208 protein-coding genes, 3 pseudogenes and 1 riboswitch (1 of these 212 cut by a window edge) are annotated in these 224,788 nt (G+C 64.2%); of the genes and pseudogenes, 116 read left to right on the plus strand and 95 right to left on the minus strand.

All coding sequences use genetic code 11. The annotated features are described in order from the left end of the window. Nucleotides 1–103: 103 nt before the first annotated feature. From IVB41_RS27615 to IVB41_RS27635, 5 genes are all read right to left on the minus strand, one after another. Nucleotides 104–1,048 carry an NAD-dependent epimerase/dehydratase family protein gene (locus tag IVB41_RS27615; RefSeq protein WP_407062503.1) on the minus strand — a complete coding sequence of 315 codons (945 nt, stop codon included), beginning with the start codon at nucleotides 1,046–1,048 and terminating at the stop codon, nucleotides 104–106. Between the two features lie 569 nt (nucleotides 1,049–1,617). Continuing rightward, nucleotides 1,618–2,073 carry a hypothetical protein gene (locus IVB41_RS27620; RefSeq protein ID WP_247437179.1) on the minus strand — a complete coding sequence of 152 codons (456 nt, stop codon included), beginning with the start codon at nucleotides 2,071–2,073 and terminating at the stop codon, nucleotides 1,618–1,620. Beyond that, nucleotides 2,070–2,720, minus strand: coding sequence for a hypothetical protein (locus IVB41_RS27625; RefSeq protein ID WP_247437181.1), 651 nt, complete (start codon nucleotides 2,718–2,720; stop codon nucleotides 2,070–2,072). Before IVB41_RS27625 ends, IVB41_RS27620 begins: the two co-directional genes overlap by 4 nt. Beyond that, nucleotides 2,717–3,895 carry an ERF family protein gene (locus tag IVB41_RS27630; RefSeq protein WP_247437183.1) on the minus strand — a complete coding sequence of 393 codons (1,179 nt, stop codon included), beginning with the start codon at nucleotides 3,893–3,895 and terminating at the stop codon, nucleotides 2,717–2,719. The genes IVB41_RS27625 and IVB41_RS27630 overlap by 4 nt, the downstream gene beginning before the upstream one ends. After that, complete coding sequence (locus IVB41_RS27635; RefSeq protein ID WP_247437185.1) at nucleotides 3,879–4,739, minus strand: YqaJ viral recombinase family protein; 861 nt, start codon at nucleotides 4,737–4,739, stop codon at nucleotides 3,879–3,881. Before IVB41_RS27635 ends, IVB41_RS27630 begins: the two co-directional genes overlap by 17 nt. Before the next feature lie 393 nt (nucleotides 4,740–5,132). Between IVB41_RS27635 and IVB41_RS27640 the strand changes: the two genes are divergently transcribed. The 4 genes from IVB41_RS27640 to IVB41_RS27655 all read left to right on the plus strand — a co-directional run bounded on the left by IVB41_RS27640 (nucleotide 5,133) and on the right by IVB41_RS27655 (nucleotide 7,267). Continuing rightward, on the plus strand, nucleotides 5,133–5,681 hold the full coding sequence (locus IVB41_RS27640; protein WP_247438207.1) for an HAD-IIIA family hydrolase: 549 nt from the start codon (nucleotides 5,133–5,135) through the stop codon (nucleotides 5,679–5,681). A 541-nt stretch (nucleotides 5,682–6,222) separates the two neighbouring features. Further along, nucleotides 6,223–6,360 carry a hypothetical protein gene (locus IVB41_RS27645; RefSeq protein WP_187436379.1) on the plus strand — a complete coding sequence of 46 codons (138 nt, stop codon included), beginning with the start codon at nucleotides 6,223–6,225 and terminating at the stop codon, nucleotides 6,358–6,360. Between the two features lie 239 nt (nucleotides 6,361–6,599). Further along, nucleotides 6,600–6,935, plus strand: a complete 336-nt coding sequence (locus IVB41_RS27650; protein WP_247437187.1) for a hypothetical protein — start codon at nucleotides 6,600–6,602, stop codon at nucleotides 6,933–6,935. A gap of 80 nt (nucleotides 6,936–7,015) precedes the next feature. Then, a complete protein-coding gene (locus IVB41_RS27655) occupies nucleotides 7,016–7,267 on the plus strand; it encodes a hypothetical protein (protein WP_247437189.1) in 252 nt (83 codons plus the stop codon). 31 nt (nucleotides 7,268–7,298) lie between these two features. On the opposite strand, the pseudogene IVB41_RS35965 reads toward IVB41_RS27655, so the two are convergent. From IVB41_RS35965 to IVB41_RS27670, 4 genes and pseudogenes are all read right to left on the minus strand, one after another. Next, nucleotides 7,299–7,410, minus strand: a pseudogene (locus IVB41_RS35965) (IS630 family transposase); the annotation flags it as partial. 108 nt (nucleotides 7,411–7,518) lie between these two features. Then, entirely contained in the window at nucleotides 7,519–8,121 is a 603-nt protein-coding gene (locus IVB41_RS35835; protein WP_346770875.1) for a ParB/Srx family N-terminal domain-containing protein, read from the minus strand. Nucleotides 8,122–8,212: 91 nt separating this feature from the next. Then, the gene (locus IVB41_RS27665) at nucleotides 8,213–8,623 is read right to left on the minus strand and encodes a hypothetical protein (RefSeq protein ID WP_247437190.1); all 411 of its coding nucleotides are present in this window, start codon (nucleotides 8,621–8,623) and stop codon (nucleotides 8,213–8,215) included. A gap of 526 nt (nucleotides 8,624–9,149) precedes the next feature. Beyond that, complete coding sequence (locus IVB41_RS27670) at nucleotides 9,150–10,373, minus strand: phenylacetate--CoA ligase family protein (RefSeq protein WP_247437192.1); 1,224 nt, start codon at nucleotides 10,371–10,373, stop codon at nucleotides 9,150–9,152. A gap of 86 nt (nucleotides 10,374–10,459) precedes the next feature. Between IVB41_RS27670 and IVB41_RS27675 the strand changes: the two genes are divergently transcribed. Further along, nucleotides 10,460–11,614 carry an AGE family epimerase/isomerase gene (locus IVB41_RS27675; RefSeq protein WP_247437195.1) on the plus strand — a complete coding sequence of 385 codons (1,155 nt, stop codon included), beginning with the start codon at nucleotides 10,460–10,462 and terminating at the stop codon, nucleotides 11,612–11,614. Here IVB41_RS27675 and IVB41_RS27680 read toward each other — a convergent pair. The 6 genes from IVB41_RS27680 to IVB41_RS27705 form a co-directional block, all read right to left on the minus strand. Continuing rightward, on the minus strand, nucleotides 11,611–12,453 hold the full coding sequence (locus IVB41_RS27680) for an ABC transporter ATP-binding protein (RefSeq protein ID WP_027566795.1): 843 nt from the start codon (nucleotides 12,451–12,453) through the stop codon (nucleotides 11,611–11,613). The genes IVB41_RS27675 and IVB41_RS27680 overlap by 4 nt on opposite strands. 160 nt (nucleotides 12,454–12,613) lie before the next feature. Beyond that, the gene (locus tag IVB41_RS27685) at nucleotides 12,614–13,897 is read right to left on the minus strand and encodes an ABC transporter substrate-binding protein (RefSeq protein WP_247437197.1); all 1,284 of its coding nucleotides are present in this window, start codon (nucleotides 13,895–13,897) and stop codon (nucleotides 12,614–12,616) included. Between the two features lie 46 nt (nucleotides 13,898–13,943). Beyond that, complete coding sequence (locus tag IVB41_RS27690) at nucleotides 13,944–15,017, minus strand: branched-chain amino acid ABC transporter permease (protein WP_027519026.1); 1,074 nt, start codon at nucleotides 15,015–15,017, stop codon at nucleotides 13,944–13,946. A gap of 3 nt (nucleotides 15,018–15,020) precedes the next feature. After that, nucleotides 15,021–15,914, minus strand: a complete 894-nt coding sequence (locus IVB41_RS27695) for a branched-chain amino acid ABC transporter permease (RefSeq protein ID WP_027519025.1) — start codon at nucleotides 15,912–15,914, stop codon at nucleotides 15,021–15,023. A 220-nt stretch (nucleotides 15,915–16,134) separates the two neighbouring features. Next, a complete protein-coding gene (locus IVB41_RS27700) occupies nucleotides 16,135–18,066 on the minus strand; it encodes a long-chain fatty acid--CoA ligase (protein WP_247437199.1) in 1,932 nt (643 codons plus the stop codon). Beyond that, complete coding sequence (locus IVB41_RS27705; RefSeq protein ID WP_247437202.1) at nucleotides 18,063–18,884, minus strand: ABC transporter ATP-binding protein; 822 nt, start codon at nucleotides 18,882–18,884, stop codon at nucleotides 18,063–18,065. The genes IVB41_RS27700 and IVB41_RS27705 overlap by 4 nt, the downstream gene beginning before the upstream one ends. 333 nt (nucleotides 18,885–19,217) lie before the next feature. Here IVB41_RS27705 and IVB41_RS27710 point away from each other — a divergent pair, with 333 nt between their 5' ends. After that, nucleotides 19,218–19,892 carry a Crp/Fnr family transcriptional regulator gene (locus IVB41_RS27710; protein ID WP_106946375.1) on the plus strand — a complete coding sequence of 225 codons (675 nt, stop codon included), beginning with the start codon at nucleotides 19,218–19,220 and terminating at the stop codon, nucleotides 19,890–19,892. On the opposite strand, the gene IVB41_RS27715 is transcribed toward IVB41_RS27710, so the two are convergent. After that, on the minus strand, nucleotides 19,889–21,151 hold the full coding sequence (locus IVB41_RS27715) for an MFS transporter (RefSeq protein ID WP_247400503.1): 1,263 nt from the start codon (nucleotides 21,149–21,151) through the stop codon (nucleotides 19,889–19,891). The genes IVB41_RS27710 and IVB41_RS27715 overlap by 4 nt on opposite strands. 123 nt (nucleotides 21,152–21,274) lie before the next feature. Next, complete coding sequence (locus tag IVB41_RS27720) at nucleotides 21,275–22,117, minus strand: uroporphyrinogen-III synthase (protein WP_247290192.1); 843 nt, start codon at nucleotides 22,115–22,117, stop codon at nucleotides 21,275–21,277. A gap of 141 nt (nucleotides 22,118–22,258) precedes the next feature. Here IVB41_RS27720 and purU point away from each other — a divergent pair, with 141 nt between their 5' ends. Continuing rightward, nucleotides 22,259–23,122 (plus strand): formyltetrahydrofolate deformylase, encoded by an 864-nt coding sequence (purU, locus tag IVB41_RS27725; protein ID WP_247362688.1) that lies wholly within the window; start codon nucleotides 22,259–22,261, stop codon nucleotides 23,120–23,122. Between the two features lie 35 nt (nucleotides 23,123–23,157). Here the strand turns inward: purU and IVB41_RS27730 are convergent, their stop codons facing one another. Beyond that, nucleotides 23,158–23,442, minus strand: a complete 285-nt coding sequence (locus IVB41_RS27730; protein ID WP_247290188.1) for a hypothetical protein — start codon at nucleotides 23,440–23,442, stop codon at nucleotides 23,158–23,160. Between the two features lie 517 nt (nucleotides 23,443–23,959). On the opposite strand from IVB41_RS27730, the gene IVB41_RS27735 reads away from it, so the two are divergent. From IVB41_RS27735 to IVB41_RS27760, 6 genes are all read left to right on the plus strand, one after another. Beyond that, entirely contained in the window at nucleotides 23,960–25,150 is a 1,191-nt protein-coding gene (locus IVB41_RS27735; protein WP_027566804.1) for an ABC transporter substrate-binding protein, read from the plus strand. A gap of 165 nt (nucleotides 25,151–25,315) precedes the next feature. Further along, on the plus strand, nucleotides 25,316–26,185 hold the full coding sequence (locus IVB41_RS27740; protein ID WP_027566805.1) for a branched-chain amino acid ABC transporter permease: 870 nt from the start codon (nucleotides 25,316–25,318) through the stop codon (nucleotides 26,183–26,185). An 8-nt stretch (nucleotides 26,186–26,193) separates the two neighbouring features. Beyond that, nucleotides 26,194–27,222 carry a branched-chain amino acid ABC transporter permease gene (locus IVB41_RS27745; RefSeq protein ID WP_247437213.1) on the plus strand — a complete coding sequence of 343 codons (1,029 nt, stop codon included), beginning with the start codon at nucleotides 26,194–26,196 and terminating at the stop codon, nucleotides 27,220–27,222. Further along, the gene (locus IVB41_RS27750; RefSeq protein WP_007612502.1) at nucleotides 27,219–27,974 is read left to right on the plus strand and encodes an ABC transporter ATP-binding protein; all 756 of its coding nucleotides are present in this window, start codon (nucleotides 27,219–27,221) and stop codon (nucleotides 27,972–27,974) included. Before IVB41_RS27745 ends, IVB41_RS27750 begins: the two co-directional genes overlap by 4 nt. Next, entirely contained in the window at nucleotides 27,967–28,683 is a 717-nt protein-coding gene (locus IVB41_RS27755; RefSeq protein WP_247437216.1) for an ABC transporter ATP-binding protein, read from the plus strand. Before IVB41_RS27750 ends, IVB41_RS27755 begins: the two co-directional genes overlap by 8 nt. 19 nt (nucleotides 28,684–28,702) lie before the next feature. After that, complete coding sequence (locus IVB41_RS27760) at nucleotides 28,703–29,821, plus strand: cobalamin-independent methionine synthase II family protein (RefSeq protein WP_027566809.1); 1,119 nt, start codon at nucleotides 28,703–28,705, stop codon at nucleotides 29,819–29,821. Between the two features lie 141 nt (nucleotides 29,822–29,962). Here IVB41_RS27760 and IVB41_RS27765 read toward each other — a convergent pair whose 3' ends face one another. Continuing rightward, nucleotides 29,963–31,681 (minus strand): caspase family protein, encoded by a 1,719-nt coding sequence (locus tag IVB41_RS27765; protein ID WP_247437218.1) that lies wholly within the window; start codon nucleotides 31,679–31,681, stop codon nucleotides 29,963–29,965. A 173-nt stretch (nucleotides 31,682–31,854) separates the two neighbouring features. On the opposite strand from IVB41_RS27765, the gene IVB41_RS27770 reads away from it, so the two are divergent. The 5 genes from IVB41_RS27770 to IVB41_RS27790 all read left to right on the plus strand — a co-directional run bounded on the left by IVB41_RS27770 (nucleotide 31,855) and on the right by IVB41_RS27790 (nucleotide 39,399). Next, nucleotides 31,855–33,210: a hypothetical protein gene (locus tag IVB41_RS27770; RefSeq protein ID WP_027519010.1), complete on the plus strand. Its 1,356-nt coding sequence runs from the start codon at nucleotides 31,855–31,857 to the stop codon at nucleotides 33,208–33,210. Between the two features lie 61 nt (nucleotides 33,211–33,271). Further along, nucleotides 33,272–34,468: a methionine adenosyltransferase gene (gene metK, locus IVB41_RS27775; RefSeq protein ID WP_247290184.1), complete on the plus strand. Its 1,197-nt coding sequence runs from the start codon at nucleotides 33,272–33,274 to the stop codon at nucleotides 34,466–34,468. A gap of 118 nt (nucleotides 34,469–34,586) precedes the next feature. Further along, nucleotides 34,587–36,008, plus strand: a complete 1,422-nt coding sequence (gene ahcY, locus IVB41_RS27780; protein ID WP_007601979.1) for an adenosylhomocysteinase — start codon at nucleotides 34,587–34,589, stop codon at nucleotides 36,006–36,008. Between the two features lie 344 nt (nucleotides 36,009–36,352). Continuing rightward, nucleotides 36,353–37,747 carry a DUF6056 family protein gene (locus IVB41_RS27785; protein WP_247437221.1) on the plus strand — a complete coding sequence of 465 codons (1,395 nt, stop codon included), beginning with the start codon at nucleotides 36,353–36,355 and terminating at the stop codon, nucleotides 37,745–37,747. Nucleotides 37,748–37,932: 185 nt separating this feature from the next. Continuing rightward, on the plus strand, nucleotides 37,933–39,399 hold the full coding sequence (locus tag IVB41_RS27790; RefSeq protein ID WP_276576681.1) for an NAD(P)/FAD-dependent oxidoreductase: 1,467 nt from the start codon (nucleotides 37,933–37,935) through the stop codon (nucleotides 39,397–39,399). Nucleotides 39,400–39,418: 19 nt separating this feature from the next. On the opposite strand, the gene IVB41_RS27795 is transcribed toward IVB41_RS27790, so the two are convergent. Beyond that, a complete protein-coding gene (locus IVB41_RS27795) occupies nucleotides 39,419–40,654 on the minus strand; it encodes a YbfB/YjiJ family MFS transporter (protein WP_247437223.1) in 1,236 nt (411 codons plus the stop codon). Between the two features lie 31 nt (nucleotides 40,655–40,685). Beyond that, the gene (locus IVB41_RS27800) at nucleotides 40,686–41,396 is read right to left on the minus strand and encodes an SDR family NAD(P)-dependent oxidoreductase (protein WP_027566815.1); all 711 of its coding nucleotides are present in this window, start codon (nucleotides 41,394–41,396) and stop codon (nucleotides 40,686–40,688) included. Nucleotides 41,397–41,609: 213 nt separating this feature from the next. Between IVB41_RS27800 and IVB41_RS27805 the strand changes: the two genes are divergently transcribed. After that, nucleotides 41,610–42,533, plus strand: a complete 924-nt coding sequence (locus IVB41_RS27805) for a LysR family transcriptional regulator (protein WP_247437225.1) — start codon at nucleotides 41,610–41,612, stop codon at nucleotides 42,531–42,533. A gap of 146 nt (nucleotides 42,534–42,679) precedes the next feature. Then, nucleotides 42,680–42,835, plus strand: a complete 156-nt coding sequence (locus IVB41_RS27810) for a hypothetical protein (protein WP_007612486.1) — start codon at nucleotides 42,680–42,682, stop codon at nucleotides 42,833–42,835. A gap of 285 nt (nucleotides 42,836–43,120) precedes the next feature. On the opposite strand, the gene IVB41_RS27815 is transcribed toward IVB41_RS27810, so the two are convergent. After that, nucleotides 43,121–43,663, minus strand: coding sequence for a hypothetical protein (locus IVB41_RS27815; protein ID WP_247437228.1), 543 nt, complete (start codon nucleotides 43,661–43,663; stop codon nucleotides 43,121–43,123). Nucleotides 43,664–43,794: 131 nt separating this feature from the next. On the opposite strand from IVB41_RS27815, the gene IVB41_RS27820 reads away from it, so the two are divergent. Beyond that, the gene (locus IVB41_RS27820; RefSeq protein ID WP_247438212.1) at nucleotides 43,795–44,253 is read left to right on the plus strand and encodes a nuclear transport factor 2 family protein; all 459 of its coding nucleotides are present in this window, start codon (nucleotides 43,795–43,797) and stop codon (nucleotides 44,251–44,253) included. A 77-nt stretch (nucleotides 44,254–44,330) separates the two neighbouring features. On the opposite strand, the gene IVB41_RS27825 is transcribed toward IVB41_RS27820, so the two are convergent. The 3 genes from IVB41_RS27825 to galE form a co-directional block, all read right to left on the minus strand. Beyond that, nucleotides 44,331–45,032: a fumarylacetoacetate hydrolase family protein gene (locus IVB41_RS27825; protein WP_027566820.1), complete on the minus strand. Its 702-nt coding sequence runs from the start codon at nucleotides 45,030–45,032 to the stop codon at nucleotides 44,331–44,333. A 35-nt stretch (nucleotides 45,033–45,067) separates the two neighbouring features. Continuing rightward, nucleotides 45,068–46,870 (minus strand): ABC transporter ATP-binding protein, encoded by a 1,803-nt coding sequence (locus IVB41_RS27830; RefSeq protein WP_247437230.1) that lies wholly within the window; start codon nucleotides 46,868–46,870, stop codon nucleotides 45,068–45,070. A 118-nt stretch (nucleotides 46,871–46,988) separates the two neighbouring features. Next, nucleotides 46,989–48,002 carry a UDP-glucose 4-epimerase GalE gene (galE, locus tag IVB41_RS27835; RefSeq protein ID WP_247437232.1) on the minus strand — a complete coding sequence of 338 codons (1,014 nt, stop codon included), beginning with the start codon at nucleotides 48,000–48,002 and terminating at the stop codon, nucleotides 46,989–46,991. A 125-nt stretch (nucleotides 48,003–48,127) separates the two neighbouring features. On the opposite strand from galE, the gene IVB41_RS27840 reads away from it, so the two are divergent. Continuing rightward, nucleotides 48,128–49,165 carry a glycosyltransferase family 4 protein gene (locus tag IVB41_RS27840; RefSeq protein WP_247437242.1) on the plus strand — a complete coding sequence of 346 codons (1,038 nt, stop codon included), beginning with the start codon at nucleotides 48,128–48,130 and terminating at the stop codon, nucleotides 49,163–49,165. Between the two features lie 179 nt (nucleotides 49,166–49,344). Here IVB41_RS27840 and waaF read toward each other — a convergent pair whose 3' ends face one another. Beyond that, a complete protein-coding gene (gene waaF, locus IVB41_RS27845; protein ID WP_247437244.1) occupies nucleotides 49,345–50,415 on the minus strand; it encodes a lipopolysaccharide heptosyltransferase II in 1,071 nt (356 codons plus the stop codon). A gap of 160 nt (nucleotides 50,416–50,575) precedes the next feature. Here waaF and rfaD point away from each other — a divergent pair, with 160 nt between their 5' ends. The 6 genes from rfaD to IVB41_RS27875 all read left to right on the plus strand — a co-directional run bounded on the left by rfaD (nucleotide 50,576) and on the right by IVB41_RS27875 (nucleotide 58,537). After that, entirely contained in the window at nucleotides 50,576–51,556 is a 981-nt protein-coding gene (gene rfaD, locus IVB41_RS27850; RefSeq protein ID WP_247437246.1) for an ADP-glyceromanno-heptose 6-epimerase, read from the plus strand. A gap of 11 nt (nucleotides 51,557–51,567) precedes the next feature. After that, complete coding sequence (rfaE1, locus tag IVB41_RS27855) at nucleotides 51,568–53,052, plus strand: D-glycero-beta-D-manno-heptose-7-phosphate kinase (protein ID WP_247437249.1); 1,485 nt, start codon at nucleotides 51,568–51,570, stop codon at nucleotides 53,050–53,052. Beyond that, nucleotides 53,049–54,335, plus strand: a complete 1,287-nt coding sequence (locus tag IVB41_RS27860; RefSeq protein ID WP_247437251.1) for an O-antigen ligase family protein — start codon at nucleotides 53,049–53,051, stop codon at nucleotides 54,333–54,335. Before rfaE1 ends, IVB41_RS27860 begins: the two co-directional genes overlap by 4 nt. 121 nt (nucleotides 54,336–54,456) lie before the next feature. Beyond that, complete coding sequence (locus tag IVB41_RS27865) at nucleotides 54,457–56,370, plus strand: nucleoside-diphosphate sugar epimerase/dehydratase (RefSeq protein WP_247437254.1); 1,914 nt, start codon at nucleotides 54,457–54,459, stop codon at nucleotides 56,368–56,370. Nucleotides 56,371–56,372: 2 nt separating this feature from the next. Further along, nucleotides 56,373–57,593: a glycosyltransferase family 4 protein gene (locus tag IVB41_RS27870; protein WP_247437257.1), complete on the plus strand. Its 1,221-nt coding sequence runs from the start codon at nucleotides 56,373–56,375 to the stop codon at nucleotides 57,591–57,593. Continuing rightward, entirely contained in the window at nucleotides 57,590–58,537 is a 948-nt protein-coding gene (locus IVB41_RS27875) for an NAD-dependent epimerase/dehydratase family protein (protein ID WP_247437260.1), read from the plus strand. The genes IVB41_RS27870 and IVB41_RS27875 overlap by 4 nt, the downstream gene beginning before the upstream one ends. Here the strand turns inward: IVB41_RS27875 and IVB41_RS27880 are convergent. From IVB41_RS27880 to IVB41_RS27890, 3 genes are all read right to left on the minus strand, one after another. Next, nucleotides 58,525–59,544 (minus strand): glycosyltransferase family 4 protein, encoded by a 1,020-nt coding sequence (locus tag IVB41_RS27880; RefSeq protein WP_247362646.1) that lies wholly within the window; start codon nucleotides 59,542–59,544, stop codon nucleotides 58,525–58,527. The two genes, IVB41_RS27875 and IVB41_RS27880, sit on opposite strands and share 13 nt — an antisense overlap. Then, nucleotides 59,541–60,500: a lysylphosphatidylglycerol synthase transmembrane domain-containing protein gene (locus IVB41_RS27885; protein ID WP_027566831.1), complete on the minus strand. Its 960-nt coding sequence runs from the start codon at nucleotides 60,498–60,500 to the stop codon at nucleotides 59,541–59,543. Before IVB41_RS27885 ends, IVB41_RS27880 begins: the two co-directional genes overlap by 4 nt. 150 nt (nucleotides 60,501–60,650) lie before the next feature. Continuing rightward, a complete protein-coding gene (locus tag IVB41_RS27890; protein ID WP_247438257.1) occupies nucleotides 60,651–60,848 on the minus strand; it encodes a hypothetical protein in 198 nt (65 codons plus the stop codon). On the opposite strand from IVB41_RS27890, the pseudogene IVB41_RS27895 reads away from it, so the two are divergent. The 12 genes and pseudogenes from IVB41_RS27895 to IVB41_RS27950 all read left to right on the plus strand — a co-directional run. Then, nucleotides 60,756–61,033: pseudogene (locus IVB41_RS27895) on the plus strand (UDP-glucuronate 5-epimerase); the annotation flags it as partial. The gene IVB41_RS27890 and the pseudogene IVB41_RS27895 sit on opposite strands and share 93 nt — an antisense overlap. Before the next feature lie 7 nt (nucleotides 61,034–61,040). Beyond that, on the plus strand, nucleotides 61,041–62,453 hold the full coding sequence (locus IVB41_RS27900; protein WP_247437262.1) for a mannose-1-phosphate guanylyltransferase/mannose-6-phosphate isomerase: 1,413 nt from the start codon (nucleotides 61,041–61,043) through the stop codon (nucleotides 62,451–62,453). A gap of 184 nt (nucleotides 62,454–62,637) precedes the next feature. Continuing rightward, nucleotides 62,638–63,642: a Gfo/Idh/MocA family protein gene (locus IVB41_RS27905; protein WP_247437264.1), complete on the plus strand. Its 1,005-nt coding sequence runs from the start codon at nucleotides 62,638–62,640 to the stop codon at nucleotides 63,640–63,642. Between the two features lie 33 nt (nucleotides 63,643–63,675). Further along, complete coding sequence (locus IVB41_RS27910) at nucleotides 63,676–64,827, plus strand: DegT/DnrJ/EryC1/StrS aminotransferase family protein (protein ID WP_247437266.1); 1,152 nt, start codon at nucleotides 63,676–63,678, stop codon at nucleotides 64,825–64,827. 43 nt (nucleotides 64,828–64,870) lie between these two features. Beyond that, complete coding sequence (gene murJ, locus IVB41_RS27915; RefSeq protein WP_247437268.1) at nucleotides 64,871–66,397, plus strand: murein biosynthesis integral membrane protein MurJ; 1,527 nt, start codon at nucleotides 64,871–64,873, stop codon at nucleotides 66,395–66,397. A gap of 163 nt (nucleotides 66,398–66,560) precedes the next feature. Further along, entirely contained in the window at nucleotides 66,561–66,974 is a 414-nt protein-coding gene (locus tag IVB41_RS27920) for an SRPBCC family protein (protein WP_247437270.1), read from the plus strand. Nucleotides 66,975–67,064: 90 nt separating this feature from the next. Further along, nucleotides 67,065–67,535, plus strand: a complete 471-nt coding sequence (locus tag IVB41_RS27925; RefSeq protein WP_247438213.1) for a DUF1127 domain-containing protein — start codon at nucleotides 67,065–67,067, stop codon at nucleotides 67,533–67,535. A gap of 42 nt (nucleotides 67,536–67,577) precedes the next feature. Further along, on the plus strand, nucleotides 67,578–68,120 hold the full coding sequence (locus IVB41_RS27930) for a GNAT family N-acetyltransferase (protein WP_247437272.1): 543 nt from the start codon (nucleotides 67,578–67,580) through the stop codon (nucleotides 68,118–68,120). A gap of 36 nt (nucleotides 68,121–68,156) precedes the next feature. Next, nucleotides 68,157–68,501: a DUF6984 family protein gene (locus IVB41_RS27935; RefSeq protein ID WP_407062506.1), complete on the plus strand. Its 345-nt coding sequence runs from the start codon at nucleotides 68,157–68,159 to the stop codon at nucleotides 68,499–68,501. Nucleotides 68,502–68,720: 219 nt separating this feature from the next. Then, complete coding sequence (locus IVB41_RS27940) at nucleotides 68,721–71,030, plus strand: xanthine dehydrogenase family protein molybdopterin-binding subunit (protein WP_247437275.1); 2,310 nt, start codon at nucleotides 68,721–68,723, stop codon at nucleotides 71,028–71,030. Between the two features lie 105 nt (nucleotides 71,031–71,135). Further along, a complete protein-coding gene (locus IVB41_RS27945; protein WP_247437277.1) occupies nucleotides 71,136–71,582 on the plus strand; it encodes a cytochrome c in 447 nt (148 codons plus the stop codon). Nucleotides 71,583–71,929: 347 nt separating this feature from the next. Next, a complete protein-coding gene (locus tag IVB41_RS27950) occupies nucleotides 71,930–73,225 on the plus strand; it encodes a cystathionine gamma-synthase family protein (RefSeq protein ID WP_247287413.1) in 1,296 nt (431 codons plus the stop codon). 77 nt (nucleotides 73,226–73,302) lie between these two features. Here the strand turns inward: IVB41_RS27950 and IVB41_RS27955 are convergent, their stop codons facing one another. Next, the gene (locus IVB41_RS27955) at nucleotides 73,303–73,719 is read right to left on the minus strand and encodes a CHRD domain-containing protein (protein WP_027566840.1); all 417 of its coding nucleotides are present in this window, start codon (nucleotides 73,717–73,719) and stop codon (nucleotides 73,303–73,305) included. Between the two features lie 154 nt (nucleotides 73,720–73,873). On the opposite strand from IVB41_RS27955, the gene IVB41_RS27960 reads away from it, so the two are divergent. Beyond that, a complete protein-coding gene (locus tag IVB41_RS27960) occupies nucleotides 73,874–74,803 on the plus strand; it encodes a cytochrome c (protein WP_247437279.1) in 930 nt (309 codons plus the stop codon). A 24-nt stretch (nucleotides 74,804–74,827) separates the two neighbouring features. Here IVB41_RS27960 and IVB41_RS27965 read toward each other — a convergent pair whose 3' ends face one another. Further along, on the minus strand, nucleotides 74,828–75,073 hold the full coding sequence (locus IVB41_RS27965) for an Lrp/AsnC family transcriptional regulator (RefSeq protein ID WP_007602021.1): 246 nt from the start codon (nucleotides 75,071–75,073) through the stop codon (nucleotides 74,828–74,830). Between the two features lie 129 nt (nucleotides 75,074–75,202). Here IVB41_RS27965 and thiD point away from each other — a divergent pair, with 129 nt between their 5' ends. The 4 genes from thiD to IVB41_RS27985 all read left to right on the plus strand — a co-directional run bounded on the left by thiD (nucleotide 75,203) and on the right by IVB41_RS27985 (nucleotide 79,126). After that, complete coding sequence (gene thiD, locus IVB41_RS27970) at nucleotides 75,203–76,003, plus strand: bifunctional hydroxymethylpyrimidine kinase/phosphomethylpyrimidine kinase (RefSeq protein ID WP_027566842.1); 801 nt, start codon at nucleotides 75,203–75,205, stop codon at nucleotides 76,001–76,003. Nucleotides 76,004–76,209: 206 nt separating this feature from the next. Continuing rightward, the gene (locus IVB41_RS27975) at nucleotides 76,210–77,022 is read left to right on the plus strand and encodes a UDP-2,3-diacylglucosamine diphosphatase (RefSeq protein WP_007602023.1); all 813 of its coding nucleotides are present in this window, start codon (nucleotides 76,210–76,212) and stop codon (nucleotides 77,020–77,022) included. A 13-nt stretch (nucleotides 77,023–77,035) separates the two neighbouring features. Beyond that, nucleotides 77,036–78,079 carry a glycosyltransferase family 1 protein gene (locus tag IVB41_RS27980; RefSeq protein WP_247437282.1) on the plus strand — a complete coding sequence of 348 codons (1,044 nt, stop codon included), beginning with the start codon at nucleotides 77,036–77,038 and terminating at the stop codon, nucleotides 78,077–78,079. 63 nt (nucleotides 78,080–78,142) lie between these two features. Then, the gene (locus IVB41_RS27985) at nucleotides 78,143–79,126 is read left to right on the plus strand and encodes a threonine/serine dehydratase (protein WP_027566844.1); all 984 of its coding nucleotides are present in this window, start codon (nucleotides 78,143–78,145) and stop codon (nucleotides 79,124–79,126) included. A gap of 73 nt (nucleotides 79,127–79,199) precedes the next feature. Here the strand turns inward: IVB41_RS27985 and IVB41_RS27990 are convergent, their stop codons facing one another. Continuing rightward, entirely contained in the window at nucleotides 79,200–81,017 is a 1,818-nt protein-coding gene (locus IVB41_RS27990; protein ID WP_027566845.1) for a caspase family protein, read from the minus strand. Nucleotides 81,018–81,180: 163 nt separating this feature from the next. Here IVB41_RS27990 and IVB41_RS27995 point away from each other — a divergent pair, with 163 nt between their 5' ends. Next, nucleotides 81,181–81,624 (plus strand): RbsD/FucU family protein, encoded by a 444-nt coding sequence (locus IVB41_RS27995; protein ID WP_027566846.1) that lies wholly within the window; start codon nucleotides 81,181–81,183, stop codon nucleotides 81,622–81,624. A 30-nt stretch (nucleotides 81,625–81,654) separates the two neighbouring features. Here IVB41_RS27995 and IVB41_RS28000 read toward each other — a convergent pair whose 3' ends face one another. Next, on the minus strand, nucleotides 81,655–81,972 hold the full coding sequence (locus IVB41_RS28000) for an antibiotic biosynthesis monooxygenase (protein ID WP_027566847.1): 318 nt from the start codon (nucleotides 81,970–81,972) through the stop codon (nucleotides 81,655–81,657). Nucleotides 81,973–82,094: 122 nt separating this feature from the next. Here IVB41_RS28000 and IVB41_RS28005 point away from each other — a divergent pair, with 122 nt between their 5' ends. Beyond that, nucleotides 82,095–82,454, plus strand: a complete 360-nt coding sequence (locus IVB41_RS28005; protein ID WP_007612410.1) for a hypothetical protein — start codon at nucleotides 82,095–82,097, stop codon at nucleotides 82,452–82,454. A gap of 19 nt (nucleotides 82,455–82,473) precedes the next feature. On the opposite strand, the gene IVB41_RS28010 is transcribed toward IVB41_RS28005, so the two are convergent. Beyond that, nucleotides 82,474–82,767: a hypothetical protein gene (locus tag IVB41_RS28010; protein WP_197031122.1), complete on the minus strand. Its 294-nt coding sequence runs from the start codon at nucleotides 82,765–82,767 to the stop codon at nucleotides 82,474–82,476. Nucleotides 82,768–82,837: 70 nt separating this feature from the next. Further along, nucleotides 82,838–84,193: a hypothetical protein gene (locus tag IVB41_RS28015; RefSeq protein ID WP_247437284.1), complete on the minus strand. Its 1,356-nt coding sequence runs from the start codon at nucleotides 84,191–84,193 to the stop codon at nucleotides 82,838–82,840. A 75-nt stretch (nucleotides 84,194–84,268) separates the two neighbouring features. Between IVB41_RS28015 and IVB41_RS28020 the strand changes: the two genes are divergently transcribed. Then, nucleotides 84,269–85,465 carry a major facilitator superfamily domain-containing protein 6 gene (locus IVB41_RS28020; protein WP_247437287.1) on the plus strand — a complete coding sequence of 399 codons (1,197 nt, stop codon included), beginning with the start codon at nucleotides 84,269–84,271 and terminating at the stop codon, nucleotides 85,463–85,465. Here the strand turns inward: IVB41_RS28020 and dgcA are convergent. Then, on the minus strand, nucleotides 85,435–86,430 hold the full coding sequence (dgcA, locus tag IVB41_RS28025; protein ID WP_247437296.1) for an N-acetyl-D-Glu racemase DgcA: 996 nt from the start codon (nucleotides 86,428–86,430) through the stop codon (nucleotides 85,435–85,437). The genes IVB41_RS28020 and dgcA overlap by 31 nt on opposite strands. A 143-nt stretch (nucleotides 86,431–86,573) precedes the next feature. Here dgcA and IVB41_RS28030 point away from each other — a divergent pair, with 143 nt between their 5' ends. Genes IVB41_RS28030 through IVB41_RS28040 form a run of 3 tightly spaced genes read left to right on the plus strand, consistent with a single transcriptional unit; the run spans nucleotide 86,574 to nucleotide 89,375 of the window. Further along, nucleotides 86,574–87,707, plus strand: coding sequence for an ABC transporter permease (locus tag IVB41_RS28030; protein ID WP_247437298.1), 1,134 nt, complete (start codon nucleotides 86,574–86,576; stop codon nucleotides 87,705–87,707). A 2-nt stretch (nucleotides 87,708–87,709) separates the two neighbouring features. Beyond that, nucleotides 87,710–88,480: an ABC transporter ATP-binding protein gene (locus IVB41_RS28035; RefSeq protein WP_027518968.1), complete on the plus strand. Its 771-nt coding sequence runs from the start codon at nucleotides 87,710–87,712 to the stop codon at nucleotides 88,478–88,480. A gap of 16 nt (nucleotides 88,481–88,496) precedes the next feature. Then, nucleotides 88,497–89,375: an MlaD family protein gene (locus IVB41_RS28040; protein ID WP_247437309.1), complete on the plus strand. Its 879-nt coding sequence runs from the start codon at nucleotides 88,497–88,499 to the stop codon at nucleotides 89,373–89,375. A 198-nt stretch (nucleotides 89,376–89,573) separates the two neighbouring features. On the opposite strand, the gene IVB41_RS28045 is transcribed toward IVB41_RS28040, so the two are convergent. Further along, complete coding sequence (locus IVB41_RS28045) at nucleotides 89,574–95,216, minus strand: negative regulator of septation ring formation (protein WP_247437311.1); 5,643 nt, start codon at nucleotides 95,214–95,216, stop codon at nucleotides 89,574–89,576. Nucleotides 95,217–95,612: 396 nt separating this feature from the next. Between IVB41_RS28045 and IVB41_RS28050 the strand changes: the two genes are divergently transcribed. Further along, complete coding sequence (locus tag IVB41_RS28050) at nucleotides 95,613–95,987, plus strand: Hpt domain-containing protein (protein WP_027566855.1); 375 nt, start codon at nucleotides 95,613–95,615, stop codon at nucleotides 95,985–95,987. A 166-nt stretch (nucleotides 95,988–96,153) separates the two neighbouring features. Next, a complete protein-coding gene (locus IVB41_RS28055) occupies nucleotides 96,154–96,474 on the plus strand; it encodes a 2Fe-2S iron-sulfur cluster-binding protein (RefSeq protein ID WP_007602043.1) in 321 nt (106 codons plus the stop codon). A gap of 13 nt (nucleotides 96,475–96,487) precedes the next feature. Here the strand turns inward: IVB41_RS28055 and IVB41_RS28060 are convergent, their stop codons facing one another. Further along, on the minus strand, nucleotides 96,488–96,955 hold the full coding sequence (locus IVB41_RS28060; protein ID WP_247437313.1) for a thioesterase family protein: 468 nt from the start codon (nucleotides 96,953–96,955) through the stop codon (nucleotides 96,488–96,490). 182 nt (nucleotides 96,956–97,137) lie between these two features. On the opposite strand from IVB41_RS28060, the gene IVB41_RS28065 reads away from it, so the two are divergent. The 3 genes from IVB41_RS28065 to IVB41_RS28075 all read left to right on the plus strand — a co-directional run bounded on the left by IVB41_RS28065 (nucleotide 97,138) and on the right by IVB41_RS28075 (nucleotide 99,622). After that, nucleotides 97,138–98,166 carry an NAD(P)/FAD-dependent oxidoreductase gene (locus IVB41_RS28065; RefSeq protein ID WP_247437316.1) on the plus strand — a complete coding sequence of 343 codons (1,029 nt, stop codon included), beginning with the start codon at nucleotides 97,138–97,140 and terminating at the stop codon, nucleotides 98,164–98,166. A gap of 116 nt (nucleotides 98,167–98,282) precedes the next feature. Beyond that, the gene (locus tag IVB41_RS28070; protein WP_247287392.1) at nucleotides 98,283–98,885 is read left to right on the plus strand and encodes a DUF2147 domain-containing protein; all 603 of its coding nucleotides are present in this window, start codon (nucleotides 98,283–98,285) and stop codon (nucleotides 98,883–98,885) included. Between the two features lie 380 nt (nucleotides 98,886–99,265). Continuing rightward, complete coding sequence (locus IVB41_RS28075) at nucleotides 99,266–99,622, plus strand: hypothetical protein (RefSeq protein WP_027566858.1); 357 nt, start codon at nucleotides 99,266–99,268, stop codon at nucleotides 99,620–99,622. A 91-nt stretch (nucleotides 99,623–99,713) separates the two neighbouring features. On the opposite strand, the gene garD is transcribed toward IVB41_RS28075, so the two are convergent. The 10 genes from garD to IVB41_RS28125 form a co-directional block, all read right to left on the minus strand. Continuing rightward, nucleotides 99,714–101,255, minus strand: coding sequence for a galactarate dehydratase (gene garD / locus IVB41_RS28080; RefSeq protein ID WP_247437318.1), 1,542 nt, complete (start codon nucleotides 101,253–101,255; stop codon nucleotides 99,714–99,716). 124 nt (nucleotides 101,256–101,379) lie between these two features. Further along, nucleotides 101,380–102,828 carry an aldehyde dehydrogenase family protein gene (locus tag IVB41_RS28085; protein WP_247362620.1) on the minus strand — a complete coding sequence of 483 codons (1,449 nt, stop codon included), beginning with the start codon at nucleotides 102,826–102,828 and terminating at the stop codon, nucleotides 101,380–101,382. Between the two features lie 19 nt (nucleotides 102,829–102,847). Next, on the minus strand, nucleotides 102,848–104,191 hold the full coding sequence (gudD, locus tag IVB41_RS28090) for a glucarate dehydratase (protein ID WP_247362618.1): 1,344 nt from the start codon (nucleotides 104,189–104,191) through the stop codon (nucleotides 102,848–102,850). Between the two features lie 24 nt (nucleotides 104,192–104,215). Then, complete coding sequence (gene kdgD, locus IVB41_RS28095) at nucleotides 104,216–105,160, minus strand: 5-dehydro-4-deoxyglucarate dehydratase (protein WP_247362616.1); 945 nt, start codon at nucleotides 105,158–105,160, stop codon at nucleotides 104,216–104,218. A 124-nt stretch (nucleotides 105,161–105,284) separates the two neighbouring features. Beyond that, nucleotides 105,285–106,190 (minus strand): LysR substrate-binding domain-containing protein, encoded by a 906-nt coding sequence (locus IVB41_RS28100; protein ID WP_247362615.1) that lies wholly within the window; start codon nucleotides 106,188–106,190, stop codon nucleotides 105,285–105,287. 122 nt (nucleotides 106,191–106,312) lie between these two features. Next, entirely contained in the window at nucleotides 106,313–107,665 is a 1,353-nt protein-coding gene (locus IVB41_RS28105) for an MFS transporter (protein ID WP_247287384.1), read from the minus strand. A gap of 126 nt (nucleotides 107,666–107,791) precedes the next feature. Beyond that, on the minus strand, nucleotides 107,792–108,910 hold the full coding sequence (locus IVB41_RS28110) for a hypothetical protein (protein WP_247437320.1): 1,119 nt from the start codon (nucleotides 108,908–108,910) through the stop codon (nucleotides 107,792–107,794). Between the two features lie 8 nt (nucleotides 108,911–108,918). Further along, entirely contained in the window at nucleotides 108,919–110,889 is a 1,971-nt protein-coding gene (locus IVB41_RS28115) for a S8 family serine peptidase (RefSeq protein WP_247287380.1), read from the minus strand. 143 nt (nucleotides 110,890–111,032) lie between these two features. Then, nucleotides 111,033–112,985, minus strand: coding sequence for a hypothetical protein (locus IVB41_RS28120; RefSeq protein ID WP_247437322.1), 1,953 nt, complete (start codon nucleotides 112,983–112,985; stop codon nucleotides 111,033–111,035). Between the two features lie 154 nt (nucleotides 112,986–113,139). After that, the gene (locus IVB41_RS28125) at nucleotides 113,140–114,222 is read right to left on the minus strand and encodes a YbhN family protein (RefSeq protein ID WP_027566867.1); all 1,083 of its coding nucleotides are present in this window, start codon (nucleotides 114,220–114,222) and stop codon (nucleotides 113,140–113,142) included. A 426-nt stretch (nucleotides 114,223–114,648) separates the two neighbouring features. Here IVB41_RS28125 and IVB41_RS28130 point away from each other — a divergent pair, with 426 nt between their 5' ends. From IVB41_RS28130 to IVB41_RS28140, 3 genes are all read left to right on the plus strand, one after another. After that, on the plus strand, nucleotides 114,649–115,155 hold the full coding sequence (locus tag IVB41_RS28130; RefSeq protein ID WP_027566868.1) for a ferritin-like domain-containing protein: 507 nt from the start codon (nucleotides 114,649–114,651) through the stop codon (nucleotides 115,153–115,155). A gap of 159 nt (nucleotides 115,156–115,314) precedes the next feature. Continuing rightward, complete coding sequence (locus IVB41_RS28135; RefSeq protein ID WP_247437324.1) at nucleotides 115,315–116,718, plus strand: MFS transporter; 1,404 nt, start codon at nucleotides 115,315–115,317, stop codon at nucleotides 116,716–116,718. A 112-nt stretch (nucleotides 116,719–116,830) separates the two neighbouring features. After that, nucleotides 116,831–119,230 carry an EAL domain-containing protein gene (locus tag IVB41_RS28140; protein ID WP_027566870.1) on the plus strand — a complete coding sequence of 800 codons (2,400 nt, stop codon included), beginning with the start codon at nucleotides 116,831–116,833 and terminating at the stop codon, nucleotides 119,228–119,230. Between the two features lie 2 nt (nucleotides 119,231–119,232). Here IVB41_RS28140 and IVB41_RS28145 read toward each other — a convergent pair whose 3' ends face one another. Then, nucleotides 119,233–119,667, minus strand: a complete 435-nt coding sequence (locus IVB41_RS28145) for a hypothetical protein (protein ID WP_027566871.1) — start codon at nucleotides 119,665–119,667, stop codon at nucleotides 119,233–119,235. A gap of 79 nt (nucleotides 119,668–119,746) precedes the next feature. Between IVB41_RS28145 and IVB41_RS28150 the strand changes: the two genes are divergently transcribed. Both IVB41_RS28150 and IVB41_RS28155 read left to right on the plus strand, forming a co-directional pair. Then, nucleotides 119,747–120,334: a hypothetical protein gene (locus IVB41_RS28150; protein ID WP_247437326.1), complete on the plus strand. Its 588-nt coding sequence runs from the start codon at nucleotides 119,747–119,749 to the stop codon at nucleotides 120,332–120,334. Nucleotides 120,335–120,435: 101 nt separating this feature from the next. Then, nucleotides 120,436–121,014, plus strand: coding sequence for a YdcF family protein (locus IVB41_RS28155; RefSeq protein ID WP_247437328.1), 579 nt, complete (start codon nucleotides 120,436–120,438; stop codon nucleotides 121,012–121,014). A 79-nt stretch (nucleotides 121,015–121,093) separates the two neighbouring features. On the opposite strand, the gene IVB41_RS28160 is transcribed toward IVB41_RS28155, so the two are convergent. Further along, nucleotides 121,094–122,437, minus strand: a complete 1,344-nt coding sequence (locus IVB41_RS28160) for a PLP-dependent aminotransferase family protein (RefSeq protein ID WP_027566874.1) — start codon at nucleotides 122,435–122,437, stop codon at nucleotides 121,094–121,096. Nucleotides 122,438–122,620: 183 nt separating this feature from the next. On the opposite strand from IVB41_RS28160, the gene IVB41_RS28165 reads away from it, so the two are divergent. After that, nucleotides 122,621–122,857: a DUF1127 domain-containing protein gene (locus IVB41_RS28165; RefSeq protein WP_027566875.1), complete on the plus strand. Its 237-nt coding sequence runs from the start codon at nucleotides 122,621–122,623 to the stop codon at nucleotides 122,855–122,857. Between the two features lie 936 nt (nucleotides 122,858–123,793). On the opposite strand, the gene IVB41_RS28170 is transcribed toward IVB41_RS28165, so the two are convergent. Next, the gene (locus IVB41_RS28170) at nucleotides 123,794–124,219 is read right to left on the minus strand and encodes a universal stress protein (protein WP_007602088.1); all 426 of its coding nucleotides are present in this window, start codon (nucleotides 124,217–124,219) and stop codon (nucleotides 123,794–123,796) included. A gap of 70 nt (nucleotides 124,220–124,289) precedes the next feature. Beyond that, nucleotides 124,290–124,823, minus strand: coding sequence for a histidine phosphatase family protein (locus IVB41_RS28175; RefSeq protein WP_247437330.1), 534 nt, complete (start codon nucleotides 124,821–124,823; stop codon nucleotides 124,290–124,292). Nucleotides 124,824–124,915: 92 nt separating this feature from the next. Between IVB41_RS28175 and IVB41_RS28180 the strand changes: the two genes are divergently transcribed. The 9 genes from IVB41_RS28180 to IVB41_RS28220 all read left to right on the plus strand — a co-directional run bounded on the left by IVB41_RS28180 (nucleotide 124,916) and on the right by IVB41_RS28220 (nucleotide 138,998). Next, nucleotides 124,916–126,439 (plus strand): FAD-binding oxidoreductase, encoded by a 1,524-nt coding sequence (locus IVB41_RS28180; RefSeq protein ID WP_247437332.1) that lies wholly within the window; start codon nucleotides 124,916–124,918, stop codon nucleotides 126,437–126,439. A 56-nt stretch (nucleotides 126,440–126,495) separates the two neighbouring features. Then, complete coding sequence (msrB, locus tag IVB41_RS28185; RefSeq protein WP_027566878.1) at nucleotides 126,496–127,008, plus strand: peptide-methionine (R)-S-oxide reductase MsrB; 513 nt, start codon at nucleotides 126,496–126,498, stop codon at nucleotides 127,006–127,008. A 177-nt stretch (nucleotides 127,009–127,185) separates the two neighbouring features. Beyond that, nucleotides 127,186–129,438: a flagellar hook-basal body complex protein gene (locus tag IVB41_RS28190; RefSeq protein ID WP_027566879.1), complete on the plus strand. Its 2,253-nt coding sequence runs from the start codon at nucleotides 127,186–127,188 to the stop codon at nucleotides 129,436–129,438. A 35-nt stretch (nucleotides 129,439–129,473) separates the two neighbouring features. Next, nucleotides 129,474–131,357, plus strand: a complete 1,884-nt coding sequence (gene flgK, locus IVB41_RS28195) for a flagellar hook-associated protein FlgK (RefSeq protein WP_247437335.1) — start codon at nucleotides 129,474–129,476, stop codon at nucleotides 131,355–131,357. Nucleotides 131,358–131,378: 21 nt separating this feature from the next. Beyond that, nucleotides 131,379–133,757, plus strand: a complete 2,379-nt coding sequence (locus IVB41_RS28200; protein WP_247437337.1) for a flagellar hook associated protein — start codon at nucleotides 131,379–131,381, stop codon at nucleotides 133,755–133,757. A 71-nt stretch (nucleotides 133,758–133,828) separates the two neighbouring features. Beyond that, nucleotides 133,829–134,611, plus strand: coding sequence for a hypothetical protein (locus IVB41_RS28205; RefSeq protein ID WP_247437338.1), 783 nt, complete (start codon nucleotides 133,829–133,831; stop codon nucleotides 134,609–134,611). Then, entirely contained in the window at nucleotides 134,601–136,250 is a 1,650-nt protein-coding gene (locus IVB41_RS28210; RefSeq protein WP_247437341.1) for a hypothetical protein, read from the plus strand. Before IVB41_RS28205 ends, IVB41_RS28210 begins: the two co-directional genes overlap by 11 nt. A gap of 1 nt (nucleotide 136,251) precedes the next feature. Then, nucleotides 136,252–137,505, plus strand: a complete 1,254-nt coding sequence (locus IVB41_RS28215; protein WP_247437343.1) for a RimK family alpha-L-glutamate ligase — start codon at nucleotides 136,252–136,254, stop codon at nucleotides 137,503–137,505. Then, a complete protein-coding gene (locus IVB41_RS28220; protein ID WP_247437345.1) occupies nucleotides 137,502–138,998 on the plus strand; it encodes an aspartate aminotransferase family protein in 1,497 nt (498 codons plus the stop codon). Before IVB41_RS28215 ends, IVB41_RS28220 begins: the two co-directional genes overlap by 4 nt. A 121-nt stretch (nucleotides 138,999–139,119) precedes the next feature. On the opposite strand, the gene flbT is transcribed toward IVB41_RS28220, so the two are convergent. Continuing rightward, entirely contained in the window at nucleotides 139,120–139,560 is a 441-nt protein-coding gene (flbT, locus tag IVB41_RS28225) for a flagellar biosynthesis repressor FlbT (RefSeq protein ID WP_106946838.1), read from the minus strand. 319 nt (nucleotides 139,561–139,879) lie between these two features. Here flbT and IVB41_RS28230 point away from each other — a divergent pair, with 319 nt between their 5' ends. The 6 genes from IVB41_RS28230 to IVB41_RS28255 all read left to right on the plus strand — a co-directional run bounded on the left by IVB41_RS28230 (nucleotide 139,880) and on the right by IVB41_RS28255 (nucleotide 150,698). Continuing rightward, on the plus strand, nucleotides 139,880–142,159 hold the full coding sequence (locus tag IVB41_RS28230) for a DUF1522 domain-containing protein (protein ID WP_247437347.1): 2,280 nt from the start codon (nucleotides 139,880–139,882) through the stop codon (nucleotides 142,157–142,159). 358 nt (nucleotides 142,160–142,517) lie between these two features. Continuing rightward, entirely contained in the window at nucleotides 142,518–144,797 is a 2,280-nt protein-coding gene (locus tag IVB41_RS28235; RefSeq protein WP_247437349.1) for a DUF1522 domain-containing protein, read from the plus strand. A gap of 318 nt (nucleotides 144,798–145,115) precedes the next feature. Continuing rightward, complete coding sequence (locus tag IVB41_RS28240; protein WP_247287353.1) at nucleotides 145,116–147,395, plus strand: DUF1522 domain-containing protein; 2,280 nt, start codon at nucleotides 145,116–145,118, stop codon at nucleotides 147,393–147,395. A gap of 215 nt (nucleotides 147,396–147,610) precedes the next feature. Beyond that, a complete protein-coding gene (locus IVB41_RS28245; RefSeq protein WP_247437352.1) occupies nucleotides 147,611–149,899 on the plus strand; it encodes a DUF1522 domain-containing protein in 2,289 nt (762 codons plus the stop codon). A gap of 290 nt (nucleotides 149,900–150,189) precedes the next feature. Next, nucleotides 150,190–150,558, plus strand: a complete 369-nt coding sequence (flaF, locus tag IVB41_RS28250) for a flagellar biosynthesis regulator FlaF (RefSeq protein ID WP_007612319.1) — start codon at nucleotides 150,190–150,192, stop codon at nucleotides 150,556–150,558. After that, the gene (locus IVB41_RS28255) at nucleotides 150,555–150,698 is read left to right on the plus strand and encodes a hypothetical protein (protein WP_247437354.1); all 144 of its coding nucleotides are present in this window, start codon (nucleotides 150,555–150,557) and stop codon (nucleotides 150,696–150,698) included. The genes flaF and IVB41_RS28255 overlap by 4 nt, the downstream gene beginning before the upstream one ends. 3 nt (nucleotides 150,699–150,701) lie before the next feature. Here the strand turns inward: IVB41_RS28255 and IVB41_RS28260 are convergent, their stop codons facing one another. From IVB41_RS28260 to IVB41_RS28275, 4 genes are all read right to left on the minus strand, one after another. Further along, a complete protein-coding gene (locus tag IVB41_RS28260) occupies nucleotides 150,702–151,061 on the minus strand; it encodes a hypothetical protein (RefSeq protein WP_027567591.1) in 360 nt (119 codons plus the stop codon). Nucleotides 151,062–151,220: 159 nt separating this feature from the next. Next, a complete protein-coding gene (locus tag IVB41_RS28265; protein ID WP_027518929.1) occupies nucleotides 151,221–151,718 on the minus strand; it encodes a hypothetical protein in 498 nt (165 codons plus the stop codon). 11 nt (nucleotides 151,719–151,729) lie between these two features. Continuing rightward, the gene (gene flgJ / locus IVB41_RS28270) at nucleotides 151,730–152,095 is read right to left on the minus strand and encodes a flagellar assembly peptidoglycan hydrolase FlgJ (protein WP_027567592.1); all 366 of its coding nucleotides are present in this window, start codon (nucleotides 152,093–152,095) and stop codon (nucleotides 151,730–151,732) included. After that, complete coding sequence (locus tag IVB41_RS28275; RefSeq protein WP_007602120.1) at nucleotides 152,095–153,219, minus strand: flagellar basal body P-ring protein FlgI; 1,125 nt, start codon at nucleotides 153,217–153,219, stop codon at nucleotides 152,095–152,097. Before IVB41_RS28275 ends, flgJ begins: the two co-directional genes overlap by 1 nt. 270 nt (nucleotides 153,220–153,489) lie before the next feature. Between IVB41_RS28275 and IVB41_RS28280 the strand changes: the two genes are divergently transcribed. Then, on the plus strand, nucleotides 153,490–153,903 hold the full coding sequence (locus tag IVB41_RS28280; RefSeq protein WP_247287347.1) for a flagellar assembly protein FliX: 414 nt from the start codon (nucleotides 153,490–153,492) through the stop codon (nucleotides 153,901–153,903). Between the two features lie 4 nt (nucleotides 153,904–153,907). On the opposite strand, the gene IVB41_RS28285 is transcribed toward IVB41_RS28280, so the two are convergent. Further along, on the minus strand, nucleotides 153,908–154,279 hold the full coding sequence (locus tag IVB41_RS28285) for a helix-turn-helix domain-containing protein (RefSeq protein ID WP_247287345.1): 372 nt from the start codon (nucleotides 154,277–154,279) through the stop codon (nucleotides 153,908–153,910). Nucleotides 154,280–154,428: 149 nt separating this feature from the next. Between IVB41_RS28285 and IVB41_RS28290 the strand changes: the two genes are divergently transcribed. From IVB41_RS28290 to IVB41_RS28300, 3 genes are all read left to right on the plus strand, one after another. After that, complete coding sequence (locus IVB41_RS28290; RefSeq protein WP_247287343.1) at nucleotides 154,429–155,040, plus strand: NAD(P)-dependent oxidoreductase; 612 nt, start codon at nucleotides 154,429–154,431, stop codon at nucleotides 155,038–155,040. Between the two features lie 216 nt (nucleotides 155,041–155,256). Then, a complete protein-coding gene (gene dksA / locus IVB41_RS28295) occupies nucleotides 155,257–155,622 on the plus strand; it encodes an RNA polymerase-binding protein DksA (protein WP_008554760.1) in 366 nt (121 codons plus the stop codon). A 520-nt stretch (nucleotides 155,623–156,142) separates the two neighbouring features. Then, nucleotides 156,143–156,922 carry a 2-keto-4-pentenoate hydratase gene (locus tag IVB41_RS28300; RefSeq protein WP_247287342.1) on the plus strand — a complete coding sequence of 260 codons (780 nt, stop codon included), beginning with the start codon at nucleotides 156,143–156,145 and terminating at the stop codon, nucleotides 156,920–156,922. A gap of 255 nt (nucleotides 156,923–157,177) precedes the next feature. On the opposite strand, the gene flgH is transcribed toward IVB41_RS28300, so the two are convergent. From flgH to flgF, 4 genes are read right to left on the minus strand one after another with little or no spacing between them, the layout of a single operon-like run. Then, the gene (gene flgH, locus IVB41_RS28305; protein ID WP_247437356.1) at nucleotides 157,178–157,945 is read right to left on the minus strand and encodes a flagellar basal body L-ring protein FlgH; all 768 of its coding nucleotides are present in this window, start codon (nucleotides 157,943–157,945) and stop codon (nucleotides 157,178–157,180) included. Between the two features lie 3 nt (nucleotides 157,946–157,948). After that, the gene (gene flgA / locus IVB41_RS28310; RefSeq protein WP_247437367.1) at nucleotides 157,949–159,088 is read right to left on the minus strand and encodes a flagellar basal body P-ring formation chaperone FlgA; all 1,140 of its coding nucleotides are present in this window, start codon (nucleotides 159,086–159,088) and stop codon (nucleotides 157,949–157,951) included. A gap of 10 nt (nucleotides 159,089–159,098) precedes the next feature. Beyond that, a complete protein-coding gene (gene flgG, locus IVB41_RS28315; protein WP_007602131.1) occupies nucleotides 159,099–159,887 on the minus strand; it encodes a flagellar basal-body rod protein FlgG in 789 nt (262 codons plus the stop codon). Between the two features lie 16 nt (nucleotides 159,888–159,903). After that, on the minus strand, nucleotides 159,904–160,665 hold the full coding sequence (flgF, locus tag IVB41_RS28320) for a flagellar basal-body rod protein FlgF (RefSeq protein WP_247437369.1): 762 nt from the start codon (nucleotides 160,663–160,665) through the stop codon (nucleotides 159,904–159,906). 379 nt (nucleotides 160,666–161,044) lie between these two features. On the opposite strand from flgF, the gene fliL reads away from it, so the two are divergent. The 5 genes from fliL (at nucleotide 161,045) to IVB41_RS28345 (ending at nucleotide 167,851) form a co-directional block, all read left to right on the plus strand. Continuing rightward, nucleotides 161,045–161,545, plus strand: coding sequence for a flagellar basal body-associated protein FliL (gene fliL / locus IVB41_RS28325; RefSeq protein WP_247287339.1), 501 nt, complete (start codon nucleotides 161,045–161,047; stop codon nucleotides 161,543–161,545). A 19-nt stretch (nucleotides 161,546–161,564) separates the two neighbouring features. After that, nucleotides 161,565–162,767: a flagellar motor switch protein FliM gene (fliM, locus tag IVB41_RS28330; protein WP_027567600.1), complete on the plus strand. Its 1,203-nt coding sequence runs from the start codon at nucleotides 161,565–161,567 to the stop codon at nucleotides 162,765–162,767. Further along, nucleotides 162,764–163,210 (plus strand): DUF6468 domain-containing protein, encoded by a 447-nt coding sequence (locus IVB41_RS28335; RefSeq protein WP_027567601.1) that lies wholly within the window; start codon nucleotides 162,764–162,766, stop codon nucleotides 163,208–163,210. Before fliM ends, IVB41_RS28335 begins: the two co-directional genes overlap by 4 nt. Before the next feature lie 9 nt (nucleotides 163,211–163,219). Beyond that, nucleotides 163,220–163,978, plus strand: a complete 759-nt coding sequence (locus IVB41_RS28340; RefSeq protein ID WP_247437371.1) for a MotE family protein — start codon at nucleotides 163,220–163,222, stop codon at nucleotides 163,976–163,978. Between the two features lie 63 nt (nucleotides 163,979–164,041). Beyond that, nucleotides 164,042–167,851, plus strand: coding sequence for a tetratricopeptide repeat protein (locus tag IVB41_RS28345; RefSeq protein ID WP_247437373.1), 3,810 nt, complete (start codon nucleotides 164,042–164,044; stop codon nucleotides 167,849–167,851). A gap of 92 nt (nucleotides 167,852–167,943) precedes the next feature. Here the strand turns inward: IVB41_RS28345 and IVB41_RS28350 are convergent, their stop codons facing one another. The 3 genes from IVB41_RS28350 to IVB41_RS28360 form a co-directional block, all read right to left on the minus strand. Next, nucleotides 167,944–169,149 carry a multidrug effflux MFS transporter gene (locus IVB41_RS28350; protein WP_247362560.1) on the minus strand — a complete coding sequence of 402 codons (1,206 nt, stop codon included), beginning with the start codon at nucleotides 169,147–169,149 and terminating at the stop codon, nucleotides 167,944–167,946. Between the two features lie 194 nt (nucleotides 169,150–169,343). Then, nucleotides 169,344–170,105 carry a flagellar type III secretion system pore protein FliP gene (gene fliP, locus IVB41_RS28355; RefSeq protein WP_027567605.1) on the minus strand — a complete coding sequence of 254 codons (762 nt, stop codon included), beginning with the start codon at nucleotides 170,103–170,105 and terminating at the stop codon, nucleotides 169,344–169,346. Next, nucleotides 170,102–171,073 carry a flagellar biosynthetic protein FliO gene (locus IVB41_RS28360; protein WP_247437375.1) on the minus strand — a complete coding sequence of 324 codons (972 nt, stop codon included), beginning with the start codon at nucleotides 171,071–171,073 and terminating at the stop codon, nucleotides 170,102–170,104. Before IVB41_RS28360 ends, fliP begins: the two co-directional genes overlap by 4 nt. Before the next feature lie 350 nt (nucleotides 171,074–171,423). Here IVB41_RS28360 and flgB point away from each other — a divergent pair, with 350 nt between their 5' ends. The 10 genes from flgB to IVB41_RS28410 all read left to right on the plus strand — a co-directional run bounded on the left by flgB (nucleotide 171,424) and on the right by IVB41_RS28410 (nucleotide 180,459). Next, a complete protein-coding gene (gene flgB / locus IVB41_RS28365) occupies nucleotides 171,424–171,828 on the plus strand; it encodes a flagellar basal body rod protein FlgB (RefSeq protein ID WP_027518914.1) in 405 nt (134 codons plus the stop codon). Nucleotides 171,829–171,846: 18 nt separating this feature from the next. After that, nucleotides 171,847–172,272: a flagellar basal body rod protein FlgC gene (gene flgC, locus IVB41_RS28370; protein ID WP_027567607.1), complete on the plus strand. Its 426-nt coding sequence runs from the start codon at nucleotides 171,847–171,849 to the stop codon at nucleotides 172,270–172,272. 16 nt (nucleotides 172,273–172,288) lie between these two features. After that, a complete protein-coding gene (gene fliE / locus IVB41_RS28375) occupies nucleotides 172,289–172,597 on the plus strand; it encodes a flagellar hook-basal body complex protein FliE (RefSeq protein WP_007612285.1) in 309 nt (102 codons plus the stop codon). A gap of 173 nt (nucleotides 172,598–172,770) precedes the next feature. Continuing rightward, on the plus strand, nucleotides 172,771–173,034 hold the full coding sequence (fliQ, locus tag IVB41_RS28380; RefSeq protein WP_007612284.1) for a flagellar biosynthesis protein FliQ: 264 nt from the start codon (nucleotides 172,771–172,773) through the stop codon (nucleotides 173,032–173,034). Nucleotides 173,035–173,051: 17 nt separating this feature from the next. Beyond that, nucleotides 173,052–173,822, plus strand: a complete 771-nt coding sequence (gene fliR, locus IVB41_RS28385; RefSeq protein ID WP_007602155.1) for a flagellar biosynthetic protein FliR — start codon at nucleotides 173,052–173,054, stop codon at nucleotides 173,820–173,822. A gap of 11 nt (nucleotides 173,823–173,833) precedes the next feature. After that, nucleotides 173,834–174,913 (plus strand): flagellar biosynthesis protein FlhB, encoded by a 1,080-nt coding sequence (gene flhB / locus IVB41_RS28390; RefSeq protein WP_018456412.1) that lies wholly within the window; start codon nucleotides 173,834–173,836, stop codon nucleotides 174,911–174,913. Nucleotides 174,914–175,067: 154 nt separating this feature from the next. Next, on the plus strand, nucleotides 175,068–177,650 hold the full coding sequence (gene cckA, locus IVB41_RS28395; RefSeq protein WP_247287332.1) for a cell cycle histidine kinase CckA: 2,583 nt from the start codon (nucleotides 175,068–175,070) through the stop codon (nucleotides 177,648–177,650). Nucleotides 177,651–177,855: 205 nt separating this feature from the next. Continuing rightward, on the plus strand, nucleotides 177,856–178,848 hold the full coding sequence (locus tag IVB41_RS28400) for a Tim44 domain-containing protein (protein ID WP_247437377.1): 993 nt from the start codon (nucleotides 177,856–177,858) through the stop codon (nucleotides 178,846–178,848). 144 nt (nucleotides 178,849–178,992) lie between these two features. Then, a complete protein-coding gene (locus tag IVB41_RS28405; RefSeq protein WP_027567610.1) occupies nucleotides 178,993–179,673 on the plus strand; it encodes a lectin in 681 nt (226 codons plus the stop codon). Between the two features lie 78 nt (nucleotides 179,674–179,751). Then, complete coding sequence (locus tag IVB41_RS28410) at nucleotides 179,752–180,459, plus strand: glutathione S-transferase (protein WP_247437379.1); 708 nt, start codon at nucleotides 179,752–179,754, stop codon at nucleotides 180,457–180,459. 33 nt (nucleotides 180,460–180,492) lie between these two features. Here the strand turns inward: IVB41_RS28410 and IVB41_RS28415 are convergent. The 3 genes and pseudogenes from IVB41_RS28415 to IVB41_RS28425 all read right to left on the minus strand — a co-directional run bounded on the left by IVB41_RS28415 (nucleotide 180,493) and on the right by IVB41_RS28425 (nucleotide 182,180). Beyond that, nucleotides 180,493–181,165, minus strand: a pseudogene (locus IVB41_RS28415) (methyltransferase family protein). 116 nt (nucleotides 181,166–181,281) lie between these two features. Next, nucleotides 181,282–181,455: a hypothetical protein gene (locus IVB41_RS28420; protein ID WP_197031138.1), complete on the minus strand. Its 174-nt coding sequence runs from the start codon at nucleotides 181,453–181,455 to the stop codon at nucleotides 181,282–181,284. 251 nt (nucleotides 181,456–181,706) lie between these two features. Further along, nucleotides 181,707–182,180 (minus strand): hypothetical protein, encoded by a 474-nt coding sequence (locus IVB41_RS28425; protein WP_027567612.1) that lies wholly within the window; start codon nucleotides 182,178–182,180, stop codon nucleotides 181,707–181,709. 224 nt (nucleotides 182,181–182,404) lie between these two features. Here IVB41_RS28425 and IVB41_RS28430 point away from each other — a divergent pair, with 224 nt between their 5' ends. Continuing rightward, on the plus strand, nucleotides 182,405–184,060 hold the full coding sequence (locus IVB41_RS28430) for a fumarate hydratase (protein ID WP_247437381.1): 1,656 nt from the start codon (nucleotides 182,405–182,407) through the stop codon (nucleotides 184,058–184,060). A 155-nt stretch (nucleotides 184,061–184,215) separates the two neighbouring features. Here the strand turns inward: IVB41_RS28430 and IVB41_RS28435 are convergent, their stop codons facing one another. The 6 genes from IVB41_RS28435 to IVB41_RS28460 all read right to left on the minus strand — a co-directional run bounded on the left by IVB41_RS28435 (nucleotide 184,216) and on the right by IVB41_RS28460 (nucleotide 188,480). Then, the gene (locus IVB41_RS28435) at nucleotides 184,216–185,136 is read right to left on the minus strand and encodes an SH3 domain-containing protein (protein ID WP_247437384.1); all 921 of its coding nucleotides are present in this window, start codon (nucleotides 185,134–185,136) and stop codon (nucleotides 184,216–184,218) included. A 14-nt stretch (nucleotides 185,137–185,150) separates the two neighbouring features. Then, nucleotides 185,151–185,447, minus strand: a complete 297-nt coding sequence (locus IVB41_RS28440; RefSeq protein WP_247362543.1) for a hypothetical protein — start codon at nucleotides 185,445–185,447, stop codon at nucleotides 185,151–185,153. 104 nt (nucleotides 185,448–185,551) lie between these two features. Further along, entirely contained in the window at nucleotides 185,552–186,106 is a 555-nt protein-coding gene (locus IVB41_RS28445; protein ID WP_027567616.1) for an inner membrane-spanning protein YciB, read from the minus strand. 12 nt (nucleotides 186,107–186,118) lie between these two features. Continuing rightward, the gene (locus tag IVB41_RS28450) at nucleotides 186,119–186,694 is read right to left on the minus strand and encodes a hypothetical protein (RefSeq protein WP_247437386.1); all 576 of its coding nucleotides are present in this window, start codon (nucleotides 186,692–186,694) and stop codon (nucleotides 186,119–186,121) included. Nucleotides 186,695–186,771: 77 nt separating this feature from the next. Beyond that, nucleotides 186,772–187,041, minus strand: a complete 270-nt coding sequence (locus IVB41_RS28455) for a hypothetical protein (protein WP_247287456.1) — start codon at nucleotides 187,039–187,041, stop codon at nucleotides 186,772–186,774. A 41-nt stretch (nucleotides 187,042–187,082) separates the two neighbouring features. Beyond that, complete coding sequence (locus IVB41_RS28460) at nucleotides 187,083–188,480, minus strand: carotenoid oxygenase family protein (RefSeq protein ID WP_247437388.1); 1,398 nt, start codon at nucleotides 188,478–188,480, stop codon at nucleotides 187,083–187,085. A gap of 106 nt (nucleotides 188,481–188,586) precedes the next feature. Between IVB41_RS28460 and IVB41_RS28465 the strand changes: the two genes are divergently transcribed. Together IVB41_RS28465 and IVB41_RS28470 are read left to right on the plus strand one after the other, a co-directional pair. Continuing rightward, a complete protein-coding gene (locus tag IVB41_RS28465; protein WP_247438215.1) occupies nucleotides 188,587–189,312 on the plus strand; it encodes a TetR/AcrR family transcriptional regulator in 726 nt (241 codons plus the stop codon). Between the two features lie 49 nt (nucleotides 189,313–189,361). After that, nucleotides 189,362–190,009 carry a DUF6321 domain-containing protein gene (locus tag IVB41_RS28470; protein WP_247362534.1) on the plus strand — a complete coding sequence of 216 codons (648 nt, stop codon included), beginning with the start codon at nucleotides 189,362–189,364 and terminating at the stop codon, nucleotides 190,007–190,009. Here IVB41_RS28470 and IVB41_RS28475 read toward each other — a convergent pair. Next, complete coding sequence (locus tag IVB41_RS28475) at nucleotides 190,006–190,626, minus strand: hypothetical protein (RefSeq protein WP_247438217.1); 621 nt, start codon at nucleotides 190,624–190,626, stop codon at nucleotides 190,006–190,008. The genes IVB41_RS28470 and IVB41_RS28475 overlap by 4 nt on opposite strands. Nucleotides 190,627–190,791: 165 nt before the next feature. Between IVB41_RS28475 and IVB41_RS28480 the strand changes: the two genes are divergently transcribed. Beyond that, nucleotides 190,792–191,352 carry an SET domain-containing protein gene (locus tag IVB41_RS28480; RefSeq protein ID WP_027567622.1) on the plus strand — a complete coding sequence of 187 codons (561 nt, stop codon included), beginning with the start codon at nucleotides 190,792–190,794 and terminating at the stop codon, nucleotides 191,350–191,352. A 143-nt stretch (nucleotides 191,353–191,495) separates the two neighbouring features. On the opposite strand, the gene IVB41_RS28485 is transcribed toward IVB41_RS28480, so the two are convergent. Then, complete coding sequence (locus IVB41_RS28485) at nucleotides 191,496–191,894, minus strand: hypothetical protein (RefSeq protein WP_247437390.1); 399 nt, start codon at nucleotides 191,892–191,894, stop codon at nucleotides 191,496–191,498. Nucleotides 191,895–191,932: 38 nt separating this feature from the next. Next, a complete protein-coding gene (locus IVB41_RS28490; protein WP_026233166.1) occupies nucleotides 191,933–192,163 on the minus strand; it encodes a hypothetical protein in 231 nt (76 codons plus the stop codon). Nucleotides 192,164–192,264: 101 nt separating this feature from the next. On the opposite strand from IVB41_RS28490, the gene IVB41_RS28495 reads away from it, so the two are divergent. Beyond that, nucleotides 192,265–193,086 carry a helix-turn-helix domain-containing protein gene (locus IVB41_RS28495; RefSeq protein ID WP_027567624.1) on the plus strand — a complete coding sequence of 274 codons (822 nt, stop codon included), beginning with the start codon at nucleotides 192,265–192,267 and terminating at the stop codon, nucleotides 193,084–193,086. Between the two features lie 66 nt (nucleotides 193,087–193,152). After that, on the plus strand, nucleotides 193,153–193,818 hold the full coding sequence (locus IVB41_RS28500) for a DsbA family oxidoreductase (protein ID WP_219685022.1): 666 nt from the start codon (nucleotides 193,153–193,155) through the stop codon (nucleotides 193,816–193,818). Between the two features lie 8 nt (nucleotides 193,819–193,826). Here the strand turns inward: IVB41_RS28500 and IVB41_RS28505 are convergent, their stop codons facing one another. Then, nucleotides 193,827–194,990, minus strand: a complete 1,164-nt coding sequence (locus IVB41_RS28505) for a GNAT family N-acetyltransferase (protein WP_247437392.1) — start codon at nucleotides 194,988–194,990, stop codon at nucleotides 193,827–193,829. A 159-nt stretch (nucleotides 194,991–195,149) separates the two neighbouring features. On the opposite strand from IVB41_RS28505, the gene IVB41_RS28510 reads away from it, so the two are divergent. Both IVB41_RS28510 and IVB41_RS28515 read left to right on the plus strand, forming a co-directional pair. Next, entirely contained in the window at nucleotides 195,150–195,578 is a 429-nt protein-coding gene (locus IVB41_RS28510) for a YeeE/YedE family protein (protein WP_247438219.1), read from the plus strand. Between the two features lie 5 nt (nucleotides 195,579–195,583). Beyond that, complete coding sequence (locus IVB41_RS28515; protein WP_247362516.1) at nucleotides 195,584–196,051, plus strand: DUF6691 family protein; 468 nt, start codon at nucleotides 195,584–195,586, stop codon at nucleotides 196,049–196,051. Between the two features lie 57 nt (nucleotides 196,052–196,108). Here the strand turns inward: IVB41_RS28515 and IVB41_RS28520 are convergent, their stop codons facing one another. Further along, complete coding sequence (locus tag IVB41_RS28520) at nucleotides 196,109–196,438, minus strand: hypothetical protein (RefSeq protein ID WP_035961409.1); 330 nt, start codon at nucleotides 196,436–196,438, stop codon at nucleotides 196,109–196,111. A gap of 109 nt (nucleotides 196,439–196,547) precedes the next feature. Next, nucleotides 196,548–196,952, minus strand: a complete 405-nt coding sequence (locus tag IVB41_RS28525; RefSeq protein ID WP_247437393.1) for a hypothetical protein — start codon at nucleotides 196,950–196,952, stop codon at nucleotides 196,548–196,550. 182 nt (nucleotides 196,953–197,134) lie between these two features. Here IVB41_RS28525 and IVB41_RS28530 point away from each other — a divergent pair, with 182 nt between their 5' ends. Continuing rightward, nucleotides 197,135–197,368, plus strand: coding sequence for a hypothetical protein (locus IVB41_RS28530; RefSeq protein ID WP_247400416.1), 234 nt, complete (start codon nucleotides 197,135–197,137; stop codon nucleotides 197,366–197,368). 255 nt (nucleotides 197,369–197,623) lie between these two features. Here IVB41_RS28530 and IVB41_RS28535 read toward each other — a convergent pair whose 3' ends face one another. Then, entirely contained in the window at nucleotides 197,624–197,866 is a 243-nt protein-coding gene (locus IVB41_RS28535; RefSeq protein WP_247437395.1) for a PilZ domain-containing protein, read from the minus strand. Between the two features lie 180 nt (nucleotides 197,867–198,046). Here IVB41_RS28535 and IVB41_RS28540 point away from each other — a divergent pair, with 180 nt between their 5' ends. Next, nucleotides 198,047–198,340 carry an HdeA/HdeB family chaperone gene (locus IVB41_RS28540; protein WP_027567633.1) on the plus strand — a complete coding sequence of 98 codons (294 nt, stop codon included), beginning with the start codon at nucleotides 198,047–198,049 and terminating at the stop codon, nucleotides 198,338–198,340. A 105-nt stretch (nucleotides 198,341–198,445) separates the two neighbouring features. Here the strand turns inward: IVB41_RS28540 and IVB41_RS28545 are convergent, their stop codons facing one another. Beyond that, nucleotides 198,446–198,910 carry a PaaI family thioesterase gene (locus tag IVB41_RS28545; RefSeq protein WP_007612196.1) on the minus strand — a complete coding sequence of 155 codons (465 nt, stop codon included), beginning with the start codon at nucleotides 198,908–198,910 and terminating at the stop codon, nucleotides 198,446–198,448. Between the two features lie 360 nt (nucleotides 198,911–199,270). On the opposite strand from IVB41_RS28545, the gene IVB41_RS28550 reads away from it, so the two are divergent. Continuing rightward, a complete protein-coding gene (locus IVB41_RS28550) occupies nucleotides 199,271–199,582 on the plus strand; it encodes a hypothetical protein (RefSeq protein ID WP_027567635.1) in 312 nt (103 codons plus the stop codon). Nucleotides 199,583–199,686: 104 nt separating this feature from the next. Then, on the plus strand, nucleotides 199,687–199,941 hold the full coding sequence (locus IVB41_RS28555) for a hypothetical protein (protein ID WP_027567636.1): 255 nt from the start codon (nucleotides 199,687–199,689) through the stop codon (nucleotides 199,939–199,941). Nucleotides 199,942–199,950: 9 nt separating this feature from the next. Here IVB41_RS28555 and IVB41_RS28560 read toward each other — a convergent pair whose 3' ends face one another. After that, nucleotides 199,951–200,184, minus strand: a complete 234-nt coding sequence (locus IVB41_RS28560; RefSeq protein ID WP_027518878.1) for a DUF6894 family protein — start codon at nucleotides 200,182–200,184, stop codon at nucleotides 199,951–199,953. Between the two features lie 203 nt (nucleotides 200,185–200,387). Further along, on the minus strand, nucleotides 200,388–200,576 hold the full coding sequence (locus tag IVB41_RS28565; RefSeq protein WP_027567637.1) for a hypothetical protein: 189 nt from the start codon (nucleotides 200,574–200,576) through the stop codon (nucleotides 200,388–200,390). Between the two features lie 297 nt (nucleotides 200,577–200,873). Here IVB41_RS28565 and IVB41_RS28570 point away from each other — a divergent pair, with 297 nt between their 5' ends. Continuing rightward, nucleotides 200,874–201,155 carry a DUF2798 domain-containing protein gene (locus IVB41_RS28570; RefSeq protein WP_027567638.1) on the plus strand — a complete coding sequence of 94 codons (282 nt, stop codon included), beginning with the start codon at nucleotides 200,874–200,876 and terminating at the stop codon, nucleotides 201,153–201,155. Between the two features lie 697 nt (nucleotides 201,156–201,852). Here IVB41_RS28570 and IVB41_RS28575 read toward each other — a convergent pair. Then, nucleotides 201,853–202,020 carry a hypothetical protein gene (locus IVB41_RS28575; protein WP_247437398.1) on the minus strand — a complete coding sequence of 56 codons (168 nt, stop codon included), beginning with the start codon at nucleotides 202,018–202,020 and terminating at the stop codon, nucleotides 201,853–201,855. A gap of 252 nt (nucleotides 202,021–202,272) precedes the next feature. Between IVB41_RS28575 and recA the strand changes: the two genes are divergently transcribed. From recA to IVB41_RS28590, 3 genes are all read left to right on the plus strand, one after another. Continuing rightward, nucleotides 202,273–203,361, plus strand: a complete 1,089-nt coding sequence (gene recA, locus IVB41_RS28580) for a recombinase RecA (RefSeq protein WP_092028156.1) — start codon at nucleotides 202,273–202,275, stop codon at nucleotides 203,359–203,361. A gap of 359 nt (nucleotides 203,362–203,720) precedes the next feature. Further along, entirely contained in the window at nucleotides 203,721–204,437 is a 717-nt protein-coding gene (locus IVB41_RS28585; RefSeq protein ID WP_247437399.1) for a hypothetical protein, read from the plus strand. A 10-nt stretch (nucleotides 204,438–204,447) separates the two neighbouring features. Beyond that, the gene (locus IVB41_RS28590; RefSeq protein ID WP_247437401.1) at nucleotides 204,448–205,443 is read left to right on the plus strand and encodes a hypothetical protein; all 996 of its coding nucleotides are present in this window, start codon (nucleotides 204,448–204,450) and stop codon (nucleotides 205,441–205,443) included. A 175-nt stretch (nucleotides 205,444–205,618) separates the two neighbouring features. Here IVB41_RS28590 and gcvP read toward each other — a convergent pair whose 3' ends face one another. The 3 genes from gcvP to gcvT form a co-directional block, all read right to left on the minus strand. Next, entirely contained in the window at nucleotides 205,619–208,483 is a 2,865-nt protein-coding gene (gene gcvP / locus IVB41_RS28595) for an aminomethyl-transferring glycine dehydrogenase (protein ID WP_247438222.1), read from the minus strand. A gap of 180 nt (nucleotides 208,484–208,663) precedes the next feature. Further along, nucleotides 208,664–209,032 carry a glycine cleavage system protein GcvH gene (gene gcvH / locus IVB41_RS28600; protein ID WP_247437404.1) on the minus strand — a complete coding sequence of 123 codons (369 nt, stop codon included), beginning with the start codon at nucleotides 209,030–209,032 and terminating at the stop codon, nucleotides 208,664–208,666. 11 nt (nucleotides 209,033–209,043) lie between these two features. Next, complete coding sequence (gene gcvT / locus IVB41_RS28605) at nucleotides 209,044–210,192, minus strand: glycine cleavage system aminomethyltransferase GcvT (protein WP_247437407.1); 1,149 nt, start codon at nucleotides 210,190–210,192, stop codon at nucleotides 209,044–209,046. A 143-nt stretch (nucleotides 210,193–210,335) separates the two neighbouring features. After that, nucleotides 210,336–210,425: riboswitch (glycine riboswitch) on the minus strand. 222 nt (nucleotides 210,426–210,647) lie between these two features. On the opposite strand from gcvT, the gene alaS reads away from it, so the two are divergent. Together alaS and IVB41_RS28615 are read left to right on the plus strand one after the other, a co-directional pair. After that, complete coding sequence (gene alaS, locus IVB41_RS28610; RefSeq protein WP_247437409.1) at nucleotides 210,648–213,341, plus strand: alanine--tRNA ligase; 2,694 nt, start codon at nucleotides 210,648–210,650, stop codon at nucleotides 213,339–213,341. Nucleotides 213,342–213,345: 4 nt separating this feature from the next. After that, on the plus strand, nucleotides 213,346–214,563 hold the full coding sequence (locus tag IVB41_RS28615) for a cyclic nucleotide-gated ion channel (RefSeq protein WP_247437411.1): 1,218 nt from the start codon (nucleotides 213,346–213,348) through the stop codon (nucleotides 214,561–214,563). Nucleotides 214,564–214,567: 4 nt separating this feature from the next. On the opposite strand, the gene IVB41_RS28620 is transcribed toward IVB41_RS28615, so the two are convergent. Both IVB41_RS28620 and IVB41_RS28625 read right to left on the minus strand, forming a co-directional pair. Further along, nucleotides 214,568–215,062, minus strand: coding sequence for a DUF3455 domain-containing protein (locus IVB41_RS28620; RefSeq protein ID WP_027567646.1), 495 nt, complete (start codon nucleotides 215,060–215,062; stop codon nucleotides 214,568–214,570). Nucleotides 215,063–215,161: 99 nt separating this feature from the next. After that, nucleotides 215,162–216,376: an NADP-dependent isocitrate dehydrogenase gene (locus IVB41_RS28625; protein WP_027518867.1), complete on the minus strand. Its 1,215-nt coding sequence runs from the start codon at nucleotides 216,374–216,376 to the stop codon at nucleotides 215,162–215,164. A 369-nt stretch (nucleotides 216,377–216,745) separates the two neighbouring features. Between IVB41_RS28625 and IVB41_RS28630 the strand changes: the two genes are divergently transcribed. Next, nucleotides 216,746–217,945 (plus strand): TrmJ/YjtD family RNA methyltransferase, encoded by a 1,200-nt coding sequence (locus tag IVB41_RS28630; protein ID WP_247437412.1) that lies wholly within the window; start codon nucleotides 216,746–216,748, stop codon nucleotides 217,943–217,945. Nucleotides 217,946–218,006: 61 nt separating this feature from the next. Here the strand turns inward: IVB41_RS28630 and IVB41_RS28635 are convergent, their stop codons facing one another. The 5 genes from IVB41_RS28635 to mddA all read right to left on the minus strand — a co-directional run bounded on the left by IVB41_RS28635 (nucleotide 218,007) and on the right by mddA (nucleotide 223,096). After that, nucleotides 218,007–219,710: an amidohydrolase gene (locus IVB41_RS28635; RefSeq protein ID WP_247437414.1), complete on the minus strand. Its 1,704-nt coding sequence runs from the start codon at nucleotides 219,708–219,710 to the stop codon at nucleotides 218,007–218,009. A gap of 171 nt (nucleotides 219,711–219,881) precedes the next feature. Beyond that, nucleotides 219,882–220,631, minus strand: a complete 750-nt coding sequence (locus tag IVB41_RS28640; protein WP_247437416.1) for a PaaI family thioesterase — start codon at nucleotides 220,629–220,631, stop codon at nucleotides 219,882–219,884. 28 nt (nucleotides 220,632–220,659) lie between these two features. Then, nucleotides 220,660–221,637, minus strand: coding sequence for an NADPH:quinone oxidoreductase family protein (locus IVB41_RS28645; protein WP_247437417.1), 978 nt, complete (start codon nucleotides 221,635–221,637; stop codon nucleotides 220,660–220,662). Beyond that, nucleotides 221,634–222,284, minus strand: coding sequence for a helix-turn-helix transcriptional regulator (locus tag IVB41_RS28650; protein WP_247437419.1), 651 nt, complete (start codon nucleotides 222,282–222,284; stop codon nucleotides 221,634–221,636). The genes IVB41_RS28645 and IVB41_RS28650 overlap by 4 nt, the downstream gene beginning before the upstream one ends. Before the next feature lie 23 nt (nucleotides 222,285–222,307). Continuing rightward, the gene (mddA, locus tag IVB41_RS28655; protein ID WP_247437421.1) at nucleotides 222,308–223,096 is read right to left on the minus strand and encodes a methanethiol S-methyltransferase; all 789 of its coding nucleotides are present in this window, start codon (nucleotides 223,094–223,096) and stop codon (nucleotides 222,308–222,310) included. Between the two features lie 148 nt (nucleotides 223,097–223,244). Here mddA and IVB41_RS28660 point away from each other — a divergent pair, with 148 nt between their 5' ends. Next, on the plus strand, nucleotides 223,245–224,788 hold the 5' portion of the coding sequence (locus IVB41_RS28660; protein WP_247437423.1) for an alpha/beta fold hydrolase. It continues 16 nt past the right edge of the window; only the first 1,544 of its 1,560 coding nucleotides appear in the window; it begins with the start codon at nucleotides 223,245–223,247; its stop codon lies beyond the right edge, outside the window.

A 224,788-nucleotide genomic window follows, 5' to 3' on the forward strand; every position in this document is an offset into this window, starting at 1 on the left:
GCAACTATGCTCCTACAGCTAACTATGTTCATCATTCCTACGAGCGATTTGGGACACCTCAGATTGGGGTTGGCTGCCAAGCTGCGCAAGACCGTTCAGGCATCTATGTGCGCTCAGTCTGCAACAAGGCGAGCCGCAGACCCTCGTCGAGCGAAACTTGCGGTCGCCATCCCGTAGCAATAGCCTTGGAGGTGTCGAGCTGAAGCGAGCCGATCAGACTGTCTTGCATACCTTGCTGACCCGCCAGGCCGAGTAGATTCGTGAGAAGCTTCGGCGGTAGGCTCAGCAGTCGCGGTCTCTGGCCGGCCGCTACTGCGAGGCGCTTAATGAATTCAGGGGTCGAGACCTGCTCTTCATCGGCGACGAGAAAGAGTTCGAAGTTGCTTCCCGGATCCGTATGTGCAAGTCGGCGCAGAATGAAGGATGAGAGATTTTGCACTGCGAGGAAGGCGCGACGATTTCGGATCGCTGCAAAGGGCAATGGCAGGCCCAATCTAACGGCTCGCGTGAGCAGCGCAAAATTACCTTTAGCGCCCGCACCATAGACGAGCGGCGGCCTAATGACCGATATTTTCATCGTGCATTGGCGCGCCAGCATCCTTAGCCCAGCCTCCGCCGCTGCCTTGGACTTGCCGTAGAGCCCTTCTGGTGTGGGGAGATCATCCTCGCTAAAAGGGGCACGGCCATCACTGCTGCGGCCATTTACAAGAACTGTGCTGACGAAGATGAAGTGGTGCACTCCCGCCCTTGCAGCACACCGCGCCAGGTGCAACGTGCCAGCAGTGTTGACATCATGGTAAAGTTCGACCGCATGCTCCTCGTGCTTGTGATGCACTCGAGCGGCGAGATGCACAACGCAATCGATGCCTTCGAGCGGGGCGGACCAATCGGTGTTGGGCCCGATCGGTTCGATTACAAATTCCTTGTTTATGCCCTCAGGGTGGAGGACCGCCCGCCGGACCGACCATCCTTCGCGCTCCAATATGGGTGTAATATGACGCCCAACGAAACCGTTCGCGCCGGTCACGAGTACTCGATCGGGCATCATTCTTCCATCTTTGTGGACAAGCGCTTGACTGTTCTACAATCTGCCGATGTCGTGTGTGGCGTCCCCGCATTGAGAACCAGAATCTTCTCACAATCACAATAATTCGTGGTCATCCCTCATTCAACGGGCCGATCCGGCATTAGCTAAGGAGAGTGGACAATGTGCGCAGGGCAGAAAACCCATTCGTTGAAACGTGGCTAGCAAGCTGGTGGGGTGAATTTGGCGGTTGTCTGCTCGATCCCGATGGTGGCGATAGCCTGCTGGGTCACCGACTTACATACAAGGTCAGGGCGCTCGCAAGGGGACGGGGAGGGGCAGCGGATAGCAATTCTCCTCCCGCGGGAAGGGCGATCTGATGAGGACGGTCAGCGTCTTCTTCGGGTTCATCACTTCAGCTGGGCTCGTGCGAGAGCGGTTTCGATGGTCCGATGCTTACTGGACTGGTACATAGGAGCTCTTCGCCGGCTGAGCGTTGAGCTGCATCGCGCCCGAGATCGAAGGCTTGGCATTGATGCAGTGGCATCCGTCAGCAGCGGAGGCGTGCGTCGTCACAAAGCTCCGGGAGGGGCTTAGACTAAGATGAACCCATCCGGATGGTGATTAGGTGCGACGTCGCCAATGCGTGGATGGTGCACTTCGGAGGCCTGAGTTTCACCGTTGGAGTCGATGATGATTGTCGTCGATTGGGGCAATTCACGAAAGGACGACGATTGAGCGACAACTTCGGGGATGTTCAAAGGGGCAAACTCAAAGCGGTGCGAGAGGAGCGTATTGGTCGCGACCGCTCCCGCTTGAGGAGCCGAAGCGACATCGATGACACCGTCGGCATTCAAATCCTGGTGGAGCGTTGACTCTACCTGCTTGAGCGCGACGCTGTTGCCTGAGAGCACTCCTGTGTCGCTCTTGTAATTGCCGCTGCCATCGGTCGACCAAATGATGAAGTTCCGCCACTTCGCGTCTATCATGACGACGCTTCGCATATCGGCCACTCCTTCGGGCGCATGGTCGATGGTGTTCGCTTTCACGATCTCGGAGCCGCGCTGGGTTGCTTCTGCAGGAGCGGACTGTACCTCGTTCTTGATCGGACCCGGGGTTGAGGGCGGATGAAAGTAGCCGGGTCATGCATTCGGCCGCCGCTATTCAGTTCCTTGAGCAAGACCAGCCGTCTTAACTGTGCCGCGTTGATTAGCGTCTCGAATAGCGTGAAGATCTCGCGGGCCTGCACGTAAACTTCCACGCTAATGGTGTGCTGATCGAATCCGTATGTTGCGAGACGTGCTTCGATCTCGTCTGCCGCAATGCGATCGAGCCGCCACTCGAGCGCGTTCTGAACGATGTAGGGTTCGGCGTCATTTTTGACGTCGGACACGATACCGGGCACATCTATCCGACGAAGTGCCATCTCTATTGCTTTTTGTCGATATGATTCCAGCAGCTTATGCCGCAGAATTCGATAGCGCTGTATCTCCCAGGACAGCTCTGCAACATCAATGACAAGCAGCCACTCGATCGCCGATTGGGGGGCTATGTCGCGAAAGATGACGGCTTGGAGCGCGCGATACTGCTCGATGCTTTCGCCGGGCAGAAGTTGGGGAGCTGGACATAGGACTTGAAAATCGACCGGAATAGCGGATGTGGTTGCAGGCGTGGCGTTGCTGAAGGGGCCATTCATTGACGTGTGACCTCCGGCCCGGCCTGCGATAAAGCATCGAAAGTGGCCACGTTCGGATTAGCGTGGTCATGAACGGGGCTCGCTGCCCATAACTCGCTCGCGAGAGGCAACGGCGATATCTGCATATCCACCCACCATGCTTTTTCGTTGCCATGTCGATGGAGAGCCTGATGGTGAGAGCGGCATAATGGGACGGTGAATTCGTCACTGACTTTGCGCCCGAGTGTTCGCGGTTGGGCGAACTTGAGGTGATGCGCATCGGAAGGAGCCTGCTTGCAGACCAGGCAGGGCTGTGCCCGGATAAAAGCAAGGTGGGCCTTGCTCCGCTTGCGCGGGGGCTCTTTGGGGAAGGCGAGGCCGCTCCTTGGCTGATCCGCCGGCCCTTCCGAGCTTGAGCCGGGGATAGCGGGTTGGGAGAGGGAAAGTTCTTCCGCCGGTTCCTGTCCGGTGGTGCGCTCGGCCTCCGATGGTGGCAGATCAGCTTCCTCGAACCTCACCTGATAGGCCGCCTCAAGCGCCCGGGCGTCGGCCTCCAGGAGGGTGTTCTTCAGGGGAAGGCTGGCTTTGGCCCAAGCCAGGAGGTCGTCGCTGTTCCCCAAGGCTGCCGCCAGCTCGGCCAGCAGCCGCTCCCGTAGCTCCGCCGATTGCTGAGGCTTCAGGACAGCCGGCCGGTTCAAAACCGGTTTGGCAGGCTTTCCCTTTTGGCCGGGAACCGTTTGCGGCTCGGCTGCAGCGGGAGGTCCGGCGATTGCATCGGGAGCGTCGAGGTCGTCCTCACCGGCAATGCCAACCAGAGCAAATAGGGCGTAGCGACGGGCATAGGTCAATGAGGCACCCATCCGATGTGGCGCCTCGATTTCCTTTGCCGCGCAGACCGGCCAATCGGAGGAGATCCATTCGCCGGACGCATGGGCCAGCAGGGTCGTGAGACGCACTTGGCCGCTGCTGGAGTCGATCCTTGTGGTCTGGACGGTTGCGATCTCCTGCTTGCTGAGGGTCTTGCGGACAAGGTCCAGGCCGGAGGCCAAGGAGGCGTAGCGGAAGGTCCGGTCGTCCTCCCGCGGGAAGGGGGACCGGATCACCGCCGTCAGGATCTTTTCCGGGTTGGTTAGCTCGGCCTGCGCCCGGGCGAGGGCGCCCGCGATCGCCCCGATCCGCTCACTGGATTGATGCATCGGAGGCCTCCACAGCGAGAGCGTCGAAGCTGATGGCCCCGGACTTGGAGCGTTTGGCCTTGATCCCGTGCCCGCTTGCCTCCTTGGCATCCTCGGGCACGAGCTTCTTCAACTCAGCTTTAGAGAGCTCGTGCTCCCCGTGGGCGTCCTTGGTGCGGAGATAGGTTGCAGCGAACTCGCCCCAAGTATTGGACGAAGACATATCGACGACCTTAACGGCCTCCAGCCTTGGTCGCGGCGTTTCGATGTTGAAGAGCAGAGGCGTCTCGCCGCTCTGAACGCAGCGCCAAAATTTCTTCTCGGCGGTGAGGAGCAGATGCTGATAGAGCGGATCGGCGTGGATTTTGATCTCAACCCATTTGCCACCGCCGGTGATGATCGAGAGAACGGCGCTGCGGGACGCTGTGACCCACATGTTGTGCTGCAGCTGGGCCATATGTTTCTCGGCCGCGGCTTCCTCTGTAAAGGCCCAAGGCAGCATGAACTTGGCCTCAAACACCGCTCCGATCTGCTCGACCATGCCATCGAGTGTTGCCGCCATCCATTTGTGGATGGGATGGCGAACGCGCTTCTGGATGTCTGAGATGGTTTGCCCCGTTGAGCGCTGGTACCAGGCGCGATTGAGGACCTCTGTTATCGTGCCGAGCTGGACGATGAGATTATCCGAGAGATCTTCTGGTGCGACCTCTCCACGTTTCTCTTGCCAAAGGCGGATGAGCTTGTCCTGATCATCACCCATGATGACACGCGCATCCGAGCCGCCGATGAAGTGGCGACGGTCATTGTGGTTGAACCTGATGATATGATTGGGCGCATCGGCGCCGTTTGTTTGAACTGTTGTCACCGGTATCTCCTACGCAAAAACAAGCGGCTTCATTTGCCGCACTGCCTGAAGCCCCGCGTCCGCGAGGCGAGATACCGGCGCTAGGATCGCAGGTGGCGCCCGGTCGAATCAGTAACGCTCCAATCGCGAATGAAGGCCAGTCCTTTCTGCAGCAACAATCTTGCTCGTTTCAGCGACAGGAATCGCTCTTGTTCTCACGGGCTTAGGGCAGGGACGGGACGAGGCTGACCGGTATAAACCGACAAAACGAAGCCAATTCACGCATGAACCGCAAAGACCTGGATACAAAAGGCGCGCTCGCCGAGAACGATTGTCCGGTCGCATGACATGTTGAAATGAAGCCGTGATTGTCGGAAGATCGTGGGTATTGCCTCCAACTTGGGCCCCTGGGATTTGAAGCGTCCGGCAGTATTTTTCGATCGTGATGGCGTCCTCAATGAGGACGACGGCTACGCTTTCGATCCCGGCCAGATCCGGTGGGTGGAAGGAGCGCAAGAGGCCGTCAAAGCAGTCAATGACGCCGGGTATCTTGCGTTTGTCGTGACGAACCAATCAGGAATCGCGAGGGGGTTTTACGAGGAGCGGCATGTTCGCAATCTGCACGAATGGATGTCGCGTGAACTTGCTATGGTTGGTGCCCGTATCGATGCGTTCGAATTCTGCCCCCATCACCCCGATGGTCCGGTTGAGCGTTACCGTGTCCTCTGTAGCTGTCGTAAGCCGCAGCCGGGCATGATCAGAGCCCTCCTTGAGCGGTATTCGGTGGACATCGATGCTAGCTTCCTGGTCGGTGACAAGCAGAGCGATCTTGCTGCGGCACAAGCGGCCGGAATAGCCGCCTATCTGTTTGATGGATCAAACCTACATACGTTCATTGCGCCGTTGTTGCCGGATCCGTCGTATCCTCCGTCGCATCGCCGAGGCGCGGTAACCGAGGATTGAGGCCGTGGTCTTCGCGATAAAGCGGATCGCTCGATTGCGAGATAGTGAAATCAAGGAGGCAAGTTGGCGTCAAAGCGACAAATCGAAGCCAATCGCGCAAACGCAGCGAGGAGTACCGGGCCGCAAACAAGCGTCGGCAAAACAGCATCGAGCCGCAACGCCTATCGGCATGGCTTATCTCGTTGGGACGAACCCGCCGGTTCTGGTTTCGATGCAGTCTTTGCGGAAGGCTTCAAAGGTACGGACATGCATGTCGCAGTTCAAGATTTGGCTCAAGCTAGGAGCCGCCAGGATCGCCTGCGAGCTCTTAGGTTAATTCTGATGTTGGCGGTGATCGAGGGCGCGGAACCAAAGCAAATGAGATATTTGTCGAGCTTGGAACGGTATGAGAAGGCTGCTCTCTCGCGGCAACGGCGGGGGCTCAAACACTTCAAGCGGAATGCCGGATGAGAACCACGAGCTGAGTAGGAAACTGGCAGTGTAGGGTCTCAGGCCGGAGAGCGTCGCGCCGATTGGACGGGCTGCTAGTCTTCGAGGCTGCATGAACTACATTTTCCCACTGCTGGCTGTCGCGATCACCATCGGCCTGTTTGTGCTCTACGCGATGGTGCGGCAGAACTTGCGTCGATCCCGCCGCGCGGATGAGGTTCCTCACTGGCCGGATTCGAGCCTGAGATAGCGATCGGCCGTAGAAGCGTCCATTCCCATGCGCAGGCGCATCGAAAAACCGAAACGGAGCTTGCGCCGTCGGGCAAAGCAACAGATAGAGCCTCCTTGGAAGTAGCCGTTTTCGGTCGAGGACGAGATGAGACGAGCGCTTGCCATAGTGATGATGCTACTCTTATGAACAGCGTCCAAGCTGTCAAAGCGAGCTTTCGGATGTAGGTTAGTCGCCAGTAACTCTTTTCGAGCGAGCAAATGATGAAAAAAGGGCTGGCCGCCATCGCCATTCTGCTTCTGCCAATAACAAGCCTGAACGCGGGATCAACGATCGTAGGCGCTGGTTCGCAATCTTGTACCGCCTGGATGAGTAGGAAGAAGAATCCGGTTGTAAAGGCAGCCTTTGAATCCTGGGTCGTGGGCTTCGTCAGCGGGTTAAACGTGAGTGCTGAGAGGGACATTGTCGGCGGCGGCGATTTCTCCGCGATCGTTGCTTGGATGGACCGGCGCTGCAAATCTAATTCTTCAGATCAAATTGGAGTTGCAGCTCTGGACCTAGCGATGGAATTGGCTGGTAACGCGACGAAGCGCTGATCTGCTAGAAACGCCAGTCGACGATGAGGCCGCTAACGTCCTTAGCCCGGCGGAGCCCGCCGAGAATCACGGAGACAGGTGTGCGGATCAAGCTACCAGAGACAGACCTCAAGTCAGTGCAAAGCCTTGGTAGCATTGAGCTCAAAGACGAAGGCGGCGGACACGTCGGCCAATACTTCTTCGGAAAGGGTCACGGGCGCACCGTTTTCCTGTTTGGGAAGTACAAGGGCACGTTCAAGACCCACGCTGAGTGTCAAGCGTTCATCGATGGCGTGACCGCTGTGATCGATGACAACCGCAGCTCCCGCAGCAAGGAGGAGACTAAAGCGTGATGGCATTAGCTTCGATAGCTTGAGTTTTGAACTAGTTCGCGCATTCTTCGGGCTTGAGGGCGCTAAGGAGTTCCGATGGCGGCGCAGACCGCATCGACGGTTCGTGCGGCTGCGTTGCGGAGCAGGTGTTTGAGCTTGGCAAAAGACCTGTTCGTTCGGGGTTGGTGCTGGAAATTTAATTCTTTGGATCAATTGGGGTTGCAGCTCTGGATTTAGCGAAGGAGTTGGCCGGCAACGCGGCGAAGCGCTAATTAGGCTGTTCGGCTAGGCTTGCCCTCAACGATGCCGACGCCGTGTTCCTCCAGGAGCTTTTTCGTATCCCAAATCGGTTCGGGAACGACTATTGGCTTGCCTGCTATTGCGGGGTCATTCTGATCGATCAGCTCTCCGGTTCGCTCCAAAAGTCGCCAGATATTGTTCCGGGCGCTCTTGTCGCCTTGAAGAGCCGCATTGTAGTTTTTCAACAGGACAGCCACGGCTCGGGGGACCTTTTGCCGACGGCCATCTGTGGTAAGCATCACGGGCTCCATTGCGAGCCGCTTAAAGATGGCGATCACGCTTTCTGTCGCGTTTCTGCAAGAGGCGCGACGGGGCCGCTCGCAGCTCACTTTCGTATCCGTCTCGCTAAGATGCGAGAGACGGACGCAGGGCACCGTCCCGAGGTTGAGCATGCTTGCGGCTGCAAGTCGTCCGTGGCCCGCAATGACCTGACCTTCATCATCGATCAGAATTGGATTGGTGAAGCCGAACCGCTTGATGCTCTGTGCGATCTGCTTGATCTGCTTCGGCGAATGGGTGCGGGCATTGCCTGCATAGGGCCTCAACGCGTCAATTGACAGGTGCTCGATCTGCAAGGCTTTTCTCCTGATTGAGTTCTCTTAGGGCGAATTGCCCCGGAGAGGTTTTGCAGATCAGGGCTGGGAATTCGCTCACGGAAATTGGCGGTTACAGTGCACGATCGGAAGGCCGCGGAAACTGGCGCTCGATCTCCGCTTCGAAGTCCTCCGAATCCCTGCAGCGTTCTTCGGGGTGAAGGTGCCCGCCCTTCCAGAAGCTGTGGCTATTGCGGAGAGTCGTCCAATCTACATTTTTTAGGCGCTTGCGCGCCCAGAATGCCAACAGGCGGTAAGCGCGCTCGCTGATCGCGATACGCGCGACGGTGCGTTCCGGAGCGGTTTGATTAGCCTTGAGCCGCCTGCACAGCCACGGATAGATCCTGTCGATCTGCTTGAGCGTAAAGTCCTGCTGTGCCGGATGGTTGGGTGGGCGACCGCGACGCTTGTGGATGGGAGGGGCGTGGCGGACGTGCCATGGCGGATCGTCGTCAAGCCGCTGCTGATCAAACGGGACGCCCATGTTCGTTTCTCCTTCAGGTTCGCTGGTCCGGAGAAACGTTAGCCCAAGAGGGAGCAACAGCAGAGAGCGGCTCACCCCATTGGTAAACGCTCAAAATCCGATATTGCGGATTCGAGGGCTATGGGGTAGCGGGCGAGTCCAATTGGCGAATGTAGAGGCCTCCTATCGCGTTTTTGAAATTCATCACAAGGCGGTGACAAGATGCCGGTCTACGGCATGCCGAAGAAGTTCCCGACGCGAGCAAGCTTCGCTTCACTCCGTCCTGATGGTCTGGCGGGTCAGGAGATCAGATGGTTCTTCTCGTGCGCTTGCTGGGCCACTGATCGGCTTCCCTGCTACGGCTCGGCAAGTTCGCTGTTCTTTGCCAGGCAATTCCCTGATAGCGGTTGGGAATTCCCTGTTATTTTCCGCCCGCTGCTCGCCAGGGCCGCGTAAGTCTCGGATATTCCGGGAGTTTTGCGCAGATTTACACCTGAACGGGGCTCAGCGTTGTGAAATATTCGCTGTTACCAGAACGAGGTCAGCGTTACCGCTCGTCCGCGATCACCTTGCCGTCGTTCGGCAGCGCGCCGGGCCTCACCAATTCAACTTCGCCTCCGAGCTTCGTCACTGCGCGCAAGGTGCCTGCAATCTCCTCGCGCAACGCGTCGTTTGCGACCGCCGTCTCCGCTTTCAGCGTCATTGCATCGGCCTCGCCCTGGCGCGTGACGACGAGGCGTAATCTTCCGAGCGCGGGATGGCGGTTGCCGATCTCGGCGACCTGCTCGGGGCGGACGAACATGCCCTTGACCTTGGTGGTCTGGTCGGCGCGGCCCATCCAACCCTTGATGCGCATGTTGGTGCGCCCGCAGGGGCTGGTCCCCGGCAGTGCCGCGGTGAGGTCGCCGAGAGCGAGTCGGATCCAGGGATGGTGCGGGTCGAGCGAAGTCACGACGATCTCGCCGACGTCGCCGGACGCCACGGGATCGCCGGTGCCGGGCTTGACGATCTCCATGATCAGATCCTCGTTCACGACCATGCCGTCGCGCGCGCTCGTCTCGAAGGCGATGAGGCCGAGATCGGCGGTGCCGAAGGCCTGGTAGGCGTCGATGCCGCGCGCCTTGATCTCCGCCTGGAGCGAGGGCGGGAAGGCCGCGCCCGAGACCAGCGCGCTCTTGATCGAGGAGACGTCGCGTCCTGAGCTTGCGGCAGCATCGAGCAAGATCTTCAGGAAGTCCGGCGTGCCGCTGTAGCCGACGGGACGGTAAGCCTCGATCAGCTCGAATTGCTGCTCGGTATTCCCTGGACCGGCCGGGATCACGGCGCAACCGAGCGCGCGGGCCGACGCATCGAAGATGAAGCCGCCGGGAGTGAGATGATAGCTGAAGGTGTTGAGCACGATGTCATCGGGCCGGAACCCGGCCGCGAACAGCGCCCGTGCGCCGCGCCACGGATCGGCCTGCCGCCCCTCCGGCTCGAAAATCGGCCCGGGGGAGGTGAAGAGGCGGGCGAACGAGCCGGGCGCCGCCGCGACGAACCCTCCGAAGGGCCTGGAGGCCTTGTGCAGGGCCGGCAGTTCCGACTTGCGCAGCACTGGGAGGCCGGCCAGTGCCGCCCTGGAGGTCACGGTAGCCGGATCCAGGCCTTTCAGCCGATCAGCATAGGCGGGCGCGGTCATCGCAGAGCGCAGCACGCCGGGCAGGCGGGCGAACAGATCGGCCTCGCGCGCGGCTTGCTCGCGCGTCTCGAGGGCGTCGTAATGGGCGGTCATGGCTGATCTTTCCGTGTTGGCATCCGTTGCGTGCCGCCGCCGGCATGGGTATCAGACGGCCATGGACGAGGTTTGAAGAGGACGCGATGGCGGACGAGGGAATCAGTGCGGCGGACGAGGCGTCGGACGTCGTGCCGCGCCTGAAGCGCCGCATGATCGACGAGGCGCTGCCGTTGTGGTGGACGGTCGGCTGGGACCATGGCGCGGGTGGTTTCATCGATCGGCTGCATCGTGACGGCACGGCGGACAGCGCCGCGCCGCGCCGGGTGTTCGTGCAGGCCCGCCAGATCTGGTGCTACGCCAAGGCTGCGCAGATGGGCTGGTACCCTGAGGGGCGCGCCGTCGCACTGAAGGGCCTCGAGCATCTGCTCGCCAAGGCAAAGGCGCCCGACGGCCGGCCCGGCTACGTGCACCGGCTGACGCCGGAGGGCGCGGTGCTGGACGGCCGGCGCGACGCCTACGACCACGCCTTCATCCTGTTTGCGCTCGCGGCCGTCTATGCGCTCGACCAGGACGCACAAATTCGCACCGAGATCGACGCGCTGCTCGCCTTCCTCGACGGCCATCTGCGCTCGCCGCACGGCGGCGTCCACGAAGGCCTTCCGGTCTCGCTGCCGCGCCGGCAGAACCCGCACATGCATCTGTTCGAGGCGATGATCGCGTGCTTCGACGCGACCCACGATTTGTCGTTCCAGAACCGTGCCGGCGAGTTCTTCGCGCTGTTCCTCGCCAATCTCTACGACAAGCGGACGCGCGCGCTCGGCGAATATTTCGAAGAGGACTGGTCGAAGATCGCGCCGGTCAGCGTCGAGCCCGGCCACCAGGCGGAATGGGTCTGGTTGCTGAAGGGGTTCGAACGCATCACGGGCTGCCCGACCGGACAGCGGCGCGCCGAGCTGCTGGAAACCGCGCTGCGCTATCGCGACGAGGCCACCGGCTGCCTTATCGACGAGGGTGACGACGCCGGCAACATTCGCCGCACTACGCGCCGGCTGTGGCCACAGACCGAGATTGCGAAGGCGTGGATCGCGCAGGCCGAATCCGGCGAGGCGGGCGCGGCGGACGAGGCGCGCGTGGCGCTGGCGCGGCTCGAACGGCATTATCTCAGCCATCCCGTGCGGGGCGGCTGGTACGACCAGTTCGAGCGCGACGGCAAATCGCTGATCGACACCATTCCTGCGTCGTCGTTCTATCATGTTCTCTGCGCAGTCACGGAAGCGGAACAGGTATTGGAAGGTTAAAGCCAGCGCTTGCGCCGCTTGAAGCTTTTGAGGTTCTTGAAGCTCTTGCGCTGGTCGCCGGCGCCGCCGAGGTAGAATTCCTTGACGTCCTCGTTGTCGCGCAATTCGTCCGCGGTGCCGTCGAGCACGACCTTGCCCTGCTCCATGATGTAGCCGTGGCTTGCCACCGACAGCGCGGCGCGGGCGTTCTGCTCGACCAGGAGAATGGTGACGCCGAGGTCACGGTTGATCTTGTGGATGATCGAGAACACCTCTTTCACCAGCAGAGGCGACAGGCCCATCGAGGGTTCGTCCATCAGGATCATCTTCGGGCGCGCCATCAGTGCGCGGCCGATCGCGAGCATCTGCTGTTCGCCGCCGGAGAGATAACCGGCAAGCCCGGTGCGCTCTTTCAGACGCGGGAAATAGTTGAAGACCATATCGAGATCGGCGCCGACCTCGCGGTCCCTGCGGGTGAAGGCACCGAGCTTGAGGTTTTCCAGCGAGGTCATGTCGGCGACGATGCGCCGGCCCTCCATCACCTGGAAGATGCCGCGGCGGACGATCTTGTCGGGGTCGATGCCATTGATGCGCTCGCCTTCGAACAAGATTTCGCCACGCGTGACTTCGCCGTCCTCGGTTTTGAGCAGCCCAGAGATCGCCTTCAGCGTCGTCGACTTGCCAGCGCCGTTGGCGCCGAGCAGCGCCACGATCGCGCCCTTGGGCACGTCGAGGCTGAGACCGCGCAGCACCAGGATGACGTCGTCATAGACAACCTCGATGTTGCGCACGGCAAGGAGAGGCGGTGCGGGTACGATGCCGGGGGAGGGACGAGCTGCTGCTTCGTGAATTTCGGTCATGCCTCATACTCCGCTGTCGTCGCCCGGCTTGACCGGGCGACCCAGTATTCCAGCGACGCCTGAGACTCACGGAGAGGCCCCGGCGTACTGGATTCCCCGCTCGAGTGCGCGCTGCGCACAAGGCGGGGGATGACATTTGTGTGTGAGGTGAGCGCTAAGCTCACCAGCCCAGCAATTCCGGCTTGCGCGGGAGCTCGACGGTCTTGACCTTCTCGAGCTTGATCGCGCCCTTGGCCATGAGGTCGTTGAGGTCGCCGTCGGTCGCTCCCGCAATCTTGGTGCGGTAGAGGTCGACCTTCAGCGTGCCGCGGTGGTCCTTGTCGGTCCAGGTCGAGGGATTGCAGACGCCCTCCATCCCGGCCGGCACCCAGTCCTTCTTCTGGTAGAAGCCCTTGGCGACGTTCTCGCCGGTGGCGCCGCCGTTCCTGGCGGCCCAATCGATCGCCTCCTTCATGTAGAGCGCCGAGCACACCGCCGCGATGTAGTGCACGGGCCGATACACCTTGCCGGTCGGGTCGGACATCTTCGAGATCTCCATTACCGTTTTCATGCCGGGCGCATCGCCGCCCCAGCTGACCGCGGTGCGCAGCGGGAAGATCACGCCGTCGGCGGCATCGCCTGCGGTCTTGGCGGCGTTCTCGTCCATGCCCCAGACATTGCCCATGAACTGGATGTCGACGCCGGCGGTCTTGCAGGCCTTCATCACCGAGATGTTGGACGCGGCGGTGTTGCCGAGATAGGCGTAGTTGGCGCCTGAGGATTTCAGGCTCAGGCACTGCGCGCTGTAGTCACCCGGCGCGAGCGCGAACACCAGCGGCGGCAGCACCTCGAAGCCGAGCTCCTGCGCCATGGCTTCGCCGGCGGCCTTCGGTGCGTTCGGGTAGGGGTGGTTGGCGCCCATGTGGACGAATTTCGGCTTGCCGGACTTGCCCTTGGCCTTCCAGTCTTCGGCTGCCCACATCAGCATCGCGCGCAGCGAGTCCGAATAGCTCGGACCATAGAAGAAATTATAGGGCGCGGGCTTGGCCTTGCCGCTGACACCTTCGGGATCGGTGAGGGCAGCGGCGTAGGAGCCGGAGAGGTCGGGGATTTTATCCTGTGCGAGGAAGCCGGTCAGCGCCTCGGTGTCTGCCGTGCCCCAGCCCATGATCGCCGCGACCTTGGAGTCCGGCGCCGACCACTTCTTGTAGAGCGCGATCGCGCGCGGTACCTGGTAGCCATAGTCGTTGGTGTCGACGTTGAGCTGCTTGCCGCCGACGCCGCCGTTCTTGTTGACCCAGGCGAAGGTGTCGGCGACGGCTTGGCCGTAGGGCGTGCCGACGTCGGACGTGCCGCCGGAATAATCGGCGAGATGCCCGATCGCGATCTGCGCCTGCGCGCCTGACGAGAATGCGGCGATCGCCAGCGCAAGTGACGCGGTGCTCAAAAGGGATTTAGTTTTCATTGGTTGCCTCCTCCTGTTTATTTGTTGGTTTGCGAGTTGCCCGCGCTCAATGCGAGAACGGGTAGAGTTTCCAGTATGCCTTGATCTGCCGCCAGCGATGGGCGAGCCCATCCGGCTCGAACATCAGGAACGCGATGATGATCACCCCGATCGCGATCTCGCGCAGGAAGGTGATGTTGTTGTTGAGCGACAGCGCCTTGTCGATCGCGCCGCCCTTCAGCGCCACGCTGAGGAACTCCATCGTCTCGGGCAGCAGCACCACGAACGCGGTACCCATCAGCGTGCCCATGATCGAACCGGTGCCGCCGATGATGATCATGGCCAGGAACAGGATCGAGCGTTCGATGCCGAAGCCCTCTTGCGACACCACGAGCTGGTAGTGTGCGTAGAGCGCGCCGGCGATGCCGGCGAAGAAGGCGGCGAGCCCAAATGACAACGTGCGATACTTGGTGAGATTGATGCCCATGATCTCCGCGGAGAGATAATGGTCGCGAATCGCCACCAGCGCGCGGCCGTCGCGGGTGCGCATCAGATTGGTGACGAGGACGTAGCTTGCAACTACGTAGGCGAGTACGACGTAGAAATATTGCCTGTCGCCGCGCAGCGTGTAGCCGAAGATCGAAAACGGATTGGCGCTGGCCGGCACCGAGCCGCCGGTGAACCATTCGGCGCGGGAGAAGAAGTCGAGCAGGATGTATTGTGCTGCGAGCGTCGCGATCACGAGATAAAGCCCCTTCAGCCGCGCCGCCGGGATGCCGAAGATCAGCCCGACCAGCGCAGTGACGACGCCCGCGAGGGGGATCGCGAAGAACACCGGGATCGATGTGCTGTTGGAGATGTAGGCCGAGGTGAAGGCGCCGAGCAGGAAGAAAGCGGCATGGCCGATCGAAATCTGGCCGGTGAAGCCGACCAGGATGTTGAGGCCAAGCGCAGCGATCGAGAAGATGCCGATCTGGATCAGGATGCTGAGCCAATAGCCGCCAAGGAATTGCGGTACGAGACACAGCGCCAGCACGCCGGCGATCGCAAAATTGCGGCTGGTGGCGGTCGGGAAGATCGTGGTGTCGGCCGCGTAAGAGGTGCGGAAATCACCAGCAGGGATGAGGGCGGGGCCGGCCATAGATCAGATCCGTTCGATGTCGTGGGTGCCGAACAGGCCGTAGGGCTTGATCATCAGCACGATGATGAGGACGTAGAACGGCGCGATCTCGTAGAGATTGCCCCAGTGAAGGTATTCGCTGTCGACATATTGCGCGATGTTCTCGAGTAATCCGATGATGATGCCGCCGAGCACGGCACCGCCGACGGAATCGAGCCCGCCGAGGATCGCAGCCGGAAACACTTTGATCCCATAGGCGGCAAGGCCCGAGGATACGCCGTTCACGACGGCGACCACAACGCCTGCAACCGCCGACACCGTTGCGGAGATCGCCCAGGCCATCGCGAACACGCTTTTCACGGAAATGCCGAGCGATTGCGCGACCTGTTGGTTGAACGCAGTGGCGCGCATCGCAAGGCCGTACTTTGACGCGCGGAAGAACCAGGCCATGCCAATCATCATCGCGATCGAGACGACGAGGCTCATGACATAGACGGTCTGGATCTGGAGCCCGAGCAGGCTGACGGACTGGCTCTCGAACACGCGCGGGAACGGCTGCGGATTGACGCCGAACATCCATTTCAGCGTGGCCTGCAGCACGGTGGAGAGGCCGATCGTCACCATGATGACCGAGATGATGGGTTCGCCGATCATCGGTCGCAGGATCAGGACCTGCACCGCGATGCCGAACACGAACATGAACACCAGCGTCATCGGCATGCCGATCCAGAACGGCACCTGGTATTTCGCGAGCAAAGTCCAGCACACCCAGGCGCCGACAAGCAAGAGCTCGCCCTGTGCGAAATTGACGACCTGGCTAGCCTTGTAGATCAGCACAAACGACATCGCGACCACGCCATAGAGCGTGCCGACCACGAGGCCGTTGACCAGGAGCTGAATGAGGAAGGCGGTGTTCATGAAGTGGTGCTCGCTGACAAATCCGGCGCGCTCTTCCCCTCTCCCCTTGTGGGAGAGGGTGGCTTCGCGAAGCGAAGACGGGTGAGGGGTTGTCTCAGCAATGAACGCGCGGAGAGAGGACCCCTCACCGAAGTGAGGGTGGGGCGGGCTGCGGAGATGCCCTCTCCCACAAGGGGAGAGGGCGCAGCAATACGCATTGCACCTGTGATTGCCACGAAGTTCACTCCGCCGCCTCCGCCAAATGCCCCGGTCCGCCGAGATCCACCACTCGCAGCGTGGTCCGCACCCTTTGCGTGGTGCCGTCCTGGAAGCGGATCACGGTGTCCACGGGGATGTCGGCCTGGCCGCGGTAGATCGCGTCGATGATGCCTTCGTATTTTTCGTTGATGACGCTGCGCCGCACTTTCCGCGTGCGGGTGAGCTCGCCATCGTCGGCGTCGAGCTCCTTGTAGAGCAGCAGGAAGCGGGAGATGCGCTGTGCCGGTGGCAGAGTCGCGTTGACGGTCTCGACTTCCTTCTTGAGTAGCGCATAAACCTCGGGCCGCGAGGCCAGGTCGCTGTAGGTCGTAAACGAGAGCCGGTTCTTCTCCGCCCATTTCGAGATGATGGAGTAGCGGATGCAGATCATGGCGGCGAGCGCGTCGCGGCCTGCACCAAGCACCACGGCTTCCGCGATATAAGCCGAGAACTTCAACTTGTTCTCGATGAATTGCGGCGAGAAGTGCTCGCCGCGCGAGGTCTCGGCGAGATCCTTGATGCGATCGATCACCACGAGCTGGCGATTCGCGTTGAAATAGCCGGCGTCGCCGGACAGCATCCAGCCATCCCTGAGGTCAGCGACGCTCGCCTCCGGGTTCTTGTAGTAGCCGAGGAACATGTTGGGATGCCGCACCACGATTTCGCCGACGCCGTGAACGTCGGCATTGTCGATGCGGATTTCGACGCTGTCGGCCATCGGCACGCCGGTGGTGTCGGGATCGACCTTGCCCGCGGGATGCAGCGTGTAGGCCCCCAGCAGCTCGGTCTGGCCGTAGAGCGTGCGCAGCGGCACGCCCATGGCCCGGAAGAACTTGAAGGTCTCGGGCCCGAGTGCCGCGCCGCCGGTTGCGGCTGAACGCAGGCGGGTGAAGCCGAGGCGGTCGCGCAATGCACGGAACAGGATCGCGTCGGCAAAGCCGGAACGCTCGCCCCGTTCGAGCGCGGCAAGCCCGCTCTTCATGCCGATGTCGAACAGGCGTTGCTTGAACGGCGTTGCGTCCATCACCCTGGCGCGGACGTCGGCGGCGATTGATTCCCAAACGCGCGGTGCAAACAGGATGAACGTCGGTGCGATCTCACGCAGATCGTTCATCATGGTCTCGGGCTCTTCGACGAAGTTGATCTTCATCCGGCACAAGAGGCCTTTGCCGAGTACATAGACCTGCTCCATGATCCAGGGCAGCGGCAGCACCGACACGTATTCGTCGTCCGGCCCTTTCGGATCGAAAGCGAGATATGTCGCGCAGTGGCCGAGCACGCGGCCGGCCGCGAGCATCGCGAGCTTTGGATGCGAGGTGGTGCCTGATGTCGTGCAGAGGATCGCGACGTCCTCGCCCTTGGTCGCGTCCACCAGCCGGTCGTAAAGTTCCGGCTCGCGCGTAGCCCGCGCCCGGCCGAGTTCGGCAAACGTCTCCGCCGACATCAAGCGCGGATCGTCGTATTTCCGCATGCCGCGCGGATCGGAATAGATGATGTGCTTCAGCTTTGGGACGCGGTCGGCCAGCGTAAGCAGCTTGTCGACCTGCTCCTCGTCCTCGGCGAAAACGAGCTGCGCCTCGCCATAATTGAGGAGATAAGAGGCTTCTTCGTCGAGCACGTCACGATATAGCCCGAGGCTCAAGCCTCCGATCGCGTGGGTTGCTATTTCCGCCGCGACCCAGTCCGGCCGGTTGTCGCCGATGATGCCGACGACATCTTCGCGCCCAAGGCCCAGTTCGATCAGGCCGAGCGCGAAGTCGCGCACCCGCGTCTGGTAGGCGTTCCAGGTGAACGGGCGCCACAGCCCGAGATCCTTTTCGCGCAACGCGATCTCGTTGCCGTACTCCTTCGCATTGAGCCGGAGCATCTTCGGATAGGTGTCGGCCTGCGCGACGCGGCCTGCGTAATCCATCATGCCGCGCTCTCCTGCGCCGGCGGAGCATCGTCAGGGTCGACCAGCACCTCGTCTTCTTCGCCGAGATAGGCGCGCCTGACGTGGGGATCGGCGAGCACGGCGGCCGGATCGCCCTCGGCGATCTTGCGGCCGAAATCCAGCACCATGACGCGGTGGGAGATGTCCATTACCACGCCCATGTCGTGCTCGATCATCACCACGGTCATGCCGAACTCCTCGTTGAGATCGACGATGTAGCGGGCCATGTCCTCCTTCTCCTCGAAGTTCATGCCGGCCATCGGCTCGTCGAGGAGAATGAGGCGCGGCTCCAGTGCCATGGCGCGCGCGAGCTCCACGCGCTTGCGCAGACCATAGGAGAGGGTGCCGGCCGGCGCCTTTCGCACCGATTGGAGATCGAGGAAATCGATGATCTCCTCGACCTTGCGGCGGTGCTCGAGCTCTTCCTTGCGCGCGCTGGTGAGCCAGTACAGCGAGCCCGTGAGAAAATTGTTCTTCAGGAGGTGATGGCGGCCGACCATGATGTTGTCGAGCACGCTCATATGGTGGAACAGCGCCAGGTTCTGAAAGGTGCGGCCGATGCCGAGCGAAGCGCGCGCGTTGGGTGTCAGGCCGGTGATGTCGCGGCCCTGGTAGAACAGCTGGCCTTCGGTCGGCTTGTAGCGGCCGGAAATACAGTTCACGATCGAGGTCTTGCCGGCACCATTGGGGCCAATGATCGAGAACAGCTCGCCTTCCCTGATGGCGAAGCCGACATCGGTCAGCGCACGAACGCCGCCGAATCGCAAGGACACGCCGCGCACTTCAAGACTGGTAGCCACCAAACAGATCCCTCCCGGTGATGGCGCATTCAGTGGCGCTCTTCGTCCGTTCTGTTGGGCGATCCTAGTACGGCCGTGCCGGTGAGGCCATGCAGCAGATGGTCTCGACCGGAGCCGCGCCGCTCTCGTTCCCGTTTGGGATCAAAAGCCGCATCGCCCGAGGTGGTCCTCAATAGGGGAAAGCGCTATTTTGAAATGTCTCCCGCCTGACAATTCTGCGACAAAGTTTTTTGGGCGCTCGCAGCCTCCATCTTTCGTCTGATGGTAGCCGAGACGATCATGCTGCATTGCAGCAGAACAGGAGTGACGAACGGTGCGGCGGGCTTCGGGTTCATGATTTCAGAGGATCAATTGAAGCGCGTCGCTGCCTGGTCGCGCGAGCTCACGCAAGCGGAGATCGAGGTCGCTCGTGCCGGGATCACGGAGCGGTCCTACGGCACCGGCGAGACCGTCTTCATGCGCGGCGACACGTTCGACTATTGGGCCGGCATGGTCTTTGGGCTTGCCCGGATGGGCGGGGTCTCGCGCGACGGCAAGGAGACGAGTCTTGCCGGGCTGACGGCGGGGGCCTGGTTCGGCGAGGGCAGCGTGCTCAAGAACGAGCCGCGCCGCTATGACGTCGTCGCGCTGCGCAACAGCCGCGTCGCACTGATGGAACGCAGCGCCTTCATGTGGCTGTTCGAGAACAGCGTCGGCTTCAACCGCTTCCTGGTTCGGCAGCTCAACGAGCGGCTCGGCCAGTTCATCGGGATGCTCGAGGTCAACCGCACGCTGGATGCCACCGCGCGGCTTGCTCGCAGCATCGCCTCGCTGTTCAATCCGATCCTCTATCCGGAATCCACCGCGCATCTGGAGATCACCCAGGAGGAGATCGGCGCGCTTTCCGGCATGTCCCGCCAGAATGCCAACCGCGCGCTGAACCGGCTGGAGAAAGAGGGCTTGCTCCGGCTGGAGTATGGCGGCGTCACGATCCTCGATATCGAGCGGTTGCGCGGTTACGGGGACTAGCGCCCATTGGCCGGCGCGTGCACCGGCCAGAGGTCGGCGCGCCAGCGCACGGCGATCGCCATCATTGCGATGAACCCCGAGACGGCATAGAGCGACCCCGTCGCGGAATAGCCGATGATGTCGATCAGGCTGCCGGCCGCGAGGAGCCCAATCGGCAGGCCGTAGATCACCATCATGCGCACGCCCATGACGCGGCCGCGAAGATGTGCGCTGGCCGTCCGCATCAGGATCACGGCAGCTGATATCATCGACATGCTCTGGGCGATGCCGGCGAGCACGAGGCAGGCCATCGCCACCGGCATGGTCCTGATCTCGACGAACACCAGCAGCATGGCGTACCAGGCCAGCGTCGCGCCGATCAGGAGCCGGGCAATGCGCACTCCGCTGACAAGGCTGAGCGTGATGGAGCCGATCAGCGAGCCGACGGCGAAGCTCGCGGAGAGATAACCGAGGCCGGTCTGGTCGGTGTGAAAGATATCCCGCGCGATGTAGGGCAGCAACCCGCCGGTGAAAGGAAATGCGGTCAGGTTGGCCAGGAAGGCGACGCATAGCGCCGCGCGCATCCCCGCGCCATTCCAGGCGTAGACGATCCCTTCCTTCAGATCGCCCAGCAATCTCGAAACGGCGCGGCCGTCTGCCGGAAGATCAGTTGTGGCAATGGTCCGTTCCGGCCGGGTCAGGCAGAGCATGAGCAGCGCGGCCACGAAATAGAGGCAGACGATCACCACGTAAACGAGGCCAATACCGAGGACGGCAAATAGCCCCGCGCCTGTCAACGCGCCGGCGATGCGCGCGCTGTCCTGGGTCGTGCGCGCAACGCTGATGGCGCCCACCAATTGCTCGCTCGGCATGATCTCGGCAAGCAGCGCGCCGCGAACGCCGAGATCCGAGGGGCGAATCAGGCCCATGATTGCGACGATGATCATGACGCCTGGCGGGGTCAGATGACCGGTCAGTGCCAGAGTCATGATGGTCGACGCGAGCACCATATAGGCAAGACGCATCGCGACCAGGAGATCGCGATGACCCATGCGGTCACCGATCATGCCGAACACCGGCGCCACCAATGTCCCGACGAACTGGAGCGATGCGAGCACGGTGAGCAGCAGCACCGAGCCGGTCTCGACCATGATGTACCAGCCGAGCACCAGCGTCTCGATCTCGAATGCCCAGGAGGTGAGCAGGTCGGACGGCCACTGGAAACGATAATTGCGGATACGAAATGGCGCGAGCGCGGAGGGGCGTGCAGGTGTGCTCAAGGCGCGATGGCGCGTATCACGGCGATTCCCTTGCCTTGTTATTTCTTCTTCTGTGCGAGACCGTAGCGCCGGTGACGCTTGTGTCAATCGGGGGCAGCTGCAGGCCGCTCCCGCGCTCTGCTCCTAGCTCGCAGCGGTTCTCGATTTCCGCTCCAGGAGCGCAGTGGCCATCGCCGAGATCAGCGGTCGCATGAAGTAGGCTTCATCGGCAGGCGAGACGTCGGTCCGCAGGCCGTGCGCCGCGAGCTCGCCCGAGACAGCAGGTCCCACTGACGCGATCAGCGTCCGCTCCAGGCCTGCGCGCAGCTTCGCCTCGCTGCCATGTGCCTTCGCGGCCTCAATCAGGCGGCGCACCTGGCCAAGATTGGTCAGCGCGATCGAATCGATTCGCCCGGCGGCCATCTCGTCGATCGCGGTGACGATGTTGGCATCCGCCGCCTTGGAATCGTAAGCATAAGGCAGCACGGCATCGACCTCGGCACCTTGCGCGGCAAGCGCATCGGTCAGCGCATTGTGATCCTTGTCGGGATAGAGCTGAAGGCCGAGGCGGTGCCCCTTCAGATCGAGCTTGCCGAGCATCTCGATCACGCCCTCGGTGGTCGGCTTCTCTGTGGTCTGCTGCGCCTCGAGTCCGATTTCGCGCAGTGCCTTGCCGGGCTTGGGGCCGCGGGTGAACTTTCGTGATCTGGCAAGCGCCGCCACGAGAGCCTGGTCGAGCCCTCGCGCGATGGCGCGCTTCATGATCCGCCGCAGCCCTTCGCCGGTCATCAACACGAGGTCGTCGAAGGGCTTGTCGATGGCGCGGCGGATCCAGGCCTCGACCGGGGCGGGGTCTGGTGCATCCTGGATGGTGAACATCGGGCATTGCACGACCTCGGCGCCTTGCTCGGCCAGCAACTTCGAAAACTGCGCCTCCTCGCGCGTTTCCAGGATCAGGATTCGGGTGCCGTTCAAGCGGTCGGCCATGAGCCTACTCCGGTCAGTCAAAGCAATCGTACGTTCATCCTGACTCCACCGTCGGGATTGGCGCAAGGTGGGGTCGGTGATAGAGCAGGGCGCAAATCGCGGGGCGTTCCGCAGCCGCTGCCCAAACCTTCATCAAGGCCCATGCCCGATCATCAATATGTCCTGACCCTGTCCTGTCCGGATCGTCCCGGCATCGTCTCGGCGGTGTCGACCTTCCTGGCGAATTCCGGACAGAACATCCTCGACGCCCAACAGTTCGACGACACCGAGACCAATAAGTTCTTCATGCGGGTGGTGTTCACCGCCGCCGATCTCGCCGTGGAGCTGTCGGCGCTCCAGACCGGCTTTACCGCGATCGCCGAGCGTTTCGGCATGGAATGGCAGATGCGCGATCGGGCCGCGCATCGCAAGGTGATGCTGCTGGTGTCGAAGTCCGATCACTGCCTGGTCGACATCCTCTATCGCTGGCGCACCGGCGAGCTGCCGATGACTTTGGTCGCAATCGTCTCCAACCACCCGCGCGAGGTCTATGACGGGCTCGATTTCGGCGGGGTTCCGTTCCACTATCTGCCTGTTACGAAGGAGACCAAGCGCGAGCAGGAGGCGCAGATCCTCGATCTCGTCGCCAAGACCGGAACCGATCTCGTCGTGCTCGCCCGCTATATGCAGATATTGTCCGACGATCTCTCGGCTAATCTGTCGGGACGCTGCATCAACATCCACCACTCGTTCCTGCCGGGGTTCAAGGGCGCAAAACCCTATCACCAGGCCCATGAGCGTGGCGTCAAGCTGATCGGCGCCACCGCGCACTACGTCACGCGCGACCTCGACGAGGGCCCGATCATCGACCAGGACGTCGAGCGCATCAGCCATCGCGACACGCCTGAGGATCTCGTCCGCAAGGGCCGCGACATCGAGCGGCGCGTGCTGGCGCGCGCGATCCGCTACCATCTCAACGACCGCGTCATCCTCAACGGCCGCAAGACCGTGGTGTTCGTGGACTGAACTCACCTCTCACCGCAGGCGCGAGGGGGCACGACTTAACGTACCGCAGCGCCGGACGCTGAGCCCGTTGCGCCCTTTTGCGCCTGCTCCTCCTTTTCGCGATCCGCTGCCGGCATCAGCCGCTTGCGCTCGCGCTCCTTCATGAAGGCATCGTATTGCGGCGTGCCCGCCCGCGGCGGGGCGTCCGCCGGCAAGCCGCCGGCCCATTGCGGGACGTAGTCGCCCATGCCGGACGAGAGCTTTTCGTTGACGGTGCCGCAGCCGGACAGGCCCGCGGAGAGCGCGAGGAGGATCAGGAGGGAACGGGCGGATCTGGGCATTGTACGGAGGCGAGGTCAGCGTGTTGGACGCCAGGTCAGGCTGTCGTCGGGAGAGTAGCCTTCAACAGGTAAAATAGACTTATTCGAGGTAGGTAATTTGATACCGGAGGCTACCTACTCAGACCTTGCCGATGTTCAAATTCTGCAAACAAAAGACCAAATCCTCCATGCACCCGGCCGGCAGCGCTTCTAGACTGCGGCAACGTCTCGCGTCAAAGTGGTTTGGTCGGAGATGGGGCTTTTTCGTTGACAGGTCCATTTTGTTTGTACAATCGTACAAATGATGGCGACCACGATCACGATACCGGGTTACCCGGACGTGACCCGATATCGCTTCTGCCGTTGGCAATCGGAAGGCTCGGCTTGCGCCGAAAGGTCGCCAAACGTCCGATTGACAATAAGGGCGCGAAAGACGCCATGTGGCGCGACATCACGCGTGCGTGAGCTCGATTTAAGGCAAGGACCGGGCACTCGGTCCGGCGCACAAGAGATCAGGAATGAAGGGGAGGGACATCTGATGTTCGAACGCAAAAAACTGTCTCATAAGACTGCCTGGGCCGCAGCAGCGGCCGCCATCGTGGGCCTTACGGCCGTCCTTCCGGCCAAGGCCGAGGATAGCGTCAAGGTCGGTCTGATCCTGCCGATGACCGGCGGCCAGGCCTCGACCGGCAAGCAGATCGAGAACGCGATCAAGCTCTACATGCAGCAGAAGGGCGACACCGTCGCCGGCAAAAAAATCGAGATCATCCTCAAGGACGATGCTGCGATTCCCGACAAGACCAAGACCGCCGCGCAAGAGCTGATTGTCAACGACAAGGTCCATTTCATCGCCGGCTTCGGCGTCACGCCGGCCGCGCTCGCGGCGGCGCCGCTGGCCACGCAAGCCAAGATCCCGGAAGTCGTGATGGCCGCCGGCACCTCCATCATCACCGAGCGCTCGCCCTATATCGTGCGCACCAGCTTCACGCTGGCGCAGTCCTCCACCATCATCGCCGACTGGGCGGTGAAAAACGGCATCAAGAAGGTGGCGACCCTGACCTCGGACTACGCGCCGGGCAATGACGCGCTCAACTTCTTCAAGCAGAACTTCACCGCCGGTGGCGGCGAGGTGGTCGAAGAGGTGAAGACGCCGCTTGCCAATCCCGATTTCGCACCGTTCCTCCAGCGTATGAAGGATGCCAAGCCTGACGCGATCTTCGTGTTCGTGCCGGCCGGCCAGGGCGGCAACTTCATGAAGCAGTATGCCGAACGCGGACTCGACAAGGCGGGCATCAAGGTGATCGGACCGGGTGACGTGACGGACGACGACCTCCTCAACAACATGGGCGACGCCGTGCTGGGCACGGTCACTGCACACCTTTATTCCGCGGCGCATCCCTCGCAGATGAACAAGGATTTCGTCGCGGCCTACAAGAAGGCGTACGGAAACCGGCCGGGCTTCATGGCGGTGAGCGGCTATGACGGCATTCATCTGATCTACGAAGCACTGAAGAAGACCAATGGCGACACCGACGGCACCAAGCTGGTCGAAGCCATGAAGGGCCAGAAGTGGGAGAGCCCGCGCGGCCCGATCTCGATCGACCCCGAGACCCGCGACATCGTGCAGAACATCTACATCCGGAAGGTCGAGAAGGTCGACGGCGAGCTCTACAACGTCGAGTTCGCGACCTTCGAGGCCGTCAAGGATCTCGGCAAGACCAAGAAGTGACGCGCGAAAGCGCGTCATCCCCGAGCGCGCATTAGCGCGCATCGGGGATCTCGCCCGCCACTCTCGTCATGCCCGGGCTTGACCCGGGCATCCACGCGAGAGTCGAACCAGGAACGTGGATGGCCGGGACAAGCCCGGTCATGACGATAACGCCAAGCTGAGACGATGACCTCAATCCTCACCAACCTGTTCGATGGCGTTGCCTACGGCATGCTGCTGTTCGTGCTGGCTTGCGGGCTCGCGGTCACGCTCGGCTTGATGAACTTCGTCAACCTCGCCCATGGCGCCTTCGCCATGGCCGGCGGCTATGTCTGCATGGTGCTGGTCAACCGGATGGGCTGGCCATTCTTCGCTGCATTGCCGCTTGCCTTCGTCTCCTCTGCTGCGATCGGCATTGTGCTCGAGCGCACGCTGTACCGACACCTCTATGCGCGCAGCCATCTCGACCAGGTGCTGTTCACGATCGGCCTCACCTTCATGTCGGTCGCGGCCGTCGACTACATCCAGGGCTCGTCGCGGGTCTTCATCAATTTGCCGGCGGCGCTTCAGGGCCAGTTCGACGTGTTCGGCGTCGGCGTCGGCCGCTACCGGCTGATGATCATCGTGATCTGCGGGCTGCTCACCATTGCTCTCCAGATGGTGCTCGCGAAGACGCGGTTCGGCAGCCGTCTACGCGCCGCGGTCGATGATCCCCGCGCCGCGAGCGGCCTCGGCATCAACGTGCCGCAGGTGTTCGCCTTCACATTTGCTTTTGGTTGCGGCCTGGCTGGTCTCGGCGGCGCGCTGAGCGCCGAGATCCTCGGCCTCGACCCGTATTTTCCGCTGAAGTTCATGATCTACTTCCTGATTGTGGTCACCGTCGGCGGCTCGTCCTCGATCACCGGCCCGTTTCTGGCCTCGCTGCTGCTCGGCATCGGCGACGTCGCCGGCAAATATTACGTCCCGAAGATGGGACCTTTCGTGATCTACACCATGATGATCGTGATCCTGATCTGGCGCCCGAACGGCCTGTTCGGCCGCACGGCCGCGCGTTGAGTTCGCCGATGAGCGCCTCCTCCGACGTCGGCTATCACGCCCAGCGCCAGGCACGCTGGCATTATGGCGAGGCCGCTTTCTGGCTGATCGTGCTGGGCTGCGGCTTCGTATTTCCCACGCGTTATTTGATCATGACGGACATCCTGCGGCTCGCGCTGTTTGCGATGTCGCTCGATCTGATCCTCGGTTACGCCGGCATCGTCTCGCTCGGCCATGCAGCCTTCTTCGGCGCCGGTGCTTACGCGGCGGGGCTTCTCGCGCTGCATGGGATCATCAACGAGCCCGTGCTTGCGCTTGTCGTCGCAGGCCTTGTCGCGATGGTGCTCGGCTTCGCCACCAGCTTCCTGGTGATCCGAGGCGTCGACCTGACGCGGCTGATGGTGACACTCGGCATCGCGTTGCTGCTCGAGGCATTGGCCGAACGCTTCTCCAACATCACCGGCGGCACCGACGGCCTGCAGGGTATCGAGATGCAGCCGATCTTCGGTGAGATCCCGTTCGACATGTTCGGCAAGACCGGCTTCTTCTATTCGCTCGCCGTTCTGTTCCTGTTGTTCCTGTTCGCCCGCCGCGTCGTGCATTCGCGGTTCGGGCTGTCGTTGCGGGCGATCAAGAACAATCCGCTGCGCGCGGCCGCGATCGGCGTTCCCGTCAACCGCCGCCTGATTGCGATCTACACACTCGCGGCGTTCTATGCCGGCATCGCAGGCGCACTGTTCACCCAGACCACCGCGATCGCCTCGCTCGACGTGTTCGCCTTCGAGCGCTCGGCGGACCTGATGCTGGTGCTCGTGATCGGCGGCACCGGCTATCTCTATGGCGGCCTGATCGGCGCGGTGCTGTTCCGCATGCTACAGGAGTTGTTCTCCACCATCACTCCGCAATACTGGCAGTTCTGGATCGGGCTCGTGCTGGTCGTGATCGTCCTGGTCGGCCGGCAGCGCCTGCATCGCTGGATGCTGTATGTGCCCAATCTGGTCATCAAGCAGATAGCCGGGCGCAAGGCCGTCGTCGCCGTGCCGGAGAGCGACGCATGACCATCGCGCTCGAAACCCAGAATCTCGAAAAGCAGTTCGGTGGTCTGCGCGTCACTCGCGACTTGTCGCTAAAAATCGAACAAGGCGCTCGCCACGCGCTGATCGGCCCGAACGGCGCCGGCAAGACCACGGTCATCAACCAGCTCACCGGCGTGCTCAAGCCGAACTCGGGCCGCATCCTGCTCGAAGGCCAGGACATCACCGATCTGCCCGTGCACAAGCGCGTGTTGCGCGGCTTGTCGCGTACCTTCCAGATCAACCAGCTCTATCCCGACCTGACCCCGCTCGAGACCATCGGTCTCGCTGTCTCCGAGCGCCTCGGCCATGGCGGTGACTGGTGGCGGCGGATGGGTACGCGCAGCGACGTCAACGGCGAGATCGCCGACCTCCTGACACGCTTCCACCTGCTTGACGTCATGAACGAGCAGACCGTGACGCTGCCTTACGGCAAGCAGCGCCTGCTCGAGATCGCGGTCGCGATCGCCGCCAAGCCGCGCGTGCTGCTGCTGGATGAGCCCGCCGCCGGCGTGCCCGAGAGCGAGCGCCATGACATTCTCGCCGTCGTTGGCAGCCTGCCGCGCGACGTCACGGTGCTGCTGATCGAGCACGACATGGACCTCGTGTTCTCCTTCGCCGACCGCATCTCTGTCCTGGTCTCCGGTGCGCTGCTCACCGAAGGACCGCCCGAGCAGGTCGCGCGCGACCCGCAGGTCAAGGCGGTCTATCTCGGCGAGGAGGCGGTCAATGTCTGACCTGCTCGCGATCGACTCGCTTCGCGCCGGCTACGGCGAGGCCGTGGTGCTGCCGAACATGTCCCTGCGTCTCTCCGAAGGCCAGGTGCTGGCACTGTTGGGGCGCAACGGCACCGGCAAGACCACGCTGATCAATTCGATCGTCGGCGTCACCCGTCGCTTCTCCGGCACTGTCCGGCTGGCCGGTAGCGACGTCACGACTTTGCGGCCGGACCAGCGGGCGCGCGCCGGGATCGGCTGGGTGCCGCAGGAGCGCAACATCTTCCGCTCGCTCACGGTGGAGGAGAACATGTCCGCAGTGGCCCAGCCCGGCCCCTGGACCGTCGAGAGGGTCTACGAGATGTTCCCGCGGCTGAAGGAGCGGCGGAGCAATTTTGGCAACCAGCTCTCCGGCGGCGAGCAGCAGATGCTGGCGATCGGTCGCGCGCTGACCCTCAATCCGAAAGTGCTTCTCCTGGACGAGCCGACCGAGGGCCTTGCCCCCATCATCGTCGAGGAGCTTTTGAAGGCGATCGGGACCATCACGCGGGCGGGCGGCATCTGCTCGATCATCGTCGAGCAGAATGCCCAAAAGATTCTGGGGCTGGCCGACCGTGTTGTGATATTGGAGCGCGGAACGATCGTCCACGACGCCCCGAGCGCCGCGCTGAAGGCCGACCCGTCGGTCCTCGAGCGCCACCTCGGCGTCGCAGGGGCGGCGGCCCACTAAAAATAACTGGGAGTAAGAAATGCAGCGAACCAAAGCCCCCTTCCGCGCCGACGAGGTCGGCAGCCTCCTGCGCCCCGCGAAGATCAAGGAAGCCCGCGCCAGGCTGGAGAAGGGCGAGATCTCGGCCGACGATCTGCGCAAGATCGAGGACATGGAGATCGAGAAGGTCGTGCATAAGCAGGCCTCGCTCGGCCTGAAGCTCGCAACCGACGGCGAATTCCGCCGCTCCTGGTGGCATTTCGACTTCCTGGCCAAGCTCACCGGCTGCGAAATGTTCCACCCCGACACCGGCATCCAGTTCGCGGGCGTCGAGACGCGGCATGACGCGGTGCGGGTGATCGGCAAGCTCGATTTCCCCGATGACCATCCGATGCTGGATCACTTCCGCTTCCTGAAGAAGGTCGCCGACCAGGCCCACGTCACCGCGAAGATGACGATCCCGTCGCCGGCGGTGCTGCACTTTCGTGGCGGCCGCAAGGCGATCTCCAAGGACGTGTATCCCGATCTCGACGCCTTCTACGAAGACCTCGGCAAGACCTACCGCAAGGCCGTGAAGGCGTTCTATGACGCCGGCTGCCGCTATCTCCAGTTCGACGACACCGTGTGGGCCTATCTCTGCTCGCCGGACGAATTGCAGAAGGCGCGCGAGCGGGGCGACAATCCCGAGGGTCTCCAGCAGATCTATGCGCGCGTCATCAACTACGCGCTGGCGGAGAAGCCCGCCGACATGGTGGTGACGACGCATGTCTGCCGCGGCAATTTCCGTTCGACCTGGATTTCTTCAGGCGGCTACGAGCCGGTTGCCGAGACCATGCTCGCCGGCACCAATTACGACGGCTATTTCCTCGAATACGACAGCGACCGCGCGGGTGGCTTCGAGCCGCTGCGCTTCCTGCCCAAGGGCAACAAGGTCGTCGTGGTCGGCGTCATCACCTCGAAATTCGGTGAGCTCGAGAAGAGGGATGACATCAAGCGCCGTCTCGAGGAAGCCGCCAAGTTCGCCCCGCTGGAGCAGCTCGCACTATCGCCGCAGTGCGGTTTTGCGTCGACGGAGGAGGGCAACGTCCTCTCCGAAGAGGAACAGTGGGCCAAGCTCAGCCTCGCCGTGGAGATCGCAAAGGAAGTGTGGGGCCAATAGGGCTCCACTCGCTCACTGTCATTCCCCGCGAAGGCGGGGAATCCAGTACGCCGCGGCTTCTCGGAGAATCGCTGACTTCTCGGCGTACTGGATCGCCCGGTCAAGCCGGGCGATGACAGCTGAGGGTGAGGCACACGCCCTTCATTTCTCCGCCAGATAAACCTCGCCCAGCAGCGACGAGTTCGACCACGGCACCTGCTTGTTCTTCGTGGTCGAGACCACCTCGGCCCGCACCCGCGTCAGCATCTGCTGCACTTCCAGGCCAGGCGTGCCGAGATGGCGGGAGAGCGCGGCGGAGAACGGCGAGTTGGCGCCTTCACCGTCGAGCGCGACCTGGCCCGGCGCAGTGGCGAAAGCGATCAGCGTGCCGGCGCCGAGCGTCGCGCCGGCGCCCAGGCTCGTTGGCGCTGCGAGGCCCGAGGCAGCTTCGACGGCGCGGTTGGTGCCGACTGATGCAACCTGCTGTGCCATCGGATTATTGCGGCAGGCATCGAAGATCAAAATGTTGGTGCGGACCTGGTCGTCGAGGCCGGCCATGATCGTATCCATGTCGATCATCGCGTCCGTCATCCTCGCGCCCGGCTTGAGCTCGACGTCGACGGGAATGAGATAGTTGCGACCCTCGACCTGCACGCCGTGGCCGGCATAGTAGACCACCACGATTTGCGCCCGCGCCGCCTCCCGCAAGAAGTCACGCGTCATCTTTTGCATCGCCGCGCGGTCGAGATCGACGCCTTCTGACACAGTGAAGCCGATGTTGCGCAGGCTCTTCGCAACGGCGCGCGCGTCATTGGGCGGATTGGGCAGTGCCTTGACATGCGCATAGGCGCCATTGCCAATGATCAGCGCCATGCGCGTGCCGCGCGCGGCCGGAGCAGGCGAGGGGGACGGCGCGGCACCCGTCTGCTGGGGAGCCGGTGCCTGTGCCTGCTCGGTCGTCGGTGACGGCCCATCCCGCGGGATCGGCACGCTAGCGTCGGTGACCAGCGACAGCCGCACCTTTGCCGTGGCCTGATTGGCCTTGCTGCCGGCATCGGAAGCCGTGATTGCAAGCGTCGCCTTGTAGTCGTCCCTCGCGTGCGCGTAATCGCCTTTCGCCTCATAGGCCAGCGCGCGATGGGTGTAGCCCGAGATCAGCACGCTGTTCGGCGGCGTCATGATGTTGACGGGCGGCTTCTCTTTCGCGAGCCGAATCGCTTCGCTGCCGTCGGCAATCGCGCGATCGTAATCGCCTCTGACGCGCCAGATCGCGGTCCGGTTGATCAGCGGCTGCGGCAGTGTCGGGTCGAGCCGGATCGCTTGGTTAATGTCGGCCAGCGCGCCGTCGAGGTCGCCGAGCGCCTCCTTCGCGATGCCGCGGTTCTGGAACGAGAACGCCGATCTCGGGTCGGCTTTAATCGACATGTCGTAGTCGACGATCGCCTTGGCGTAGTCGCCCTTGCCGCGCCAGGCATTGCCGCGATTGTGGAATATGGTACCGCTCGGCGGGCCAAGCTTCAGCGCGTCGTCGAAATCGGCAATCGCGATTTCGTACTCGCCTCTGTCGTAGTAGGCCGATCCCCTGAGATTATAGACTGCCTGGCTCGGCTGGAGCCGGATCGCTTCCGTGGCGTCGGTGATGACCTTTGGGTATTCGCCCTTCTTGTTCCAGCCCACCGCGCGCCAGAAGTAGACCGTTGCGAGCTGCTCGCCTCTGAACACCTTCAGCGCGATGATCTTGCTGCAGGCGTCGATCATCTGGTCCGCCGGCGTGGTGTCGGTGGTGCAGAGCGGCCCAAGCTGGTTGCGCGCCTGCGAAAAAGCGGGCGCCGACCACAGCGTTGCGGCGAGCAGGCAAAGCGCGACGAGGAGGCGACGCATCGGTGGTGGTCCCGTTGAGGAGAGGCGTCTGTTTGTTGCCCGGCAGGGGAAGGTGGTTCATGGCCTCGCTGCTGTGCACACGGCAACGGGGGCGGCTCTATCCCCTCTTCCCTCAGTGGGCAGATTTTGCTAGGAGGCGCTACCCAATCCTTCTGCCCACTGCGTCCCACTTCATGAAGAATGACGAAATCCTGAGCCAAATCACCGAGTTCTGCCGCAAGGCCGACATGGCGGAATCGACGTTTGGCCGGCGCGCGGTGAACGATGGGAAGCTTGTGCATCGCCTGCGCGAGGGCAAGCGCATCACGATCGACACGCTGGACCGGATCCAGGCTTATATGGCCGCATCGATGGCCGGCGGCGTGCCTCCCCCGCGGGGACTTCAGGTGCCGCCGGAAAAGCGCGATCCGCGCGGCAATTTCCGCTTCTTCGAGAACCGCCAGAAATACCTGCTGTTCGTCCACACTTGCAGTGAGAAGCGGGTGGTCGCCGAGCGCGTGGCGCTGGAGCTTGCCAGCATTCATCCCCGGCCGCCGGCGCTGCGCGTGTTCGATGCCGGCGTTGGCGACGGCACGGTACTGGCGCGCGTGCTGCGCGCGATGCACCAGCGCTTTCCGCACATGCCGTTCTATGTCGCCGGCAAGGAGCTCAGTCTCGAGGACCTCCGCCTGACGCTGGACAAGGTGCCGGATCGCATTTTCGAGCATCCGGCCTCGGTGTTCGTTTTTACCAACATGCTTTACGCGGAGGCGCCCTGGCTCACGCCGGCATCGCCCGCGGCGGCCGCCGCGACAGTCTGGCATGAGGTTCCCCTGCGGGGGGCTTCCTCGGGCGAGTTCGAGACGCAAATCGCGGAGTTGAAGCCGTTTTTGGAGCAGAACTGGCGCGCGGCGGTCAGCCCGCGCACGGGGATGCCGCTCTATGAGCGGCCTGTTGTGCTGGTGCTCTACCGTGAAGATCAGCGGTTTCTGCTCGATTCGACCATTCCACGGCCGGGCCAGGCCGAGGCCAATTTTGACCTCGTTATTGCATCCCAGCCATACCGCGCGCTGTCCTCGGTCAATTTCCGGGCAAAACGGATCATTGCGCCCCTGGCGCGGGCCTTGCGGGCAGGCGGCCGCCTGATCGGAATTCACTCCCACGGGCAGGATCCGGGCATGGAGATGATCCAGGCGATCTGGCCCGGAGAAAATCCTTTCTCGGTGAGCCGTCATGAGCTATTGCGCGCGGTGAAGTATGAGCTCGGCTCGGTGGGCCGTGACCTAAATTTTAATGCTTACGCAGATAACCGCTCGATCTTCAGGTATGATATGGAAGCGCTGCCCAACGAGGTGACAGGCACTATCGGAACCTCGACGGCCTTTGCAGCCTGGAATGCGGCGGTGTATGTCGCTCAGATTGAGGACGACCGATTGACGGAAATGACTCAAAACGGCCGCACTCTGGATGCCGCCAGGGACGTGCTGCGAAAGTATAATGGGCTCTGGTTTCTCGACGAATCCTACGTCATCTCGCGCCGGCGTGATTGACATCATTCAAAGCTAAACATCGCAAACGCCCGCCAGCTAGCGGCGGAACAAGGGGTTACTGATGCGCGCGTCCTATCTCTTCACCAGCGAGTCCGTGTCCGAAGGCCATCCGGACAAGGTGTGCGACCGGATCTCCGACGAGATCGTCGATCTGTTCTACCGCGAAGGACCGAAAGCCGGCATCGATCCCTGGCAAATTCGCGCCGCCTGCGAAACGCTCGCGACCACCAACAAGGTCGTGATCGCCGGTGAGACCCGCGGTCCCGCATCCGTCACCAACGAGCAGATCGAAGGCGTCGTGCGCGCCGCGATCAAGGACATAGGCTACGAGCAGGAAGGTTTCCACTGGCAGAAGGCCGACATCGAGATCCTGCTGCATCCGCAGTCCGCCGACATCGCGCAGGGCGTGGATGCGCTGCAGCCGGGCGAAGTCAAGGAAGAGGGCGCGGGCGACCAGGGCATCATGTTCGGCTACGCCACCAACGAGACGCCGGATCTGATGCCGGCGCCGATCTTCTACGCCCACAAGATCCTCCGTCTCATCTCCGAAGCGCGCCACTCCGGCCGCGAGAAGGTGTTGGGCCCGGACTCCAAGAGCCAGGTCACCGTGCAGTACGAGAACGGCAAGCCGGTCGGCGTGCGCGAGATCGTGGTGTCGCATCAGCATCTGGTCGAGGACATCTCGTCCAAGCAAATTCGCGACATCGTCGAGCCCTATGTGCGCGAGGCGCTGCCGAAGGACTGGATCACGGCGAAGACCATCTGGCACATCAACCCGACCGGCAAGTTCTACATCGGCGGTCCAGACGGCGATTCCGGCCTGACCGGCCGCAAGATCATCGTCGACACCTATGGTGGTGCGGCTCCGCACGGTGGCGGCGCGTTCTCCGGCAAGGATCCGACCAAGGTCGACCGCTCGGCCGCCTATGCGGCACGCTATGTCGCCAAGAACATCGTCGCGGCCGGTCTTGCGGATCGCTGCACATTGCAGCTCGCCTACGCCATCGGCGTGGCGCGTCCGCTGTCGATCTACATCGACACCCACGGCACCGGTAAGGTGTCGGAGGATCAGCTCGAGAAGGCCGCCGCCAAGGCGATGGATCTCACCCCGCGTGGCATCCGCAGCCATCTCGATCTCAACCGCCCGATCTACGCGCGCACCTCCGCCTATGGCCATTTCGGCCGTACCCCCGACAACGAGGGCGGCTTCTCCTGGGAGAAGACCGATCTCGTTGAAGCGCTCAAGCGCGCGGTCTGATCACCGACGTCATTCCCGGGGCGCCGCCACGGCGGCGAACCCGGAATTCTTCCATCGAGATTCCGGGCTCGCCTCCAGGGCGGCCCGGAATGACCAATTCAACAACAGGACGCCCGCAATGAACGCGAAGCCCGGCTTCACCGATTACATCGTCAAGGACATTTCGCTCGCCGATTTCGGCCGCAAGGAGCTCTCGCTCGCCGAGACCGAGATGCCCGGCCTGATGGCCACCCGCGAAGAGTATGGCCCGAAGCAGCCGCTGAAGGGCGCGCGCATCGCCGGCTCCCTGCACATGACAATCCAGACCGGCGTGCTGATCGAGACGCTGGCAGCGCTCGGCGCCGACATCCGCTGGGTCTCCTGCAACATCTATTCGACGCAGGACCACGCCGCGGCGGCGATCGCAGCTGCCGGCATTCCGGTATTCGCCGTCAAGGGTGAGAGCCTTACCGAGTACTGGGACTACACCGCCAAGCTGTTCGACTGGCACGGCGGCGGTCACCCGAACATGATCCTCGACGACGGCGGCGACGCCACCATGTACGTCCATCTCGGTCTGCGCGCCGAGAACGGCGACACCAAGTTCCTGGACAAGCCGGGTTCGGAAGAAGAGGAAGTCTTCTTCGCGCTTCTGAAGAAGCAGCTCAAGGAGAAGCCGAAGGGCTACTTCGCCGAGATCGCCAAGAGCATCAAGGGCGTTTCCGAAGAGACCACCACGGGCGTGCATCGTCTCTATGACATGCAGAAGGCGGGCACGCTGCTGTGGCCGGCCATCAACGTCAACGACAGCGTCACCAAGTCGAAATTCGACAACCTCTATGGCTGCCGTGAATCGCTGGTCGACGGCATCCGCCGCGGCACCGACGTGATGATGTCGGGCAAGGTTGCGATGGTCGCGGGCTTCGGCGACGTCGGCAAGGGTTCGGCCGCCTCGCTGCGCCAGGCCGGCTGCCGCGTCATGGTCTCCGAAGTCGATCCGATCTGCGCGCTGCAGGCGGCGATGGAAGGCTATGAAGTCGTGACCATGGAAGACGCCGCGCCCCGTGCCGACATCTTCGTCACCGCGACCGGCAACAAAGACATCATCACGATCGAGCACATGCGCGCGATGAAGGATCGCGCCATCGTCTGCAACATCGGTCACTTCGACAACGAGATCCAGATCGCGGGTCTGCGTAACCTGAAATGGACCAACATCAAGCCGCAGGTCGACGAGATCGAATTCCCCGACAAACACCGCATCATCATGCTGTCGGAAGGCCGCCTCGTGAATCTCGGCAATGCGATGGGCCATCCGTCCTTCGTGATGTCGGCCTCCTTCACCAACCAGACGCTGGCGCAGATCGAGCTCTTCGCCAACAACAAGGACGGCAAGTACAAGAAGGAAGTCTACGTGCTGCCGAAGTCGCTCGACGAAAAAGTCGCGCGCCTGCACCTCGCCAAGATCGGCGTCAAGCTCACCGAGCTGCGCAAGGACCAGGCCGACTACATCGGCGTCAAGCAGGAAGGTCCGTACAAGTCGGACCATTACCGCTACTGAGCGCGCACTGTTGCGACATAAAGGCCCCGGAGCGATCCGGGGCTTTTTTTGTCGCCGTTCTCCATACGACGCTTGGTAGAGAAGAAACGAGCCTGCCACTTTTGCGGTGGGCTGCCGCTTCTCCCGCTTACGTTGTCGTTCGCCGCCGTAAGGGCGTTGAGATCGACCATTGATTGCTTTTGGGGTGAGATGATAGAAGGCCGGTGTTGCCGCGATAGCACCGGGTAGGCGGTTTAGATGTTCTCAAAACTGATAATCACGCCCACGCGTGTCTTCAGGCCGGCGTCCACCACCAAGGACGAGGCGCAGGTCATCGCGGGCCTCGAAGAGCGGGGCGGCAACTGGTGACAGAAAGACGTTTACACGACGCTCTGTTCATGGCGGCGTCGTTACTCCCGCTGTTCATCATTCTGCAACTTGCAACTCTTGCCCTTTACGCATCGCCCGAGACCGACGACTTCTGTTTTTCGTATCATTATGCCGACGACGGGCTGCTCGGTACGGTCGCACTCTTCTACAAAAGCGTCATCGGCCGGGTCCTGCCGATGGTGCTCATGTGTCTGCCGGCGATGGTTGCGCGGGCAATCCCGCTTGATATGTTCGTCGTCTACCCTTTAGCGATGGTGGCGTTCCTCCTCGCCCTCACTGCCGGCGGACTATGGGTCTGCGCAAGACTCTGGACGTCCGCCTCGGCAGCACTGATCTTCTTTTTCGGCATCACGCTAACTGCCACGATCGCCGTCAACGCGCTCAGCTTCCGGGAAATGTTGCTTTGGATGCCAGGTGTGGCTTGCTACTTGGTGCCGGCGATCATCTTCATGATCGTCTTCACCTGTCTGATCACCACCGCCATCGGTGATACCCCGCTTTCGAGAAGAGCAACCGTGGCCCTTGGTGGGCTCTGTTTCCTCGCCGCCACTTGCAACGAGTTCACAATCGTCTGGTTCATGGCCGCCATAGCGGCTTCATTCGCCGTCCGCGACTTCTGCCAATTCCGAAATCACATCACGCTCGCCGGCTGCACGTTGGCCGGCTTTCTGGTCGTTCTGGCAGCGCCCGGAAATCTGGTTCGGATGTCATCCTATCCGGCTGGCGGGAAGATATGGGCGGCCATTGATGGGGCTTCGCAGTGGTACGCTTACGACTGGGGCCTTCTGCTCCAGCAGCCGACCATGATCTCATGGCTCGCATTGCTCGCTTCCGCTTCGATCTTCGTCATCGGACCCAAGCCGATCACCGCGCGCAAGGTTCTTATGGTCTCGGTTGCAGCGCCCGCGCTCTTTCTTGCGTGCAGCTTCATCACATGGTTCGTGGCCTATGGCGCGACCGGAGAGATGCTGGCCCTGCGGGCGCGCAATGAGACCGAAGTCATGATCGTCATGACCCTTACATTCGCAACTCTGGCAGTCTCGCGCTTTGCTGCGCAGTTCCTGCCGGCGCGGCCTTCCGATGTGCGAAGCATCGGCATACTCATTTGTGCCCTGCTCTGCCTGCCGCTGATCAACTCTAGAGCTATGACGCTCTACCGAACGGAACGCGGCAGCTTTGCCACCTTCTGGCTCGAAAGCGTCCAGCGTCATGCGACGCTCAGCCTCTCGCAGGACGCCGACATCGTCGTTCCAACCCGAACCGCGCGCCCCTCGCTCCTCATGCAAGAGGATCTGACAGCCGATCCGTCACGTCTCCCAAACGACTGCGTCGCCGCCTACTATGGCAAAAAATCAGTCGTCATGCGCTAGCGGAGTATTCTGGTTGTTGGCGCCGACAATCCCGGTGAGAAACGTGACAATCTGCAGCCATTTCATCGCGCACGAGACGCCAAGCCGTGGTATATTTCGACTGGCGCCTACAGTTTGCTTCGGGACGGGGCGGATAGCCACCGATTTGCAGTTGGGTTCAGTTGGTCCCGGCGCGAAGGGGAATCATGACCAGCCTGTCAGACCATTTCGACGTGCTGATCGTCGGTGCCGGCCTGTCCGGCATCGGCGCGGGCTATCATCTTCAGACCAAATGTCCGGGCAAGAGCTACGTCATCCTCGAGGGGCGCGACTGCATCGGCGGCACCTGGGACCTGTTTCGCTATCCCGGCGTCCGCTCCGACAGCGACATGTTCACGCTCGGCTATTCCTTCAAGCCGTGGACCGATCCGAAGGCGATCGCCGACGGCGCGCAAATCCTTAACTACGTTCGCGAAACCGCGGCCGAGAACGGCATCGAGAAGCACATCCGCTTCCATCATCGTGTCAAGCGTGCGGCGTGGTCGACGAGTGAGGCGCGCTGGACCGTCGAGGCCGAGCGCATCACCGGCGAGGGCGCCACCGAAACCGTGCGCTTTACCTGCAATTTCCTGTTCATGTGCTCGGGCTATTACAAATACGAGGCAGGCTACACGCCGGAGTTCAAGGGCGTCTCAGATTTCGCCGGCCGCATCGTGCATCCGCAGAAATGGACCGACGACATCGACTGCGCGGGCAAGCGCGTCGTCGTGATCGGCTCGGGCGCGACCGCGGTGACGCTGGTGCCGGAGCTCGCCAAGACGGCCGCGCAGGTCACGATGCTGCAGCGCTCACCGACCTATGTGGTGTCGCGCCCGGCACAGGATCCCGTCGCCAACAAATTGCGGCGCAATCTGCCGACGCGGCTTGCCTATCATCTGATCCGTTGGCGCAACGTGATGTGGGGGATGTTCTTCTTCCAGCTCAGTCGGCGCCGCCCTGCGAAGGTGAAGGAGCTGGTTCTCAAGGGCGTGCAGATGGCGCTCGGCCCCGACTACGACGTCACGACCCATTTCACGCCGCGCTACAATCCGTGGGACCAGCGGCTCTGCCTCGTGCCGGATGGCGACCTGTTCAAGGCGATTCGCGAGCAGCGCGCCTCCGTGGTGACCAAAGAGATCGACATGTTTACCCATGGCGGTATCCGCCTGAAGGACGGCAGCGAGCTTGCGGCGGACATCATCGTGACCGCGACGGGACTGGTGCTCCAGGTCGTCGGCGGTCTCGACATCAGTGTCGACGGCCGCACCGTCGATTTCGCCAATACGCTGACCTACAAAGGCATGATGTATGCCGACGTGCCCAACATGGCCTCCGCCTTCGGCTACACCAACGCATCATGGACACTGAAATGCGACCTCACCTGCGAATATGTCTGCCGCCTCATCAACTACATGGACCGGCACAATTTCCGGCAGTGCATGCCGCACAATGACGATCCCTCGATTACCGCGCAGCCGTCGCTCGACTTCACCTCGGGTTATGTGCAGCGCTCAGTCGCAAAGATGCCGAAGCAAGGCTCGAAGCAGCCGTGGCGGCTCTACCAGAACTACGCGCTCGACATCGTCTCCTTGCGGTTCGGCCGGATCGACGACGGCGTGATGCAATATTCCTGATCGCGACGACCTCGGCGTTCTAAGCCTTACGGGTGGTAAGCGGCAGGGCAAAATCAATCGCGAGTGCGAGCACCACGGCGCCACCGCCCAGCGCGAACAGGACGAGATAATCGCCGCCGGTCTGCGCGTAGATCCAGGAGAAGCCGTAGGCCGCGGCCGCCTGGAACAGCGCAAAGCTGGTCGTGGCATGGCTCCACGTCCTGCGCTGCTGCTCGGCAGAATGGGGGACCAGCTCATGGATACGTCCGAGCACGAGCGGTACGATGCCGGGTGTGAAGCCGCCGACCACCACGCTCGACACGATCAGCGAGAGAGGCGCGGTACTGACGGTCGGGAGCAACACGGCGGCCGCTTCGATCAGGAAGGCGGCGCGTAGCGCGGGTCCAAACCCGGCGCGATCGCCGAGGTGACCGGTGACCAGGGGGCCGACGATTGCGCCAAGGCCGTAGAGCACCCAGTAGTGCGATCCCGCGGCAATACCCTGGCCGAGGCCGCGCGCGACGAAATCGACGATGAAGACCATGTGCGGCACCAGCGCCACCGCGTTGAGGCCGTATTGGACGAGCAAGCCGCGAACGGCGGGCGAAGCGTGCTTCGCCCGCTGCGATGACACGGTATCGGTCTTGGCCTCGGCAGGCCAGTTCCACCAGCTCACCAGCGTGAGCGTGCCAGAGACCACGCCAAGACCATACCAACTCTGTTGCAAGCCTTGCTGCAGCAATAGCGGCACCAGCGTGCCCGATGCGGCGACACCGAGCCCGACACCGGCAAAGATCACGCCGCCGACCATGCCGCGCTTTGCGGCCGAGGTATGGGGCAGAATGACGGAGGCCGCCAGTACCATGATGATTCCGCCGGTGAGCCCCGACAGGAAGCGCCAGGCGAAGAACCAGGTGAACGACACCGGGGTTGAACTGGCAAAAAAGGAGAGGGTCGCGAGCAACATCATCGCACGCAAGGTGCGAACGGCGCCGATGCGCGCGGCCACGGTCCGCGCCGCGAGCGCGCCGGCGAGATAGCCGGCCAGGTTCGCTGCACCGAGATAGACGACGTCGGACGCCCCGAACCATTTTGCGGCGATCAGGGCCGGGATCAGCGGCGTATAGGAAAAGCGCGCGAGGCCGAGTCCGACCAGCGATGCTGACAATCCGGCTACCGCATATCGCCAGGTTTGCTGTGAAGAAATCTCTGATGTCGAACCCGACCGCTGATGCGGTCGGGGATGAACTTGCTGCTTGGCATCTGCGTCTGTCATGTCGTCCTCGTGCGCGCGAAGGCGCTAGCGTTCAGTGGCCGGCGCTCTGGCCGCCGTCGACATGCAGGATCTCGCCGGTGACGAAGGAGGCGCCCTCGAGATAGAGCACGGCATCGACGATGTCGGACATCTCGCCCATATGGCCGACGGGATGCAGCCCATCGAGCTGGGCGTGCGTCGCGACGGGATGCATCGGCGACTTGATGATGCCGGGCGACACCGCGTTCACGCGGATACCGCGCTTGGCATATTCGATCGCGAGCGACTTGGTCGCGGCGCTCAACCCGCCCTTGCTCAGCGAGGCCAGCACCGAGGGCACGTTCGAATTGGCCTGGTCGACCAGCGTGGTTGTGATCTGGACGACGTGCCCGGACCCCTGCTTCTCCATCTCGGCGATGGCAAGCTGCGTGACGTGGAAGAAGCCCGCGACGTTGGTGCCCATCACCGCCGCATAGTCCTCCGCCGTGTACTGCGTGAACGGCTTTGCGACGAAGATGCCGGCGTTGTTGACCAGCGTGTCGACGCGGCCGAAGCGGGCGACGGCTTGCGAGACCACCCGCTCGGCGGTGTTCCGGTCGGCGATGTCGCCGGCAATGGCGAGGACATCGTCATCGCCCGACGGCTTGATGGAGCGCGCTGTCGCGACGACGTGATAGTTTCGATCGCGAAAACCCTGGACTAGGGCCGCACCGATGCCCTGCGAGGCACCGGTGATGATCGCAACCTTCTGTTCGATACCCATGATGGGCTCCCGTTGTTGGCTTTCAGAACCTGCGCCAGCAACGGCTGGCTTGGCGGGTGAAGTACGCCGTGTTGGGCCGGCTGCGAATACGCGCTGTCCGGCAGACACTCTTTCGCAGCGCGAACGAATGCCGGACCGGCGCCGCCGGTGGTTGTCGCAGCGGGAGCGAACGCCTAGCTTCCAGTGTGACCTCGATGGGCTGGCGGGAAACGTATGGATCGTCTGGATGCGATGAAGGTGTTTGTCCTTGCGGTGGACGAGGGCAGCCTTGCCGCTGCGGGCCGCAAGCTCAGCCGTTCGCCGGCGGCGGTGAGCCGCGCCATTGCTTTCCTGGAGCAGCGGGTCGGTGCCGAGCTGCTGCACCGGACCACACGCTCCATCAAGCTGAGCGAGGAGGGCGAGCGCTATGTCGCGGTCTGCAGGCGCGTGCTCACCGAGCTGGAGGAGGCCGACGACATCGCGGCCGGGCCGCGCACGGCGCCCCGCGGCCTGCTCACGATCACCGCCCCGGTGGTGTCAGGTGAGATGGTGCTGCGGCCGATCCTCGATGCGTTTCTCGATGCCTATCCGACCGTGTCGGCAAAACTCCTGCTGTTCGATCGCGCGGTCAATCTGATCGAGGAGGGGGTCGACGTCGCGCTCCGCATCGGCCATCTCGCGGATTCAGCGATGGTCGCGATGCGGGTCGGCGAGATCAGCCGCGTCGTGGTGGCATCACCACGCTATCTGAAGCAGCACCCGCGCATCACCGAGCCCGGCGATCTTGCCAAGCACCAGATCGTCGCGATGGCCCACCTTCCCAATTCGTGGACCTTTGCGCCGCAGGTCGGCTCGTCGGCTGCCCGCACGGTGCAGTTCACGCCGCGGCTCGTCGTCAACAGCACCTATGCAGCGGTGGCCTCGGCCGTCGCCGGCCGCGGTGTGGCGCGAATGTATTCGTACCAGGTGGGTGAGCAGGTCGCGCGCGGCGAGCTCGAGATCGTGCTGCCCGGCGACGAGGATCCCGAGATGCCCGCGCATTTGATCTGTCCGCAGGGCCGGCTCTCGGTGCCGAAGGTGCGGACCTTCACGGACTTTGCGGTGCCGCGGCTGAAGAAGCAGTTTGCTCAGCTCAAGAACAGCATCACTGCGCGGTGAGCCGCTGCGCGCACGGGCAATGCGTTGTTTTGCGTATACGGCCGCTAGGCTGAATCAGCCATGCTGCGCGAACGGTTAACGCCGGATTAACCGCGGAGTCCTAGCCTGTCTCGGCCGGGGTTACTTGCAAGGCCGAGGTGAGCCCAATGGAAGCCCAGAGAATCGCGGTCGACGCCGTCGTCGCGTTGACCGATTGCGACCGCGACGCCGTCATCGCGTTCATCCGCCGCCTGTATCTCGCCGGCGTCACCGACCCCAAGCGCCTGACCTTCAAGGGTCTCCAGGCCCTGTCACGGGCGTGACTAGGGCCGCGTACAATCAATTACTGAACGGTCGGATCGTTGATCCGGATTGACGTGACACGGTCCGCCTGCACTTCGAATGAGAAGGGCCATGGGTGATAGGTCCAGAGCTCGGTCTTCTCTTAGCCCGCTCGGCCCGACATGGAAGGGGCCGCCGAACTGCGCCATCAGCTTCTCGGTGCTGTCGCCGAGATTGATGTGGTTGAAGCTGTAGCCGGGGGCGGGTGCCGGCCCGCTGACCTGAAGCGCGGCCTCATCGTGCTGTCGGCGCTGCGATGACCGCGTCTAGTGATGGTGCTTGTGTCCTTCGGAGCTATCGGGGCGTTGGTAACCTCGCAGCTCCGCGTATCGCTGCATCTGGTTCTGATCGAGCAAGGCGGTCGTCGACAGATGATATTTGAGGTGGCTTTCGCGGAGCAAGGCCTGGGTTTCCGCAATGGCAACGAGGGTCGCCTTGAGTGACTCCGATGTCACGACGCGGGCAGAGAAGAGCCGGTCCAACTCCGCTTCCTGCTCGACCAGCTTGTTACCTAGCGGGACCGCCTCTTGCTTCATGGCCTCGAGCAGGCGCTGAACCCGGATGCGCTGATCCGCGGTCAAGTCAAGCCGGTCACCGAACTCAAGAACATGGCTCGGACCGGGATATCCATTGAGTTCGGCGGCAAGCGCCAGGCCCATGCCACGTCCGGCTCGAAGATCGTCGATCTGCTGGTGCGACAGCGCCTTGATGGGGCGCTGCTCAAGGCCGGCATAGGGCTGACCGGATTGCGCGCTGGCAACGTTGCACGAGACGATAAGCGTGGCCGCAAGCAGGAGAAGGCGTCTCATGAGTCTGGCTCCATGAAATCGGCCCGGTTCGTCGATCGATCTCCACCGGTGCTCTCCACATATCTTGCTGGACGGTTCGCCTCATGGCAACAAAGATTGCCGCGATTGAGTTGCAGAACATGGAGCAGGCGATGGCCTCCTTGCCGACCGCGAATGCCGAGATCACGCAGTTCTTTCGCCAATGGCTGGAGACCTTTGCAGGTTATGTCCGCGAGGTCGACTATGCTTCGGCGCGGCCGCTCTTCCATCCGGATGTGCTGGCCTTCGGCACGCACAACGACGTCATTCCCGGCGTCGACCAATGGGTCACCACGCAATGGGATAACGTCTGGCCAAAGACGGCCGACTTCCGTTTCGTCATCGACCAGGCCTCGATCCTGGCATCGTCTGATGGTACGATGGCGACCGTGATCGTGCCGTGGACGAGCACAGGCTATCATCCCGACGGCAGCGCGTTTCCGCGCCCCGGCCGGGCCACGATGGTGTTTTCAAGACAGGGCGATGGTTGGCTGTGCGTGCATTCCCACATGTCGCTCAATCGGGGTGTGCCGCAGGCAAGCCACGCCGATCGGCCGGTGAAGGCTTGGTAGATCGGCATCGTCCGCCAGCGAAATGCAAAAGGCCCCGGACATGCCCGGGGCCTTCTTAGTTAGAGCCGCCGTGAGCCTTACTCGGGTTGGCCGATCGAGACCTTCAGCGTGCCGACGCCGTCGACGCCGCATTCGAGCTTGTCGCCGGGCTGGAGCTGCGACACGCCGGCAGGCGTGCCCGTCATGATGATGTCGCCGGCGGCGAGCTTCACCTGCTGCGAGAGCTGCCAGATGATCTCGGGCACGTTCCAGATCAGCTCGGTGAGGTCGCCCTTCTGCGCTTCCTTGCCGTTGACCGTGAGCCAGATCTTGCCCTTGGCGGGATGGCCGATCTTCGATGCCGGCTGCACCGCGGAGCAGGGTGCCGAATAGTCGAACGACTTGCCGATCTCCCACGGACGCTCCTTCTTGCGCGAGGCGATCTGGAGGTCGCGGCGGGTCAAGTCGATGCCGACGGCGTAGCCGTAGACATGGTCGAGCGCCTTGTCGGCGGGAATGTTGAGGCCGCCGCTCTTCATCGCGACGATCAGCTCGACCTCGTGATGGAGATCCTTGGTCAGCGGCGGATAGGGAATGGTGGCGCCGTCGGGCACCAGCATGTCGGCGTGCTTGGCGAAGAAGAAAGGCGGGGCGCGCTCGTCATTGCCCATCTCGCGGATGTGCTCGAGATAGTTGCGACCGACGCACCAGATGCGGCGCACGGGATATCGGCCGCTTTCCCCGACGACGGGAAGCGAAGCCTGGGTCGGAAGCGGGATGACGTAGGAGGCGGCGTTCATGGTGCGATCTCGCTGCTCTTGAGGTGAAGGGAACTCTATGCGGTTGCGCTGATCGGCGCCAGAGCGCCGGCGTCGTGATGTTGCAGGCGGAAGAACGAGGCGTAGCGCCCGCCGCGGCGGAGCAGCTCGTCATGCCGGCCCTGCTCGACGATCTCGCCACCCTCGACCACCAGGATCGCATCGGCGTGCATGATGGTGTGCAGGCGATGCGCGATCACGATCGTGGTGCGGTTCTGGCAGAGATGCTCGATCGCCTCCTGCACCTGCCGTTCGGATTCCGAATCGAGCGCGGCGGTGGCTTCGTCGAGCAGGATGATCGGCGCGTTCTTGATCAGCGCGCGCGCGACCGCGATGCGCTGCCGCTGGCCGCCGGACAGCTGCGTGCCGTGTTCGCCGACGGGCGTGTCGTAGCCGAGCGGGAAGCCCATAATGAAATCATGCGCGCAGGCTGCTTTCGCAGCATCGATGATTTGTTCTTCGGTCGCGCCCGCGCGGCCGAAGGCGATGTTGTTGCGGATGGTGTCGCGGAACAGATAGACGTCCTGGCCGACATAGGCGGTCTGAGCCCGCAGCGATTTTCGCGAGACGGCGCCGATCGACTGGCCGTCGATCACGATGTCGCCTTGCGTCACCTCGTAGAAGCGCAGCAGCAACCCCAGCACGGTCGATTTGCCGCCGCCGGAGGGGCCGACCAGCGCGGTGACCTTGCCGGGCTCGGCAACAAAGCTCATGCGATTGAGGACGGTCTCACCGTTGCGATAGGAAAAGCTGACGTCGCGCAGCTCGATGCGTGCGTTCGAGAGTTTCAGCGCCGGCTTGTCATCGTCGGAATGCTCGCTCGCAGGGCTGTCGACGACTTCGAGCAGCATGCGGGCGCCGACGAGCTGGCTGTTGAGGTCGATGTTGAGCCGCGCCAGCCGCTTGGCCGGCTCGGTCGCCATCAGGAACGCCGTCATGAAGGAAAAGAACGCGCCGGGCGTGGCGTTGAGCGCGACCACGCTATAGCCGCCATAGAGCAGGCAGCCGGCGACTGCGAAGCCGCCGAGCATCTCCATCAGCGGATTGGAGCGATTGGCGACGCGGGCCATCTTGTTGGCGTTGCGCTCGACGATCGCGATATTCTCGTCGATGCGGTTCTGCATGGTGTCTTCGAGCGTGAACGCTTTCACCGTGCGGATGCCCTGCAGCGATTCCTGCATCGTCTCCAGGATGTCGGCGGTGCCGGTGAACTGATTGTAGGCGAGCCCCTTGATGCGCTTGACCAGCTTGCGCAGCACCAGCATCGCCGGCGGCACCGCGACGAGGCCGATGAACGACATCACCGGATCCTGCCACACCATCACGCCGATCATGGCGAGCAGCATCATGAGGTCGCGCCCAACCGCATTGACCAGCATGTTGAGGACATCGGTGATGGACTTTGCGCCGGCTGTCAGCCGCGCCAGAAATTCCGACGAATGCCGCTCGGAGAAGAATCCGACGCTCTCGCGCATCAGCTTGGCGAACAGCTGGCGCTGGTTGGTGGCGAGGATGGCGTTTGAGATCTTGGTCAGGATCACCATGTGGCCGTAAGTCGCCACGCCCTTGATAAAGAGCAGGATCACGGTGATGCCCGAGAACATCGCGATGCCCGGGATGTTCTTGTCGACATAGGCCTGGTTGATGACCTGGCCGAGCACGTAGGTCGCGCCCGCGGTCGATCCGGCGGCAAGCGCCATCAGCGCGAAGGCGACGAGGTAGCGCCGCCAGTAGATGATCCCCTGTTCCGTGACCAGGCGGCGAATCAGCACCGCAGCCGCATAGGGATCGTCGGTGATTTTCTTTGGAAACTGAGCCATCCGCAGTCCATTGACGGCACAGGAAAAAGCCTGCCCGCGCGTCAGGGATCGAATGGCCTCTGTGCCCGCTAAGCCAGCGCTTTTCAAGCCCAATTAAGGGCTTGCGCTGGAATGGAATCTAGGCCGAGGCGGCGTGGCGGAGCTCGCCGTGACGCTCGCGGAACAGCTTGTCCTCCCAGGCCAGCGCATGGGCCGCGATGGTCTCGAGGTCGTCGTATTGCGGCTTCCAGTCGAGCAGGCCGCGGATACGGCTGGTGTCGGCGACCATGGTCATGATGTCGCCGGGCCGGCGCGGGGCGTATTGCACGGCGAAGCTGCGGCCCGAGACACGGCGTACCGCGTCGATGGTCTCCAGCACCGAGTAGCCGCGGCCATAGCCGCAATTGAGCGTCGTCGAGACGCCGCCGTTGCGCAAATAGGCGAGCGCCGAGCGATGCGCCTGCGACAGGTCCGTGACGTGGATGAAGTCGCGGATGCAGCTGCCGTCCTGGGTCGGATAGTCGGTGCCGAACACGTCGATCTTGGCGCGCTGGCCGGTGGCGGCTTCCACCGCGATCTTGAGCAGGTGCGTGGCGCCGACGGTGGCGAGGCCGATGCGGGCCTGCGGATCGGCACCCGCAACGTTGAAATAGCGCAAGGTCACGTATTGCATGCCGTAGGCGGCGGCGACGTCGTGCAGCATGATCTCGGTCATCAGCTTCGACGAACCGTAGGGCGACAGCGGCCGTGTTGGCGCATGCTCGGGCACCGGCACCTGGTCCGGATCGCCGTAGACCGCCGCGGTCGAGGAGAAGATGAAGCGGTCGATGCCGCGCTTGACCGCGACGTTGAGCAGGTTGCGCGCGGTCGTGAAATTGTTGCGGTAATAGCCGAGCGGATCGCGCATCGAATCCGGCACGACCACCGAGCCCGCGAAATGGATGATGCTCTCGATGTTGTGCTGGGCGATCACGCCTTCGAGCAGGTTCTCGTCGCCGGCATCGCCAATGAACAGCGGCACGCCTTCGGGCAGATAGGCGGAGAAACCGGTGGAGAGATCGTCGATCACGACGACGTTTTCGCCGGCTTCCGCCAGCGCCAGAACCGTGTGGCTTCCGATATAGCCGGCACCGCCGGTGACAAGCACAGTCATGATCTCACCCGTCTTCGATCAACGCTCCAAGCTAACGTTTACGTGGTGAAGAGTGGGTATCGGCGCGGCTGAACTGGTCACTATGCTTAATGTTGCGTATAGGGACTTTCGAAATGGAGCGTGGCGTGGCGAATTCCCCCAGCGATCTCGAAGTGATCGTGCCAAATCTGCACAGGCGCTATTCCGGGGTCACCGCGACCAACCGGATGGTGGCGCCGCGGCTGGCAAAGCTGTTTCGCGCCGCGTGGTTCGGCTCCGACGCGCCGGAGGGGATCGCGCGCCTGGGCGGTGCCGATCTCCTGAGATTGTGGCGCCGCCAGGCGCCGGTGATCTGGCACGCGCGCCGCAACAACGAGATGATCGCGGGCGTGCTGTTGCGCGCGCTCGGCTGGCCGCTGAAACTGGTCTTCACCTCGGCGGCACAGCGCCATCATAGCTGGATCACGCGCTGGCTGATCCGGCGCATGGACGCAATCATCGCGACGTCAGATCTTTCGGCCTCGTTCCTGAAAGTGAGGGCGACGGTGATCCCACACGGCGTCGACACCGCCGTCTACGCGCCGCCGCTCGACCGCACTGCCGCCTTCGCGGAAGCCGCGCTGCCGGGCCCCTACGCGATCGGCTGTTTCGGCCGCGTGCGCGCGCAGAAGGGCACGGACGTGTTCGTCGATGCGATGTGCCGGCTATTGCCGCGCTATCCGGATTTCACAGCCGTCATCGTCGGTCAGGTCACGCCCGAGCAAACACCCTTTGCAAACGACCTGAAGAAGCGCATCGAGGCCGCCGGCCTGCAATCGCGCATCGTCATCACTGGCGAGCTGCCGATCGAAGACGTGCAGCGCTGGTATCAGCGGCTGACGATCTACGCGTTCACCTCGCGCAACGAAGGTTTTGGCCTGACGCTGATCGAGGCAATGGCGGCCGGCAGCGCGCTGGTCGCCGCGCGCGCCGGCGCGGCCGAGCTCGTGGTCGAGGATGGCGTGACCGGCGTGCTGGTCCCGACCGGTGATGTGGATGCGCTGGTCGCAGCGCTGGAGCCGCTGATGCGCGATGTTGCTGCCGCAACCGCCATGGGCGAACGCGGGCGGGCACGGGTGCTCGAGCGGTTCAGCCTCGATGCGGAGGCGTCACGGATCGGCGAGGTGTATCGGCCGCTGCTCTGAACCCCTGTCGTACGGCCACCAAAACAAAAACCGCGAAAACAACCCCATGCACAGTAGCCGCGGACAATGAAATCAATGGCTTGGCGATGGGTTGATAGTCTGCGGATTTTACGAATTCAATTTGACTCGTCGGGCAAAACACCGGCATGATGTCATCATCGGCGCAGCCTCGACGGCCTTCACGTCGACGCCCTTGACCCCACCTCACCCAGCACCCGCTGCGCAATCTCCACCACCTCGCTCGCCGCGATATCTCGCATGCAGCGGTGGTCGTTCATCTTGCAGATCGTGCTCTGGCAGGGTTGGCAGGAGAGCACGCTCTTGTCCTGCACCACGGTCGCGGCGAGGCCGTTGAGGGGGGCCCAGAGGTAGGGGCTGGTCGGACCGAAAATACCCATGGTCGGCGTGCCCAGGGCGGCTGCGATGTGCATCAGGCCGGAATCGTTGGAGATCGCGACGCCGGCCGCGGCCATTGCCAGCACGCCGTTGCGCAGATCATTGCCGGTGAGGTCCCGGACCCCGGCGCCGCCGGCCGCGACGATCTCCTGGGCCAGGCCCTTTTCCCCGGGGCCGCCGACCACCCAGACCTCGAGGCCGCGCTCGGCGAGCAGGCGGGCGGCTTCCGGATAGTAGCTCCAGCGTTTTGACACCCCGACCGAGCCGGGAGCCAGCGCCACGGCGGCGCCTGCGCTGAGGCCATTGGCCTGCCGCCAGCGGACGATGTCCTCGGCCGGGACCCGCAATTGCGGCACCGGCCATTCCGCCGGCAGCGGGGCGCCATCGGGCTGGGCGAGGGCGGCATTCTTGTCGATGAAGCGGGGCAGCTTCTTCTCGCCCCAGCGCCAGCGGTTGAGCAGGCCGAACCGGAATTCGCCGACGAAGCCGACCCTTTCCGGAATCCCGGCCAAAGCGGGCGCGATGGCGGCCTTCCAGGTCCGGGGTAGCACCAGGGCGGTGCCGTAGTTCCGCTCGCGCAGGAGCTTCGCCAGGCCAAGCTGGCGGCCCACTGCGAGCCGGCCGCGCGGCAGGTCCCAGACGATCGCATGGCGCACGCCGGGCATGTAATCGACCAGGGGCGCGCACAGCGACGTCGTGAGCAGATCGACCGGCCGGTTCGGCCAGCGCTCGTTCAGGACCCGCACGACGGTGTGATTCCGGACGAAATCACCGATCCACATGTAGGGGACGATCAGGATCGGGCGCGTGTCGCCCCGATCTGCCTCTCCACTAAGTCGCGAATCTTGGTTCATTCGTTATTAAGGCCGGGGGTGCGCTGATGTGGCGGTTCGGTTAGCCGCTCCGGGCCGGCAGGTAAAGCCGGCAAAGCGGCCATCCCAAAACCGCTTACACTTTGGAGGATCATGCGCTAGGGCAAGATCGGGTCGCAAAACATCGGGCAGGCTAGGTGAAATGTTGCTGGTGACCGGCGGGGCCGGTTTTATCGGATCGAATGTCGTCGCCGCGCTGAACGAGGCCGGCCGCAGCGACGTCGTCGTCTGCGATTTCCTTGGCACCGAGGGCAAATGGCGCAATCTCGCCAAGCGGCAGCTTGTGGATATCGTGCCGCCGGCTGAGCTGCCGGACTGGCTCAAAGGCCGCAAGCTCGATGCCGTGATCCATCTCGGGGCGATATCCGCGACCACGGCGACCGACGGCGACCTGGTGTTCGAGACCAACTTCCGCCTGTCGATGCGCCTCCTGGACTGGTGCACCGCAAATGCGGTGCCGTTGATCTATGCCTCCTCGGCGGCGACCTATGGCGACGGCGAGGCTGGATTTGACGACGATGCTTCGATCGCTGCGTTGAAGAAACTGCGGCCGATGAACCTCTACGGCTGGAGCAAGCACCTGTTCGATCTCGCCGTCGCCGAGCGCGCCGCGAAGGGCGAGAAGCTGCCGCCGCAATGGGCCGGACTGAAATTCTTCAACGTGTTCGGCCCCAACGAATACCACAAGGGCTCGATGATGAGCGTGCTGGCGCGGCGCTTCGACGACGTCAAAGCGGGCCGCGTCGTGCAATTGTTCAAGTCGCATCGCGAGGGCATCACGGACGGCGACCAGCGCCGCGATTTTATCTATGTCGACGACGTCGTCCGCGTGATCATGTGGCTGCTGGCAACGCCCTCGGTGTCCGGCATCTTCAATGTCGGCACCGGCAAGGCACGCAGCTTCAAGGATTTGATGCTGGCGGCTTATGCCGCGCTCGGCGCCAAGCCCAACATCGAATACATCGACATGCCCGAGCAGATCCGCGGCAGCTACCAGTACTTCACCCAGAGCGAGGTCGATCGCCTCCACCGCGCCGGCTATAATGGTGGTTTCACCACGCTCGAGGATGCGGTGAACGCCTATGTCGGCGATTATCTCGACCGGCCCGACCGCTTCCGCTGAGGCCCATCACCATGCCGACGCCCATTCTCGATTTCGATGCCCTCGCGCAAGCCATCTCAGGCCGCACGGTCCTGTGCATCGGCGACATCATGCTGGACGAGTTCGTCTATGGCGAGGTGTCGCGGATCTCGCCGGAAGCGCCGGCGCCCGTCATCACGGCACAGCGCAGCGAGATCCATATCGGCGGTGCCGGCAACGTCGCGCGCAACGTCGCCGCGCTCGGCGCGCGCTGCATCTTCGTCGGCCTCGTCGGCGAGGACGATGCGGGCAGGCAGCTCGCCTCGACGCTTGCGGAGCAGGGCGCAATCGAAAGCGTTCTGGTGTGCGACCCCTCGCGTCCGACCACGCGAAAGGTCCGTTTCGTCTCCGAGCATTTTTCCACGCACATGCTGCGCGCGGATTGGGAGCAGGCACAGCCTGCTTCCGATACGATCGAGACCAAGCTGATCGAGGCGATCCTGCCGCAGATCGCGCGCGCCGACATCGTGCTGCTGTCCGACTACGCCAAGGGGGTGCTGACCGCCCGCGTCATCCGCCACACCATCGACGCCGCGCGAAAACTCGGCAAGCCCGTGATCGTCGATCCCAAAAGCCTGAACTGGGCGATCTATCGCGGCGCGACGCTGCTCACGCCCAATCGCAAGGAGTTTTCGGAAGCGACCCGAAGCCGCGCCGACACGCCGCAGAGCATTGTCGATGCCAGCGAGGACGTGATGCGGCTCGCCGATTGCGAAGCGATCCTGGTCACCCAAGGCGAGCACGGCATGACGCTGGTGCCGCGCAACGGCGAGGCCGTTCACGTTCCGGCGTTCCCGGTCAAGGTGCGCGACGTCTCCGGCGCCGGCGACACCGTTGCGGCGGCGCTCGCGGTGTCGCTCGCCACGGGCGCGGACTGGGACACGGCGCTACGCATGGCCAGTGCCGCGGCCGCCGTCGCCGTCAGCAAGCAGGGCACCGCCAGCGTGAGTGCGGCCGAGCTGAAGCGAAAGATATTGCCGCATGCCTATCTCGCGGCCGAGGAGAAGATCGTGCTCGAGCCCGGCGCGCTCGACGCGCAGCTCGCGGAATGGAAGAAGCAAGGCCAGCGCGTCGGCTTCACCAATGGCTGCTTCGACATCCTGCATCCCGGCCACGTCAAGGTGCTGACGGCGGCGCGCTCCGCCTGCGACCGCCTGATCGTGGGGCTGAACAGCGACGCTTCGGTACGGCGGCTGAAGGGCGCCGATCGCCCCGTTCAGGACGAGCGAGCGCGTGCGGAAGTGCTGGCGGCGCTCGAAGCCGTCGATCTCGTCGTTATTTTCGATGAAGATACGCCGATCGACCTGATCACCCGCATCAAGCCGAGTGCGCTGATCAAGGGGGGCGATTACACCCGCGAGCAGGTCGTCGGCCATGAGGTCGTCGAGGCCGCGGGCGGGACGGTGGTGCTGGTCGACATTCTCCAGGGTTTCAGCACGACGGCGCTGGTTCATCGCGCGCGGGGAGAGGGCAAGTGACGACGCTCGCCGGGGAGACGACCGGCCAGGTGCTGTGGCGGCGTCTGCGCAGTCCGGCGGCCTGGTCCGAGACGGTCGATCTGTTCGCGATCCTGACTGTGGCCTCGCTGCCATGGTCGACGTCGCTTGCGGCGATATTCAATGTCCTGATGCTGCTCTGCATGGTGCCGTTCCTCGACGTCCGCGAGTTCCTGCAATCGCTCAGGCGTCCGATCTGCGCGGCGCCGATTGCGCTGGTCCTGCTCGCGCTGGTCGGGACGCTGTGGTCGGACGCGGCCTGGGGCGCGCGCTTCTACGCGGTCAATCCGACCGTCAAGCTGCTGGTGCTGCCGGTCCTGCTCTATCATTTTGCGCGCTCGCCGCGCGGACATTGGGTGTTCGTCGCCTTCTTGGTGTCCTGCGCGCTGCTGTCGGTGATGTCCTGGCTGGTCGCCTTCTACCCCGACCTCGCGCTCAAATCCGACCGCGTCGAGCGCGGCATCTTCGTCAAGAACTACATCGACCAGAGCCAGGAGTTTGCGCTCTGCGCGGTCGCGCTCGCCTATCCGATCGTGCAGTTGCTGCGTCAGAAGCGCTACTGGATCGCAGGGCTGCTCACGGCGCTTGCGCTCGCCTTCTTCGTCAATATGGCCTTCGTGGTGGTGTCGCGCACTGCGCTTGTCACCATTCCGGTCCTGTTCGGCGTGTTTGCGTTGCTTCATCTGAGATGGCGCAGCATCGCGATCATCTCCGCGGCCCTGCTCGTGGGCGCGGTTCTCGCCTGGCAGGCCTCGCCGCAATTGCGCAAGACCGCCGACAGCTTTGCCAGCGACTACACACGCTATGTCGAACAAGGCGCGGCGACCTCGGCCGGGTTGCGGCTCGAATTCTGGCGAAAATCCCTCGGCTTCTTCGCGGAGGCGCCGGTCAAGGGGCACGGCACCGGCTCGACGCGTGGATTGTTCGAGCGGGCCGCGACGCCCGGCGATCAGAACCTGGCGTCCGCCGAGGTGATCGGCAACCCGCATAACCAGACGCTGAACGTGGCCGTGCAATGGGGCTTCATCGGCGTCGCCGTTCTCTACGCCATCTGGATCCTGCATCTGCTGTTGTTTCGCGGCGACGGGCTCGCAAACTGGGTCGGCCTCCTGGTCGTGGTCCAGAACGTCTTCACCTCGCTGTTCAACTCCCATCTGTTCGACTTCCACGAGGGCTGGATGTACGTCATCGGTGTCGGCGTTGCCGGCGGCATGGTGATCCGGGCCCAGCAGGCCGAGGCGAAGGCGACAGCAGCCGGTTCCTGAACGGCCGCGGATCGCAAAGCTTGACCGGCAAACCTTGACCGGCAAGCCTTGACTGGCATGTCCGGCCGAGATGGGTTATCAGCGCGATCAGGTTGCATTTAACTGGATTTTCGGTCAGCGGATGACGCGTCTTTCGCATCTCACCTTGCGCAATTTCATGATCGCGCTCCACGACCTGCTGGCGACCACGGCGGCGCTGTTCGCCGCCTTCTATCTGCGCTTCGAGGGCGGCGACGGCTTCTTCGATCGCCTGCCGCTGCTGATCCAGATCTTGCCCTATTTCCTCGCCTTCAGCGTGGTCGTGTTCTTCGTCTTCAACCTGACCACGACGAAATGGCGCTTCATTTCGCTGCCCGACGCGCTGAACATCATCCGCGTCGCGACCGTGCTGACGGTTGCACTCCTGGTGCTCGACTACATCTTCGTGGCCCCCAACGTTCGCGGCGCCTTCTTCCTCGGCAAGGTGACCATCGTCCTCTACTGGTTCATCGAGATCTCCTTCCTCAGCGCGTTGCGCATGGCCTACCGCTATTTCCGCTATACGCGGGTTCGGCGTCACGCCCGCACCGGAGATGCCGCGCCGACACTGCTGATCGGCCGCGCCGCGGACGCCGAGGTGCTGTTGCGCGGAATCGAGAGCGGGGCGATCAAGCACATCTGGCCGGTCGGTGTGCTCTCGCCGTCGAGTTCCGATCGCGGCCAGTCCATCCGCAACGTCCCTGTCCTGGGCGGCGTCGACGACATCGAGGATGTCGTCGCCGACTTCACCAAGCGCGGCAAGGGGATCGCGCGCGTTGTGATGACGCCGACGGCATTCGAGCCGGAGGCCCATCCCGAATCGATCCTGATGCGGGCGCGCAAGCTCGGCGTGATCGTGAGCCGCATGCCCTCGCTCGAGAGTGGCGATACGCCACGGCTCACGGCCGTCGCCGTCGAGGACCTGCTGCTGCGGCCGAGCGAAAAGATCGACTATGCGCGGCTCGAGGCCCTGATCGAGGGCAAGGCGGTGATCGTCACCGGCGGGGGCGGCTCGATCGGTTCCGAGATCTGCGAACGTGTCGTCGCGTTCGGCGCCGCGCGCCTTCTGATCGTGGAAAATTCCGAGCCCGCGCTCTACGCAATCACGGAAACGCTCGCGGCGCTCGGCACCGCTGCTTCGATCGAAGGGCGGATCGCCGACATCCGCGACCGTGAGCGCATCATGCGCCTGATGGCCGAGTTCAAGCCGGACATCGTGTTCCATGCCGCCGCGCTCAAGCACGTGCCGATCCTCGAGCGCGACTGGAGCGAGGGCGTCAAGACCAACATCTTCGGCTCGATCAACGTTGCCGATGCGGCGCACAGTGCCGGCGCCGAAGCCATGGTGATGATCTCGACCGACAAGGCGATCGAGCCGGTGTCGATGCTCGGCCTGACCAAGCGCTTCGCCGAGATGTATTGCCAGGCGCTCGACCATGATCTTGCGGCGGGTCACGGCGGCGCCAGGCGGTCGATGCGGCTGATCTCGGTTCGGTTCGGCAACGTGCTGGCGTCGAACGGCTCGGTGGTGCCGAAGTTCAAGGCCCAGATCGATGCCGGCGGTCCCGTGACGGTCACGCATCCCGACATGGTCCGCTACTTCATGACCATCCGCGAAGCCTGCGATCTCGTCATCACGGCGGCAACGCATGCGCTGGGAACGCAGCGTTCGGACGTGTCGGTCTACGTGCTCAACATGGGCCAGCCGGTGAAGATCGTCGATCTCGCCGAGCGCATGATCCGTCTCTCGGGCTTGCAACCCGGCTACGACATCGAAATCGTGTTCACCGGCATGCGGCCCGGCGAACGCCTGCACGAAATCTTGTTCGCCTCCGAGGAGCCGACCCGCGAGATCGGCGTCGCCGGCATCATGGCCGCGCAGCCGAACGAGCCGCCGATGCAGACGCTGCGCAAATGGATTGCGGCGCTGGAGCAGGCGATCGCGCGCGACGATCGGGCCACCATCAGGACCATCCTGAAGGACGCGATTCCGGAATTCGGGTCCACCGCGGCCTGATCATGCAGCCTCGAGGCAAGATCGTCGTGGCGAGCCAGCACTACCCGCCTGATCCGAGCACGACGGCGGCGATCATGGCCGAGATCGCCTGCCGCATCGCCGGGGATCACGAGGTCGTGGTGCTGTCGGGCTCATCAGGCGCGTTGCCGGCCTCGCAGACCGGCCCGGGCAAGCCGCGAGTCGTCGCCGTCAAGAACCGCATGGCGGGCAAGGCGGCGCTGGTGCGGCGCGGCGCCTCCGAGCTGCTGTTCGCGATGCGCACGTTCCTGGCGTTGACACGGGAGTTGAGGCGAGGCGACGTCGTGCTCACCGTTACCGCACCGTTCATGCTGCCTTACGCAGTCGCGGCGGCGGCGAGGCTGAAAGGCGCGCGCTCGGCGCTGATCATGCACGACCTCTTCCCGGACGTGCTGGTGATGGCGGGCCTGCTGAAGCCCGGTTCGATCGTGACCATGACGATGCGCGCCGCCAACAGCCTGATGTTCCGCGCGCTCAATGCCGTCATCACCATCGGCCGCGATGCGGAACGGCCGCTGCTGAGCTATTCCGGCATGACGCGGAGCAAGATCCGCTTCATCCCGAACTGGGCGACGCTCGTGGCCGCACCCCGGCCGGTGACGGCGGATAATCCGTTCCGCAAAGCGCTCTCGGCGGGTTTCGTTGTCGGCCTGTCGGGCAATCTCGGCTTCACCCATGATCCGGAGATCGTGTTCGAGGCGGCGCGTCTTTTGAGGGACGAGCCTGATACCCACTTCCTGCTCTCCGGCTGGGGCATCGGCTTCGAGCGGTTGAAGCAGTTGCAGACTGAGGCGAACTTGCCCAATGTCTCCTTCGTGGGACGGGTCGAGGATGCCGAGCTCGAACCATTCCTGGCGGCTGCCAATCTCTGGATCATTCCGTACCGGAAGGACGTTGCGGGGGTTTCGGTGCCGAGCCGGTTCTACAATCTGCTGGCGGTCGGCCGTCCCGTGGTGCTGGTCTCCGAACCGGAGGCCGAGGCCGCGTTGACCGTGGTGGAGAACGGGCTGGGCTGGGTCGTGACGCCGGGCCGCGCCGATCAACTGGCCGAGGCGATCCGCGCGGCGTCTCGCACCGACGGTGTCGCCTTTGCGGAGCGCGCGGTGGAGGCGGCGGCGAAGTTCGATCGCGTCACCGCGATGAACGCCTATGCGGCCCTGGCCGACGAATTGTTGCGCAACCCCGAACTGCCGGAGCAACGATGAACGAGCGCAAGCCAGTCGTGCTGGTGACGGGGGCGAGCGGTTTCGTCGGCCGTCACGTCGTGCCCGCACTGGCGCGCGAGGGATGGTCGATCCGCCGCGCGGTCCGCAGACCGGAAGGCATGGACGACGAGGTCGTGATCGAAACGATCGGCCCCGAAACCGACTGGCAGGCCGCGCTTCAAGGCGTCGACGCCGTCGTTCATCTCGCCGCACGGGTGCATCACAAGCACGAAGAGCATGCGGTCCAGCTCTACCGCAACGTCAACATTGCCGGCACGCTGCACCTGGCGCGCAGCGCGGCGACGGCCGGCGTGCGGCAGTTCATTTTCATCAGCACCGTTCTCGTGCACGGTCGCAGCAATGAGGGCCGCGGGCCGTTCAGCGAGGACGATGTCCTGACGCCGCGCGGTCTCTACGGCATGTCCAAGGCCGCGGCCGAAGCGGGCTTGAAGACGCTGGCGCGCGACAGCGCCATGAAGGTCTCGGTGATCAGGCCGCCGCTGGTCTATGGTGCGGGCGCCAAGGGCAATTTCGCGCTGCTGACGCGTGCAGTGAACCTCGGGCTGCCGCTGCCCTTTGCCGCGATCCGCAACCACCGCGCCTTCCTTGCCGTGCAGAACCTGTCGTCGTTCATCCTGCGCCGGCTCTCTCATCCAGATCCCGCGAGCAATTTCGAGATATTCCTGGTGGCCGACAGGGAGCAGGTCTCGACGCCCGAGTTCATCGAGCGGCTGGCCAAGGCTGCCGGCAAGAGCTCGCGGCTGTTCGGCATGCCGCAGGACCTGCTCGGGACGTTGCTGAGCGTGTTGGGCCGGCAGGATACGCATGACAGCCTGATCGGCTCGCTCGAGCTCAACCTCGCCAAGGCGACCGCGACCGGGTGGCAGCCGCCGGTGTCTCTCGACGAGGGGCTGCGGCTGGCGCTGGTGGCTCAGGACGCCTGAGGGCGGGAGAACCGCCGCAGCACGATGCCGATCGCGATTGCGCCCGCCGACAGCGCGGTCAGCGTGATCGTCATCGAGCCGGCGCGAGCGGTGACGATGGCAAGCCCCGCGAGCACGAGATTGAGCGCGAACACCTCCCCGATCACGCGGGAAACCGTGAAGCCATGGTCGGTGGCACGCTGGTAGAAATGCGAGCGATGCGCCGACCAGAATTGCTCGCGCCTTGCGATGCGCCGGAACAGCGTGATGGTCGAATCCACGAGGTAATAGGCCGGCAGCAACAGCGCCGCGGCGGGCTGCCCGCGCCAGGCGAGCTCGAGCAGGCACCAGCCGAGCAAAAGGCCGATCGGCAGGCTGCCGACATCGCCCAGGAAGACTTTCGCGACCGGCTTGTTGAACGGCGCAAAGCCGAGCATGGCGCCGCACAGCGCCGCGGCGATCAGCGCGGCCGGCCACGACAAATCGCCGAGCAGTCCCAGCAGCAGCAGCGCGGCGGTGACGGGCACCACTTCCGCCACCGTCATCAGGTCGAGCCCGTCCATGAAATTGACGAGGTTCACGAACCACACGCCCGCCAGCAGGATGAGTCCGCGCTCCAGCGCGAGCGGCAGCGCCGGCACGATGCGCGCGGTCTCGGGCGTGGTGAACACGACGGCGCCGACAGCTGCGGCCTGCAGCACGAGGCGCACGAGCACCGGCAGCGACTTGATGTCGTCGGCAAATCCGACCACGGCGATCAAGACCGTTGCAGCGATCAGTGCCGGCGGAATCGCGATGTTCGCCCAGGCTGCCCAGGCTGATGCGACCAGCAGCGTCGCTGATATCACGGCGATGCCCGCACCCTGCGGGGTCGGGATGCGATGAGAGGACCGCGCGTTGGGCCGCGCCAATGCGTAACGCTGGAGCAGGGGACGGCTGGTCCAGGTGATGACGCCCGACACCAGCGCGGCAATCGCAACGGCAAGCAGCGAGGGTACGGCGCCGAGCGCGTCAACGGCCGCGTTCACTCCGGTACCCCGAGCGGCGCCGATCCCTGCGCGGCTTTCTCCGCGCTGAGGATCCAGACCAGGCCGCCGATCGCGCCGACGATGAAGTACACGGCGCCGAACAGCAGCGAGACGTTGACCCCCTCGTTGGCGGCCAGCCCCGCGAAGCCGAACGCGAGGCTCATGGTGGCTTCACGCACGCCCCAGCCGGCGATCGAGATCGGCATCATCGTGATCAGCATCACCGGCGGCACCAGCATAAAGACGTCGCTGAAGCCGACCGGCGCCGCGATCGACTGCACGACGCACCAGGCGACCACGACGGCCAGCACATGCACGGCGAGCGACAAGATCACGACGGCTGGTCCGCGCGAGCGGCTGAAGATCACGCGGTTGGCGATCACGGCACAGGCGTGGATGTGATGCGTGGCCCACCAGGTTCTCAGCCAGTGCCATTTCAGCGCGCCGAAGACCAGGAAGCCGAGACCACCCGCGAGCGCCGCGAGGTCGACGAGCAGCAGCGCCGAGCGCCCGTGTGGATCGGCGATGAGGCTGTAGCTCCAGGGCAGGCTCGCGACGATCATGATCGCGAGCGCGATCAAACCGATCGCGCGATCGACGAAGATCGAGTAGGTCGCAGCGCGCCAGCCGGCGCCGGCGCGCGCGACGAGCCACAACCGGACCGCATCGCCGCCGATCGCCGAGGGCAGGGTCTGGTTGAAGAACGATCCGATCACGTTGTAGCGCATGGCCCGGCCGAGCTCGAGCGGGGCGCCGCATGCGGCGCTGACCTCGCGCCAGCGCAACACGCCGACGAAGATTTGCAGGAACGTGACGGCGATCGCCAAGCCGATCCAGAACAGGCTGGTCACGGTGAAGCGCGAAAACAGTTCGGACAGATCGACCTTGCGCAGCGCCAGGTAGAGCAGCGCTCCGGAAATCAGGATCTTGGCCGTCGACAGCAGGATTCGGCGCATTTCGCCCGCATGAACAAGGGTTGAAGCAACCCGACGCAAGGCGCCGAATTCGGCCGCTTTGGTATGGTTTTGGCGTCGATCTTGCAATAGCGGTGATCGAGAGCCCTCATGCAGGGCAGCGGAGCTATTGCGACCCCGTCGATGCGGAGGCTAAAGAGGCGCCGCGGGCGAAAGATCGAGCACGGATCGGGCGAAGCAGACCTTGGGAACAGGATGAGGGATCAGGTGATTTTGGTCACGGGCGCCGCCGATTTCATCGGCTTGATGCCCGCCGATGACCCGGCTGCCGCAAATGCGCCGTCTAAGGTCTACAATGTCGGCAACCACCATCCGGAAGAGCTGATGCATGTCGTCGGATTCTGGAGCAGGGGCTGGGTCGGACGGCGATCAAAGAATTGCTGCCGAGAGACCTTTTGGAAACGTTCGCGGATGTCGAGGATCTGATGCGCGAAACCGGCTTTGCACCGTCAACGCCGATCGAGCACGGAGTTCGTAATTTTGTCACCTGGTATCGGAACGAGTTCAAGGTTTGAAATGACGATGGACAAACGCATTATCCCCCTGATCATGTGCGGCGGTGCCGGAACGCGGCTGTGGCCGGCTTCGCGCGAGGTGCGCCCCAAGCAATTCCTGCCGCTGTTCGGCACGCGCTCGACCTTCCAGGACACGCTGCTCCGCGTCTCGGAGGCCTCGCTGTTCGATCGCCCGATCGTCATCACCAACGCCTCCTACCGCTTCATGGTGCTGGAGCAGCTCGCGGAAATCGGCATCGAGGCCGACGTAATCCTCGAGCCGATGCGGCGGGATTCCGGCCCCGCGATCGCCGCCGGCGCGGTGTTCGCGCAGAACCGCGCGAGTGAGGCGATCGTGCTCGCGCTCGCCGCCGACCACGTGGTGCAGGACAATGCGGCCTTCGTCGCGGCGTGTCGCCAGGGCCTCACCGCCGCGAGTACCGGGCGCATCGTCACCTTCGGCGTCAAGCCGGAGCGGCCGGCGACCGAATACGGCTATATCAGCCCGGGCGAGGTCATCTCCGGCGAGGTACACGCGGTCGCGCGCTTCGTCGAGAAGCCGGATGCGGTGAAGGCCGCCGACTACGTCAATTCCGGCTATCTCTGGAACAGCGGCAACTTCATGTTCCCCGCCACTGTGTTGCTCGACGAATACCGCAAGGTCGATGCGGCGAGCGTGGAGGCGATTTCCAATGCCGTGACCAATGCCGGCCGCGATCTCGGCTTCGTGACGCTGGAGCCCGAGGCGTTCGGCGCGGCCAAGGCGATCTCGATCGACTATGCGGTGATGGAGAAGACCGCGCGCGCCGCGGTCGTGCCGGTGTCCTGCGGCTGGTCCGACGTCGGCTCCTGGCACGCGGTGTGGGAATTGTCGGACAAGGACGCGCAAGGCAATGCTTCGCATGGCGCCGCCGTGTTCGAGGATTCCCGCAACTGCAACGTCACCACCGATGCCGCGCTCGTCGCGCTCGAAGGCGTCGACGATCTCATCGTGGTTGCGACTGCGGACGCGGTGCTCGTCTCGCGCCAGAAGGATGCCAACGGGCTCAAGCGGCTGGTCACAAAACTCAAGGCGGTCGCACCGAAGGTCACCGAGGAGCATCTCAAGGTGCATCGGCCCTGGGGCAGCTACCAGTCTGTCGACAATGGCGAGCGCCACCAGGTCAAGCGCATCGTGGTGAAGCCCGGCGGGCGTCTGTCGCTGCAGAAGCACCATCATCGCGCCGAGCACTGGATCGTGGTCCGCGGCACCGCCCGCGTCACCGTCAACGAGACCGTCAAAAGCGTGCACGAGAACGAGTCGATCTACATCCCGATGGGCGCGGTGCACCGGATGGAGAACCCCGGTAAAATCATGCTGGAGCTGATCGAGGTCCAGACTGGAAGCTATCTCGGGGAAGACGACATCATCCGGATTGAAGACGATTATCAAAGGTCGTAACCAGCACACTCCGAATCACGCGACCCGGGCCAAAAGAGTGGTCTCTTTCAGAGGCTTAAGGCCCGGGAAACGTGTAACTTTTTGAATCAAATCGTGTCCGGACCGCTAGCTCCCCATTCGCCACAAATGTGGCGTCCGTGCTAGAAGCGCCCCGGGGATTTGCGTTGAATCGGGGTTTGCTCAAATGAGTTCCACAGGATCGGCACCGGCAAAGGCCGGCTTGCGCGTCGGCGTCATTGGCGCCGGCGTGATGGGCAGCAACCACGCGCGCGTGCTCGCGGGTCTTCCCGGCGTCAACCTCGTCGGCGTCGTCGATCCTTCGCCGGCACATCGCACCCGGGCGATGGAGCTTGCCAATTGCGCGAGCTTCGAGACGCTCGACCAGCTGCTCGTCGAAGGCGTCGATGCCGTCACCATCGCGGCGCCGACCCATCTGCATCACGAGGTCTCGCTCGCCTGCATCGCCAAGAACATCCACGTGATGGTCGAGAAGCCGATTGCGTCCACGGTCGCGGAAGGCCGCGAGATCGTCACGGCTGCGCAAAAGGCCGGCGTGACGCTGATGGTCGGCCATGTCGAGCGCTTCAATCCGGCGGTCGCCGCCGTCAAGCAGGCGATCGCGGGCGAGGATATTCTGTCGATCGCGATCACGCGCGTCGGCCCGTTTCCGCCGCGCATGTCCAATGTCGGCGTCGTCATCGATCTCGCCGTGCACGACATCGATCTGATCCGCTGGTTCACCGAGTCCGACATCGTCGAGGTGCAGCCGCAATTGTCGAGTGCGGTCGCCGAGCGCGAGGACATCGCGCTCTTGCAGTTCCGCACCGCCAACGGCGTGCTCGCGCACATCAACACCAACTGGCTGACGCCGTTCAAGGCGCGTAGCGTCACGGTCGCGACCCGCGGCAAATACGTGATGGGCGATCTCCTGACGCGCCAGGTCACCGAATGTTTCGGCTTCAAGCCTGACGGCAGCTATTCGATGCGCCATCTGCCGGTCGGCCATGACGAGCCGCTCCGCGCCGAGCTGATCGCGTTCCTCAAGGCCGTGCGCAACGGCGAGACGCCGGCGGTCACCGGCGACGAAGGTGTCGCCAGCCTCGAGATCGCGACGCAGTGCCTGGAAACGCCGTCGCGGCCCGCGGCCACGTCGTCGGCCCGCAAGGGTCCGCGCCGCGTTGCCGGTTGAACTCTTTCCATGTCGACTAGCCAAGAAGGCGCCATGAACCAGCATCTGCGTTCCGAACCCATTCCCTTCATCGACGTCGCCTCGCAGCGCCGCCGGCTCGGCGACTCGCTCGATGCTGCCGTGAAGCGGGTTCTCGACCATTGTCAGTTCGTCAACGGCCCTGAAGTCGCCGAGCTCGAGAAGCAGCTTGCGGCATATTGCGGCGCCAAGCATGTGATCGGCTGCGCCAGCGGCACCGATGCGATCCTGATGGTGATGATGGCGAAGAATGTTGGGCCCGGCGACGCCGTGCTGTGTCCGTCCTTCACCTTCATCGCGACGGCTTCGCCGGTGGCGCGGACCGGCGCGACGCCGGTTTATGTCGACGTTGACGAAGCCACCTTCAACATGAGCCCGGAATCGCTCAAGCGCGGCATCGCGACCGCCCGCAAGGCCGGCCTCAAGCCGGTCGCGATCATTCCGGTCGATTTGTTCGGCCAGCCGGCCGATCACGATGCCATCGCCGAGATCGCCAAGGCTGAAGGGCTGTTCGTGCTCGACGACGCAGCGCAGGGTTTTGGCGCGAGCTACAAGGGCCGCAAGCTCGGGACCTTTGGGCTCGCCACCGCGACTAGCTTCTTCCCCGCAAAGCCGCTCGGCTGCTTCGGCGACGGCGGCGCGATCCTCACCGATGACGACGAGCTTGCGGCGACGCTGCGCAGCATCCGCGTGCACGGGCAGGGTGTCGACAAATACGACAACGTCCGCCTCGGCCTGACCGGCCGGCTCGACACCATGCAGGCCGCGATCCTGATCGAGAAGCTGAAGATCTTCGACGACGAGATTGCCGCCCGCAACAAGGTCGCCGAGCGCTACGCACGAGGACTCAGCAACGTGGTCACCGTGCCGCGCCTTGCTCCCGGCAATACGTCAGTCTGGGCCCAGTACACGATCCGTCTCCCTGAGGGCACCGACCGCGACGGCTTTGCCGCCGCGCTGAAGGCCCAGGGCGTGCCGACGGCCATCTATTACGGCAAATCGATGCATCAGCAGACCGCCTACAAGCAGTACCCGGTCGCCGAGGGCGGCCTGCCGGGTTGCGAGAGCCTGTCGCAGGACGTCATCAGCCTGCCGATGCACGCCTATCTGACCGAAGCCGATCAGGAGCGGGTCATCGCGGCCGTGCGTGGCGCGCTTTCAACCTGATTTGGCCGTTTTGCTGCGCGAGCTCTTCCTTTAGAAGGGAAAGATGCTCGGACGTATCTTCACGGTTGGTGGTTACACGCTGCTCTCGCGGCTGACGGGATTTGCCCGCGACATCATGCTTGCGGCAATTCTCGGCGCCGGCCCCGTGGCGGACGCCTTTTTCGTGGCGCTGCGCCTGCCCAACCATTTCCGTGCCATTTTTGCAGAGGGCGCCTTCAATGCCGCCTGGGTGCCGGCCTATGCGCACGTCCATGGCGAGCGCGGGGAGGGGGCGGCACGATTGTTCGCCGACCGCATCTTCACGCTGCTGCTGGCCTCACAAGTGGTGCTGCTGATCGTCGCCTGGCTGTTCATGCCGCAGGCGATGAGCATTCTGGCGCCCGGCTTTTCAGAGGACGCCGAACAGCGCAAGCTCGCGATCGAGCTGACCCGGATCACCTTTCCCTATCTGCTGCTGATCACGCTGGTGACGCTCTATGGCGGCATGCTCAACGTGATGCAGCGCTTCGCGAGCGCCGCGGCCGCGTCGATCTTCCTCAACATCTCGATGATGATGACGCTGGCGCTTGCCGCCTGGTTTCCCAGTGCGGGCCACGCCGCGGCCTGGGGCGTCCTGATCTCGGGTTTTTTGCAGTATTTCCTGCTCGCCGGCGATCTCGCCCGGCATGGCGGCCTGCCGCGCTTTGCGCCGCTCAAGCTCGACGAAGACGTCCGCGCATTCTTTAAGGCACTCGGGCCGGCGACGCTGGGCTCGATGGGCACGCAGCTCGCGCTGTTCGCCGACACCATCATCGCGACTTTCCTCCCCGCCGGCGCTCTGTCGGCGCTCTATTATGCCGACCGCCTCAACCAGCTCCCGATCGGCGTGATCGGCATTGCAATCGGCACGGTGCTGCTGCCGGAGATGTCGCGGCGGATCACGGCCAACGACCATGACGGTGCGATGAAGGCGCAGCGCCGGGCGTTCGATTTCACGCTGCTGTTCTCGGTGCCATTCGTCGCCGCCTTCCTCACCGTGCCCGACGCAATCATGCGCGCGCTGTTCGCCCGCGGGGCATTCTCGAAAACCGATGCCGCCGCCGCAGGCGCCACGCTCGCGGCCTATGCCATCGGTCTGATTCCCTTCGTGCTGATCCGCAGCGCGGTCGCGACCTTCTACGCCCGCAAGGACACGGCGACCCCGGTTCGCGCCTCCCTGACCGGTATCGCGGTCAACGTTGCCCTCAAGGTCGCCTTGATGGGGTCGCTGGCCCAGATCGGTCTGGCGCTGGCCACGGCCGTCGGCGTCTGGACCAACCTGCTGCTGGTGCTGTTCTTCGCGATGCGGCGAGGCTTTCTCGTGCTGGACCGCGCCTGGCTGTTGTCGCTCGCGAAATTCCTGCTGACCGGGATCATCCTGGCCGCCGCCTTCTGGCTCATCGCGCGCTTCGGCGGTCCTTCGCTCGGCGCGATGCACTTCCGGGACGAATTGACGCTGCTTCTGCTGGCCGTCGGGGGCACGATCGTCTATGCGCTCGCCATCCTTGCACTGTTCGGCCGCCGCTGGCTGGTCTCGCTGGTGCGCGGCTAGCTTTTTCATATTTTCAACGTATTGACGGCTCGGCTTTGTCGGCACGGACCAGTCTCGATCGTCCTTGGATGGACACATCTCGGACGTGCGGTGGATGGACCCTGCACAATTGACGTGATGCCGTCACCTCGATCCGGCAAAAATCGAACCAGGAGCACTGTTTATGAGGATCACCGTCGAAACCAACGTAGCAGCCCCCATCGATCAGGTCTGGCGCGCTTATACGACGCCCGCGGACATCATGAAATGGAACGCCGCGTCCGACGACTGGCATACGACCAAGGCCACCGTCGACCTGCGAGAAGGCGGTGTCTTCTCATCGCGCATGGAGGCCAAGGACGGCAGCATGGGCTTTGATTTCGCCGGTACCTACACGAAAATCATCGAGCACAAGCGGATCGAATACGCGTTCGGCGAACGAAAAGCCGAAGTCGAGTTTGTGCCCAGCCCGAAGGGCGTTCTGGTCCGGGTTGTCTTCGATGGCGAATCGACGCACTCGGTCGAGCAGCAGCAAGGCGGTTGGCAGGCCATCCTCGACAATTTCGCACGATACGTGGAAGCGAAGCAGAATACGTGAGAGCGTGTGGGGGAAGGATGCGCCAGAGTCAGGCGCTCGCTTCAAGGATGTGACGGACGTCCATACATCCCTTGATATCGCGCATTGGCTGTGGTATTGGCCTTTCATGATCAAATCGTCGCGCAAACTCAACCGCAACCACATGACCCGCTTCGGCTGGGCCGTGGAAGGAGTCGCGCGCTAGAATTCGACGACGACACCTTTTCACCAGGCCCCGCCGGCATCGGACGGGGCCTTTTGTTTGGTCACGCTTCCCTGCCGGCACAACAGCAGGAGCATGCGATGCCACCTCAACAGACGAACATCACATCCCAGACCGAGGGGCTCCCCGTCGAACTTGTATCGACGTGGGGCATCCCAGGCTTGCTCGCGCGATACTGGCGTGCGCTCCAGGACTGGCGCTGGCGGCACGGCCCACAAATCGCCTTGCAGGACCTGAGTGACAGGCAGCTGATGGATATCGGCTTGACGCGTGGCGAGGTTGATTACATCGCGCCGGAACGGGCTATCGATGCGCTGAGAGATCGCGCGACGCATCCGTGGGGCCGTGGTGTGATGTAAATGACGATAAATCTTAGCTGAGGCACTAGAAGGACGGCGATCATGACGCCACATTCGGCGGCGGACCAGGTGGACGCGGAAATCCGACGATTAACTGTCGACGATCTGGGGATCTTTCGCGAAATTCGCGCGGAGGCACTTCAGCGGCACCCTCAATCGTTTGGATCGTCCGAAGAGGACGAAGGCGGCGATGCCATGATAGCGGCTTATCGCCATTGGCTCAGCGGCAGTATTTTGGGCGCATTTGAATGCGGTAGCTTGATCGGGGTCGCCGGCTTTTATGTGTCGGCGGACAAGAGAACGCAGCACAGGGGGCACATCTACACGGTCTACGTAAAGGAAAATAGTCGAGGAAAGGGTGTCGGAGATCGGCTGATCAAAGAGCTTCTTACCCATGCCGAGACGTGTGTCGAACAGGTGCATCTTGCCGTGCTGTCGACAGCAACCGCTGCAATCAAGACCTATAAGCGCAACGGGTTCGAGATATACGGTACGGATCGTCGTGCCATTCGCATAGGTGACACCATCTATGACAAGTATCTTATGATGAAGACATTCGGCGCAGACGTCGCAAGCACGGCGTGATAAAGCCAATGCACGCCAGCCGTTACGAGAAAAATGATGCCACGCCCACTTCCCTCCAAAGAGCGTGACCTGGTTCTCTTTATTCTAGGTCAGACTTCATCTTCGTACGGCCATTTTGACCTCGTAGAAGAGATGAACGATGGTGGAATGGGTAGCCTTTGCTTCGTCGGTAGCGCAGACCGGCGCTTCGGTAAGTGTATTGGTGAAGCCGAATTTGATGATGCAGACGGAGTGCTGGTGTCGGTCGCGCTGAATATCGACCAGCGCGGGGAACTGTTTGAACTCGATCTTTGGAAAGTCGATTTTACGCCACTGCAGCAGATGGCAGCCTCGGACGAACTCCGCCCCTCGCTGTTCGGTCAACGAAGTATCTCAGAGTAAGTCAGGCGCCGAGGCGTTCGAACAACTGGTCCAGGCCGGAGGTCCACGGAATCATCGCCTCCATAAGGGGCAAACTCCGACCATTCCGCGTAATGCCGTTATGACGAGCAAGCGGTGCTTTTTCCGTCCTGCAACACCGTCCCCGACTAAAGCCGTTTGCCTTGCCAGTTTTTCCACGGCAATATGCCGGCAAAACAACCATGCGGACGTGGAGATCAAATGGCAGCCCCTATCAAGTTCGGCGTCGGCCAGAGCGTGTTGCGTAAGGAGGATGACGCACTCATCCGCGGCAAGGGCCGCTATACCGACGATTATGCGCCGCAGGCCGCGCTCCGCTGCTTGATGCTGCGCTCGCCGCATGCGCATGCCAAATACACCATCGATGCGAGCCGCGCCCGTGGCCTGCCGGGCGTTGCGCTGATCCTGACCGCCGATGACGTCGCAGATCTCGGCGACTTGCCGTGCCTGTTCAATCTCGAAACCGACCCGTTCAAGGGACCGCCTTACCCGATCCTCGCCAAGGACGAGGTGCGCCATGTCGGCGATTCCATCGCCTTCGTCGTCGCCGAGACCATCGACCAGGCCCGCGACGCGATCGAGGCGATCGACATCAAATGGAGCCCGCTGCCGGCGGTGACCGGCGTCGTCAACGCCGTGAAGAAGGGCGCAGCCTTGGTCTGGCCGGACAAGGCCGGCAACGTGCTGTTCGACGTTTCGATCGGCGACAAGAAAGCGACCGAAGCTGTCTTTGCGAAAGCGCATGCGGTGGCCGAGATCTCCATCGTCAATCCGCGCGTGGTGGCGAACTTCATGGAGACGCGCGCGGCGGTGTGCGAATACGACGCCAAGCGGGACCATCTGACGCTGACGGTCGGCAGCCAGGGCAGCCATCGCCTGCGCGACATCCTCTGCCAGAACGTGCTCAACATACCGACCGACAAGATGCGGGTGATCTGCCCCGACGTCGGCGGCGGATTCGGCACAAAACTGTTTCCCTATCGGGAATACGCCCTGTTGGCAGTCGCCGCGCGAAAGCTGAAGAAGGCGGTGAAATGGGCGGCCGACCGCACCGAGCATTTCATGGGCGATGCGCAGGGCCGCGACAACGTTACCACCGCGAAGATGGCGCTGGCCGAGGACGGCAAGTTCCTCGCAATGGATTGCGACCTCATGGGCGACATGGGCGCGTATCTCTCGACCTTCGGTCCCTACATTCCCCATGGCGGCGCCGGCATGCTGCCGGGCCTCTACGACATCCAGGCGTTCCACTGCCGGGTGCGCACCATCTTCACCAACAGCGTGCCGGTCGATGCCTATCGCGGCGCCGGGCGGCCCGAAGCGGCTTACGTTATCGAACGTCTCGTGGACGCCTGCGCGCGGAAACTCGACATGACGGTGGATGCCATCCGCCGCAAGAATTTCATTCAGCCGAAAGCGCTGCCCTACAAGACCGCGACCGGCAAGGTTTACGATTCCGGCGACTTCGCCGCGCATCTGAAGCGCGCGATGGAGATCGCCGAGTGGAAAGAGTTTGGCAAGCGCGCCAAGGCGGCCAAGAAGAATGGCCTGATCCGCGGCATCGGACTTGCGAGCTATGTCGAGGTCTGCGGCACCATGGGCGAGGAGACCGCCAATGTGCGGATGGACCCCAATGGCGATATCACGGTCCTGATCGGGACCCAGTCGAGCGGGCAGGGCCACCAGACGGCCTATGCGCAGATCGTTGCCGAGCAGTTCGGCGTGGCGCCCGAGCGCGTGCACGTCCACCAGGGCGACACCGACATGATCGCCACGGGCCTCGGCACCGGCGGCTCGGCTTCGATCCCGTCAGGCGGTGTCAGCGTCGAGCGTGCGACCCGCGAACTCGGCGCGCGGCTCAAGGAGATCGCCGCGCAAGCGCTGGAAGCGAGTGCCGGCGACCTCGAGATCACCGATGGGCTGGTGCGCATTGCCGGCACCGACCGTTCAATCTCGTTCGCCGATCTGGCCAAGCGTCCCGGCGTCGATCCGTCGAAGCTCAATGCGAGCGCGACCTTTGCGAGCGCCGACGGCACCTATCCGAACGGCACCCATGTCGCGGAGGTCGAGATCGATCCGGCCACCGGCATCATCAAAATCGTCAACTACGTGATCGTCGACGATTTCGGCATGACGCTCAATCCGCTGCTGCTGGCCGGCCAGGTCCATGGCGGCGCCATGCAGGGCATCGGCCAGGCGCTGATGGAGCAGGTGGTCTATGGTGCGGGCGACGGCCAGCTCGTCACCGCGACCTTCATGGACTACGCGCTGCCGCGCGCGGCGGACGGGCCGGACTTCGTGTTCGAGACGGCCAACGTTCCCTGCAAGACCAATCCGCTGGGGGTGAAGGGTGCGGGCGAGGCCGGTGCGATCGGGTCCTGCCCGGCCGTCGTCAACGCCATCGTCGACGGGCTCTGGCGCGAGTACAAGATCGACCACATCGACATGCCGGCGACCCCGGAGCGGGTGTGGATCGCCATCAACGAGCACCATCGTCGTCACAGCCTGTGACAATCTTCCGCAGGAATGAAATCTGCTAAGCGGTGTTGGCCCCATTGAGGGGTCAGCACGATCCTGCATTAAGGCGATCTTGCACCAAGGAAAGGGATTTTACGAATGAAGCGAGTGTTGTTGGTTGGGGGCGCGCTCTTGCTCGGTATGGGCGCGGTTTGGGCACAGCAGGACTCCGTCAAGGAGGTCCAGACCCTCATGAAGGGCAACGGCAAGAACGCCGGCGCAGTGGCGGCGATGGTCAAGGGCGAAAAGCCCTACGACCAGGCCACGGTGGACAGCGCGCTGGCGCAGTTCGAGGACACCGCGAAGAAGCTGCCGAACCTGTTTCCGGCGAGCGCCAAGGGCATGAAGCCCGAGGGTGACTACAGCGCCTCGCCGAAGGTGTGGGAGGACAAGGCCGGGTTCGATGCCAAGGTCGCGAGCTTCGCCAAGGTCGTTGCCGAGGCCAAGGGCAAGATCAAGGATCTGGACTCGCTCAAGGCGAATTTCCCCGCGGTCGGCAAGGAATGCGGCGGCTGCCACGAAACGTTTCGTGTGAAGAACGGTTGAGGGAAGAAAGCTTATAGTTCGGAGCCGGGATGGAGCGCAGCGCAATCCGGGAAATCCATCCGAGCTGACAGACTGCCCCGGATTGCGCTGCGCTCCATCCGGGCTACCGGGAATCGGGAAAAAGCGGCCTGCGAAAGCAGCCGCTTTTTTTCATGTCGGCGCGCAGCGCTGTAGGAAATTCTGTTCGCAAGGCCTGACGGATCGCTGCCGGAGCAGCTATCTTTGCTCCAGCCGCCGCGGCATTGGCGTGAGCTTTTGACGCTGACGCATCTTGCTCCTGACTACGTCACGACATCAGGAGTTCCAACCCGCGGCGAGCACCTCAATCAGCAATAGCGAGACAAGCCATGGTCAAACCGTTCCCGTCGAAGACGCACATCGGCAACCATATGCTGCATCCGGAAACGCTGATGCTGACCTATGGCTATGATCCGCAATTGTCGGAAGGCGCCGTCAAGCCGCCGGTGTTCCTGACCTCGACCTTCGTGTTCAAGACGGCCGAGGACGGACAGGACTTCTTCGATTTCGTCTCCGGCCGGCGCGAGCCGCCGGAAGGGATGGGCGCGGGCCTGGTCTATTCGCGCTTCAATCACCCCAATAGCGAAATCGTCGAGGACAGGCTCGCGATCTACGAGCGCACCGAGAGCTGCGCGCTGTTCTCGTCGGGCATGGCGGCCATCGCGACCACGATCCTGGCGTTCGTCCGTCCCGGCGATGTCATTCTGCACTCCCAGCCGCTCTATGGCGGGACGGAAACCCTGCTGACGAATACGCTTGCGCGTCTGTCGATCGGCGCCGTCGGCTTCGCCGATGGCGTCGACGAAGCCGTGGTCAGCCAGGCCGCGGAGGAGGCCATGCGCAAGGGCCGGGTTTCGATGATCCTGATCGAAACCCCGGCCAACCCCACCAACGGGCTGGTGGACATCGCGATGATGCGGCGTGTCGCCGACACCATCGGAAAGACCCAAGGCCACGTTCCGATCATCGCCTGCGACAATACCCTGCTCGGGCCGGTGTTTCAGCGGCCGATCGAGCACGGCGCTGACATTTCCCTGTACTCGCTCACGAAATATGTCGGCGGTCATTCAGACCTGATCGCGGGCGCCGCGCTCGGCGCGAAGGCGGTCGTGAAAGGCATCAAGGCGCTGCGGGGCGCCATCGGCACCCAGCTCGATCCGCATTCCTGCTGGATGATCAACCGGTCGCTCGAGACGCTGAGCTTGCGCATGGAAAAGGCCGATGCGAATGCGCGCCTCGTGGCGGACTATCTGCGCGATCATCCCAAGGTGGCCAAGGTGCACTATCTCGGTCATCACGAGGCGGCGTCGCCGGACGGACTTGTGTTCGCCCGGCAATGCACAGGGGCGGGATCGACGTTCTCGTTCGACATCGTCGGCGGCAAGGCCGCCGCCATGAAATTCCTCAACGCGCTGCAGATCCTCAAACTGGCGGTGAGCCTCGGCGGAACGGAGTCGCTTGCGAGCCTGCCCGCCACCATGACCCACTCCGGCGTCCCCGCCGACATCCGCCGCAAGATCGGCGTGCTCGATTCCACGATCCGGCTGTCGATCGGCATCGAACACCCGTCGGATTTGATCGCCGACCTCGCGCAGGCGCTGAACGCGGCCGAACCTGAGGTGTGACGCCCGCGCCAGCGCTACGGGAATCGAAAAGGGCGGCTGCGATGGCAGCCGCCCTTTTTTGCTGGTCTGTGCGAAGTTTACTTCGTCACCTGACCGCGGATCTCGCCGCCCGGATTGGCCGCGGTGTGGATGTTGACGTAGAGCTTGCCGCCGAGCAGATCGGCGGCCTGCGCGTCGGTCAATGTCGCCGAGCCCTCGACCGGGCTGGACGTCGCATTGGGAATCGCGACCGCGACGCCGGCGTTCTTGCCGGCCTCGGCGGGTCCGTGGAAATGCGCGGCGGTGGCGGGGCCGGACAGGCCGGAATAGGTGACCTTCCAGGACAGCTTCTTGCTGGCGGCGTCGTAATCCAGATCGGCCGTTCCGGTGCCGCTGCTGGTCGTTGCGGGGACCTCGGACTTGGCGTCGAGCGTTGCTTTCAGCTTTTCCGCGCTGGCCGAACCCGCAAAGGCAACGGCGCCAAGCACTGACATGGCGATGACGATCTTGTTCATGATTTTTCTCCCTGCTGACCCCGTTTGGGCTGCAAACTTCCAACAGCCGGCATTTCAGTTTATTCCCGTTTCTGGCTGCGGTGGGCTAAATTCTTCGTGGCTGGAGCCGCGAGGACATCGGTCATAAGCTTCGCCGCGACGACGAAAGGACCGCATGTTGCGACGAACAATCTCCGTGGTGCTGCTTGCCGCACTCGCCGCAGCCGGCGTCTATTGGTGGCTCAGCGCGCCGGTGGTGGCGGCCGCCGGCACCGCGCCCGCCCGCGCCCCTGATCTTGCCAATGGCCAGGTGATGTTCAACGCCGGCGGGTGCGCCTCATGTCATGCCGTCCCCGACCAGCCCGATCGTTTCAGGCTCGGCGGCGGCGTCGCGATCAAGTCGCCGTTCGGAACGTTCTATGCGCCGAACATCTCCTCCGATCCGACCGACGGCATCGGCAAATGGAGCGAGGCCGAATTCGTCAATGCTGCGATGCACGGGGTCTCCCCGGACGGGCAGCATTACTTTCCGGCCTTTCCCTACACGTCCTATCAGCACGCCAGGCGCGAGGACGTGCTCGATCTCTTTGCGTACCTGAAAACGCTGCCGGCCGTCGCAGGCAAGGTGCGCGACCACGACGTGCGCTTTCCGTTCAATATAAGGCGCAACGTCGGCATCTGGAAATTCCTGTTTATGGACGGCAAGCCCTTCGTCGCCGACAGCGCGAAGTCGCCGCAGTGGAATCGCGGCGCCTATCTCGTCAACAGTTTTGGCCATTGCGCGGAATGCCACAGCCCGCGCAACGCGCTTGGCGGCATCATTGCCGGACAACGCTTCGCCGGCGGCCCCAATCCGGAAGGCGAGGGATGGGTCCCCAACATCACCCAGAAGGGCCTTGGCGAGTGGAGCGCGAAGGATATTGCCTATTTCCTGAAGACCGGCGAATTGCCCGACGGCGACAGCGTCGGCGGCGCGATGACGCGGGTGATCAAGAACACCTCGCAATTGCCGGACGACGATCTCGCGGCGATGGCGGACTATCTCAAATCGCTGCCGCCGGTGGACGGTCCGCCGCGCCCCAAGCGCAAGGAGGGCGGCGCCTGATCAGGCCCGCCGTTTTCTCGACGATCAACTCGCGCCAAACGCCTTGAAGGTGATGATGGTGAGGGTGTCCTGGATGCCAGGCAACACCTGCACCTTCTCATTGACGAAGTGGCCGATATCGGTGTCGTTGTCGACGTAGAACTTCACCAGCAGGTCGTATTGACCGGCCGTGGAATAGATCTCGGAGGCGATCTCGGCTTCGGCAAGCGCATTGGCGACTACATAGGATTGGCCGAGCTTGCATTTGATCTGGACGAAAAAGGGAACCATCGCGGTCACTCCGAAAGCATATCTGGCGGCTAATAGGCCAAACCCGGCCGAATTTAGCAAGCGAACTTGCTGGGCCGGGGGAGGCGCGCTAGGACGGGCCATGGCTTCGAAAACGCGGAAAATCGCCCCATGACGACGCCCGTCGCGCTGACCATTGCCGGCTCCGATTCGAGCGGCGGCGCCGGCATCCAGGCCGACCTGAAGACCTTTGCTGCGCTCGGCGTTTTTGGCGCGTCCGCCATCACGGCGCTGACCGCGCAGAACACCCGCGGCGTCACCGGCATTCATGCGGTGCCCGCCGAATTCGTCACCGCGCAGATCGATGCGGTGTTTTCCGATCTCGAGGTCGGCGCGGTCAAGATCGGCATGGTGGCGCAAGCCGCCAGCATCGATGCGATCGCGGCCGCGCTGTCGCGCTGGGCGCCCCGGCATATCGTGCTCGATCCCGTGATGGTGGCGACATCGGGGGATCGCCTGCTCGCCTCCGAAGCGGTCGACGCCCTGCGCATCAAGCTGATGCCGCTGGCCTCGGTGATCACACCCAATCTGCCAGAGGCCGCGGCTCTGCTCGGCGAACCGGTCGCGGCCAGCGAGGCCGAGATCGAGAGCCAGGGGCGCCGGCTGATGGCGCTCGGCTGCCGGGCGGTCCTGATCAAGGGCGGGCACGGCGAGGGCGCCGAGAGCATCGACTATTTCGTCGATGCCAGCACCACGATCGCGCTGGCCGCGCCGCGCGTTGCCACTCGCAACACCCATGGCACCGGCTGCTCGCTGTCCTCGGCGGTCGCCGCCGGGCTCGCCAGAGGCGAGGATCTCGAGCGCGCCGTGCGCAACGCCAAGTTCTGGATCAGCGCGGCGATCGCGGCCGCCGACCGCTTCAGCGTCGGCCACGGCCACGGCCCGATCCATCACTTCCACAAATTTTACTGACGCCGCTCGCGAGCGCGCCGCCGTCAACCCATCGAGCCCATGCAGTTCCGGGTTGTTGCGGAGGGCGCTGCGACGCGATGTCGCCTGATTGTCGCATGCGACTGATATTCGCGGGGTGGGCGAGGCAAGCGCGATTCGGTTCCGAAGGTGCCTCAAAGGTTCAATTGGTCATCCCCCTGTCACGGGACATTGTTACAGGCTGGCGCATGGGAAGTTACGATGTGAGTGACGAGAGCCCGGAGCGGCGCTTTCGCACGTTGTTCATCTCCGACGTTCATCTCGGAGCCCGCGGTTCTCAAGCCGACCTTCTGCTCGACTTCCTGCGTTTCCATGATGCCGACACGATCTATCTCGTCGGCGACATCGTCGACGGCTGGGCGCTGAAATCGAGCTGGCATTGGCCGCAATCGCATAACGACCTCGTCCAGAAGCTTCTGCGCAAGGCGCGCAAGGGCGCCAAGGTCATCTACATTCCCGGCAATCACGACGAATTCCTGCGCAACTATTACGGCACTCATTTCGGCGGCATCGACGTGGTCGAGAATACCGTCCACACCGGCGCGGACGGCAAGCGCTATCTCGTCATCCACGGCGACATCTTCGACCTCGTGGTGCAGAACGCACGCTGGCTCGCCCATCTCGGCGACAAGGCCTACGACTTCGCGATCCAGCTCAATCGTTTCGTCAACTTCTTCCGGCGCATGTTCAAAGTGCCCTATTGGTCGCTGTCGCAATGGGCCAAGCAGAAGGTCAAGAATGCCGTCAACTATATCGGCGCGTTTGAGCAGGCGCTCGCCGCCGAGGCGCGGCGCCACGACGCCGACGGCGTGATCTGCGGCCATATCCATTACGCGGTGATCCGCGACGAGGGCGGCATCCGCTACATGAATTGCGGCGACTGGGTCGAGAGCTGCACGGCGCTGGTCGAGCACGACGACGGCCATTTCGAGATCATCACCTGGGCGGACCAGGCCGAGAAGCCGGCACAAGTCCCGCAGGTCGCAGCCAGAGCCGCATGACAAGGGCATCCTGATGCGCATCCTGGTCGCGACCGACGCCTGGCACCCGCAAGTCAACGGTGTGGTTCGGACGCTGACCAAGCTTAATGACGCCGCCCAGAGCCTTGGCGTCGAATTCGCGTTCCTGACGCCGCAATCGTTCCGCACCTTTGCGATGCCAAGCTATCGGGACGTGCGTCTGGCCATGCCGCGGCCGGGCAGAATCGCGAAGCTGATCGAGGAGGCGCATCCGGACAGCATCCACATCGCGACGGAGGGGCCGATCGGCCTGATGGTCCGGCGCTATTGCCGCCAGCGCAAGCTGCCCTTCACGACCAGCTTCCACACCCGCTTCCCCGAATATGTCCGTGCCCGGGTGCCGGTTCCGGAATCCCTGATCTGGCGGGCGCTGCGCCGATTCCACAGCCCCAGCCGCGCCGTGATGGCGGCAACGCCGGCGCTCGCCCGCGAGCTGACCGAGCGCGGCTTCGACAATGTCGTGCTGTGGCCTCGCGGCGTCGATACCAGCCTGTTCCACCCCCGCGCGATCGACCTCTGCCTGCCGGCGCCGGTGTTCTTGTCGGTCGGCCGGGTCGCGGTAGAGAAGAATCTCGAGGCCTTCCTCGACCTCGACCTGCCCGGCACCAAGGTGATCGTCGGCGACGGTCCGGAGCGTGTCGCGCTGGAGGAGGCCTATCCGGACGCGATCTTCCTCGGCGAAAAGCACGGTGAGGAACTGGCGGACATTTACGCTGCCGCCGATGTCTTCGTGTTTCCGAGCAAAACCGACACCTTCGGCCTGGTCCTGCTCGAAGCGCTGGCGAGCGGCCTGCCGGTCGCGGCGTTTCCGGTGAAGGGGCCCCGCGACGTGATCGGCGATGCGCCGGTCGGCGCGCTCGATCACGATCTGCGCAGCGCCTGCTTCGCCGCGCTGGACATCTCCCGGCAGGACTGTGTCGAATTCGCCTCCAACTACACCTGGGAGGCCTCGGCCCGGGCCTTTATCGACAGCATTTTGGCGGTCGGCGCGGTGCTGCCGGGCCGGAACGGGGCGGAGCCGGCGCGATTCGTCGCCTGAGAGCCCAGAATGCTCGCGCGGAGATGCCTTGCCCGCGCCTCATCCGCCGCGATAACATCAGGCATGACAGAACAGCTCCTCCCGATCGGCCCTGCCGATATCGATGCCGCAGCGCGCGTGATCGCACCCTTCGCCGTCCGTACGCCGCTGTTGTCCTTTCCCGTGCTCAACGAACGTGTCGGCGCAAAGGTCTATCTCAAGCCGGAGATGCTCCAGCGCACCGGCTCGTTCAAGTTCCGGGGTGCCTTCAACAAGGTCGCCTCGATCCCGCAGCACAAGCGCGCCGGCGGCGTGGTGGCGTTCTCCTCCGGCAATCACGCCCAGGGCGTGGCGGCGGCGGCCAAGATCCTCGACATGCAGGCGACCATCGTGATGCCCGCGGATGCGCCGTTGTCGAAGCGCGAGCGCACCAAATCCTACGGTGCCGAGGTCGTGCTGTACGACCGCGACCGCGACGACCGCGAGGCGATCTCGCGCGGCATCGCCGAGAAGCGCGGTGCGACGCTGGTCAGGCCCTATGACGATCCCTTCGTGATCGCCGGCCAAGGCACCGCCGGCCGCGAGATCGCCGAGGACATGGCGGCACTTGGTCTCGCCCCTGACATCGTGGTGGCGCCGGCCTCCGGCGGTGGTCTGATCGCGGGCGTCGCGACGGCCGTGAAGGCGCGCTATCCGCTGGCGCAAATCGTCGTCGCCGAACCCGAGGCTTTCGACGATCACGGCCTGTCGCTGACCGCAGGTCATCGCGAGCCGCACGGGCCGGCAGGCCGCACTATCTGCGATGCGCTGATGGCCCTGATCCCCGGCGAGATGACGTTCGCGATCAACAGCAAGCTGCTCGCGCGCGGCGTCACCGCCTCGGACAAGGAAGTCGGCGCGGCCGTCGCGTTTGCCTATCGCGAGCTGAAGCTCGTGGTGGAGCCGGGCGGAGCGGTCGGCCTGGCCGCGCTGCTTGCGGGGCGACTCGATGTTGCCGGCAAGAACGTCGTCATCGTGCTCTCCGGCGGCAATGTCGACGCTGATCTGTTTGCCGAGCTGGTGGCCTGATAGTCTAATCTTCTGACATGAAGAAGGGCAGAGCGTCATCGCTCTGCCCCTTTGTTGTGTGGGCCGACCGCGATCAGTGCATGAAGCCGCGGTGGTTGTTGCCGCCGTTACCGCCCGGGCTCTGGTTCATCGACTGCCGGAAGTTGTTGTTGCCGCTATTGTTGACGATCCGGTTGGTCGTGTTGAACTGCGGGCGGGTGTTGTTCTGCACCTGCACCTTGCTCACCGGGTTGTTGTTGATCTTCGCGCCGTTGTCGATGCGGATCGGGTTGTTCTGGGTCTGAACCTTGACGGGCTTCGCATCGATGGTCGTACCGCCCTTGCCGACATTCACCGGCATGCTCACGATCTTGCCAGGAGTGCCATTGGTCGTGCCATTGGTCGTGCCGTTAGCAGTACCGTTCGGCGTCTTGTTGGTCGCAGGCAGCGTCACGATCTTGCCGATGCCGCCATTGTTGTTGGTGGTGTTGGTCGGCGCGGGCAGGGTGACGATCTTGCCCGGGGTCTGCGACGGCGTGCCGTTCTGCTGGTTGGGCTGGTTGTTGCCCGCCGGCAGGTTGACGATCTGGCCGCCATTGCCGAGCTTGCCGATGCCGTTGTTGTCGCCCGACTTCTGCACGATCGGCAAATTGCCGTTCACTTGCGCGCCGCCATTACCCTGCTGCAGCGGCATGTATTTGGGCTGGCCGAGATTGCCGATCTTGAAGGTCGGGGCGATATTCTGCGGCGCCAGGAACTTGGTCGCCTGCATCAAGGGGATCTGCTTCGGCTGCATCTGGAGCTTCAGCGCGACCTGCGCATAGGGCGTGTTGCCGTAGCTGTCGTAGAAGTTCTTGTAGGCGACCGGCGAGTTCGCGAGCACCGTCTTGTGCCAGGCCTGCGTGAGCAGCAGGTTGTTGAGCAGCCAGCGGACGTGATCGCACAGCGGGTCGTGCGGATACATCGTGATGAACTCCTGATAGTACTCCGGGCGGGCTTCGGACACGACGTAGTCATAGGCCTGGCGGGTCGAGCGGCTCGGCAGGTTGGAGGCCATCTGCACCACAGGCGCATTCACCGGCGCGCGGTTGGCGGCAACGGCGGTGTCGCCGAAGAAGGTGAAGTCGGACGTCAGCGACGAGCTCTCCCACGGGATCTGCGCGCCGCTGGTAGTCTGGTTCACTTCGAGGCGCACGCGCTTGAAGAGCTGCTCGATTGGCACGTTGGGCTCGCGCGCGACGTTCAGGAAGGCCTGCGTGTAGGGGCTGTGGCCGCCGGTGCCGTCCTGCGCTTCCGCGCCCGGCGCGGTCGAGTAACCGACGATCGAACCGTTCGGGGCATCGACGATGGCCAAGCCACGGCCGGCATCATTCACGTTCGGGAACGGGTTGTTGCGGCAGGCATCGAGGATGACGATGCGCATGCGGCTCGGGATCGTCTCCAGCGTCGACATCACGTCGACCAGGCGGACGGAGTTGTTGACGAGCTCGGTCTGGCTCGAGACCTTGGCGTCGACGGGAACGAGGTAATTCTCGCCGGCGAGCTGCACGCCGTGACCGGCGTAGTAGACCATCGCCACCGTGTTCGGACCGCGCGCCGACACTTTGGCGGAGAAGTCCTGCACCACGCGAAGCATGTCGTTCTGGGTCAGGTCGGTCGCGGCGACCACTTCGAACCCGGCCGAATTCAGGAATTTCGCCATGGACTCCGCGTCATTGTCGGGGTTGGCGAGCTGCGGCGCGTTCTGGTAGTTCGAATTGCCGATCACCAGCGCCACGCGCTGTTCCGGGCCTTGCAGCGCGGTGGGGGCCGGCTCGACCGGAGCGACTTGCGCGGAAACAGGGCCGCAGGCGAAGCCGAACAGGCTTCCCAGCAGGCTGGCCGTCATCAGGAAAGGTTTTAGGCGGAACATGGCGTGCTCCTTTGGCACTGATCTCGATACGAGATTGGTTGCCCGGGAGCTTGGCCGCGTTCGAGTTTGAGGTCCGTGATCGCCATCACCATGGTAGGTTGCGTGATCTGAATCACGCTTGGAACCCGCCGGGGTGGGTGCACGATGGGAGGACAGTCGTCACATGCTGAAATCGATCGATCCGATCCTCACGCCCGACCTGCTCTGGCTGCTGGCTTCGATGGGCCATGGCGACGACCTCGTTTTCGTCGATGCCAACCACCCGGCGGCACGCATCGCGCAGAGCACGCACTCGCGGCGCCTGATCCAGTTGCCGGGCATGAGCATGGAGACCGCGATCCGCGCCATCATATCGGTCTATCCGCTCGACGATTTCGATCCCGATCCGGTGCGCGTGATGATGCCGGTCGACGATCCCGATCGCGTCCCCGACGTGCAGCGCGCGGTGCTCGCCGAGATCGAACGCGCCGCCGGCCGGCCGGTCACGCCCGGAAAACTCTCCCGGCCGGATTTTTATCGCGCGGCGGCGGCGAGCTTTGGCGTCGTGCAGGTCGGCGACAGCAGCAGTTACGGATGCTTCCTGATCAGGAAGGGTGTGATCAGCTAGAAGCGCACGATCGAACGATGCGAGACTGCGTCACGCGTGCTCGAACGGTCCGACCTCGCGGATCACCTTGCAGATCTGCAGGAAGCCGCTGGCGTAGAACTCGGCATGTCCCCGCTTCATCGTCTCGACATGTTCGGGGTGGGTGCGCCAGGCTTCGAGCGCTTCCTCCGAGGCAAAACGGAACACGGTGAGCTCCTCGCCGTCGTCGGCTTTGAACGACTTGACCGACAGAAAGCCGGGAAGACGGCTGACGATGTCGTACATGCGCTCGCCGAGTCGGTCGTGTTCGTCGACAGAGGCGCCGTCACGCAATTGCAGATCGCCAATGACAATCACTTCACCAATCATATTTCCTTGACCCTCGGTGGTGGATTTCCGTTCTCGATCTCTTCGGTTTCGGGATGGGCTTTGTTACATCGCCCACCCGAATTTGAATGGCCTGCCGGCATCCGACTGTTTATGGTCGGTCCATGTCGCGCCTTATGTGTCTATCTGTCGCTATTGTCCTGTCGCTGCTGCCGGCTGTCGCGCCGGCTGCTTCGATCCAAAAGCGTCCCAAGCAAGCCTGGCATGGCTATGGCTTCCTGCCCGGCTATCGCCAGCCGCTGAGCAACAGCATTCCGCTCTACAAGCAGAAGGAAGCGATGCGGCGGATGTCGCCTAGCGACCGGCGCCATTGGTACATCGATCCGGTCCCGCAATATTACGGCTGGGATGGTGAGTGGCGCTATTTCGGCCGGCCCGGCTTCGGCGGCGGCCGCTACAATGGCGGCAGTTTTGGGCCATGCTGGACGCGGACGCCGATCGGTGCGGTGTGGAATTGCGGATGATGGGCTGAGCGCGCGGCGGCTAAGGGAAGCTACGGACGACCTCGATCAGGCCGACGATTGCGGCATTGAAGGCATCCATGTCTTCGGCCGGAATCCAGTACTCCAGATGTGAGCGGCCGCCCGCCTCCTGCACGTCGTACTTCGCGATAAAGCTGCGCTCGACAGCAAAGCGCGTCACGAAGCCCGCGCCGCTCGCTGGCACATTCCAGTCGCGCGCGATCTTGATGGCGTAGTCTTCCGTCAAGACTGGATAGAAGATCGGCTGGTCGGGCAAGCGCGGCGGAAACGCGCGCATGCCCGTTTGCTGGATCAGTTCCAGCTCTTTCGGACCGACGGGACGCCAGAGGGTGAGGGTGTCTGCGGTTGAGGAGATGGTTGCCCCCTTACGAGAAGAACGCGATCTTCTCGGCCTGGGTCATGCGGCGGATGGGCGCCATGGGGTCGTTTGCGGCGGCGCGGGGTTTTTGCAGGATGCCGCTGGCGAGGATGGTGGCGCCGAGCGAGGCTTCCGGAACCGGCGAGGGCATCGGCAGCGTCGTGGCCTGCGCCGCGCCGAATGTCGCGGTGGCGGCCATCACCGGCGCCGGCTGCTCCATCACTTCGGCGGCGGCTTCCGCAATGGCGTTGGTGAGGCGCGCTAGCGATTCCATCGCGATCGGCGCTTCCTCTACAGGCTCCTCCACGATCGCTGCGGCGGCGACTGGCTCGGGTGCGATCGGCTCCGGTATCTCGGCTGCGATGGGCGCTGCGGCCTCCGCAACCGCCGGCTCCGTATTGGTCGCTTCCATCTCGACCGGTTCGATGATCTCGTCGAATTCCGGATCTGGCGCGGCCATCTCCAGCGCGATGGCCTCGAGGATGGCTTCGTCCTCGGCTTCGGCGGCGGCATTGAGCGAAAATTCGTCCGTCACCTCCGCGAAGGCCTCAGTGGCCGGCTCTTCAAAAGCGATGTCTTCAGGCGCGATCCGGCTCTCGGCGAGGGTCGCCTGCTCGGCAATAGAGAAGGCGTCAGCGACGCCAGCCGTCTCCACGGCTGCTTCGGGCTCGATCGCCTCTACGATGTCCTGCGGCGCCTCCGCAAAAGCCACGGCTGCTTCGCTGGCCATCGCCGCAGGCACGGCCTCCGCAGGCGGAGCTTCCGCAACGGGCGAGGGTGCCTCCTGCACCGGAGCCGGCGAGGGGCGCGCGGGCTGCGGCGTTGCGTCGGCGTCGGTCTGGTCGATCCGCTCCTTGAGCAGATCGAATGCGGCCTTGAGGTCGGCGCGGGGGTCGATGGTCAAAACCTGCGCGCAGGCCGCCTCGATGGAGGCGAGCTGCGAATCAATCAGGTCGCAGATTCGCCCGTCGGCGCCGATCTCGCGCCAGCGCCAGGAGATCTCCTTGATGATGCGCAGGCCGCGCGGGATCGGCGCGAGGCTCGCCTCGATCGCCCCGGGATCGAACGCCGCGATCGCGATCGTCTCGGCTTCGCGCATCGCGTGCCGGATCGCGACCAGCGCCTCGGGCAGCCGATCCTCGACGACGGGTTGGCGCTGTGCCGCAAGGGTTTCTTCGATTTTCGCGACCGCGTCGAGCACCATGCGGGTATCCGCATTGCGGTTTCGCTTGGCATATTCGCCAAGGAACCAGCGGCCGCGCGCGGTCTCCATGAAGGCTTCGCGGATCGCGTCGTAATCCTGCTCGTTCGGCTCGGCCGCACGGGCAGACATAGGCGAGAGGGCGAATGCTTCGTTGGCCATGTCAATCTCGTCGCGCAAATCAGTACGCGTTACTGTAACGATCACCACGATATCGGCCGAATCGCAATTGGTTTGATGGCAAGCGAATCACAAATCCCCATCGCAGCATCTCGGAAGCGGCGATTCGCCGTCAGCCTCGCGCTGTTCTATTCGGCGGTGTTCGCGGTGTCGGGAACGCATCTGCCGTTCTTTCCCGTATGGCTGAAGGCGATCGGTATCGACGCGGCCTGGATCGGCCTCATCAACGCGCTGCCGGCGATGACGCGCTTCACCACGCTGCCGCAGATCACCGCCCTTGCCGAAAAGCGACATGCGATTCGCGCCGGCATGATGATCTCCGTGCTGGCGACGGCGATTGGGTTCACGGCAGTCGGCTTGCAGCAGCAGCCGCTGGCGCTGTTCCTGATCTATGCGCTGACCTGCATGATGTGGACGCCGACCATGCCGCTAACCGACGCCTATGCGCTGCGTGGCGTCGCCCGCTACGGGCTCGATTACGGGCCGGTGCGGCTGTGGGGTTCGGCAGCCTTCGCGGCCGGCTCGCTCGCCTGCGGCTATCTCGTGGACCATATCGCGGCGCGCGATCTGATCTGGATCATCGTCGCCTGGGCTGTTGTTGCGGTCGCCGCCGGCATGCTGCTTCAGCCGCTCGACGATGTCAGGCGAAGAACGACAGTGGCGCATGCCGGCAAGGCGCTGCTGCGCGATGCCGGCTTCTGGGCCATCATCGTTTCGGCCGCGCTGATCCAGGGCAGTCATGTCGCGTATTATACGTTCTCGGCCATCAACTGGCAGGCCCAAGGCCTCGGCGGGCTGACGATCGCGGGGCTCTGGACGTTAGGGGTGATCGCCGAAATCGTTGTCTTTGCGCTGTCGCCGCGCTTCTCGCTGCATCCGTCCGCGCTCATGGCGATCGGAGGCGCGAGCGCGGTCGTGCGCTGGGTCGTCACCGCGCATGATCCGCCGCTCGCGCTATTGGCGATCGTGCAGCTCGGCCACGGCCTGACCTTCGGGATGACCATTCTCGGCACCATGAGCCTGTTGGTGCAGCGCGTGCCGTCGCATCAGATCGCGCGGGGGCAGGGCTACTACGCCGCGTGCAACGGCCTGCTGGGTGCGACCACCTCGATCGCGTCAGGCGCGATCTACGCCCGCATCGGCGACGGCCTGTATTACGTCATGGCGGCGATGGCCGCCGGCGGCTCGCTTCTGATCTGGTCGGCGCGGCACCGGCTGAAAGCTCAGCCCCAGAGCGACGAGTCCGGCGGATAGACCAGGCTGTCATCATAACGCAGGCCATGATCGCGGTCGTGCGCCAGCAGCAGCGGGCCGTCGAGATCGACGAAGCGCGCTTGCGGCGTCACCAGCATTGCCGGCGCCATCGACAGCGAGGTCGCGACCATGCAGCCGATCATGATCTCGAAGCCGAGCGCTTGCGCGGCGTCTGCCATGGCCAGCGCCTCGGTGAGGCCGCCGGTCTTGTCGAGCTTGATGTTCACGGCGTCGTAGCGCTCGCGCAAGGCTGCGAGCGAGTTGCGGTCGTGCACGCTTTCGTCGGCGCAGACCACGAGCGGTCGCTTGATCCGCGCCAGCGTGTCGTCTTTGCCGGCGGGTAACGGTTGCTCGACCAGGGTGACGCCGACGGCCTCGCAGGCGGCAAGATTGTGCTCCAGATTGGCCTCGGTCCAGGCCTCGTTGGCATCCACGATCAACTCGGATTCGGGCGCCGCCTCGCGCACCGCCGTGATCCGCTCCGGATCGCCGTCGCCGCCGAGCTTGATCTTGAGCAGCGGCCGGTGCGCCGCTTTGGCGGTCGCCGCCGCCATGGCCTCGGGCGTGCCCAGCGAGATCGTGTAGGCCGTGGTGCGCTCGCCCGGCGCCGGGCGGTCGAGCAGGCTCCAGGCCCGCAAGCCGGCCGTCTTGGCTTCCAGATCGATCAGGGCACAATCCAAGGCATTTCGGGCGGCCCCGGGCGGCATCGCGGCTTGCAGGGCCTGACGGCTGAGGCCGCGGGCTACGGCCGCCTGCATGGCCTGGATGGCGGCAAGGGTCGCCTCGGGCGTCTCGCCATAGCGGGAATAGGGCACGCATTCGCCGCGGCCGGTCAGGCCGTCCCGGCTGACCTCTGCCACGACCGTCACGGCCTCGGTCTTGGCGCCCCGGCTGATGGTGAAACTGCCCGCGATGGGAAAGCGCTCGATTCGCGCGGCGAGGGCAGGAACTTTGCTGGAAGTCATTTTGAACTCTGGCGAAATCTGAACCTGCTGGTTACCTCTAGCAACTAAGGTTAACCAGTTGGGGATACCTTCTCTGGGTAAGGGCGCGTGCGCAACCATCTGATTTCATCCGTTTCTCGCGCCCCGGCACGGGAGCGGACATCTTGAACGGCGATCCGAAGCTGGAACGGATTGCGAAGGGCAATGCGCTGGCACTCTGCGCCACCGGAACCTGGACCGCGAGCTTCGCGCCGCTCCTGGAGCGGATGGTGGCTGACGCCGAGAAGCTCGCCGGCGGCCCACAAAGCATCTTCATCGACGTTTCCGAGGTCTCCAAGCTCGACACCTTTGGTGCCTGGCTGATCGAGCGGCTGCGCCGCAGCCTGACGCAGGGCGCCGTCGAGGCGCAGATCGCCGGCCTCTCCGCCAATTATTCGAGCCTCGTGGACGAGGTGCGGCGGGTCAGGGCGACGCCCGTCATCAACGCCAGCACGATCACCATCACCGGCATGCTGGAGCAGATCGGCCGGGCCGTGGCCGGTGTTGCCGGCACGGTCGCAGGCCTGATCGACATGCTCGGCGCGGTGCTCGCGGCGGTCGCGCGCACCCTGATTCATCCGCGCTCGTTCCGCCTGACCTCGACCGTGCATCATCTCGAGCAGGTCTGCTGGCGCGCCGTGCCGATCGTGGTGCTGATCACCTTCCTGATCGGCTGCATCATCGCCCAGCAGGGCATCTTTCATTTCCGCAGGTTCGGCGCCGACCTGTTCGTCGTCGACATGCTCGGCGTGCTGGTGCTGCGCGAGATCGGCGTGCTGCTGGTCGCGATCATGGTCGCGGGCCGCTCGGGCAGCGCCTACACCGCCGAACTCGGCTCGATGAAGATGCGCGAGGAGATCGACGCTCTGCGCACCATGGGTTTCGATCCGATCGAGGTGCTGGTGCTGCCGCGCATGCTCGCGCTCGTTCTCGCGCTGCCGATCCTGGCCTTTCTCGGCGCGATGGCTGCGCTCTATGGCGGCGGCCTCGTCGCCTGGCTCTATGGGGGCGTGCAGCCGGAGGCTTTCCTGCTGCGGCTGCGCGACGCTATCTCGATCGACCATTTCATCGTTGGCATCGTCAAGGCACCTGTCATGGCCGCGGTGATCGGCATCGTCGCCTGCGTCGAGGGGCTCGCGGTGCAGGGCAGCGCGGAATCGCTCGGGCAGCACACGACGTCGTCTGTCGTGAAAGGCATTTTTTTCGTCATTGTCATGGACGGCGTGTTCGCCATCTTCTTCGCCGCGATCGGGATGTGACGATGGCTCCCGAAATTCAGAACCCGATCATTCGCGTCCGCGACATCACCGTGCAATTCGGCGCGACGCGCGTGCTCGACGGGCTGGACCTCGACGTCAGGCGCGGCGAGATTCTTGGCTTCGTCGGCCCTTCCGGCGCGGGCAAGTCCGTGCTGACACGCACGATCATCGGCCTCGTGCCGAAGGTCGCAGGCAGCATCGAGGTGTTCGGCGTCGACCTGGATGCCTCCAATACCTCGCAGCGTCGCAACGTGGAGCGGCGCTGGGGCGTGCTGTTTCAGCAGGGCGCGCTGTTCTCCTCGCTCACGGTGCGGCAGAACATCCAGTTTCCGATGCGCGAATATCTGCGGGTGTCGCAGCGGCTGATGGACGAGATCACCATCGCCAAGCTCACCATGGTGGGTCTCAAGCCTGAGGTCGCCGATCGCTTTCCCTCGGAACTGTCGGGCGGCATGATCAAGCGCGTGGCGCTGGCGCGCGCGCTGTCGCTCGACCCGGATCTCGTCTTCCTGGACGAGCCGACCTCGGGCCTGGACCCGATCGGCGCCGGCGACTTCGACGAGCTGGTCAGGACGCTGCAGCGGACTTTGGGGCTGACTGTTTTCATGGTAACCCACGACCTCGATAGCCTTTACACAGCATGTGACCGCATCGCCGTTTTAGGCAACGGTAAGATCATTGCGGCAGGGTCGATCGCCGACATGCAGGCCTCGCAGCATCCCTGGCTGAGGCAATATTTCCATGGCAAGCGCGCTCGCGCGGTGATGGGCTGAGGTGCCGGAGTAGCTGATGGAAACGCGCGCAAATTACGTGCTGATCGGGTCATTCACGCTGGCGGTGATCGCCGCCGCGATCGGCTTCGTGCTGTGGTTTCAGTCGTTGCACACGACCAAGCAGCGCAGCCCCCTGCGCGTCGTGTTCGAGGGCCCGGCTGCGGGCCTGCGCAACGGCGGCAGTGTCAATTTCAACGGTATCCGGGTGGGCGAGGTGGTCTCGGTGAAGCTCGACAACCCGCGGCGGGTTGTCGCACTCGCCATGGTCGAGAACAACGCCCCGATCCGCAAGGACACCCTGGTCGGCCTCGAATTCCAGGGCCTGACCGGCGTTGCCGCGATCTCGCTCAAGGGCGGCGAGGAGGCCGCGCCGTCGCCGCCGCTCGACGAGGACGGCATCCCCACGCTGACGGCCGATCCCAACAAGCTCCAGGACGTCACCGAGGCGATCCGCGGCACGCTCCAGAACATCAACAAGATCGTCGCCGACAATCAGGAGTCGGTGAAGAACTCGCTGAAGAATCTCGAGACCTTCACCAACTCGCTCGCCCGCAACTCGGAGAAGATCGACGGCGTGATGGCCAAGGTCGACGGCGTCATGCTCAAGGCCGACAGCCTCATGCTCGGCCTCAACACGCTGGCCGGCGGCAAGGACGGCGGCGAGCTGTTCCAGGCGGTGAAGTCGATCCGCGAACTGGCCGACGATTTCGACAAGCGCTCCGGCGCATTGATGACCGACGGCCGCCGCACGCTCGGCGACATCAGCCGCGCCGTCAACAATTTCGACCGCAATCCGACCCGCGTCCTGTTCGGCGCCAGCAACAACGCACCGGCGGCTGCGCCGCCACCGCCGCCCGAGCCCCCGAAACCTGCGGCGACGCCGAGGCGGCAGTAGCGACGTTGCAGTAGTCTCTCTCCTCCGTCATCGCGAGCGAAGCGAAGCAATCCAGACTGCCTCGCAGAAGCAGTCTGGATTGCTTCGTCGCAAGAGCTCCTCGCAATGACGAGTAGAGGCGCAACGACGTTCCCAAAACAAAACGGAGCCCGCGAGGGCTCCGTTTTTCATTCGCTGTTCGCTATCGCTGCGAACCGCCTACCCCAGCCGGCCCGCTGCGTGCGCGAGCAGCGTGTACACCAGGCCCGTCTCGGAGGTCAGATGGTTGCGCAGCTCCTGCGGGCCGCGGCCGTCGCGGGCGACTTCGTCGAGCAGGCGTTCGAACTCGGCGACATAGCGGTCGACCGTGGTCTTGAAGTTGCGGTCGGAGCGATACTTGCGGGCGACCTCGTCAAAGGCCTTCTGGCCGGCGGGCGTGTAGAGGCGCTTGGTGAAGGCCTTGTTCTCGCCGCGCTGGTAGCGGTCCCACATCTCGGAGGCGAGGTTGCGGTCCATCAGCCGGCCGATGTCGAGCGACAAGGATTCCAGCGGATTGCCGCCACCTTGCGGAGCCTGCGGCTGCGGAGCCGGTGCAGCCTGGCGGCCGCGCTGCGGCTCACGTCCGGTAGGCGCACCCTGGTTGGCGTCCGTGCGGCTCAAGAGGTCCGACAGCCAGCCGTCACGGCCCTGGTCGTTGCCGGCCGGCGCCACCGGCGGCGCTTCGGTGCGGCGCGAGGAGGCCGGCATGCCGAGGTCCGGCGGCGGCAGCGTCGAGGCGCTGGCGCTCTCGCGCATGCGCGTCTCGGTGCTGCGCGCGCCGACGGCCGCCAGCATCGGCTCTTCCTGCCGCTGCACGCTGGCGCGGCCCGTCGTGGAGACGTCGAGACCACGGCCGTGCTGGGCCACGATGCGGTTGAGCTCGGCGAGGGCCTCGATCTGGTCGACGATCACCTTGCGCATCTGCGCAGTGCTCTCGGCGGCCTCCTGCGGCATCTCGAGCACGCCGCGGCGCAGCTCGTTGCGGGTGGCTTCGAGCTCGTTGTGCATCTCGAACGCCATCTGCTTCATGCTGGAGACGAGGTTGGTGAACTTCTCCGTCGACTGCTTGAACATCGCATCCGCCTCGTCGGTGGTCTGGCGGTAGATGTCGTGCATGGCCTCGACGGTCTGCCGGTGCTCCTCTTCGGAGGCCGACCGCACCGCCTCGAACTGGCGGGTGATCGCGGCGGAACCGGCGCCGGCGGTCTCGGCAACGACGCGGGCGATGTCGCGGGCACGCTCTTCGGCGGCCGCCAGCGATTCATCGAGCAGGCCGGTGAAGCGCGACAGGCGCTGGTCGAGATCGGCCGTGCGCAGGTCGATCGTGGTGACGAGCGATTCCAGCGCCTCCTTGCGTTCGGCGAGCGAGGCGGTGGTGTTCTTGTTGCTCTGCTCGACGACCTGCGCGGCCTCGACCAGTGCCTTGCCGTGCGCGTCGAACTGGGTCGACAGCTCGCCGAGATCCTGAAGTGCCCGCGTGGTCTTGCTGTTGAAGACGTTGAGCTGGTCTTCCAGGTTCTGCGTCGCAGCGCCGTTGCGCGATGTGACGTCGTTCATAGCCGAGACGAAGTCTGCGACGCGCGTCACCAGCGCCCGCTCGAGCGAGTTGAGGTTGTCGTGCGCACCGGTCAGCACCTCCTGGAGCAGGATGTTGCCTTCGCGCAGGCGCTCGAACAGGGCGACCGTGTCGGTTCGCAGGATCTTGCTGGTCTCCTGCATCTCGGTGACGGCCGCGATCGAGACCTGGCGCGACTGGTCGATTGCCGCGCGGGAGGCCTGCTCGAGGTCCTTGAGCGACTTGTTGACGGCACCCGTCGCCATCTCGCTCGCCGAGTTGATGGTCCGCGCCACCTCGGAGCCGTTGCCCATCATGGTCTGCGAGAACGCATGTCCGCGCGTCTCGATCGACTTCAGCGCGTCCGACGTGACGCGGTCGATGTCGAGCGTGAGCTGGCTCGTCTTGGAGCCGATCGCGTCCACGAGCGAGCCGCGCTTGGCGTCGATCATGTTGGCGAGACGGTCGGACTGCTGCTGCACGTAGGTGACGATCTCGTCGGTCTTGCCGGTCATGGCCTGGCCGAAGCTGCTGCTGGCGGCGAGCACCGAGCGCTCGACATCGGCCGAGCTCGACTTGACCCGCGAGCTCGCCTCGTTGGAAGCGTTGATCAACGCGTTCTGGGCGTTGAGCGCGCTGGTCTGGATGTCGTTGGTCGCGTTCGCGGTGGCCGTGCTCAGCGTACGCTCGATCTCGCTCGAGATCGTGCGGATCTGGCTTGCGGCATCAGCCGAAGTCGAGGTCAGCGAGGTCTGTGCCTCACGCGCGCTGTTGAGGATGGTCGAGGCGGTGTCGGCGCCGACCGAGGTCAGCGTGCGCTCGATGTCGATGGTCAGCGACTTGATCTGGCTTGCAGCGTCCGTCGAGGCGGAGATCAGCGTGCCCTGGGCTTCGCGTACGCCGCTCGTGAGCGCCTCGATGGTGGCGCCGCCGGCGGTCGCCAGCGCGCGCTGCATCTCGGCCGCCAGCGAACGGACCTGGCCGGTCTGTTCGGCGGAGACCGCCAGCAGGGTGCTCTGGGCATCGCGGGCGCTGGTCGTGATCGTCTCGGCGGTGGACTGGCCGACCTGCGAGAGCGAGCGATGCACTTCGGCGGCGAGAGACTTGACCTGGCTCGCCGCATCCGAGGACGCGTTGACGAGCGTGCTCTGGGCTTCGCGGGCGCCGGTCATGATGGTCTCTGCCGTCGCGGTGCCAGCCATCGAGAGCGAGCGCTGCACGTCCGAGGACAGCGCCTTGATCTGGTTGGCGGTCTCACTCGAGGCCGCGATCAGCGTGCTCTGCGCATCGCGGGCGCCGGCGGTGATCGATTCCGCCGTAGTGGTGCCGGCCATGGACAGCGAGCGCTGCACGTCGGCGGTGAGGGTCTTGACGTGGTTGGCCGCGTCCGAGGACGCCGTGACGAGCGTGGTCTGCACCTCGCGGGCACCGGCCAGGATCGAGGCGGCGGTCGCCGAGCCTGCCGACGACAGCGTGCGTTCGACGTCGGCCGCGAGCCCCTTGATCTGGTTGGAGGCATCGCCCGACGCGGCGACCAGCGTCGACTGCGCTTCGCGGGCGCTGGTCAGGATCGAGTTCGCGGCACCGGTGCCGACCGCGGTCAGCGCGCGCTCGACCTCGGCGGAGGTCATCTTGAGCTGGGCATTGACGTCGGAGGAAACCGTCATCAGCGACTGCTGCGCGGTGCGCGCACCGGTCTGGATGGTCTCGCTGGTGTTGACCACGAGGTTGGTGAGCGAGCGCTCGGCGTCCTCGACATGCGAGCGGATCGCGGTCGAGATCATCTCGGCGCGGGACATCATGTCCTCGCTGGCCTGGCGTCCGCTGCTCTCGATGCGGCCGGCGACGGCCTCGACGCGCGAGCCGAGCAGGTCCTCGAACTGCGCCACGCGCACGTCGATGTCGCTGGCCACCGAACCTACCTTGGTCTCGATGGCCTGCTGGATCTCCTGGAACCGCGCCGTGACCGTGTCGGTCAGGTGCATGCTGCGGCCGTCGATGATCTCGGTGACGCCGGTGATGCGGCGGTCGACCGCCTCGATCGCCTGCGCGGTGCCGTCCGTGAGCGTCGAGGTCAGGAGGGTGAGGCGGGTATCGATCGACTGCACGGCCTGCGAGGCGCCGTTCGTCACCGCGGTGGTCAGGTAGGTGAGGCGCGTGTCGATGGATTCGAGCGCCTGCGACGCGCCGCCGGTGAGGGTCGTCGTCAGATGCGTGAGGCGCGTGTCGATCGACTGGATGGTCTGCGATGCGCCATCGGTCAGCGAGGTCGTGAGGTGGGTGAGGCGGGAGTCGATCGACTGGATCGCCTGCGCGGCACCGTCGGTCAGCGACGAGGCGAGGGTGTTGAGCCGTCCATCGATGGTCTCGGTGACCGACTTCGCACGGGTATCGAACGACTGTTCGAGCGCGGCGACGCGGCCGACGAGCTGCTCGTCGAAGGTCTTGATGTGACCGTCGATCGTAGAATCGAGGCTGGAGATCTTGCCGTTCAGCGAGGCGTCGAGGTTGCTGACACGTTCGCCGATCGTGGTCTCGAACTGCACCAGGCGCTGGTCGAGCACAGCCGTGATCGCGCCGCCGTTGGAGGTGAAGCGGGTGTCGAAATTGTCGACATAGGTCTTCAGCGACTCATGGATGTCCTGCGTGCGCTGGCCCATCCGATCGACGATCTCGCCGCCGAAGGTCTTCACGGTGCGGTCGAACTCGGAGATGTGGCGGGTGATCAGCGCGCCCAGCGTGCCGGAGTCGCGGGCGAACTTCTCGACCAGCTCGGTGCCCTGGTTCTTCACCAGCTCGTCGAAGGCGCTCATCTGGAGCGAGAGCGAGTCGTGCGCGGTCTCGGTCTGGCTGACGACCTTGGCGACCAGCGTGTTGACAGTGGCGTCGAGCGCTTCGCTGGCCTTGTCGCCGGAGGTCATGATGTGGCCGGCGAGGCGGTTGCCGGCGTCGTCGATCTTGGCGGAGAGGTCGTTGGAGCGCAGCTCGAGCTCGAGCAGCAGCGAGTCCGACGAATTCTTCAGGCTGTCGTGCACCTGCTCGGTGCGCTCGGAGATGCCGTCAACGATCGCGGCGGAGCGCTGCTCGAACTCGCCGGTGATGCGGTCGATGCGCTCGTTGAGCATTTCGTGGACGCGGTCGGCGAGATCGACGAACTCGTCGTGAACGTGGCCGGTCTTGAAATTGAGGCTGGTGGTCAGCCGCTCGCTGGCGTCGAGCACGGCGCGCGTGGTCTCGTTGCTGGCCTCCTCGAGGCGGTCGAGCAGGTCGCCGCCGCGCTCGCCGAGCGCGAGGATCATGTTGTCGCCGGCGTTGCTGAGCGCACCGGTGATGTGGGCGCCGCGCTCTTCGAGCGCGCCGGTGATGGACTTGGCGACCTCGTCGACGCGCGAGGCGATCGCGTCCGAGATCAGCGCGATGTCATGGCGCAAATCGATCTGCACGCCGGAGATGGCGCTGCGGACCTGCTCGGCCTGGCCGACCAGATTGTCGCGCTGATGCGCGATGTCCTGGAGCAGGGCGCGGATCCGCACTTCGTTGTCGGAGTAGGCGCGTTCGAGCGCCGCGACCTCGTTGGCGACCAGCGTCTCGAGTTCGCCGGCGCGCGCGATGGCGCGCTCGATGCCGTCGCCCATCGCCGCAACCTCGCGGCGGATCGCCTGGCCGACGGTCACCATGGAATCCGAAGCCGAGCCTTCCGGCTCGGAGAAGCGGATCGCAACCTGGGCCATAGCCTGCGCGACCGAGCTCATTTGCTGGCCGCGCCAGACGAGGCTCGCCAGGAAGAAGAACAGCATGATCGGCGCGAAGAACATCGTGACGAGGCCGGCAATGGCCAACACGCCGCCGCTCTGGCCCATCGCCGCCTGGATCGAAGGCAGGAAGCCGACCGTCAGCGCGGCGCAGGCCGCCAGCCAGATGACGGTGAAGATTGTCGCGCCGGTGTAGATGTTGCGGGTCGGGCGTCCCGTCTGCAACGTCTGCAAGAGCTGGCCGATCGTCGCACGGTCGTCATTGGCGGCGCGGCGCGAGGAGCGCGGCTCCTCGACCTGGTCGAACATCGCGCGTTCGTTCGCGGCGGGGCGCGCGTCGAAGCTCGGTTCGTCGAACATCGGGGGAGCCGGTGGCGCGACGGGGGGCGACGTTTCGCTGCGCATCGATGCGTTGCGGCTGGTGTCCGCGGCCGTGTCGCTGATGTTCAGGGCTTCCTGGATTGCAGAAAGCGCATCTTCTGTGGGGTCTTTGACCTTTTTCGGAGTGTTTGCCATGTTCAGTCCGAGCCCTCGTTACTTGTACGCGTCCCCCCGCGAGCTCTGCGCGCTACGCAAGCCCACAGTCCGGATCATGCCGCTTGCGCGGATCTCCGAGCCATCCCCACCCGGACGGCTTGTCCGCCAATTTCTCCAACATCCTATTGGCAGAGCGTCGCGAATGAAATGCCCGCGATTAAGACATTCTTAATCATCGTTAACAGGAACGTGCCGTAAGGCCTTAGCAATAAATGCAATTCTCCACCGAACTCGGCGGATTGCGGCAACTTTTCGTCAATAAACAGGCAGATTTGCGTAAAACGGCCGGAACATTTCGTTAACCATTTCCGTGCTTGGGTGGAGGGAACTTGACCGCCAGACCGGCGGACATCGCGCGATGCCGGGGCCTGCGCCATGACGCCTGAACTGCAACGGATGGACTGGATGCCCTCGCCCCCGCTTGCACCCATCGACAGCCCGCTCGACCTCGATCATCTCTCCCGCATGACGCTCGGCGATTCCGAGCTGGAACAGGAAGTGCTGACGATGTTTGCCGAGCAGGCGGTGCGCCTGATCGCGGCAATGGCAGCGCTGCCGGCCGAGGCTGGCGCACTCGCCCATAAGCTCAAGGGCTCGGCGCGCGGGATCGGCGCCTTTGCGGTGGCGGATGCCGCAGCCAGCCTGGAGACTGCGATTCAGACCGGCCAGGGCCGGCCTCACGCCTTCGCCGCGCTGAAAGAGGCGGTGACCGAGGCGCGCGTCGCCATCGAGGCAATCCTCAACCCTTAGGGCGACAGGGCCAGACCCCTGCTCTAGTCTTTTGTTTTGACGGGTTTTCTTCCCGCGAAGCGGTATTCTCGACTTCAACAAAACGCTATGGCGCCGGGCTGACCGACCCGTTATAGGACAGCCCGGACCCTCCTTCATTCCCTAGATCGCGGCAGCACGAGCACACATGGCCAAAATTCACTTTGTCGATCACAAGGGCGAAACCCGTACGGTGGACGTCGAGAACGGCGCGACTGTGATGGAAGCCGCCATCCGCAACAGCATTCCCGGCATCGAGGCCGAATGCGGCGGCGCCTGCGCCTGCGCCACCTGCCATGTCTATGTCGACGAAGCGTGGCGCGAGAAGGTCGGCAGCCCGACGCCGATGGAAGAGGACATGCTCGACTTCGGCTTCGACGTGCGCCCGAACTCGCGCCTGTCCTGCCAGATCAAGGTCTCCGACGATCTCGACGGCCTCGTGGTGGCGACGCCGGAACGCCAAGCCTAACTCTCTTAGCTATTCATGTGATCGGCGGCGCGACCTCGATGCCGCGCTTGTGCCAGGGCCTGAGCTTCTCGAGCACTTCCGCCATCAGTGGCGTTGGCCGGCGCGACGCCTCGTCGATCATCACGGCGACCGATGTCGCCGATGCAATGCACTTCCCTTCCGAAAACACCACCTGCTCGAACGTGACCGACGTTCGTCCCAGCTTCGCGACGCCGAGGCCGAGCTCGATCGTGTTCGGCCAGTGCAGCTCCGCGCGAAAATGGATGTCGAGCCGCACCATGATCCAGGCAAGTCCGGGCGGCGTCAGGCCGTATTCCGGGAGCTTCATCAGCGTGACACGGCCGGTCTCGAAATAGGTGGCGTAGACCGCGTTGTTGACGTGCTGGTTGGGGTCGAGATCGCCGAAGCGGACGTTGTCGCTGAGGCGAAAAGGATAGTCCTCCAGGCGCGGCGTCGTATCGAGGCGGCTTGGTGCGTTCACCGATTGATCTCCGTCATATCGTTGCTCGTTACAGCCCAGTTATCCTGACCCGGCAAGTGGGCCCGGCTGCGGGGCGCTCCCGCTTTTATGCCTTCCCTGATCCATCCCCGTTGGCTAGACAGGCAGGGTCACCTCGGCCCACAGGGCGCCGTCCCACCGATATCGACCGATAAAGAGACGACATGAGCGACGCGATCAAAACCGATGTGCTGATTATTGGTGCCGGCCCCTGCGGTCTGTTCGCCGCCTTCGAACTGGGCCTTCTCGACATGAAGACGCATTTCGTCGACATCCTCGACAAGGTCGGCGGCCAGTGCGCAGAGCTCTATCCGGAAAAGCCGATCTACGACATTCCCGGCATTCCGCAGGTTTCGGGGCAGGGCCTCACCGACGCGCTGATGGAGCAGATCAAGCCGTTCCATCCGACCTTCCATCTCGGCGAGATGATCGAGACCGTGGAGAAGATCGGCGATCCCCTGTTCCGCTGCACCACGGACGCCGGCAAGGTGTTCGAATGCAAGGTGCTGGTGATCGCGGCCGGCGGCGGCTCGTTCCAGCCCAAGCGTCCACCGGTGCCGGGGATCGAAGCCTATGAAGGAAGCTCGGTGCACTACGCCGTGCGCAAGATGGAAACGTTCCGCGACAAGAACATGCTGATCGTGGGCGGCGGCGATTCCGCGCTCGACTGGACGCTCAATCTGCATCCGATCGCCAAGCGCATCACGCTCTTGCACCGTCGCGACGATTTTCGCGCCGCGCCCCACAGCGTGGAGCAGATGCGCGCGCTGGTCGCCGCCGGCAAGATGGATCTGCGCCTCGGCCAGGTCACCGCGCTGTCGGGCAGCGAGGGCAAGCTGAGCGGCGCCACCGTCAAGGGCAACGACAACAGCGTGACCGAAATCACCTGCGACACCATGCTGCCGTTCTTCGGCTTGACCATGAAGCTCGGTCCGGTGGCGAACTGGGGCATCGCGCTGGAGAACAATCTGGTGCCGGTCGAGACGTCCGCGTTCGAGACCAACGTGCCAGGCATCTTCGCGATCGGCGACATCAACACCTATCCCGGCAAGATCAAGCTGATCCTGTGCGGCTTCCACGAGGGCGCGCTGATGTCGCAAAAAGCCCATCGCTACGTCTATCCGGAGAAGCGGCTCGTGTTCCAGTACACGACCTCGTCCTCCAGCCTGCAAAAGAAGCTCGGCGTCAACTGACGGCGGCGGGCGATGCCCCATGTTTCTGGTGCTGGAACAGTTCGCGAAATCGCCGTAGTCTGCGGCCATTGCGGTAGGCGGCTTGGCAAGGCGATTGGCTCAGCAAGGTGATCATAATGCGGACTTTCTTTTCCAGCTTTCGGCTGTTCTCGCTCCTCGCGCTCGCGATGTCGCTCGGTGCGGTGAGTCCCGTTGCGGCGCAAGTGCAGCAGCCGACCGCCGCGGGTCTCTGGCAGAAGGTCGAAGACGGCAAGACGGTGGGATGGTTCCTCTTCATCGACCACAACGGCATCTTCGAAGGTGTCATCGCAAAAACCTTCCCGCGGCCCGGCGACGACCCGAACGAGATCTGCGCGAAATGCACGGACGATCGCAAGAACGCGCCGGTGCTCGGGCTCTCCTTTATCCGCGACATGAAGCGCGACGGCTTGAAGTATGACGGCGGCAACGTGGTCAATCCGCGCGACGGCAACATCTGGAAGGCCAAGATGACGGTCAGCCCGGATGGGCAGACCCTGACGATGCGCGGCTTCCTCGGCATTTCCCTGTTCGGCAAGGACGAAACCTGGACGCGTCTTCCCGACACCAACATCGCGCAGGTCGATCCCGCCATCGTCGCGAAATATCTCCCGGCGCAAGCGACCGCCGCGACCAAGCCGATGCCTGCGGCGCCGGCGAAGAAGGGCGGCGCGATGATGGCGCCGGCGCCGAAGCAGTAGGGTCTACGTCGCGCACTGTGCCGTCTGAACTTCCGTAGCTCCACACACCGCCGTCATTGCTCGCGAAGGCGGGGGACTCCAGCACGCCGCAGCCTCTCCGTGTTCTTGCGCGGTGTCCGTGGCCCCCGTGCGCAATCGCGGTTGCGGCCGGCTGAGACAGCGGAGACCTTGGCGCGCGAGCAGCGGTCATACCCGTCGAAAGACCAATGCGTGCCGGACGCGCGCCAGTAGTTCCCCGGAATGCGCGGTGGCGCCGGATTTGCATAGCTATCCGCAAAGCTGTTGGGGGAATGAGTCGCCATCCTTGACGCCTTCGCCGAGTCGCGGAGGCGGACGGCAACTATCGCCCCGCGGCGATGACCTCGATCCGCGGAGACGACATGAGACGTGCAATACCGCGTGCCGCCATGCTGCTGGTTCTGACGGTGCTGCTGACCGCCCCGACGATGGCGCGTGATGACGGCCGCTACGCCAACTCGCCGTTAAAGCCCTGGTTCGAGAGCCTGCACAGCGAATACGGCCAATGCTGCTCGGATGCCGACGGCTATGTGGTCGCGGATGTCGACTGGGAATCCGACAGGGGCCGCTATCGCGTGCATCTCGAGGGCGAATGGGTCGTCGTGCCCGAAGGCGCCGTCATCACCGAGCCGAACAAGATCGGCCGCACCATGGTGTGGAAGCACTATATCGACGGCCATCCACGCGTGCGCTGCTTCATGCCGGGCAGCATGACGTAAACGGAAGCGTCATCCCAGGCGATGCGTAGCGCCGAAACGAGGCTCTCGCACCAACGCATCCGCGCGGCGAGACAGCGTCCGCGCCCAGCGCTCAGGTCACCGGCGCCGGATTGAACAGCGTCAAATCGTTGTGGATGCCCCAGCGATCCGACCAGGGTTGCGTGCGGCCGCTGGCGACGTCGAGGATCAAGCGGAACAGGTCCCAGCCGGTCTCCTCGATGGTCTTGTCGCCGGTGGCGATGCCGCCGGCATCGAAATCGATCAGGTCCTTCCAGCGTCGGGCCAGCTCGGTGCGGGTCGCGACCTTGATGACGGGCGCAGCCGCAAGGCCATAGGGCGTACCGCGGCCTGTGGTGAACACCTGCAGCGTCATGCCGGAGGCGAGCTGGAGCGTGCCGCAGATGAAGTCGGACGCCGGCGTTGCCGCAAACAGCATGCCCTTCTGCGTCGCCTTCTCGCCGGGCGAGAGTACGCCGGTGATTGCGGACGATCCGGACTTGACGATCGAGCCCAATGACTTCTCGACGATATTCGCCAAGCCGCCCTTCTTGTTGCCCGGCGTGGTGTTGGCGCTGCGGTCCGCGCCGCCGCGGGCCAGATAGGAATCGTACCAGGCCATCTCGCGGACCAGCGCGCGGCCGACGTCCTCGTTGATGGCGCGGCGGGTGAGCAACTGGATCGCGTCGCGCACTTCGGTGACTTCCGAGAACATCACGGTGGCGCCGGCGCGCACCAGCAGGTCGGCGGCGAAGCCGACGGCGGGGTTCGCGGTGACGCCGGAAAAGGCGTCGCTGCCGCCGCATTGCAGGCCGATGACGAGATCGGCGGCCGGGCAGGTCTCGCGGGTGCGCTTGTTGAGGATCTTCAGGCGGGCTTCGGCCTGGGTCATGATCGCCTCGACGATGGCGCCAAAACCGTCGAAGGCTTCGTCCTGCATGCGCACGATGGCGTTGCTGACGCCTTCCGGCACCAGACGCTCGGGCGCAAGCTTTTCGCATCCCAAGCTGATGACCAGGATCTCGCCGCCGAAGTTCGGGTTCTGCGCGATGTTTTGCAGCGTGCGGATCGGAATCACGGCGTCGGGCGCGTTGATGGCGACGCCACAGCCATAGGCATGCGTCAGCGGCACGACGTCGTCGACGTTCGGGTATTTTGGCAGCAGCTCGGCGCGGATGCGCTTCACCGCATATTCCATCGTGCCCTTGACGCATTGCACGGAGGAGGAGATGCCGAGGATGTTTTTCGTTCCAACGGAGCCGTCGGAGTTGCGAAAGCCTTCGAACGTGAAACCATCGAGCGGCGGCAGCGGCGCGGGAACGGCGGTCGAGATTTCCAGCTTGTCGAGGGCAGGGGCCTCCGGCATGCGGATGCGGGCTTCGTCCACCCATTCGCCGGCCAGAATCGGCGCGAGCGCATGGCCGATCACCTCGCCATAGCGGATGATCGGGGCGTCCTGCGGGATGTCGACCAGTGCCGTCTTGTGGCCTTGCGGCACGAAGGCGCGCAGCGTCAACCCGCTGGTGAAGCGGGAGCCGGCGGGAAGCCCGAAATCATTGACCACGATCGCGACGTTGTCGCGCTCGTTGAGCTTGATGTAGCGAGGCTGTTCTTTCGCTGCGACTGACTGGTCCATCTGCGCTTGCCTCCGAAGCCGTAGGGTGGGCAAAGGCGCAACGCGCCGTGCCCACCATCTTCACACCGAACGTAAGGCGGTGGGCACACTTCGCTTTGCCCACCCTACGATATCTTGCCCGTGGTTAGCCGGGAAAGGTATAGGCGGTCTTCACCGTCGTGTAGAACTCGCGGGCATAGGAGCCCTGTTCGCGGGCGCCGTAGCTCGAACCCTTCCGGCCGCCGAACGGCACGTGATAGTCGACGCCGGCGGTCGGCAGATTGACCATCACCATGCCGGACTCGCTGTTGCGCTTGTAGTGCGAGGCGTATTTCAGGCTGGTGGTGCAGATGCCGGAGGCAAGGCCGAACTCGGTGTCGTTGGAGATCGCCAGCGCCTCCTCGTAGTTCTTGGCGCGAATGACGGCGGCGACCGGGCCGAAGACCTCCTCGCGCGAAATGCGCATGTTGTTGTTGGCCTCGGTGAACAGCGCCGGCTGCAGGTAGTGGCCGGGCGTTTCGCGCTTGAGCAACTCGCCACCCCAGGCGAGCTTGGCACCCTCGTCCTGGCCGATCTTGATGTAGCGCAGGTCCTGGTCGAGCTGGCTCTGGTCGACCACGGGGCCGATATGCACGCCGGCCTTGAGCGCGTCGTCCACCGTCAGACCCTTCAGGCGCTCGGTCATCGCCGCAACGAAGCGATCATGGATGCCTTCGGTGACGATCAGGCGTGAGGACGCCGTGCAGCGCTGGCCTGTGGAGAAATAGGCGCCGTTAACGGCGACTTCGACGGCGGTCTTGAGGTCGGCGTCGTCGAGCACCACCAGCGGGTTCTTGCCGCCCATCTCGAGCTGGAATTTCTTCATGTTGCTCGAGGTCACGCAGGCCTGCGCGATCTTGCGGCCGGTCTGCACCGAGCCGGTGAAGGTGATCGCGGCGACGTCGGGATGCTCGATCAGGGTCTGGCCGACCACGGAGCCCGAGCCGACCACGAGGTTGAACACGCCGGACGGGATGCCGGAGCGGGTGATGATCTCGGACAGCGCATGCGCCGAGCCCGGCACCAGCTCGGCAGGCTTGAACACCACGGTGTTGCCGTAGCAGAGCGCCGGGGCGATCTTCCAGGCGGGGATCGCGATCGGGAAATTCCAGGGCGTGATCATGCCGACGACGCCCATCGGCTCACGGGTGAGCTCGACGTCGATGCCGGGACGCACCGAGGCACCCTTCTCGCCGATCATGCGCAGCGCCTCGCCGGCGAAGAATGCGAAGATCTGGCCGGCGCGCGCGACCTCGCCGATACCTTCCGGCAGCGTCTTGCCTTCCTCGCGGGCGAGCAGGCGGCCGAGTTCTTCCTTGCGGGCGATGATCTCGAGCGAAATCTTGTTCAGCGCGTCGTAGCGCGCCTGCGGCGTCGACTGCGCCCAGGCGGGGAAGGCGGCCTTGGCGGCTGCGATGGCCTTCTCGGTCTGCGCCTTGTCGGCCTTGGCGTATTCGCCGACGACGTCGTTGGTGTTGGAGGGGTTGATGTTCTTGGTGACGGCGGCGCCATCGACCCATTCGCCGCCGATGAAGTTCTTCAGGATCGCAGTCATATCTCTTCCTCCGAATTTTCTAACGCACGAGGCAGGGACGCTTGTCGTCGAAGGTCCAGCCGGGGATCAGGTCCTGCATGGCAATAGCGTCATCGCGGGCGCCGAGTCCATGCTGCTTGTAGAGGTCATGCGCGGCGTCGATGGCGGCCCTGTCGATTTCGATACCCAGGCCCGGCCTCTCAGGCACGGCGATCTTGCCGCACTTGATCTGGAGTGGCTCCTTGGTCAGGGCCTGGCCGTCCTGCCAGATCCAGTGCGTGTCGATCGCGGTGACCTTGCCGGGGGCGGCGGCACCGACATGGGTGAACATGGCGAGCGAGATGTCGAAATGGTTGTTGGAGTGCGAACCCCAGGTCAAGCCGTTGTCGCGGCAGGTCTGGGCCACGCGCACCGAGCCTTGCATGGTCCAGAAATGGGGATCGGCCAGCGGAATGTCCACCGCGCCGAGGCGCAGCGCATGGGACAATTGCCGCCAGTCGGTCGCGATCATGTTGGTCGCGGTCGGCAGGCCGGTCGCACGGCGGAACTCGGCCATGATCTCACGGCCGGAGAAGCCACCTTCGGCGCCGCAGGGGTCCTCGGCATAGGCAAGGATGCCGTGCATGTCCTTGCAGAGGCCGACAGCCTCGTCGAGCGACCATGCGCCGTTCGGATCCAGGGTCACGCGCGCATTCGGAAAGCGCTTGGCGATCGCGGTGACGGCCTCGATCTCCTGCTCGCCGCGCAGCACGCCGCCCTTGAGCTTGAAATCGGCGAAGCCGTAATGGTCGTGGGTGGCTTCCGCGAGCCGCACCACGGTTTCCGGCGTCATCGCCTCCTGATGGCGGAGGTTGAACCATTCGGCCTTGCCGGTCTCGCCGCTGACATAGTCGAACTTGGTTTTACTGATGTCGCCGACGAAGAAGAGATAGCCGAGAGTCTCGACGCTGTTGCGCTGCTGGCCCTCGCCGAGCAGGGCTGCGACGGGCAGGTTGAGATGCTGACCGAGCAGATCGAGCAGCGCCGACTCCACGGCAGTGACGGCGTGGATCATGACGCGGAGATCGAAAGTCTGCTTGCCGCGGCCGCCGGCATCGCGATCGGCGAATGCGGTCCTGATATCGGCGAGGATGTTGTTCATCGCGCCGACGGTCTTGCCGATCACGAGATCACGGGCGTCCTGCAGCGTCTGCCAGATCTTCTGCCCGCCAGGCACCTCGCCGACGCCGGTGTGACCGGCATTGTCGGTGAGGATGACGATGTTGCGGGTGAAGAACGGCGCATGCGCGCCGCTCAGATTGAGGAGCATGCTGTCACGGCCTGCGACCGGGATCACCTGCATCGCGGTGACGACCGGTGCGCCAGTGATCTCGGTCTTGGCCATGCAGGCTCCTCCCTGTGTCGTTCGTTATTCTGCAGCCTGTTGTGACGATCGGATGGCGGGCAGATTCTTCACCAGCTCCGTGACTTCCGCGATCTCCTGCTCGGTGAGGTCGGTCAGCGGCGGGCGGACCGGGCCGGAATCACGGCCGATCACCTTCATGCCGGCCTTGATGATCGAGACCGCATAGCCCTTCTTGCGGTTGCGGATCGCGATCAGCGGCAGGATGAAGTCCTTCAAGCCGGCGTGGATCGTCGCGTGATCGCGCTTGCGCACGGCGGCATAGAAGTTGGTGGCGAATTCCGGAACGAAGTTGAACACCGCCGAGGAGTAGGTGGTCACGCCCATGTCGAGATAGGGCAGCGCGAAGGTCTCCGCGGTCGGCAGGCCGCCGATATAGGTCAGGCGGTCGCCGAGCTTGGTGTAGACCCGGGTCATCAGCTCGATGTCGCCGATGCCGTCCTTGTAGCCGACGAGGTTGGGGCAGCGTTCGGCGAGGCGGGCGAGCGTATCGGGCTGGAGGATGGCGTTGTCGCGATTGTAGACGATGACGCCGATCTTCACGGAGGCGCATATCGCTTCCACGTGGGCAGCAAGGCCATCCTGCTCCGCATGGGTGAGATAGGGCGGCAGCAGCAACAAGCCGTCGGCGCCGGCCTTCTCCGCGCCGATCGCGATCTCGCGCGCGGTGGCGGTGCCGTAGCCGGTGCCGGCGAGCACGGGGACGCGGCCCTTGGTCTCGTCCACGGCGATCTTGACCACCTGCGGAACCTCGGCCGCCGTCAGCGAGAAGAACTCGCCGGTGCCGCCGGCGGCGAACAGGCCTGCGACGTCATAGCCGCAGAGCCAGTCCATGTTGGCGCGGTAGGTCGTCTCGTCGAAGGAGTAGTCCGCCTTGAACGGCGTGACGGGGAAAGATAGCAGGCCGGATCCGATCTTCTGGGCCATTTCCTGCGGGGTCATCTTGCTCATGGGCGCTGCTCCCTGGTCTCATGTTGTGGAGGACGCCAAGGCTGCGCGTCCATGCGCCGTGGTTTAGGAGACCGTTCGATGCGGGTCCAAGCCAAAGCCTATATCGACCGATGCGAATTCAGCATCAATCTTCCATCACCTCCGCGGAGGACAATTCGCTCGCGATCTTGACGAGGGCCGACAGCAGCGGGTTCTCGTCTTCGCGGCGCCAGACCATGAACAGTTCGACGGGGACGCGGGTGCGCAGCTTCAGCGGCCGCAGGCGGACGTCCGCGATCTTCAAGCTCGCCGCCGCCGCGGGCACGATGGCAAGGCCGAGGCCGGCGCGCACCATGGCGAGGATCGAGTGGATCTGGCTCAGGTGCTGGACATAGCGCGGCAGGATGTCGGCGCGGGTGAACAGCGCCACCAGTACGTCGTGGAAGTAGCGGCTCTCATAGGGCGAATACATCACGAAAGGCTGGTTGTCGAAATCCTTGATTGTGATGGTCTCGGCATTCGCCAGCGGATGCTTTTTCGGGATCGCGGCGAGCAAGGGCTCGGCGACGACGCGGCGGCTGGCGATTTCGGGGCGCGCGATCGGGGGCCTGAGCAGGCCGGCATCGATCTGGCCCGAGGTCAGCGCCTCGAACTGGTCGCCCGACACCATCTCCTTCAGTGAGAAGTCCACCTCGGGCAGCTTGGCGCGGCAGGCGGCGACGAGCTCGGGGAGGAAGCCGTAGGCGGCGGCCGCGGTGAAGCCGATCTTCAGCGAGCCGGACTTGCCGAGCGCGATACGGCGGGCGACCTGCGAGGCGCTTTCCGCAAGCTTCAGGATGCGCCGCGCTTCCGGCAGGAAGCTGCGCCCGGCCGGCGTCAGGCGCACCGAGCGGCTGGTACGCTCCAGCAGCGGCGCATCGATGATGTGCTCGAGCACCTGGATCTGCCGGGACAGCGGCGGCTGGGTCATGTTCAGCCGCGCGGCGGCGCGGCCGAAATGCAATTCCTCCGCCACCGTGACGAAACAGCGGAGCTGGTTGAGGTCGAACATCGATACATGCCTTAGATGGATAAGGCGTTTCCCCGGCGCTTCTAGCATCGATTACTCCCAAAACAAAGACGGCGGCCGTGAAGCCGCCGTTAAGTTGCCTGGTCAAGCTCCCATGGGAGCCCTCAGGAGGAACGTTTGAGCACCACGCGCTCGATCTTGCCGACGACCACGAGATAGGCGAATGCGGCCACCAGCGCATTGGCGCCGACGAATATCAGCGCTCCGTTGAAGGAGCCGGTCGCGGCCAGGATGTAGCCGATCACGATCGGAGTGCTGATCGAGGAGAGATTGCCGAAGGTGTTGAACAGGCCGCCCGAGACGCCGCCGGCTTCCTTCGGCGAGGTGTCGGAGACGACAGCCCAGCCGAGCGCGCCGATGCCCTTGCCGAAGAAGGCGAGCGCCATGAAGCCGACCACCAGCGCCTGGCCGTCGACATAGTTGCAGGCGATGATCGACATCGACAGCAGCATGCCGCCGACGATCGGGATCTTGCGCGCCATCGTCAACGAGCCGGTCTTGCGCAGGATCGCGTCGGAGATGACGCCGCCGAGCACGCCGCCGATGAAGCCGCACAGCGCCGGCAGCGTCGCGACGAAGCCGGCTTGCAGGATCGAGAGGCCGCGCTCCTTGACGAGATAGACCGGGAACCAGGTCAGGAAGAAATAGGTCAGCGTGTTGATGCAGTACTGGCCGAGATAGACGCCGAGCATCATGCGGTTGGAGAGCAGCTGGCGGATATGGTCCCATCCCGGACCGGAAGCGGCCGCGCGTTCATGCTTCAGGTCGTCTTTGGGAGCGTCGAGGTCGACCAGCGCACCACCTGCCTTGATGTAGTCGAATTCGGCCTCGTTGACGCCGGGGTGCTCTTTCGGCCCGTAGACGGTCTTGATCCAGACCATCCCCATGATGATTCCGAGCGCACCCATCACGAAGAACACGTAGCGCCAGCCGTAGCCGTGCGCGATCCAGCCCATCAGCGGCGCGAAGATCACGGTGGCGAAATACTGCCCGGAATTGAAGAACGCCGACGCGGTCCCGCGCTCGTTGCTCGGAAACCAGGCCGCGACGATGCGAGCATTGGCGGGGAACGAGGGCGCTTCGGCGATACCGACGAGGAAGCGCAGGCCGAACAGCACGACGATCGCGGTGCCGGCGCTGAAGAATCCGACCCAGCCCTGCAGCGTCGTGAACAGCGACCAGACGATGATGCTGAACGCATAGACGAGGCGGGAGCCGTAGCGGTCGAGCAGCCAGCCGCCCGGCACCTGTGCGATCACATAGGACCATCCGAACGCCGAGAAGATGTAGCCCATCGCGACGGGGTCGAGATGCAGCTCCTTGGAGAGCGCGGGGCCCGCGATCGACAGCGTGGCGCGGTCGGCATAATTGACGGTCGTGACCAGGAACAACATGGTCACGATGAACAGCCTGACGCGAGACCTTCTCACGTCCGCTGCGGACATCACTGCGCTCATTGCGCGCCTCCTTAGAACTCGAAACGTTTCCCCACTGCGACTCCTAGAGGTGCGCGCGGCAAAGTGTCCAAGTTCAAGGCAGTATCGATCGATGCCGATTTTGGATTGATGGAACGGGAGTCGACGTCATCCGAGTTCTATAGCGAGGGATGGAGCGCTCTTTGCGCGGATTTCGAACTCGAATGACCGCGTTTTCTGCAACTTCGTCAGTTGCGTCTTGAGGCCCTTCACATCATTTGTGAAGTGCAGCGTATAGTCGCCGTCGCCTCGGACACTCACGATGTTCTCTATCGTATCGCTATCCGGGTTCCCGTACTTGCCGTCAGCCGAGATCACGTAGTGCTTTGCGGGAAATGACCTGAGGAACTTCTCGGTGATGTTGCGGTCGCTACCATGGTGCGGCATCTTCAAGATGTCGAGCTTCGAAGGCAGATCTAGCCCTGCATCCTTGAAGCCATCGACGATGTCGTCCCCGCGCGCGTCGCCGGTCAGCAAGATCTTACGTTTGGCGATTTCGACCAGCATCACGAGGCTCGACAGGTTTGTTGGCGACTCGTCAAGATCGTCGCGGAACAACGCAGCGAGCGCTGCGGCGTTGCCGGATTCGCTCTTCCATTTTTGTCGAAATGCGTCCAGCCGCGATTTAATCGGTCCTACGAGCGTGACCTTGGCGCCGTCCACGACCTTGCTCCCGCTCTTCGAGGATAAGGTGCCACCGAACGGGTCGTTTCCGCTGAGCTGAAGTTTAGTCAGATAGTCCCGCAGCTCACGGCCCTGGCCGATGCTGGCAAGAACGGCAACCGCGCGCTGGTCGAGCGAGCCGTTGCCTATGTTGAGTTGGGGATCGGCACTGGTCATCGCCGCCTCAGCCTTCGCTTGCGTGCCGGCGAGAGACGTCATACCTGCCTGCAAGCTGGCGGAATTGCCGACGATGTCACGGAAGCTGTTATGCCAAAATCGCTTGATTTCGAGAAAGTCCGCGGCGCCGTCCTCCTGTTCGGCGAGCCCTTTGGTCATCTGCAAGATTCCAGTGACGTGGTCTTCGTCGACATGGCTCAGCATGGCAAGATCGACCGCCAGTTCGGAATCGTCGCCTCGCAACTCTTCCAATCGCGGTTTCAATGTCTGTTTCCAAACTCCCTTCGGCCCGCCGTCGATGATCCAGAGACGCTTCCTGTTCTTCCAGGAGTATTGAATAAGCAGGGCATCGCCGTGCTTTGCATTCAAGGCCTCAAATCGGATCATGACGGCTCCTAGACGGATTGCAGCGCGCGTAGCACGTCGAGCATGCCTGCCCCCTGGAAGCTAGCTTCGCGGCCGAGATCAGTGGCCGTCTTGCAGAGGATTTGCTTGATCATGGTTGGCCTGCCGATCAGCTCGCGGTGGCGCGCCATCAGCAATGCCGCTGCGCCGCTCACATGCGGCGCTGCCATGCTTGTCCCATCCATGCGCTTTGAACCGAGATTCGGTATGGGAGCCGTGATCTTCTCTCCAGGAGCGACCAGATCCGGCTTGCGCCGTCCGTCTCCGGTCGGCCCTCTACTCGAGAAGTAGCTCACGCCGTATGTGTGGGGCTCGCTGCGATGAGTTGAACCTACCGTAATCACGGCGTCTGCATTCCCCGGATCCGTGATGCTCGCGACGCGGTAGCTTCCAAAGTCGCCGCCGCCTGTTTCGGGATGCTGGTTGAATCCCTGATTCCCGGCCGCCGCGACCACCACCACCCCGTCGCCGACAAGTCTGGAGCATTCGTCGCAGATCGGCGTACGTCCACAGGCGTAACTCATGACCTCGTGCCGTATCGAGAGGCTTAGGTTGACGCCATGGATGACCGGATTTGCGCGAAAGCGATTGAGATGCGCAACGACCTGCAGGGCCGCCATGATCACGAACTCTTCCGCCTCACCGTTCTGGTCAAAGACACGAAAATCGTAAAGGGTGAGGTCGGGGCAGATTCCGAAGAGAGGACCGTTATCGTCATTGTCCTGCTCGGGCCAGTTTCCCGCCAGAATGCCGGCAACGTGTGTGCCGTGCTCTTGCGAGGGTGGCTCGTACCTGTCGTAAGGGACCGTAATCAGTGGCAGCAACATGTCCCAATCAATTTCCCGGCCAAGGTTGACCCGGCGCGTAAGATCCACAAGCTCCTGCTGTTGCTGTTGGGTGACGACGACTTGTCGCCCGCCCGAGGTCTTGAAGCGGCCACTTTGAAGCGCGAGCAACGTTCGCAAGTATGTGAAGTCATATGTTTTCTTGATCCTCGAGTGCTCGGGCAGAATGCCCTGTCCGGGCTCTGAATACTTGCTCTTAGCGCGGTCAAGAAAAGCAACATGGGTGGCGTCGATGCCGCAGTCGATGACGGCCCAGGCGATCCCCTTCGTATTGATCTTGAACAAGTTGTGTGCCGCGTCCGCCTTCACGGCTTGCCGGGACTGAAACAGCGACACAGTCGTGCGGCGATTGAGTGATATGCTCCAAATCAGCTTTCCGTCCTCGTCGCCGGGAATTTGCTTGAACCGGCGGAATTGGCTCAGAAATCCTTCAGTGATGCTCCTGATATCCCGAAAATTATTGGCGTCGGTTTGCAGAACTTCGGCCAGGTCTTCGGGATCGGGACGCTCGCGCCAACTGTCGATGAACCCAGCCAAGACAATGAAGCGGAAGTAATCCCATTGTTGGCTGGTATTGACGACGGTCTTGAACTTCGTTCGCTGCGTTTCCAGTTGCGACAGCCGCTCTTCGACCTCCTGGAAAGAACGCAATTGCATGGGAAGGTCACGCCACCAGTTTGTCATGGGAATGACGACGCGCATCAGCTCTGCAAATGTCAGCTTGGCTACGACCGAGGACCTGCTGTACGCGATCATCGTCTCGCTTTTGAGCGTGCTGGTCGTTCTGCCGGAGTTCCTGTGATAGCGCAGCAATCGCTGCTCAAGCGACTGCGCAATGGCACCGGGCGCGTGTCCCGTCTTGGGAGTTAGGATGATGTCGACGCGCACCCCCTTGTCGGCCTTGGCGTAGGCCAGCCACACGTCCGGCAGGATGGGGCTGTCTTGCGTGAAGCGCTGGTGACCAAATGTCCTGAAAATGAGGCTTCGCCAAGTGTCCTCGGACAGACGCGGTGATTCCTGATCCCGGCCTCGCGAAGCTTGGGTCGCCGATCTGCTACGCTGCGTGGGACCTCGCGGTCGCTTCTTGGCCGGACCTCTCGCTGATCGCTTCGCCAAGGCAGCCTCCTCCGTGTGACGTAGGCGGGCGTGCGAGCATTTGGTCTGACCCAAGCCCCTGCGCCCAACTTTAGCGTGCATTGGCGAAGTCGTGCATTCAATTTAGGCCGGAGAGGTCGCCTGCGCCATTTTGGCGCAGGTGCCTACTGCTGCGCCGCCGGCAGCAGCGGCGCGAGCAGCCCGCGTGTCACGCCCGGCGGTGCCGCATCCAGCCGCAGCACGGCGCTTGCGGCCGGCAGTGCCGCGTCCGCCATCGCGGCGTGGCCTTCGGCGCTCGGATGCACGGCGCCGCCATAGACGGCGGAGAGCACGCCCCAGGTCGCGTCGTGGATGTCAGTCGGCTGGCTTGCTGCCGGCAAGCCTTGCGGATAGGTCATCGCGGCGAAATAGCTGTCATTGGCGTCGCGGATCCAGCGCGCGCGCGGCAGATAGGCCCGGAATTCGGAGGCGCCGCGGCCGCACAGCATCGGCTGGCTCGCCGCGCTCACGATGTCAGGATTGAAGCTCTGGCCGTTCTCGGCAAAGCAGGTGCGGTCGAATTCGGGATCGTTGCCCGAATGCGCGCAGAAGCCGTGATCGGCGAACGCCGCCTGATGCGAATCCACGAAGGTCATGCGGTCGGCCTCGGGATCGCGGCACAGCGCGCCGCGGGTGCAGGTGGCGAGCCCCTTCAGTTGCGGCAGGAATTCGGTGTCGACGAAGGTCGAAACGCGGGCGAGGCGCTGCGGATCGGCGTTGAAGGACGGATGAATGTCGAACCCGGCGCGGCCGCCGCGGCAAGGCACGCCGCCATCGGCGAGCGCCGGGTTGGCGTAGGAGACGTAGACCACATGCGAGAGGTCGCCGCCGACCAGCGGCTTCAGCGCCTCGCGCAGCTTGACGAAATTCTGCGGCAGTTCGCGCGCCAGCGCATCGCGGGAATCATCGACGCTCGCCATCACGCCGGAGCGCCGGAATATCGCGCGCTCGGTTGCGGTCTCCACGATAACGTCGGCGACGAGGCCCGAGAAATAGACGTCGTTGGCGCCGACCGAGAGCAGCACGAGGTCGAGCGTGCGCTCGGGCTGGCGTTTCCTGGCGGCGGTGAGCGCCTCGCGCAGCTCGGCGACCTGCGCGTTCACGCTGATGTTGCAGACGCCGGTCTTGCCGGGCGGGCATTCACGGGCACGCTGCGAGCCGAGCAGCCCGTCGCTGATGCTGGCGCCAGTGCAGGCGAGCGGCAGAAACGTCACCGCGACGTGGGTGTAACGTACCGCGAGCGCCAGCGCGGTGCGGGCCTGGTAGCTGTAGAGCGATCGATGGCAGGGCGAGTTGAACCAGAGCGCGCTGTAGCGCTGCCAGTTGGCAAGCGTATCCGGCGCTTCGCAGGCGCGGCCGCCCTTGAAGCCGGCGCGGCTCGGCCGGTAATACTGCGCGCCGGCGGTGCCGAGATAGGAGCGGAAGCAAAAACCTTCGTCTGACAGCGCCAGCGGCCGGTCCGGATTGCCTTCGCCCGAGGCGATGCTGTCTCCGAGGCCAGCGACGAAGATGTCGCGGACCTGGATCTCGGTCTGGACCCGCTGGGTCGGATCGGAGCCGGAAGAGACGTCGACGGTCGCGACCGTCTGCTTGCCGTAGCGGACCCGCAGATTGATCGGCTCGGCGCAGTCGAAGGTGGATTGTTGCGGCCCGTCGCCGTCGTCGAACGACCAGGCGCAGGTGGCGCCGACCGGCACCGCGCCGGCGAGACGCACGGTGACGGGATGGTCGAGGGGGGTGAGGTAGTTTTCCTTCGTGTTGTCGCGGGTGCAGGGCTGGTTGACCCGGCCCTGGAGGTCGATGCAGAGCCGGTTGACCATGTTGCGGGCCCAGCCGCGGCCCTCGCTCTGGAGCTCCAGCGATTGCTCGGCGGCGAGGATGCTGCGGTTACGCGCGTTCTCGACATGGAGCAGGAAGTCGCGCTCTTCGCGGAACAGCCGGAAGCGGTTGCGCACCTCCCAGCTGATCTGCATGGCGCCCGCGTCCTGCGCGGCCGCCCGCTCCAGCGGCAGGGCGGTGAGGAGCCCGGCGAGCAGCAGGGCACCAGCGACGAAACGGCGAAGGGATACAGGGATCATGGCCCGCATTTTCAACGGCAAAGTTGAGGCGGAAATAAGAGAGCTGCTCTCCGCCTGCAACATCGGTCTGACGGTTTTGCTGGCCGGCGTCTAGCGGACTATCGTTGGAGCATGATCTTTCCGGAAAACCGCTTCGCACTTTTCCGCATCATGCTCAGCGCTTGCTGGCCTGCCGCAGCGACCGCTCGCGCTCAATCGCTGCCACCTGCTTGGGCAGGTTGGCCTGCGCGCAGGCCTCCGCCAGCCTTCGGCGCTCCTGCCAGGGCTCCACCACATTCATCCAGAGCTCGCGTGTGCCCATGATGGAGATGGCCAGTCCGAACGGGATCACGAAATAGAGAATGCGGAAGACAAGGAGCGTGGCCAGAAGCTGCTCGCGGCCGAACTCCGGCAGCGCCACCAGCATGGCGGCGTCGAACACGCCGAGCGAACCGGGGGCGTGGCTGGCAAAGCCGAGCAACGTCGCCAAAATGAACACCACCGAGAGCGACAGGAAGTCGATCTGCGGCGTGGCCGGCACCAGAAGGTACATCGCCAGCGCGCAGAATCCGAGATCGACGACGCCGATCAGGATCTGCACCAGCGTCAGCGGCGCTGACGGCAGCACCACCTTCCAGCCCTTCTGGCCCAGCTCGCGGCGCTTCTCGCCCATGCACAGCCAGACCAGATACGCGCCGATCGAGGCGAGGCCGCCGAGCGCAATCAGCCGGTTGATCGACGACGGCAGCTGATCCATGTAGGAGGCGGCATCCGGATGGATGGCCATGCCGATCGAGAGCACGAAGATGTTACCGAGCCAGAAGGTCAGGCCCGACAGGAAGCAGATTTTTGCGACATCGATCGCATTCAGCCCGTAATCCGAATAGATCCGGAAGCGGATCGCGCCGCCGGTGAAGACGGTGGCGCCGATATTGTGGCCGATCGAATACGATGTGAAGCTGGAGAGCGCTGCGATGCGATAGGGCACGTGCTTCTTGCCGATCGTTCGCAGTGCAAAAAAATCGTAGAAGGTCAGCGTACAGAACGCGAAGCATACGCAGATCGCCGCCAGCCCGATGTTACCGCGGGGGATCTCGGTCAACGCGGTCAGGATGACCCCGGTGTCGATGCCCTTGAGCGTCCGTACCAGCGTGGTGATCGCGAACGCAATGATGAAGACGCTCGCCGCAACGCCGAGTCGCCGCCAGCCGATCCATCTCTTGAAGCCGCGCTTCAGCGCGGTCAGCAGTCCGTGCATTCATCCTCCCGGCGGGGGCAAGACCGACCAGGCCAGACATTGGCCGGTCAGATGCGATCAGTGCCCGATGTGGGCTTGGATCGCTAGGCATGATGTAGCTCATTTAAGGCAAAAACAGTAACTTGTGCAGCCCTTGACAAGGATAGGTTCTGCCTTGGACCAGCTTGGACCAGCCACTTTGTCATACGCGGTTCACATCGGACCGCGCGTTAAGCATATGAGTCGTGGGATCGGTCGCGTCCGTCTGTGACATGGTCTCAGATCCTGCACGGCCAACATTGTTCCAGCGCAAGGGATGCGGGCTTTTTTGGAACGACGATGCCCTGCGCTGGTTAGTGCCGCATCAGCAATCGAACATGGCGGAATCACGGGCTTTTCCTGCAAGCCGGCGCCTCTGTGTTCCCACAACCCGAGAGGATCGGACCGATGGGATTGTTCACAAAAGACATCAAAACCATGAACGACCTGTTCGTGCATCAGCTCCAGGACATCTATTACGCCGAGCAGCAGCTCACCAAGGCTCTGCCGAAAATGGCGGATAAGGCGACCGATCCGCAGCTGAAGCAGGGCTTTTTGACGCACCTCGAAGAAACCAGAGAGCACGTGAAGCGCCTTGAGGAAGTGTTCAAGATGCACGGTGCGCAGGTGAAGGCGGTCGATTGCCCGGCGATCGACGGCATCATCGAGGAAGCCGATGAGACCGCCGGCGAAGTGGCCGACAAGGCGGTGCTCGACGCCGCGCTGATCAACGCGGCACAGGCGGCGGAGCATTACGAGATCGTCCGCTACGGCAGTCTGATCGCCTGGGCGAAGCAACTCGGCCGCAACGACTGCGCCAGCGTGCTCGCCAAGACGTTGGAAGAAGAGAAAGCGACCGACAAGAAGCTGACCACGCTCGCCGAGAGCAAGGTGAACCTGCGCGCGGCGAGCTAGGGCAAGGCGCGGCCTGGATCAGGACAGAGCGTCGCGCGGCCGTTCGCGCGACGCTCGCGCATCACATATCCATCATGCATTCATCATTCGATCGTTGTCGTAACATGACGGCGGGTTCGAAGCGTATCGTTCGCATGGGGCTGCGACCGAGATGGCAGCATGCGAGTAAGCACCGTCAAATACGAAGCCTTCGGAACCGGCGCGCCGCATGCCGGCTCGCGCCTTGCGACATCCCTCACCCTTGCCGCGATGAGCCTTGGTTATGGCGTGGTGCAGCTTGACGTCACCATCGTCAACACCGCGCTCGATGCAATGGGCAGGACGCTCGGAGGCGGCGTCGCCGAGCTGCAATGGGTGGTCAGCGCCTACACCATTGCGTTTGCCGCGTTCATCCTGACGGCCGGCGCGCTCGGCGACCGCATCGGCGCCAAGCGCGTCTTCATGGCGGGATTCGCCATCTTCACTGCGGCCTCGCTCGCCTGCGCGTTGTCGCCCAATGCGACCGTGCTGATTGGGGCGCGGCTGGTCCAGGGCCTGGCGGCGGCGATCCTGGTGCCGAACTCTCTTGCCCTGCTCAATCATGCCTATCCGGACGACCGCGAGCGCGGCCGCGCCGTTGCAATCTGGGCGGCCGGTGCGAGCCTCGCGCTCACTGCCGGCCCCTTCGTCGGCGGCGCGCTGATCACGCTGGTCGGCTGGCGTGCGATCTTCCTGGTCAATCTGCCGGTCGGGCTTGTTGGCCTGTGGCTGAGCTGGCGTTACGCCAGCGAAACCACGCGGGCGCGCTCGCGCGAGATCGATCTGCCGGGCCAGCTCGCGGCGATTGTTGCGCTGGGGGCGCTCGCCGGCGCGATCATCGAAGGTGGCGCGCTTGGCTGGGAACATCCAGCTGTGATCGCAGCCTTCGTCGCAGCCGCAATTCTCGCCGCGCTCTTCGTCTGGCGCGAGAGCCGTGCGGCACAGCCGATGTTGCCGCTGTCGCTGTTCAGCCACCGGCTGTTCGCGCTGACCTCGCTCGTCGGCCTGCTCGTCAACATCGCGATCTACGGCCTGATCTTCGTGCTCAGCCTGTATTTCCAGAGGATCAACGGGCTGTCGGCATGGTGGACCGGTCTCGCCTTCGTGCCGATGATGGGCGTGGTGCTGCCGGTCAATCTGCTGGCGCCGCGCCTCGCCGAGCGTATCGGCCCGTGCCCGACCATCGTCGTCGGCGCCTGCGTCTCGGCGCTCGGTTGCGTCGGCCTGCTCTGGATCGAAGCCGGCACGAGCTATTGGGCGATCTTTGCCCAGATGATCGCGATCAGCAGCGGACTTGGGCTGCTGGTGCCGCCGCTGACCTCGACCTTGTTGGGCAGCGTCGAGAAGGCACGCTCCGGTATCGCTGCGGGCGTGCTGAACGCGACGCGACAAACCGGGAGCGTGCTCGGCGTCGCGCTGTTCGGCTCGCTGGTGGCCTCGGAGGGCGCGTTCATGACGGGCCTGCACCTGTCGCTGGTCGTGTCGGCGGCCGTGCTGCTGCTCGCCGCCGCCGTGATCGGCCTCGGCGCGCCGGCGCGCGGATGAACAATCCGAGCGAATGCACACAGCTTCCGTTCACCATCCCCGAAACGGGCGTGTAGCCGGTTACCGACTGTCCATCTCTGTCGGTTCAAGTGCGGTTCGATAGGGGCCCGCAATGTATCAAGTTCTCTACTGTCTCACCGAGGAGCACGACTGGCGGCTCGTCGCGCTTGGCGGCGCGGTGTGCCTGCTCGCAAGCGCGGCGGCGATCAGCCTGTTTCACCGGGCGCGCGCGACACACGGCTCCGGGCGCCTGGTCTGGATCGCCCTGGATGCCGCCGTCAGCGGATGCGGCATCTGGGCGACGCATTTCATTGCGATGCTCGCCTACGGGCCGGGCGGCGCCGGCGCCTACAACATCCCGGTGACGATCCTTTCGCTGATCTTCGCGATCTCCTTAACCTTCGTGGGGCTGAGTCTGGCGGCATCCTCCGCGCGCGCGCCGTGGATCGTGCTCGGCGGCGCCATCGTCGGCACCGCGGTCGCGACGATGCATTATACCGGCATGGCGGCGCTGGAGATGCCGGCACGCGTCGACTGGATCGGGAGCACGGTTGCCGCCTCGGTGCTGTTCGGAATTGTCTTTGCGGCGCTCGCGCTGTTTGTCGCTGCGCGGCGCGACGACCTGTTCCATGCGCTAACCGCGAGCACCCTGCTGACGGTCGCCATCGTCGCACATCATTTCACCGCAATGGGCGCCGTCGTTCTGACGCCGGATCCGACGCTCGCGACCAGCGGGTTATCGATCCCGGCGGCCTCGTTGTCCTTCTTCACAGCGGGTGCCGCGGTCGCGATCATCGCGATTGCGCTCGTGGCCGCGCTGCTCGACCGCCGCGCCAAGGGCGAATTGGGCCGCCAGCGGATCGTGCTGGACACGGCGCTCGAGAACATGTCGCAGGGACTGTGCATGTTCGATGCGGACGGCAAGATCATCCTGTTCAACGAGCGTTATGCCGCGATGCTCGGCCGCACCGACATCCTGCTCACCGGCCGGCTGCTGGTCGACGTGCTGCGAGAGGAGCAGGCCAAGGGTCAGTGGCAGGGCGATGCCGGCGAATTCTTCGCCCGCCTCGTCGCCGACGCGCGCGAGAGCCGCACCACGACGGACGTCGTGACCAGGTTCGGCCGCTCCATCCGGGTCGTGAACCAGCCGATGCAGGGCGGCGGATGGGTCGCGACCTTCGAGGACATCACCGAATGGCTGGAGGCCCAGGCCAAGATCTCGCACATGGCCCGCCATGACGCGCTGACCAGCCTGCCGAACCGTGTGCTGTTCCACGAGCAGCTCGTGCAGGGACTGCGCCGGACCAGATCGGGCGACCAGCTCGCGGTGCTTTGTCTCGATCTCGATCACTTCAAGGACATCAACGACTCCCTCGGCCATCCCATCGGCGACGCGCTGCTCAAGGAGGTCGGGCGCAGGCTGAAGGCCACCGTCGGCGAGAGCGACACGGTGGCGCGGCTCGGGGGCGACGAGTTCGCCGTGGTCCAGATCGGACGTTCGGAGGAAACCGCGGCAAGATCCCTTGCCGGCCGCCTGGTCGAGGTGATCTCGGCGCCCTACGAGATCGACGACCATCAGATCATCATCGGCGTCTCGATCGGCATCTCGCTGTCGCCGCAGGACGGCAGCAATCCCGACGAGCTGTTGAAGAACGCCGACCTCGCGCTGTATCGCGCCAAGGCTGACGGCCGCGGCACCTATCGGTTCTTCGAGACCGGCATGGATGCGCGCGCGCAGGCGCGGCGTCTGCTGGAGATGGACCTGCGCGCCGCCCTGCAACGCGACGAGTTCGAGGCTTACTATCAGCCGATCCGCGACGTCGTCAGCGGTCGCGTCGTCGCGTTCGAGGCGCTGCTGCGCTGGAACCATCCGGAGCGCGGCCTGATCGCGCCGATGAACTTCATTCCGCTGGCCGAAGAGACCGGACTGATCATCCAGCTCGGCGAGTTCGTGCTGCGCTCCGCCTGCACCGACGCGGCCACCTGGCCCGACGATGTCGACGTCGCCGTCAACCTGTCGCCGGTGCAGTTCAAGAATCCGAACCTGATCGCATCCGTGACCGAGGCGCTGGTCGCGTCCGGACTCGACGCGCGCCGTCTCGAGCTCGAGATCACCGAATCCGTGCTGCTCCAGAACAGCGAGGCGACGCTGGCCACGCTGCACGACCTCCGCGCCATGGGCGTACGCATCTCGCTCGACGATTTCGGCACCGGCTATTCATCGCTGAGTTATCTGCGCAGCTTCCCCTTCGACAAGATCAAGATCGACCGCTCCTTCGTGTCGGAACTCGCGACGCGTGAGGATTCCATGGCGATCATCCGCGCCGTGACCGGGCTGGGCCGGAGCCTCGGCATCGTCACCACGGCTGAGGGGGTGGAGAACGACGCGCAGCTCGAGCTGCTCCGGCGCGAAGGCTGCACCCAGGCGCAGGGCTATCTGTTCAGCAAGCCGCGGCCCGCTGCCGATGTCGCGATCATGCTGGACCGACCGCCGTTGCGCGCGACCGCCTGAGGTTAGCCGCGGCGCAGTGCGAAATGCGCGCCGCAGAACGCCATCACGGCACCGAGGCCTAGCGCGGCAATTCCGGCCAGCACGCCCGAGACCGTCGGGACCGGGCTCGGCGCCGACGCTACCTGGCCCGCGCCCGCAAGCAGCAGCACGCCGACCGCGATCAGGAATTGCCGCATCCGTTGCGGGATCTGGCCCGAGACGGCGCTCTGCATCAATGTCGCCGTGAAATAGCCGCCGGAGAAGCCGACGGAGGCGATCAGCCACCAGGCGATCGCCGCGCCCGCCGGTATGAACTCGTGGGTGTCCGAGTGCCAGAGGCCGCCGAGGTCGAGCCCGTAGCGCGCGCCCAGCATGTGCACGGCGAGCGCGAGCAGCACGCCGGAGATCACGGCGGCGCCGAGAATCAGGCGGCGCGGAAAAAAAATCGTCTCAGCCATGTCCCGCTTGTAGGATGGGGCAGGGCGCTCACGCAAGCGGATCGCAGATGGGATCGCCCGGATTGGATCGATTGTGAAGATGCAGGATTCGGGAGCTGAGGCGGCTGCGGGCGCGAGCTACGCCTACAAGGCGTCGCTGATCGGCTCGGCGCATCGCTTCGAACTGACGGAGGAGGGGCTGTCCTGGCACATCGGCGGCCGTTCGGCCCTGTGGCGTTATGACGAGATCAGTGCAATCCGGCTGTCGTTCCGCCCGGTGTCGATGCAGCAGCACCGCTTTCGCGCCGATGTCAGCCACACCGGTGGCGGCCGTATCGCGATCCTCTCGACGAGCTGGGAAACCGCGGCCCTGATGGCGCCGCAGGACAATCGTTTTCGCGACTTCATCGTCGCGTTGCACGCGCGCATGGCGCAGGCCGGCAGCCACGCCGAGTTGACCGCGGGCCTCGGCCGCAGGACCTACGCGACAATGCTGGCTTTTCTTGCGGTGCTTGCAGTGGCGATGACGGGGCTCCTGATCCGCGCGCTCGCGATCGGCGAATTCGCCGGGGCGCTGTTCATCATCGGCTTTGCCGCGCTGTTCGCCTGGCAGATCGGCGGGTTCGTCCGGCGTAACCAGCCGCGGAGCTACAGCTTCGATCGCGTGCCGAGCGCCTTGCTGCCCTAAATGGCCTTGCTGCCTTGGGTGCAACGGGCCGCAACCAAACGTGACTTCGCGCCGTTGCCCCGGTGTCGCATCGTGCTGCCATGTCAACCATGGACCGCGGCATGCGTAAGCCTTCGGCGGATGAGATCTCCGAGATCAACCGCGCACATCTGATCGATACGCCGCTGCAGCCGGCGGACCTCCTGTTAATGTTCGGCACCCGAGAGGACGTCACGCTGCGGGCCGATACGGCGACGCGACTATGGCGCCAGGGCTATTTCCGCTGGTCGATTGTCAGCGGCGGCGTGACGGCGGGCTCGGAGCAATCCGAGTGCATGATCATCAAGGCGGCGATGGTCGCGGCGGGCATTCCGGCTGACCGAATTCTCGAGGAACATCGTGCCCAAAACACCGGCGAGAACGTGATCCTCTCGCTGCCGATCATTGACGCGGCGCTCGGGCTGCACAATGTCCGCGGCGTGATCTGCCTCGGCAACACCTGGACCGCGCGGCGCTATCCGATGACGCTGCACCGGCACTGGCCGGAGGTCGAGAAAATGCTGCTCACTGTCGACAGCTTTGCGACGCCGCGCGCGCTCTGGCACACCGATCCCGAATTTTGCCGCCGCATGCTGCACGAATGGGACAAGATCGAGCCTTACAAGGCGAAGGGCTTCATCGCGGAATGGCCGGAGGCCTGAGCGGGGGAACGGCATCAGATTCTTGTTTGACGCGTTTTCTTCACGCGGACCGGTCTCCACTTCGCTCGAAACGCTTTAGCTACTCCGTCGAGTCGAAATCCTCCTCCTTGGTGCCGAGCAGCGACGCGATCGTGCGCAGGCCGGAATCGAGCTGCTCGAACGAGGGCGGGGCGAGCGCGAGCCGCACCGCGTTCGGTGCGTGGCCATGGGCGATCGCGAAGGTCGAGGACGGTGTCAGCGCGATGCCGCGCCGGGCTGCTGCGGCGACGAAGGTCTGCGAGCGCCAGTGTGCCGGCAGCGTGAGCCAGAGGTGATAGGAGCGTGGATCGGCGGCGAGCTGGTAGCCGGCGAGCAGCCTTGCCGCAGCCTGCTGGCGGCGCGCGGCGTCGACGCGTTTCAGCCGCGTCAGCTCGGCGACGGTACCGTCTGCCATCAGCCGCTGCCCAGACGCCAGCGCATGGCCGGACGCGATCCAGCCGCCGGTGCGGACCGCGCTCATCACGCTCTCACGCAATCGTGGCGGCGCGACCAGGATGCCGAGCGCGAGGCCCGGCGCGACCTTCTTGGACAGGCTGTCAATCACGATGCAGCGGTCGGGTCCGAGCGCGGCCAGCGGCGTGTCGTCGGCCAGGAAGCCGTAGACGGCGTCCTCGATGATGGTGAGATCGAGTTTCTCGGCGACGCGCATGATGTCCGCGCGCCGTGTCGCGTTCATGGTGACGCCGAGCGGGTTCTGGATGATGGGCTGGAGATACAGCGCCGACAGATGCGCCTCGCGATGCGCCTTCTGGATGGCGTCGGGGCGCGCGCCAAATTCGTCGATCGGTATCGGGACCAGCGTCACGCCGAGCCGCGCGGCGATGCTCTTGACGTAAGGATAGGTCAGCGCCTCGACGCCGCAGCGGCCGCCGGTGGGAACGAGGGCTGCGAGCGCGGCCGCGAGCGACTGCTTGCCGTTGGCGGTGAAGACGATCTGCTCGGCCTGCGGCGCGAAATCCTTGCGCGCGAGATAGGCGGCGGCTGCATTGCGCACGCTCTTGGTGCCGGTGCTGGTGGAGACGCGCAGTGCGGATTCGAGCGCGTCGACGCGTTCGAGGCCCGCAAGGCTCTTGGCGATCATCGCCCATTGCTGCGGCAGCAGCGGATAATTGACCTCGAAATCGATCCGCGCGTCGCGCGGCTCGCTCAGCGCCTCGACCTCGCGCCTGATGGCACCGGAGATGAAGGTGCCGCGGCCGACTTCGCCGACGACGAGGCCGCGGCGGAGCAACTCCGTATAAACCCGGCTCGCGGTCGAGACCGCGATGCCACGGTCATAGGCAAAATTGCGCTGCGGCGGCAGCCGATCGCCCGGTCTTAACGTGCCGTTAGAGATATCGAGAGCAATGGCATCGGCAAGCTTCACGTATTCGAACTTGGACATTATTGCACCGAGAGCAATGTTTCACTTGCTCCGAGTAGTGTAGTGGAGCATTTAAGTTCCATCAAGCTTCACGATTGAGCCGAGGAGAGCGAGAGCAATCCGAGGCAAATGAGGTGCAGGCGCTCGGGCGCGTGCGCCAACGGCATCCGCTTCGCCGCGTGGACAACAGGCCGGAGAAGGACAATGACCACGATCTCGCAGACCGCCGGGCGGAGTTTACGCTCATCCTCGTCGGACGGATTTTTCCGCAAGCTGGCCAACGGCGCCTATGCGCTGTTCGACCGCCTGGAGCAACGCTCCGCCGTCAAGACGCTGAACGACCTCGATGACCGCGCCTTGCGCGACATCGGCATCACGCGCAGCCAGATCGAGGACGCGGTCTACGGTCAGGCCAAAGCAGAGCTGACGCGGTATCTGTAAGCGCTTTCGCTCGTGTCCAGGACGCGCTGCAACGCCTCTTCGCGTTGCTGCGCAGAGCCGGGACTGGAGCTTCGGGCGCACCTGTTTCAACATCGTCATTGCGAGCGCAGCGACGCAATCCAGAATCCGTCCGCGGAAAGACTCTGGATTGCTTCGCTGCGCTCGCAATGACGGCGTTTGGGGGTAGCACTGTCGCTCCTTTAGCTCGCGCCTTCATCGCAGACACACCTTCGCCCTCTCGCGGCTTGTTTCGCCCGAGCTTTGCTTCATCGCCTTGCCCTCAGTTGAAAGAGGGCGCAGGGAAGACCGGGCGCCGGCTGGCACCCGCGGTCCACTGTGCGAAGTTGCAGTAGGAAATTTGCACAGCGGCATACAGGTGAAGCCAAAACGTCCGGCCTTCCCTGCGCAGCGGTTTTACGGCTTATGCCGTGCTCTCCCCGGGGAGCGATGCACTATTGCCCCCGTCGCCTTGCGGATGGCTGATGCTGCGAACCCGGTCGGGCCGCCACATCACCGCAAGACTTGACGCACAGACCCCGGGCGTCAGGACGACACGGTTTTGCCGTACGCTGATCACACCGGTCGTGTGCGCGACGCTTTCGCTCACGGTTGCCCGCCCTGCGAAGCCATTCGCGCGGGTGTGGCCCGCGTCCGCCGCTGTCCGGCCCGCGTTCGTGACGATCGCGATACGCCCCTCTTCCTTGGGCCGGGTTGCCGCGACACATACGTGATTTCCGAATTTCGGTAAAGTGGAATATTTTCGGCGGCGGGCGTTGACCGACCGTTTGGGTGTTTTGTCCGACGGGCAACGCAAGGGCTTGTAGCCCGGATGAGCGAAGCGACATCCGGAAATCGTGACACGAGCTGCCCCGGGTATCGCTTCGCTCATCCGGGCTACAGCCTGGCTGCTTGCAATGCTGAGTTTTGCCGCAACCCTCAGTGCCTCACCACCAGCACCGAGCATTTTGCGTAGCGCACGACATGCCCGGCATTGGAGCCGAGGAAATAGGTGCGCATCGCCGGCCGGTGCGAGGTCATCACGATCAGCTCGGCCTTCATGTGCACCGCTTCCTCCAGGATCTCGTGATAGATGCCGCCCTGGCGCACCACGCTGGAGATGCGGGAAGGCTCGATGCCGGACTCGCGTGCGACGATGGCGAGGGCTTCTTCCGAGGTCTGGCGCTGCTGTTCGTCGAAATCGGCCGGCACGTATTCGGCCAGCATCACCGGCGTCATCGGCAGCACGTTGAGCAGGCGCACCACGCCGCTCCAGGTCTGTGACAGCGTTGCCGCGGTCGCGATCGCCGGCTTGGCCAGATCGGTGTCGGCGAGGTCGATGGGCACGAGGATGGACTTGAACATCTGCGCCTCCAAATCTTCCAGTCAGGACGTCTTGCCGGCACGTCGCGCGATCAACCCGATCGAAGCAGCCTTAACTTCGAAGCAACCTCGGACTGACGAACAGCACCAGCTTGCCGCGGCGGTAAGCCACGTCGCCCCAATCCTTGACGTCAAAGTCGAAGATCGCAAGCCCCGACGTGGGCAGGTTGTCGGCTAGCGCCTTGGCGGCGGCGGGATCGCCGCCGCCCGTCAGCATCAGGGCGATCTCGTGCATGCCCGGATTGTGGCCGACCACCAGCAACTGCTTCGGGTCGGCCGGGACGGTTGCAGTGCGAATGGATTCCAGGATCTGGGCGGGATCGGCGGCGTAGAGTTCCGGCAGGACCTCCACCTGCGGCGCGGCGACGCGGTCCTTCATGGTCTCCCAGGCGATGTCCCAGGTCTGCCGGGCCCGGACCGCATGCGACACCAGCACGGCCTCGGGAAAGGGGGGATGGGAGGCCATCCAGTCGCCGATCTCGGCGGCATCCTTGTGGCCGCGGTCGTCGAGCCGGCGGTCCTGGTCACGGCCGCTCGGCGCGTCGGTCTCGGTCTTGGCGTGACGCAGCAGCAGCAAACGGCGCATGGCATTCTCGAATCGTTACACGACCAGGATAATCTACAGGCGCTGGTCGAGGACAAGGTGACAAGCGGCCGCTCAGTCCTTTAAGAAACGACATGAGCGAGACTTTCACAAGCGTGTCCCAGGAAGAAGCCGGCTTTCGCGACCGGGCGCGGCTGTCGTTCGACCTCGATGTGGACATTTGCGTCATCGGGGCCGGGCTTGCCGGACTGTCCATCGCGCTCGAGGCGGCCCGGCTGGGGGCCAGCGTCGCGGTGCTCGAGGGCCGCCACATCGGCTGGAACGCTTCCGGCAATCAACTCGGCACCGTGATGCCGGGCTTCGCGCTGCCGCTCGCCGAGCTGATCGAGCGGATCGGATTCGAGGACGCGCGGGAATTGTGGACGCTGTCGAAAGCGGGCGCCGAGTTCGTCCGGGCCAACGCCACGGAAGAGAACATGCCGGGGATCGGCCCGACCGCCGGCGTGCTCGAGGTCTCCAACGTCGATGCCGGCGACCGGCTGATCAGCCGCTTGCAGATGCTGAACGAGGATTTCGACACCGAGGCCGAGGGCTGGCAGGTCGATCGCGTCCGCGAGGTGCTCAAGACCGATCACTACTTCCATGGCGTGTATTATCCGAAGGCGTTCCAGGTCGACGGGCGCAAATATGTGCACGGCCTCGCGGCGCTGGCGCGGCGGGCGGGGGCGCGCATCTTCGAGGATACGCCGGTCGTCAGCATCGATCATTCCGGCATCCGCAAGCGCATCGTCACGCCCTCGGCGCGGCTGCGCGCCACCCATATCGTGCTCGCCGGCAACATCCATCTCGGTGCGCCGTTGCGGCGCCTGTCGGAGACGCTGCTGCCGGTCTGGCGCTATGCCGGCATCACCGCGCCGCTCGGCGAGCGCGTGCACGAGATCATCGCCTTCAAGGGATCGGTGATGGATTCCGACGGCGTCGATCATTTCCGGATCGTCGATGGCGACCGCCTGATGTGGGAGAGCCCGGAGACCACCTGGGCGGCGCGACCACAACGCTTTGCGGGCGCCGTCAGGCGGCGGATCTGGTCCATCTTCCCCCAACTCGGCAATGTCGAAATCACCGAGACCTTCGGCGGCGCCACCGGCCAGACCGTGCATGGCATGCCGCAGATCGGCCAGTTGCGCAAAGGCCTGTGGGTGGCCAGCGGGTTCGGCCGCCAGGGCATGAACACCTCGGCCATGGCCGGGCAGATGATCGCGCGCAGCATCCTGTGGGGCGACGAGCGCTGGAAGCTGTTCTCGCCGTTCGAGCTGGTCTGGGCGGGGGGAACGACGGGGCGGGTTGCCGGCCAACTGGTCGGAATCTGGGGTAGGGCGAGTTCCGCTGCCGCAGGCTCGCTTGCCCGCTATCGTGAACGTGCCAGGGTCAAGGACAGAGAACGCGAGACACGCCTCGCCGAAGCCAACCGGGCCGCCGGCACCGGTCCGCGCCGGCCTCCGTCAGGCGTCAGGCCGCGGCTTACCCAGCCGCCCAAAACTGCGGCAGAAGCCATTGAACCAGCCTCGGAACCAGCCTCGGAACCAGCCCCGGAACCGGTCTCGCGCGACGACAGCGTCCCGCAAGAGACCCGAGAAAAATCCCGCCCGGAAGTGTAACGTCTGCCGTGAGAGCCCGTATCTCAGGGCGTAGACGCTCCCGCATGGAGAATGAGATGTTTGACCGCCGCATCCTGTTGACGACCGTCGCCGGCCTGTTCGGCCTTGCGGCCTTCCGCTGGCTCAGAGCATCGCCCGCGGAGGCTGGAGAGAAAGCCGCGCAAAAATTCGAGATCGAGAAGACGGACGCCGAATGGCGTGCCCAGCTCACCCCGCAGCAATATGAGATCCTGCGCAAGGAGGGCACCGAGCGGCCGGGCTCCAGCCCGCTGCTCAAGGAGCACCGCAAGGGCATCTTCGCCTGCGCCGGCTGCGACCTGCCGCTGTTCGCCTCCGACACCAAATTCGAGAGCGGCACGGGCTGGCCGAGCTTCTACCAGCCGATCGAGGGCAATGTCGGCAAGACCGAGGATCGCACCTTTGGCATGCTCCGGACCGAGGTGCATTGCCGGCGCTGCGGCGGCCATCTCGGCCACGTCTTCGACGACGGTCCCAAGCCGACGGGACTGCGCTACTGCATCGACGGTTTCGGGCTGGTCTTCCATCCCGCGGCGGCGTCCGCAACCTAGGTTTCGTCCGGCAATTGTTGCCGGTCCCGGCAATTGTGCCCCGGTCGTCAGACCGGGGCTTTTTCATTAAGTCATTGATTTCGTGAAAGTACCCGCATTGGCATAGCCCTTGCGACAGTCTCCTCCGACTGCGGCCATGGTCGACCGGCCGCCGAGATCGGATCTGGAGACAAAGTTATGGGTATCTTCGATGCAATGAACACCTCGGTGGGTGGCCTGCAGGCGCAGTCCTACGCGCTGCAGAACATTTCCGGCAACATCGCGAACTCATCCACCACCGCTTACAAGGGCATCGGCACCAGCTTCGTCGATCTCATTCCCGACTCATCGGTCCCGAGCAAGCAGGTCGCGGGCGGCGTGACGGCCAACGCCAAGGCCACCATCACCACGCAGGGTACGATCTCGGGCTCCAGCGTCGCCACCAACATGGCGATCACCGGTGACGGCTTCTTCTCGATTCAGAAGGCGACGGGCGTGGTCGACAACGCGCCGGTGTTCAGCGGCGTCACCTATTACACGCGGCGTGGCGACTTCCAGCTCAATGCCAACGGCAATCTGGTCAATGGCGCCGGCTACTATTTGATGGGTGTCACGGTCGACCCGAAGACCGGCAACCCGCAAGGCAACGTCGCGACAGTCCTGAAATTCCAGAACAACTTCATCCCGGCGCAGGCGACCACATCGATCCAGTACGCGGCCAACCTGCCGACCCAGCCGAACACCGTGGCGAGCACGACGGCGGCGACCAAGACGCTGCTGGCGGCCGGCGGACTGAACCCATCGGACTTCGCGGCCAACCCGCTGCCGGTCGGCACGCCGCCTCCGCCGTATGCAAACGCCACAACGTCCGGCGCTGCCGCGACCGGCAATATTCGCTCACCATACTCGTCGACCACGGCGACCGGCACAGCGGCGCTCCAGAACAACTCTGCGGCGGTCGCATCGACCACAACTTCGCTCGACAACGCCCTGGGTACGCATCTCGCCTCCACCACCCTCACCGCGCTCAGCGGCCAGGTGCTGACCGTCAACGGCAACACGATCACGTTCAACGGCGGCACCACTGTCGTGACGGCCGGCAGCAATACCACGATCGGTCTCGGCGCGGGCACGACGGCCACGGTGGCCAGCATCATCTCCGCGATCCAGTTGGCCGGCGGCGCCGGCGTTACCGCATCGCTCAACCCCAGCGGCAACATCGTGATCTCCAGCGGCACCAGCACCGACGTACCGGTTGGTAGCGGCCAGGCAGCCACGGCGCTCGGCATCAGCAGCGTAACGCGCGGCGGCAACGTGCTGTCCTCCCCAGCAATCTCGGGCGCCACGGTGCTGAGCGGCGCGGCGGCAGCCGGCGGCGCCGAGGTGATCACATCGGGCTTCTCCGCCGGCGACGTCATCACGGTCAATGGTCAGCCGCTGACCTTCATGGCGGCCGGCGCGTCAGGCCCGAACCAAATCAACGTCACCGACAACATCACGATGCTGCTCGGCAAGATCGACGCGCTCTCCGGTGCAACGGGGTCGTCGGTCAGCAGTGGCGGCGTGATCACGCTGAACACCGGCACAGCTTCCAACCTGTCGGTGGCGAGCTCCAACAGCGCAGCCTTCGCCGCGCTCGGCTTCACCTCGACCATCACCAAGAATCGTGACGGTGGTGGCGTTGCCGGTACCGGCGGCGTGATCGGCAATGACATCGCCACCTTCACCAAGGAATCGATCAGCGGTGGCGCGGTGACCGCCTACAACGCGGCCGGCACGCCGGTGAACCTGCAATTGCGCTGGGCCAAGACCGACAGCGCCTCGCTGGGCGCGGGCCATGCCGATAGCTGGAACATGTTCTACCAGACCGACCCGAATGCGACCGGCACGACCGTCGGCTGGGTCAATACCGGCCAGGCCTTCACCTTTGCCGCCGACGGCTCGCTAACCTCGCCGAGCGGCTCGGGGATCACCATCAACAACGTCAGCGTCAGCGGCCAATCGCTGGGCTCGGTCTCTTTCAACATCTCCTCGGGCGGACTGACGCAATATGCCAGCACCAGCGGCGCGGTCACCATCAACACCATCACCCAGAACGGCTATGCCGCCGGTCAGCTTCGCTCGGTTGCCGTCAACAACAACGGCCTCGTGGTCGGGACTTTCTCCAACGGCCAGAACCTCGACCTCGCACAGGTCTCGTTGTCGCACTTCAACGGCACCAACTACCTGAAGGCGCAGGACGGCGGCGCATACTCAGCGACCGAACAGTCGGGCGCAGCGATCGATGGCGCTTCCGGTTCGATCAGCGGCTCGTCGCTGGAAGGCTCGAACACCGACATCGCCGACGAATTCACCAAGCTGATCGTGACCCAGCAGGCCTATTCGGCCAACACCAAGGTGATCACGACGGCGAATACGATGGTGCAGGACCTCTTGAACGTGTTGCGCTGATTGAGGCGTGACGTAACCAAAGGCGGCAAGTCAACATGGGTTTGAGTTCAGCCCTCGCCAGTGCGATGAGCGGTCTGCGTGCCAATCAGGCTGCGCTCTCGATCGTTTCCTCGAACGTCGCCAACTCGCAGACGCCGGGTTACGTCGTCCAGACGCCGAACCAGATCGAGGTCACCACCGGCGACTTCGGCTCGACGGTGACGACGACCGGCGTCAGCCGCGAGCTCGACACCTATGTGCAGAAGCAGCTGCGCACCGAGACCGGCGGCGGCGGCTACGCCGACCAGATGGCCAACATTCTGAAGCAGCTTCAGAATGTCTATGGCACGCCCGGCAACAGCGGTACGCTCGAAACCGCGCTGAACAGTTTCACCACGGCGCTGCAGGCGTTGTCGACCAACGCGGGCTCCTCGTCGGCGCAAACGGTTGCGCTCGGCGCCGCGCAGACGCTGGCGCAGCAGCTCAACCTCACCACCAAGGGCATCCAGTCGCTGCGCTCCAACGTCGAGCAGGATCTCAGCACCTCGGCGCAGCAGGCCAACGCGGCGATGCAGCAAGTCGCCGACATCAACTCCAGACTCCAGGGCCTGTCGGAACACGACCCCTCGGCTGCGACGCTGATGGACCAGCGCGACCAGGCCATCAACACGTTGTCGAAATATGTCGACGTCCACGTCACCGTCGACGGGTCCAATCAGGCCAACATCTACACCACCACCGGCATCCAGCTGGTCGGCGCCGGGCTGGCCTCGCAATTCACCTTTGCGTCCGCCGGCGCGCTGTCGGCGACCTCGCTCTACAACATCGATCCGGCCAAATCCGGCGTTGGCGCGTTCAACATCAAGCTCCCGAACGGATCGTCGGTCGACGTCATCGCCAACAACGTGGTGTCTTCGGGCCAGATCGCGGCCGATCTGAAGCTGCGCGACCAGACGCTGGTGCAGGCGCAGAACCAGATCGACCAGTTCGCCGCAACGATGTCGAGCGCGTTGTCGGACAAGACCACGGCCGGCAGCACGGTCACCGGCCCGCCGGCCGGCTTCGATCTCGACCTTGCCGGGGCGGCGCCGGGCAACAGCGTCAACTTCAGCTACACCGACACGACCACCAACACGAAGCGACAGGTCACGCTGGTCAACGTGACTGATCCGGCGGCGCTGCCGCTGCAGAACCCCACCAACGCCAATCCGATGCAGATCGGGGTGAACTTCTCCGGCGGCATGAGCGCGATCGCCTCGGCGCTCAACACCGCACTTTCCGGCTCGCATCTGTCGTTCGCCGCCGCCCCGTCGCCGGCGACGGCCACCACATTGCGGGTGACCGACGACAACAGCGGCCTCGCCAAGGTCAATTCGGCCTCGATCACCAAGACGATCTCGTCGCTGACCTCGGGCAATCCGCAACTGCCGCTGTTCACCGATGGCGGCCAGGCGCTCTACACCGGCGCGATCACAGCATCGGGTTCGCAGATGACCGGCCTTGCCGGGCGCATCGCCGTGAACACGCAGCTCGCGACCGACCCGACCAGGCTGTCGATCTACAACACCTCGCCGGTGACGCCCACCGGCGACACCGCGCGCTCGGACTATCTCTATTCGCAGCTCACCTCGGCGGTGTTCTCCTATTCGCCGCAATCCGGTCTGGGCTCGGCGAGCCAGCCCTTCACCGGCAGCGTCTCGAACTACCTCCAGCAGTTCCTGAGCGTTCAGGGCAATGCCGCGACCCAGGCGACCCAGCTCCAGCAGGGCCAGAGCGTCGTGGTCTCGACGCTGCAGGCCAAGTTCAACTCGACCGCGAGCGTCAACCTGGACTCGGAGATGTCGAACCTGATCCAGCTCCAGAATGCCTATGCCGCCAACGCTCATGTCATGTCGGTGGTGCAGAGCATGATGAACACGCTGCTCCAGGCTCAAGTGTAACAAGTAACAGGGCTCTGAAACATGTCGATCAGCAGCATCAACTACTCCTCGTCGGTTCTCGGCTCGCAGATCCGCAACATCAACCAGCAGCTCACCGACCTGTCGACGCAGCTCTCGACCGGCAAGCTGTCGCAGAACTATTCCGGCATGGGCACCAACGAGGGCTTTGCGATCGCCGGGCGCGCGCAACTCTCCAACATCGCCGCCTATACCGACACGATGACCAACGTCAACGTCAGCATCAACCTCGCCAATACCGCGTTGCAGTCGCTGACCACGATCCGCAACACGGTGCAGACGGGTTCGGCCAACACCGCGCAGGATCTCAACGTCAACGGCCAGACGGTTGCGCAGAACACCGCAGCCGCGCAATTCGGCTCGATGGTCGGCGTTCTCAATACGCAATCCGGCAACCGCTATCTGTTCTCCGGCACCGCCTTCAACACGCCGTCGGTCGCGAATGCCGGCGACATCATCAACGGCACCACGACGCAGGCGGGCTTCAAGACCGTCATGGCGGAGCGCCAGGCCGCCGACCTCGGCGCCAACGGCATGGGCCGGCTGGTGCTGGCGACGCCACAGCCGACGCCGAACTCTGTGATGGTGTCGGAGGACGCGGCCGTATCGCCATTCGGCCTGAAGATCGCTGCAGTCTCCTCGACGTTGACCGGCGCGACGGTCACCGGCCCGAGCGGCTCGCCGGTGTCGTTCTCGGTTGACCTCAACGGCGTCAATCCGAAAAATGGCGACAAGCTCAGCGTGCAGTTCACGCTGCCCGATGGCTCGACCGAGCAGATTGACCTGACGGCGTCCACCGCGACGCCGACGCCTGTCGGCAGCTTTGCCATCGATGCAAGCGTCCCGGTCAACCCGAACAACACGGCGACGAACCTCAACACCGCGCTGAACACGGCGATCAAGAAGCTCGCCGGTACCTCGCTGGTGGCGGCCTCCGCCGTCACCGCCGGCGACAATTTCTTCAATACGGCGGGATCAGCCACCGCGAATGTGGCGGCCACCGGCAATCTGCGCTCCTATACCTCGACGACCGGGACGGGCTCGGTCGCGTTGCAGGACAGCGCATTGGCGATTGCGTCTACGACCACGTCGCTCGATTCTTCGGCGACACCCCATCTCAACGGGACCATTCTCAACGCGCTCGCCAACGCTCCGACCGGTACCACCCTGACCATCACCGGCGCGAGCGGCGCCCATACCATTACCTTCGACCCTAACGTCACCACTGTCACGACGGCTAGCGGCAATACCACGATCGGATTGGCTTCGGGCAGCGCCGCGAAGGTGTCTGATATCTTGAATGCAATCGCGACTGCCGCCGGCATCCCCGCCGCCAACGTGACTCTGAGCGCCGGCGGCAATATCCAGATCGCGACCGGCACCGGCACGGACGTGGCGGTCACCGGCGGCGCGGCGGCCACGGCGCTCGGTCTCAGCAGCGTGACGCGCGGCAGCGTGGCGTCGACGCCTCAGATCACCGGTTCAACTGTGCTGAGCGGCACTGCGACCACGGGCGGCCCGGAAGTCCTCTCAGCGGCGTTCCAGGCGGGGTCGGCGGGTCCGCCTGCCGTTAATCCCGATACGATCACGGTGAACGGTCAGACGCTGACTTTTGTCGCCTCGGGCGCCAGCGGCCCAAACCAGATCAACATCACGGACAACATCACAACTCTGCTTGGCAAGATCGATCAGATCACCGGCACCACGAAGCCGTCGACCATCCATGGCGGCGTGATCACGATCAACACGGACGATCCCGGGAGCCTCAACATCACGAGCTCAAACAGCACGGCGTTCGCGGCGCTCGGCTTCACGACCTCCCCGGTCACGGCGGCAAAGGCTCCGCTGCGCGTCGGCTCGTCGCCCCTCGGCTCGGCGACGACGCTGGTGAACGGCTCGGCCACCACCGTGCAATGGTACCTGGGCAATGACGGCCCCGGCTCGCCGCGCTCCACCGCGATGGCCCGGGTCGACGATTCCGTCACGGTGCAGTATGGCGCGCAGGCGAACGAGGACGCGATCCGCAAGGAGCTGCAGGCAGTCGCCGTGTTCGGGACGTTCTCGACCTCGCCGACCGGGCAGTATTCGGGCGGGCAGGTCGCCGCACTGAGCCTGCGGGTGACGCAGGCCCTGACCAAGCAGCCCGGCCAGCAGCGCATCGAGGACATCCAGACCGACATCGCGATGGCCCAGAACACCATGAAGGACGCGGGTACGCGCCAGACCCAGGCCAAGGCGCAGCTCCAGACTATCATCGACCAGGCGGAATCGGCGCCGCCGGACCAAGTTGCGAGCGAGATCCTGTCGCTCCAGAATGCACTCCAGGCGTCCTACCAGGTGACCTCGAACCTCGCGCAGCTCTCGCTCGTCAAGTTCCTGTAAGCGGGCGTTAAGGCGCCGTTAACCATGCCTCTTTACCTCTTGGTGAGGATTGCAGCGGGGCGGAGCTGACGATGTCGGAGAAGATGAAACTGGTGGTGGCCACGCCATGTTTCGGCGGGCAGGTGACGAGCATCTATGCGAGCTCGATCTTCGCGCTCCAGCGCGCCGTGCACGGCATGGCCAATCTCGAGCTCAAGGTGCTGCTGCGCGACGGCGATGCGCTGATCACGCGCGCGCGGGCCAATTTGGCCGCGATGTTCCTGGACGATCCCGAAGCGACGCATTTCCTGTTCATCGATGCCGACATCGGCTTCAAGCCGGAGCAGGTGTTCCGGCTGATCGAGTGCGGCGCGGACGTCGTCGCCGGCTGCTATCCGATCAAGCGGATCAACTGGGACAAGGCCGCGCGGGCGATCCAGTCCGGCCGCGCCGACGTGCCGGCCGCATCGCTCGACTACGTGCTCGAGATCGAGGACCCCGACCGCATCGTGGTAGTGAACGGATTCACCCGTGCGCGCTACGCCGGCACCGGCTTCCTGATGATCCGGCGCTCCGTGCTCGAGGCGATGTGCCGCCATCCGGCCTACGCGGCATTGCAATTCTTCCGCGAGCATTCGCACGATACGCTGGCGGCGAGCCAGAACCGGTTTGCCTTGTTCGAATGCATGATCGATGCGGCGACCGGCACCTATCTGTCCGAGGACTTCGCCTTCTGCAAGCGCTGGACCGACATCGGCGGCGAGATCTGGGCCGACATCCAGAGCTCGCTCGATCACGTCGGACCGTCGGTGTTCCACGGCGACATCACCTCGCAATTCGCACCGGCGCCCGCGGCGGCGGCCGATGCGGCGTGAGCCTTTCGGGATGAGCGCCGGCGCATCCCGTCTGTCAGCCAGCGAGCGCGCGTCCGACGGCGGCTCGCGCTATCGCCTGCGCGATCTCTTCACACCGCTGGATACGCTGCTCGCCTCCGGCGGAGATCCGCGGCTGGCGCTCGATCCGAACGACCGTGTCAACGCCTATGGCTGCGCGGCTTCGCCGGAGCCGGAGCTCTGGAATTTTGCTTCCGCAACCGCGTCGACGATCTCGCAGATGGCATACGACCGTGCCGCGTTGGCGCGCGAAGAGCTGATGCACAAGTGCCTGTTCGACGAGGTCGAAATCGCCTTCGACGCCCGCTGCGAGGACATGCGCGAGGAGCTGCGCGGCCACCTTGCGCTCTCGTCGCGCATCGACGTCGTGTTCTCGCCGTCCGGCACGGACTCCCAGCTTCACGCACTGTTCGTGGCGCGCGCAGTGCTCGGCGCGGCGCCGGTGACGATCGTGGTCGGCGCCGACCAGACCGGAAGCGGAACGCCGCATACTGCACGCGGCCACCATTTCAGCACGATGACCGCGGGCGGCATGGCCGTGCGCAAGGACGGCGCGGTGACGGGGCTCGCCGGCGACAGCATTGCTGTGCCGCTGATCGACATGGCGGCCGGCATTGCGATGCGCACCGATGCCGATGCCGCCGTGCTGCGCGCGGTCGAGACCAGCCTCGCGCAAGGCCGCCGCGTTTTGTTGCAGATCATGGATTCGTCAAAACTCGGTTGGCGCGCTCCAAGCGAGGCCTGTCTCGATGAGATCGCGCGGCGCTGGCCGCGCAAGGTTCAATTCGTCGTCGATGCCTGTCAGGCGCGGCTCGGCCGCCGGCGGCTGCGCGCCTATCTCGACCGCGGTTACATGGTGCTGATCACCGGTTCGAAATTCTTCGGCGGACCCGCCTTCAGCGGTGCGCTGCTGCTGCCGAAAGGCCTGTCGCGGTCGATCGACCGGATGAGCGCGATCGCGCCTGGCATCTTCGATTATGCCGGCCGCTGCGACTGGCCGGTGGCGTGGACGACGCTACGCTCGCGCTTCGAGCGCCGGCCGAATTTCGGTCAATGGCTGCGCTGGGAGGCGGCGCTGGCCGAGATCGGCAGCTACTACGCCGTGCCCGGGGCTTTCCGCGCCAGGATGCTGGCCGAGCTTGCAGCCGGCATCGACAACATGATCGCGTTGTCGCCGTCGCTTCGCGCCGTTCCCACCGCGATCGAGAAGTCAGGCGCGGACGACGAGGAATTCGCACAAGCCACGATCTTTCCGTTCACGCTGCTGCGCGGCGGCAAGCCGGTCTCGATCGCCGAGACCAGCGCCGTGCATCGGGCGCTGGCGCGCGACATGGCCGAGGAGATCAGCGGCAGCGCGGCGGACCGGCAAGTGGCCGCCCAGCGCTGTCTCGTCGGCCAGCCGGTCCGACTGGAGCGGCAGGACGGCGCGCCGCAGGCCGTGTTGCGCCTCTGCGTCGGCGCACGATTGGTGACCGAGGCGTGGTCGCCGGATGCAATGCAGACGCAACGCAATGTGCAGCAGGTTCTCGATCGCATCGCACATGTGCTGGTGAAGATCGAGCTGCTGCTTGATCGTGGCGCGGTCGCGGCCGTGCCGATAAAGCCCGCGTTCGAGGTGTGAGATGCAACATCCAGTTTCCGCGCCGAGCGGCGTGACCGCGCCGAACCATGCCGACCGCATCGGCTTTGCGCAGTTGACGCGCCGCGCCTTCGAGGGCGGCGACCTGCATCCGTTGCGCGACCGGCTGCTGTCGCGGATCGAGGAGGGGACGGCCGAGGCGGGCGAAGGCCTCGACCTCTCGCTGATTGCCCAGCTTCTCGGCGAGAAGGAGGCCGGGCTGGTGATCCAGACCGAGGTGCTCTCCTTCCACCAATTGTTTCGTACGCCTTGCGCTGCTCCAAAACCCCGCCTGCGCGTGCTCGCGCTCGCCGCCGATATCGACATGGGCGGCAACACGCCGATCGACTTCCTGCTTGAAGACTCCGACATCGAGCTGTTGACGCTTTACGTGGTCAAGGGCATCGGCCTGCCGGAGACTTTGCCCGAGCACGACGTCGCCATCGTGATCGCATCCGATTCCGAGGAGTGCCGGGAGGCGCTCGCGCTGATCGAGAAGGCCGCGCCGCGTTGGCCGAGGCCGCTGCTCAATCGTCCGGATCTCATCGGCAATCTCGATCGCGACAAGCTGTATCGTCTGCTGGCGGGCGTGCCCGGTCTCGACATTCCCGTGACCGCCCCCACCACGCGCGCGCAATTGTCGGAGCTTTCGCGAGGCAAGATCGTTTGCGAGGAGATCACGGGCGAACTGCATTTTCCGATGATCGTGCGGCCGCGCGGCACGCATGCCGGCGTCGGGCTTGCCAAGCTTGACGACGCGGTGGCGCTCGCGGCTTATCTTGCCGAGCGGCAAGAGCAGGACTTCTTCGTTGCGCGTTTCGTCGACTATGCGAGTTCCGACGGACTCTACCGCAAATATCGTCTCGCCATGGTCGACGGCAAACCCTATGCATGTCACATGGCGATCGCCGATCGCTGGGACATCTGGTATCTCAACGCCTTCATGGCGTTCAGCGAGGAGAAGCGGGCCGAGGAAGCCGTCTTCATGCTCGACTTCGACCATGCGTTCGCTGCGCGCCACAAAATCGCGCTGGACGAAATGAGCAGGCGCGTCGGCCTCGATTACTTCATCGTCGATTGCGCCGAGAACCAGAACCGCGAGCTGTTGGTCTTCGAAGCCGACAACACCGCCGTCGTGCACAACATGGATCCGCCGGCCGTGTTTCCGTACAAGCCACCGCAGATGCGCAAGATCTTCGCGGCGTTCACGGCGATGCTGTCGCGGCATGCAAGAGCGGACGAGGAGAGTGCAGCATGAACGAGATCATCCGCAACGCACAAAGCTCCGTCACGCACACTTCGCTCGATCCGCAGGACTGGAGCGAATTTCGCGCGCTCGCCCATCGCATGCTTGACGAGACGATCGACGGCATCGCCAACGTTCGCGCGCATCCGGTGTGGCAGCCGATCCCCGACGGCGTTCGTGCGGCATTCAAGGCCGACGTGCCACGCGAGGCGAGCGATCTCGCCGACGTCTATCGCGACTTCTCCGAACATGTCGCGCCCTATGCGACCGGGAACGTCCATCCCGGTTTCATGGGCTGGGTGCATGGCGGCGGCACAGCGGTCGGCATGGTCGCGGAAATGCTCGCGGCGGGTCTCAACGCCAATCTCGGCGGCCGCGACCATATGCCGATCGAGGTCGAGCGCCAGGTCGTCGACTGGATAAGCCGCCTGTTCGCCTTCCCGGAAAGCGCGAGCGGCATCTTCGTCACGGGCACGTCGATGGCGAATCTGATAGCAGTGCTGGTGGCACGTACGAGCGCGCTCGGCACGCTGGCGCGGCAGTACGGCATCGGCAATGACGGTGCGCTTCTCACCGCCTATACGTCGCAGGCCGCGCATGGCTGCGTCTCGAGGGCGATGGACATCGCCGGGCTCGGCAGCGACGCGCTGCGCAAGATCGGCGTCGATGCCGATCATCGCATGGACGTTGCCGCGCTCCGTGCGCAGATCGCGATCGATCGCGAGGTCGGATTCAAACCGTTCCTGGTCGTCGCATCCGCCGGTACGGTCGATATCGGCGCGGTCGACGATCTCAAGGCGATCGCGCAGCTGTGCCGCGAGGAAGGAATCTGGTTTCACGTCGACGGCGCCTTCGGTGCGCTCGCGATCCTGTCGCCCGAACTTGCGCCGCTGCTGGGCGGCATCGAGCTTGCTGATTCCATTGCGCTGGACTTCCACAAATGGGGACAGGTGCCTTATGACGCCGGCTTCCTGCTGGTGCGCGACGGCGAGCAGCATCGGCAGGCCTTTGCGCAGCCCGCGGCCTATCTGCGCCGCGAGGCGAGGGGACTTGCGGCCGGCGCGATCTGGCCCTGCGATCTCGGTCCCGATCTGTCGCGCGGCTTCCGTGCGCTGAAGACGTGGTTCACGCTGAAGACGTTCGGCACCGATCGGCTTGGTGCGGTGATCGCGCGAAGCTGTGCGCTGGCGAAATATCTGGAGACGCGCGTTCTGGCTGAGCCGCGGCTGGAATTGCTGGCACCGGTCAATCTCAACATCGTCTGCTTCCGTTACCGCGCCGCCGACGAGGTCAATCGCGAGATCGTCGCCGACATCCAGGAGTCCGGTATCGCGGCGCCCTCGAGCACGACGCTGGACGGCAGGTTTGCGATCCGCGCCGCGATCGTCAATCACCGTACTGAGGAGTCCGACATCGATGCGCTGGTCGCAGCCGTACTGGAATTCGGCGGACGACGGAGCGGGGGAGTGATCGAAGTCGAGGCGCCGCCGCTCGCGGCACAGTAGCTCGATGTATGTCTGAAACGACAACGGCCCCGGAGAGGATCCGGGGCCGTTGTCGTTTATGAGGCTTGGTCGTTCGTCCGGCCCGGTCGTTCGCGCCGCGTGGGCCTGCGAGCGCGTGGGATCAGGCGGCGGTGCTGACGTCGTTCTGGCCCGCTTCCGTCTTGGGATGCGTGGCCTCGAACTGGCCCCGCAACTTCTCTTCATAGGCGATCAGCTTGCGGGCATCCTTCAGCGCGCGATAGAGGTCGCCGTTGAGGATGTTGTTGTTGATGCCCTCGATGATCGGCCAGGAACTCGGCACCGCGGTGACGATGTCGCGCACCAGGTTGAAATAGGTGCCGTGCTGGGTCTGTGGATCCGGCGAGATGTACATGAGCTGGACCGCCAGATAGACGAGCTTGGCGGGCGAGTCGGCGGTCTCCGGCGTGAGGATGTCGCGCTCGCGCAGGATCGGCACGTTGTCGCCGTCGATCAGAAGGCGGGCGCGCTGGTCGGTGTTGGTTATCACGCAGTTACCGACGATGATGCGTTCGTGCGGTCTGAGCTCGACCTTGAGGGCCATGCCTATTCTCCATCAACGCTTTCGTAACCGAGCGTGTGTTGCGGCGGATCAGGGCGCAATACTCCATCAAGACTAGTTAACGAGTTGTAAATCCCGGCCGATGCCGCGGAAAAGCTCAATCATATCAAGGCAAAAAACGCCCGGCTGCGTGGCGTCGCGAGTGTGCGAATGGGCCGAATCGCGCGCCGACTCAGCAAAAGCGCCGATTTCATTTCATGTTTCGTTAGAGGACTCCGCCCCACGGTCCGCCGGTCGCTGGGTCACTCGATCCATGCAGACGCGTAACAGTAAGCGTCGTTTACCAGAAAGGTAACACCCAATGTCCGGTATCGTTCTCTCCTCCTCGGTTCGTCAGAACCTGCTCTCCCTCCAGTCCACCGCTGATCTTCTCGCCACCACGCAGAACCGTCTGTCGACCGGCAAGAGCGTCAATTCGGCTCTGGACAATCCCACCAACTTCTTCACGGCACAGTCGCTCGACAACCGCGCCAGCGACATCAACAATCTGCTCGATGGCATCGCCAACGGCGTGCAGGTGCTGCAGGCCGCCAACACCGGCATCACCTCGCTGCAGAAGCTGATCGATAGCGCCAAGTCGATCGCCAACCAGGCGCTGCAGACCACCGTCGGCTATTCCACCAAGTCCAACGTCTCCGCCTCGATCGCGGGTGCAACGGCGGCCGATTTGCGCGGCACCACGAGCTTCGCCAGCGCGACTGCCAGCAGCAACGTCGTCTATAGCGGCGCGGCCGGCGGCACCACGGCGGCGAGCGGCACCACGACGGTCGGCGCCACCATCGGTTCGTTCACGGGCACTGCGGGAACGGCCGGCGACGGCACCACGGCCCTGACCGGCGCCATCACCCTGATCGCCACCAACGGCACGACTGCAACCGGCCTGGCCACCAACGCCCAGCCCGCCGACGGCGACACGCTGACGGTGAACGGCAAGACCATCACCTTCCGTACGGGCTCTGCGCCGGCCTCGACCGCGGTTGCGTCCGGTTCGGGCGTCAGCGGCAACCTCGTCACCGACGGCAGCGGCAACTCCACCGTCTATCTCGGCACCGCAGGCACCCCGACTGCAACCGTCGCCGATCTGTTGACCGCGGTCGATCTCGCCAGCGGCGTGAAGACGGCGTCCATCACGGCGGGTGCCGCGACGCTCGCTACCAGCGCAGGCCAGACCGCTTCGAGCGTTGGCGGCGGCGCCGTCACGCTGAAGAGCTCGACGGGTGCGGATCTGAGCGTCACCGGCAAGGCCGACCTGCTCAAGGCTCTTGGCCTGAGCTCGGCAGTGGGCGGCGGCAATGCCAGCGTGTCCGTCAACCGGACCACGACATCAGGCTCGCTGGGTGCGACGATCGCCGACGGTTCAACGCTGAACGTCGACGGACACGTGATCACCTTCAAGAACGCGCCGATCCCGGGATCGACCGGTGCTCCGAGCGTTCCGAGCGGTTATGGTGCGAGCGGTAACGTCCTCACCGACGGCGCCGGCAACTCGACGGTCTATCTGCAGGCCGGCACGGTCAACGACGTGCTGAAGGCGATCGACCTTGCCACCGGCGTGCAGACCGCGACGGTCAACGCCAACGGCACCGCGACGCTTGCGACTGCAACCGGCCAGACCAACTCGTCGATCAACGCCTCGGGTCAGCTCAAGCTCTCGACCGGCGTCAATGCCGACCTGTCGATCACCGGCACCGGCAATGCGCTGAACGCGCTCGGTCTTGCCGGCAACACCGGGACCTCGACCGCCTTCACTGCGGCGCGGACCTCGGGCGTCGGCGGTATCAGCGGCAAGACCTTGACCTTCTCTTCCTTCAACGGCGGCACGGCGGTCAATGTCACCTTCGGCGACGGCACCAACGGCACGGTCAAGACGCTCGATCAACTCAACACGAAGCTTCAGGCCAACAACCTGACGGCGACGATCGACGCCAACGGCCTGCTGACGGTCTCGACCACCAACGACTACGCGTCCTCGACGATCGGGTCGAGTGCCGCGGGTGGTGCGATCGGCGGTACGCTGACCTCATCGCTCACGTTCTCGACGGCTTCCAGCCCCGTCCAGGACACGGTCGCCCAGACCTCGCGTTCGAACCTGGTCAGCCAGTACAACAACATCCTGAACCAGATCGACACGACCTCGCAGGACTCCTCGTTCAACGGCGTCAACCTGTTGAACGGCGACCAGCTCAAGCTGGTGTTCGACGAGACCGGCAAGTCGAACCTCAGCATCACCGGCGTGACCTACAACTCCAAGGGTCTCGGCCTCGCAGCGCTGACCAGCGGTGTCGACTTCATCGACAACTCCGCGACCAACAAGGTGCTGTCGAACCTGAACGCCGCGTCGAGCACGCTGCGCTCGGAAGCGTCGAGCCTCGGTTCGAACCTCTCGGTGGTGCAGGTTCGTCAGGACTTCAACAAGAGCCTGATCAACGTGCTGCAGACCGGTTCGTCCAACCTGACGCTGGCCGACACCAACACCGAAGCGGCCAACAGCCAGGCTCTGTCGACCCGCCAGTCCATCGCGGTCTCCGCGCTGTCGCTGGCCAACCAGTCGCAGCAGAGCGTGCTGCAGCTGCTCCGCTAAGTAGCGGACGACATCGCAAGCAAGATCTGGCGGCGGGGCTTCGGCTCCGCCGCTTTCTTTTTACGGCGGCATCAGAGTGCCGCTCACGAAGCAGAGACGATGCATCCGGATGCAGCCGATTGCTTACTCTGAGTTATGGTTGACAAGTCGCAAACGCCGGGTCGTTGCGCGAAAAAGCATCATGCTATCATGACGATATGGACGAGCCTGAGATGGCTCCGATTGCTCATATGGTGAATCCGCGCAAGGACTGGCGCGACACGCTTCATGCTTTGTTAGCCGTCTGTGTTCACCGTCCCGGACATCGATTAATCCTAATCGAAGTTTGTTGCGTTGCGTACCAGAAGGGTAACACTCAATGTCCGGTATTGTTCTCTCCTCGTCGGTTCGTCAGAACCTGCTCTCCCTCCAGTCCACCGCTGATCTTCTCGCCACCACCCAAAGCCGTCTGTCGACCGGCAAGAGCGTCAATTCGGCCCTGGACAATCCCACCAACTTCTTCACGGCACAGTCACTCGACAACCGCGCCAGCGACATCAACAATCTGCTCGACGGCATCGCCAACGGCGTGCAGGTGCTGCAGGCTGCCAACACCGGCATCACCTCGCTGCAGAAGCTGATCGACAGCGCCAAGTCGATCGCCAACCAGGCGCTGCAGACCACCGTCGGCTACTCCACCAAGTCAAATGTCTCCACCACGATCGCGGGTGCGACGGCCGCCGACTTGCGCGGTACCACCTCGTTCGCCAGCGCGACCGCCAGCAGCAACGTCGTGTATAACGGCACGGCCGGCGGCACCACGGCGGCAACCGGCACCACGACGCTCGGTGCGACCCTCGGTTCGTTCACGGGCACTGCGGGAACGGCCGGCGACGGCACCACGGCCCTGACCGGCGCCATCACCCTGATCGCCACCAACGGCACGACTGCAACCGGCCTGGCCACCAACGCCCAGCCCGCCGACGGCGACACGCTGACGGTGAACGGCAAGACCATCACCTTCCGCTCGGGCTCTGCTCCGGCGTCGACCGCGGTTGCGTCCGGTTCGGGCGTCAGCGGCAACCTCGTCACCGACGGCAGCGGCAACACCACCGTCTATCTCGGCACCGCGGGCACCCCGGCTGCAACCGTCGCCGATCTGTTGACCGCGGTCGATCTCGCCAGCGGCGTGAAGACGGCGTCCATCACGGCGGGTGCCGCGACGCTCGCCACCAGCGCAGGCCAGACCGCTTCGAGCGTTGGCGGCGGCGCCGTCACGCTGAAGAGCTCGACGGGTGCGGATCTCAGCGTCACCGGCAAAGCCGACGTGCTCAAGGCTCTTGGCCTGAGCTCGGCAGTGGGCGGCGGCAATGCCAGCGTGTCCGTCAACCGGACCACGACATCAGGTTCGCTGGGTGCCACGATCGCTGACGGTTCGACGCTGAACGTCGACGGACACGTCATCACCTTCAAGAACGCGCCGATCCCGGGATCGACCGGTGCTCCGAGCGTTCCGAGCGGCTATGGTGCCAGCGGTAACGTCCTCACCGACGGCGCCGGCAACTCGACGGTCTATCTGCAGGCCGGCACGGTCAACGACGTGCTGAAGGCGATCGACCTTGCCACCGGCGTGCAGACCGCGACGGTCAACGCCAACGGCACCGCGACGCTTGCGACTGCAACCGGCCAGACCAACTCGTCGATCAACGCCTCTGGTCAGCTCAAGGTCTCGACCGGCGTCAATGCCGACCTGTCGATCACCGGCACCGGCAATGCGCTGAACGCGCTTGGCTTCGCCGGCAACACCGGCACTGCGAGCGCCTTCACCGCGGCACGGACCTCGGGCGTCGGCGGCCTCACAGGCAAGACCCTGACCTTCTCCTCCTTCAACGGCGGCACGGCGGTCAATGCCACCTTCGGCGACGGCACCAACGGCACGGTCAAGACGCTCGATCAGCTCAACACGAAGCTTCAGGCCAACAACCTGACGGCGACAATCGACGCCAACGGCCTGCTGACGGTTTCGACCACCAACGACTACGCGTCCTCGACGATCGGTTCGAGCGCCGCGGGTGGTGCGATCGGCGGCACGCTGACCTCATCCCTGACGTTCTCGACGGCTTCCAGCCCCGTCCAGGACACGGTTGCCCAGACCTCGCGTTCGAACCTGGTCGGCCAGTACAACAACATCCTTGCGCAGATCGACTCGACCTCGCAGGACTCCTCGTTCAACGGCGTCAACCTGTTGAACGGCGACCAGCTCAAGCTGGTGTTCGACGAGACCGGCAAGTCAAACCTCAGCATCACGGGCGTGACCTATAACTCCAAGGGTCTCGGCCTCGCCTCGCTGACCAGCGGTGTCGACTTCATCGACAACGCCGCGACCAACAAGGTGCTGACCAATCTGAACTCGGCGTCGAGCACGCTGCGTTCGGAAGCGTCGAGCCTTGGTTCAAACCTCACGATCGTGCAGGTGCGTCAGGACTTCAACAAAAACCTGATCAACGTGCTGCAGACCGGTTCGTCCAACCTGACGCTGGCCGACACCAACGTCGAAGCCGCGAACAGCCAGGCGCTGTCGACCCGCCAGTCGATCGCGGTCTCCGCGCTGTCGCTGGCCAACCAGTCGCAGCAGAGCGTGCTGCAGCTGCTCCGCTAACAAGCGGAGGACATCGCAAGCAGGATCTGGCGGCGGGGCTTTGGCCCCGCCGCTTTTTTTGTTCGTCATTCGGGCAGCCGTGCGACGCTCTGAAAAGTAACCAGCGGTTATGGTTAATGGAGAGTAAGCGCGGATAAATGCCAATGATTTCAGCTTGATTGCCGGCGCCGACCACGCCTTCCGCGCGCTTATGGTGAACCCGCGCTTAATGCGGACGCGCGTCGTTTCACCCTTTGTTAGCCATGTCGGGGCACGCTGTCCCCGTCACTCGATCCGAAGCGATCGAACGAAGACGCGTAAACCAGAAGGGTAAGAGTCATGTCCGGTATTGTTCTCTCTGCGTCGGTTCGTCAGAACCTGCTGTCTCTCCAGTCCACCGCTGATCTTCTCGCCACCACACAGAACCGTCTGTCGACCGGCAAGAGCGTCAACTCGGCCCTGGACAATCCCACCAACTTCTTCACGGCACAGTCGCTCGACAACCGCGCCAGCGACATCAACAATCTGCTCGACGGCATCGCCAACGGCGTGCAGGTGCTGCAGGCTGCCAACACCGGCCTGACCTCGTTGCAGAAGCTGATCGACTCTGCGAAGTCGATCGCCAACCAGGCGCTGCAGACCACCGTCGGCTACTCCACCAAGTCCAACGTCTCCACCACGATCGCGGGTGCGACGGCGGCGGACCTGCGCGGCACGACCTCCTTTGCCAGCGCGACCGCGAGCAGCAACGTGCTCTATAACGGCACGGCCGGCGGCACCACGGCGGCGAGCGGCACCACGACGCTCGGCGCCACCATCGGCTCCTTTGCAAGCACGGGCGCGACAGCCGGTGACGGCACCACGGCCCTGACCGGCGCCATCACGCTGATCGCCACCAACGGCACGACCGCAACCGGTCTGTCCGGCAACGCCCAGCCGGCCGATGGCGACACGCTGACCGTGAACGGCAAGACCATCACCTTCCGCTCGGGCTCCGCTCCGGCCTCGACCGCGGTTGCGTCCGGCTCGGGCGTCAGCGGCAATCTCGTCACCGACGGCAGCGGCAACACCACTGTCTATCTCGGCACCGCGGGCACCCCGGCTGCGAACGTCAACGATCTGTTGGCTGCAATCGATCTGGCCAGCGGCGTGAAGACGGTGTCCATCACCGCGGGTGCAGCGACGATCGCCACCAGCGTCGGCCAGACCGCCTCAAGCGCTGCCGGCGGTGCCGTCACGCTGAAGAGTTCGACAGGTGCGGATCTGAGCGTCACCGGCAAGGCCGACCTGCTCAAGGCTCTCGCCCTGACGACATCTTCCGGTGCAGGCAATGCGAGCCTGTCCGTCAACCGAACAACGAGCGCCGCCTCGCTGGGTGCAACCCTTACGGACGGTTCGTCGCTGAACGTCGATGGTCATACCATCACCTTCAAGAACGCGCCGATCCCGGGCTCGACCGGTGCTCCGAGCGTTCCGAGCGGCTTCGGTGCCAGCGGTAACATCCTCACCGACGGCAACGGCAACTCGACCGTCTATCTGCAGGCCGGCACGGTTGCCGACGTGCTCAAGGCGATCGACCTTGCCACCGGCGTGCAGACCGCGACGATCAACGCCAACGGCACCGCGACGCTTGCGACCGCCACAGGCCAGTCGAACTCGACGATCAATACGTCCGGTCAGCTGAAGCTCTCGACCGGCATCAATGCCGATCTGACGATCACGGGCAGCGGCAATGCACTGAATGTATTCGGGCTGGCCGGCAACACCGGCAGTGCGTCGGCATTTACCGCGGCGCGCACCTCCGGGGTCGGCGGCATTGCCGGCAAGTCCTTGACCTTCTCCGCATTCAACGGCGGCACGGCGGTCAATGTCACCTTCGGCGACGGCACCAACGGCACGGTCAAGACGCTCGATCAGCTCAACACGGCGCTTCTGGCCAACAATCTGGCTGCCACGATCGACGCCAACGGCCGGTTGACCATCACGGCTTCCAACGACTACGCGTCCTCGACGATCGGTTCGACCGTCGCAGGCGGTGGCATCGGCGGCACGCTCACTTCGGCGCTGACGTTCTCGACGGCTTCCAGCCCCGTCCAGGATGCGGTTGCACAGACGGCCCGTGCGAACCTGGTGTCTCAGTACAACAACATCCTGAACCAGATCGACACGACCTCGCAGGACTCCTCGTTCAACGGCGTCAATTTGCTGAACGGCGACCAGCTCAAGCTGGTGTTCGACGAGACCGGCAAGTCGAGCCTCAACATCACCGGCGTGACCTACAACTCCAAGGGTCTGGGCCTCGCTGCCCTGACCGTCGGCGTCGACTTCATCGACAACGCCGCGTCCAACCGCGTGCTGACCAACCTGAACGCCGCATCGAGCACGCTGCGCTCGGAAGCCTCGGCGCTCGGTTCGAACCTCTCGGTGGTGCAGGTGCGTCAGGACTTCAACAAGAACCTGATCAACGTGCTGCAGACCGGTTCGTCGAACCTCACGCTGTCCGATACCAACGTCGAGGCGGCCAACAGCCAGGCGCTGTCGACCCGCCAGTCGATCGCGGTCTCCGCGCTGTCGCTGGCCAACACTTCGCAGCAGAGTGTGCTCCAATTGCTCCGCTAAGTAACTGGTATCATTAAATAAAATAAGAGCGGCGGGGTCATTTGCCCCGCCGCTTTTTTGCGTCCGGAGGGGGGCAGGGACGTTCACCGCCCATTAACCCTATCCCTTAAACCGGCGTTAACCATACTTTAAAGGACAGCCTCTAAGACTGGACAAAAGCCCGCTTCCAAAACCGCGCGGCCGATTCGTACCTGGTTCAAGAGGAAGACTCGCCAATGTCCAACATCGTTCTCTCGGCGTCCGTTCGCCAGAACCTGTTGTCGCTGCAGTCGACGGCCGACTTGCTGGCCACGACGCAGGAGCGGCTGTCGACCGGTAAGAAGGTCAACACAGCGCTCGACAATCCCACCAATTTCTTCACGGCCCAGGGGTTGGACAACCGGGCGAGCGACATCGGCAACCTGCTGGATGGCATCAACAACGGTGTGCAGGTGCTCCAGGCCGCCAACACCGGCATCACCTCGCTGCAGAAGCTGATCGACAGCGCCAAGTCGATCGCCAACCAGGCGCTCCAGACCACGGTCGGCTACTCGACCAAGTCCAACGTCTCCACCACGATTCCCGGTGCGACGCCCGCCGACCTGCGCGGTACGACCTCCTACGCGAGCGCGACCGCCAAGAGCAATGTGCTCTATACCGGCGCAGCCGGTGGCGTAACCCCGGTCACGGGAACCGCCGCGCTCGGCGCCTCGCTGGGCTCGAACGCCGGCACGAATGTCGGGTTTGCCGCGACCGCGGCCGACGGCACGACTGCACTATCCGGTACCACCACACTGGTCGGCACCACGACATCCACCACCTTCGGCGCGCCGCCCGCGGACGGCGACACCATCACGGTCAACGGCAAGACCATCACCTTCCGCACCGGTATCGCGCCGACGACGCAGCCGACCGGCTGGGGCCTCAACCCCAGTGGGCACATCGCCACCGACGGTAACGGCAATTCGATCGTCTACGAGGGAACGCCGGCTGCGCCCGGCGCGACCGTCAACGACGTCCTCAGCGCGATCGACCTCGCCAGCGGCGTCAAGACCGCGGCAATCAGTGCAGGCGCGGCAACCATTACGGTCAGCGGCTCGAGCGGTCCGATCGGCACGCTGCAGGTGGCGTCGTCCGTCACGGGCGGCCAGGTCACGCTGAAGAGTTCGACCGGCGCCGATCTGAGCCTGACGGGCAAGGCCGACTTCCTCAACAAGCTCGGTCTGACCGCGGCGACCGGCGCAGGCAATGCGAGCGTGACTGCGGACCGATCGACCACCGCGGGCTCGCTCGGCTCTCTCGTTCAGGACGGCTCGACGCTGAACATCGACGGCCACACCATCACTTTCAAAAACGCCCAGTCGCCCCAGTCGGCGTTGAGCGTCACCTCCGGCGGCGTCAACGGCAACATCGTCACCGACGGCAACGGCAATTCGACCGTCTACCTCCAGAGCGCGACGCTCTCCGATCTGCTCAACTCGATCGACCTTGCAACCGGCGTCAAGACCGCCAGCATCTTCAACGGCTCGGCGACGCTGTCGACCACCGCGGGCCAGATCCCCTCGTCGGTCAACAGCAGCGGTCAGCTTGCGCTCTCCACCGGCATCAACGCCGACCTGTCGATCACCGGCACCGGCAATGCGCTCAACGCGTTCGGTCTCAGCGGCAATACGGGAACGGCGACCGCTTTCGCCGCGGCGCGCAACTCCGGTGTTGGTGGCGTCGCCGGCAAGACGCTGACCTTCACCTCCTTCAACGGCGGCGCGCCGGTCAACGTCACCTTCGGCGACGGCACCAACGGCACCGTCAAGACGCTCGACCAGCTCAATGTGCAGCTTCAGGCCAACCACCTGACGGCGACGATCGACGCCAACGGCGTGCTGACGGTCACCACCGTCAACGAGTACGCATCCTCGACCCTCGGCTCGACTGCCGCCGGCGGTACGGTCGGCGGGACGCTCACCGGCGTGCTGGCCTTTACCACCGCGCAGCCACCGATTCAGGATCCCGTCGCGCAGACCGCGCGCTCCGGCCTGGTCAGTCAGTTCAACAACATCCTGGCGCAGATCGACACGACCTCGCAGGACTCGTCCTTCAACGGCGTCAACCTGCTCAACGGCGACACGCTGAAGCTGGTCTTCAACGAGAACGGCAGCTCGACGCTCGGCATCAACGGCGTGGTGTTCAACGCCGCCGGCCTGGGTCTCAGCAATCTCGTTCCGGGCACGGACTTCATCGACAACGGTGCCACCAACAAGGTGCTGGCCAGCCTGAATGCCGCCTCGAGCACGTTGCGCTCCGAGGGTTCTTCGCTCGGTTCGAATCTGTCGATCGTGCAGGTGCGTCAGGACTTCTCCAAGAACCTGATCAACGTTCTGCAGACCGGCTCGGCCAACCTGACGCTGGCCGACACCAACGAGGAAGCGGCGAACAGCCAGGCGCTGTCGACCCGCCAGTCGATCGCGGTGTCCGCGCTGTCGCTGGCCAACCAGTCGCAACAGAGCGTGCTGCAGCTGCTCCGCTAATTTCGCGGCGCAGGTCGCTCATCGATTTCGCGGCGGGGCTAACGCTCCGCCGTTCATTTTACTGAGATCGCTAAGGCAGGATTAGCTGAGATCGACGCGCACCACGCGCGACGTGTTTACAGCGTGCACATGCGCGTCTAGCTTCACGATGACGAAGAACTCCGAGACCCGTAATAATCCGGAGTGCTTCCAAGCACACATGTAAGCAAATCTTAAGCGGTGCTGCCTAGGGTCAGGAAAGAAATCCTTAAGCGCGTTCAACGCGCTAGGTAACCTCCAGGGTGTGATTGATGTCGAATTCCGCTGCCTCGGCCTACGCGCGTGTTGCAACGACCACCGCATCTCCTCGCGACATCGAAGCGCAGACCCTGCTCAAGGCCGCGAACAAGCTTCAGGATGCGATCAACAGCGCCGAGCCGTTCAGCGAGCAGACCACGCAGGCCCTGATGTTCAATCGCAAGCTCTGGACGATTTTCCTGAGCGAGGCCATGCGCGAGAACAATCCGCAGCCGATCGACGTCCGGCAGAAGATCGCCAACATCAGCGTGTTCGTGCTGAGCCAGACCGCCGCGCTGCAGATGAGCCCGCAGTTCGATCACTTCCGTCCGCTGATCGAGATCAACCGCAATATCGCCGCTGGTCTCTCCGGCCGTCCGTGATCGAGCACGGCTCGTTCCGCTTCGGCAACACCAAATCCACGCTGACGGATACCGGCAAGACGCAGATCGGGAACCGCGTCACCGGTCCCGCGACCGGTTCGAGCGATCTCGATGTTGCCGTTGCGAGGCTCGACGCCTGATGGTCAGGCGCTGCGGTCCGTGCTGGCCGGACGCGAGGGCTCGGATTTCAAATCCTGCGCATGGAAATAGGCCCGCCGGCGCAGCATTGCTTCGTCGGGGAACTGGTTGACCACCGCGTCGGTCCTGTCGTTGACGACCTGGAAGACGAACGACGCCGCCGCCTGGTCGAACACGACCTGGCGTGAGACGTTCTCGCTGCTTCGCAAATCATTACGTGCAGGCGCGCTCGCCTCGCCAGCGGCCACTGTCTGGCTCACGGGCAGATCGGTTTGCACGGCCTCGTTCGCCGCCGCATTGGACGTCGTTACGATCTGCACGGCGACCGGTATCCCCACCGGCCTGATGCTGAAATCTGTACTCATGGCAGCCTCCTGGTTGCCTCACGTGAGTCAAATCCCAACCCCTCTCAATACGCAACCATGGAACACCAGGATTGAACACCCGGTAAGGAAACGTGCCTAACCGCGCGACGATGTTGCCGCGCGGTTTTTCGTAAAATTGTCGTTTGTTATTGCGCGCGCTCAGAGCGAGCGGCTGACCGCGAGCGGCGTGATGTGGCGTGGGCCCGGCGTGGCGCGGCGTCCCGCGGCCGTGTAGGTGTTCGGCACGTTGCGCTTCTGGATCTCGGCGTTGACGCCACGCACGACGCTCTCCGAAACGGCGTGAGCGGTTGCGAGCACGGTGAGATTGACCTGGAGCATCGCGCGGAATGCATCGTGGTGCCGATGCAGCGTCGAGAGCAGCTCGGGCGCGGATTTGGCGAGCTGCGCCTGGTTCGCCTTCAACTGGGTGACGGCGCCGACATAGTTTCGCGACAGCTCCTGCTTCTTGCTCTCGAGGGTCATCGCCTCGCGGACCTGGCCGGCACGTACCAGCTCGGTCTCGCGCTCGATCAGGCCGAGCAGCGCACTCATCGCATCCATCAACTGCTCGGCGATCTTGCGCGCCTCGGCGCTGCCGGGTGCGGTGTTCGGGCGCTGCGCTTGCACCGGCTGACGCGAGGCGTTGAAGTGGTTCATCTCGTTTGACCTTATGCCGTGCGGATCGTTTTTGCCTGCTGCATGATCAGGGTGCGATAGACGTCGGTGGCGATGCCGACGCCGCCGGCGTTGGCGAAATTCTTGGAATATTGCTCGGTCAGCATCGAGCGCCACACGCCGGTGCCAGGGGTGTCGCCGAACGGGCCTTCGCCCTTCAGGCCCGAGGTCATCTGCGAGAACATGCTGTTGAGGAACATCGCCTCGAAGTCGGTGGCGATCTTCTGCGCCTTGGCCTGCTGCTTCGGCGGGACCTTTTGCAGTGCCGCGGCGAGATCGAAGTCCGGCCGGCCGTTGCGGCTCTCCACCGAGAAGGCGGAGCTGGCGACCCGTGCGGTGTTGACCATGCCGGTCTGCATCACATCACCTCGATGTCGGCTTCGATCGCACCGGCGGCCTTGATCGCCTGCAGGATGCTGATGAGATCGCGCGGGCCGATGCCGAGACCGTTGAGGCCGTCGACGAGCTGCTGAAGCGAGACGCCGTCCTTGACCACGGCGAACTTCTTGCCGTCCTCGGTGACGCTGACGCTGCTGCGCGGCGCGACCACGGTCCGCCCCCGCGACAGCGGGTTGGGCTGGCTGACCTGCGGGCTCTCGGAGATCGTGACGGTGAGGTTGCCCTGTGCGACCGCAACGGTGGCGACGCGGACGTCGCGGCCCATCACGATGATGCCGCTGCGTTCGTCGATGATGATCTTGGCGGCGAGATCCGGATCGACCTGGAGCTGCTCGATCTCGGTGAGAAACGCGACGACGTTGCCCTTGAACTCCGGCGGGATCGCAAGCTGCACGGTCGATGGGTCGATCGGCTCGGCGGTCTTGACGCCGAGATAGTCGTTGATCGCGGCGGCGATCCGCTTGGCCGTGGTGAAGTCGGCATTGCGCAGCGCAAGCCGAACGTTCGGCAGGCGATTGAGCGCGAACTCGATCTCGCGCTCGATGATGGCACCGTTGACAATGCGTCCGACCGTCGGCACGCCACGCACGATTTTCGCCGCCTCGCCCTCGGCCTGGAAGCCGGAGATCGCGAGCGAGCCCTGTGCGACCGAATAGACGTTGCCGTCGGCGCCGAGGAGTGGGGTGACGAGCAGGGTGCCGCCCTGGAGATTCTTGGCGTCGCCGAGCGCGGAGACGGTGACGTCCATGCGCGTGCCCTGGGTGGCGAAGGCCGGCAGATTGCCTGTCACCATCACGGCGGCGACGTTGCCGGTGCGGATGGTGGCGCCCCGGATGTTGACGCCCATGCGCTCGAGCATCGCTTGCAGCGACTGCTTGGTGAAGGGGATGTTGTTGAGGGTGTCGCCGGTGCCGTTGAGACCGACGACGAGGCCGTAGCCGATGAGCTGGTTCTGCCGCACGCCTTCGATGTTGGCGAGATCCTTGATGCGCGATGTCGCGCTTGCAGAATTGACCGAGAGCACCAGCGCTGACAGCGCGGCGCAGGCCACCCCCACAAGTCTCACCCAACGAACGCTTGGCATCCTCTGCTCCCCGAGGCTCCTCAAATCAAAGGACCATCACGACACTCCCATGACGAGCTGGTCCGACGCTGTCCTTGCGAGCGCTGTGCCAACTCGGGGCAGCGGGGGTAGGTCGCTGAATAGGTTGAATAAATCTGTTTCGAGCGACCTCAGCCGGTGTTGTCCCTGAGGAGCGAAACTGCCGCCCGTCGGCAGATTTTGCCGGGCTGTTTACGGGCCGTTAACCATAAAACGGCGAATGTGGCGCATCGATCACCCGGATTGCTTCCGATGCGCATCTACGGACCGAACGGCACCATGCTTGGAACGCCGGCCAGCCAGGCCAGGCGGACGAGCTCCGGCGGCTTCGTGCTACCCGACACCTCGTCGGCGCCGGAGACGCGAGGCGCCGCCGCACCGAAGGCGGCCGCCAACATCGACGGGCTGCTGGCGCTGCAAGGCATCGAAGAGGATCCGATCGAGCGTCGCAAGCGCTCGGTCGTGCGCGGAAAGACCGCGCTCGACGTGCTCGACGATCTCAAGATGGGACTTCTCTCCGGCAAGCTCGACGCCTCGACCGTGATGCGGCTGCGTGACGCTGCGGCGAACCTGAAATCGTCCTCCGGCGACTCCGGCCTGGATTCGGTGCTGTCGGAGATCGAGCTGCGAGTCGAGGTCGAGCTCGCCAAGGCCGGGCAGGCATAGCGTCCTACGCCGCTTCATCCTTCAGGTGCGCGTCGTAGCGGCGCTGGGCGGCGAGCACGTCTTTCAGATTCTGTTCGGCCCAATCGCGCAGCGGATCGACGGCTGCGGCGAGCGTCACGCCGAGCTGCGTGATCGAGTATTCCACGGTCACCGGCACGGTTGCGATGGCGTGACGCTTGATCAATCCGTCGCGCTCGAGCGACTTGAGAACCTGGCTCAGCATCTTCTGCGAAATGCCTTCGATCGTGCGGCGCAACTGATTGAAGCGCATCGGCTCCTCGCGCAGCAGCAGCAGGATCAGCACCGCCCATTTGTCACCGACGCGGTCGAGGATCTGTCGCGTGGGGCAGTTCGCTGCATAGACGTCTGGCTTCATCGTCGGGTCCTCACGATCCATTCCGCTCATTTGCCGGCCGCCGCCGGTTACTCCTGCGTAATCAGGTAAGCACAAAGTGCTCTCTTAACACCAGCGCTCTTTGCGATATCTAGTCACCATTGGTTACTACAGAAGCAAAGGAGCCTTCCATGAAAATCGCAGTTGCCGGCGCCTCGGGCCGGGCCGGGTCGGAGATCACGAAAGAACTGTCCCGCCGCGGCCACACGGTTACGGCCATCGCCCGCAACCCCGAGAAGATCGCGACCCTGCCGAACGTCACGCCCACCAAGGGGGACGTGCTCGACCAGTCAGACCTTGCCAAGTTGTGGGCCGGGCACGACGCCGCCGTGAGTTCCGTACACTTCCTGGCCAGCGACGCGCTCAAGCTGATCGGCGCGGCCAAGGACTCGAAGGTTGGTCGTTACCTCGTCGTCGGCGGAGCCGGTAGCCTAGAGGTCGCTCCGGGCGTCAAATTGGTGACAACTCCCGGTTTTCCGGCTCAGTACAAGGCTGAGGCGGAGGCGGGTTCGGCCTTTCTCGACCTGCTGCGGCAGGAAAAGGCGCTGAACTGGACTTTTATCTCGCCGTCGGCCCTGTTCATCGAGGGGGAGCGCACCGGCAAGTTCCGGCTTGGCACCGATCAGCTTCTCGCAGATGCGAACGGCAAAAGCTGGATCACCTTCGCGGATTACGCCATCGCGCTCGCCGACGAGATCGAGCGGCCGGCCCATGAGAGGCAACGGTTCACGGTCGGCTACTAGGCCTACGGCCGCTCCCGGGCCCTTCAGGATAAACCTTTCCTGTGCAAGGGCTTGGGGGCGCCGGTCGGGTTATCAGGGAAACATTGTCTGTCACAGGAGGCCGCTATATAACGCCCCGCTCAGCGGACCCCGTTCCGCGTACGAGTCGTTGCTTAGACAGATAGGCCGCCCTTGGAAAAGTTGAAAAACTACCGACCGACCGAAAAAGAGCCTTTCATGAACGACAGGCAGAAGGAGTACTTCCGCTTGAAGCTCCTCGCCTGGAAGGATGAGATCCTCAAAGAGTCCAAGCTCACCCTGCAAGCCCTGCAGGAGGAGAACGTGAACCACCCCGATCTCGCCGATCGGGCATCGTCCGAAACCGACCGCGCCATCGAACTCCGTGCCCGCGACCGCCAGCGCAAGTTGATCGCCAAGATCGACGCCGCGCTCCAGCGTATCGAGGACAACACCTACGGCTATTGCGAGGACACCGGCGAGCCGATCTCGTTGAAGCGGCTCGAGGCCCGTCCCATCGCGACGCTCTCGGTGGAGGCGCAGGAGCGCCACGAGAAACGCGAGAAGGTCTATCGCGACGAATAGAGTCCGAGCCGCAGCGATGCGGCTCTTTGTTTTTTGAACGCAAGGTGCGCCTTTTCGCGCCGTGATCAGCATTTTGCCTGTCGCTTGCAACCGCGCGTTCGACGCGCGAGCGCAATCACGAAAAGTGAATCGCGATCAATGGGCTAGACTCAACTCCTCCGAGCTCACGTGAGTTCGGATGAGAAACAGCCTTCACTTCAGGTGCGGGAGGTTTTGCGAGTCGCATCAAGGACATCGACTCGAATGCTGAGGCACTGATCCAGCAGCTTCACGCGTTGCTGCAATCAGGCCTGGTGCGACGCTGCAGGGTGCGCATCCTCATAAAGCCCGGACCAGCTCAATATTTCCTTAAACGCCGGCGCCGCCCGTGAGGCTTGCCGTGATGTGGCCGGCCAGCGTCCGCATCTCATCCAGCTTGGGCCGGCAATGACGTGCTGCCGCGCGGCCCCCTGCGCTTGTCACGCCCCGGCGGGGATGCTGAAGTGCCGCCCTCGATTGTGGTGTGTAGGAGCGGGCGCCGATGGACAGAATTCTCGCAGCCGCAAAGGCGATCGCGCTGGCGCGCCGCAACCATGCGCCGCTCGCGGCGCTCGAAGTTCCTCCCGCCGATGAAGCCGAGGGCTATCAGGTCCAGCGCGCGCTGCACGATCTGCTGCTGCCGCATGCCGGCCCGCTCGTCGGCTACAAGATCGGCTGCACCAGCCAGGTGATGCAGGATTACATCGGCATTCCACACCCCTGCGGCGGCGGCGTGTTCCAGAAGGGCGTGCACGACAGCGGCGTGCGGCTCGCGGCTGCCGATTTTGTCCGCGTCGGCGTTGAATGCGAGATCGCGGTGCGGCTGAAGCGCAATCTCGCCGCCGGCGAGGCGCCATTCACGGCCGAATGGGTCGGCGAAGCCGTCGAGGCCTATCATCCCGCGATCGAGATCGTCGACGACCGCTATGTGAAGTGGGAAACAATGGGCGCGCCGACGCTGATCGCCGACGATTTCTTCGCCGCCGGCTGCGTGCTGGGCGAGGTCGTGCCGCGCTCGTCGGTGCCGGACCTGAAGGCGGTCAAAGGCCGCGCCATCGTCAACGGCGAAGAGGTGAGCCACGGCACCGGCGCCGACGTGCTCGGCCATCCGCACAACGCACTCGCCTGGCTCGCCAACCATCTCGCCGCCGAGGGGAAGGGTCTGCACGCGGGCCAACTCGTTCTCACAGGGAGCCTGGTGAAGACGCTGTGGCTGAAAGCCGGCGACAAGGTGCGGATGGAACTGGACGGACTGGGGACGGTGGAGGCGGAGTTTACGTGATCTCTCCGCGTCCTTGCGAGCGAAGCGAAGCAATCCAGAGTCCCTCCGCGGTGGCAGCCTGGATTGCTTCGCTGCGCTCGCAATGACGGAGGTTGGGGCAGCGGTGCCGCTACGATCGCGCATCTGGCCGGCTGTACGCAGCGGCACCATCGCCAAAATACATGCGGCCCTCGCCAGGGGAGCTAGCGAGGGCCGCGTCGTACATCGTCGTCCGCGCCTAGGTTCGCGAACACGATGTGGGAGCTCGGGAGAAGCTTAGAAGGGCAGCAGCACGTCCATGACTTGCTGGCCGTAGCGCGGTTGCTGCACGTCCATGATCTGGCCGCGGCCGCCGTAGGCGATGCGGGCCTGCGCGATCTTGGTGGAATCGATGGTGTTGTCGCTCTGGATATCTTCGGGACGGACGATGCCGGCGACGATGAGCTCGCGAATTTCGTAGTTGACGCGGATTTCCTGCTTGCCTTCGACCACGAGGTTGCCGTTGGGCAGGACCTGGGTGACGACGGCAGCGACGTTGGTCTGCAACGCTTCCTTGCGGTCCACGCTTCCTTTGCCCTCGCTGGACGCGGTCGAGTCGGCGGTTAGGATACGGCCGGGCAACACCTTCTGCGCTTGGGCGCCCAATGTCTTGGCGCCGATGAAGTCGGTGATCCCGGAATCTTCCTTGTTGGTGCGGCTGCGCTGGGTGTCGTTTTCGATATTGGCCTTGTCGGTGATGTTCACGGCCACCGTCAGGAGATCGCCGACCTGATGGGCGCGCTGGTCCTTGAAGAAGGCACGGCTGCCGTTCCGCCACAGCGAGTTCGGATTGTAGGAGGCGACTTCCGGCTTCGGCATCGGCATCTGCACCGGCTTGTAACCGGGCTGCGTCGTCGGATTGTCGATCGCCGACAATTTCGGCTGCTCGCCGATCTGCGACAAACGGTCGATCGATGAGCAGCCGCTCGCCAGCGCGCAAGTCGCCAGCAGCAGGGCAGAGATCGCGATGTGACGGGGACGAAAAGCCGAACTGAACCTGGACATGACTTACTCTGACTTGGCTGGAGCTTGCGAGACGCGAACTTGCGGGATCTGGGCTTGCGCGATCTGGTTCGGGGATGCCGGGGTCTGGACCAGGTTCCGGACGAGGGCTGCGGTATCGACCGGGGCGGGCGCCTCGTCACGCTTGAGCGACGAGGTCTGTTCGACCGCAGCCGGCATCGGCGCGGCTTGGCTGGCGCCCTGGACCGTCACCTGGCCGCGGCCGGTGACGACGCCGCTCAGCGTGCGCTTGGTCTGCAGGTTGAGCACGCTGATGGTGTCGCCCTCGGCGCCGCTCTCGATCGCCTTGCCGCGGGTGGTGAGGTAGATTCCGGGGACCTGGTAGATGACGGTGACGTTCTGGTCGCGCTGCACGAAGTCGGGCTTGACGATGTCGGCGACGCGGATCGGCGTCCCCGCCCGCATAGGCCGGCGGAGCTGCATGCCGAGCGTGCGATCTCGCGAGGCGGCCTCACCCGTGACCTCGGCCTTCGGCCGGCGTTCCATGGCGACGTCGGAGGCCTTCAGGAGATCGACGCGATCGATGTCGCGCGTCAGCACGGCTACTTCCACCGTTTCGATCGCGGTACCGGTGAAACGCAGCTTGGTCGGTGCCGGATTGTTGTCGTTGTTGATCTCGAAGGCGATGTCGAAACGGCCGCTGCGGGCGTCGTAGCGGGTTGCGACCGGCTGCAGCACGCCGGTGTTGGAGGCATCCAACCGCATGTCGGCGATGCCGCGGTCGAACGTGACGGTGATGTTGGCGGCATCGCCAAGTCCAAAGCGGCGCTCGAGCGCCGTGGCGACCGCGGTTTCGAGGTCCTTGTTCACGAGCGTGCGGGCGAGACGGGTGACCTGGACCTCCCTGATGTCGCCGGTCATCACGCCGATCACCTGCTTTGCGCGCAACACCGCCAGCACTTGCGCGACCGGCAGCGCACCGGTGGTGCCGAGATCGGGCGAGCGGTAGAGCGGGATCAGCGCGGCCGAGCCGGCATTGTCGATGAGATCGCCGACCCGCACCACGTCCGAGGTCACGGTGATGCTCGCGCGCAGCGTCGGCGTCGCGATAAAGTCGTCGGCGGCCCGTGCGGGCAGCGCCAGCACGAGGAGAGCGGAGATGGTGGCGAGGGTGGTGCGGATCATCGTCATCACCTCAGCGGAACAGCGCCGTGGTCGATTGCATCATCTGGTCGGCGGCGCTGATCACCTTGGCGTTCATCTCGTAGGCGCGCTGGGCGGCGATCAGGTCGCTCATTTCCGAGACGACGTCGACATTGGCCTGCTCGAGGCTGCTCTGGGTGATGTTGCCGAAACCTTCGGAGCTCGCGGTACCGTCCTGCGGCGGGCCGGAGGAGGGCGTCTCGGTGAACTGATTGTTGCCGACCGGCTGGAGGCCCGCCTTGTTGATGAATCGGGTCAGGCCGATCTGGCCCTGGACGGCCGAGGTCGACGAGCCCGGCAGCGTCACCGAGACCTGGCCCTGCACGTTGATGGTGAGGCCCGAGGCGTTGTTCGGGATCGTGATCGTCGGTTGCACCGGGTTACCCTGCGCGGTGACGATGCGCCCCTGATTGTCCATCTGGAAGGTGCCGTCGCGGGTGTACTGGTAGCTGCCGTCGGGCATCAGGATCTTGAAGAAGCCTTCGCCCGTGATGGCCATGTCGAGGTCGTTGCCGGTCTGCGACAGCGTGCCCTGGGTCATGCTGCGCGGGGTGCCGACGGTCTTGACGCCGCCGCCGATGTCGACGCCGACCGGCAGGATGGTGCCCTGGTCGGACGACTGGGCGCCGACCCGGCGGACGTGTTCGTAGATCAGGTCCTGGAACGCCGCGGTCTGCTTCTTGAAGCCGGTGGTGCGCAGGTTCGCGATGTTGTTGGAGATCACCTGAACGTTGAGTTCCTGTGCCGCCATTCCGGTTGCTGCGGTGTGAAGCGCCTGCATGTCAGTTCTCCCTCAATCAGGCCGGAACGTCGGCGAGCTTCTCGATCGCCGATTTGTGCATGTCACTCTGCTGCTGGAGCAGGTTGGCGATGGCGGTGTAGCTGCGCATGACTTCGACCATGCGGCTCATCTCACCGACCGAGTTCACGTTCGACTTCTCGACATAGCCCTGCTGCACGGTCGACTTGGTGTCGGCCTGCGGGACCGCGGAGCCGATGTTGTAAAGGTTGGCGCCGAGCTTCGTCAGCTTGGCCGGATCGTCGAACGAGGCCATGCGGATCTTGCCGCGGATCGAGTCGTTCTTGGCCGTGCCCTCGAGCACCGTGACGGTGCCGTCCGGCGCGACGTTGATGTCGTGATCGGTCGGCTGGAAGGTGATCGGGCCGCCGGTGCCCAGCACGAGGTTGCCGTCGGAGGTGACGAGCTGGCCGGTGCTGTTGAGCGAGAATTTACCGTCGCGGGTGTAGCGCTCGGCGCCATTGGCCTGCACGGCGAAATAGGCGTTGCCGCTGATCGCCATGTCGAGCGGATTCTTGGTCGGCTCCATCGGCCCCTGGCCGACGTCGCGGAAGGTGCCGCGGTCCTGCACATAGGAGACCCGGCGGTCGGAGCCGACGAAATTGTCCTCACGCGCGTTCGAGTTGAGGTACTCCTCGAACAACGAATGGTCGGCCTTGAAGCCGTTGGTGTTGGCGTTAGCGACGTTGTTGGCGATGACATCCATCTGCCGTTCCAACGTCATCTGTCGTGACAAGCCGATCAGAAGCGCGTTCTGCATCGGAAATCTCCCCTGAGTGAGATCCGCCAGCTCGCTCTCCCAAGCGCATTGGCCGATCCCGTGAACGAGACCTCGGGTTCTCCCAAACCCTAGGTCTCGATCCTTTCTCAGCGAAACTCGTGCCAAGCCAGAAAAGAACGTAATTTCAACGTCTTGTCTATTTTTCGAGGGCGCGGGGAGGCGGCAGAAAGGGTCTGTTAGCCATGTTTGCCCGGCAGATTTTTCCTAGCGAAGGCCCGATCGAAAGGTTCCGTTAACCATTATTACCGTAGCGTTTGGGCGTAAGAGGAGCACTGCGCTGGGGCATTTGTATCGCGTCACTGTCTGCCAGGAGCTTCGCTCTTTCGACCCCTTTGAGAGATGAGCGAGCGCGGCGATCATGGCAGAGAATGAAGCGGAAGGCGGCGCAGCCGCTGAGGGCGCGCAAGCCGCTCCGCCCAAGAACAAGTTCAAGCTGATGATCATGGCGGTAGGCCTGCTCGCCGTTCTCGGCGGCGGCGCCGCAACCTGGTTCTTCTTTTTTCGCCACGGCGACGACGAGCATCACGCCGAGGCGGCGCCTCCGCCCAAACCGCCGTCTTTCGTCGAGGTTCCAGACATCATGGTCAACCTCGCCGGCGCGCCGGGCGAGCGCGTGCAATATCTGAAGCTCAAGATCGTGCTGGAGCTGAAGGAAGAGAAGCAGGTCGAGGCGATCAAGCCGACGATGCCGCGCATCACCGACATCTTCCAGACCTATGCGCGCGAGCTGCGCTCCTCCGACCTCAACGGTTCCGCCGGCATCTTCCGCCTCAAGGAAGAGCTGACCAAGCGCGTCAACGCGGCGGTCGCTCCGGTCCAGGTCAGCGCGGTGCTGTTCAAGGAAGTCGTGATCCAGTGAGCATGACGGGCTAGGGATCATGGCAGGCACCGACCAACCAGACCAGGATGCAATTGCCGCCCAATGGGAGGCCTCGCTCGATTCCGAGGATCCCGCCGAGGCCGCGAAAGCTGCTGCCGAGAACGAACTATCGGAGACCATGGCCCTGCAATGGGCGGCCATGGTCGAGGATGGCAGCCGCGATCTCGGCGCCGGCAAGAATTCCGGCGAACGGGTGTTGTCGCAGGAGGAGATCGACAACCTCCTCGGCTTCGCGGTCGGCGACGTCACGCTCGACGATCATTCCGGCATTCGCGCCATCATCGATTCGGCGATGGTCTCCTACGAGCGTCTGCCGATGCTCGAAATCGTCTTCGACCGCCTGGTGCGGTTGCTGACGACCTCCTTGCGCAATTTCACCTCCGACAACGTCGAAGTCTCGCTCGACCGCATCACCTCGGTGCGCTTCGGCGACTACATGAACTCGATCCCGCTGCCCGCCGTCCTCACTGTCTTCAAGGCCGAAGAGTGGGACAATTTCGGCATGGCCGTGGTCGATTCCAGCCTGATCTACTCGATGATCGACGTGCTGCTCGGCGGCCGCCGCGGCTCGAGCCAGCTGCGCATCGAGGGCCGGCCCTACACCACGATCGAGACAGAGTTGGTCAAGCGGCTGGTCGAAGTCGTCATGGCCGATGCCGAACAGGCGTTCCGGCCGCTGTCGCCGGTGACCTTCACCATCGACCGGCTCGAGACAAACCCGCGTTTCGCCGCGATCAGCCGTCCTGCCAACGCCGCGATCCTGGTGCGCCTGCGCATCGACATGGAAGATCGCGGCGGCAACATCGAGCTCCTGCTGCCTTACGCGACCATCGAGCCGATCCGGGGCGTCCTGCTCCAGATGTTCATGGGCGAAAAGTTCGGCCGCGACCAGATCTGGGAAGGTCATTTCGCCACCGAGATCGTCCAGGCCGAGATCTCCGTCGACGCCGTGCTCTACGAAGCCGACATCCCACTCAAGCAGCTGATGCGGCTCAAGGTCGGCGACACGCTGCCGCTGGACATGCGCGCGGATGCCAACGTCACCGTTCGCTGCGGCGACGTCACCATCACCGAAGGACGCATGGGCCGGGTCGGCGACCGCGTCGCGATCCGGGTGACGAAACCCTTGCGCAAGCCAAGTACGACACTTGCGATGTTCGAAAAGGTCGACGAGCAGAACAAGATGATGGAGGCCCCATGAACCACTCCCTAGGAATGGCGATCGAGACGCTGGTGGCTATCCTGCTGATGCTGACCATCGTCTACTGCGTCACGCTCAACAAGCGACTGACGCGGCTGAAGGCGGACGAGCATTCGCTGAAGGCGGTCATCGGTGAGCTGATCACCGCAACCGAGATCGCCGAGCGCGCGATCGGCGGACTGAAGCTCGCCGTGCGCGACGTCAACGAGAACCTCGGCAGCCAGCTTGCGTCGGCGACCCAGATGTCCGAGCAGCTCTACAAGCAACTCGGCGAAGCCGACAATGTGGTGCGGCGGCTGTCCAAGATCGCAATCGCCGCGCGCCCCGTGACGAACCCGGAAATGCTCGCCGCGCCCGCAGCCAAGCCCTCGTCGGCGAAGGCGGTGGCGGCTGCGGCCGAAGCCTTCTCCGAACGCCGACGATCCAACGGTCTTGCCGCATAAAGTCAGGGTATGAAGTCTTTTCGCAACATCCGCGTCATTCCGATCGTGCTGGTTGCCGTCGCTGGCCTCGCCACGCTGAAGGTCACGGGTCTTGTGATCAATGGCGGCTATGTCTTCGACTACAAGCAGAGCCCGACCAAGAAGTCCTGGGCGCAAGAGAATTTGAACTTCCCGGCCAGCCGCGAAGATCCCGATATCACCGGCTCGACCCATGGCGCGCCGAAGGAGGCGCCGAAGCCGGCCGCACCGGACACCAAGTCCGAAGGCGCCGCGGTCAAGGAGGAAGCCCAGCCGCAGATCTCCGCCTCGGAGCGCGCGATCCTGGAACGCCTGCAGTCGCGCCGCCAGGAGATCGAGGCCCGCCAGCGCGAGATCGACATCCGCGAGAGCCTGTTGAAATCCGCCGAAAAGCGCATCGAAAACAAGGTCGAGGAGATGAAGGCGGTAGAAACCCGTATCTCCGCGACGCAGGCCGAGCAGAAGGCCGCCGAAGCCCAGCGCATGAAGGGCCTCGTGACCATGTATGAGGGCATGAAACCCAAGGACGCCGCGCGAGTCTTTGACCGGCTCGAGATGGGCGTGCTGATCGAGATCGCCTCGCAGATCGCGCCACGAAAAATGTCAGACATCATGGGATTGATGTCCCCGGAGGCCGCCGAGCGGCTGACGGTCGAGATGGCCCGCCGGGCCAATGGCGGCGGCGATCAGTCCGCTTCGGCCGGCGAGCTGCCCAAGATCGACGGCAAGCCGACGCAAAACCCGAATTGAGGGCTCATACTTAAGAAGTCCTTAATTGCCAAAATCTACAGTCTGGGGCAGGGGCCGGCAGCAATGCCGGCGTGGACCGTCGAACCGGAAGTAATGCCGCCAATGGCGCGAGAGGCTGCCGCTGGATTTGTGTCGCGAGCCCGCGTCCTGGCGCGGAGGCTGTCGCGTCATGTCCGCGCGGCGCCGCTGCTGGCAGCGAGCCTGCTGATCGGCTTCACGACGCCTGTCCGGGCGGCCGATGCGATCCGGGGCGAGGCGACTTTCTCGGCCGGCGGCGGCTTTGCCCGTCTCGTGATCAAGCTCGGAGAGGACGTCCCCTCCGAGGTGACGACGGCCGGCTCCATTCTCGTCATCCGCTTCGACCGGGCGGTCGACGTGCCCGTCGACCGCGTCCCGGAAGGCGCGCCCGACTACGTCAACTCCGCCCGCCGCGATCCCGACGGCGGCGCCATCCGGCTGTCGCTGGCGCGGCGCGTCACCGTCAACACCATGAATGCCGGCGAGCGAACCTTCATCGACCTCTTGCCGGAGGGTTGGAAGGGACCGCCGCCAAGCCTGCCGATGGACGTGGTCAAGGAACTCGCCGAGCGCGCGCGCGTCGCCGAACGCGCGCTGCGCGCCCAGCGCGCCGCGGCGGAGAGCAAGAAGCGTCCGCAGATCCGCGTGCGCGCCTCGGTGCAGCCGACCTTCGTCCGCTTCGTGTTCGAGATGCCCGACGGCGTCGGGGTGTCCTCCGTGCTCAACGAGCAGAAGCTTACGCTCGCCTTCAACGCCAACCTCAATTTCGATCTGGCGGACGCGGTCGTCGCAGCGCCGCCGAACGTCGCCTCGATCAAGCAGAAGGCCGACATCGACCAGACCAGTGTCGAGATCGCGCTGATCGGCGATTCCGACGTGCATTCGTTCCGCGACGAGAAGAACTACGTCGTCGACATCTCCTTCCAGCCGGACAAGGGCAAGACGGCCAATTCGGCCGAGGCTGCGATCGCACAGGCCAAGCCCGCCGCCCATGGACCGGCGCCTGCGCCTGAAAAGCCGGCGGCCGAGAAGCCGAAGGACGCGCATCGCGAGATCGCGCCGCCGACGTCCGAGACGATCGCGCGCGAAGCCAGGATCGACGTCAAGCCCGAGGTGAAGCCGGAAGCACCCTCCGCCATGCCGCCCGCTGAAGCGCCGAAATCGCTGCCAGCTCCTGCGGTCGAAGCTGCGCACGCTGCGCAAGCGCCCAAGGAAGCGGTCAAGGAAGCGGTCAAGGAAGTTTCAAAGACGGTCGCGCCAGTTGCAGAAACTGCGGTCGCGCCCGCCAAGCCGGTCATGGCCGAAGCGCCTCAAGAGGTCGTGAAGGAAGCTGCCAAGGAACCCGTCAAGGAGCCGGCCACGGAGGCCCTCAAGGCTGCTCCAGTAGAGGCGCCCGCAGCTCCGCAGCCGAGTGGTGCCAGCGTCGATGTCCGCCGCGACAGCGACGGCCTGCGCGTGACCTTTCCGCTTCAGGTCGCAACGCCTGCGGCGGCGTTCCGCCGTGGCGATACCGTCTGGCTGGTGTTCGATACGGCGAAGCCGATCGACGTCGAGGCGATCCGCACCAAGGGCGGTGCGATGATCGGGGAAGTCGGCCGCGTCCCGCTCGAGAAGGGACAGGCGGTGCGCATCCGTCTCACCCGGCCGCTGGTCTATTCGCTGACGAGCGAGGAGGTCGGCAAGCAGACCAACTGGCTCTTGACCCTCGCCGACAAAATCCAGGCGACGCCGCTGCCGCTGATGATCTCGCGCAACATCACCGACCCGGCGCTTGCCAACATCGCGATCCCCTTCGCCAATCCGGGGCTCCTGCACAAGCTCACCGATCCCGATGCCGGCGATACGCTCTATGTCATCACCGCGCAGCGGCCGGTGCGCGGCTTCATCAAGCGGCAGGATCTCGTTGATCTCGCGCTGCTGGAATCCGCGCATGGCATCGCGATCCGGCCAAATTCCGACGAGGTCGGCGTCGAGGTCGGGGCCGACAAGGTCATCCTCGGCAAGAAGGGCGGGCTGACGCTGTCGCCGGTCGACATCTCGGCCGAGCGCGCGCCGACCGCGGTGCGGCCGGTCTTCAGCCCCGAAGGCTGGCGCAAGGGCCAGTCGGAAAATTTCATAGCGCGTCAGAACGAGCTGATCACGGCGATCTCCAACGTCGAACCGGCGATGCGTTCGCTGCCGCGTCTCGACCTCGCGCAATTCTACATGTCGCGCGCGATGTATCACGAGGCCAAGGCCGTCACCGAACTGATGCTGGCCGATTCTCTCAACAAGGAGGAAAGCGGCGCGCTGATCATGCATGCGATCGCGAGCATCCTGATCGGCCGGCCGGCGCAGGGCCTTAAGGACCTCGCCAACCCCGTGATCGGCAACAGCCACGATTCCCAGCTCTGGAAGGCTCTCGCCTATGCGCGCCAGGGCAAATGGGCGGACGCGCGCGAGAAGTTCAAGAACGTCGAATTCGCCATTGCCTCGCTGCCGCTCGACATCCAGCGCATCGTGACGATGGAGGCGATGCGCGCTTCGCTCGAGGTGAAGGACTATGCCGGCGCCTCCAAGCGCCGCAGCGAGCTCGAGGTGGTCGGCGTCTCGCCCGAGGCCGCGCCCGGCTTTGCAGTGCTGCGCGGCCGGCTCGCCGAGGCGCTCGGCCACGACAAGGACGCGCTCGACGACTACAAGTTCGCGGTCGGCTCGTCGGACCGGCCGGCTGCCGCCGAGGCCAAGCAGCTCGAGGTCGCGCTGCGGCAGAAGCGCGACGAGATCGGCAAGGAAGACGCGCTGCGCGAGCTCGAAACGCTCTCGATGACCTGGCGCGGCGACTCGATCGAGGTCAAGACGCTGCAGATGCTGTCGCAGATGTTTGCCGAGAACGGGCGCTACCGGGACGCGCTCACCGCGGCGCGTACCGCGACAAAGCTGCAGCCGAACGCGGAAGCCTCGCGCCAGGCGCAGGACCTCGCCTCCGACCTGTTCACGCAGATCTTCCTGGGGCCCAAGGGCGACGAGCTGCCGCCGATCGAAGCGCTGGGGATGTTCTACGAGTTCCGCGAGCTGACGCCGATCGGCCGTCGCGGCGACGAGCTGATCCGACGCCTCTCCGACCGTCTCGCCTCGATCGACCTGCTCGATCAGGCCGCCGAACTCCTGCAATACCAGGTCGACCACCGCCTCGAAGGCGCGGCGCGTGCACAAGTCGCCGCACGCCTGTCCATGATCTATCTCGCCAACCGCAGACCCGACATGGCGATCACGGCGTTGCGCGCGAGCCGTATCAGCGACCTCTCAGGCGAGCTCAGGCAGCAACGCCTGCTGCTGGAGGCGCGTGCCCAGAGCGACGTCGGCCGCCACGATCTCGCGCTCGACATCGTCTCCAACGTGACGGGACGCGAGGTGCTGCGGCTGCGCTCGGACATCTTCTGGGCGGCGCGGCGCTGGCGTGAATCCGCCGAGCAGATCGAGCTTTATTACGGCGAGCGCTTCCGCGACTTCAAGCCGCTCAACGCGGTGGAGAAAAGCGACATCATCCGCGCCGCCGTCGGTTATGCGCTCGCCGACGACTCGATTGGCATGTCGCGCTTTCGCGAGAAATATGCGCCGCTGATGAGCGAGAGCGCCGATCGGCTCGCGTTCGACATCGCGAGCAAACCGACCGGCGCCTCCAGCGCCGAATTTGCCGATATCGCCAAGCTGGCTGCCAGCGTCGACACGCTCGACGGCTTCCTGCGCGAGATGAAGCAGCGCTTCCCCGACGCCACCGCGCGCGCGCCGGCCTCGCCGCAGGCCAAGGACGAATCCGACCACACCGGCTCGCTGCCCACGATCCCGGTGGTGCGGCAGATCAAGATGACGCGGTAGGATCGCTGCTCCTTCCGGGCCTCGCGACAGGTCTCGTGAGCAAGCTCTCGAAGTGACGGGCAGCGCCGAATCCTATCGCCCGGGGCGCGGGCTTAATTGAGCTTTACCCGGACCTGATAAATTGCCGAGGCCAAGGTCGAGGCAAGCACTAGCACGAGACCAAGCCCGATCATGGGATTCCTTGCGATCACCGCCGCAAGCGATACCCCCAGCGCCGCGGCCAACATCTGCCAGAAACCCAACAGGGCCGAGGCAGCACCGGCGCGATCGCCGAATGGCGAAAGAGCTTGCGCACTGCAGAGCGGATTGACCATACCCATGCCTAGCAGGAATACGCATGCGCCGACAAGAAATGGCAAAAAGCGCCCGTCGAGAAGCGCGAATAGCAACACCATACCGCCACCGACACAGGCCAGCGCGAGGCCGATGCAAATCGATCGGTCGAGACCAAGGTGCGGAACGATTTTTGTAGCGGTAATGCCAGCGCTAAAGACGATCATGACAGTGCCTGCGAAGAACAGGCCGAGTTGCATGGGTGTGAAGTCGAGGCCTTCTATCAAGACACGCGGTAACGCCGAAAACATTGCAAACAGCGCACCTAAGATGAGGCTAACGGTTGCGGCAGGAACCAAGAAACGGCGGTCAGTCGATAGCGACCAGTAATTCTTGGCGATTGTCGAGAAATCGAACTCGGCGCGCGGCGCGTGGTGCGTTTCTCCGAAAGCCGCAAGAAATGCTGAGGCGGCGACGACGGCGAAGATTCCGACGAACACAAATGCTGAACGCCAGCCAAAAAAATGATCCAGCGCGCCACCGACCAGGGGCGAGAATCCGGGCGCCGCTGCCATCGCAACCATAACAAACGTGAGCACGCGCGCTAGCTTTTCGCCCTGAAAAAGATCTCTTGCGATAGCTCGCGAAAGGACAGACGTGGCACATGCGCCACCGGCCTGCACAACGCGACCAATCAATAGTGCCGCCAAATCATTGGCTAACGCGCACCATATGCTACCTGCGAAAAATACAGCAAACCCGATCATCACGGGTATGCGCCGGCCGAAACGATCCGACAACGGACCGACAACAAGTTGTCCGACCGCGAACATGGCGAGGAATATGGTGATAGCTGAGGTTACCTGAGCGCTGGAGACGCCTACCGCGACGGCGATGCTCGGTAGCGAAGGCAGCAGAATGTTGGTGGCCAACGTGCCACTCGCAGACAGCGCAGCAAGAACGGCGACCTGAAGACCAAGCGGCACGGCTCGAGCGAGCGGACGGTCTTCGACGTTGCTGGTCATAAGCCGCTTCGGATCAATGGATGATAATGATCATATCAACCACCCATTGAATGCGCAACCTGAGCATAGTCCGGTATGTCACGAACCGCCGAACGCGCTCACGGTGGCAGGCTTCCGCCCTGCGCTGATAAGCTGAAGTGCACGCCTACAAGCCTGGGCCAGAGGATAGGGGCAGTGACCGCTCCCCAGGCCGGCTACCCCCCGTAACTCTGCACCAGGCTCCCTGCCACCAGCGACCAGCCGTCGACGAGCACGAAGAAGATCAGCTTGAACGGCAGCGAGATGGTCGCGGGCGGCAGCATCATCATGCCCATCGACATCAGCACGGAGGCGACGACGAGATCGATGATCAGGAACGGAAGGAACAGCAGAAAACCGATCTCGAAGGCGCGCTTCAGCTCCGAGATCATGAAGGCGGGGACGAGGATGCGTAATCCGAGGTCGTCGGGAGTGGCGGGCGGCGGCTCGCCGGAGAGATCCAGGAACAGCTTGAGGTCCTTCTCGCGCACGTTCTTCTGCATGAAGCCGCGCAGGGGGACGGAGGCGCGCTGAAGCGCGTCCTCGACGCCGAGCTGATTGGCGACCAGCGGACGGATGCCTTCGTCGTAGGATTTTTGCAGGACGGGTCCCATCACGAAGAAGGTGAGAAACATCGCCAGCGCGATGATCACCGAGTTCGGCGGGGCGGTCGCGGTGCCCATCGCGGTGCGCAGCAGCGACAGCACGACCACGATGCGCGTGAACGAGGTCATCATGATCAGGATCGACGGGGCGATCGACAGCACGGTGAGCAGAGCGATCAGCTGGATCGCGCGCTCGGTGACGCCGCCACCGCCAGCGCCTCCGCCGCCGAGATTGATGCTGATGTCCTGCGCATGCGCCGGCATCGCGAGCGAAGCCGCGCCGATCAGGACAGAAAGAAAAAAAACTCTACGCGGGAGGGCCGGCAGCCTCACGAAGACGGCTTCGGACGGCCGAGCAACGAGGCCATCTCGTCTTCGAGATTTTCAAAGCTGGTCTTTTCCGGGGCCGGCTTTGCGGGAGGGGCCGGTGGTGCCGGCGGCTCGCTGCGGGCCACACGCGGGGGAGCGGCCGGGGGCTCCGGCGCGACCGGAGGGGCAAGCGTCTCGCCGGCGGGGCGGCGCAGCGCAGCTTCGAGCCGCTGCGCCATCTCGGCGAGATTCTGCTCGGCGCTCGATGGCGCCGCGGGAGCGGGCGCCGGCGGCGGAACGGGCGGAGCCTGCGGCACAGGCGGAGGAGGCGCGGCGACGCGCTCGGCGCGCACCGGAGGCGCCTTCACCGGCTCGCTCTGGCGCGGCGGACGCGGCATCAGAGGGGGTTCGTTGCGCGCAACGCGCGGCGGAACAGGTTCGGGACGCAGCTCGCGCTCAGGGCGCGGCGCGATCGGCTCGGAGGTGAAGCCGCCCAATGGCGGCTCGTTGCGGCGTTCGGCCATCGCGGGAGCCGGCCGGCGCACTTCGTCGGCGAAGGAGGGGCGCGTGGGTCGCGGTGGCGGCTCGGGCATGTGCGGCTCGGGATGATCGAGCAGTTCGGGCCGCGGTGCTTCGTCGGCCCAGCTGCTGCTATCATGCATCGGCGCAAGACGCGGCGGCTCGGCCGCGTTGGGGCGCTGCGGGAGCTGGTCGCGGCCGGGCGCCGCGCGCACGATGTTGGGTTCGACGACGATGTCGGTGGGGCCGCCGATCATCAGAAGATGCTCGACATTGTCACGCCGGACCAGCACCAGGCGGCGGCGGCCGTCGACCGCGGCGGCATCGATCACGGCGAGCCGGGGCATCCGGCCGCGCTGGGTGTTGGCGCCGAGCCGGCTGGTGGCGAATCGGCGAACCAGCCATGCAGCGACGCCGATCAACGCCAGAACGACGATGAACGCGACGATGAAGGTGATAGGGCTGCCTTGCATACTTGTCCCCGACAAATGGCGCTTGTCTCGGGCCCGTGGTCAGATGCGCCAACCACCGGCTTACGTTGCCCCAAACTGCGATTTCTTAACGTCCCACGGCAAGTTTTGCCGTCCCCAACTCTTAATAACCCATGAATCGCTCGATCCAAAACGACTTCTTGGCCTGTGCACGCGCCGCCAAGCGGTTGGGTTAATGCCGTTTTCGGAGGCGTAGAATCACGGGGCATGCGCATTCGTGTCCCGGCGGGGGACAACTGCTGCGACCTCCTTAACCAGCTGTTAACCATACAGGCGGCAAATTCTGCCTAGCTTCGGGCCACGGGTCCTGCGAGGCGGAAGGAGCCGCAACGATGTCCATCAACGATCTTCCGGTGCTATCGGCGCTTCGCACCAAGATGCAATGGCACCAGGAGCGCCAGCGCGTCCTGTCCGAGAACGTCTCCAATTCCGACACGCCCAAATTCCGGCCGCGCGACCTGGTCGAGCCGAAGCTGGACAAGGCTGGCGCCGTCACGGGTTCGATGGGCCCCTTGGCGCTTACCCGCACCAGCGGTTCCCACATGGCGCCGTCAGGCGCGGCCTCCGGATTCGACCAGAACAAGAATGCGGGTTTTGAGACCCGCCCCGCGGGCAACGCCGTCAATCTCGAAGAGGAGATGATGAAGGCCGCCAGCAACCAGATGGATTATGCGGCGGCGACCTCGCTCTATTCGAAGAGCCTGCACCTGCTCAAGACCGCGATCGGCAAAGGCTAGAGCTAGAGGAAGCGCATCATGGCGAATGATAGCAGCGACTTTGCCCGCTCGATGGCGATCGCGACCTCCGGTCTGCGGGCGCAGGCCGGGCGCATGCGGGTGATCTCGGAGAACATCGCAAATGCGGATTCGACGTCGCAGAGCGCCGGCGGCGATCCCTACCGGCGCAAGGTGCCGACCTTCTCCTCCGCGCTCGACCGTACACTCGACGCGCAGGTCGTCACCCTCGGCAGGATCAAACCCGACCAGTCCAATTTCCGCACCAAATACGAGCCGAACAATCCAGCGGCGGATGCAACCGGCAACGTCAAATATCCCAACGTGAACTCGGTGGTCGAGATGACCGACATGCGCGACGCGCAGCGGTCCTACGAGGCCAATCTCAACATCATCAGCGCGACGCGCCGGATGATCCAGCGCACCCTCGACATCCTCAAGAGCTGAACAGGACATTTGAACCATGGCAACACCGACAATTGCCGCCAACGCCTATGCAAACCTTGCCCGCGTGCTGGAGAACAGCGGTGCCGGCAAGGGCAGCGAGCCGAGCGGGCAGTCCTTCGCCTCTCTTCTGAAAGACACCGTCGGCAGCGTCCTGGAGTCCGGCCGCAAATCCGATGCGCAGACGGTGGCGATGGCCGCCGGCAAGGCCAATGTGATGGACGTGGTGACGGCGGTCGCAGACACCGACGTCGCCGTGTCCACGCTGGTCTCGGTCCGCGACCGCGTGATCGCGGCCTATGAAGACATCATGAAGATGCCGATCTGATTTTTGGCGCTCGCGCCCGCCCCAATCGTCATTGCGAGTGCAGCGAAGCAATCCAGAGTCTTTCCGAAGCGGCAGTCTGGATTGCTTCGCTGCGCTCGCAATGACCGGGGATAGGCCTTCGCATCACTCACAAGAGCGGTGGGAGGTGAGGAATAAGACAAAGGAACTGCGAAATGACCGGACCGGAAACCCTCGACGTCGCGCGTGATGCGATCTGGACCATCGTGATCGTGTCGTCGCCCCTGATGGTGGTCGGCCTCGTGGTCGGCGTCGTCGTGTCGCTGTTCCAGGCGCTGACGCAGATCCAGGAGCAGACGCTGATCTACGTGCCGAAGATCCTGGCCATCTTTGCCACAATGCTGTTGGCCTTGCCGTTCATGGCCGACGCGCTGCATTCCCACATGCTGCGGATATCGTCGCGAATCATCGGCGGCTGAGGCACTATGCGCCCGTCATGCGCATCGACGTCTCGCTGCTGCCGGCGCTTGCCGCCTCCTTCATGCTCGCCTTTGCCCGGGTCGGTGCGATGGTGATGCTGTTGCCGGGCCTGGGCGAGACCAATATCCCGACACGGATCAAACTGTCGATCGCGCTGCTGCTCACGCTGATTATCCTGCCGCTGCATCGCAACGCCTATCAGGTCGACATGGGCTCGATCGCGCCGCTGCTGGTCCTGATGCTGCATGAGATCGTCATCGGCATCGTGCTGGGGGCGACCGCGCGGGTGACGTTGTCGGCGCTGCAGGTTGCCGGCGCCGTGATCGCACAGCAGATGGGGCTCGGCTTCGTCACGTCGGTCGATCCGACGCAGGGACAGCAGGGCGTGCTCGTCGGCAACTTCCTGACAATACTGGGGGTGACGCTGCTATTCGCCACCGACAGTCATCATCTGGTGATCGCGGCACTGAACGACAGCTACACGATCTTCGCGCCGGGCGAGACCGTGTCGAGCGGCGATGTCGCCGCGCTGGCGACGCGCGCCTTCGCCGCCGCGTTCCGCCTGGGCTTGCAACTCTCCGGCCCGTTCCTGGTGTTCGGCCTCGTCTTCAACATCGGGCTCGGCGTGCTGGCGCGGCTGATGCCGCAGATGCAGGTCTATTTCGTCGGCGTGCCGCTCTCGATCTTCGCCGGCTTCCTGGTGCTCGCCGTCGTGCTCACGGCGATGATGGGCACCTATCTCGACTATTTCATCGGTGTCATGCACCAGATGATGCCACTCAAGTGATCGGGTGATCGATGGCGGAAGACAACGATCCAGAGAGTCAAACAGAAGACCCGACGCAAAAACGTCTCGAAGAGGCGCTCGAACGCGGTGACGTCGCCAAGAGCCAGGAGATCAACACCTGGTTCATGATCGCGGGCGCCACGCTCGTGGTCTCGAGCTTCTCGGGATCGGTCGGCAGCGGGCTGTTGGCGCCGATGCGCAACCTGCTCGCCAATTCCTGGATGATCAAGACCGACGGCAGGGCTCTGCTTGCCCTGATGCAGCAGATCGAAGTCGCGGTGCTCGCGGCGGTGGGCGTGCCGCTGCTGATGCTGGTACTCGCGGCAATTGCCGGCAACGTGCTGCAGCACCGCCTGGTCTGGTCGGCCGAATCCCTCAAGCCCAAGTTCAGCAAGCTGTCGCCTGCCGAGGGCCTCAAGCGCATCTTCGGCAAGCAAGCGGCGGCGAACTTCCTCAAGGGTCTCGGCAAGCTGATCGTGCTCGGCGCGGTCATGACCGTGATCCTGTGGCCGGAGCGGCATCGCATGGAGGCGATGGTCAGGCTCGATCCGGCCGCCCTGCTCGGTGCCTCCACCAGCCTGACCATTCACCTGCTCGGCGCGGTGGTCGCGGCGCTCGCCATCATCGCCATCGGCGACTATTTCTTCCAGTATCGCAGCTGGTTCCAGCGGCAGAAGATGTCGCTCCAGGAGATCAAGGAAGAGTACAAGCAGTCCGAAGGCGACCCACACATCAAGGGCAAGCTGAGGCAGCTGCGCCAGCAGCGCTCCAAGAAGCGCATGATGGCGGCGGTTCCCAAGGCCTCCGTGATCATCACCAACCCGACCCACTATTCGATCGCGCTGTCCTACGAGCGCGGCATGTCGGCGCCGATCTGCGTCGCCAAGGGCGTCGACAACCTCGCTTTCAAGATCCGGGAGATCGCGCGCGAGCACGACATCCCGATCGTCGAGAACGTGCCGCTCGCCCGCGCGCTCTACGCCACCGTCGAGATCGACGAGGAAATCCCGACCGAGCACTACCATGCGGTCGCCGAAGTCATCGGCTACGTCATGCGTCTGAAGAGCGGATTCGGTGCCAGCCGGCAATAAAACCCCTGAAAAGTACTGGAAATGGCCGTAATCTGGGAATCAGCGTACCTTTCGCCCCTGCTGCCCTTGCGCCTGCGGGTCCGATTCAGGCAGGGAGGACCCTGCGCGCCCTGTAGCGCGTTGATTCTCTGCCGACAGGCTGTGCCAGCTTGAGATGACTGCCGAGACCGACCACGACCTCACACGCGAGCCCGTTGCGGCGCACGAGCCGTCGCCGCGCTCGGGCAGCATTGCCCTGGTGCTGCTGGTGGCCGCCGGGCTCGTCGCCGTTGCCGTCGGGCTGATGACGCTCGGGCGCGCGCAGGCGCAGCCCTATATTCTCGGTATCCTCGCCGTGCTGGCGATGGTCGGCCTGTTCAACCTGTTCGCCTTCGCCGCCGGCATCATCCGCTTCGTCGATCGCAATCTCGATGATCCCGTGATGGGGCGCATCGCCGACCACGCCTTCGACGGCCTCGCCGTGACCGATCCGCGCGGCCATGTGGTCTATTCCAATGCGGCCTATCTGACGCTGACCGGCGCTGCCGGCCCACAGGACGTGCGTCCCGTGGAGCGCGTCTTCATCGGCAACCCCGACGTCTCCGAAGCGGTGTTCCGCCTGTTGAAAGCCGCGCGCGAAGGCAAGCGGCAGCAGGAAGAGGTGCGCATCTCCGGCCATGACGGCAGCCAGGGCCGCTGGCTGCGCATGCGGGTGCGGCCCCTCGGCACCGGCAAGCGCGAGACGAGATACGCGGTGTGGTCGATCGCCGACATCACCCGCGACCGCGAGCGCCAGGAGGACGTGTTCCAGGAACTCCAGCACGCGATCGAATATCTCGATCACGCGCCTTGCGGTTTCTTCTCGGTCAATCCGGCCGGCGAGCTCGCTTACGTCAACGCGACGCTGGCGAACTGGCTCGACTACGACCTTGCCGAGATCGGCTCGGGCGGGCTGAAGCTCACCGACATCGTCTCCGGCGACGGCGCTTCGCTGCTTACCGCGATCGTGGCGGTCCCGGGCGAGGTCAAGACGGAAGTCTTCGACATCGACCTGCGCATGCGTACCGGCAAGACCATGCCGGTGCGGCTCTATCACAAGCTCGCCTTCGGCGCTGACGGTGCGCCAGGCCCGTCGCGCACGCTGGTGATCAGCCGCGCCCGTGACGAGCGCAGCGATCCGGACCGCGCCGCCGAAGTGCGCTTCATGCGCTTCTTCGACCATACGCCGATGGCGATCGCCACCGTCGACCGCGGCGGCAACGTCGTGCGCGCCAATGCGCGCTACGCCAAGCTCGGGCAGGCGTTGGGGCTCGACAGCGCCAGCAAGTCGATCTTCCGCGCGGTCAATTCGCGCGACCGTCATTTGCTGATCGCGGCCATCAACCAGGCCGCCGAGAATCAGGCCGACATCGCGCCGGTCGAGGTCGCGCTGGAAGGCTCCAAGGAGCGCTGGGGCCAGTTCTTCGTCACGCCGGTCGACGGGGGTGAGAACGACGCGGAAGCCGCCATCGTGCACATGCTCGAGACCACCGAGCGGCGCGCGCTGGAGAACCAGATCAACCAGTCGCAGAAGATGGAGACTGTCGGCCAGCTCGCCGGCGGCATCGCCCACGACTTCAACAACGTGCTCTCCGCCATCATGATGGCGAACGACTTCCTGCTGAACGCGCACAAGCCGACTGATCCGTCGTTCCAGGACATCATGCAGATCAAGCAGAACGCGACGCGGGCCGCCACGCTGGTGCGGCAGTTGCTGGCGTTCTCGCGGCGGCAGACGCTGCGGCCGCAGGTGCTCGACCTCGGCGATGCGCTCTCCGACCTCGCCATGCTGCTGCGCCGCCTGATCGGCGAGAAGGTCAAGCACGAGACCATCCACGGCCGCGATCTCTGGCCGGTCAAGGTCGACGTCTCCCAGTTCGAGCAGGTCATCGTCAATCTCGCGGTCAACGCGCGCGACGCCATGCCCGACGGCGGCAAGCTGATCATCCGCACCGCCAACGTCACCGCCGAGGAGGCGGCCAGGTTGGCCTACAAGGGCATGCCGGCCGCGGACTACGTGCGGATCGAGGTCGCCGACACCGGTACCGGCATCCCCGCCGATATCCGCGACAAAATCTTCGAGCCGTTCTTCTCGACCAAGGAAGTCGGCAAGGGCACCGGCCTCGGGCTCTCGACCGTCTACGGCATCGTCAAGCAGACCGGTGGCTTCATTTACGTGGACTCGGAGCCGGGGCAGGGCACCTCATTCCAGATCTTCCTGCCGCGCCATCATGCCGAGCCGGAGGTGCAGGTCGAGCAGCCGGCGCCGGCCGTTGGCGCCAGCAATGGTGCCGCGAAGGAAGCTGGGTCCACGGCGGACGCCAAGCCCCGCACCGATCTCACCGGACAAGGCACCATCCTCCTGGTCGAGGACGAAGAGGGCCTGCGCGCGCTCAACGCACGCGGTCTGCGCTCGCGCGGCTACACCGTCGTCGAGGCCGAGAACGGCGTCGAGGCGCTGGAGGTGCTGGAAGAGCAGAGCGGCGGAATCGATCTCGTCGTGTCCGACGTCGTGATGCCGGAGATGGACGGCCCGACGCTGCTCAAGGCGATGCGCGAGAAGAACCCCGACATCAAGTTCATCTTCGTCTCCGGCTACGCGGAAGACGCATTCGAGAAGAGCCTGCCCGAAGGCCAGCAGTTCGACTTCCTGCCCAAGCCGTTCACGCTGAGCCAGCTCGTGGCGGCCGTGAAGGAGACGATGGCGAAGGCGGGGTGAGGGCCTCAACGCAATGACGACGGAAAAGCGGAATTGCCGGCACCAAAGCCACCGGTAACCCGCGACCGGGGCCCCTTCGCACACGCAGCCAAGCTGCCGCCAAACATGGGCTTTTGCCACATCCCCGCGACTGAGGGCCGCAGCCATAAGTTCCGATAGTGGCTTCCTTTTTACGGAAGGCTGCCCATCTTAGGGGCACGTCCCCATGCCGGGGATCTGGGAAACCAACATGAATTTCTCGCAACGCTCCCGCAGGCTCTTCAAGACGATTGCCGTCGTGCTGGCGCTTGCGCTGCCGACGGCGCTGGCGATCTCGTCCGTCGACGCGCGCGTCGGTGGCGGCATGTCGTCGGGCTCGCGCGGTTCGCGCACCTATTCGGCCCCGCCATCGACCACGACCGCGCCGGGCTCGACCTCGCAGTTCAATCGGACCTACACCCAGCCGGGCGCAGGCATGAATTCGGCTGCAGCCGCACCCGCGCGCGGCGGCCTGTTCGGCCGGGCCGGCGGCTTCATGGGCGGCCTTGCGGCCGGCTTCCTCGGCGCAGGCCTGCTCGGCATGCTGTTCGGCGGTGGCCTGTTCGGCGGGCTCGGCGGCCTATCGTCGATCATCGGTCTGATCATCCAGATCGTGCTCGTGGTGCTCGTGGTTCGGCTGGCGATGTCCTGGTGGCAGCGCCGCCACACCCCGCAGGCGGCCTATGCCAACGCTGACGCCGGTGCCGGTCCGGGACCGCAGGCGAACAACCGTAGTGGCCTTGGTGGCGGCTTCGGCTTCGGCGCCAACAACGCGCCGCTCGAGATCAAGCCGGACGACTATGAGGCGTTCGAGCGTCTGCTCGGCGACGTCCAGTCCGCCTGGTCGAACGAGGATGTGGCCAAGCTGCACACGCTCGCGACGCCGGAAATGGTCTCCTATTTCGAGCAGGACCTCGGCCAGAACCGCGCGCGCAATGTCGTCAACAAGGTCAGCGATGTGAAGCTGTTGCAGGGCGACCTCGCGGAATCCTGGCGCGAAGGCGAGACCGATTACGCGACCGTGGCGCTGCGCTTCGCGCTCACCGACAAGACGCTCGACCGCAATACCGGCGCAATTGTCGCCGGCAGCGAGCAGCCGGGCGAGGCCACCGAAGTCTGGACCTTTGCCCGACGTCCGGGCGGCGCGTGGGAATTGTCGGCGATCCAGCAGACCAACTGATCGCAGGCGACATGAATAACAAAGGCGTCGTGCTTCTTGCACGGCGCCTTTTTCTTTTGGGCCTCTCGCATCGCGGCACCGGAATAAGCGGGCCTGCGTCGGGTTGAAATCTGGCGGCCAACGACAACACAAAGGGAGGACAGGATGATCCGCATTGAGAGATCCGTGACGATTTCAGGCCTCGCGCTCGCCGCGGCCTTGTTCGCAGCACCATCTGCGCAGGCGCAGTCGGCCGACATGACGTTCTTCGTGACTTCCAATGGTCCTGGCAAGGGCGCCGATCTCGGCGGCCTGGAGGGGGCCGATGCGCAGTGCCAGAAGCTGGCCCAGGCCGGCGGCGCCGGCAGCAAAACCTGGCGCGCTTATCTCTCCACGCAGACCGCCGACGGCAAGCCGGCCGTCAACGCGCGCGACCGCATCGGCAAGGGACCGTGGCAGAACGCCAAGGGCGCTGTGATCGCCAAGGACGTTGCCGACCTGCACGGGGCGGCCAACAACCTCACCAAGCAGACCGCGCTCAGCGAGAAGGGCGAGGTCATCAACGGCCGCGGCGACACGCCGAACCGGCACGACATCCTCACGGGTTCGCAAGCCGACGGCAGCGCATTTCCCGCGGGTGACGACAAGACCTGCAAGAACTGGACGTCGAGCACGCAAGGCGCGGCGGTCGTCGGCCATGCCGATCGTCAAGGCCTGCGGGATGACGAGCCGTCGAAATCGTGGAACAGCTCGCATCCCTCGCGCGGTCCCGACGGCGGCTGCTCGCAGGCCGATCTGAAGAGCACCGGCGGCGATGGCCTGCTGTATTGCTTCGCGTCGAATTGAGACGCGGAACTCTCGCCACCGGCATGGAGTTCGTGGTTGCGTGCTAGACTTGCCGCAACGCAATCACGGACAGTTTCCATGAAATACGAGCTCTATTATTGGCCCGAGATCCAGGGCCGCGGTGAATATGTGCGGCTGGCGCTGGAGGAGGCCGGCGCGGCTTACGTCGACGTGGCGCGCGGCCCACGCGGCACAGCTGCGATGATGAAGATGATGGACGCGCACAAGGGCACGCCGCCCTTTGCGCCGCCGTTCCTCAAAGCCGGCAAGCTCGTCATCGGCCAGACCGCGAACATCCTGCTCTATCTCGGCGCCCGCCACGCCCTCGCCCCGAAATCGGAGGCGGGCCAACTCTGGGTGCATCAGCTCCAGCTCACGATCACCGATTTCGTGGTTGAGATTCACGATACCCATCATCCGCTCGGGCCCTCGCTCTATTACGAAGATCAGAAGCCGCCGGCGAAGAAGCGCACGGCCGACTTCTGGGGCGAGCGCGTGCCGAAATATCTCGGCTATTTCGAGCAGCTCCTCGAGGACAATGGCGGCGCCTATCTCACCGGCCGCAAGCTGTCCTATGTCGATCTCTCGCTGTTCCAGCTCGTCGCGGGGCTGCGCTATGCGTTTCCGAAGCGGATGAAGGCGTTCGAGGCCGATATCCCGGGCCTCGTCGGCGTGCACGACCGCGTCGCGGCGCGGCCGAATATCAAGGCCTATCTCGAAAGCCGCCGCCGCGTTGCCTTCAACGAGCAGGGCATCTTCCGCCGCTACCGCGAATTGGATGGTTAGCCGGTCCGGAGGTGCCGAGGGGGTGTTGCGCGCTCACCATACGCCAGGAAACAGGCGATAGCGCACGCGCGTCACATAGTCGGCATAGCCCGGCAGGCCCTCGCGCAGCGTGCGCTCCTCGATGCGAGTGCGGATGGCAAACAACAGGAGGAACAGCGGCACCATCATAAGTCCCCACCATGAGCCCAGAAGCAGCGGCACGCCGGCGAAGAAGGATCATGCCGCTATACATGGGATGGCGCACATGGGCATAGGGCCCCGTCGAGATCACGCGCTGCGCGCGCTCGGCTTGCAATTTCACCACGGGCGCCGCGAACGAGTTCTCGCGGAAGACCCAGAGGATGAACAGTGTCGAGAGCAGGAACAGGGCGAGGCCGAGTATCTGCGCCGCCATCGGCATATCGGAGGCTAGCGTACGCCGGTCGAGCCCCATCGCCGCCAGCCAGACCAGCATCGCGACGACGAAGACGGCCATGAACGCCTTGTCGGCAGCGGGCTGGTCCTTTTGCAGGACCGGCCGCAGGCGTTCGCCGAGCAGTGCGGGGTCGACCCGGTAAAGCCACCAGCCGCAGAGCGGGCCGAGCAGGGCGGAGATCGCGAGGAACACCCAAGCCGACGGCCAGTGCAGGGTTCCGGCGCACGCGAACAGCAGCGCACCCATGGCGGCGGTGGTGATCGTGCTCTGCAACAGGAGTCTTGCGATCATGCGCAGGTCTCAGGGTAGTCGCGCACGATATTGGTCCCGCTATCCGGCGAAGATACGGCCGGACACGCGAAAAGCCCGATCGACCGGATCGGGCATTTCATCTTCGACGCGGCTGATCAGGCGAGCTGATCGATCCGCGTACCCTGACCCGGCGGCAGCGGCGCGGGCGGCGGCGGCTTATAGGTCGGGTCGTTGTCCTTGGTCTTGATCTGGTCGTCCTGCTGCTTGTTCGTGTCGTAGCTCGGCACCACGATCGCGATCGGCGGCGGCGAAACGGTAGAAACGCTCATCCACAAATCCTCACATATGGAAACAATTGATCCTGCGCCGCGAGACCCGAAATTTCCTTCAAGCCAATCGTTAAAATGCGAGGGATCTGGTGCGGTGGGATGTGCTCTCGGACCTCTCCTCGTCATTGCGAGCGCAGCGAAGCAATCCAGTCTGTCTCCGCGGAGGGATCCTGGATTGCTTCGCTTCGCTCGGAATGACGGAGTCTGTAGTGGGCGGTGTGCTGTCAGACGCACACCGCGCGGGGGACCGCCTATTCGTCCTTGCCGCGCGTGATCGCGATGGACGCATCCGTCTTGGTGCGGGTGCATTCCATGTTGAGACGCCGGTAACGCATGCTGATCTTGTCGCCGCGCAAGAGCCCCATCCGTTTCAGGCAGCGTGTCGCGCCCGTCGTCGTATCGTCCTTGGTCACGGTGAAGACGATCGCCGCCATCGACCCTACCAGCGTAAAGAACTCCGGTTTCGGCTTGCGATCGCCCTTGGCATAGAGCTCGATCGAATATTTGTCGCCACGGCAAGCCACGGACAATTCCTTGGCCGCGGGATGAGTCAGATAGACGACATTCGCGGCGCGGAAATTCACCTTGAGGCGATCGACCTGGTTCGCCAGCTCCTTGGCGCTGTCATCGCAGCGGTCCGCGCGAGCGGGCGAGACGAGGGTCACAAGGCCGGTGATGGCGGCGGCAACCAGGATCGCGCCGCGGACGTGCAAGTTCAATGTCATGATGAAAAGCCCCTTAGCGGGCGCATTCAATCGTCGTCCCGCGCGTAGCGCAAGGGGTGCACCCAGGGTCTTCACTGCATCATGAGGGCCTGGTGTCCGCGGCCAGCCGCCGAATCCGGATGCCCCGACCGCACCAGAGCGCCTTCCCTTTGCGGCAAAAAAGCTTAGAACGCTTCTATGAAAGGGGCCCATGCGAGGGCTCCAAAACCCCGAGATTCCAGCCCATGAACGCTCCCACCGCCTTCCCCGACCCCGCAAAGCCCGTTCCGCCCTACAAGCACACGCCGCTGTTTCCGCTGGGCAAGGACGAGACGCCCTACAAGAAGATCACGGCCGAGGGCGTGCGGGTTGAGAAGGTCCTGGGGAAAGACATGCTGGTGGTGTCGCGCGAGGCGCTGCGGGACCTGTCGGAAGCCGCCTTTGGCGACATCAACCACTATCTGCGGCCGGGTCATCTGAAGCAGCTCCGCGCGATCCTGGAGGACGGCGAGGCGAGCCCGAACGACAAGTTCGTCGCGCTGGACTTTCTCAAGAACGCCAACATCGCCGCCGGCGGCGTGCTGCCGATGTGCCAGGACACCGGCACCGCGATCATCATGGGCAAGAAGGGCTGCAACGTCATCACCGACGGTGACGACGAGGCGGCGCTGTCGGAAGGCGCGCGCGATGCTTACCTGCGCCGCAATCTGCGCTACTCGCAGGTCGCGCCCTTGTCGATGTACGAGGAGAAGAACACCGCCAACAACATGCCGGCGCAGTGCGAGATCTACGCCGAAGGTGATGACGCCTACAAGTTCATGTTCATGGCGAAGGGCGGCGGCAGCGCCAACAAGAGTTTTCTGTTCCAGGCGACGCCTTCGGTGCTGACCAAGGACCGGCTGCTCGCCTTCCTCAAGGAGAAAGTGTTGACGCTGGGCACTGCGGCGTGCCCGCCTTATCACCTCGCGATCGTGATCGGCGGCACCTCGGCCGAGCTCTGCATGAAGACGGTGAAGCTGGCGTCGGCTCGCTATCTCGACGCGCTGCCGACCCACGGCTCGCCCGACGGCAACGCGTTTCGCGATCTCGAGATGGAGCAGGAAATCCTGAAGATGACGCAGTCGCTCGGCGTCGGCGCGCAGTTCGGCGGAAAATATTTCTGCCACGACGTGCGCGTGATCCGCATGCCGCGTCACGGTGCCTCGCTGCCGATCGGGCTGGGCGTGTCCTGCTCGGCCGATCGCCAGGTGCTCGGCAAGATCACCAAGGACGGCGTCTATCTCGAAGAGCTCGAGCACAACCCGGCGCAGTATCTGCCTGAGGTCGAGCAGTCGCTCGGCGGCGAGGTCGTCAAGATCGACCTTAATCAGCCGATGAAGGATATCCTTGCCACGTTCTCGAAGTACCCGACCAAGACGCGGGTCTCGATGACCGGCACCATGATCGTCGCGCGCGATTCCGCGCATGCCAAGCTGCGCGAGCGGCTCGACCAGGGCAAGCCGCTGCCGGACTATTTCAAGAACCATCCGGTCTATTACGCGGGCCCGGCCAAGACGCCGGAGGGCTACGCCTCCGGTGCGTTCGGCCCCACCACTGCGGGCCGTATGGATTCCTTCGTCGATCAGTTCCAGGCCGCCGGCGGCTCGATGGTGATGGTGGCTAAGGGCAACCGGGCGGCGGCCGTGCGTGAGGCTTGCAAGAAACATGGCGGCTTCTATCTCGGCTCGATCGGCGGTGCCGCGGCGAACCTTGCCGAGCACTGCATCAAGAAGGTCGAGGTGCTCGAATATCCCGAGCTCGGCATGGAAGCGATCTGGCGCATCGAGGTCGTCGACTTCCCGGCGTTCATCATCATCGACGACAAGGGCAACGACTTCTTCAAGGAGTTGAATCTGGGTTAGCTGCCTCACTCGCACCTGCGTGCGAGTAATTGTGCATGCCCCCATCACGATCGTCATGCCCGGGCTTGTCCCGGGCATCCACGTTCTTGGTGCGGCGAGCAAGACGTGGATGGCCGGGACAAGCCCGGCCATGACGATGCGGATGCCTCAGCCTGCTAGCTGCAATTCGTGACCTGGTTGGAGCACAGCCCGCGCCACCAGCCGCGGACGCCGTCCTGACTCTCGACAAGGCCCCAGAGACCGCTGCAAGCAAAGATGTGCTTCGGTCCGCCGTCGGTGTCGATCGGGCCGCCGAGCTCGCGCTGGGCCGGCATCCATTTCGCATCGACGAAGGGCGCCTGGAACAGACCGCCCATGCGTGTCGCGCCATTGGCGTAGGACGCGCCGACCTTGTTGGAGGCGACCCAGCCGCGTCCGGCATAGGGCTTTGGCGCGCTGCGCGGATATTTCTTGTCGTCCTCGTAGTCCTTGCCCGGCGGCTTTGCGCCTTCGATCAGAAACCAGCCGTTCTTGAAGCCGATGATGCGGAATTCAGTGAGCCAGCCGCCATCGGGCGTGTTCTCGCTGCCGCCGAGCTTGAGCCGGTAAGGCGGCGGAAGCGTGCCGAGCACACGCGCCTTGATCGATGGCTCGGCGCGCACGTTGAGGCCGTCAGGATCCTTGTCGACGGACCATGCGCCGAAATCACAGGGCTCGGTGCCGTCGGGAAGCGTTGAGCGCTTGGCGGCGAGATCGACGTGCAGCTTTCCGAACTCAGTGTCGTCGTTGTCAGGATCCGGCCCGCTACGCGGCTTCAATTCGGCCGAGACTGCGCGCGTCGCATCCGGCGTCAGCGCGACCACGAGAGCCTGGCGCGCGACGAACACGCTTGCAGGTGACTTCGGATCGTTCGATGGGGCCGGATAGACGGCGAGGTGGCCCGCCGAACCTTCGGTTCGATAGGCCGTGCCGGCGACATAGCCTGCCGGTAGCATGGCGAGCGCGCTAGCCCGCCACGCCGGTTCGGCATCGTCCGCGCGCGCCGCTTGGGTCGCGACACACAGGATCGTCGCCGCGATGAAACCGAGCGCGCGCACGGTTGCCGCGCGGCTTACGCGCGCGTGCCGGTGAACGGGAAGCTGCCCATCGGGCCGATGCCCATCTCACCGCTCATGTTGTCGCCGGAGACGGTTCCGATGAATTCGAGCGTCAACGGCATCGGATTGGTGATCGAGACCTTCCAGTTGACGGCATCGCCGCTGACGGTGCCGTCGAAAATCTCGGCTGTATCGCCTTCCGCACCCTGCGTCCCCGTGAGCGTGCCGCCGGCAGCCGTCAGGCTCAGCGTCGCTTTGCGCTCGCCCATGGGGGTCGTCAGGGTCAGAGTCCAGTTGCCGTCGACGGCCATTCGCGTCTCCCAAGATCCCGGCGGACCGCGACGATCCGCGGACCAGTCCCGGCCGAGCGTATAGCGCAACTCGCCGCCCGCGCCTAACGCTCCGTTGGAGGCATTTAGGCGCGGGCGGCGGCGCGCCGTCGGCTTGTGACGATGAGACGGAGCACGACATATTGCACGGCGAAGGCGACGATCTTGGCGCCGCCCGCGACCACGGTGATGTAGAACGCCCACAGCTTCAGATCGCCTGTGGAGGCGACGGCGATCATGCCGGCACCGATCACGAACATCAGCGCGGCCCAGGCATAACCCGCTGCCGTCACGTACTCCGGAACGGTCTCGACGACGATCGATGGCATGTAGCGCAGCATCCAGCCGCGCTTGAGCATGATGGCACCGATCGCGAAATGTGCGATCGAGGGCTTTGCGAGCATGAAGCGAGGGTCGTTGGTCAGCAGCGTGACCGTGCCCAGCACGACGACGAGCGCGACGCTCGCATAGGTCATGTAATTGAGCTGCTGGCCCTTGACGCGCGCGTAGATCACCTGCGCGATCGCTCCGGCAATCGCGACCGACGTTGCCAGGACGACGTTGTCGGTCACGAGGTAGATGACCAGGAAGACGATGGCGGAGAAGAGGTCGGAGGCGAGGCGGGCGAATACGTCCTTCATCGTCGATCCTGTTCAGCGAGTGTGGGGCAGTGCGCTGGCCGGCGCACCGTACTTGATCTGCCGATATTCGGGATACCATTTTGTGAAATAGATTGCGCTGTTGCGGGCGGCGAAGGCGACCGCAAGGCTCGACCAGAGCGGCAGGCCAGGGACGTAGAGCAGCACGAGATTGGCGGCCGCCATCAGCAGTGCAGCCGCGGTCCATGCGCCGGTGATGACGTAGTTGGCATAGTGGAAGCCGGGCATTGCCGCGATCTCGGCCGGCACGGATTCGAGCGCGTATTGCAGCGTGAAGGGACGGCGGACCAGCATCGAGCCGAGCGAGATGACGAAGATGCCGATGTCGACCGACAGCTTGACACCGAGTGTGCCGAGCGCCGGGTTGAACAGCACGAGGTGGAGGCCGATTGCGGCGAACAGCAGCGCCGAGCCCATAGCCAGGATCTTCACCGAGCGGCCGCGCATGACATCGATCGCGACGGTCGCGAGACAGATTGCCGAGGCTACGAAGACGCTGATCGTAGCAGAGGTCACCAGCATCAGGAAAGTAAAGGCGCCGTAGGGCGCGAGGATCAGGAAGATCGCCATGGTTCGCCTCGGTCAGTCCTTATCTTTACGATGTAAAGATCAATAGGTCAGGAGCGAGTCGGGGTCAAGCAAAATCTTTACAATGTCAAGATGACGTAAGCGACTTCCAAAAATTGAATTGCTGCAACGGCTTGGTCGGCCATTTCGTCGACGAAGCCGGCCCAGGGCAGGTGCGACAGCAGAGGTAACGCACAGGCGGTTGAGAGGACGAAGGCGAGCAGGATGCCGCCGTCGAAGACGATTTGGCCGCTCCGCCGCGGTCGGATCATCTGGAGCGTGATCCCGGCGCAGATCAGGAACAGGATCAGGACAGCGAGGCGGTCCGCGGCGATCGAGGGCATGTGCATGAAGAGGCCTTTTGGTGACATCAGCGATGTCGAGAGGAGAACTAGGTCGCGCCGACCCAATTGCCGTGAAAACCGTCGGGCACGCGATGGCCGAGCTGCACCAGCGCGACGGGGCCGGCCTCGACATCTCCGGCGTTGAACACGGCGAGGTCGCTGCGGTTCTCCCGCGCGCGCCAGACCACCGCCAGCAGCCAGCCATCGCCTTCCGCAGCATCTTTCGACCGCTCCACGAACACCGGTTCGGAAATGGAGTCGCTGGCCGGCAGCAGATAATGGCCGAGGCGCGTTCCATTGCCGTCGACATGGACGACGCCTGATAGCGCGCCGAACATCGGCAGCTTCGGATTGGCGCAGGCGTACCAGCCGTGACGGCTCTTCAATCCGGCGCGGCGGTCGTCGATGCGCGGGAACTCGCCGGTGAGATCGTCGAGATAGGTCTGCTGGAAGCGGTCGGTGTCGCCTGAGAGATCGAACGTCCAGCGGCAATGCCGCGCGCGCGACTTCTCCGGGTCGGTCGGCCGACCATCGGGATGCGGAAACAGCGGCGCTTCCTCGAATTGCATGACGTCGGCGATGATGCGGTCACCGTCCTCCCACGCATTCATGACGTGGAAGACGTAGCAGGCTTCAGCGCGGAACCAGACGATGTCCTTCGCGCTGCCCTTGCGCTTGATCACGCCAACATAGGCGCCCTTGTCCGGCTCCCAGGCGTAGGGAGGCCGTCCGCTCATCGCGCGCTCCATGCTGCCGGTGAGGGGCAGGATCGGAAACAGCACGTGGTTCTCGGTGACGATGAAGTCGTGCACCATGCTGGCATAGGGCGCCTCGAAGCGTTCGAAGCGCGTCGCCTTGCCGGACGCATCGATCGAGCCGTAGGAGAGGGTGGGCGTCAGCGGTCCCGCGGCGTTGTAGCCGAAGAACACCAGCTCGCCCGTGACGGGATCGATCTTGGGATGCGCCGTGAAGCTGCCGGCAACGCGGGCGTGATAATTGTGATAGCCGCGCGTTGCGAGCGTGCCCGGCTCGATCTCGGTGGGCAGATGCGCTTCTTCCAGCGCAAGCAGCTTGCCGGCATGGAAGATGATGTTGGTGTTGGCGACACCGCTATCGGTCAGGTTCGCCGGCGCATCCGGCAGCTTGCGGCCGAAGCCGCCGAACAGCGTGCGGCCGGCATCGTGCTCGGCCAGCCATTTCGGCGTACGGATCCAGCGGTTGCGATAGCTGGCGCGGCCGTTCTCAAGGTGAAAGGCGTGCAGCATGCCGTCGCCGACGAACCAGTGCGCGCCGGGCGAGTCGAACTGCGGATTGGGGCCGTTGCGATAGAGCGTGCCGTTCAGGTCGCGCGGCAATTCACCGATGATTTTCAGGAAGGGCGCGTCGGCCTCGAACGGGATCGGACCGAGGTTGTGGCGGCGTTCGGCAACGGCGTCCTGCTGCACGGCGTATCCCTCCTTATCTTTACATCGTAAAGATGAAATAGCCGTGTGAGGGGGCTTGGTCAAGCGAAATCTTTACACTGTCAATATGGCGTCCTATAGCTGGCCGATGGGCAAGAGCGAAATCAGGACAGAAACCGCGCGCGGCGCGCGCACCTCAAAAAAGGCGAGCGCGCCGGCGCGTCCCGCGCGACAACCGGCGAGCGTCAAGTCCGAGGCGCCCTATCATCACGGCGCGCTGCGCGAGGCGCTGCTCCAGGCCGCCGAACGGGTGCTGGAGCGGGACGGGCTCGCCGGCCTGACATTGCGCGCGGTGGCGCGCGAAGCGGGGGTGTCGCATGCGGCGCCCACTCATCATTTCGGCGACCTCACCGGGCTTCTCAGTGAGCTCGCGGCAGTCGGCTTCCGCCAGTTCAATGCGGCGATGGCCTCGTCCTCTGACAGCGCCACCACCCCGCTCGAGCGCGCGCTGGCGCGGCCGAAAGCCTATGTCGCCTATGCCCAGGCTCATCCTGGCATGTACGGCATCATGTTCCGCACCGAGCGCCTCGACTATTCCAGGCCGTCGCTGCACGAGGCCGCCGAGGCGTCCTTCGCGGGGCTTGCCAATGCCGTCGGCATGATGCGGCAGGAACAGATCCGCGGCGACGCGCTGACGCTCAATCAGGGCGCCGCGATCGCGCGCGCCTGGTCGATGGTGCACGGTTTTACCATGCTGCTGCTCGATGGGCGGCTTGAGGATATTCTGGGGCGCCTGCCCGAGGGCACGACGCCCGAACGCCTGCTCGAGGCGATGCTGATGTCGCCGGTGACGGGGAAGTTGCCGGGTCCCTAATTCGGTCGGGACGAGCGCAACCGCAGCCGTGATGAGGCGTTGACGCCGCATGGCAAAATCATCCCGTGCCCCCTGGAAACGATCAAACCCGCGCAAGCGCGCCGGCAAGGCGTCCAAGCATCTCACGCCTGCGCAGAAATCGGCGGCCAAGGCGCGTGCTCGCCGCGCCGGGCGCAGCTATCCCAACCTCGTAGACAACATGCGCATGGCAGCGAAGAAACCGTCCAAGGCAAAAGCTTCGAAGAAAAAATCCGCCAAGAAGACGCCCAAGCGCAAGGTTACAAAGAAGGCCGCGAGGAAAAAGTCTGCAAAGAAGAAAACTGCAACGACGTCGCGCAAGCGCCGCGCATCCCCACCCGAAAAGGATCCGCGGGGCGGCTTGACCGCCGCGGGCCGCAAGGCTTTCGCGCGCAAGCAAGGCGCACATCTGCGGCCGGGCGTCACCAAGACGGCATCCGAGATGACACCGCAGGAGATGCGGCGCAAGGGAAGCTGGGCCGTCCGTTTCTATGGTCGCGCCAAGTTGCCGCCCCTCGTCGATGCCAACGGCCGGCCGACCCGGCACGCCTTGTCGGCGCATGCCTGGGGCGAGCCGGTTCCGAGAACGGTGGCGGCGGCGCGGCGCATCGCCGCAAAAGGTGAGCGCCTGCTGGCGCGCTACCGCCGCGCCAAGACGCGGGCGAAGACGAAAGCCTAGCGCATCGTCGCCAGCTCGACCGCGCGGCCGCTGGCACCAACGATCTTCACCCTGTCCTTGCTGCACGTGAAGCTGCGGGCCAATTCGTCCGCCGCCTTGCGCGCCAGCTCATTGGCGTTCCGGTTGGCGATCGCGTCGACATAGGCAACGTGGCAGACGGGGCCGGGTGGCAGCCGGGTCACGATGAGCATGGCCTTGGTGTTCGGCCGCCCCTGCTTGTCGGGATCGGTGCCATCGGCGATGTGCCAGCGCTGGATCATCGCAAACGGCTTGGCCCCCGCAGTGCGCCATTCGACGGTGGTCTCGGACGAGTTGAACGGAGCGAACCAGACTTTTACCGCCGGTTCCTCGGCCGCGGCCTTGCGATTGCGGCCGACGGAGACGACCTCACGAAGATCATCCTCGGCGATCAGGACCACGAGGCCATCCTTGCCCTTGCAGGCCCGCGTGGTGCTGCCGTCGAGCTCGCTGGGCTTGCCGATCTGGCGGCAATCCTTCGGGGCCGTCGAGGTATATTGGCTGCCCACGGATTGGGCGTCGGCGCGGCCGAGACCGCTGCACATCAGCAACATGGCCAGGAGCAATATGGCCAGAGCTGCGGTGGTGATGCGGAACATGACGATGCCTTTGGTCGAGCGGGAACTCCGTACCATCAGACGTCTTGATTGTGGGCAAGGTTCAAACAGGGTCGACAGACACCTGACAGCGGCGCGGAATCGTTCTAGAAGAGCGGCTTCGCTTGGGCTCTTTCAGCCTCGTTCGCGTCCTCGTTTTTCGTGATCATGCCAGCCACCTCGTCCAACAAACCTTATCGCGTCGGCCGCTCGAAAACCGGGCTCGGCCTCTTCGCCACCAAGCCGATCAAGAAGGGCACCCGGATCATCCGTTATTACGGACCGATCCTGGACTCCCGGATTCCCGAGCACGACGACATCGAGAACAAATACCTGTTCGAGCTCAACGGCCGCTGGACCATCGACGGCTCGGTGCGCAAGAACCTCGCGCGCTACATCAACCATTCGTGCCGGCCCAACGCCGAATCCGACGTTCGGCCGCGCGAGCGCAAGGTCTTCATCCGCGCCATCAAGAACATCGAGCCGGGCGACGAGATCAATTACGACTACGGCACCGATTATTTCAAAGCCTACCTGAAGCCGATCGGCTGCAAGTGCGAATCTTGCGAGAAGAAGCGCAAGAAGCTGCGCGCCGAGGCGCGGGCCGAGCGCGCCAAGGTGAAGGCGCGCACGGAGCGCAAAGCGCAGAAGGCGGGTGCGAAGGCCGCCAAAAAGAAGAAGCTCAACGGCGTCGCTGTTGGCAAGGCGAACGGCCGCGCGCGGGCGTAGCCTGAGTTCGAGCTTCTCGCACAACTGTCCTGCCCCGCGAAAGCGGGGCATCCAGTACGCCGCGGCCTTTCCGTATGCGACGACTGCCTCTGGAATACTGGGTCGCCCTATCAAGCCGGGCAACGACAGCGAGTGATGTGGCCTCAGGTAGCCAGCACACTCCCGCTCCTGCGCAATCCCACATATTGCAGTTCGGCAAACACGCCGGTCGCGATCGCCTGTGCCACGACAATGAGCTCGCCGGCAAGGTTCGGCGACACCGCGCCCGAGAGCAGCAGCGCAATGCTGCCGACCGTCCAGGCCGCGTTGCCGACGACGACCAGCAGCACGAGCGGCTTTGCCACGGAGGCGCGTGAGGCGAGCCAGCCGACGAGTGCCGTGTAGGCGATCAGGAACAGGCCGGTCTCGCGCAGCAGCGCTTCAGGCAGATTGAACAGCGACGCGAACGCGCTGGCGCCGAACGTGAAGCCGAGAGCGGCGACGCCGCTGAAGATCGCGTCGGCAAGGAGCGCGCGGCGAAGGAAGGTGGATGCGTCGATCATCGTGGGTCTCCATGGTTGGGGTGGGCTCGAGGTGAAACTCAGTGCAATCCGCGCCACCAGGCCCGAAGCAGGCGGGCGAGGCGGAACGGGCAGAGGCTCCTGCCGACGCTGTGCTCGAAGGCCGTGACCTGCGCGACGACGTAGTCGCCAGTCGAATGCACCAGCGGCTCGGGCATGTTGAGGCTGCGCGCCAGCATCCGGGTTGCGAGCGCCATGGCCCAGGGAACTAGCTGGTCTGTGACGGTCCGGTAGAGCAGCAGTGCGATCATGGTCGTCTCCTGTTGCGACCCAAGATGCGCCGGCCCGCGGACCAATTCGATTACCTCCGACGTAATGGAAGGGCCGAAATCTGCGTGCTAGGTTTTCGACCATGAACGCACATGCATCCACGGCACAGGCCGAACGCAGCCAGCCAATCCATATCGGCGACCATTTGCGCGAATGGCGGCAGCGCCGCCGCATGAGCCAGCTCGATCTCGCCGGCGAGGCCGAAATCTCGGCGCGGCATTTGAGCTTCGTCGAGACCGGCCGCGCCGCACCCTCGCGCGACATGGTGCTCAGACTCGCCGAGCGGCTCGACGTGCCCTTGCGCGAACGCAACGTGCTGCTGGTCGCCGCGGGCTATGCCCCGGCCTTTCCGCAGCGCCCGCTGGAGGATCCCGCCTTGAAATCAGCCCGCCAGGCGATCGACCTCGTCCTCAGGGCGCACGAGCCCAATCCGGCGCTGGCTTATGACCGGCACTGGAATCTGGTCTCCGCCAACCGCATGCTGGCGCCGCTGCTCGCCGGCATTCCGCAGCGACTGCTCGGCCAGCCGTTCAACGTGCTGCGGCTCGCCTTCCATCCGGAGGCGCTGGCGCCGCGCACGGTCAATCTCGCGGAATGGTGCGGGCATCTCCTGGAGCGGTTGCACCGGCAATGCGAGGCGACGGCCGATCCCGAGCTGATCAAGCTGTACAACGACCTGAAGAGTTATCGGATCCCGGCGCGCGCGGCGCCGCTGTCGAGCGACAATGTCGCGATCCCCTTCAAGCTGCGCCACGACGGGGAGATACTAAGCTTCTTCTCCACCACCATGGTGTTCGGTACGCCCGTCGACATCACGCTGTCGGAGCTGGCTTTGGAAACCTTCTTCCCGGCCGACGAGCGCACCGCCGAGCGGCTCCGACAAATGGCAGCAGCCATGAGCTAGCGGCCTTGCCTCGGAACGGGTTCGGCTTATCTTTGGGCGCACCCGCAACGCCCGAAGGAGGCGCTCATGAGCACCCTAAAGCCGCTCCAGATCGACGTCGTTTCCGACGTGGTGTGCCCCTGGTGCTATATCGGCAAGCACCGGATCGAGAGTGCGCTGGCGCTGGTGCCCGACGTTCCGGTCAAGCTCAATTTCCGTCCCTTCTTCCTCAATCCCTGGGTGCCGTCCGAGGGCATCAGCCGGGAGGAGTATCTCACCAAGAAGTTCGGCTCGGTCGAGGCCTATAAGGGCATTGCGGGACGCGTCGTTGCGGCCGCGGGCGAAGAGGGGCTCGTCTATCGGCCCGAGCTTGTCGCGCGTCAGCCCAACACCACCGACTGCCACCGCCTGATCCTCTGGGCCGAGGCGATCGGCAAGGCGCCCGAGATGAAGCAGCGCCTAATGGAGCTCTACTTCCGCGACGGCGGCGACCTCACCGATTTGAACGTGCTGGTGCAGGCGGCTGCCGATGTAGGCCTCGATGCCGACGACGTGCGCAAGCGCCTTGTAACCGACGAGGACGTTGCGCGCGTATCGGCGGACGCGCAGGAAGCCGCCGAGAAGGGCATCTCCGGCGTGCCGACCTACGTGTTTGCGCAAAAATACGCCGTCTCCGGCGCGCAGGATCCCAACATGCTCGCGCGCGCCATCCGCGAGGTCTCGGCGGAGATCAACGCGCAGGCGGCGGAGTAGGAGCTATCCTATTTACGAAGCAGGCGAACTGCTCGGCGCGCCGCCGCGTAGGCGATGCCGTGCGCCGCGAGCGCTCCGTGAACGAGCGCCACGATGGGGTCGTTCCGCCGCAACGGTATGAGCACGTCGCCGACGGCGAAGCGCCCGCGCCAGATCGGGTTGATCATGGGGTGATCGGCGCTCGCCGTGGAATCCGCGCTGGCGATGGCCGGATCGGCGCAAAGGCGGCGGGTGAGCTCGAGCGTGAGCTGCACGCCCGGCGAATATCTGGCAAAGCGCTCGTCGATACCGAGCTTGAAGAAGAAAGCGCGATCCTGATGGCGCAGCACGATGCCGGCGGCCACCGGCGTGGCGCCGGCGCGAAGGGTGATGATCTCGCATTGCGCGGTTTCTGCCAGCGCGGGAACGGCGCGGCGGATGAAGGTTGCATCGCCGGCATGCTGGACCAGCGCGGTTCCGCGCTTGCCCTTCCAGCCACTGGCTTCGAGCTGCAGGAATGTTTCGAGCGCCGGTCCGATCTCGTCGGGGCTGTGCGCGACCTCGAACACGACAGTGCCGTGGTCTTCGAGACGATGCCGTTGGCGGCGCAGCTCCTTGAGCTTTTTGGTACCGAGCGCGTTGCGTAGCAGCGTCTCACCGTCCAGCGTCGCGTCCAGGCTGGCGCGGATGTAGGAGCTCAGGAGGCGCGGCTTCAGCCCGTCGCGATTCAGAACCTGGTTGAGGGCGGTCATTGCGGCCCCATCGAGCGCCACATCGTTCAGCACGAGCGCATGCGCTCCGGTCGCGCGGGCCTGCTGCAACAGGCGCGTCGCTGCCTCGGTCGGGGCATCGCGGTCGATCAGCGGGCTGCACAGCGTGCCGTAGGGATGGGCGCTCACCAGCGCGGGCAGGGGGATCTTCCATGCCCGCCAGAGCGAGATCACCGGCATAAGCCCGATCAGCCGCGATCCTTCGTATGCGAGAAGCGCCGAGGTATCGGTGCGGCCGCGCGCGGTTGCACTGACAGCGAGCTCCCAGCCCGGCAGGTAATATCCGTTCGGCTCGATCGCGCGCTGCGCGAGTGCGCGCCACTGGCCGGCTTCGATCGCCGTAAGCGGGACGCGCGCGCGCGCCGCCGCGGCAGGCTTTGCCGATGCCGGATTGATCGCAGCTTGGTGCGCGATGTCGACCACGTCCCGTCGTCCCCGTTCAGGAGGCCATGCTTAGCGCAAAGATTGGAAAATACCGTTGGGACGCCGCTTCAATTCGAGTGGTAATATTAACGTCTCGTTGAGCATCCGCCGGATGCCCCGATGGATACGACAGAATTGCTCTCGACCCGGAGGATCATCATGGTCGTCACACCTTTTACGCCGATTGCGTCGCTCTTTGGCGGCGCGTTGATCGGCCTGTCCGCCGTGCTGCTGATGTGGACGACGGGGCGAATCGCGGGAGTCAGCGGAATCGCGGCGCGGCTGTTTCCGCCTTACGAGGATCGGCAATTCGCCGGCCGGCTCGCCTTCGTCGCGGGCCTCGTCCTCGCGCCCGTCCTGGTGCGCCTTGTCACCGGAAGCCTGACGGCGCAAACGATCGCCGCCGGAACGCCGCTTCTGATTGTCGCGGGACTGCTCACCGGTTTTGGCGCGGTGTGGGGTAGCGGTTGCACCTCCGGCCACGGCGTCTGTGGCTTGTCGCGGTTGTCGGTGCGATCGCTGGTCGCGACCATGACCTTCATGGCGGCCGGCATGGCGACCGTCTTCGTGATGCGGCACTGGACCTGACCGCGATGACAATCCTCATTCAATTCGGAATCGGTGTGGTCTTTGGCCTTGGCCTCATCGTCTCAGGTATGTCGAACCCGGCGAAGGTCCTGAATTTCCTGGACGTTGGCGGCATCCCGGCGGGAACGTGGGATGCAAGCCTCGCTTTCGTGATGGCCGGCGCGGTCGCGGTGACCTTCATCGGCTTCAGTCGCGTCTTGAAACTGGCGCGGCCTGTCTTCGCCGATCGCTTCCATGTCCCAACGCGAAAAGATATCGATCCGAGAATTATCGCCGGTCCCGCCATCTTCGGTATCGGCTGGGGCCTTGTAGGCTTTTGTCCAGGCCCGGCGTTGACCGCGCTCGGATTTGGCTCGGCGTCCGCATTCATCTTCGTCGCCGCGATGTGTGCTGGCATGGTGCTCGCCCGCTTCATCGCGCAGCTTCCGTCGGCAACGCGTGTCGTCACGCCGGCAGATCCGCTCGAAACCTGACATGGGCAGGACCGGGCGAGTTGTCTCGTCCGGTCCTGCCTGTCATGGCTTCATCGACTACCAGCGATCGCCGACACCGACGCCAACACTGACGCCGGGCGCGCGGATGCCGACGCCACCGCGCGGACCATCGTCCCAGTCACGATAGGTGCGGCGCTCATAGTAACGGTCGCGCGGCATGGTCGCGTAGGAGTCGCGCACGATCACGCGCGAGCCGCCGCGGGTGCGATAGCAATTGCCGGAATCGTCGCAGACCAGCCGCACTTCCTGGACGAGATCGGGGCTGGTGTATTCGCTGGTCGTGTAGACGTCGGCGGCCTTCGCGCCGCTCACCGCTGCCAAGGCTCCGACGCCAGCCAGCAATGCAATCGTGAATGTCCTCATCATGTCCTCCTCGAAACTGCCCTCGGCGGTAACAAGAAGGGGAGGCGGCGATCGTTCCGGCAGAACTACAGGTTTTTCCCGGAACCGGATCGCTTGTCGGCGTGATTTGTTCCTAGATCGGTTCGTAGCTTTCCGATCCGCAGATGTCGTCCGCTTCGGCGCGGCGGCGATCGATTACCTTTCCGCTCGATATGGTCACGATGTAGGTCTGTGGGCCGAGCGGCGAGCCGGTCGCCGAGGTGAGCTGGGCGCGGACGCAAGTTGTCCAGCCCGGTCCCCGCACCTCACGATGAGGCGTGGCGACATGCACCTCACGCGGATAGGACGTGCTGAGGAAGACGAATTCGATCTGCTCGCGCACGACGCGTTTGACGTCAGGGGGCGCTTCGGGCGGAGGCTGCTCGGCCTCCTTCATGCGCATGAACTCGGGCACCGGTGCGCGGCTGTCCGCAAAGCCGCAGGCCCCCAGCGCGAGCGCGCTGGCCAGCAGCGCGGCATGAATAATGATCCGCAACATCCGTGAAGGTCCCCTGCGGGCCAAAATAGGCACGAATGCGATCCGACGAAGACCCGGCCGATCAAGATTTGCTGAAGCCAGTATTCCCGAAGCCAAGATTTCCTCAGGCCCTTGGAGCCCGCAGCATTGGCTATTCCATAATTGCCGGCTAGTTTGTGCGCCAGACGAGGGGGATTGCGTCCATGAGGATTTTGATCATAGCGGCCGCGGTGCTGGCGCTGGCGGTTGCCTCCGCGCAGGCGCAGATGGGCGGCGGCAGGCGTCAGCCTAACGAGGGCGGCCAGAAGGCGGACAACAAGCCTAAGGTCGACGAGAAGGCCTACAAGGCCGCACTCGAGCGCATTCCCGAGTCCAAGGAGAAGTACGATCCGTGGAGCGGGGCGCGTCCGCCTGAACCTGCTAAGAAGCCGAAATAGGTGAGGCGGGCGCTGGCGACCCGCTTCTGCTATTTGGCCGCTCTCATCACGCTCCTCGCATCGTCACCGCAGCCAAGCATCGGGCGGCAAACGGCTGGCCCATAGCGAGCCTGCTGGCCAGGCGAGGTTTCGTCGTCGTGCTCGACCGCAACACTGGCAAGCCCGTGTGAGTCTGCGCGCGAGCCGTCGCCGTCGCATCAAGCAATCATCATCGTGTTGTGGATGTGATGCGAATGATCATTCACACCGTATGCACTACTGTACGAAAGCGACGCCGATGCGCCTCTCGCTGCGCCAGACGGGGCGGCATTTGCGCACGAAATTGTCGCGCGCAATCGCGAGCGTGAACGATTGCGGCACTGTGACGAGGGTATCGAGGTCGATTGCGGCGCCGTTCGCCGACATGTTTCGCACCGTGCACGTGATGCCGCAATTTTCAAAGGTGATCGTTCCACCCTTGAAAACACGGTAACGCTGCGCTGCACGCTTCTCGATCATCCGCGTTAATCCATAATGATGTTTGTGAAGTAGTGCATAGAAATTACGTTGAACTAAACTCAATACTGGCGCTACTTGCACAGTGCTTCAGATTTCGTTTACGACGTCGAAGCGGAAGTCACTCCGCGGATTTTCCCCCAAGCCGTTCCTTTGTGGCGCTACGCGCCGATGGAGATATTGATGAAGACCACGCTTTCGCTTCTGTTCGCCGCAGCGCTCTCGCTGTCGTCCATGCCCGCCCACGCCACCAAGCTCGATCTCGCGACCATGAGCTGCAAGCAGTTCCTGGAGAGCGGCGACGACACCATCAAGATGGTGCTGACCTGGATGGACGGCTGGTACAAGGGCGATGAAGAGAACGCGATTATCGACACCGACGTGTTCGTCGAGAACGCCAAGCAGTTCGGCAGCTATTGCGGAAAGAATCCGAACGTCAGCATCGTCACGGCGGCTGACGAAGTGCTCGGCAAGTGACTTCTCCCGCGTGACGGCATGACGCGCGATCGCATTTCCTGCCTCGACATGACGCTATCGAGAGCCGCGATGCGCTGTGCGCTCACGCGGCTTCTTCTTTGATGCTCACCCCGGCAGCATCGCGAACGCGCTCGACACCATCGCCACCGGCTTGTTGTCGGTGGCCGAGAGCAGCGTGACCCGGCCAAAGCTCATGGTGCGGCCGAGTCGCACCACGCGGGCGTCGGCCAGCACGTCCGACGAGGAGACTGCGCGCATGAAATGCGTGGTCTGGTCGACCGTCGTCATCGGACGATAACCGCGGTTGGCGGCGAGGTTCGCAATCACCATGGCGGTATCGGCGAGTGCCATCAGCGCCTGGCCGCAGACCACGCCGCCGTTGCGGCACAGGCGCTCCGAGAAAGGCATGCGCAAGAGCGCTGCCGGCTGCCAGTCCGGCACGTCCGGCGGCGGCAGGTGCTCGATGCGCTCGACCGACAGGTTGAGATCCTGGACCCAGGGCGCAAAGACCTCGCCGAGGATGCGTCTGGCTTCAGTGATGCCGAACTCGGCTTCTGGCTGCGATGGCATTGCTGTCGTTTCCTCCGTGTTGCCGGATGTTCGGCATTCCGAGCGGACCGGCGCGGCAAAGTCACCCGGACTGCCGCGGGTCCCGTCGGCTTGAAAATGCCTGACTTCGCCCGGTATGATGCCACGGAGTGGGTATGGGTGGGTGATGTTGCGTCGGTATGTCCTCGTGTTTTGTCTGGCCGGGCTCGGCCTGTTGCTGAACGGGTGCACCAAGTGCGGCCCGATCTGGGACGACTGGCTCCACGCGCCGAAATCGTGCAAATCGGACCGGCTCTAGCGGGCCGAGCAGCCCCTGCGGTTGTGCCAGGGGTGACAAGGCGCGGGCGACCCGCGCCGCCATGGATGATCAAGGAGTCGATGATGAAGCTTTTCCGTATGGCCGCGGTGCTGGCTGTTCTGGCGGGACCGACCGTGCTGGCGGGACCGGCCTCTGCGCAAATGCCCAATCTCAATTTGCTGCAGGACGGTCCGGGCAAGACCCCTGAGGAGAAGGCCGCGGAAGCCGAGCGTGACAAGGCCTACAAGGAAACGCTGAAGAAGATTCCGGATTCCAAGGCCTCCAACGATCCCTGGGGCGGCATGCGCTCCGACCCGCCGAAGCAGGCGGCGGCGCCAAAGGCGTCGGCCGCGACCGGTGCGCCGAAGAAGAAGTCCGGCACGACTGCCAATTGACCTTCTGTCCGATCGGAGGCGGCTGATGCCTCCGGCCGGGACTCCATTTCGGCCGGCCCGCTTCCTACATTGCGCGAGAGCGTATTGCGTAAAGGAGGCGGGATATGGCCGATCGTCCGCGAGATCTCGCCGAGCGGATGGCGCGCCGGCGCAAGATGGGCGGCAAGCCCGGCGCGAGGGCCGGCGACGGCTATCTGCGCGAAACCTTCACGCTGCCACGCGCGGCGGCACGGGAGAGGGCGCAGGCCTTCTTCACCCGCTACCCCAAGGCCGGCTATATGAGCGCGGTCGAGACCTGGCGCGAGCTGCCCGGCGGCGACATCGAATTCACGATGCGGCGGCTGCCCAGCGCGGATTAGGACCGGTCCCTATTCGAAGGTTTCGGATGTGATGCGGATCCGGAACACGGGCTCCTTGGCCTCGTCCAGCAGCTCCATATTCCATTCGGAATTTTCCTGGAGCTTGCGGGCGATGCCGGCAGCCATGTCGGCGCAGACGCTGGTCATCTCCTTCCAGGCCAGATCGCGATCGGCAAATTCCGACGCCTGGTCGGCACAGCCGGAATAGCTGCCGTTCCGGATTCGAAAGAAGTAGAGCGGCATGGTTCGCACCGATCGCGCCTGATGGCTCCGTCCCCACGGCCATAATCGCGGGCAGTCCAATCCCAAACCGTCGGCAGATCAATTCCGGTCGGCTACGGAATAGCCCCATGGGCGCCGCTGCGTCCTATAGGCCATGACGGCTGCGGCGCGCCGGGGCGCGCCAGCCCGCCGCCGATCTCGGCCCTGCCGTTTAGGCCTGCCGCTCAGGCGGTTTTGCGCCCGATCGCCTTCAGCTCCCGATCGATGCGCAGCTGCACCCGCCGGATCGCCAACAGATCGATCTTGGTCTCGGTTCGGCCGGTCTTGATCTGCTCGCCGATCCGGAACTGCCACTGCCAGATGCCGGGAAGTGCCGTCTTGGCGACGGTGAACTCGACGCCCCTGTGATTCATGGCCTTCTCCCACGATTCACTTCCATCACTGAGAACATGCTGGGCGGCATAATATTCCAGGGAAAGCCAAATCTGTCGGTAAGCCCCGGATAGCTCACGGCTATCTTGCAAACGCAGGCGCGCCGAAACATTCGAAATCGGATGTCGAAAGACGCCGGCCACGCGCGGCGGCGCGAGACCTCATGCCCGTGGTTCTCCGACCAAGAACAGAGTTCCTGGGATGGGTAAGGGCACCTTCCGGAACGCGGCGGCATATGCCTTGCTTGGCCCGATGACGGTCAACAACATGGGCGCGTCATGCCGGGCATTCCCCGCCGCTATTCTCATTTCGTGTTCGGAATCATCCAGTCCGGACTGACCTCGCTGATCGCCGCGGGCATCGCCAGCTTTCCGGCAGGGAACGCACTGGACTTCCTCGCGCACTGGATGGTGTCGTGGCTGATCGCATGGGCGGCGATGCTGCCGATCGTGCTGCTCGCGGCGCCGGCGATCCGCGCCTTCTCGCTGCGGCTGACGCAGGAGGAGGGCGGTTCGCAAACCGGCCGGCCGGCATGGAAATCGGCATCAAAATCGGAATGAAATCGGAATGAAAAACCCCGCTTGGAAGAACCAAGCGGGGAAAGGTTATTGGAGGCTGAGGTGCTGGGCTGCAACACCATAGCCAGGCGAACCTAGCCGGCTCAGCTTACGACAGCCTGACAAGGCTGACGGTGGCAGCGAAAGCCTGAGCGCGGCGGGCCGCAGACTGGCCCCGCACCGGTCCCAATTTCGACATCCGTTCGCACAACTCAGGACACAACCGCAGGCGAGATTTCGCAGCGACGGTGCTGCCATGGGGGAAACGTGGCGCACCGGCAACGGGGTGGCATCATGGACAACGTAGAGCGGTCATTCGCCGCCGCGACGGCGGCTGGCTTCGTCGTGCTGGTGATCGGCATCGGGTTGCTGGTTCTGCTATAGGCGGTGTTGGGTGCCGGGAGACGGCTCTGGGGGTGGAAAGGCCCATGCGCGCCTTTCAAAAACACGAAAACAACCCCATGCACAGTAGCCCGCCGGAAAATTCCGCCACTAAATCAATGGCTTGCTGGTAGTAATTGGATACCATATCGACTCGGACGCGCCTCCACGACCATCCGAATCCCGATTCCCGTGCCGATCTTTTTGAGATCAATGGCGCCGCTCCGGCCTCGTCGCTGGCGCGTTGCCGCTGGCGAACACCGCCGCCGCCTGCCCAGCCAGCCGGCCTGTCAGCTCCTAAGCCCTCGTCCCCGCGGCCTTAGTGAACCTTGATCGCGTCCAGCGGCAGATGGAGTTCGGCGGCACGCTCTTCGCGATCCTTCTTGCGGAACTCGTTTTCCTTGCGCTCGAACTTGCTCAGCTCCTCTCGCGCCGCCTCCAGCAGTGGAGAGCGCCGGCTCGTATCGTGATGCGTATTTTCCGTCATGATTGGAAGTCCCAGAGTTGCAGTCTCATCCAAGAGAAGGCCGCAGACCGCGAAAGGTTCGGTGCCGCAGGATTACCGAATTCTGGCGGCGTGCGGGTCATCCGTCTTTGATGCGCGTCAGCCAGAGCGTGCAAATTCCCAAAAGAACATATTGCGAACCTAGAACAAATAGGGTACATTGTTTTTATCGCCGCGCCGCCTCGCCAATCGTTTGTCCCTCACGCGAATCCTCGTCATAAGGAGCACGACCCGATGTCCACCACTGCCCTGCGTATCGTCGAAGGATCCTCCATGGACAAGAGTAAAGCTCTCGCCGCCGCGCTCTCCCAGATCGAGCGGCAGTTCGGCAAGGGCTCGGTGATGAAGCTGGGCAAGAACGACCGTTCGATGGATGTCGAGGCGATCTCGTCGGGCTCGTTGGGGCTCGATATCGCGCTCGGGATCGGCGGCCTGCCGAAGGGGCGCGTCGTGGAGATCTACGGGCCGGAATCCTCGGGCAAGACCACGCTGGCGCTGCACACGGTTGCGGAAGGGCAGAAGAAGGGCGGCATCTGCGCCTTCATCGACGCCGAGCACGCGCTCGACCCGGTCTATGCGCGCAAGCTGGGCGTCAACATCGACGAGCTCCTGATCTCCCAGCCGGACACCGGCGAGCAGGCGCTGGAAATCTGCGACACGCTGGTGCGCTCCGGCGCGGTCGACGTGCTGGTGATCGATTCGGTCGCGGCCCTGGTGCCGAAAGCCGAGCTCGAGGGCGAGATGGGCGACGCGCTGCCGGGCCTGCAGGCCCGTCTGATGAGCCAGGCGCTGCGCAAGCTGACGGCGTCCATCAACAAGTCCAATACCATGGTGATCTTCATCAACCAGATCCGCATGAAGATCGGTGTGATGTACGGCTCGCCGGAGACCACCACCGGCGGCAACGCGCTGAAATTCTACGCCTCCATCCGTCTCGACATCCGCCGCATCGGCGCGATCAAGGAGCGCGACGAGGTTGTCGGCAACACCACCCGCGTCAAGGTCGTGAAGAACAAGCTGGCGCCGCCCTTCAAGCAGGTCGAGTTCGACATCATGTACGGCGAGGGCGTCTCCAAGATGGGCGAGATCCTCGATCTCGGCGTCAAGGCCGGCATCGTCGAAAAGTCCGGCGCCTGGTTCTCCTATGACAGCCAGCGCCTCGGCCAGGGCCGCGAGAATTCGAAGGCGTTCCTGAAGGCCAACCCCGACATCACCGCCAAGATCGAGACCTCGATCCGCCAGAACTCCGGCCTGATCGCCGAGCAGATTCTCGCCGGCAGCCCCGAGCGTGACGCCGACGGCGAGGAGCCGGGGGACGAGTAAGCCTCAACGGGTAGAGTTTTTCGCGAGGAGCGGGCGCTGAGGACGTTGAGTTGCCGACGTCGTCAGTGCCCGTTTCGTTTTGCCTGGAGTATTTAGGCGATGAAGCGTGCGTTTCTGACGAGTTCGTCCGGCTTCGACCTCATGCGCTCGGGCCTTGCCGAAATCGTCATCCCCTTCACGTTCCGCTTTGTCGATGGGCCTCCGCCTCTTAACGAACTTGCAGTCTATGTCCCCGCCCGCTCGGGGGGAGCGGGTCCGGGACGCACTGGTCGGACTTCGTTGGACGCCGGCCGTCGGCTGCCGAAGACCGCAGACATCTTTCGCTGGTCGAGTTCTGCCAATCCTACGACCTGGTCGAATTGTGGTTCGATCGGACCCCAAATGATCAGCTCCAGCTGATCTGGCTGCTCGAATATCTCCGCTCCCACCCAGAGACCGTGGCCAAGTCAAAGCTCCGACTGATTGCCTTCGATCTCATCTCACAGGAGGCGGCGAACATTAGTAAGTCGCTGTCCTACATTCCGGCTGTCGACATCACCTCGGATGAACTCGCAACGGCAAGGAAGGCTTGGCTGGCCTACGCCGCGCCGACGCCCGAGGCCTGTGTCGGCCTCGTTGACAACGATCTGAGTGCCCTGCCGATGCTGAAGCCGGCCTTGATCGACTTGCTGGCGGAGCTTCCGTCAACGGGGCTCGGCGCGACGGAAATGCGATTCCTCGAACTCATTGCACGGGGTTACGAACGGACGAATGCATTGTTCCATCTGCGTAGTCTTCGCCGTACGCGTGTTTTTAGCGAGTTTGAGCTGGGGTGGTTGCTGCACGGACTTGCGCTAGGTCCGAGACCCGCGATTGCCGGACTCGACGATGAACTGCGGAATATCCGCCGAGAGAATCTGAGGGACCGTGATGAGGCTTATCTGCGGAGCAGATTGTCGATAACGGAGTTTGGGAGGTCGGTGCTGGCGGGCAGGGAAGATTTCAGCCGCCACAATCCAATCGATCGCTGGTGGGGCGGCACGCGGCTGACCAACGATCGGCTGTGGCGCTACGGCCCTTCTTTGACGAAGCCTTGAGGCCACCGGCATGATGCGGCTCATTGTGACAACGGACTCGTCCACCGCCGGCGCGATCCAACGCGCCGGCCTTGCTGATCTCGTGATTGCGATCGAGCGCCGGCTGGTCTGGGGACCGTTGCCGTCCGATGTCGAGCTCGATGCGTTTTTTGCGCCACGCACCAAGCAGCCACATGGCCTTCATTGGCTGGATGATACGCCGCGCTGGCGTCTCGAAGGATCGGGTGCGAAGGATCGCGGATTGATCGAATTGTTCGCTGAATGCGACTCGGTCGAATTGTGGATGGAGTCAGAGCCGAATGCGCAATTGATTCTGCTCCGGTTGCTCGACTACTGCTGGCGCGAGAAATCGGCGGTTCCCAAGCTCGTCATGCGTCAGCTGGACATCTCCGTTGGCGGCGCCGATGCCGAGCGACTTGCAGCGCTCAACCCGCCGACCGTCAAGCCCACGAAAGATCACCTTGATCTGACCGGCCGTGCGTGGCGCGCCTATCGCGCGCCGACGCCGCAGGACTGGTTTGATCTCCTCAAGGCGGATTTAGGCCTGCTGCCGCAACTCGGTCAGTGTGTGGCGGACCTCCTCGACGAGCTTCCGAGTGTCGCCATCGGTCTTGGAGCGACTGAAACGCGAATGCTGGAGTTGATCGCACCGGGCGACGTGCATCCCTTTGACGTTTTCCCGGGTGAGCAGAAACGCAATGAGCGGCGCGTTTTCGACTACTGGGAAGTCGGAGCGCTGCTCGATGGCCTCGTGCGATGTCCGGAGCCGGCGATATCGGGGCTCGACGAGGGGCCGTTTACGCTCGACATGCACAACGATCCTCTCCGTCACGCGCGATACAAGCAGTCCCGTTTGTCGCTCACCGATTTTGGGAAGGCGGTGCTGGCAGGAGAAGACGATTTCCTCCGTCATAACCCGATCCACCGATGGTGGGCTGGGACTGAGCTGACCAATGAACGGCTGTGGCGGTGGGATCGCGAAAGCCGATCGTTGGTTGCGCCCTAGATGCGCGTTCAGTGCCGTAGGGGGTGGGTTAGCCCTGCGACTGCGCGCAGCGCAGTTCGCACGGCGTAACCCACCACTGTTCGTCGCCGCGGAAGCTAAAGCGGTGGGTTACGCCGGCGGTCTGCGCCTTCGCGCCGCCGCCAGCTAACCCACCCTACGAAACCTCCGTCGCGTCTTACTCCGCCGCCTCCGCGTAATCGCTCACCGGCGGGCACGAGCACACCAGATTGCGGTCGCCATAGACGTTGTCGACGCGCCCCACCGGGCTCCAGTATTTGTCGGTGCGCGAGGTGCCTGCGGGGAAGCAGCCCTCGGCGCGGGTGTAGGCGCGCTTCCAATCGTCGTCCGCGATGTCATGCACGGTGTGTGGGGCATGACGCAGCGGCGACGCCTCGATCTTGAAGCGGCCGGCTTCGACCTCGGCGATTTCCTTCCGGATCGCGATCATGGCATCGCAGAAGCGATCCAGCTCCGCCTTGGATTCCGACTCGGTCGGCTCGATCATCAGCGTGCCCGGCACCGGAAAGCTCATGGTCGGCGCATGGAAGCCGTAGTCGATCAGGCGCTTGGCGATGTCGTCGACGGTGACGCCTGAGGTCGTCTTCAGCGCGCGGGGATCGACGATACACTCGTGCGCGACGCGGCCCTTTTCGTTCTTGTAGAGAACCGGGAAGTGCGCATCGAGCCTTGCTGCGACGTAGTTGGCGTTGAGGATCGCGATCTCGGTGGCGCGCTTGAGGCCTTCGCCGCCCATCATCAGGATGTAGATGTAGGAGATGGTGAGGATCGAAGCCGAGCCGAACGGCGCGGCCGAGACCGGCCCCACGGGCGCTTTCCCATCCGTCGCGGGATGACCGGGCAGGAACGGCTTAAGGTGCGCCTTGACGCCGATCGGGCCCATGCCCGGGCCGCCGCCGCCATGCGGAATGCAGAAGGTCTTGTGCAGATTGAGATGGCTGACATCGGCGCCGTAGTCGCCGGGCCGGGACAAGCCGACCTGCGCGTTGAGGTTGGCGCCGTCGAGATAAACCTGGCCGCCATGGCCATGCACGATGTCGCAGATCTCGCGAATGTGCTCCTCGAACACGCCATGGGTCGAGGGATAGGTGATCATGACAGCGGCGAGGTCGTTTGAATGCTTTTCCGCCTTGGCGCGGAGATCGTTGACGTCGACATCGCCGTTCTTTTCGCAGGCGACCACCACCACGTCCATGCCAACCATCGCGGCCGAAGCCGGGTTGGTGCCGTGGGCGGAGGAGGGGATCAGGCAGATCTTGCGATGCGTCTCGCCACGCGCCGCGTGATAGCCGCGGATGGCCAGAAGCCCGGCATATTCGCCTTGCGCGCCCGAGTTCGGCTGCAGCGAGATCGCGTCATAGCCGGTGATGTCGCACAGCCACTTCTCCAGGCGCGCGAACAGCGCGTGATAGCCGCGTGCCTGCTCGCGCGGGGCGAACGGATGCAGCGAGCCGAACTCGGGCCAGGTCAGCGGCATCATCTCGGTGGTCGCGTTCAGCTTCATGGTGCACGAGCCGAGCGGGATCATCGCGCGGTCGAGCGCGAGGTCGCGATCGCTGAGCTTGCGCATGTAGCGCAGCATCTCGGTTTCCGAGCGATGCGCGTGGAAGACGGGGTGGGTGAGGAAAGAGGTCGCGCGCTTGAGCGCCTCCGGCAGCGCCTCGCGCGTGGTGGCGTCAATCTCGGCATAGGCAAGCTGGCCGCCGAAGGCGCGCCAGACCGCTTCGACCGTCGCGGGCGTGGTGGTCTCGTCGAGCGCGATCCGCAATGCGGTTTCGCCGACGCCAAGGTTGATCTTGTCGGCAGCGGCGCGCGCGACGATCTCGGCGCGTTTGCCACCTGCATCCACGCTGAGCGTGTCGAAGAAATTGTCGGACTGAAGCGTAAAGCCGAGCTTGCGCAGGCCGGCCGCCAGCACGGCGGCGCGGCGATGCACGTTGCGCGCGATCTGCGAAAGGCCTTCGGGGCCGTGATAGACCGCATACATCGAGGCGATCACGGCGAGCAGCACCTGCGCGGTGCAGATGTTGGAGGTCGCCTTCTCGCGACGGATGTGCTGCTCGCGGGTCTGCAGCGCGAGGCGATAGGCCGGCATTCCGCGCGAATCCACGGAGAGGCCGACGATGCGGCCGGGCAGCGAGCGCTTGAGCGCATCGCGCACCGCCATATAGGCCGCGTGCGGTCCGCCATAGCCCATCGGCACGCCAAAACGTTGCGCCGAGCCGATGGCGATGTCCGCGCCGAGCTCGCCGGGCGAGGCGAGCAGTGTCAGCGCCAGCAGATCGGCGGCGATGATCGCGAGCGCGCCCTTGGCCTTCAGGCTGGCGATCGCGGGCCTGAGGTCGCGCACAGCGCCTGAACTGCCCGGATATTGCAGCAGCGCGCCAAGCACGTCCGTCTTGTCGAGATCGGTGAGGGGATCGCCGACGACCAGGGTCCAGCCCAGGGGCTCCGCGCGGGTGCGCATCACCGCGAGCGTCTGCGGATGCACGTCCTTGTCGACGAAGAAGGCCTTTGCTTCGACCCGTGAGTGCCGCTCCGCGAGCGCCATCGCTTCGGCGGCAGCGGTGGCCTCGTCGAGCAGCGAGGCGTTGGCGACGTCGAGCCCGGTGAGGTCGCAGATCATGGTCTGGAAGTTGAGCAGCGCCTCGAGCCGGCCCTGGCTGATTTCGGGCTGGTAGGGCGTGTACGCCGTGTACCAGGCCGGGTTCTCCAAAATGTTGCGCTGGATCACCGCGGGCAGGATCGTGCCGGAATAGCCTTGGCCGATCAGCGAGGTGAAGACCTGGTTCTGGGCGGCGAGTTCGGCCATATGCGCGATCGCTTCGGTCTCGCTCAAGGGCTTGCCGAGATCGAGTGGGGCGGTCTGCCGGATCGAGGCCGGCAGCGTCTGCGCCATCAGCGTGTCGACGCTGTTCGCGCCGACGGCCTCGAGCATCGCGGTGACGTCGCGCGCGGAGGGGCCGATGTGGCGGCGAACGAAGCTGGTGGTATCGCCATTGGATTTGCGGTGCGCGGTCATCATGGGTCCTCGCTTCAGATGTTCTTGTCGCCGTCATGCCCCGCGAAGGCGGGGCATCCAGTAAACGCAGCCGCTTCGGCTGGGGCCGATGGGCCGCGGCGTACTGGATCGTCCGCCCCAGTGCGCAGTGCGCACAAGGCGGACGATGACACCGAATATGAGGTCGGAGTTCGCATCATCTCACGCCGTGTGGGCCTTGTACGCCGCTTCGTCCATCAGACCGCCGAGCTCGCTCTTGTCGGCAATCCTGATCTTGAAGAACCAGGCCGCGCCTTGCGCATCCGAGTTCACCAGCGCGGGCTCGGCGGCGAGCGCAGCATTGGTCTCGAGCACTTCGCCCGTCACAGGCGCGTAGACGTCCGATGCGGCCTTCACGGATTCGACGACGGCGGCGGGTTCGGCCTTCTTCAGCGTGCGGCCGAGCTTGGGCAATTCGACGAACACGACGTCGCCGAGCTGCGACTGCGCGTAGTCGGTGATCCCGACGGTGGCGACATCGCCGTCGATCGCGAGCCATTCGTGGTCGGAGGTGTACAGCGTCGTGGTCATTTTCTCAGTCCTCAGCGTTTGTAGGTGTTTTTCACGAAGGGCATGGCGGCGATTTGCACGGCCAGGCGTTGGCCGCGCACTTCGGCGAAGAGTTTTGTGTCGATCGCGCTCGATGCCGTGGGCACATAGCCCATCGCGACCGGCGCATTCAGGCTCGGGCCGAAACCGCCCGAGGTGACCTTTCCGATCGGCTCGCCGGAGGTCGCGTCCGCAAACAGCAGCGCGCCCTCGCGCACCGGCGCGCGGCCCTCGGTGCGCAGGCCGACGCGGCGGCGGGATGCGCCGTGATCGAAGTGAGCGAGGATCTTCGCAGCGCCAGGAAAGCCGCCGGCGCGCGCGCCGCCGGTGCGGCGGCTCTTCTGCACCGACCATTCCAGCGCGGCCTCGACCGGCGTGGTCGCGGTATCGATGTCGTGGCCGTAGAGGCAGAGCCCGGCTTCGAGCCGCAGGCTGTCGCGGGCGCCGAGCCCGATCGGCATGACGTCGGGATTGTCGAGCAGCGCTTTGGCCAGCCGTTCGGCATCGCCGGCAGGAACCGAAATCTCGAACCCGTCCTCGCCGGTATAGCCGGAGCGCGAGACGAAGCAGTCGAGGCCGGCGACCTTGTGCGGGCCGGAATCCATGAATTTCATGTCGGGCGCCTCTGCACATAATTTCGCCAGCGCCGATTCCGCCTTCGGCCCCTGCAGCGCAATCAGCGCGCGGTCGGCCAGCTGCTCGATGACGCAGTCGTCCGAGAGATTCGCGCGCAGATGCGCCTCGTCCTCGGCCTTGCAGGCGGCATTGACCACCAGGAAGAGGTGATCGCCGAAATTGGCGACCATCAGATCATCCAGAATCCCGCCCTCGGCATTGGTGAATTGGGCGTAGCGCTGCCGGCCAGGCGCGATCGCCATGATATCCTGCGGCACCAGCCGTTCCAGCGCGCGGGCGGCGTCCTCGACCTTGCCCGATTTCGGCCGGAGCGCGATCTGGCCCATGTGGGAGACGTCGAACAGGCCGGCTGCGTTGCGGGTATGAAGGTGCTCCTTCAGGACTCCGGCCGGATATTGCACCGACATGTCATAGCCCGCGAACGGCACCATCTTGCCGCCGAGCGAGACATGAAGATCGTAAAGGGGGGTACGTTTCAGGGAGTCTTTGTCGTCACGCGCAAGCATCGGGGGGCCCTCGGCGGTTCCCCGGGAACGATTTCCCGTGGACACCAGTCGAAGCCCCATCTGTCGCTGTGCCTGAGAGTATTATCCCGTCGGCGGACGCTGTCCGGACCTAAACCCGTCGGCGCCTCTTTCCAGATGCTGTCAAAGCCACGCGGTCCTTTTGCCTGAGAGTTTCCGGGGCGGTTGCTCCTTCGGCGCCGGCTACCAGTGCCGGTCTCTCCCGACGTGGCCGTACGATACAGATGGGTAAAGACCACAGGCCGGCCAAGCCTGTCAACGCGGCATCGGCGGCTTTCCAACGGATTACGCGACTGCGGCAACGCCTTGATCTGGCTGCACAGTTTCTGGACAGCGAAGCTGGCCTTGTCTAAAAGCGCTTTGACCCGCAGATATCAGCCCAAACTCGCGGTTTGGATGGCTGGAAGGCGGGTGCAAGCACACCCGATTGGATGAACATGAGCGGCGTCAACGAGATCAGGTCGACCTTTCTGAACTTCTTTGCCGAGAACGGCCACGAGATTGTGTCGTCCTCGCCATTGGTGCCGCGCAACGATCCGACGTTGATGTTCACCAATGCCGGCATGGTGCAGTTCAAGAACGTCTTCACCGGCGTCGAGAAGCGGCCCTACCAGCGCGCCACCACCTCGCAGAAATGCGTGCGCGCCGGCGGCAAGCACAACGACCTCGACAATGTCGGCTACACCGCGCGCCATCTCACCTTCTTCGAGATGCTCGGCAACTTCTCGTTCGGCGACTATTTCAAGGAGCGCGCGATCGAGCTGGCCTGGACGCTGATCACGAAGGAATACGGGCTCAAGAAGGACAAGCTGCTCGTCACGGTCTACCACACCGACGACGAGGCGGCCGGACTGTGGAAGAAGATCGCGGGCTTCTCCGAGGACCGCATCATCCGCATCCCGACCTCGGACAATTTCTGGGCGATGGGCGACACCGGCCCGTGCGGCCCGTGCTCGGAAATCTTCATCGATCGCGGCGAGCACATCTGGGGCGGGCCTCCGGGCTCCCCGGAGGAGGACGGCGATCGCTTCCTCGAATTCTGGAACCTGGTGTTCATGCAGTACGAGCAGGTGACGAAGGAGGAGCGCGTGGCGCTGCCGCGTCCCTCGATCGACACCGGCATGGGGCTGGAGCGCATGGCCTGCATCATGCAGGGCGTCGACAGCGTGTTCGAGACCGACCTGTTCCGTCATTTGATCGACGCGACGGCGTCCGCTCTCGGAAGCGGACCGGACGAGAAGACCGTGGCCTCGTTCCGCGTCATCGCCGACCATCTGCGTTCGTCGGCCTTCCTGGTCGCCGACGGCGTGCTGCCCTCGAACGAGGGCCGCGGCTATGTGCTGCGCCGGATCATGCGCCGCGCGATGCGCCATGCGCAGCTGCTCGGTGCGCAAGAGCCGCTGATGCATCGCCTGGTCTGGGCGCTGGTGCGCGAGATGGGCCAGGCCTATCCGGATCTGATGCGCGCGGAAAATTTGATCGAGGAAACGCTGCGGCTGGAAGAGACCCGCTTCCGCAAGACGCTGACGCGCGGCCTCGCCATTCTCGACGAGAAGAGCGCGTCCTTGAAGAAGGGCGACATGTTCGACGGCGACGTCGCCTTCACGCTGTACGACACCTATGGCTTCCCGCTCGATTTGACGCAGGACGCGCTGAAGTCGCGCGGCATCAGCGTCGACCAGGCGTCCTTCACCGATGCGATGGAGCGTCAGAAGGCCAAGGCGCGCGAATCCTGGAAGGGGTCTGGCGAAGCTGCTTCCGAGGCGATCTGGTTCCCGCTGCGTGAGAAGCTGGGCGCAACCGAATTCCTGGGTTACGAGACCGAGAGCGCTGAAGGCGTGGTGACCGCGCTGGTCAAGGACGGCAAGGAAGCCACGAGCCTCAAGGCCGGCGACACCGGCGCGATCGTGCTGAACCAGACGCCGTTCTATGCGGAGTCCGGCGGCCAGGTCGGCGACACCGGCGTATTGACCGGCGAGGGCGGCATCAAATTCCGCGTCACTGACACGCAGAAGAAGCTCGGCGATTTCTTCGTTCACGTCGGCACATTGGAGAGCGGCGAGCTGAAGCTCGGCACCGCTCTGCAGCTCGAAGTGGATCACGGCAGGCGCTTTTCGATCCGCGCGCATCACTCGGCCACGCATCTCATCCACGAGGCGCTGCGCCAGGTGCTCGGCGACCACATCGCCCAGCGCGGCTCGATGGTTGCGCCGGATCGGCTGCGCTTCGACTTCGTGCATCCGAAGCCGATCACGGCGGAAGAGCTCGCGCGGGTCGAGGACATCGCGAACGACGTGGTGCTGGAGAATGACGAGGTCTCGACCCGCGTCATGGGCGTGGACGAGGCCCGCGAAGCCGGCGCACGCGCGCTGTTCGGCGAGAAATATGGCGACGAGGTTCGCGTCGTCTCGATGGGCCGGACCGCGCGCGAGCGCGGCGCCAACGCACTCGGCTGGTCGGTCGAACTGTGCGGCGGCACGCATGTGAAGCGCACCGGCGACATCGGGCTGATCACGCTGACGGGCGAGAGCGCGGTCGCCTCCGGCGTGCGCCGCATCGAGGCGCTGACCGGCAACTACGCGCGAAAACACGCCAACGACACCATGGCGCTGGCGAAGACCGCGGCCCACGAGCTGCGCACCTCGATCGACGACGTCCCGGCGCGCATTGCCGCGCTGATGGAGGAGCGCAAGAAGCTCGAGCGCGAACTCTCCGACGCCCGCAAGAAGCTGGCGATGGGCGGCGGTGCAGCTTCGAGCAACGGCGCGGCCTCAGGCGTGCGCGAAGTCGGCGACGTCAAGCTGATGGCGCGCGCGGTCGAGGGCATCGAGATGAAGGATCTCAAGAGCCTTGCCGACGACGGCAAGAAGCAGATCGGCTCCGGCGTCGTCGCCATCGTCGGCGTCACCGAGGATGGCAAGGCCGGCGTCGTGGTTGGCGTCACCGCGGACCTCACCTCGCGCTTCAATGCGGTCAATCTGGTGAAGGTCGCCTCCGAGGCGCTTGGCGGCAAGGGCGGCGGTGGGCGGCCCGATATGGCCCAGGCCGGCGGCCCCGATGGCGCCAATGCGGGCGCGGCGCTCACGGCGATCGAAAAAGCCATGATCGAACAAAAATCGGCCGGCGCGTAGGCAGGTGCGCCCCGTTCCGCGAGGACGTGGCTCAGCCGATCCCGATCTGAGGGATCGCCTCTACGAATTGCTGGAGCACGATCCGCTGGCCTACTCGGTCGGGTCGCGCTTCATCCAGCTGATCATCGGCGTCGACGTGGTCGCGATGATCCTTGCCTCGGTGCCGGAGCTGGACGCGGAATTCGGCGCGCTGTTTTCGGCGATCACCATCCTGTCCGTGATCGTGTTTGCGCTGGAATATGCGGCGCGGCTGTGGACGGTGGCGGGCCATACCCAGCGCGCGGCGTCCGCGTTGTCGGATCGGCTCAGTTATGTCTTCTCCGCACTCGGCATCATCGACCTCCTCGCGTTCCTGCCCGCCGCGGTCGTGCTCGCCACCGGCCGGCATGCGACGCTGGCAGCGCTCGGCGTGCTGCCGTTCTTCAAGCTGGTGCGCTACTCGCCGGCGATGCGTTCGCTGCTCGCGGCCGTGCACGCCGAGCGGCGGGCGCTGATCGGCTGCATCGTCATCCTGATCGGCGCGGTGCTGACGTTTGCCTCGCTGCTCTACGCCATCGAGCGCGACGTGCAGCCGGACAAGCTCGGCACCATTCCGCAGGCGATGTGGTGGGCGATCGTGACGCTCGGCACGGTCGGCTATGGCGACGTCGTGCCGGTGACGGCGCTCGGGAAGTTCATCTCCGTCTTCACCATCATCAGCGGATTTGCCATGATCGCGCTGCCGGTCGCGATCATCTCGACGGCCTTTGCGGAAGAGGTGAAGCGGCGCGACTTTGTGGTCACCTGGGGCATGCTGGCGCGGGTGCCGCTGTTCTCGCATCTCAGCGCATCCGAGATCGCCGACATCATGCGGCTGCTGCGGGCACGCACGATCGAGCAGGGCGAGATATTGGTGCGGCGGGGCGATGCGGCTTCGTCGATGTATTTCATCACCGCCGGCGAGGTCGAGATCGCGCTGCCGAACCAGCAGGTGCGGCTCGCGGATGGCACCTTCTTCGGGGAGATCGCGCTGCTGCACAAAACCAAGCGCAGCGGCACGGTGACGGCGACGCGCAAGACCCGACTGCTGGTGCTCGACGCCCAGGACTTTCACGCCCTGATCGAACGCATGCCGACGCTCGCCGCGCACGTCCACAAGACGGCAAAGGCGCGGCTGGAGGGCAGCGGCGATCTTGCGGTGGCGGAGCTGGCGCAGGCGGAGCGCGAAGGCACCGACCGCTGAGCGCTCAGCCTTTCTTCAGGAAGACGTAGTCGGCCGAATAGGGCGCGCTCTTGAAATCGCCGGCCTTGTCGCAAGAACCCTCGAGCTTGCCGCCATGGGTGTTGATGCGCTGAACCGTCGTAACCGGCGTGAGGACGCCACTGCCCCGGTGGGTCGTCACTTCCAGCTTCAGCCAGGGAATGTCGGCCGCGGTGGTACCCGGGGCATTGCCGGCGGCCTTGGCGGCCACGGCGCTGCCGTCGGCATGCTCCCAGTTCGGTCCCGCATAGTGACGGCCGATCGTCTTGCCCTCAGACAGCAGGGTGGCGATCGGTTCGCGAAAACCCCAGGCGAGCTTGCCGTCGGTGCCGGCCTTGCACTCATAGACCTGCGCGCCCTCGGCGTGGACGCTGAGCACGACGCTCTCGCCGGGCGCCGCGATGGCGTCGGGGAGTGGGTCGGCGGCCAGAGCCGGTCCAGCGAGCAGCAACAGGCAGGGGACGGCAAGCTTGATCGACATGGTCGCATCTCCACGCAAAGGTCCAAATAAGCGAACGGGCCGCGCTTGCGACGCGGCCCGTGATGATGTCCGGCCCAGTCGGGCGAAATTGCGGACGGCTTACGCCGCCAGCGCCTTCCCGAGGTTCTCGGCGACCTTGTCGAGGAAGCCGGTGGTCGAGAGCCAGCGCTGGTCGGCGCCGACCAGGAGCGCGAGGTCCTTGGTCATGTAGCCTTCCTCGACGGTGTCGACGCAGACCTTCTCCAGGGTGTTGGCGAACTTGGCGAGCTCGGCATTGTTGTCGAGCTTGGCGCGGTGCGACAGGCCGCGGGTCCAGGCGAAGATCGACGCGATCGAGTTGGTCGAGGTCTCCTTGCCCTTCTGGTGCTCGCGATAGTGGCGGGTCACCGTGCCGTGGGCGGCTTCGGCTTCCACTGTCTTGCCGTCGGGGGTGAGGAGAACCGAGGTCATCAGGCCGAGCGAGCCGTAGCCCTGCGCCACGGTGTCGGACTGCACGTCGCCGTCGTAGTTCTTGCAGGCCCAGACATAACCGCCGGACCATTTCAGCGCGGAGGCGACCATGTCGTCGATCAGGCGGTGCTCGTAGGTCAGGCCCTTGGCGTCGAATTCCTTCTTGAACTCGCGCTCGTAGATGTCCTGGAAGATGTCCTTGAATCGACCGTCATAGATCTTCATGATCGTATTCTTGGTCGAGAGATAGACCGGGTAGTTGCGCAGCAGGCCGTAATTCAACGACGCGCGGGCGAAGTCGATGATGGAATCGTCGAGATTGTACATCTGCATCGCGACGCCGGCGCCCGGGGTCTTGAACACTTCCTTCTCGATCACCGTGCCGTCCTCGCCGACGAACTTCATCGTCAGCGTGCCCTTGCCCGGGAACTTGATGTCGGTGGCGCGATACTGGTCGCCATAGGCGTGGCGGCCGATGATGATCGGCTTGGTCCAGCCGGGAACCAGGCGCGGCACGTTCTTGCAGATGATCGGCTCGCGGAAGATCACGCCGCCGAGGATGTTGCGGATGGTGCCGTTCGGCGACTTCCACATCTGCTTGAGGTTGAACTCCTTCACCCGCGCCTCGTCCGGAGTGATGGTGGCGCACTTGACGCCGACGCCGACCTTCTTGATGGCCTCGGCGGCGTCGATCGTCACCTGATCGTTGGTCTCGTCACGGTACTCCATGCCCAGGTCGAAATAGAGCAGCTCGACATCGAGGAACGGGTTGATCAGCTTGTCCTTGATGTACTGCCAGATGATCCGGGTCATCTCGTCGCCATCGAGTTCGACGACGGGGTTGGACACCTTGATTTTTGCCATGATCGGGGAAGCCTCTTCGGAACGGCGCTTGTGGCGCGCCACGGGAATATCCGCCGCCTCTTAGCACCTGATAGCAGCGGGCGAAAGCCAAGGGATTATGCACTTTTAGCTCATCCAGCCTCCGCAGATGGGGGGCGGGAGCAGCCCTGCCGCGGGGACCGGGCTGAGGTTTCAGGCGAGATTCAAAAGTCGAATTCAACCCATTATTTCCCTTGAGAATTTCGTCAGGACAGGCAAACGACAGGCGGACGGGCAGCCGGCCCAAGACTGGGTCAAATCCGGGTCGAGACCAGGTCAGGACCGGCCTTGAATCAATTCATGAAGAGCGCCTCTCCAAGGCCTTGAGAACCAGTGTGAAAGCGAAGCGAGATGTCGGGGACTGACAAGAGCAAGGCGGGCCTTTCCCTCGACGGTCCCATCGTCATCCTGGTCGAGCCGCAGCTTGGCGAAAACATCGGCATGGCCGCGCGCGCCATGGGCAACTTCGCGCTGAGCCGATTGCGCATCGTCAATCCTCGCGACGGCTGGCCCAACATCGCCGCCCAGCGCGCCGCGGCCGGGGCCGACTATATTCTGGACAAGGTCGAATTGTTCGACACGGTCGGTGAGGCCGTCGCCGATCTCGACCTGCTGTTCGCCACCACCGCGCGCCCCCACGACCAGGCCAAGCCGGTGGTGGGGCCGGAAGCCGCAGCTAGCGAGATTTCCGGGCACGTCGCGGCGGGCGGCAAGGCCGGTATCCTGTTCGGCCGGGAGCGCTGGGGGCTGACTAACGAGGAGGTCGGGCTCGCCAACCGCATCATTACCTTTCCGGTCAATCCGGGCTTTGCCTCGCTCAACCTCGCCCAGGCCGTGCTGCTGGTCGGCTACGAATGGTTCAAGCGGGCGACCTCCGGCGAGTTGCCGCACGCCATGCCGGACCGCTCCGAGCGCGCCTCGCAGCATCAGATGCAGGCCTTCTTCGACAATCTCATCCGCGAACTCGACCGGGTCGAATTTTTGCGCCCGGCCGAGAAGCGCGACACCATGCTGGTGAACCTGCGCAACATCTTCACCCGGATGGAGCCGACCAAGCAGGACATGCACACCCTCCATGGGGTGGTGATGGCGATCGCGGAAGGGCGCAAGGGCCCGGCCAAGGGCGGCGTGCTCGACGGCGAGCAGGCAACGCGGCTGCGTGCGCTTTTGGCCGAGCACGGTCAGGGCGGCGGCGTTCCCGACAGCGGCTCCACCGTGCGCGGCCTCGCCCGCCTGCTCCGCCGCAATCCGACCGATGCCGAACGCCTGCTCTGGCAGGCCCTCACCCGCGACCGCCGCTTCGCAGGCGGGTTCAAGCGCCAGACCCCTGTGGGGCGGCACATCCCGGACTTCGTCTCGTTCCCGCATCGGATCGCGATCGAGCTGGTGAACACGGGTGAGAACGAGACGATCGTCGCGGATCGCGCGTCGCGGCGGGCGTGGCTCGAGGCAAGGGACTATCGGGTGATCGAGATGCGGGCGGCGGATGTCGAGCGGGATATCGAGGCGGAGCTGGTGCGGTTGCAGGGGATGATCGAGCAGGGCGTGTAGATTTTCGTCGGGAAGCAGAGCGAATTGTCGCTCTCGCTCACCTTGGCCGATCAGCGCCGGTTCAGCGCTGAAAGACAACCTTGCCGCCGACCAGCGTCAGGTCCGCCTTGATGTCCTTGATCTGCTCCTCGGGCACGGCCGCGTAGTCAGCGGAGAGCACCACGATGTCCGCCAGCTTTCCGGGCTCAATGGTCCCTTTGCGGGCTTCATCGAAGTTGTAGCGCGAAGCCGCGCTGCTGTAGAGCCGTAGGGCCTGCTCGCGCGTAATAGCTTCTGCCGAGCCGTAGATGTTTCCGTTGGGATCCTTCCTGGTCACCATGATGTACATGTTGAGGAAGGGGTTGATCGGGTTGACCGGAAAATCCGTCCCGGCGCCGAGGCTGTTGAGTTCCATTTTTTCGATCAACGTCCTGGTCGGCACGGCGCGGTCAGCGGTCGCTTTCCCGAGAAATCGTTCGACGGTCGCTCCCTTATCCCACATGAAAACGTTCTGGAAATCGATGCGGACTCCTAGTCTTCGCGCACGCTCCATCTGTTCTGGCCGGATCAGGCTGGCGTGGATGAGGACGAAGCGACGGTCGCGGATCGATTTTTCTTTATCCGCTGCCTCGAAGGCATCGAGCACCTGGTCAACACCCAGGTCGCCGACGACGTGGACTCCGACACGCCAGTCATAACGGTTGCAGACGGAGATGAGTTGCTTCAGCCGCTCAGGTGTCTGCTGCGTGATGCCGTGATAGTTGTCGTGTGAATCGGGGTACACGTCACGCATGAGCGCCGTCTTCAGCGTCATGCCGCCGTCGTAAAAGATCTTGATGCCGGCGAACTTGAGCCAATCGTCACCGAACCCTGAGGAGGCGCCATTGCCTGACATGATCGCTTCCCATGCGGTCAGATCGGCGGGGGGCTCCGGTCGAAACATCACGCCGGTGCGCAAAGTGGCTTTCCCCGCTGCGACAAGCTTGTGCAGCGTTCGGACATCACGTGGCTCTGTTGCGCCTTCGATCACACTGGTGATGCCGAAGCTGTTCAGCACACCTTCGGCAATGGTGAATTGCCGCATTTCGTCGTCTTCTGTCCAAGGTGGTACGGCCTTCTCGACCCGATCGATCGCCGTCTCCACGAGCACGCCGGTCAAGTCACCGGCTGCGTCGCGTTCAAACTTACCACCACTCGGGTCCGCGGTGGTCTTGTCGACACCGACCACTTGTAGAGCCATGGTGTTCGCCATCGAGAAATGCCCGACGGTGCGAAGATAGACCGGGTTGTTCGGAGCAACACTATCGATCTCCTGCCTCGTGAGATAGCGCTTCTCGGCCAATTGTGAGGGCGGATGCCACGCGCCACCTACAATCCACTCACCCGGCTTCTTCTTGGTGGCGAATGATTTGATGGCCTCGAGCGCGTCCGCGACGGTCTTGGCTCGGCCCAGGCTTACGACATAGTCGCCCAGACCAGCGGCCTTGAAGTGAGCGTGTGTATCGATCAATCCGGGGATGACGGTCTTGCCGGACACGTCGAGCACGCGGGTCCGGGCGCCTGCAAGCGCCTTGATCGAAGCACTGGTTCCGGTCGCGATGATCTTTCCATCCGCGACGGCGACTGCCTCCGTGACGGTCGATCGGTCGTCTAAGGTCAGAACCTTGCCATTAACGAGGACGAGGTCAGGCGCATTAAGCTCCGGCTGCTGTGCCTCGGCATTTGCGACGCCAGCGACGAACATGCCCGTAGCAAGGATTGCAAATGCCTTTAACTTGCGGACCATCGCGTACCCTCTTGGATCTTTTTTGCTTGGCGACAGCTGCAAGAGTATCTTTGATTAAACGTGGGTTCGACGCTTCTCGACGGTTGGCAGCGTCGCACGGATGGCAAAGTGGAGTGCTCCCGTGGTTAGCTGGAAAGCTGGCCGTCCCGGTACCGGGCGCCCATGTCCCCTCTACGAACGACGCCCGAGCTGCACCTCGCGCTCCACCGCAATCCATGTCGTGCGCGCCACCGCCAGCAACTTCCCGGCTCCATCATGCACCACAGCCTCGGCCGTGCGCTTGCGGCCATCGCGGCCCGTCGGCCAGGCCGTGATGATGCAGGGCTCGCCGGGGTGCGGGCGGGCCTCGATCCGCGCCGACATCCGCCCCAGCAGCAACGGTGCCTTGTCGAAGCTGCCGGTCTGCTGATCGCAATTGCAGGCAAAGCCGGTGGGGCAGTCGAGCGCCGACCAGAGGAATTCCGGCGCGACGAGGCCGTCGTCGGCGGCGAGATTCTTATCCGGTGTCCAGCTCGCTGCCAGAACGGCGTTGTGACCACGGAGCGAGCCGGCAAAAATGCGCAGGCCGTCTCCCTTGGCCCTTGCGGGGCCGCACACGAAACATGTCGGCAGCGGATGCTCGTGCGGCTTCACCGGCGTCAACAATTCGGCCGCGCAGGCCTCCTCGAAGCTGGCTGTTTCCACGCGCGCAAGCTCGACGCTTGCCGGCCGCCCGGTCGCGACGATCTTGTCGCCATCGCGAAGCTGCCATGCGGCGTCGTCCGTTGCGACCGCATCGAGCGGCGTGTCCAGCGGCGGCGGTGCGCGCAGCGTGATCTCCGCGGCGCCGGGAATGTGGCGGGCCAGCCGGCCGCAGACATAGCCGCCGTTGCCGGAGTTCGGAGGACCGCAAAAGCGTTTGTCGATGATGATCTGTGTCATCGGTTTTGTTCTCTCTTCCCCGTGCACTTTACCTGATTTTGAGGACAATTCGCCCCTGAACCGTTCGGTTGGCCACGGCACGCATGGCTTCGCCGGCCTCCTCCAAAGGGAGGACGCGATCGATGTGCGGGCGGATTTTTCCGCCGGCCAGCAATTGCATCAGCGTGGCGTTCATGCGCGCCGCATCGAGGGAGAATTTCTCCGCCCAGGCGCCGACGAAGACCCCGAGGATGGAATAGTTCTTCAGCAGCGGAAGGTTCATCGGGAGCTGGGGAATCTCGCCGCTGGCGAAACCGATCGGCATCAGCCTTCCGCCCCACTTCATCGACCGGGCCATCTGCTGGAATATCGCGCCGCCGACATTGTCGAAGCCGATATCGATCCCTTCGCCGCCTGTGATCGCCTTGATCCGGTCGCGCAGATCCTCGCTACGATAATTGACGATGTCGCTGGCTCCATAATTGCGAACCAGGGCGGCCTTGTCATCGGAGCCGATCCCGGCGACGACGCGCAAGCCCAAATGGCGGCCGAGATCGACGGCGGCAAGGCCAACTCCGCCGGCAGCGCCGGTGACGAACAGCGTTTCGCCGCGCTGCGCCCTGGCCCGCTCGACCAGCGCATAATAGGCCGTGCCGTAATTGTGCAGGACCGTCGCCGCTGCCTCGAACGCGACGCCTTCCGGCAGAAGCACGCACTTTGAGTCCTTCGCTATCATCCTTTCGGCGTAGCCGCCGGTCCAGGCGCTGCATGCCACGCGGTCGCCGGGAGCGAATGCCGTGACCTCGCCGCCGACCGCGATGACGACACCGGATGCTTCCGTGCCGGGCACGAAGGGCGTCGGCGGCCGCATCTGGTAGAGTCCCGAGACCATCAACTGGTCCATGAAACTGACGGAGGCCGCATGGACGTCGATCAGGATCTCGTCGCCGGAGGGCTTCGGCTCGTCGATTTCACTGAGGCGCAAATCGGCGGGGCCAGTGAATGAGCTGCATAGAATTGCTCTCATCGTGTCGCTCCAACGGATTGTCTGCATTCGGCAGGTTTGCGTAATGGCGTCGCATATCCCGCGACAAGCTTGACGAAATCTGCCTGTCGCGCTGCACCGGTCTTTTCGAACAGGCGCCGGACATGCGTCTTGATCGTCGTATTGGCGACGCCGAGCGCCGCCGCCACTTCGGGAACGCCGCCGAGTTCGACGATCGCGAGCATCACACGCAACTCGGTCGGCGTCAGTTTGAATGCCTTGCCGATCACTTCGGAACGAGGCGGTATCGTGAGCGCCGCCCTGCGGACGAACAACGCTGCGACGGCGCTGTAGGCGATGCCCCCAAGTCGGCGCGCGCCGGAAGTCAACGGCAGAGCATGGGCGACGTGGCGCTTCCCATCCCGCCCGATCATCGGCACCGCGATCCCGTCGGCGCCGAGGAACGCGTTTTCCTGCCCGGCGGCTGCGAAAAAATGCTGCAGGGTCCGGTTGACCGTCGGATCGCAAGCCGCGAGGTGCCCGCGGATTTCGTGCAGGATGTCGCGCGCTTCGATCATGTCCTGCCCGGCAGTATTGGCGTGAATGAGACGCGCCTCCGCGTCAACGAGACAAAGACCGACGTCAAGCCCATCCAGCGTATCGGCAAACGTGGCGGCCTCCGCCGACATCCGGGGAATAGTTGATACTGCATTCATTGCGACGCTCCAGCAGGCCGAGGCGGCTGGCGATCTTCCGTCCGACGACCGAAAAGACGCGGCAGCAGCATGGGAACGCGTCGGCGATAATCCTGGTACGTCGCGCCGAATTCGGCGATCAGGTCGCGCTCCTCGAACTGAAGCGCGGCCAGGATGTAGGCGGTGTTTGCGAGCGCAAACAGAAGGTGGCCGACGGTCATCTCGGGCGTGGCCCAGAACGCGAGCAGGAAGCCGAGCATGATGGGATGCCGCACGATCTTGTAGAGCAGTGGTGTTCTGAACGATTGACCTGGTATCTCGCTCCCGCGGAACGCGACGAAGGCCTGGCGCAGGCCGAACAGATCGAAATGATCGATCATGTGGGTCGAGGCGAACGCGATCAGCCAGCCAAGCCAATGCACGCCGATTAGCAACCAGGCCGCGATTCCGCTCGCTTGCCAGACCGGCGTCGGGATCGGGCGCCACTGCCAGAACAGCAACAGCAGGATCAGGCTGGAGAGCAGCACATAGGTGCTGCGCTGGCAGGCGGGGGGAAGGAATTTGGCCGACCATCGCTTGAAGACCGGGCGCGCCATGACGCTGTGCTGGATCGCAAACAGGCCCATCAGCAGCAGGTTGACGACGATAGCCACGCTCAGGTCCATCGGGTTGCCGACGTCGATCGACCTATCGATCGACTTGGGCACGACATAATTGCCGACGAAACCGAGCGCATAGAGAAATGAGACCGTGAAGATCACGTAGCTCACGATGGCGTAGAGCAGGATCAGGAGGCGCGAGATCATGTTTTTTCCTATTGTGCCTGATGGAGCCGTGCCGCATGGAGGAGCCTGAATTGCTCGCCGGCGAGCAGGCTCGATCTGCCCCGACTGCTATTGCTGGACCGTCCCCTGTGCGTCCCCCGGGGGCGCCGCAAGGGGAGGGAGGACTTTCATGACGGTTTTCTCGCTGGGGACGTTCGGGTTCCCTGAGGTCCACGCCGACGGCCGCCCGATCAAATTGGCCTTGCGCAAGGGCCTCGCGCTGCTGGTCTATCTCGCGGAGGCCAAGGGCGCCGTGGCCCGCGAAATCGTGGCGACGCTGCTGTGGCCTGAAACTGACCGCGAGACCGGGCTTGCGCGATTGCGGCGGCTGCTTCACCGCATCGAGCTGACGCTCGGTCAGCAGGTGTTCGAGACCGACCGGACCAGCCTGCGATGGTCTCCGGCAGTCGCGCTGCAGGTCGATGCACATCTGTTCGAGAGCGCCTGCGATCGCGGTGACTTTGACGAGGCCTGTCAGACTTATCGGGGAGATTTCCTCGCAGGCTTCTCGCCGGAGGATTGTCCGGAATTCGACGGCTGGGCGTTCTTCCGCCGCGAGGCGCTGCGGGGACGGCTGATGCACGCGCTGGAGCGCCTGGTGCAGGACAAGACCGCCGCCGGCGACTACTTTTCCGCGGCCACGCATGCGACCCGTCTGGTCGAGCTCGATCCTTTGAGCGAGGTCTACGGCCGGCATCTGATCCGCAGTCTGCTGCTGGCGGGTGACCGCAGTGCGGCAGAGCGGCACCACGCGGCACTGAGGCAGCGGCTGCGTGACGAGCTTAGTGTTACGCCCGAAGCCGAGACCGAGGCGTTGATGAGTCCTGCGGCGGCAGCCGACGTTCCAGCGACGCGCTACGTCAAGGGCGCTGGTGTGCATCTGGCGTATCAGACCTACGGCAGCGGCCCGCTCGACATCCTGGTCATGCCCGGCTTCGTGTCGCATGTGGAGCGCGCCTGGGAGCAGCCCGCGAGCCGGGCGTTTCTGGCCTCGCTGATGAAGCTTGGGCGCCTGATCGTGTTCGATCGTCGCGGCATCGGGTTGTCCGACCGGGTTGGATCGGCCCCCGGTATCGACGTCACCGCGGAGGATATCGGCACGGTGCTCCGCGCGACCGGCTCGCGCCGCGTCGTGCTGTTCGGCGCATCCGAGTGTGGACCAGCCTGCATCAAATTTGCGGTCGATGAACCGCGTCTCGTGGCCGGACTCATCCTGTTCGGTGCATTGGCCAAGGGCTGCTGGTCGCAGGATTATCCGCACGCGCTGCGCGCCAGCCAGTATGACGCCTGGCGCAAGCACCTCATCGCGCAATGGGGAGGTCCGGTGGAGATTGAGACGTTCGCGCCCAGCCTTGCGAGCGATCCCCAGGCACGCGCCTGGTGGGCGGGGCTATTGCGCGCGGCCTCCAGTCCCGGCGGCATCTCGGCGGTGCTCGAGGCGTTTCGCGACGCCGACGTGCGGCAGCTTTTGCCGCAGATTGCCATGCCGACACTGGTGCTGCATCGTCGTGACGACAAGGCCGTACGGATCGCGGCCGGCCGCGATGTGGCGAGCCGGATCAAAGGTGCGCAATTCGTCGAGCTCGACGGCAACGATCACTGGTTCTTTGCGGGTGATCAGCAGCCGGTACTCGATGCGATCAGGCGGTTCATCGCTGCGTTACCGAGGGAGCG

It is taken from the genome of Bradyrhizobium sp. 44 (genome assembly GCF_023073095.1).
In the GTDB taxonomy this organism is placed as follows: Bacteria; Pseudomonadota; Alphaproteobacteria; order Rhizobiales; family Xanthobacteraceae; genus Bradyrhizobium.

What these genes read in the sequence shown, in the direction of transcription:
- IVB41_RS27615 (WP_407062503.1), bottom strand. Translation starts at nt 1,048, where the DNA reads ATGATGCCCGATCGAGTACTCGTGACCGGCGCGAACGGTTTCGTTGGG.
- IVB41_RS27625 (WP_247437181.1), bottom strand. Translation starts at nt 2,720, where the DNA reads ATGAATGGCCCCTTCAGCAACGCCACGCCTGCAACCACATCCGCTATT.
- IVB41_RS27630 (WP_247437183.1), bottom strand. Translation starts at nt 3,895, where the DNA reads ATGCATCAATCCAGTGAGCGGATCGGGGCGATCGCGGGCGCCCTCGCC.
- IVB41_RS27645 (WP_187436379.1), top strand. Translation starts at nt 6,223, where the DNA reads ATGAACTACATTTTCCCACTGCTGGCTGTCGCGATCACCATCGGCCTG.
- IVB41_RS27650 (WP_247437187.1), top strand. Translation starts at nt 6,600, where the DNA reads ATGATGAAAAAAGGGCTGGCCGCCATCGCCATTCTGCTTCTGCCAATA.
- IVB41_RS27665 (WP_247437190.1), bottom strand. Translation starts at nt 8,623, where the DNA reads ATGGGCGTCCCGTTTGATCAGCAGCGGCTTGACGACGATCCGCCATGG.
- IVB41_RS27670 (WP_247437192.1), bottom strand. Translation starts at nt 10,373, where the DNA reads ATGACCGCCCATTACGACGCCCTCGAGACGCGCGAGCAAGCCGCGCGC.
- IVB41_RS27675 (WP_247437195.1), top strand. Translation starts at nt 10,460, where the DNA reads ATGGCGGACGAGGGAATCAGTGCGGCGGACGAGGCGTCGGACGTCGTG.
- IVB41_RS27680 (WP_027566795.1), bottom strand. Translation starts at nt 12,453, where the DNA reads ATGACCGAAATTCACGAAGCAGCAGCTCGTCCCTCCCCCGGCATCGTA.
- IVB41_RS27685 (WP_247437197.1), bottom strand. Translation starts at nt 13,897, where the DNA reads ATGAAAACTAAATCCCTTTTGAGCACCGCGTCACTTGCGCTGGCGATC.
- IVB41_RS27690 (WP_027519026.1), bottom strand. Translation starts at nt 15,017, where the DNA reads ATGGCCGGCCCCGCCCTCATCCCTGCTGGTGATTTCCGCACCTCTTAC.
- IVB41_RS27695 (WP_027519025.1), bottom strand. Translation starts at nt 15,914, where the DNA reads ATGAACACCGCCTTCCTCATTCAGCTCCTGGTCAACGGCCTCGTGGTC.
- IVB41_RS27700 (WP_247437199.1), bottom strand. Translation starts at nt 18,066, where the DNA reads ATGATGGATTACGCAGGCCGCGTCGCGCAGGCCGACACCTATCCGAAG.
- IVB41_RS27710 (WP_106946375.1), top strand. Translation starts at nt 19,218, where the DNA reads ATGATTTCAGAGGATCAATTGAAGCGCGTCGCTGCCTGGTCGCGCGAG.
- IVB41_RS27720 (WP_247290192.1), bottom strand. Translation starts at nt 22,117, where the DNA reads ATGGCCGACCGCTTGAACGGCACCCGAATCCTGATCCTGGAAACGCGC.
- purU (WP_247362688.1), top strand. Translation starts at nt 22,259, where the DNA reads ATGCCCGATCATCAATATGTCCTGACCCTGTCCTGTCCGGATCGTCCC.
- IVB41_RS27730 (WP_247290188.1), bottom strand. Translation starts at nt 23,442, where the DNA reads ATGCCCAGATCCGCCCGTTCCCTCCTGATCCTCCTCGCGCTCTCCGCG.
- IVB41_RS27735 (WP_027566804.1), top strand. Translation starts at nt 23,960, where the DNA reads ATGTTCGAACGCAAAAAACTGTCTCATAAGACTGCCTGGGCCGCAGCA.
- IVB41_RS27740 (WP_027566805.1), top strand. Translation starts at nt 25,316, where the DNA reads ATGACCTCAATCCTCACCAACCTGTTCGATGGCGTTGCCTACGGCATG.
- IVB41_RS27745 (WP_247437213.1), top strand. Translation starts at nt 26,194, where the DNA reads ATGAGCGCCTCCTCCGACGTCGGCTATCACGCCCAGCGCCAGGCACGC.
- IVB41_RS27750 (WP_007612502.1), top strand. Translation starts at nt 27,219, where the DNA reads ATGACCATCGCGCTCGAAACCCAGAATCTCGAAAAGCAGTTCGGTGGT.
- IVB41_RS27755 (WP_247437216.1), top strand. Translation starts at nt 27,967, where the DNA reads ATGTCTGACCTGCTCGCGATCGACTCGCTTCGCGCCGGCTACGGCGAG.
- IVB41_RS27760 (WP_027566809.1), top strand. Translation starts at nt 28,703, where the DNA reads ATGCAGCGAACCAAAGCCCCCTTCCGCGCCGACGAGGTCGGCAGCCTC.
- IVB41_RS27765 (WP_247437218.1), bottom strand. Translation starts at nt 31,681, where the DNA reads ATGCGTCGCCTCCTCGTCGCGCTTTGCCTGCTCGCCGCAACGCTGTGG.
- IVB41_RS27770 (WP_027519010.1), top strand. Translation starts at nt 31,855, where the DNA reads ATGAAGAATGACGAAATCCTGAGCCAAATCACCGAGTTCTGCCGCAAG.
- metK (WP_247290184.1), top strand. Translation starts at nt 33,272, where the DNA reads ATGCGCGCGTCCTATCTCTTCACCAGCGAGTCCGTGTCCGAAGGCCAT.
- ahcY (WP_007601979.1), top strand. Translation starts at nt 34,587, where the DNA reads ATGAACGCGAAGCCCGGCTTCACCGATTACATCGTCAAGGACATTTCG.
- IVB41_RS27790 (WP_276576681.1), top strand. Translation starts at nt 37,933, where the DNA reads ATGACCAGCCTGTCAGACCATTTCGACGTGCTGATCGTCGGTGCCGGC.
- IVB41_RS27795 (WP_247437223.1), bottom strand. Translation starts at nt 40,654, where the DNA reads ATGACAGACGCAGATGCCAAGCAGCAAGTTCATCCCCGACCGCATCAG.
- IVB41_RS27800 (WP_027566815.1), bottom strand. Translation starts at nt 41,396, where the DNA reads ATGGGTATCGAACAGAAGGTTGCGATCATCACCGGTGCCTCGCAGGGC.
- IVB41_RS27805 (WP_247437225.1), top strand. Translation starts at nt 41,610, where the DNA reads ATGGATCGTCTGGATGCGATGAAGGTGTTTGTCCTTGCGGTGGACGAG.
- IVB41_RS27810 (WP_007612486.1), top strand. Translation starts at nt 42,680, where the DNA reads ATGGAAGCCCAGAGAATCGCGGTCGACGCCGTCGTCGCGTTGACCGAT.
- IVB41_RS27815 (WP_247437228.1), bottom strand. Translation starts at nt 43,663, where the DNA reads ATGAGACGCCTTCTCCTGCTTGCGGCCACGCTTATCGTCTCGTGCAAC.
- IVB41_RS27820 (WP_247438212.1), top strand. Translation starts at nt 43,795, where the DNA reads ATGGCCTCCTTGCCGACCGCGAATGCCGAGATCACGCAGTTCTTTCGC.
- IVB41_RS27825 (WP_027566820.1), bottom strand. Translation starts at nt 45,032, where the DNA reads ATGAACGCCGCCTCCTACGTCATCCCGCTTCCGACCCAGGCTTCGCTT.
- IVB41_RS27830 (WP_247437230.1), bottom strand. Translation starts at nt 46,870, where the DNA reads ATGGCTCAGTTTCCAAAGAAAATCACCGACGATCCCTATGCGGCTGCG.
- galE (WP_247437232.1), bottom strand. Translation starts at nt 48,002, where the DNA reads ATGACTGTGCTTGTCACCGGCGGTGCCGGCTATATCGGAAGCCACACG.
- waaF (WP_247437244.1), bottom strand. Translation starts at nt 50,415, where the DNA reads ATGAACCAAGATTCGCGACTTAGTGGAGAGGCAGATCGGGGCGACACG.
- rfaD (WP_247437246.1), top strand. Translation starts at nt 50,576, where the DNA reads ATGTTGCTGGTGACCGGCGGGGCCGGTTTTATCGGATCGAATGTCGTC.
- rfaE1 (WP_247437249.1), top strand. Translation starts at nt 51,568, where the DNA reads ATGCCGACGCCCATTCTCGATTTCGATGCCCTCGCGCAAGCCATCTCA.
- IVB41_RS27865 (WP_247437254.1), top strand. Translation starts at nt 54,457, where the DNA reads ATGACGCGTCTTTCGCATCTCACCTTGCGCAATTTCATGATCGCGCTC.
- IVB41_RS27870 (WP_247437257.1), top strand. Translation starts at nt 56,373, where the DNA reads ATGCAGCCTCGAGGCAAGATCGTCGTGGCGAGCCAGCACTACCCGCCT.
- IVB41_RS27875 (WP_247437260.1), top strand. Translation starts at nt 57,590, where the DNA reads ATGAACGAGCGCAAGCCAGTCGTGCTGGTGACGGGGGCGAGCGGTTTC.
- IVB41_RS27885 (WP_027566831.1), bottom strand. Translation starts at nt 60,500, where the DNA reads ATGCGCCGAATCCTGCTGTCGACGGCCAAGATCCTGATTTCCGGAGCG.
- IVB41_RS27890 (WP_247438257.1), bottom strand. Translation starts at nt 60,848, where the DNA reads ATGCATCAGCTCTTCCGGATGGTGGTTGCCGACATTGTAGACCTTAGA.
- IVB41_RS27900 (WP_247437262.1), top strand. Translation starts at nt 61,041, where the DNA reads ATGGACAAACGCATTATCCCCCTGATCATGTGCGGCGGTGCCGGAACG.
- IVB41_RS27905 (WP_247437264.1), top strand. Translation starts at nt 62,638, where the DNA reads ATGAGTTCCACAGGATCGGCACCGGCAAAGGCCGGCTTGCGCGTCGGC.
- IVB41_RS27910 (WP_247437266.1), top strand. Translation starts at nt 63,676, where the DNA reads ATGAACCAGCATCTGCGTTCCGAACCCATTCCCTTCATCGACGTCGCC.
- murJ (WP_247437268.1), top strand. Translation starts at nt 64,871, where the DNA reads ATGCTCGGACGTATCTTCACGGTTGGTGGTTACACGCTGCTCTCGCGG.
- IVB41_RS27920 (WP_247437270.1), top strand. Translation starts at nt 66,561, where the DNA reads ATGAGGATCACCGTCGAAACCAACGTAGCAGCCCCCATCGATCAGGTC.
- IVB41_RS27930 (WP_247437272.1), top strand. Translation starts at nt 67,578, where the DNA reads ATGACGCCACATTCGGCGGCGGACCAGGTGGACGCGGAAATCCGACGA.
- IVB41_RS27935 (WP_407062506.1), top strand. Translation starts at nt 68,157, where the DNA reads ATGCCACGCCCACTTCCCTCCAAAGAGCGTGACCTGGTTCTCTTTATT.
- IVB41_RS27940 (WP_247437275.1), top strand. Translation starts at nt 68,721, where the DNA reads ATGGCAGCCCCTATCAAGTTCGGCGTCGGCCAGAGCGTGTTGCGTAAG.
- IVB41_RS27945 (WP_247437277.1), top strand. Translation starts at nt 71,136, where the DNA reads ATGAAGCGAGTGTTGTTGGTTGGGGGCGCGCTCTTGCTCGGTATGGGC.
- IVB41_RS27950 (WP_247287413.1), top strand. Translation starts at nt 71,930, where the DNA reads ATGGTCAAACCGTTCCCGTCGAAGACGCACATCGGCAACCATATGCTG.
- IVB41_RS27955 (WP_027566840.1), bottom strand. Translation starts at nt 73,719, where the DNA reads ATGAACAAGATCGTCATCGCCATGTCAGTGCTTGGCGCCGTTGCCTTT.
- IVB41_RS27960 (WP_247437279.1), top strand. Translation starts at nt 73,874, where the DNA reads ATGTTGCGACGAACAATCTCCGTGGTGCTGCTTGCCGCACTCGCCGCA.
- IVB41_RS27965 (WP_007602021.1), bottom strand. Translation starts at nt 75,073, where the DNA reads ATGGTTCCCTTTTTCGTCCAGATCAAATGCAAGCTCGGCCAATCCTAT.
- thiD (WP_027566842.1), top strand. Translation starts at nt 75,203, where the DNA reads ATGACGACGCCCGTCGCGCTGACCATTGCCGGCTCCGATTCGAGCGGC.
- IVB41_RS27975 (WP_007602023.1), top strand. Translation starts at nt 76,210, where the DNA reads ATGGGAAGTTACGATGTGAGTGACGAGAGCCCGGAGCGGCGCTTTCGC.
- IVB41_RS27980 (WP_247437282.1), top strand. Translation starts at nt 77,036, where the DNA reads ATGCGCATCCTGGTCGCGACCGACGCCTGGCACCCGCAAGTCAACGGT.
- IVB41_RS27985 (WP_027566844.1), top strand. Translation starts at nt 78,143, where the DNA reads ATGACAGAACAGCTCCTCCCGATCGGCCCTGCCGATATCGATGCCGCA.
- IVB41_RS27990 (WP_027566845.1), bottom strand. Translation starts at nt 81,017, where the DNA reads ATGTTCCGCCTAAAACCTTTCCTGATGACGGCCAGCCTGCTGGGAAGC.
- IVB41_RS27995 (WP_027566846.1), top strand. Translation starts at nt 81,181, where the DNA reads ATGCTGAAATCGATCGATCCGATCCTCACGCCCGACCTGCTCTGGCTG.
- IVB41_RS28000 (WP_027566847.1), bottom strand. Translation starts at nt 81,972, where the DNA reads ATGATTGGTGAAGTGATTGTCATTGGCGATCTGCAATTGCGTGACGGC.
- IVB41_RS28005 (WP_007612410.1), top strand. Translation starts at nt 82,095, where the DNA reads ATGTCGCGCCTTATGTGTCTATCTGTCGCTATTGTCCTGTCGCTGCTG.
- IVB41_RS28015 (WP_247437284.1), bottom strand. Translation starts at nt 84,193, where the DNA reads ATGGCCAACGAAGCATTCGCCCTCTCGCCTATGTCTGCCCGTGCGGCC.
- IVB41_RS28020 (WP_247437287.1), top strand. Translation starts at nt 84,269, where the DNA reads ATGGCAAGCGAATCACAAATCCCCATCGCAGCATCTCGGAAGCGGCGA.
- dgcA (WP_247437296.1), bottom strand. Translation starts at nt 86,430, where the DNA reads ATGACTTCCAGCAAAGTTCCTGCCCTCGCCGCGCGAATCGAGCGCTTT.
- IVB41_RS28035 (WP_027518968.1), top strand. Translation starts at nt 87,710, where the DNA reads ATGGCTCCCGAAATTCAGAACCCGATCATTCGCGTCCGCGACATCACC.
- IVB41_RS28040 (WP_247437309.1), top strand. Translation starts at nt 88,497, where the DNA reads ATGGAAACGCGCGCAAATTACGTGCTGATCGGGTCATTCACGCTGGCG.
- IVB41_RS28045 (WP_247437311.1), bottom strand. Translation starts at nt 95,216, where the DNA reads ATGGCAAACACTCCGAAAAAGGTCAAAGACCCCACAGAAGATGCGCTT.
- IVB41_RS28050 (WP_027566855.1), top strand. Translation starts at nt 95,613, where the DNA reads ATGACGCCTGAACTGCAACGGATGGACTGGATGCCCTCGCCCCCGCTT.
- IVB41_RS28055 (WP_007602043.1), top strand. Translation starts at nt 96,154, where the DNA reads ATGGCCAAAATTCACTTTGTCGATCACAAGGGCGAAACCCGTACGGTG.
- IVB41_RS28065 (WP_247437316.1), top strand. Translation starts at nt 97,138, where the DNA reads ATGAGCGACGCGATCAAAACCGATGTGCTGATTATTGGTGCCGGCCCC.
- IVB41_RS28070 (WP_247287392.1), top strand. Translation starts at nt 98,283, where the DNA reads ATGCGGACTTTCTTTTCCAGCTTTCGGCTGTTCTCGCTCCTCGCGCTC.
- IVB41_RS28075 (WP_027566858.1), top strand. Translation starts at nt 99,266, where the DNA reads ATGAGACGTGCAATACCGCGTGCCGCCATGCTGCTGGTTCTGACGGTG.
- garD (WP_247437318.1), bottom strand. Translation starts at nt 101,255, where the DNA reads ATGGACCAGTCAGTCGCAGCGAAAGAACAGCCTCGCTACATCAAGCTC.
- IVB41_RS28085 (WP_247362620.1), bottom strand. Translation starts at nt 102,828, where the DNA reads ATGACTGCGATCCTGAAGAACTTCATCGGCGGCGAATGGGTCGATGGC.
- gudD (WP_247362618.1), bottom strand. Translation starts at nt 104,191, where the DNA reads ATGGCCAAGACCGAGATCACTGGCGCACCGGTCGTCACCGCGATGCAG.
- kdgD (WP_247362616.1), bottom strand. Translation starts at nt 105,160, where the DNA reads ATGAGCAAGATGACCCCGCAGGAAATGGCCCAGAAGATCGGATCCGGC.
- IVB41_RS28100 (WP_247362615.1), bottom strand. Translation starts at nt 106,190, where the DNA reads ATGTTCGACCTCAACCAGCTCCGCTGTTTCGTCACGGTGGCGGAGGAA.
- IVB41_RS28105 (WP_247287384.1), bottom strand. Translation starts at nt 107,665, where the DNA reads ATGAGCGCAGTGATGTCCGCAGCGGACGTGAGAAGGTCTCGCGTCAGG.
- IVB41_RS28110 (WP_247437320.1), bottom strand. Translation starts at nt 108,910, where the DNA reads ATGATCCGATTTGAGGCCTTGAATGCAAAGCACGGCGATGCCCTGCTT.
- IVB41_RS28120 (WP_247437322.1), bottom strand. Translation starts at nt 112,985, where the DNA reads ATGATCCCTGTATCCCTTCGCCGTTTCGTCGCTGGTGCCCTGCTGCTC.
- IVB41_RS28125 (WP_027566867.1), bottom strand. Translation starts at nt 114,222, where the DNA reads ATGCACGGACTGCTGACCGCGCTGAAGCGCGGCTTCAAGAGATGGATC.
- IVB41_RS28130 (WP_027566868.1), top strand. Translation starts at nt 114,649, where the DNA reads ATGGGATTGTTCACAAAAGACATCAAAACCATGAACGACCTGTTCGTG.
- IVB41_RS28135 (WP_247437324.1), top strand. Translation starts at nt 115,315, where the DNA reads ATGCGAGTAAGCACCGTCAAATACGAAGCCTTCGGAACCGGCGCGCCG.
- IVB41_RS28140 (WP_027566870.1), top strand. Translation starts at nt 116,831, where the DNA reads ATGTATCAAGTTCTCTACTGTCTCACCGAGGAGCACGACTGGCGGCTC.
- IVB41_RS28145 (WP_027566871.1), bottom strand. Translation starts at nt 119,667, where the DNA reads ATGGCTGAGACGATTTTTTTTCCGCGCCGCCTGATTCTCGGCGCCGCC.
- IVB41_RS28150 (WP_247437326.1), top strand. Translation starts at nt 119,747, where the DNA reads ATGCAGGATTCGGGAGCTGAGGCGGCTGCGGGCGCGAGCTACGCCTAC.
- IVB41_RS28155 (WP_247437328.1), top strand. Translation starts at nt 120,436, where the DNA reads ATGCGTAAGCCTTCGGCGGATGAGATCTCCGAGATCAACCGCGCACAT.
- IVB41_RS28160 (WP_027566874.1), bottom strand. Translation starts at nt 122,437, where the DNA reads ATGTCCAAGTTCGAATACGTGAAGCTTGCCGATGCCATTGCTCTCGAT.
- IVB41_RS28165 (WP_027566875.1), top strand. Translation starts at nt 122,621, where the DNA reads ATGACCACGATCTCGCAGACCGCCGGGCGGAGTTTACGCTCATCCTCG.
- IVB41_RS28170 (WP_007602088.1), bottom strand. Translation starts at nt 124,219, where the DNA reads ATGTTCAAGTCCATCCTCGTGCCCATCGACCTCGCCGACACCGATCTG.
- IVB41_RS28175 (WP_247437330.1), bottom strand. Translation starts at nt 124,823, where the DNA reads ATGCGCCGTTTGCTGCTGCTGCGTCACGCCAAGACCGAGACCGACGCG.
- IVB41_RS28180 (WP_247437332.1), top strand. Translation starts at nt 124,916, where the DNA reads ATGAGCGAGACTTTCACAAGCGTGTCCCAGGAAGAAGCCGGCTTTCGC.
- msrB (WP_027566878.1), top strand. Translation starts at nt 126,496, where the DNA reads ATGTTTGACCGCCGCATCCTGTTGACGACCGTCGCCGGCCTGTTCGGC.
- IVB41_RS28190 (WP_027566879.1), top strand. Translation starts at nt 127,186, where the DNA reads ATGGGTATCTTCGATGCAATGAACACCTCGGTGGGTGGCCTGCAGGCG.
- flgK (WP_247437335.1), top strand. Translation starts at nt 129,474, where the DNA reads ATGGGTTTGAGTTCAGCCCTCGCCAGTGCGATGAGCGGTCTGCGTGCC.
- IVB41_RS28200 (WP_247437337.1), top strand. Translation starts at nt 131,379, where the DNA reads ATGTCGATCAGCAGCATCAACTACTCCTCGTCGGTTCTCGGCTCGCAG.
- IVB41_RS28205 (WP_247437338.1), top strand. Translation starts at nt 133,829, where the DNA reads ATGTCGGAGAAGATGAAACTGGTGGTGGCCACGCCATGTTTCGGCGGG.
- IVB41_RS28210 (WP_247437341.1), top strand. Translation starts at nt 134,601, where the DNA reads ATGCGGCGTGAGCCTTTCGGGATGAGCGCCGGCGCATCCCGTCTGTCA.
- IVB41_RS28215 (WP_247437343.1), top strand. Translation starts at nt 136,252, where the DNA reads ATGCAACATCCAGTTTCCGCGCCGAGCGGCGTGACCGCGCCGAACCAT.
- IVB41_RS28220 (WP_247437345.1), top strand. Translation starts at nt 137,502, where the DNA reads ATGAACGAGATCATCCGCAACGCACAAAGCTCCGTCACGCACACTTCG.
- flbT (WP_106946838.1), bottom strand. Translation starts at nt 139,560, where the DNA reads ATGGCCCTCAAGGTCGAGCTCAGACCGCACGAACGCATCATCGTCGGT.
- IVB41_RS28230 (WP_247437347.1), top strand. Translation starts at nt 139,880, where the DNA reads ATGTCCGGTATCGTTCTCTCCTCCTCGGTTCGTCAGAACCTGCTCTCC.
- IVB41_RS28235 (WP_247437349.1), top strand. Translation starts at nt 142,518, where the DNA reads ATGTCCGGTATTGTTCTCTCCTCGTCGGTTCGTCAGAACCTGCTCTCC.
- IVB41_RS28240 (WP_247287353.1), top strand. Translation starts at nt 145,116, where the DNA reads ATGTCCGGTATTGTTCTCTCTGCGTCGGTTCGTCAGAACCTGCTGTCT.
- IVB41_RS28245 (WP_247437352.1), top strand. Translation starts at nt 147,611, where the DNA reads ATGTCCAACATCGTTCTCTCGGCGTCCGTTCGCCAGAACCTGTTGTCG.
- flaF (WP_007612319.1), top strand. Translation starts at nt 150,190, where the DNA reads ATGTCGAATTCCGCTGCCTCGGCCTACGCGCGTGTTGCAACGACCACC.
- IVB41_RS28260 (WP_027567591.1), bottom strand. Translation starts at nt 151,061, where the DNA reads ATGAGTACAGATTTCAGCATCAGGCCGGTGGGGATACCGGTCGCCGTG.
- IVB41_RS28265 (WP_027518929.1), bottom strand. Translation starts at nt 151,718, where the DNA reads ATGAACCACTTCAACGCCTCGCGTCAGCCGGTGCAAGCGCAGCGCCCG.
- flgJ (WP_027567592.1), bottom strand. Translation starts at nt 152,095, where the DNA reads ATGCAGACCGGCATGGTCAACACCGCACGGGTCGCCAGCTCCGCCTTC.
- IVB41_RS28275 (WP_007602120.1), bottom strand. Translation starts at nt 153,219, where the DNA reads ATGCCAAGCGTTCGTTGGGTGAGACTTGTGGGGGTGGCCTGCGCCGCG.
- IVB41_RS28280 (WP_247287347.1), top strand. Translation starts at nt 153,490, where the DNA reads ATGCGCATCTACGGACCGAACGGCACCATGCTTGGAACGCCGGCCAGC.
- IVB41_RS28285 (WP_247287345.1), bottom strand. Translation starts at nt 154,279, where the DNA reads ATGAAGCCAGACGTCTATGCAGCGAACTGCCCCACGCGACAGATCCTC.
- IVB41_RS28290 (WP_247287343.1), top strand. Translation starts at nt 154,429, where the DNA reads ATGAAAATCGCAGTTGCCGGCGCCTCGGGCCGGGCCGGGTCGGAGATC.
- dksA (WP_008554760.1), top strand. Translation starts at nt 155,257, where the DNA reads ATGAACGACAGGCAGAAGGAGTACTTCCGCTTGAAGCTCCTCGCCTGG.
- IVB41_RS28300 (WP_247287342.1), top strand. Translation starts at nt 156,143, where the DNA reads ATGGACAGAATTCTCGCAGCCGCAAAGGCGATCGCGCTGGCGCGCCGC.
- flgH (WP_247437356.1), bottom strand. Translation starts at nt 157,945, where the DNA reads ATGTCCAGGTTCAGTTCGGCTTTTCGTCCCCGTCACATCGCGATCTCT.
- flgA (WP_247437367.1), bottom strand. Translation starts at nt 159,088, where the DNA reads ATGATCCGCACCACCCTCGCCACCATCTCCGCTCTCCTCGTGCTGGCG.
- flgG (WP_007602131.1), bottom strand. Translation starts at nt 159,887, where the DNA reads ATGCAGGCGCTTCACACCGCAGCAACCGGAATGGCGGCACAGGAACTC.
- flgF (WP_247437369.1), bottom strand. Translation starts at nt 160,665, where the DNA reads ATGCAGAACGCGCTTCTGATCGGCTTGTCACGACAGATGACGTTGGAA.
- fliL (WP_247287339.1), top strand. Translation starts at nt 161,045, where the DNA reads ATGGCAGAGAATGAAGCGGAAGGCGGCGCAGCCGCTGAGGGCGCGCAA.
- fliM (WP_027567600.1), top strand. Translation starts at nt 161,565, where the DNA reads ATGGCAGGCACCGACCAACCAGACCAGGATGCAATTGCCGCCCAATGG.
- IVB41_RS28335 (WP_027567601.1), top strand. Translation starts at nt 162,764, where the DNA reads ATGAACCACTCCCTAGGAATGGCGATCGAGACGCTGGTGGCTATCCTG.
- IVB41_RS28340 (WP_247437371.1), top strand. Translation starts at nt 163,220, where the DNA reads ATGAAGTCTTTTCGCAACATCCGCGTCATTCCGATCGTGCTGGTTGCC.
- IVB41_RS28345 (WP_247437373.1), top strand. Translation starts at nt 164,042, where the DNA reads ATGCCGGCGTGGACCGTCGAACCGGAAGTAATGCCGCCAATGGCGCGA.
- IVB41_RS28350 (WP_247362560.1), bottom strand. Translation starts at nt 169,149, where the DNA reads ATGACCAGCAACGTCGAAGACCGTCCGCTCGCTCGAGCCGTGCCGCTT.
- IVB41_RS28360 (WP_247437375.1), bottom strand. Translation starts at nt 171,073, where the DNA reads ATGCAAGGCAGCCCTATCACCTTCATCGTCGCGTTCATCGTCGTTCTG.
- flgB (WP_027518914.1), top strand. Translation starts at nt 171,424, where the DNA reads ATGTCCATCAACGATCTTCCGGTGCTATCGGCGCTTCGCACCAAGATG.
- flgC (WP_027567607.1), top strand. Translation starts at nt 171,847, where the DNA reads ATGGCGAATGATAGCAGCGACTTTGCCCGCTCGATGGCGATCGCGACC.
- fliE (WP_007612285.1), top strand. Translation starts at nt 172,289, where the DNA reads ATGGCAACACCGACAATTGCCGCCAACGCCTATGCAAACCTTGCCCGC.
- fliQ (WP_007612284.1), top strand. Translation starts at nt 172,771, where the DNA reads ATGACCGGACCGGAAACCCTCGACGTCGCGCGTGATGCGATCTGGACC.
- fliR (WP_007602155.1), top strand. Translation starts at nt 173,052, where the DNA reads ATGCGCATCGACGTCTCGCTGCTGCCGGCGCTTGCCGCCTCCTTCATG.
- flhB (WP_018456412.1), top strand. Translation starts at nt 173,834, where the DNA reads ATGGCGGAAGACAACGATCCAGAGAGTCAAACAGAAGACCCGACGCAA.
- cckA (WP_247287332.1), top strand. Translation starts at nt 175,068, where the DNA reads ATGACTGCCGAGACCGACCACGACCTCACACGCGAGCCCGTTGCGGCG.
- IVB41_RS28400 (WP_247437377.1), top strand. Translation starts at nt 177,856, where the DNA reads ATGCCGGGGATCTGGGAAACCAACATGAATTTCTCGCAACGCTCCCGC.
- IVB41_RS28405 (WP_027567610.1), top strand. Translation starts at nt 178,993, where the DNA reads ATGATCCGCATTGAGAGATCCGTGACGATTTCAGGCCTCGCGCTCGCC.
- IVB41_RS28410 (WP_247437379.1), top strand. Translation starts at nt 179,752, where the DNA reads ATGAAATACGAGCTCTATTATTGGCCCGAGATCCAGGGCCGCGGTGAA.
- IVB41_RS28420 (WP_197031138.1), bottom strand. Translation starts at nt 181,455, where the DNA reads ATGAGCGTTTCTACCGTTTCGCCGCCGCCGATCGCGATCGTGGTGCCG.
- IVB41_RS28425 (WP_027567612.1), bottom strand. Translation starts at nt 182,180, where the DNA reads ATGACATTGAACTTGCACGTCCGCGGCGCGATCCTGGTTGCCGCCGCC.
- IVB41_RS28430 (WP_247437381.1), top strand. Translation starts at nt 182,405, where the DNA reads ATGAACGCTCCCACCGCCTTCCCCGACCCCGCAAAGCCCGTTCCGCCC.
- IVB41_RS28440 (WP_247362543.1), bottom strand. Translation starts at nt 185,447, where the DNA reads ATGGCCGTCGACGGCAACTGGACTCTGACCCTGACGACCCCCATGGGC.
- IVB41_RS28445 (WP_027567616.1), bottom strand. Translation starts at nt 186,106, where the DNA reads ATGAAGGACGTATTCGCCCGCCTCGCCTCCGACCTCTTCTCCGCCATC.
- IVB41_RS28450 (WP_247437386.1), bottom strand. Translation starts at nt 186,694, where the DNA reads ATGGCGATCTTCCTGATCCTCGCGCCCTACGGCGCCTTTACTTTCCTG.
- IVB41_RS28455 (WP_247287456.1), bottom strand. Translation starts at nt 187,041, where the DNA reads ATGCACATGCCCTCGATCGCCGCGGACCGCCTCGCTGTCCTGATCCTG.
- IVB41_RS28465 (WP_247438215.1), top strand. Translation starts at nt 188,587, where the DNA reads ATGGGCAAGAGCGAAATCAGGACAGAAACCGCGCGCGGCGCGCGCACC.
- IVB41_RS28470 (WP_247362534.1), top strand. Translation starts at nt 189,362, where the DNA reads ATGGCAAAATCATCCCGTGCCCCCTGGAAACGATCAAACCCGCGCAAG.
- IVB41_RS28475 (WP_247438217.1), bottom strand. Translation starts at nt 190,626, where the DNA reads ATGTTCCGCATCACCACCGCAGCTCTGGCCATATTGCTCCTGGCCATG.
- IVB41_RS28480 (WP_027567622.1), top strand. Translation starts at nt 190,792, where the DNA reads ATGCCAGCCACCTCGTCCAACAAACCTTATCGCGTCGGCCGCTCGAAA.
- IVB41_RS28485 (WP_247437390.1), bottom strand. Translation starts at nt 191,894, where the DNA reads ATGATCGACGCATCCACCTTCCTTCGCCGCGCGCTCCTTGCCGACGCG.
- IVB41_RS28490 (WP_026233166.1), bottom strand. Translation starts at nt 192,163, where the DNA reads ATGATCGCACTGCTGCTCTACCGGACCGTCACAGACCAGCTAGTTCCC.
- IVB41_RS28495 (WP_027567624.1), top strand. Translation starts at nt 192,265, where the DNA reads ATGAACGCACATGCATCCACGGCACAGGCCGAACGCAGCCAGCCAATC.
- IVB41_RS28500 (WP_219685022.1), top strand. Translation starts at nt 193,153, where the DNA reads ATGAGCACCCTAAAGCCGCTCCAGATCGACGTCGTTTCCGACGTGGTG.
- IVB41_RS28510 (WP_247438219.1), top strand. Translation starts at nt 195,150, where the DNA reads ATGGTCGTCACACCTTTTACGCCGATTGCGTCGCTCTTTGGCGGCGCG.
- IVB41_RS28515 (WP_247362516.1), top strand. Translation starts at nt 195,584, where the DNA reads ATGACAATCCTCATTCAATTCGGAATCGGTGTGGTCTTTGGCCTTGGC.
- IVB41_RS28520 (WP_035961409.1), bottom strand. Translation starts at nt 196,438, where the DNA reads ATGATGAGGACATTCACGATTGCATTGCTGGCTGGCGTCGGAGCCTTG.
- IVB41_RS28525 (WP_247437393.1), bottom strand. Translation starts at nt 196,952, where the DNA reads ATGTTGCGGATCATTATTCATGCCGCGCTGCTGGCCAGCGCGCTCGCG.
- IVB41_RS28530 (WP_247400416.1), top strand. Translation starts at nt 197,135, where the DNA reads ATGAGGATTTTGATCATAGCGGCCGCGGTGCTGGCGCTGGCGGTTGCC.
- IVB41_RS28535 (WP_247437395.1), bottom strand. Translation starts at nt 197,866, where the DNA reads ATGATCGAGAAGCGTGCAGCGCAGCGTTACCGTGTTTTCAAGGGTGGA.
- IVB41_RS28540 (WP_027567633.1), top strand. Translation starts at nt 198,047, where the DNA reads ATGAAGACCACGCTTTCGCTTCTGTTCGCCGCAGCGCTCTCGCTGTCG.
- IVB41_RS28545 (WP_007612196.1), bottom strand. Translation starts at nt 198,910, where the DNA reads ATGCCATCGCAGCCAGAAGCCGAGTTCGGCATCACTGAAGCCAGACGC.
- IVB41_RS28550 (WP_027567635.1), top strand. Translation starts at nt 199,271, where the DNA reads ATGAAGCTTTTCCGTATGGCCGCGGTGCTGGCTGTTCTGGCGGGACCG.
- IVB41_RS28555 (WP_027567636.1), top strand. Translation starts at nt 199,687, where the DNA reads ATGGCCGATCGTCCGCGAGATCTCGCCGAGCGGATGGCGCGCCGGCGC.
- IVB41_RS28560 (WP_027518878.1), bottom strand. Translation starts at nt 200,184, where the DNA reads ATGCCGCTCTACTTCTTTCGAATCCGGAACGGCAGCTATTCCGGCTGT.
- IVB41_RS28565 (WP_027567637.1), bottom strand. Translation starts at nt 200,576, where the DNA reads ATGAATCACAGGGGCGTCGAGTTCACCGTCGCCAAGACGGCACTTCCC.
- IVB41_RS28570 (WP_027567638.1), top strand. Translation starts at nt 200,874, where the DNA reads ATGCCGGGCATTCCCCGCCGCTATTCTCATTTCGTGTTCGGAATCATC.
- IVB41_RS28575 (WP_247437398.1), bottom strand. Translation starts at nt 202,020, where the DNA reads ATGACGGAAAATACGCATCACGATACGAGCCGGCGCTCTCCACTGCTG.
- recA (WP_092028156.1), top strand. Translation starts at nt 202,273, where the DNA reads ATGTCCACCACTGCCCTGCGTATCGTCGAAGGATCCTCCATGGACAAG.
- IVB41_RS28590 (WP_247437401.1), top strand. Translation starts at nt 204,448, where the DNA reads ATGATGCGGCTCATTGTGACAACGGACTCGTCCACCGCCGGCGCGATC.
- gcvP (WP_247438222.1), bottom strand. Translation starts at nt 208,483, where the DNA reads ATGACCGCGCACCGCAAATCCAATGGCGATACCACCAGCTTCGTTCGC.
- gcvH (WP_247437404.1), bottom strand. Translation starts at nt 209,032, where the DNA reads ATGACCACGACGCTGTACACCTCCGACCACGAATGGCTCGCGATCGAC.
- gcvT (WP_247437407.1), bottom strand. Translation starts at nt 210,192, where the DNA reads ATGCTTGCGCGTGACGACAAAGACTCCCTGAAACGTACCCCCCTTTAC.
- alaS (WP_247437409.1), top strand. Translation starts at nt 210,648, where the DNA reads ATGAGCGGCGTCAACGAGATCAGGTCGACCTTTCTGAACTTCTTTGCC.
- IVB41_RS28620 (WP_027567646.1), bottom strand. Translation starts at nt 215,062, where the DNA reads ATGTCGATCAAGCTTGCCGTCCCCTGCCTGTTGCTGCTCGCTGGACCG.
- IVB41_RS28625 (WP_027518867.1), bottom strand. Translation starts at nt 216,376, where the DNA reads ATGGCAAAAATCAAGGTGTCCAACCCCGTCGTCGAACTCGATGGCGAC.
- IVB41_RS28630 (WP_247437412.1), top strand. Translation starts at nt 216,746, where the DNA reads ATGTCGGGGACTGACAAGAGCAAGGCGGGCCTTTCCCTCGACGGTCCC.
- IVB41_RS28635 (WP_247437414.1), bottom strand. Translation starts at nt 219,710, where the DNA reads ATGGTCCGCAAGTTAAAGGCATTTGCAATCCTTGCTACGGGCATGTTC.
- IVB41_RS28640 (WP_247437416.1), bottom strand. Translation starts at nt 220,631, where the DNA reads ATGACACAGATCATCATCGACAAACGCTTTTGCGGTCCTCCGAACTCC.
- IVB41_RS28645 (WP_247437417.1), bottom strand. Translation starts at nt 221,637, where the DNA reads ATGAGAGCAATTCTATGCAGCTCATTCACTGGCCCCGCCGATTTGCGC.
- IVB41_RS28650 (WP_247437419.1), bottom strand. Translation starts at nt 222,284, where the DNA reads ATGTCGGCGGAGGCCGCCACGTTTGCCGATACGCTGGATGGGCTTGAC.
- mddA (WP_247437421.1), bottom strand. Translation starts at nt 223,096, where the DNA reads ATGATCTCGCGCCTCCTGATCCTGCTCTACGCCATCGTGAGCTACGTG.